General features: G+C 63.4%; 216 protein-coding genes, 7 tRNA genes and 1 pseudogene (1 of these 224 cut by a window edge). 91 read left to right on the top strand and 133 right to left on the bottom strand.

The features are described 5' to 3' along the window. The 4 genes from GM909_RS04205 to rpsL all read right to left on the bottom strand — a co-directional run. Nucleotides 1-88, bottom strand: an 88-nt coding sequence (locus GM909_RS04205) for a GTP-binding protein (protein ID WP_235911641.1), incomplete at its 3' end; no start/stop codon positions are given. 65 nt (nt 89-153) lie between these two features. Next, nucleotides 154-2,244 (bottom strand): elongation factor G, encoded by a 2,091-nt coding sequence (fusA, locus tag GM909_RS04200; protein ID WP_157014933.1) that lies wholly within the window; start codon nt 2,242-2,244, stop codon nt 154-156. Between the two features lie 36 nt (nt 2,245-2,280). Beyond that, on the bottom strand, nt 2,281-2,751 hold the full coding sequence (gene rpsG / locus GM909_RS04195) for a 30S ribosomal protein S7 (protein WP_157014932.1): 471 nt from the start codon (nt 2,749-2,751) through the stop codon (nt 2,281-2,283). 62 nt (nt 2,752-2,813) lie between these two features. Continuing rightward, nucleotides 2,814-3,185: a 30S ribosomal protein S12 gene (gene rpsL, locus GM909_RS04190; protein WP_024585419.1), complete on the bottom strand. Its 372-nt coding sequence runs from the start codon at nt 3,183-3,185 to the stop codon at nt 2,814-2,816. A 154-nt stretch (nt 3,186-3,339) separates the two neighbouring features. Between rpsL and GM909_RS04185 the strand changes: the two genes are divergently transcribed. Together GM909_RS04185 and GM909_RS04180 are read left to right on the top strand one after the other, a co-directional pair. Then, nucleotides 3,340-3,615: a hypothetical protein gene (locus GM909_RS04185; protein ID WP_157014931.1), complete on the top strand. Its 276-nt coding sequence runs from the start codon at nt 3,340-3,342 to the stop codon at nt 3,613-3,615. Between the two features lie 48 nt (nt 3,616-3,663). Next, on the top strand, nt 3,664-3,945 hold the full coding sequence (locus GM909_RS04180; RefSeq protein WP_157014930.1) for a transcriptional regulator: 282 nt from the start codon (nt 3,664-3,666) through the stop codon (nt 3,943-3,945). 495 nt (nt 3,946-4,440) lie between these two features. Here GM909_RS04180 and rpoC read toward each other — a convergent pair whose 3' ends face one another. From rpoC to tuf, 11 genes are all read right to left on the bottom strand, one after another. Continuing rightward, nucleotides 4,441-8,640: a DNA-directed RNA polymerase subunit beta' gene (gene rpoC, locus GM909_RS04175; RefSeq protein ID WP_157014929.1), complete on the bottom strand. Its 4,200-nt coding sequence runs from the start codon at nt 8,638-8,640 to the stop codon at nt 4,441-4,443. A 184-nt stretch (nt 8,641-8,824) separates the two neighbouring features. Beyond that, the gene (gene rpoB, locus GM909_RS04170) at nt 8,825-12,961 is read right to left on the bottom strand and encodes a DNA-directed RNA polymerase subunit beta (protein WP_157014928.1); all 4,137 of its coding nucleotides are present in this window, start codon (nt 12,959-12,961) and stop codon (nt 8,825-8,827) included. 190 nt (nt 12,962-13,151) lie between these two features. Next, the gene (gene rplL / locus GM909_RS04165; RefSeq protein ID WP_157014927.1) at nt 13,152-13,532 is read right to left on the bottom strand and encodes a 50S ribosomal protein L7/L12; all 381 of its coding nucleotides are present in this window, start codon (nt 13,530-13,532) and stop codon (nt 13,152-13,154) included. 54 nt (nt 13,533-13,586) lie between these two features. Further along, nucleotides 13,587-14,105, bottom strand: coding sequence for a 50S ribosomal protein L10 (gene rplJ / locus GM909_RS04160; protein ID WP_157014926.1), 519 nt, complete (start codon nt 14,103-14,105; stop codon nt 13,587-13,589). 366 nt (nt 14,106-14,471) lie between these two features. Next, complete coding sequence (gene rplA, locus GM909_RS04155) at nt 14,472-15,173, bottom strand: 50S ribosomal protein L1 (RefSeq protein WP_157014925.1); 702 nt, start codon at nt 15,171-15,173, stop codon at nt 14,472-14,474. A 4-nt stretch (nt 15,174-15,177) separates the two neighbouring features. Then, nucleotides 15,178-15,606, bottom strand: a complete 429-nt coding sequence (rplK, locus tag GM909_RS04150) for a 50S ribosomal protein L11 (RefSeq protein WP_157014924.1) — start codon at nt 15,604-15,606, stop codon at nt 15,178-15,180. Nucleotides 15,607-15,779: 173 nt separating this feature from the next. Continuing rightward, nucleotides 15,780-16,307: a transcription termination/antitermination protein NusG gene (nusG, locus tag GM909_RS04145; protein WP_157014923.1), complete on the bottom strand. Its 528-nt coding sequence runs from the start codon at nt 16,305-16,307 to the stop codon at nt 15,780-15,782. Nucleotides 16,308-16,335: 28 nt separating this feature from the next. Continuing rightward, on the bottom strand, nt 16,336-16,539 hold the full coding sequence (gene secE / locus GM909_RS04140) for a preprotein translocase subunit SecE (protein WP_157014922.1): 204 nt from the start codon (nt 16,537-16,539) through the stop codon (nt 16,336-16,338). A gap of 282 nt (nt 16,540-16,821) precedes the next feature. Further along, nucleotides 16,822-16,897, bottom strand: a tRNA-Trp gene (locus GM909_RS04135). A 101-nt stretch (nt 16,898-16,998) separates the two neighbouring features. Continuing rightward, nucleotides 16,999-17,553 (bottom strand): putative glycolipid-binding domain-containing protein, encoded by a 555-nt coding sequence (locus GM909_RS04130; protein ID WP_157014921.1) that lies wholly within the window; start codon nt 17,551-17,553, stop codon nt 16,999-17,001. A 215-nt stretch (nt 17,554-17,768) separates the two neighbouring features. Beyond that, complete coding sequence (tuf, locus tag GM909_RS04125) at nt 17,769-18,944, bottom strand: elongation factor Tu (RefSeq protein ID WP_157014920.1); 1,176 nt, start codon at nt 18,942-18,944, stop codon at nt 17,769-17,771. A 337-nt stretch (nt 18,945-19,281) separates the two neighbouring features. Between tuf and GM909_RS04120 the strand changes: the two genes are divergently transcribed. Then, nucleotides 19,282-20,388, top strand: a complete 1,107-nt coding sequence (locus tag GM909_RS04120; protein ID WP_157014919.1) for an acyltransferase family protein — start codon at nt 19,282-19,284, stop codon at nt 20,386-20,388. Between the two features lie 108 nt (nt 20,389-20,496). Here GM909_RS04120 and GM909_RS04115 read toward each other — a convergent pair. Both GM909_RS04115 and GM909_RS04110 read right to left on the bottom strand, forming a co-directional pair. Continuing rightward, nucleotides 20,497-20,570, bottom strand: a tRNA-Gly gene (locus GM909_RS04115). A gap of 25 nt (nt 20,571-20,595) precedes the next feature. Beyond that, nucleotides 20,596-20,680, bottom strand: a tRNA-Tyr gene (locus GM909_RS04110). 207 nt (nt 20,681-20,887) lie between these two features. On the opposite strand from GM909_RS04110, the gene rlmB reads away from it, so the two are divergent. From rlmB to GM909_RS04095, 3 genes are all read left to right on the top strand, one after another. Then, complete coding sequence (rlmB, locus tag GM909_RS04105) at nt 20,888-21,781, top strand: 23S rRNA (guanosine(2251)-2'-O)-methyltransferase RlmB (RefSeq protein ID WP_157014918.1); 894 nt, start codon at nt 20,888-20,890, stop codon at nt 21,779-21,781. A gap of 76 nt (nt 21,782-21,857) precedes the next feature. After that, nucleotides 21,858-22,052 carry a hypothetical protein gene (locus GM909_RS04100; protein ID WP_157014917.1) on the top strand — a complete coding sequence of 65 codons (195 nt, stop codon included), beginning with the start codon at nt 21,858-21,860 and terminating at the stop codon, nt 22,050-22,052. 257 nt (nt 22,053-22,309) lie between these two features. Further along, nucleotides 22,310-22,528, top strand: coding sequence for a hypothetical protein (locus tag GM909_RS04095; RefSeq protein ID WP_157014916.1), 219 nt, complete (start codon nt 22,310-22,312; stop codon nt 22,526-22,528). A 9-nt stretch (nt 22,529-22,537) separates the two neighbouring features. Here the strand turns inward: GM909_RS04095 and GM909_RS04090 are convergent, their stop codons facing one another. Further along, the gene (locus GM909_RS04090; protein ID WP_157014915.1) at nt 22,538-23,191 is read right to left on the bottom strand and encodes a hypothetical protein; all 654 of its coding nucleotides are present in this window, start codon (nt 23,189-23,191) and stop codon (nt 22,538-22,540) included. A gap of 11 nt (nt 23,192-23,202) precedes the next feature. Between GM909_RS04090 and GM909_RS04085 the strand changes: the two genes are divergently transcribed. Both GM909_RS04085 and GM909_RS04080 read left to right on the top strand, forming a co-directional pair. Then, complete coding sequence (locus GM909_RS04085; RefSeq protein WP_157014914.1) at nt 23,203-23,853, top strand: SOS response-associated peptidase; 651 nt, start codon at nt 23,203-23,205, stop codon at nt 23,851-23,853. 94 nt (nt 23,854-23,947) lie between these two features. Further along, a complete protein-coding gene (locus GM909_RS04080) occupies nt 23,948-24,226 on the top strand; it encodes a hypothetical protein (protein WP_157014913.1) in 279 nt (92 codons plus the stop codon). A gap of 77 nt (nt 24,227-24,303) precedes the next feature. Here GM909_RS04080 and GM909_RS04075 read toward each other — a convergent pair whose 3' ends face one another. From GM909_RS04075 to GM909_RS04050, 6 genes are all read right to left on the bottom strand, one after another. After that, complete coding sequence (locus tag GM909_RS04075; RefSeq protein ID WP_157014912.1) at nt 24,304-24,519, bottom strand: hypothetical protein; 216 nt, start codon at nt 24,517-24,519, stop codon at nt 24,304-24,306. Between the two features lie 183 nt (nt 24,520-24,702). Next, complete coding sequence (locus GM909_RS04070) at nt 24,703-25,056, bottom strand: hypothetical protein (RefSeq protein ID WP_157014911.1); 354 nt, start codon at nt 25,054-25,056, stop codon at nt 24,703-24,705. A 174-nt stretch (nt 25,057-25,230) separates the two neighbouring features. Continuing rightward, nucleotides 25,231-25,482: a hypothetical protein gene (locus tag GM909_RS04065; RefSeq protein WP_157014910.1), complete on the bottom strand. Its 252-nt coding sequence runs from the start codon at nt 25,480-25,482 to the stop codon at nt 25,231-25,233. Next, nucleotides 25,479-25,676: a hypothetical protein gene (locus tag GM909_RS04060; protein ID WP_157014909.1), complete on the bottom strand. Its 198-nt coding sequence runs from the start codon at nt 25,674-25,676 to the stop codon at nt 25,479-25,481. The genes GM909_RS04065 and GM909_RS04060 overlap by 4 nt, the downstream gene beginning before the upstream one ends. Next, nucleotides 25,676-25,921 carry a hypothetical protein gene (locus GM909_RS04055; RefSeq protein ID WP_157014908.1) on the bottom strand — a complete coding sequence of 82 codons (246 nt, stop codon included), beginning with the start codon at nt 25,919-25,921 and terminating at the stop codon, nt 25,676-25,678. Before GM909_RS04055 ends, GM909_RS04060 begins: the two co-directional genes overlap by 1 nt. 238 nt (nt 25,922-26,159) lie before the next feature. Further along, nucleotides 26,160-26,828, bottom strand: coding sequence for a lysozyme (locus GM909_RS04050; protein ID WP_157014907.1), 669 nt, complete (start codon nt 26,826-26,828; stop codon nt 26,160-26,162). A gap of 53 nt (nt 26,829-26,881) precedes the next feature. Here GM909_RS04050 and GM909_RS04045 point away from each other — a divergent pair, with 53 nt between their 5' ends. Further along, nucleotides 26,882-27,187, top strand: a complete 306-nt coding sequence (locus tag GM909_RS04045; RefSeq protein ID WP_157014906.1) for a hypothetical protein — start codon at nt 26,882-26,884, stop codon at nt 27,185-27,187. A 7-nt stretch (nt 27,188-27,194) separates the two neighbouring features. Beyond that, complete coding sequence (locus GM909_RS04040) at nt 27,195-27,998, top strand: class I SAM-dependent methyltransferase (protein WP_157014905.1); 804 nt, start codon at nt 27,195-27,197, stop codon at nt 27,996-27,998. On the opposite strand, the gene GM909_RS04035 is transcribed toward GM909_RS04040, so the two are convergent. The 36 genes from GM909_RS04035 to GM909_RS03860 form a co-directional block, all read right to left on the bottom strand. Further along, the gene (locus GM909_RS04035; protein ID WP_157014904.1) at nt 27,995-28,762 is read right to left on the bottom strand and encodes a class I SAM-dependent methyltransferase; all 768 of its coding nucleotides are present in this window, start codon (nt 28,760-28,762) and stop codon (nt 27,995-27,997) included. The genes GM909_RS04040 and GM909_RS04035 overlap by 4 nt on opposite strands. 122 nt (nt 28,763-28,884) lie before the next feature. Continuing rightward, nucleotides 28,885-31,674 carry a hypothetical protein gene (locus GM909_RS04030; protein WP_157014903.1) on the bottom strand — a complete coding sequence of 930 codons (2,790 nt, stop codon included), beginning with the start codon at nt 31,672-31,674 and terminating at the stop codon, nt 28,885-28,887. 116 nt (nt 31,675-31,790) lie between these two features. Further along, nucleotides 31,791-33,974, bottom strand: a complete 2,184-nt coding sequence (locus GM909_RS04025; RefSeq protein WP_157014902.1) for a hypothetical protein — start codon at nt 33,972-33,974, stop codon at nt 31,791-31,793. A gap of 1 nt (nt 33,975) precedes the next feature. Continuing rightward, entirely contained in the window at nt 33,976-34,395 is a 420-nt protein-coding gene (locus GM909_RS04020; protein WP_157014901.1) for a DUF6950 family protein, read from the bottom strand. Next, the gene (locus GM909_RS04015; protein WP_157014900.1) at nt 34,392-34,958 is read right to left on the bottom strand and encodes a transcriptional regulator; all 567 of its coding nucleotides are present in this window, start codon (nt 34,956-34,958) and stop codon (nt 34,392-34,394) included. Before GM909_RS04015 ends, GM909_RS04020 begins: the two co-directional genes overlap by 4 nt. A gap of 2 nt (nt 34,959-34,960) precedes the next feature. Continuing rightward, nucleotides 34,961-35,668, bottom strand: coding sequence for a hypothetical protein (locus GM909_RS04010; RefSeq protein ID WP_157014899.1), 708 nt, complete (start codon nt 35,666-35,668; stop codon nt 34,961-34,963). Continuing rightward, nucleotides 35,668-37,749 carry a phage tail tape measure protein gene (locus GM909_RS04005; protein ID WP_157014898.1) on the bottom strand — a complete coding sequence of 694 codons (2,082 nt, stop codon included), beginning with the start codon at nt 37,747-37,749 and terminating at the stop codon, nt 35,668-35,670. Before GM909_RS04005 ends, GM909_RS04010 begins: the two co-directional genes overlap by 1 nt. A gap of 1 nt (nt 37,750) precedes the next feature. Further along, entirely contained in the window at nt 37,751-37,975 is a 225-nt protein-coding gene (locus GM909_RS04000; RefSeq protein WP_157014897.1) for a hypothetical protein, read from the bottom strand. 89 nt (nt 37,976-38,064) lie between these two features. Then, complete coding sequence (locus tag GM909_RS03995) at nt 38,065-38,421, bottom strand: GTA-gp10 family protein (protein WP_157014896.1); 357 nt, start codon at nt 38,419-38,421, stop codon at nt 38,065-38,067. Nucleotides 38,422-38,429: 8 nt separating this feature from the next. Next, entirely contained in the window at nt 38,430-39,146 is a 717-nt protein-coding gene (locus tag GM909_RS03990; protein WP_157014895.1) for a phage tail tube protein, read from the bottom strand. Nucleotides 39,147-39,151: 5 nt separating this feature from the next. Then, nucleotides 39,152-39,535: a DUF3168 domain-containing protein gene (locus GM909_RS03985; protein WP_157014894.1), complete on the bottom strand. Its 384-nt coding sequence runs from the start codon at nt 39,533-39,535 to the stop codon at nt 39,152-39,154. A gap of 7 nt (nt 39,536-39,542) precedes the next feature. After that, nucleotides 39,543-40,010: an HK97-gp10 family putative phage morphogenesis protein gene (locus GM909_RS03980; RefSeq protein ID WP_268890732.1), complete on the bottom strand. Its 468-nt coding sequence runs from the start codon at nt 40,008-40,010 to the stop codon at nt 39,543-39,545. Continuing rightward, nucleotides 40,010-40,327 (bottom strand): phage head closure protein, encoded by a 318-nt coding sequence (locus GM909_RS03975; protein WP_157014893.1) that lies wholly within the window; start codon nt 40,325-40,327, stop codon nt 40,010-40,012. Before GM909_RS03975 ends, GM909_RS03980 begins: the two co-directional genes overlap by 1 nt. Nucleotides 40,328-40,346: 19 nt before the next feature. Beyond that, the gene (locus GM909_RS03970; RefSeq protein ID WP_157014892.1) at nt 40,347-40,958 is read right to left on the bottom strand and encodes a head-tail connector protein; all 612 of its coding nucleotides are present in this window, start codon (nt 40,956-40,958) and stop codon (nt 40,347-40,349) included. A gap of 3 nt (nt 40,959-40,961) precedes the next feature. Then, nucleotides 40,962-41,123: a hypothetical protein gene (locus tag GM909_RS03965; protein ID WP_157014891.1), complete on the bottom strand. Its 162-nt coding sequence runs from the start codon at nt 41,121-41,123 to the stop codon at nt 40,962-40,964. Nucleotides 41,124-41,196: 73 nt separating this feature from the next. After that, nucleotides 41,197-42,435 carry a phage major capsid protein gene (locus GM909_RS03960; protein ID WP_198174120.1) on the bottom strand — a complete coding sequence of 413 codons (1,239 nt, stop codon included), beginning with the start codon at nt 42,433-42,435 and terminating at the stop codon, nt 41,197-41,199. Between the two features lie 9 nt (nt 42,436-42,444). Then, nucleotides 42,445-43,296, bottom strand: coding sequence for a head maturation protease, ClpP-related (locus GM909_RS03955; RefSeq protein WP_157014890.1), 852 nt, complete (start codon nt 43,294-43,296; stop codon nt 42,445-42,447). Further along, nucleotides 43,274-44,515, bottom strand: a complete 1,242-nt coding sequence (locus GM909_RS03950; protein ID WP_157014889.1) for a phage portal protein — start codon at nt 44,513-44,515, stop codon at nt 43,274-43,276. The genes GM909_RS03955 and GM909_RS03950 overlap by 23 nt, the downstream gene beginning before the upstream one ends. 3 nt (nt 44,516-44,518) lie before the next feature. Then, a complete protein-coding gene (locus tag GM909_RS03945; protein WP_157014888.1) occupies nt 44,519-46,255 on the bottom strand; it encodes a terminase large subunit in 1,737 nt (578 codons plus the stop codon). Nucleotides 46,256-46,271: 16 nt separating this feature from the next. Continuing rightward, nucleotides 46,272-46,835: a phage terminase small subunit P27 family gene (locus GM909_RS03940; RefSeq protein ID WP_157014887.1), complete on the bottom strand. Its 564-nt coding sequence runs from the start codon at nt 46,833-46,835 to the stop codon at nt 46,272-46,274. 133 nt (nt 46,836-46,968) lie between these two features. Continuing rightward, on the bottom strand, nt 46,969-47,370 hold the full coding sequence (locus GM909_RS03935; protein WP_235911619.1) for an HNH endonuclease: 402 nt from the start codon (nt 47,368-47,370) through the stop codon (nt 46,969-46,971). Between the two features lie 128 nt (nt 47,371-47,498). Beyond that, nucleotides 47,499-48,152 (bottom strand): transcription termination/antitermination protein NusG, encoded by a 654-nt coding sequence (gene nusG / locus GM909_RS03930; RefSeq protein ID WP_157014886.1) that lies wholly within the window; start codon nt 48,150-48,152, stop codon nt 47,499-47,501. Beyond that, entirely contained in the window at nt 48,121-49,299 is a 1,179-nt protein-coding gene (locus tag GM909_RS03925) for a helix-turn-helix domain-containing protein (protein ID WP_157014885.1), read from the bottom strand. Before GM909_RS03925 ends, nusG (GM909_RS03930) begins: the two co-directional genes overlap by 32 nt. Beyond that, complete coding sequence (locus GM909_RS03920; RefSeq protein ID WP_198174119.1) at nt 49,296-51,461, bottom strand: DNA cytosine methyltransferase; 2,166 nt, start codon at nt 51,459-51,461, stop codon at nt 49,296-49,298. The genes GM909_RS03925 and GM909_RS03920 overlap by 4 nt, the downstream gene beginning before the upstream one ends. Further along, on the bottom strand, nt 51,458-52,042 hold the full coding sequence (locus tag GM909_RS03915; RefSeq protein ID WP_157014883.1) for a hypothetical protein: 585 nt from the start codon (nt 52,040-52,042) through the stop codon (nt 51,458-51,460). Before GM909_RS03915 ends, GM909_RS03920 begins: the two co-directional genes overlap by 4 nt. After that, the gene (locus GM909_RS03910) at nt 52,039-52,722 is read right to left on the bottom strand and encodes an NERD domain-containing protein (RefSeq protein WP_157014882.1); all 684 of its coding nucleotides are present in this window, start codon (nt 52,720-52,722) and stop codon (nt 52,039-52,041) included. Before GM909_RS03910 ends, GM909_RS03915 begins: the two co-directional genes overlap by 4 nt. Further along, nucleotides 52,719-53,198, bottom strand: coding sequence for a hypothetical protein (locus GM909_RS03905; protein WP_157014881.1), 480 nt, complete (start codon nt 53,196-53,198; stop codon nt 52,719-52,721). The genes GM909_RS03910 and GM909_RS03905 overlap by 4 nt, the downstream gene beginning before the upstream one ends. Next, nucleotides 53,195-53,476: a hypothetical protein gene (locus tag GM909_RS03900; RefSeq protein WP_157014880.1), complete on the bottom strand. Its 282-nt coding sequence runs from the start codon at nt 53,474-53,476 to the stop codon at nt 53,195-53,197. Before GM909_RS03900 ends, GM909_RS03905 begins: the two co-directional genes overlap by 4 nt. Continuing rightward, nucleotides 53,473-53,940: a hypothetical protein gene (locus GM909_RS03895; RefSeq protein ID WP_157014879.1), complete on the bottom strand. Its 468-nt coding sequence runs from the start codon at nt 53,938-53,940 to the stop codon at nt 53,473-53,475. The genes GM909_RS03900 and GM909_RS03895 overlap by 4 nt, the downstream gene beginning before the upstream one ends. Further along, nucleotides 53,937-54,848 carry a DNA adenine methylase gene (locus tag GM909_RS03890; protein ID WP_157014878.1) on the bottom strand — a complete coding sequence of 304 codons (912 nt, stop codon included), beginning with the start codon at nt 54,846-54,848 and terminating at the stop codon, nt 53,937-53,939. Before GM909_RS03890 ends, GM909_RS03895 begins: the two co-directional genes overlap by 4 nt. After that, entirely contained in the window at nt 54,845-55,999 is a 1,155-nt protein-coding gene (locus GM909_RS03885) for an MT-A70 family methyltransferase (protein WP_157014877.1), read from the bottom strand. Before GM909_RS03885 ends, GM909_RS03890 begins: the two co-directional genes overlap by 4 nt. Continuing rightward, entirely contained in the window at nt 55,999-56,265 is a 267-nt protein-coding gene (locus GM909_RS03880) for a DUF2312 domain-containing protein (RefSeq protein WP_235911639.1), read from the bottom strand. The genes GM909_RS03885 and GM909_RS03880 overlap by 1 nt, the downstream gene beginning before the upstream one ends. A 175-nt stretch (nt 56,266-56,440) precedes the next feature. Continuing rightward, entirely contained in the window at nt 56,441-56,674 is a 234-nt protein-coding gene (locus GM909_RS03875) for a GcrA family cell cycle regulator (protein WP_328600442.1), read from the bottom strand. Nucleotides 56,675-56,688: 14 nt separating this feature from the next. Beyond that, nucleotides 56,689-57,189 (bottom strand): phage regulatory CII family protein, encoded by a 501-nt coding sequence (locus GM909_RS03870; RefSeq protein WP_157014874.1) that lies wholly within the window; start codon nt 57,187-57,189, stop codon nt 56,689-56,691. Nucleotides 57,190-57,401: 212 nt separating this feature from the next. Beyond that, nucleotides 57,402-57,476, bottom strand: a tRNA-Met gene (locus GM909_RS03865). A 333-nt stretch (nt 57,477-57,809) separates the two neighbouring features. Then, nucleotides 57,810-58,064 (bottom strand): hypothetical protein, encoded by a 255-nt coding sequence (locus tag GM909_RS03860; RefSeq protein WP_157014873.1) that lies wholly within the window; start codon nt 58,062-58,064, stop codon nt 57,810-57,812. 75 nt (nt 58,065-58,139) lie between these two features. Between GM909_RS03860 and GM909_RS03855 the strand changes: the two genes are divergently transcribed. Beyond that, nucleotides 58,140-58,508: a hypothetical protein gene (locus GM909_RS03855; protein ID WP_157014872.1), complete on the top strand. Its 369-nt coding sequence runs from the start codon at nt 58,140-58,142 to the stop codon at nt 58,506-58,508. Here the strand turns inward: GM909_RS03855 and GM909_RS03850 are convergent. Then, nucleotides 58,478-58,744, bottom strand: a complete 267-nt coding sequence (locus GM909_RS03850; RefSeq protein WP_157014871.1) for a hypothetical protein — start codon at nt 58,742-58,744, stop codon at nt 58,478-58,480. The genes GM909_RS03855 and GM909_RS03850 overlap by 31 nt on opposite strands. Before the next feature lie 251 nt (nt 58,745-58,995). Here GM909_RS03850 and GM909_RS03845 point away from each other — a divergent pair, with 251 nt between their 5' ends. The 11 genes from GM909_RS03845 to GM909_RS03800 all read left to right on the top strand — a co-directional run bounded on the left by GM909_RS03845 (nt 58,996) and on the right by GM909_RS03800 (nt 64,190). Continuing rightward, nucleotides 58,996-59,295 carry an Arc family DNA-binding protein gene (locus GM909_RS03845; RefSeq protein ID WP_157014870.1) on the top strand — a complete coding sequence of 100 codons (300 nt, stop codon included), beginning with the start codon at nt 58,996-58,998 and terminating at the stop codon, nt 59,293-59,295. 235 nt (nt 59,296-59,530) lie between these two features. Next, on the top strand, nt 59,531-59,707 hold the full coding sequence (locus GM909_RS03840; protein ID WP_157014869.1) for a hypothetical protein: 177 nt from the start codon (nt 59,531-59,533) through the stop codon (nt 59,705-59,707). A 247-nt stretch (nt 59,708-59,954) separates the two neighbouring features. Beyond that, entirely contained in the window at nt 59,955-60,119 is a 165-nt protein-coding gene (locus GM909_RS03835; RefSeq protein ID WP_157014868.1) for a hypothetical protein, read from the top strand. After that, nucleotides 60,116-61,264, top strand: coding sequence for a phage Gp37/Gp68 family protein (locus tag GM909_RS03830; RefSeq protein ID WP_157014867.1), 1,149 nt, complete (start codon nt 60,116-60,118; stop codon nt 61,262-61,264). Before GM909_RS03835 ends, GM909_RS03830 begins: the two co-directional genes overlap by 4 nt. Continuing rightward, nucleotides 61,261-61,536: a hypothetical protein gene (locus tag GM909_RS03825; RefSeq protein ID WP_157014866.1), complete on the top strand. Its 276-nt coding sequence runs from the start codon at nt 61,261-61,263 to the stop codon at nt 61,534-61,536. Before GM909_RS03830 ends, GM909_RS03825 begins: the two co-directional genes overlap by 4 nt. Next, nucleotides 61,533-61,808: a hypothetical protein gene (locus tag GM909_RS03820; protein WP_157014865.1), complete on the top strand. Its 276-nt coding sequence runs from the start codon at nt 61,533-61,535 to the stop codon at nt 61,806-61,808. The genes GM909_RS03825 and GM909_RS03820 overlap by 4 nt, the downstream gene beginning before the upstream one ends. Next, entirely contained in the window at nt 61,808-62,032 is a 225-nt protein-coding gene (locus tag GM909_RS03815; RefSeq protein WP_157014864.1) for a hypothetical protein, read from the top strand. The genes GM909_RS03820 and GM909_RS03815 overlap by 1 nt, the downstream gene beginning before the upstream one ends. Nucleotides 62,033-62,036: 4 nt before the next feature. Further along, nucleotides 62,037-62,285, top strand: a complete 249-nt coding sequence (locus GM909_RS03810; protein ID WP_157014863.1) for a hypothetical protein — start codon at nt 62,037-62,039, stop codon at nt 62,283-62,285. Next, a complete protein-coding gene (locus tag GM909_RS03805; protein WP_157014862.1) occupies nt 62,282-62,737 on the top strand; it encodes an ASCH domain-containing protein in 456 nt (151 codons plus the stop codon). The genes GM909_RS03810 and GM909_RS03805 overlap by 4 nt, the downstream gene beginning before the upstream one ends. Beyond that, nucleotides 62,734-62,988, top strand: a complete 255-nt coding sequence (locus GM909_RS25690; protein WP_198174117.1) for a helix-turn-helix transcriptional regulator — start codon at nt 62,734-62,736, stop codon at nt 62,986-62,988. Before GM909_RS03805 ends, GM909_RS25690 begins: the two co-directional genes overlap by 4 nt. After that, entirely contained in the window at nt 62,985-64,190 is a 1,206-nt protein-coding gene (locus tag GM909_RS03800; RefSeq protein ID WP_198174116.1) for a tyrosine-type recombinase/integrase, read from the top strand. The genes GM909_RS25690 and GM909_RS03800 overlap by 4 nt, the downstream gene beginning before the upstream one ends. Nucleotides 64,191-64,210: 20 nt before the next feature. On the opposite strand, the gene GM909_RS03795 is transcribed toward GM909_RS03800, so the two are convergent. Next, nucleotides 64,211-64,286, bottom strand: a tRNA-Thr gene (locus tag GM909_RS03795). A 142-nt stretch (nt 64,287-64,428) separates the two neighbouring features. Between GM909_RS03795 and GM909_RS03790 the strand changes: the two genes are divergently transcribed. The 3 genes from GM909_RS03790 to GM909_RS03780 all read left to right on the top strand — a co-directional run bounded on the left by GM909_RS03790 (nt 64,429) and on the right by GM909_RS03780 (nt 67,659). Continuing rightward, on the top strand, nt 64,429-65,202 hold the full coding sequence (locus GM909_RS03790) for an NAD kinase (protein ID WP_157014860.1): 774 nt from the start codon (nt 64,429-64,431) through the stop codon (nt 65,200-65,202). A gap of 273 nt (nt 65,203-65,475) precedes the next feature. Next, complete coding sequence (locus tag GM909_RS03785) at nt 65,476-66,987, top strand: DEAD/DEAH box helicase (RefSeq protein WP_198174115.1); 1,512 nt, start codon at nt 65,476-65,478, stop codon at nt 66,985-66,987. A gap of 174 nt (nt 66,988-67,161) precedes the next feature. Next, nucleotides 67,162-67,659 carry a GFA family protein gene (locus tag GM909_RS03780; RefSeq protein WP_157014859.1) on the top strand — a complete coding sequence of 166 codons (498 nt, stop codon included), beginning with the start codon at nt 67,162-67,164 and terminating at the stop codon, nt 67,657-67,659. 171 nt (nt 67,660-67,830) lie between these two features. Here GM909_RS03780 and sufA read toward each other — a convergent pair whose 3' ends face one another. From sufA to GM909_RS03745, 7 genes are all read right to left on the bottom strand, one after another. Beyond that, nucleotides 67,831-68,214: a Fe-S cluster assembly scaffold SufA gene (gene sufA, locus GM909_RS03775; protein ID WP_157014858.1), complete on the bottom strand. Its 384-nt coding sequence runs from the start codon at nt 68,212-68,214 to the stop codon at nt 67,831-67,833. Between the two features lie 94 nt (nt 68,215-68,308). Further along, nucleotides 68,309-68,686, bottom strand: a complete 378-nt coding sequence (locus GM909_RS03770) for an SUF system Fe-S cluster assembly protein (RefSeq protein ID WP_157014960.1) — start codon at nt 68,684-68,686, stop codon at nt 68,309-68,311. A 35-nt stretch (nt 68,687-68,721) separates the two neighbouring features. Next, complete coding sequence (locus GM909_RS03765; RefSeq protein WP_157014857.1) at nt 68,722-69,963, bottom strand: cysteine desulfurase; 1,242 nt, start codon at nt 69,961-69,963, stop codon at nt 68,722-68,724. 80 nt (nt 69,964-70,043) lie between these two features. After that, nucleotides 70,044-71,309, bottom strand: a complete 1,266-nt coding sequence (gene sufD, locus GM909_RS03760; protein ID WP_157014856.1) for a Fe-S cluster assembly protein SufD — start codon at nt 71,307-71,309, stop codon at nt 70,044-70,046. 9 nt (nt 71,310-71,318) lie between these two features. Further along, on the bottom strand, nt 71,319-72,074 hold the full coding sequence (sufC, locus tag GM909_RS03755; RefSeq protein WP_157014855.1) for a Fe-S cluster assembly ATPase SufC: 756 nt from the start codon (nt 72,072-72,074) through the stop codon (nt 71,319-71,321). A gap of 77 nt (nt 72,075-72,151) precedes the next feature. Then, nucleotides 72,152-73,666 carry a Fe-S cluster assembly protein SufB gene (sufB, locus tag GM909_RS03750; RefSeq protein WP_157014854.1) on the bottom strand — a complete coding sequence of 505 codons (1,515 nt, stop codon included), beginning with the start codon at nt 73,664-73,666 and terminating at the stop codon, nt 72,152-72,154. A gap of 171 nt (nt 73,667-73,837) precedes the next feature. Beyond that, nucleotides 73,838-75,004: a cysteine desulfurase family protein gene (locus tag GM909_RS03745; RefSeq protein WP_157014853.1), complete on the bottom strand. Its 1,167-nt coding sequence runs from the start codon at nt 75,002-75,004 to the stop codon at nt 73,838-73,840. Between the two features lie 226 nt (nt 75,005-75,230). On the opposite strand from GM909_RS03745, the gene GM909_RS03740 reads away from it, so the two are divergent. Both GM909_RS03740 and GM909_RS03735 read left to right on the top strand, forming a co-directional pair. Next, the gene (locus tag GM909_RS03740) at nt 75,231-75,905 is read left to right on the top strand and encodes an alpha/beta hydrolase (protein WP_157014852.1); all 675 of its coding nucleotides are present in this window, start codon (nt 75,231-75,233) and stop codon (nt 75,903-75,905) included. A gap of 20 nt (nt 75,906-75,925) precedes the next feature. Further along, nucleotides 75,926-76,576, top strand: coding sequence for an FMN-binding negative transcriptional regulator (locus tag GM909_RS03735; protein ID WP_157014851.1), 651 nt, complete (start codon nt 75,926-75,928; stop codon nt 76,574-76,576). Here GM909_RS03735 and GM909_RS03730 read toward each other — a convergent pair. The 3 genes from GM909_RS03730 to GM909_RS03720 all read right to left on the bottom strand — a co-directional run bounded on the left by GM909_RS03730 (nt 76,570) and on the right by GM909_RS03720 (nt 79,523). Further along, nucleotides 76,570-76,794, bottom strand: coding sequence for a hypothetical protein (locus tag GM909_RS03730; protein ID WP_157014850.1), 225 nt, complete (start codon nt 76,792-76,794; stop codon nt 76,570-76,572). The two genes, GM909_RS03735 and GM909_RS03730, sit on opposite strands and share 7 nt — an antisense overlap. Before the next feature lie 98 nt (nt 76,795-76,892). Next, nucleotides 76,893-78,266: a S8 family peptidase gene (locus GM909_RS03725; protein WP_157014849.1), complete on the bottom strand. Its 1,374-nt coding sequence runs from the start codon at nt 78,264-78,266 to the stop codon at nt 76,893-76,895. Nucleotides 78,267-78,386: 120 nt separating this feature from the next. Continuing rightward, a complete protein-coding gene (locus GM909_RS03720) occupies nt 78,387-79,523 on the bottom strand; it encodes an anhydro-N-acetylmuramic acid kinase (RefSeq protein ID WP_157014848.1) in 1,137 nt (378 codons plus the stop codon). 108 nt (nt 79,524-79,631) lie between these two features. Between GM909_RS03720 and tyrS the strand changes: the two genes are divergently transcribed. The 4 genes from tyrS (at nt 79,632) to GM909_RS03700 (ending at nt 81,996) form a co-directional block, all read left to right on the top strand. Beyond that, complete coding sequence (gene tyrS / locus GM909_RS03715) at nt 79,632-80,882, top strand: tyrosine--tRNA ligase (protein ID WP_157014847.1); 1,251 nt, start codon at nt 79,632-79,634, stop codon at nt 80,880-80,882. Between the two features lie 95 nt (nt 80,883-80,977). Further along, a complete protein-coding gene (locus GM909_RS03710; protein ID WP_157014846.1) occupies nt 80,978-81,391 on the top strand; it encodes a bleomycin resistance protein in 414 nt (137 codons plus the stop codon). Nucleotides 81,392-81,504: 113 nt separating this feature from the next. Beyond that, nucleotides 81,505-81,819: a hypothetical protein gene (locus tag GM909_RS03705; protein WP_157014845.1), complete on the top strand. Its 315-nt coding sequence runs from the start codon at nt 81,505-81,507 to the stop codon at nt 81,817-81,819. A gap of 30 nt (nt 81,820-81,849) precedes the next feature. Next, on the top strand, nt 81,850-81,996 hold the full coding sequence (locus GM909_RS03700) for a hypothetical protein (RefSeq protein ID WP_157014844.1): 147 nt from the start codon (nt 81,850-81,852) through the stop codon (nt 81,994-81,996). A gap of 101 nt (nt 81,997-82,097) precedes the next feature. On the opposite strand, the gene GM909_RS03695 is transcribed toward GM909_RS03700, so the two are convergent. Beyond that, a complete protein-coding gene (locus GM909_RS03695; RefSeq protein WP_157014843.1) occupies nt 82,098-85,514 on the bottom strand; it encodes a YhdP family protein in 3,417 nt (1,138 codons plus the stop codon). Nucleotides 85,515-85,610: 96 nt separating this feature from the next. Between GM909_RS03695 and GM909_RS03690 the strand changes: the two genes are divergently transcribed. The 3 genes from GM909_RS03690 to GM909_RS03680 all read left to right on the top strand — a co-directional run bounded on the left by GM909_RS03690 (nt 85,611) and on the right by GM909_RS03680 (nt 88,329). After that, nucleotides 85,611-86,078, top strand: coding sequence for a peroxiredoxin (locus GM909_RS03690; RefSeq protein ID WP_157014842.1), 468 nt, complete (start codon nt 85,611-85,613; stop codon nt 86,076-86,078). 16 nt (nt 86,079-86,094) lie between these two features. Beyond that, a complete protein-coding gene (locus GM909_RS03685; protein ID WP_157014959.1) occupies nt 86,095-86,928 on the top strand; it encodes a ferritin-like domain-containing protein in 834 nt (277 codons plus the stop codon). Nucleotides 86,929-87,054: 126 nt separating this feature from the next. Beyond that, nucleotides 87,055-88,329 (top strand): peptidoglycan DD-metalloendopeptidase family protein, encoded by a 1,275-nt coding sequence (locus GM909_RS03680; protein WP_235911617.1) that lies wholly within the window; start codon nt 87,055-87,057, stop codon nt 88,327-88,329. A gap of 8 nt (nt 88,330-88,337) precedes the next feature. Here GM909_RS03680 and GM909_RS03675 read toward each other — a convergent pair whose 3' ends face one another. The 6 genes from GM909_RS03675 to GM909_RS03650 all read right to left on the bottom strand — a co-directional run bounded on the left by GM909_RS03675 (nt 88,338) and on the right by GM909_RS03650 (nt 96,866). Beyond that, nucleotides 88,338-89,171 (bottom strand): methyltransferase domain-containing protein, encoded by an 834-nt coding sequence (locus tag GM909_RS03675; RefSeq protein ID WP_157014841.1) that lies wholly within the window; start codon nt 89,169-89,171, stop codon nt 88,338-88,340. 178 nt (nt 89,172-89,349) lie between these two features. Beyond that, on the bottom strand, nt 89,350-90,663 hold the full coding sequence (locus tag GM909_RS03670) for a salicylate synthase (protein ID WP_198174114.1): 1,314 nt from the start codon (nt 90,661-90,663) through the stop codon (nt 89,350-89,352). 510 nt (nt 90,664-91,173) lie between these two features. Beyond that, a protein-coding gene (gene prfB, locus GM909_RS03665; protein ID WP_157014839.1) for a peptide chain release factor 2 occupies nt 91,174-92,305 on the bottom strand; the annotation gives its coding sequence in 2 pieces (ribosomal slippage) (nt 91,174-92,238 and nt 92,240-92,305; 1,131 coding nt in all). 98 nt (nt 92,306-92,403) lie between these two features. Beyond that, nucleotides 92,404-94,848: a penicillin-binding protein 1A gene (locus GM909_RS03660; RefSeq protein WP_157014838.1), complete on the bottom strand. Its 2,445-nt coding sequence runs from the start codon at nt 94,846-94,848 to the stop codon at nt 92,404-92,406. Between the two features lie 206 nt (nt 94,849-95,054). Continuing rightward, the gene (locus GM909_RS03655; protein ID WP_157014837.1) at nt 95,055-96,245 is read right to left on the bottom strand and encodes an N-acetylmuramoyl-L-alanine amidase; all 1,191 of its coding nucleotides are present in this window, start codon (nt 96,243-96,245) and stop codon (nt 95,055-95,057) included. A gap of 129 nt (nt 96,246-96,374) precedes the next feature. Further along, nucleotides 96,375-96,866 carry a hypothetical protein gene (locus GM909_RS03650; protein WP_157014836.1) on the bottom strand — a complete coding sequence of 164 codons (492 nt, stop codon included), beginning with the start codon at nt 96,864-96,866 and terminating at the stop codon, nt 96,375-96,377. 77 nt (nt 96,867-96,943) lie between these two features. Between GM909_RS03650 and GM909_RS03645 the strand changes: the two genes are divergently transcribed. Beyond that, nucleotides 96,944-99,631 carry an Rne/Rng family ribonuclease gene (locus tag GM909_RS03645; RefSeq protein ID WP_157014835.1) on the top strand — a complete coding sequence of 896 codons (2,688 nt, stop codon included), beginning with the start codon at nt 96,944-96,946 and terminating at the stop codon, nt 99,629-99,631. 64 nt (nt 99,632-99,695) lie between these two features. Here GM909_RS03645 and GM909_RS03640 read toward each other — a convergent pair whose 3' ends face one another. Continuing rightward, nucleotides 99,696-100,844 carry a pyridoxal phosphate-dependent aminotransferase gene (locus tag GM909_RS03640; RefSeq protein WP_157014834.1) on the bottom strand — a complete coding sequence of 383 codons (1,149 nt, stop codon included), beginning with the start codon at nt 100,842-100,844 and terminating at the stop codon, nt 99,696-99,698. A 124-nt stretch (nt 100,845-100,968) separates the two neighbouring features. On the opposite strand from GM909_RS03640, the gene GM909_RS03635 reads away from it, so the two are divergent. From GM909_RS03635 to aat, 6 genes are all read left to right on the top strand, one after another. Further along, nucleotides 100,969-102,372 carry a M48 family metalloprotease gene (locus GM909_RS03635; RefSeq protein ID WP_157014833.1) on the top strand — a complete coding sequence of 468 codons (1,404 nt, stop codon included), beginning with the start codon at nt 100,969-100,971 and terminating at the stop codon, nt 102,370-102,372. A 27-nt stretch (nt 102,373-102,399) separates the two neighbouring features. After that, nucleotides 102,400-103,218 (top strand): DsbA family protein, encoded by an 819-nt coding sequence (locus GM909_RS03630; protein WP_157014832.1) that lies wholly within the window; start codon nt 102,400-102,402, stop codon nt 103,216-103,218. Between the two features lie 136 nt (nt 103,219-103,354). Next, on the top strand, nt 103,355-103,807 hold the full coding sequence (gene aroQ / locus GM909_RS03625; RefSeq protein ID WP_157014831.1) for a type II 3-dehydroquinate dehydratase: 453 nt from the start codon (nt 103,355-103,357) through the stop codon (nt 103,805-103,807). Between the two features lie 14 nt (nt 103,808-103,821). Next, nucleotides 103,822-104,301, top strand: coding sequence for an acetyl-CoA carboxylase biotin carboxyl carrier protein (gene accB / locus GM909_RS03620; RefSeq protein WP_157014830.1), 480 nt, complete (start codon nt 103,822-103,824; stop codon nt 104,299-104,301). 7 nt (nt 104,302-104,308) lie between these two features. Beyond that, a complete protein-coding gene (accC, locus tag GM909_RS03615) occupies nt 104,309-105,652 on the top strand; it encodes an acetyl-CoA carboxylase biotin carboxylase subunit (RefSeq protein WP_157014829.1) in 1,344 nt (447 codons plus the stop codon). A gap of 129 nt (nt 105,653-105,781) precedes the next feature. Beyond that, nucleotides 105,782-106,393 (top strand): leucyl/phenylalanyl-tRNA--protein transferase, encoded by a 612-nt coding sequence (gene aat / locus GM909_RS03610; RefSeq protein ID WP_157014828.1) that lies wholly within the window; start codon nt 105,782-105,784, stop codon nt 106,391-106,393. A 109-nt stretch (nt 106,394-106,502) separates the two neighbouring features. Here aat and GM909_RS03605 read toward each other — a convergent pair whose 3' ends face one another. The 7 genes from GM909_RS03605 to GM909_RS03575 form a co-directional block, all read right to left on the bottom strand. Beyond that, a complete protein-coding gene (locus GM909_RS03605) occupies nt 106,503-106,895 on the bottom strand; it encodes a DUF2155 domain-containing protein (RefSeq protein WP_157014957.1) in 393 nt (130 codons plus the stop codon). 136 nt (nt 106,896-107,031) lie between these two features. Further along, nucleotides 107,032-107,430 (bottom strand): NADH:ubiquinone oxidoreductase subunit NDUFA12, encoded by a 399-nt coding sequence (locus GM909_RS03600; protein WP_157014827.1) that lies wholly within the window; start codon nt 107,428-107,430, stop codon nt 107,032-107,034. Between the two features lie 160 nt (nt 107,431-107,590). After that, the gene (locus GM909_RS03595; protein ID WP_157014826.1) at nt 107,591-108,082 is read right to left on the bottom strand and encodes a GNAT family N-acetyltransferase; all 492 of its coding nucleotides are present in this window, start codon (nt 108,080-108,082) and stop codon (nt 107,591-107,593) included. A gap of 2 nt (nt 108,083-108,084) precedes the next feature. After that, complete coding sequence (gatB, locus tag GM909_RS03590; RefSeq protein WP_157014825.1) at nt 108,085-109,584, bottom strand: Asp-tRNA(Asn)/Glu-tRNA(Gln) amidotransferase subunit GatB; 1,500 nt, start codon at nt 109,582-109,584, stop codon at nt 108,085-108,087. 189 nt (nt 109,585-109,773) lie between these two features. Further along, nucleotides 109,774-110,856 (bottom strand): 2,3-butanediol dehydrogenase, encoded by a 1,083-nt coding sequence (locus tag GM909_RS03585; protein ID WP_157014824.1) that lies wholly within the window; start codon nt 110,854-110,856, stop codon nt 109,774-109,776. A 359-nt stretch (nt 110,857-111,215) separates the two neighbouring features. Beyond that, on the bottom strand, nt 111,216-111,647 hold the full coding sequence (locus tag GM909_RS03580; protein WP_157014823.1) for a CBS domain-containing protein: 432 nt from the start codon (nt 111,645-111,647) through the stop codon (nt 111,216-111,218). A gap of 108 nt (nt 111,648-111,755) precedes the next feature. Continuing rightward, entirely contained in the window at nt 111,756-112,481 is a 726-nt protein-coding gene (locus GM909_RS03575) for a rhomboid family intramembrane serine protease (RefSeq protein ID WP_157014822.1), read from the bottom strand. Between the two features lie 354 nt (nt 112,482-112,835). Here GM909_RS03575 and GM909_RS03570 point away from each other — a divergent pair, with 354 nt between their 5' ends. From GM909_RS03570 to GM909_RS03560, 3 genes are all read left to right on the top strand, one after another. After that, nucleotides 112,836-113,471 (top strand): PAS domain-containing protein, encoded by a 636-nt coding sequence (locus GM909_RS03570; protein ID WP_157014821.1) that lies wholly within the window; start codon nt 112,836-112,838, stop codon nt 113,469-113,471. Nucleotides 113,472-113,605: 134 nt separating this feature from the next. Beyond that, nucleotides 113,606-114,226 (top strand): PilZ domain-containing protein, encoded by a 621-nt coding sequence (locus GM909_RS03565; protein ID WP_157014820.1) that lies wholly within the window; start codon nt 113,606-113,608, stop codon nt 114,224-114,226. A gap of 180 nt (nt 114,227-114,406) precedes the next feature. Beyond that, entirely contained in the window at nt 114,407-115,012 is a 606-nt protein-coding gene (locus GM909_RS03560; RefSeq protein WP_157014819.1) for a transglutaminase-like cysteine peptidase, read from the top strand. 125 nt (nt 115,013-115,137) lie between these two features. On the opposite strand, the gene GM909_RS03555 is transcribed toward GM909_RS03560, so the two are convergent. Beyond that, on the bottom strand, nt 115,138-115,665 hold the full coding sequence (locus GM909_RS03555) for a gamma carbonic anhydrase family protein (protein ID WP_157014818.1): 528 nt from the start codon (nt 115,663-115,665) through the stop codon (nt 115,138-115,140). 149 nt (nt 115,666-115,814) lie between these two features. On the opposite strand from GM909_RS03555, the gene GM909_RS03550 reads away from it, so the two are divergent. Then, nucleotides 115,815-116,543 (top strand): hypothetical protein, encoded by a 729-nt coding sequence (locus tag GM909_RS03550; protein ID WP_157014817.1) that lies wholly within the window; start codon nt 115,815-115,817, stop codon nt 116,541-116,543. Nucleotides 116,544-116,562: 19 nt separating this feature from the next. Here GM909_RS03550 and GM909_RS03545 read toward each other — a convergent pair whose 3' ends face one another. Beyond that, nucleotides 116,563-116,769 carry a DUF3126 family protein gene (locus tag GM909_RS03545; protein WP_157014816.1) on the bottom strand — a complete coding sequence of 69 codons (207 nt, stop codon included), beginning with the start codon at nt 116,767-116,769 and terminating at the stop codon, nt 116,563-116,565. Between the two features lie 133 nt (nt 116,770-116,902). Further along, nucleotides 116,903-117,724 carry a serine O-acetyltransferase gene (gene cysE / locus GM909_RS03540; RefSeq protein WP_157014815.1) on the bottom strand — a complete coding sequence of 274 codons (822 nt, stop codon included), beginning with the start codon at nt 117,722-117,724 and terminating at the stop codon, nt 116,903-116,905. 210 nt (nt 117,725-117,934) lie between these two features. On the opposite strand from cysE, the gene GM909_RS03535 reads away from it, so the two are divergent. Together GM909_RS03535 and GM909_RS03530 are read left to right on the top strand one after the other, a co-directional pair. Further along, a complete protein-coding gene (locus GM909_RS03535; protein ID WP_157014814.1) occupies nt 117,935-118,630 on the top strand; it encodes a fumarylacetoacetate hydrolase family protein in 696 nt (231 codons plus the stop codon). A gap of 153 nt (nt 118,631-118,783) precedes the next feature. Further along, nucleotides 118,784-120,037: an MFS transporter gene (locus GM909_RS03530; protein ID WP_157014813.1), complete on the top strand. Its 1,254-nt coding sequence runs from the start codon at nt 118,784-118,786 to the stop codon at nt 120,035-120,037. Between the two features lie 7 nt (nt 120,038-120,044). Here the strand turns inward: GM909_RS03530 and GM909_RS03525 are convergent, their stop codons facing one another. Continuing rightward, nucleotides 120,045-120,281 (bottom strand): Lrp/AsnC ligand binding domain-containing protein, encoded by a 237-nt coding sequence (locus tag GM909_RS03525; protein ID WP_157014812.1) that lies wholly within the window; start codon nt 120,279-120,281, stop codon nt 120,045-120,047. A gap of 90 nt (nt 120,282-120,371) precedes the next feature. After that, a complete protein-coding gene (locus tag GM909_RS03520; RefSeq protein ID WP_198174113.1) occupies nt 120,372-121,202 on the bottom strand; it encodes an alpha/beta hydrolase in 831 nt (276 codons plus the stop codon). A gap of 188 nt (nt 121,203-121,390) precedes the next feature. Between GM909_RS03520 and GM909_RS03515 the strand changes: the two genes are divergently transcribed. The 20 genes from GM909_RS03515 to GM909_RS03420 all read left to right on the top strand — a co-directional run bounded on the left by GM909_RS03515 (nt 121,391) and on the right by GM909_RS03420 (nt 144,009). Next, nucleotides 121,391-123,682, top strand: coding sequence for a bifunctional salicylyl-CoA 5-hydroxylase/oxidoreductase (locus tag GM909_RS03515; RefSeq protein ID WP_157014810.1), 2,292 nt, complete (start codon nt 121,391-121,393; stop codon nt 123,680-123,682). Further along, on the top strand, nt 123,682-124,446 hold the full coding sequence (locus tag GM909_RS03510) for an SDR family NAD(P)-dependent oxidoreductase (protein ID WP_157014809.1): 765 nt from the start codon (nt 123,682-123,684) through the stop codon (nt 124,444-124,446). Before GM909_RS03515 ends, GM909_RS03510 begins: the two co-directional genes overlap by 1 nt. Further along, complete coding sequence (locus GM909_RS03505) at nt 124,440-124,916, top strand: MarR family winged helix-turn-helix transcriptional regulator (RefSeq protein WP_157014808.1); 477 nt, start codon at nt 124,440-124,442, stop codon at nt 124,914-124,916. The genes GM909_RS03510 and GM909_RS03505 overlap by 7 nt, the downstream gene beginning before the upstream one ends. After that, nucleotides 124,913-125,725 carry an enoyl-CoA hydratase family protein gene (locus GM909_RS03500; RefSeq protein WP_157014807.1) on the top strand — a complete coding sequence of 271 codons (813 nt, stop codon included), beginning with the start codon at nt 124,913-124,915 and terminating at the stop codon, nt 125,723-125,725. The genes GM909_RS03505 and GM909_RS03500 overlap by 4 nt, the downstream gene beginning before the upstream one ends. Beyond that, nucleotides 125,726-126,868, top strand: coding sequence for an acyl-CoA dehydrogenase family protein (locus GM909_RS03495; protein ID WP_157014806.1), 1,143 nt, complete (start codon nt 125,726-125,728; stop codon nt 126,866-126,868). Between the two features lie 12 nt (nt 126,869-126,880). Further along, complete coding sequence (locus tag GM909_RS03490; RefSeq protein ID WP_157014805.1) at nt 126,881-128,506, top strand: AMP-binding protein; 1,626 nt, start codon at nt 126,881-126,883, stop codon at nt 128,504-128,506. Next, a complete protein-coding gene (gene kynU, locus GM909_RS03485; RefSeq protein ID WP_157014804.1) occupies nt 128,503-129,696 on the top strand; it encodes a kynureninase in 1,194 nt (397 codons plus the stop codon). Before GM909_RS03490 ends, kynU begins: the two co-directional genes overlap by 4 nt. After that, nucleotides 129,693-130,529 (top strand): tryptophan 2,3-dioxygenase, encoded by an 837-nt coding sequence (kynA, locus tag GM909_RS03480; RefSeq protein ID WP_157014803.1) that lies wholly within the window; start codon nt 129,693-129,695, stop codon nt 130,527-130,529. Before kynU ends, kynA begins: the two co-directional genes overlap by 4 nt. 113 nt (nt 130,530-130,642) lie before the next feature. Further along, nucleotides 130,643-131,779, top strand: coding sequence for an ABC transporter substrate-binding protein (locus GM909_RS03475; protein WP_157014802.1), 1,137 nt, complete (start codon nt 130,643-130,645; stop codon nt 131,777-131,779). A gap of 170 nt (nt 131,780-131,949) precedes the next feature. Further along, nucleotides 131,950-132,870: a branched-chain amino acid ABC transporter permease gene (locus tag GM909_RS03470; protein ID WP_157014801.1), complete on the top strand. Its 921-nt coding sequence runs from the start codon at nt 131,950-131,952 to the stop codon at nt 132,868-132,870. Between the two features lie 2 nt (nt 132,871-132,872). Then, nucleotides 132,873-133,856, top strand: a complete 984-nt coding sequence (locus GM909_RS03465) for a branched-chain amino acid ABC transporter permease (protein WP_198174112.1) — start codon at nt 132,873-132,875, stop codon at nt 133,854-133,856. Next, the gene (locus GM909_RS03460; protein ID WP_157014800.1) at nt 133,849-134,598 is read left to right on the top strand and encodes an ABC transporter ATP-binding protein; all 750 of its coding nucleotides are present in this window, start codon (nt 133,849-133,851) and stop codon (nt 134,596-134,598) included. Before GM909_RS03465 ends, GM909_RS03460 begins: the two co-directional genes overlap by 8 nt. Then, nucleotides 134,595-135,281 carry an ABC transporter ATP-binding protein gene (locus GM909_RS03455; protein WP_157014799.1) on the top strand — a complete coding sequence of 229 codons (687 nt, stop codon included), beginning with the start codon at nt 134,595-134,597 and terminating at the stop codon, nt 135,279-135,281. The genes GM909_RS03460 and GM909_RS03455 overlap by 4 nt, the downstream gene beginning before the upstream one ends. 16 nt (nt 135,282-135,297) lie before the next feature. Next, nucleotides 135,298-135,711: a RidA family protein gene (locus tag GM909_RS03450; RefSeq protein ID WP_157014798.1), complete on the top strand. Its 414-nt coding sequence runs from the start codon at nt 135,298-135,300 to the stop codon at nt 135,709-135,711. A gap of 71 nt (nt 135,712-135,782) precedes the next feature. After that, complete coding sequence (locus GM909_RS03445; protein WP_157014797.1) at nt 135,783-136,658, top strand: DMT family transporter; 876 nt, start codon at nt 135,783-135,785, stop codon at nt 136,656-136,658. 178 nt (nt 136,659-136,836) lie between these two features. Then, nucleotides 136,837-137,607, top strand: coding sequence for an ABC transporter ATP-binding protein (locus GM909_RS03440; RefSeq protein WP_235911633.1), 771 nt, complete (start codon nt 136,837-136,839; stop codon nt 137,605-137,607). 5 nt (nt 137,608-137,612) lie between these two features. Continuing rightward, the gene (locus GM909_RS03435) at nt 137,613-138,323 is read left to right on the top strand and encodes an ABC transporter ATP-binding protein (RefSeq protein ID WP_157014796.1); all 711 of its coding nucleotides are present in this window, start codon (nt 137,613-137,615) and stop codon (nt 138,321-138,323) included. Nucleotides 138,324-138,325: 2 nt separating this feature from the next. Continuing rightward, nucleotides 138,326-139,348, top strand: a complete 1,023-nt coding sequence (locus tag GM909_RS03430) for a branched-chain amino acid ABC transporter permease (RefSeq protein WP_198174111.1) — start codon at nt 138,326-138,328, stop codon at nt 139,346-139,348. Then, complete coding sequence (locus GM909_RS03425) at nt 139,348-140,622, top strand: branched-chain amino acid ABC transporter permease (protein ID WP_157014795.1); 1,275 nt, start codon at nt 139,348-139,350, stop codon at nt 140,620-140,622. Before GM909_RS03430 ends, GM909_RS03425 begins: the two co-directional genes overlap by 1 nt. A gap of 327 nt (nt 140,623-140,949) precedes the next feature. Further along, the gene (locus GM909_RS03420) at nt 140,950-144,009 is read left to right on the top strand and encodes an autotransporter family protein (protein ID WP_198174110.1); all 3,060 of its coding nucleotides are present in this window, start codon (nt 140,950-140,952) and stop codon (nt 144,007-144,009) included. Nucleotides 144,010-144,071: 62 nt separating this feature from the next. Here the strand turns inward: GM909_RS03420 and GM909_RS03415 are convergent, their stop codons facing one another. Then, complete coding sequence (locus GM909_RS03415) at nt 144,072-145,286, bottom strand: ABC transporter substrate-binding protein (RefSeq protein ID WP_157014793.1); 1,215 nt, start codon at nt 145,284-145,286, stop codon at nt 144,072-144,074. A gap of 356 nt (nt 145,287-145,642) precedes the next feature. Here GM909_RS03415 and aztC point away from each other — a divergent pair, with 356 nt between their 5' ends. After that, entirely contained in the window at nt 145,643-146,653 is a 1,011-nt protein-coding gene (aztC, locus tag GM909_RS03410) for a zinc ABC transporter substrate-binding protein AztC (protein WP_157014792.1), read from the top strand. Between the two features lie 47 nt (nt 146,654-146,700). On the opposite strand, the gene GM909_RS03405 is transcribed toward aztC, so the two are convergent. Next, complete coding sequence (locus GM909_RS03405; RefSeq protein WP_157014791.1) at nt 146,701-147,156, bottom strand: Lrp/AsnC family transcriptional regulator; 456 nt, start codon at nt 147,154-147,156, stop codon at nt 146,701-146,703. A 149-nt stretch (nt 147,157-147,305) separates the two neighbouring features. On the opposite strand from GM909_RS03405, the gene GM909_RS03400 reads away from it, so the two are divergent. The 6 genes from GM909_RS03400 to GM909_RS03375 all read left to right on the top strand — a co-directional run bounded on the left by GM909_RS03400 (nt 147,306) and on the right by GM909_RS03375 (nt 156,024). Continuing rightward, complete coding sequence (locus tag GM909_RS03400) at nt 147,306-150,725, top strand: indolepyruvate ferredoxin oxidoreductase family protein (protein ID WP_407941241.1); 3,420 nt, start codon at nt 147,306-147,308, stop codon at nt 150,723-150,725. 128 nt (nt 150,726-150,853) lie between these two features. Beyond that, nucleotides 150,854-152,128: an NAD(P)/FAD-dependent oxidoreductase gene (locus GM909_RS03395; protein WP_157014790.1), complete on the top strand. Its 1,275-nt coding sequence runs from the start codon at nt 150,854-150,856 to the stop codon at nt 152,126-152,128. A 59-nt stretch (nt 152,129-152,187) separates the two neighbouring features. Continuing rightward, nucleotides 152,188-153,162, top strand: a complete 975-nt coding sequence (locus GM909_RS03390) for a TRAP transporter substrate-binding protein (protein WP_157014789.1) — start codon at nt 152,188-152,190, stop codon at nt 153,160-153,162. 68 nt (nt 153,163-153,230) lie between these two features. Beyond that, the gene (locus tag GM909_RS03385) at nt 153,231-153,755 is read left to right on the top strand and encodes a TRAP transporter small permease (protein WP_157014788.1); all 525 of its coding nucleotides are present in this window, start codon (nt 153,231-153,233) and stop codon (nt 153,753-153,755) included. Nucleotides 153,756-153,760: 5 nt separating this feature from the next. Then, nucleotides 153,761-155,074: a TRAP transporter large permease gene (locus tag GM909_RS03380; protein WP_157014787.1), complete on the top strand. Its 1,314-nt coding sequence runs from the start codon at nt 153,761-153,763 to the stop codon at nt 155,072-155,074. After that, nucleotides 155,035-156,024: a hypothetical protein gene (locus GM909_RS03375; protein WP_235911614.1), complete on the top strand. Its 990-nt coding sequence runs from the start codon at nt 155,035-155,037 to the stop codon at nt 156,022-156,024. The genes GM909_RS03380 and GM909_RS03375 overlap by 40 nt, the downstream gene beginning before the upstream one ends. 8 nt (nt 156,025-156,032) lie before the next feature. Here GM909_RS03375 and GM909_RS03370 read toward each other — a convergent pair whose 3' ends face one another. Further along, the gene (locus GM909_RS03370) at nt 156,033-157,646 is read right to left on the bottom strand and encodes a CYTH and CHAD domain-containing protein (RefSeq protein WP_198174109.1); all 1,614 of its coding nucleotides are present in this window, start codon (nt 157,644-157,646) and stop codon (nt 156,033-156,035) included. A 379-nt stretch (nt 157,647-158,025) separates the two neighbouring features. Here GM909_RS03370 and GM909_RS25975 point away from each other — a divergent pair, with 379 nt between their 5' ends. After that, a complete protein-coding gene (locus tag GM909_RS25975) occupies nt 158,026-158,835 on the top strand; it encodes a hypothetical protein (protein WP_235911611.1) in 810 nt (269 codons plus the stop codon). 199 nt (nt 158,836-159,034) lie between these two features. Here the strand turns inward: GM909_RS25975 and GM909_RS03360 are convergent, their stop codons facing one another. After that, the gene (locus tag GM909_RS03360) at nt 159,035-159,841 is read right to left on the bottom strand and encodes a mechanosensitive ion channel family protein (RefSeq protein ID WP_157014785.1); all 807 of its coding nucleotides are present in this window, start codon (nt 159,839-159,841) and stop codon (nt 159,035-159,037) included. Between the two features lie 212 nt (nt 159,842-160,053). Further along, nucleotides 160,054-160,130 (bottom strand) — tRNA-Asp (locus GM909_RS03355). A gap of 318 nt (nt 160,131-160,448) precedes the next feature. Between GM909_RS03355 and GM909_RS03350 the strand changes: the two genes are divergently transcribed. Further along, a tRNA-Val gene (locus tag GM909_RS03350) sits at nt 160,449-160,524 on the top strand. Between the two features lie 109 nt (nt 160,525-160,633). Here the strand turns inward: GM909_RS03350 and GM909_RS03345 are convergent. From GM909_RS03345 to GM909_RS03320, 6 genes are all read right to left on the bottom strand, one after another. After that, entirely contained in the window at nt 160,634-161,386 is a 753-nt protein-coding gene (locus tag GM909_RS03345) for an ATP-binding cassette domain-containing protein (protein ID WP_157014784.1), read from the bottom strand. Between the two features lie 5 nt (nt 161,387-161,391). Further along, nucleotides 161,392-162,597: an alanine racemase gene (locus GM909_RS03340; RefSeq protein WP_157014783.1), complete on the bottom strand. Its 1,206-nt coding sequence runs from the start codon at nt 162,595-162,597 to the stop codon at nt 161,392-161,394. A gap of 117 nt (nt 162,598-162,714) precedes the next feature. Beyond that, the gene (locus GM909_RS03335; RefSeq protein WP_157014782.1) at nt 162,715-163,701 is read right to left on the bottom strand and encodes an ABC transporter permease; all 987 of its coding nucleotides are present in this window, start codon (nt 163,699-163,701) and stop codon (nt 162,715-162,717) included. Nucleotides 163,702-163,797: 96 nt separating this feature from the next. Beyond that, on the bottom strand, nt 163,798-164,853 hold the full coding sequence (locus GM909_RS03330) for a substrate-binding domain-containing protein (RefSeq protein ID WP_157014781.1): 1,056 nt from the start codon (nt 164,851-164,853) through the stop codon (nt 163,798-163,800). 41 nt (nt 164,854-164,894) lie between these two features. After that, nucleotides 164,895-166,154 (bottom strand): M20 family metallopeptidase, encoded by a 1,260-nt coding sequence (locus tag GM909_RS03325; protein WP_157014780.1) that lies wholly within the window; start codon nt 166,152-166,154, stop codon nt 164,895-164,897. Next, nucleotides 166,151-167,365: an ROK family transcriptional regulator gene (locus tag GM909_RS03320; RefSeq protein ID WP_157014779.1), complete on the bottom strand. Its 1,215-nt coding sequence runs from the start codon at nt 167,363-167,365 to the stop codon at nt 166,151-166,153. Before GM909_RS03320 ends, GM909_RS03325 begins: the two co-directional genes overlap by 4 nt. Before the next feature lie 309 nt (nt 167,366-167,674). On the opposite strand from GM909_RS03320, the gene GM909_RS03315 reads away from it, so the two are divergent. Next, nucleotides 167,675-168,187, top strand: a complete 513-nt coding sequence (locus GM909_RS03315; protein ID WP_157014778.1) for an HdeD family acid-resistance protein — start codon at nt 167,675-167,677, stop codon at nt 168,185-168,187. 250 nt (nt 168,188-168,437) lie between these two features. Here the strand turns inward: GM909_RS03315 and GM909_RS03310 are convergent, their stop codons facing one another. The 4 genes from GM909_RS03310 to GM909_RS03295 form a co-directional block, all read right to left on the bottom strand. Further along, the gene (locus GM909_RS03310) at nt 168,438-168,710 is read right to left on the bottom strand and encodes an HU family DNA-binding protein (protein WP_157014777.1); all 273 of its coding nucleotides are present in this window, start codon (nt 168,708-168,710) and stop codon (nt 168,438-168,440) included. Nucleotides 168,711-168,908: 198 nt separating this feature from the next. Continuing rightward, the gene (gene lon, locus GM909_RS03305) at nt 168,909-171,332 is read right to left on the bottom strand and encodes an endopeptidase La (protein WP_157014776.1); all 2,424 of its coding nucleotides are present in this window, start codon (nt 171,330-171,332) and stop codon (nt 168,909-168,911) included. A gap of 250 nt (nt 171,333-171,582) precedes the next feature. Further along, a complete protein-coding gene (gene clpX, locus GM909_RS03300; protein ID WP_157014775.1) occupies nt 171,583-172,857 on the bottom strand; it encodes an ATP-dependent Clp protease ATP-binding subunit ClpX in 1,275 nt (424 codons plus the stop codon). Nucleotides 172,858-173,171: 314 nt separating this feature from the next. Then, on the bottom strand, nt 173,172-173,813 hold the full coding sequence (locus GM909_RS03295) for an ATP-dependent Clp protease proteolytic subunit (protein ID WP_157014774.1): 642 nt from the start codon (nt 173,811-173,813) through the stop codon (nt 173,172-173,174). A gap of 337 nt (nt 173,814-174,150) precedes the next feature. Here GM909_RS03295 and GM909_RS03290 point away from each other — a divergent pair, with 337 nt between their 5' ends. Beyond that, nucleotides 174,151-175,401 (top strand): cytochrome P450, encoded by a 1,251-nt coding sequence (locus tag GM909_RS03290; RefSeq protein ID WP_157014773.1) that lies wholly within the window; start codon nt 174,151-174,153, stop codon nt 175,399-175,401. Between the two features lie 629 nt (nt 175,402-176,030). Here the strand turns inward: GM909_RS03290 and GM909_RS03285 are convergent. From GM909_RS03285 to GM909_RS03260, 6 genes are all read right to left on the bottom strand, one after another. Further along, complete coding sequence (locus GM909_RS03285) at nt 176,031-177,314, bottom strand: O-acetylhomoserine aminocarboxypropyltransferase (protein ID WP_157014772.1); 1,284 nt, start codon at nt 177,312-177,314, stop codon at nt 176,031-176,033. A 117-nt stretch (nt 177,315-177,431) separates the two neighbouring features. Next, nucleotides 177,432-177,818 (bottom strand): type II toxin-antitoxin system RelE/ParE family toxin, encoded by a 387-nt coding sequence (locus GM909_RS03280; RefSeq protein WP_157014771.1) that lies wholly within the window; start codon nt 177,816-177,818, stop codon nt 177,432-177,434. Beyond that, nucleotides 177,819-178,079: a type II toxin-antitoxin system ParD family antitoxin gene (locus GM909_RS03275; protein WP_235911609.1), complete on the bottom strand. Its 261-nt coding sequence runs from the start codon at nt 178,077-178,079 to the stop codon at nt 177,819-177,821. It lies immediately after the preceding gene. A gap of 53 nt (nt 178,080-178,132) precedes the next feature. Then, entirely contained in the window at nt 178,133-178,654 is a 522-nt protein-coding gene (locus GM909_RS03270) for a CoA-binding protein (RefSeq protein ID WP_157014769.1), read from the bottom strand. Further along, nucleotides 178,651-179,109: a VOC family protein gene (locus GM909_RS03265; protein ID WP_157014768.1), complete on the bottom strand. Its 459-nt coding sequence runs from the start codon at nt 179,107-179,109 to the stop codon at nt 178,651-178,653. Before GM909_RS03265 ends, GM909_RS03270 begins: the two co-directional genes overlap by 4 nt. Beyond that, complete coding sequence (locus tag GM909_RS03260; RefSeq protein ID WP_157014767.1) at nt 179,106-179,930, bottom strand: enoyl-CoA hydratase; 825 nt, start codon at nt 179,928-179,930, stop codon at nt 179,106-179,108. Before GM909_RS03260 ends, GM909_RS03265 begins: the two co-directional genes overlap by 4 nt. 162 nt (nt 179,931-180,092) lie before the next feature. Here GM909_RS03260 and GM909_RS03255 point away from each other — a divergent pair, with 162 nt between their 5' ends. Continuing rightward, complete coding sequence (locus tag GM909_RS03255; protein ID WP_198174108.1) at nt 180,093-180,965, top strand: crotonase/enoyl-CoA hydratase family protein; 873 nt, start codon at nt 180,093-180,095, stop codon at nt 180,963-180,965. Between the two features lie 43 nt (nt 180,966-181,008). Beyond that, the gene (locus GM909_RS03250; RefSeq protein WP_198174126.1) at nt 181,009-181,431 is read left to right on the top strand and encodes a PaaI family thioesterase; all 423 of its coding nucleotides are present in this window, start codon (nt 181,009-181,011) and stop codon (nt 181,429-181,431) included. A gap of 9 nt (nt 181,432-181,440) precedes the next feature. Here GM909_RS03250 and GM909_RS03245 read toward each other — a convergent pair whose 3' ends face one another. Both GM909_RS03245 and GM909_RS03240 read right to left on the bottom strand, forming a co-directional pair. Then, on the bottom strand, nt 181,441-181,812 hold the full coding sequence (locus GM909_RS03245) for a helix-turn-helix domain-containing protein (protein ID WP_157014765.1): 372 nt from the start codon (nt 181,810-181,812) through the stop codon (nt 181,441-181,443). Nucleotides 181,813-181,824: 12 nt separating this feature from the next. Next, nucleotides 181,825-182,118 (bottom strand): type II toxin-antitoxin system RelE family toxin, encoded by a 294-nt coding sequence (locus tag GM909_RS03240; protein WP_328600441.1) that lies wholly within the window; start codon nt 182,116-182,118, stop codon nt 181,825-181,827. A 256-nt stretch (nt 182,119-182,374) separates the two neighbouring features. Between GM909_RS03240 and rplM the strand changes: the two genes are divergently transcribed. The 3 genes and pseudogenes from rplM to GM909_RS03225 all read left to right on the top strand — a co-directional run. Beyond that, a complete protein-coding gene (gene rplM / locus GM909_RS03235) occupies nt 182,375-182,836 on the top strand; it encodes a 50S ribosomal protein L13 (protein ID WP_157014764.1) in 462 nt (153 codons plus the stop codon). A gap of 2 nt (nt 182,837-182,838) precedes the next feature. Continuing rightward, a complete protein-coding gene (gene rpsI / locus GM909_RS03230) occupies nt 182,839-183,321 on the top strand; it encodes a 30S ribosomal protein S9 (protein ID WP_157014763.1) in 483 nt (160 codons plus the stop codon). Between the two features lie 227 nt (nt 183,322-183,548). Continuing rightward, nucleotides 183,549-183,713 (top strand): annotated as a pseudogene (locus GM909_RS03225) (type II toxin-antitoxin system RelE/ParE family toxin); the annotation flags it as partial. A gap of 39 nt (nt 183,714-183,752) precedes the next feature. On the opposite strand, the gene GM909_RS03220 reads toward GM909_RS03225, so the two are convergent. Beyond that, nucleotides 183,753-184,769, bottom strand: a complete 1,017-nt coding sequence (locus GM909_RS03220) for a glycerophosphodiester phosphodiesterase family protein (protein ID WP_157014761.1) — start codon at nt 184,767-184,769, stop codon at nt 183,753-183,755. A 159-nt stretch (nt 184,770-184,928) separates the two neighbouring features. Here GM909_RS03220 and speB point away from each other — a divergent pair, with 159 nt between their 5' ends. Together speB and argC are read left to right on the top strand one after the other, a co-directional pair. Continuing rightward, the gene (gene speB, locus GM909_RS03210) at nt 184,929-185,879 is read left to right on the top strand and encodes an agmatinase (RefSeq protein WP_157014760.1); all 951 of its coding nucleotides are present in this window, start codon (nt 184,929-184,931) and stop codon (nt 185,877-185,879) included. 149 nt (nt 185,880-186,028) lie between these two features. Continuing rightward, complete coding sequence (gene argC, locus GM909_RS03205) at nt 186,029-186,967, top strand: N-acetyl-gamma-glutamyl-phosphate reductase (protein ID WP_157014759.1); 939 nt, start codon at nt 186,029-186,031, stop codon at nt 186,965-186,967. 17 nt (nt 186,968-186,984) lie between these two features. Here the strand turns inward: argC and GM909_RS03200 are convergent, their stop codons facing one another. The 3 genes from GM909_RS03200 to GM909_RS03190 all read right to left on the bottom strand — a co-directional run bounded on the left by GM909_RS03200 (nt 186,985) and on the right by GM909_RS03190 (nt 189,436). After that, a complete protein-coding gene (locus GM909_RS03200; RefSeq protein WP_157014758.1) occupies nt 186,985-188,154 on the bottom strand; it encodes an Mrp/NBP35 family ATP-binding protein in 1,170 nt (389 codons plus the stop codon). Between the two features lie 78 nt (nt 188,155-188,232). Continuing rightward, nucleotides 188,233-188,898: a DUF3306 domain-containing protein gene (locus GM909_RS03195; RefSeq protein ID WP_157014757.1), complete on the bottom strand. Its 666-nt coding sequence runs from the start codon at nt 188,896-188,898 to the stop codon at nt 188,233-188,235. Next, the gene (locus GM909_RS03190) at nt 188,891-189,436 is read right to left on the bottom strand and encodes a DUF3305 domain-containing protein (protein WP_235911607.1); all 546 of its coding nucleotides are present in this window, start codon (nt 189,434-189,436) and stop codon (nt 188,891-188,893) included. Before GM909_RS03190 ends, GM909_RS03195 begins: the two co-directional genes overlap by 8 nt. A gap of 84 nt (nt 189,437-189,520) precedes the next feature. On the opposite strand from GM909_RS03190, the gene GM909_RS03185 reads away from it, so the two are divergent. Then, nucleotides 189,521-191,560: a 4Fe-4S dicluster domain-containing protein gene (locus GM909_RS03185; protein ID WP_157014755.1), complete on the top strand. Its 2,040-nt coding sequence runs from the start codon at nt 189,521-189,523 to the stop codon at nt 191,558-191,560. A 122-nt stretch (nt 191,561-191,682) separates the two neighbouring features. Here GM909_RS03185 and GM909_RS03180 read toward each other — a convergent pair whose 3' ends face one another. The 11 genes from GM909_RS03180 to GM909_RS03135 all read right to left on the bottom strand — a co-directional run bounded on the left by GM909_RS03180 (nt 191,683) and on the right by GM909_RS03135 (nt 201,687). Beyond that, entirely contained in the window at nt 191,683-191,982 is a 300-nt protein-coding gene (locus GM909_RS03180; protein ID WP_157014754.1) for a hypothetical protein, read from the bottom strand. A 14-nt stretch (nt 191,983-191,996) separates the two neighbouring features. Then, nucleotides 191,997-193,055, bottom strand: coding sequence for a DUF6352 family protein (locus GM909_RS03175; RefSeq protein ID WP_157014753.1), 1,059 nt, complete (start codon nt 193,053-193,055; stop codon nt 191,997-191,999). A 2-nt stretch (nt 193,056-193,057) separates the two neighbouring features. Continuing rightward, entirely contained in the window at nt 193,058-193,801 is a 744-nt protein-coding gene (locus GM909_RS03170; RefSeq protein WP_235911631.1) for a biotin/lipoate--protein ligase family protein, read from the bottom strand. A 2-nt stretch (nt 193,802-193,803) separates the two neighbouring features. After that, nucleotides 193,804-193,995 carry a DUF6494 family protein gene (locus GM909_RS03165; protein ID WP_157014751.1) on the bottom strand — a complete coding sequence of 64 codons (192 nt, stop codon included), beginning with the start codon at nt 193,993-193,995 and terminating at the stop codon, nt 193,804-193,806. 55 nt (nt 193,996-194,050) lie between these two features. Further along, nucleotides 194,051-194,179 (bottom strand): hypothetical protein, encoded by a 129-nt coding sequence (locus tag GM909_RS26245; protein ID WP_268890731.1) that lies wholly within the window; start codon nt 194,177-194,179, stop codon nt 194,051-194,053. A 78-nt stretch (nt 194,180-194,257) separates the two neighbouring features. Beyond that, nucleotides 194,258-195,640 carry a cytochrome C gene (locus GM909_RS03160; protein ID WP_235911606.1) on the bottom strand — a complete coding sequence of 461 codons (1,383 nt, stop codon included), beginning with the start codon at nt 195,638-195,640 and terminating at the stop codon, nt 194,258-194,260. Between the two features lie 16 nt (nt 195,641-195,656). After that, nucleotides 195,657-196,832, bottom strand: coding sequence for a formate dehydrogenase subunit gamma (locus GM909_RS03155; RefSeq protein WP_235911604.1), 1,176 nt, complete (start codon nt 196,830-196,832; stop codon nt 195,657-195,659). A 145-nt stretch (nt 196,833-196,977) separates the two neighbouring features. Beyond that, nucleotides 196,978-197,574: a formate dehydrogenase FDH3 subunit beta gene (gene fdh3B / locus GM909_RS03150; RefSeq protein ID WP_157014750.1), complete on the bottom strand. Its 597-nt coding sequence runs from the start codon at nt 197,572-197,574 to the stop codon at nt 196,978-196,980. A gap of 16 nt (nt 197,575-197,590) precedes the next feature. Beyond that, on the bottom strand, nt 197,591-200,482 hold the full coding sequence (locus tag GM909_RS03145) for a formate dehydrogenase subunit alpha (RefSeq protein WP_157014749.1): 2,892 nt from the start codon (nt 200,480-200,482) through the stop codon (nt 197,591-197,593). Nucleotides 200,483-200,535: 53 nt separating this feature from the next. After that, nucleotides 200,536-200,733: a twin-arginine translocation signal domain-containing protein gene (locus tag GM909_RS03140; protein ID WP_157014748.1), complete on the bottom strand. Its 198-nt coding sequence runs from the start codon at nt 200,731-200,733 to the stop codon at nt 200,536-200,538. An 81-nt stretch (nt 200,734-200,814) separates the two neighbouring features. Next, complete coding sequence (locus GM909_RS03135) at nt 200,815-201,687, bottom strand: TorD/DmsD family molecular chaperone (protein ID WP_235911602.1); 873 nt, start codon at nt 201,685-201,687, stop codon at nt 200,815-200,817. A gap of 77 nt (nt 201,688-201,764) precedes the next feature. On the opposite strand from GM909_RS03135, the gene GM909_RS03130 reads away from it, so the two are divergent. The 3 genes from GM909_RS03130 to GM909_RS03120 all read left to right on the top strand — a co-directional run bounded on the left by GM909_RS03130 (nt 201,765) and on the right by GM909_RS03120 (nt 204,110). After that, nucleotides 201,765-202,472, top strand: coding sequence for an ABC transporter permease (locus tag GM909_RS03130; protein ID WP_157014747.1), 708 nt, complete (start codon nt 201,765-201,767; stop codon nt 202,470-202,472). Further along, nucleotides 202,465-203,256 (top strand): ATP-binding cassette domain-containing protein, encoded by a 792-nt coding sequence (locus GM909_RS03125; protein WP_157014746.1) that lies wholly within the window; start codon nt 202,465-202,467, stop codon nt 203,254-203,256. Before GM909_RS03130 ends, GM909_RS03125 begins: the two co-directional genes overlap by 8 nt. 98 nt (nt 203,257-203,354) lie before the next feature. Continuing rightward, nucleotides 203,355-204,110 (top strand): substrate-binding domain-containing protein, encoded by a 756-nt coding sequence (locus GM909_RS03120; RefSeq protein ID WP_157014944.1) that lies wholly within the window; start codon nt 203,355-203,357, stop codon nt 204,108-204,110. An 83-nt stretch (nt 204,111-204,193) separates the two neighbouring features. Here the strand turns inward: GM909_RS03120 and GM909_RS03115 are convergent, their stop codons facing one another. Genes GM909_RS03115 through GM909_RS03105 form a run of 3 tightly spaced genes read right to left on the bottom strand, consistent with a single transcriptional unit; the run spans nt 204,194 to nt 206,607 of the window. After that, nucleotides 204,194-205,096, bottom strand: coding sequence for a helix-turn-helix transcriptional regulator (locus GM909_RS03115; RefSeq protein ID WP_157014745.1), 903 nt, complete (start codon nt 205,094-205,096; stop codon nt 204,194-204,196). Beyond that, nucleotides 205,086-205,325, bottom strand: a complete 240-nt coding sequence (locus GM909_RS03110; protein WP_157014744.1) for a sulfurtransferase TusA family protein — start codon at nt 205,323-205,325, stop codon at nt 205,086-205,088. The genes GM909_RS03115 and GM909_RS03110 overlap by 11 nt, the downstream gene beginning before the upstream one ends. Before the next feature lie 25 nt (nt 205,326-205,350). Further along, entirely contained in the window at nt 205,351-206,607 is a 1,257-nt protein-coding gene (locus GM909_RS03105) for a molybdopterin molybdotransferase MoeA (RefSeq protein ID WP_157014743.1), read from the bottom strand. Between the two features lie 143 nt (nt 206,608-206,750). Here GM909_RS03105 and GM909_RS03100 point away from each other — a divergent pair, with 143 nt between their 5' ends. Both GM909_RS03100 and mobA read left to right on the top strand, forming a co-directional pair. Beyond that, nucleotides 206,751-207,638 carry a formate dehydrogenase accessory sulfurtransferase FdhD gene (locus GM909_RS03100; protein WP_157014742.1) on the top strand — a complete coding sequence of 296 codons (888 nt, stop codon included), beginning with the start codon at nt 206,751-206,753 and terminating at the stop codon, nt 207,636-207,638. Continuing rightward, on the top strand, nt 207,635-207,846 hold the beginning of the coding sequence (mobA, locus tag GM909_RS03095) for a molybdenum cofactor guanylyltransferase MobA (RefSeq protein ID WP_157014741.1). 418 nt of this gene lie beyond the right edge of the window; the window shows 212 of its 630 coding nt (coding positions 1-212); its start codon is at nt 207,635-207,637; the stop codon falls past the right edge of the window. Before GM909_RS03100 ends, mobA begins: the two co-directional genes overlap by 4 nt.

Genomic DNA, 207,846 nt, shown 5'->3' with positions numbered 1-207,846 from the left:
CCGTCAACGACGTCTTGCCATGGTCAACGTGACCAATCGTGCCAATGTTCACATGCGGCTTCGTACGCTCGAATTTACCTTTTGCCATGTGAAGTCTCCATTTCCTGCTGCCCGTTAAGGGCTATCGTTGAACCTTGCGCCAACCCGACGGGATTACGCATACTTCTTCTGAATTTCCTGGGCGACGGCAGTCGGCACAGGCTCGTAGTGGTCGAACTGCATCGTGTACTGGGCCCGGCCCTGCGACATCGAACGCAGATTGTCGACGTACTTGAACATGTTGGCCAGCGGCACCATCGCGTTGACGACCGTTGCGATGCCGCGAGCCTCCGTACCCTGGATCTGGCCACGGCGCGAATTCAGGTCGCCGATAACGTCGCCGACATAGTCTTCCGGCGTCACGACCTCGACCTTCATGATCGGTTCGAGCAGCTGTGCCCCGGCCTTCTGCGCACCTTCGCGGAAGGCGGCGCGCGACGCGATCTCAAAGGCGAGCACCGACGAATCGACGTCGTGATAGGCGCCGTCGATCAGCGTCGCCTTGACGCCGAGCATCGGGAAGCCGGCGACCGGACCGGACGACAGCACACTCTCGATGCCCTTCTGGACGCCGGGAATGTATTCCTTGGGAACCGAACCACCGACGATCTTGGATTCGAACACGAAATCCTCGCCTTCCGGGTTCGGCTCGAAGACGATCTTGACACGCGCGAACTGACCGGAACCGCCCGACTGCTTCTTGTGCGTGTAGTCGATCTCAGCCGCCCTGGTGATGGTTTCGCGATAGGCAACCTGAGGTGCGCCGACATTCGCCTCAACCTTGAACTCGCGACGCATGCGGTCGACGATGATGTCGAGGTGAAGCTCGCCCATGCCGGCGATGATCGTCTGGCCGCTCTCCTCGTCGGTCTTGACGCGGAAGGACGGATCCTCGGCCGCCAGACGATTGAGCGCCATGCCCATCTTTTCCTGGTCGCCCTTGGTCTTCGGCTCGATGGCGATCTGAATGACCGGATCGGGGAACTCCATGCGCTCCAGGACAACCGGCTTCAGCGGATCGCACAGCGTGTCGCCCGTCGTCGTCTCCTTCAGACCGGCCAGCGCCACGATATCACCCGCATAGGCCTCATCGAGGTCAGAACGCGAATTTGAATGCATCTGCAGCATGCGGCCGATGCGCTCGCGCTTGCCCTTGACCGTGTTCTCCAGCGAGACACCCTTCTTCACCACACCCGAATAGATACGACAGAAGGTGAGCGAACCGACGAAGGGATCGTTCATGATCTTGAAGGCGAGCATCGACAGCGGCTCGCTGTCCGACGACTTGCGCACAACCTCTTCCTCGGACTTTGGATCGACGCCCTTGATCGGCGGCACCTCCACCGGAGAAGGCAGGAAGTCGACAACCGCGTCGAGCAATGGCTGAACGCCCTTGTTCTTGAAGGCAGAGCCGCACAACATCGGGAAGAACTTCACCGCGATCGTGCCCTTGCGGATCAGCGCGCGCAGTTCGTCGTTCGACGGGATATTGCCCTCGAGGTAGGCCTCGAGCGCCGCCTCGTCCATCTCGACCGCCGTCTCGATGAGCTGCTCGCGATACTCCTCGGCCCGGGCCTGCAGGTCGGCGGGAATATCGACGACATCCCACTCCGCACCCAGGTTCTCCGACTTCCAGACGAGCGCCTTCATCTCGATCAGATCGACGACACCGGCAAAGTCGTTCTCGGCACCGATCGGCAACTGAATGACAACCGGCGTGGCGCCGAGGCGCGACTTGACCATCTCTACCGAGCGATAGAAATCGGCGCCGATCTTGTCCATCTTGTTGCAGAAGATCATCCGCGGAACGTGATACTTGTCGGCCTGGCGCCACACGGTCTCGGTCTGCGGCTCAACGCCGGCATTGGCATCGAGCAGCGCAATGGCGCCGTCGAGCACGCGCAGCGAGCGCTCAACCTCGATGGTGAAGTCGACGTGACCGGGCGTGTCGATGATGTTGAAGCGGCGCTTCTTGCCGTCGCGGCCTTCCCAGAAGGTCGTGGTGGCAGCGGACGTGATCGTGATGCCGCGCTCCTGCTCCTGCTCCATCCAGTCCATCGTCGCGGCGCCGTCATGGACTTCGCCGATCTTGTGCGACTTGCCGGTGTAGAAGAGGACGCGTTCGGTCGTCGTGGTCTTGCCGGCGTCGATATGCGCCATGATGCCGAAGTTGCGATAATCTTCGATAATGTAATCGCGGGCCATGGGAGTTGCCTTTCGCTTCTATTCTCGCGCCGCCGGTTACCAGCGATAATGGGCGAAGGCGCGATTGGCTTCCGCCATGCGATGCGTGTCTTCGCGCTTCTTGACTGCCGAACCCCGATTGTTGGCCGCGTCCATCAGCTCGCCCGACAGGCGGTCGACCATCGTCGTCTCGTTGCGGCCGCGCGCAGCACTGATCAGCCAGCGAATGGCCAAGGCCTGACGGCGCTCGGGACGCACATCGACCGGCACCTGGTAGGTGGCGCCACCGACGCGGCGCGACCGCACCTCGATATGCGGCGCGACATTGTCGAGCGCCTGATGGAAAACCGGGACCGGCTCCTGCCTGGTCTTCTCCTCGACCTGATCGAGCGCGCCATAGACGATGCCTTCGGCAACCGATTTCTTGCCGTGCAGCATGATGGCGTTCATGAACTTCGTAATCACCAGATCGCCGAACTTCGGATCCGGATTGATCTCACGCTTTTCTGCTCTGTGACGTCGGGACATGTGTCTTGTCTCTCACCTGCAAAGGCTCGGCGCATAAAAAAAGCGCCGAAGCCGGAAACCCCTTACTTCGGACGCTTGGCGCCATATTTGGAGCGGCGCTGCTTGCGGTTCTTCACACCCTGGGTGTCGAGCACGCCACGAATAATGTGGTAGCGCACACCAGGAAGATCCTTCACGCGACCGCCACGGATCATGACGACCGAGTGCTCCTGAAGGTTATGCCCCTCACCGGGAATGTAGCCGATCACCTCGAAGCCATTCACGAGGCGGATCTTCGCCACCTTGCGCAGCGCCGAGTTCGGCTTCTTCGGCGTCGTCGTATAGACGCGCGTGCAAACACCCCGCTTCTGCGGGTTGGCCTGCATGGCCGGAACCTTGTTGCGCTTCACCGGCGCAATGCGCGGCTTGCGGATCAGCTGGTTTACGGTAGGCATTAAACCTTCCTCTGTTACAAATTCCGTGTCTCAAGCCCGTTTCGGGGCCGCCAGAAGCGCTACTTCCATACGCAAAACCGGGCAAAAACCGCTAGCTGCGGGTCGCCCGATCAATAAAGCAGAGGAAGCGAGAACCGCTTCGTGCGCGCCGGAGATGTATTCGCTCGTAAAACGAACCCTGTTTGAGACGCTTGTTCAGGACGCGTCGTCCTCAACGGCCAAGTCTCACATCGGCTCAGACAGCGCGGTTAATACTCACAACATGCCGGATCGTCAAGCCTGCACGCCCGATAAATACGCGATTTGCGGCGCTTACGCGGCACCTCGCCGCTTTGCGCAATATTATTACTCAAATGACGCCCTCTTAACGGCATTGTTTCCCCGCATCCTCTGTCGCACGGTCGCGCTTCATGCGAAAAAAGACGAATGAGCACCGGAATAGGCGTGACACGCGAACGCCGGGAATAGGAATCACGACGTGAACGACAACGAAGAACCACCCATCACGATCATAACAGGCCGCGTCTGGCGCCAGAAGGGCGACGATTCGCTCGGCGTACACATTCTGCTTCGCGCGCCCGACGACGACAGCGCCGTGCGCACGGCACTGGAGGCGTTGGCCCGCGAAGGCTATGCGGAAGCCGAACTCGACCGGATCGGCGAACTGGAAGGCGAGCCCGACGAGGAGCCGCACCTGTCAGCCTATCAGGGCGCTGTGGAAGGCGAAGTGGCCATCGTCACCTTCGACGAGCCGTTCTGACACTCGTCCGCACATGCGGACGCAGCATATGCCACCTGGCCATCCACCCAGCATCGACAAAATCGACAAAAAAGGCCGCCCGGCGGGGCATTGCCCGGGCGGCCCAAAAGATGCGGCCGAGAGGTCGAAACCCATTCGCATGCCGCATCGTCAAGTATCGAGCATACGCTGCCGACGTATGTGAGATATTTCACCTTGGCGGTGGATGAGCGCAAATTTCCGGCGGCTTAGCGCGCGTTCGCTTCAAACGGAACCGTTTGAAGCAAAGATATGCGCGCCAGATCAATATGCTGGAACATGTACCTTTCGCTCAAACGATGCCGTTTGAGCGGGACATGTTCTGCGCGCGTTCGCTTCAAAAGGAAACGTTTGAAGCGAATGCGCTATAGACGACGCCAGTCCACCCTTGAACCGCCGCCTTGCATGACGATACGGGCAACAAAAAAGGCCGCCGGAACAGCCCGGCGGCCTTTTCTTCGATCCTTGCCGGTGCGATTACTCGGCCGGCGTCGACGACATGTCGGCCAGCATCGCATCGGCCGTATCGGCGCCGGACGACTTGCGCCGTTCGTCGAGGATCAGTTCGTCGCGCTGCGTGGCGATGCGCCGGATCTGGCTCATCGCGCCGCCCGTGCCGGCCGGGATGAGGCGGCCGACGATGACGTTCTCCTTCAGACCCTGCAGCGTGTCGGTCTTGCCGGCCACCGCCGCTTCGGTCAGAACGCGCGTCGTCTCCTGGAAGGAGGCGGCCGAGATGAAGGACGGCGTCTGCAGCGAGGCCTTGGTGATGCCCAACAGCACCGGCTGGCCCTGCGCCGGTTTCTTGCCTTCCTCGACCAGGCGTTCGTTGATCTCGTCGAACTCGATCGCATCGACGTGATCGCCGGGGATATAGATTGAATCCCCCTGATCCGTGATCTCGATCTTCTGCAGCATCTGGCGAACGATCACCTCGATGTGCTTGTCGTTGATCAACACGCCCTGGAGCCGGTAGACCTCCTGGATCTCGTTGACGAGGTAGGACGCCAGCGCCTCCACGCCCTTGATCGCAAGAATGTCATGCGGCGCCGGGTTGCCGTCGAGAATGTAGTCGCCCTTCTCGATGGTGTCGCCGTCCTGCAGATGGAACGGCTTGCCCTTCGGGATCAGGTACTCGGCCGGCTCGAGGCTCTCGTCGTGCGGGACGATCGAGATGCGGCGCTTGTTCTTGTAATCGCGACCGAAGCGGACCGTGCCGTCGATCTCCGCGATGACGGCGTGATCCTTCGGACGGCGCGCCTCGAAGAGCTCGGCCACCCGCGGCAGACCACCGGTGATGTCCTTCGTCTTGGCGCTTTCCATCGGAATACGCGCAATGACATCGCCCGGCTTGACTGTCGCACCCGGCTCGACCGACAGAACGGCCTCGACCGAGAGCATGAAGCGCGCGTCGCCGCCCTTCGACAGCTTGGCGATCTTGCCCTTGGAATCCAGCACCGTGATCGCCGGCTTCAGATCGGCTCCGCGCGGTGTCGTGCGCCAGTCGATGACCTCACGCTTGGTGATGCCGGTCGACTCGTCGGCCGTCTCCTGCACGGAGATGCCGTCGACCAGGTCCTCGAACTCCACCCGGCCCTCGAGCTCGGTCAGGATCGGGCGCGTGTAGGGGTCCCACTCGGCGAGACGCTGGCCGCGCTTGACCTTGTCGCCATCGTCGACGAACAGCCGCGAACCGTAGGTCATGCGATGCGAAGCGCGCTCCTTGCCGCCTTCGTCGATGATGATCACAGCCATGTTGCGGCCCATGACCACCAGATGACCATCCGAGTTCCGCACGACATTGCGGTTGCGGATCTGGATCGTGCCCTCGTAGGACGCTTCCAGGAAGGACTGGTCGACGACCTGCGCCGTGCCGCCCATGTGGAAGGTGCGCATGGTCAGCTGGGTACCCGGTTCGCCGATCGACTGGGCGGCGATGACACCCACCGCCTCACCCTGGTTGACCGGCGTGCCGCGGGCCAGGTCACGGCCGTAGCAGACCGCGCAGACGCCGACCTTGACGTCGCAGGTAAGCGCGGAACGAATGCGCACGGACTGGATGCCGGCCTTTTCGATGGCATCCACGTCACGCTCCTCGATCAGCGTTCCGCCCTTCACGATCACCTCCGCGGAGACCGGATGAAGCACGTCCTCGAGCGCCGTGCGGCCGAGGATGCGCTGACCGAGCGAAGCAACAACCTGGCCGGCGTCGACGATCGCCTGCATGGTCAGGCCGTTTTCGGTGCCGCAGTCGGTCGCGTTGACGATGCAGTCCTGGGCCACGTCGACCAGACGCCGCGTCAGATAACCCGAGTTGGCCGTCTTCAAGGCGGTGTCGGCCAGACCCTTACGGGCGCCGTGGGTGGAGTTGAAGTACTCCAGAACGGTCAGGCCTTCCTTGAAGTTGGAGATGATCGGCGTCTCGATGATCTCGCCCGAAGGCTTGGCCATCAGGCCGCGCATGCCGGCAAGCTGGCGCATCTGGGTCGGCGAGCCGCGGGCACCGGAATGCGACATCATGTAGATCGAGTTCATCGGCTTCTGACGGCCGCCGTCGTCGAACTCGACGGCCTTGATGCGGCCCATCATCTCGTCGGCCACCTTCTCCGAGCACTTGGCCCAGGCGTCGACGACCTTGTTGTACTTCTCGCCCTGCGTGATCAGGCCGTCATTGTACTGCTGCTCGTATTCCTTGGCGAGCGCTTCGGTATCGGCAACCAGCTTTTCCTTGGCGTCCGGGATGAGCATGTCGTCCTTGCCGAACGAGATGCCGGCCCTGCACGCATGGCCAAAGCCGAGCTGCATGATGCGGTCACAGAAGATAACCGTCTCCTTCTGCCCGCAATGGCGATAGACCGTATCGATCATGCGCGAGATGTTCTTCTTGGTCAGCTCCTGATTGCAGATGTCGAACGGCACATTCGGGTTCTTCGGCAAGAGCTCGCCGACAATCATGCGGCCAGGAGTCGTCTCGTAGATGCCGGAGACCGGGTTGCCCTCGGCGTCCACGGTCTTGAAACGACCCTTGATCTTGGTGTGCAGGGTGACCGCCTTGGTCTCCAGCGCATGATGCAGCTCGCCCATATCGGCAAAGACCATGCCTTCGCCGGGCTCGTTCTGGTTCATGATCGACAGGTAGTATAGGCCGAGGACCATGTCCTGCGACGGCACGATGATCGGTGCACCATTGGCCGGGTGCAGGATGTTGTTGGTCGACATCATCAGCACACGCGCCTCAAGCTGCGCTTCAAGCGACAGCGGCACGTGCACGGCCATCTGGTCTCCGTCGAAGTCGGCGTTGAAGGCGGTGCAGACCAGCGGATGAAGCTGGATCGCCTTGCCCTCGATCAGCACCGGCTCGAATGCCTGGATGCCGAGGCGATGGAGCGTCGGCGCGCGATTCAACAGAACCGGATGCTCGCGAATGACCTCGTCGAGGATGTCCCAGACTTCCGGACGCTCCTTTTCGACCAGTTTCTTGGCCTGCTTGACGGTCGAAGAGTAGCCCTTCGCGTCGAGCCGCGCATAGATGAACGGCTTGAACAGCTCGAGCGCCATCTTCTTCGGCAGGCCGCACTGGTGCAGCTTGAGTTCGGGGCCGGTCACGATGACCGAACGGCCCGAATAGTCGACGCGCTTGCCGAGCAGGTTCTGGCGGAACCGGCCCTGCTTGCCCTTCAGCATGTCCGACAGAGACTTCAGCGGACGCCGGTTGGCGCCCGTGATGACGCGGCCGCGGCGGCCATTGTCGAACAGCGCATCGACGGCCTCCTGCAGCATGCGCTTCTCGTTGCGGATGATGATGCCAGGCGCACGCAGCTCGATCAGCCGCTTCAAACGGTTGTTGCGGTTGATGACGCGACGATAGAGGTCGTTGAGATCCGACGTCGCGAAGCGACCGCCGTCAAGCGGCACCAGCGGACGCAGGTCCGGCGGAATAACCGGGACGATCTTCATGATCATCCATTCGGGCCGGTTGCCCGATTCGACGAAGTTCTCCACCACCTTGAGGCGCTTCAAGAGCTTCTTCTGCTTCAGCTCCGAGGTCGTGGTCGCCAGTTCGTCACGCAGATCGACGGCAATCTTGTTGAGCTCCATCGAGGCAAGCAGTTCGTGGATCGCCTCCGCGCCGATCATGGCGGTGAAGGAATCCTCGCCATACTCGTCGACGGCGATCATGTATTCTTCTTCCGAAAGAAGCTGATGCAGCTTCAGGTCCGTCAGACCCGGCTCGGTGACGATATAGTTCTCGAAATACAGAACGCGCTCGATGTCCTTGAGCGTCATGTCGAGCAGCGTGCCGATGCGGCTCGGCAGGGACTTCAGGAACCAGATGTGAGCGACGGGCGCAGCGAGCTCGATATGGCCCATGCGCTCGCGGCGCACGCGCGACAGCGTGACCTCGACACCGCACTTCTCGCAGATGATGCCCTTGTACTTCATCCGCTTGTACTTGCCACACAGGCACTCATAGTCCTTGATCGGACCGAAGATGCGGGCGCAGAACAGACCGTCGCGTTCCGGTTTGAACGTGCGGTAGTTGATGGTCTCCGGCTTCTTGATCTCGCCATAAGACCACGACAGGATCTTTTCCGGGCTGGCGAGCGAAATCCGAATGGAATCGAATGTCTGCGCCGGCGCCTGGGTGTTGAAGAGATTCATGACCTCTTGGTTCATGCCGTTCTCCTGTTCGAAGCCATGGGGCTTCCTCTATTCGAGCAATGCCGGGACCTGGTCCCGGGCTTGGTGTGCGGTCCGCCGGCTCGACTGCCAGGCCGGTGACCGCAGCATCGACTAGCCGGCGGAAAGCCCGCTGGCGGGGACGCATCGCGAACGCCTGGTCCGCGATGCGCCGCTTTTCCTATTCGGCCGCGTCGGGCAACTGCGCCGGCGTCTCGTCAATGGCCGAATTCTCCAATTCGACATTGAGGCCGAGCGAGCGCATCTCCTTGACGAGCACGTTGAAGCTCTCGGGAATGCCCGCCTCGAAGGTGTCGTCGCCACGCACGATCGCCTCGTAGACCTTGGTGCGGCCGGCAACGTCGTCCGACTTCACCGTCAGCATCTCCTGCAGCGTGTAGGCAGCGCCATACGCCTCGAGCGCCCAGACCTCCATCTCGCCGAAACGCTGACCGCCGAACTGTGCCTTGCCGCCCAGCGGCTGCTGGGTGACGAGCGAGTACGGACCGATCGAACGGGCATGGATCTTGTCGTCGACGAGATGGTGCAGCTTCAGCATGTAGATGTAGCCCATCGTCACCTGGCGGTCGAACGTCTCGCCGGTGCGCCCGTCATAGACTGTCGACTGACCGCTATTGTGCAGCCCCGCCCGCTCGAGCATCTCGTTGATGTCGGCTTCATGGGCGCCGTCGAAGACGGGTGTCGCGATGGAAACGCCACGCTTCACCTGGTCGGCGATCTTGAGCACGCCATCGTCGTCGTAACGCCTGACCGGCTCGTTTCGGCCGTCGTCCGGATAAAGCGTTTCCAGCGTTTCACGCAGCGGCTTGATGTCGGCACTCGCCTTATAGGCGTCGATCAGCTCACCGATCTTGCGTCCCATGCCGGCACACGCCCAGCCCAGATGCGTCTCGAGGATCTGGCCGACATTCATTCGGCTCGGCACGCCAAGCGGGTTGAGCACGATGTCGGCATGCGTCCCGTCTTCCAGGAACGGCATGTCCTCGATCGGCACGATCCGCGAGACGACACCCTTGTTGCCGTGACGGCCGGCCATCTTGTCGCCGGGCTGGATCTTGCGCTTCACGGCGACGAAGACCTTGACCATCTTCATCACGCCGGGGGGCATCTCGTCGCCGCGCTGGACCTTTTCGACCTTGTCCATGAAGCGCTGCTCGAGCGCCTTCTTGGAATCGTCGTACTGCCCACGCAGCGCTTCCAGCTCGCTCTGCAGCTTCTCGTCCTCGACGGCGAACTGCCACCACTGCGAACGCGGATAGTCGGCGAGCACCTCCTGGTTGACCTTGGAGCCCTTCTTGAACCCCTTGGGACCGGCGATCGCGGCATGCCCCGCCAGCATGTCGGCCAGGCGGCCGTAGACGTTGCGATCGAGGATCGCCTGCTCGTCGTCGCGGTCCTTGGCCAGACGCTCGATCTCCTCGCGTTCGATCGCCATGGCGCGCTCGTCCTTTTCCACGCCGTGACGGTTGAACACGCGCACTTCGACGATCGTACCGAAGGTGCCCGGCGGCATGCGCATGGAGGTGTCGCGCACATCGGAGGCCTTTTCGCCGAAGATGGCCCGCAGGAGCTTCTCTTCCGGCGTCATCGGGCTTTCGCCCTTCGGGGTGATCTTGCCGACGAGAATGTCGCCCGGCTGCACCTCGGCACCGATATAGACGATGCCGGCCTCATCGAGATTCTTCAGCGCTTCTTCCGAAACGTTGGGAATGTCGCGCGTGATCTCCTCCGGTCCAAGCTTGGTGTCGCGCGCCATGACCTCGAACTCCTCGATGTGGATCGAGGTGAAGACGTCGTCGCGCACGATGCGCTCGGAAAGCAGGATCGAGTCCTCGTAGTTGTAGCCGTTCCAGGGCATGAATGCGACGAGCACGTTGCGGCCCAGCGCCAGATCGCCCAGATCGGTCGACGGACCGTCGGCGATGATGTCGCCCTTCTCGATCCGGTCGCCCACCGTCACCAGCGGACGCTGGTTGATGCAGGTGTTCTGGTTCGAGCGCTGGAACTTCATCAGCCGGTAGATGTCGACGCCGGACTTGCCGGGGTCGAGATCCTCGGTCGCACGGATAACGATACGCGTCGCGTCGACCTGGTCGACGACACCGCCGCGGCGTGCGGCGATCGCCGCCCCCGAATCGCGTGCCACGATCGGCTCCATGCCGGTGCCGACGAACGGCGCCTCGGCGCGTACCAGCGGCACGGCCTGACGCTGCATGTTGGATCCCATGAGCGCGCGGTTGGCGTCGTCGTTCTCAAGGAACGGAATGAGCGCCGCGGCGACCGAGACCATCTGCTTCGGCGACACGTCCATCAGGTCGACGTTCTCGCGCGGGGTCATCATCACCTCGCCGCCATGACGGCAGATGACGAATTCCTCGGTAAAGCCGCCCTTCTTGTCGAGCGCGGCATTGGCCTGCGCGACATAGTGCTTGGCCTCCTCCATCGCCGACAGATAGACCACCTCATCGGAAACCCTGCCATCCTTGATCTTGCGATAAGGGCTCTCGATGAAGCCGTACTTGTTGACGCGGGCAAAGGTGGCCAGCGAGTTGATCAGACCGATATTCGGGCCTTCCGGCGTCTCGATCGGGCAGATGCGGCCGTAATGCGTGACGTGAACGTCGCGCACCTCGAAGCCCGCCCGCTCGCGGGTAAGACCGCCCGGTCCGAGCGCCGACAGGCGCCGCTTGTGGGTGATCTCCGACAGCGGATTGGTCTGGTCCATGAACTGCGAGAGCTGCGAGGAGCCGAAGAACTCACGCACCGCCGCAGCCGCCGGCTTGGCGTTGATGAGATCCTGCGGCATGACCGTGTCGATCTCGATCGAGGACATGCGCTCCTTGATGGCGCGCTCCATCCGCAGGAGGCCGACCCGGTACTGGTTCTCCATCAACTCGCCGACGGAGCGAACGCGGCGGTTGCCCAGATTGTCGATGTCGTCGATCTCGCCCTTGCCGTCGCGCAGTTCGACCAGCGTCTTGACGACAGCCAGGATGTCCTCCTTGCGCAGGACGCGTACCGTATCCGGGCAGTCCAGTTCGAGGCGCATGTTCATCTTGACCCGGCCGACGGCCGACAGGTCGTAGCGCTCGGAATCGAAGAACAGCGAATTGAACATCGCCTCCGCCGTCTCCAGCGTCGGCGGCTCACCGGGACGCATGACGCGGTAGATGTCGAACAGCGCGTCCTGACGCCCCTCGTTCTTGTCGACCGCAAGCGTATTGCGGATATAGGCGCCGACATTGACGTGATCGATGTCGAGGATGTTGAATTCCTGAAGGTTGGCGTCCATCAGCACCTTCAGAGTCTTCTCATCGATCTCGTCGCCAGCCTCGAGATAGATCTCGCCGGTCTCGTCATTGACAACGTCCTCGGCCAGGTAGTTGCCGAACAGATCGTCTTCCGTCGCCTTGATGGCTTTCAGCCCCTTCTCGGCGAGTTGCTTGGCCTGGCGCGCGGTGATCTTCTTGCCCGCTTCCACGACCACTTCGCCGCTATCGGCGTCGATGAGATCCGACACGGTCTTGCGGCCACGGAGACGGTCCGCTGAATAGGGAATGCGCCATTCCTCGCCGTCACGCTCGACCGTGAGCATGTTGTAAAAGGTCGAAAGGATTTCCTCGCCGTCCATGCCCAGCGCCTTCAGGAGCGAGGTGGCGGGGATCTTGCGGCGCCTGTCGATGCGCGCATGCACGACATCCTTGGCGTCGAACTCGATGTCGAGCCAGGAGCCGCGATACGGAATGACGCGCGCGGCGAACAAGAGCTTGCCGGAAGAGTGCGACTTGCCCTTGTCATGGTCGAAGAAGACACCCGGCGAACGGTGCATCTGAGAGACGATGACGCGTTCTGTGCCGTTGACGATAAAGGTGCCGTTCGACGTCATGAGCGGCATGTCGCCCATATAGACGTCCTGTTCCTTGATGTCCTTGATAGACTTGGCGCCCGTGTCCTCGTCGACGTCGAACACGATGAGACGCAGCGTCACCTTGAGCGGGGCGGCGTAGGTCAGATCGCGTTGACGGCACTCCTCGACGTCGAACTTCGGCGCCTCGAACTCGTAGGTGACGAATTCGAGCATCGACGTCCCGGCAAAGTCCGAGATCGGGAAGACAGACTTGAAGACCGCCTGAAGCCCCTCGTCCGCGCGCCCGCCTTCGGGCTCCTCCACCATCAGAAACTGATCATATGATGCCTTTTGAACCTCGATGAGGTTCGGCATTTCCGCAACTTCCGGAATCTTTCCGAAGAATTTGCGTACGCGCCTGCGACCATTGAACGTCTGGGTCTGGGCCATCGTCGCTCCTTGCTGCCTTACTGGCTCGTCTCTCAACCGCGCGCTGCAGAAAACTCCGCGGCCATCCATTCAAAACGGGTTGAAACCCGTTTCCTGTGAGCCGTCGCCGACCCACAGGAAATGGGTTTCCTCTCCATGCCCCGGCGGGCAGAACCGGCGAACGGCTCGCGCCGTCCGCCGGGTACGCCAGCTACTTCAGCTCGACCTTGGCGCCGGCCTCTTCGAGCTTCTGCTTGATCTCCTCGGCCTCGTCCTTGGAAACACCTTCCTTGACGGGCTTCGGCGCGCCTTCGACCAGGTCCTTGGCTTCCTTCAGGCCAAGACCGGTAATGGCGCGGACTTCCTTGATGACGTTGATCTTCTGGGCGCCCGCCTCGGCGAGAACGACGTCGAACTCGGTCTTCTCTTCGGCAGCCTCGGCACCAGCAGCAGCACCGCCGCCAGCAGCCGCGACAGCGACGGGAGCAGCGGCCGAAACGCCCCACTTCTCTTCAAGCATCTTGGAAAGCTCGGCCGCCTCGAGGACGGTCAGGCTGGAAAGGTCATCAACGATCTTTGCAAGATCAGTCATTTGTTCAGTTCCTTATCAGGTTCGAATGTGTGTAGGTGACAGCGAGGAACGGCCTCATGCCGCCTCGTCCTTCCGGGCATAGGCATCGAACACGCGGGCAAGCTGGCCTGCCGGTGCGTTGACGACCTGGGCGATCCGGGTTGCCGGCGTCTGGATCATGCCGACGATCTTGGCGCGAAGCTCGTCGAGCGACGGCAAGGTCGCAAGCGCCTTCACACCATTGGCGTCGAGAGAAGTTGCGCCCATAGCGCCGCCGAGAATGATGAGATTCTCATTCCCCTTGGCAAAATCGGACGCGACTTTCGGCGCCGTAACCGGATCCTCCGAATAGGCTATCAAGGTCTGTCCATTGAACAGATCCGACATGCCCTCGGATTCCGTACCCTGAAGAGCGATCTTGGCGAGACGGTTCTTCGCGACTTTGACGGTACCGCCGGCTTCACGCATCTTCGAACGAAAATCGTTCATCTGCGCGACGGTGATACCGGCATAGTGGGCCACGACGATCGAGCCGCTGCTCGCGAAAACAGCGTTGAGGTCCGTGACGAGTTCGCGTTTTTCCGCTCTGTCCACTGCCTATCTCCAGTTGGCAACCTGCCCTTGCGGACATGGCTGCCGGGTTGCCTTTTGCCGGCCGGGCGATCCGGACTTGCGGATTCCCGAACGACGCTCGAGGATCCTGTCCCCTTCTCGCCTCGCCGGCCCGCATGCGGACCGACGCGCTGACAAAAGGCACACACGGTTCGAACCAATCCGGAGCAAATGCTCCTAAAACCGGGTCGACCCCGTCTCATGCAGGCCCTTCAACAGAATTAAGGCGAGCCGCCTGCAATCTCGGACAGGATAGCTGGAAACCTTGCGGCTTCCGCCATTCGGGCCCGAGGGCCCGAATTCTTGTTGTGGAAGCGGGATGTTAGCGCCCGCTCCTCAAATATCGAATCAGGCCGCGCCGAGCGTGGCCACGTCGATCTTCAGGCCGGGGCCCATGGTCGACGACACGGCAACCTTCTTGACGTAGTTGCCCTTGGCGCCGGTCGGCTTGGCCTTGATGACAGCGTTGGCGAAGGCGCGCACATTCTCGGCGATCTTGTCGGCATCGAACGACGCCTTGCCGACGCCGGCATGCACGATGCCCGCCTTCTCGACGCGGAACTCCACAGCGCCGCCCTTCGACGCCTTGACCGCCGCGGCGACATCGGCCGTCACCGTGCCGACCTTCGGGTTCGGCATCATGCCGCGCGGGCCCAGCACCTTGCCGAGACGGCCGACGAGCGGCATCATGTCTGGCGCGGCGATGCAGCGATCGAAATTGATCTCACCCTTCTGCACCGTCTCCACGAGGTCCTCGGCACCCACAATGTCGGCACCTGCAGCCTTGGCTTCATCGGCCTTGTCGCCACGCGCGAAGACGGCGACGCGCACGTCACGACCCGTGCCGTTCGGCAGGTTCACGACGCCGCGAACCATCTGGTCGGCATGACGCGGATCAACGCCGAGGTTCATGGCCACCTCGATCGTCTCGTCGAACTTGGCGGTAGCGCGTTCCTTGAGCAGATTGATCGCCTCGGCCAGATCATAGGCCTTGTCGGCATCGATACCCTCGCGCGACTTCGCAATGCGCTTTGCAATTTTCTTCGCCATAATATCAGCCCACCACTTCCAGGCCCATCGAACGGGCGGAGCCTTCGACCATACGCATGGCCGCGTCCACATCGTTCGCATTGAGATCCTTCATCTTCGCCTCGGCGATCTCGCGTACCTTGTCGCGGGAGATCTTGCCGGCGGTCGACTTGCCGGGCTCCTTGGAACCCGACTTCAGGTTGGCCGCCTTCTTCAGGAAGAAGGTGACCGGGGGCGTCTTCATGGTGAAGGTGAACGACTTGTCCTGGTAGTAGGTGATCACCACCGGAATAGGCGCGTTCTTCTCCATCTCCTGCGTCTGCGCGTTGAACGCCTTGCAGAATTCCATGATGTTGATGCCACGCTGACCAAGCGCCGGACCGATCGGGGGCGACGGCGTTGCCGACCCCGCGGGAACCTGAAGCTTGAGCTGGCCCGCAATCTTCTTAGCCATTACTCGTCTGCCTTTTCTTCATGCCGGCCACCCTGTCGAACAGGCGGGCCAGCGGTTGCAGTTCGGTGGTACGGAGATCATACGGCCGGCCAAGCCGCCTTCTCCTTCCACCCGTTTGCCGCAGCCCCATGGGCCGGCGACCGTCATCCGCACAGCGGCGCGGCGACGACTGGTCAGCCCTTCTCGACCTGACCGAATTCAAGATCGACCGGCACGGCGCGCCCGAAGATCGACACCTCCACCTTCAGCCGCGAACGCTCCTCATCGACTTCCTGAACGAAGCCGTTGAAGGACGCGAACGGCCCATCCGAAACACGCACCTGCTCGCCAATCTCGAAGGTGATCGACGGCTTCGGCCGGTCAACGCCCTCCTGCACCTGATGCAGGATGCGGTCGGCCTCGGCTTCCGTGATCGGCACGGGCCTGGAATCACCAAGAAACCCAGTCACCTTCGGCGTGTTCTTAATGAGCGAGAACACCGCATCGGTGAGGTTCGCCTTAACCAGCACATACCCTGGAAAGAACTTGCGCTCCGCATCGACCTTGCGACCGCGACGCACCTCGACAACCTTCTCCGTCGGCACGACGATGTGCTCGATCTGGCCATCGAGGCCCTTCTGCTTCGCCTTGTGCTCTATGTCCTCGGCGACCTTCTTCTCGAAGTTCGAATAGGCGTGAACGATGTACCACCGCGCAGTCATCTCAGGTGCTCTCCGTATTTGCCGGTAATTATTGCCCGATGCCGAGAATGAGCTCGACACCCAGGGCCATCACCTGGTCGGCTGCAAAAAAGAATATCGCCGCTAGAAACGCGAACATCAGCACCATCGCCGTCGAAATCATCGTTTCGCGCCGGGACGGCCAGGTAACCTTCGCCGTCTCCTGACGCACCTGCTGCAGGAAGACAAAAGGATTCGTGGACTTTGACGCCATGTGCCGCTCTGCTTTCGAGAGCCCGTTTGCCGGGCCTTCTGGACGATCCCGACAAGCGGGACATTGCCGCATCTGGACGCAAGTCACTCGAATCAGAGCATCTTTCGCCCATGCAATAAGGGCGCGCCAAGCCGATACCCGGCTCCACGCACCGCGTGTTTGAATGCCCCTACATAATTGCGAACCGTCACCGTTGCAAGTGCTCAATTCGAAATTCAATGCAGCGGCCCCGGAACCATCCAATCGTTCCGGCAGCATCCTGGCCTTGCGCCGCGCGCGGCCTGGCAGGGGCAGAGGGGCTCGAACCCCCGACCTGCGGTTTTGGAGACCGCCGCTCTACCAACTGAGCTATACCCCTAGATCCAACGCATTTCGCGTACGGCAGCGCTTCCTATGAATTTCCGGCGCGTCTGTAAAGAGGCGAATGCCCCGGCGCGCGAAAAGACCGACGGGCGCGCTTCACTCCATGCGGCGAAACAGACCCGGATAATCGATCACGAAGCCGTCCGCATCGACCTCGATATCGCGGCAAAAATCGCTGTCGCGCGATTCGTAGCGGTAGAGCCTGTTTTCCTCCAGGCAGGTATAGCGTTGCGGATCGGCGAAGACCGCGAAATCGGGGAAGCTGACATAGGCGGTACGGATATCCGCGCTCTCCCCCTGGCTCAGGCCGAGGCGGCGGATGGGAAACGTGTTGGTGAGAGGCGAGACCGAGAGATCGGGCTCGAAGACCCCGTCAAGCGAAGGTGCGGCGCGGCCATTGCGCTTCCAGTGCCCCCGACCGTCATGCTCGAGCAATAGACTGCCCTGCCCGCCGATGATGGCCGCCTCGACCCGCTCGACGCGCCAGTTGGCCGTGCAGGCAATGTGGTATTCGACCGCGTAGTCCTGCCCGCCGGGAATGACCACGCCGTCGAAGAGGATCGCATCGCCTCGTGCGGCCATCACGAGATGCTCGAGACCGCCGCCTTCGACCTCGCGCCACCGCACGACCCTTGTGTCCGTTGCATCCATGAAGTGGCCCCGTCACGACAAACTTCACCGGGCATCATAGGAACTCGCGGGGCGGCAATAAAGAAAGGGCGACGTTTCCGCCGCCCTTTCCTGACATTGGTCTGTAATCCTCGTTCACTCCGTGATCGAAGCAACAATCCCGGCGCCGCCACACAGCGCGTCTCGCGCTGTGTCAGATCTTAGAATCCGTCGGCAGCTTTCGGGATTTTGCCCGATCACTCCGTGATCGAAGCAACAATCCCGGCGCCGACGGTGCGACCGCCCTCACGGATGGCGAAGCGCAGCTTCTCTTCCATCGCGATCGGCACGATCAGTTCCACGTCAACCGTCACATTGTCGCCCGGCATCACCATCTCCGTGCCCGCCGGAAGCGTCACCACACCCGTCACGTCCGTCGTGCGGAAGTAGAACTGCGGACGGTAGTTGGTGAAGAACGGCGTGTGACGGCCGCCCTCTTCCTTGGTCAGAATGTAGGCCTCGGCCTTGAACTTCGTGTGCGGCATCACCGAACCCGGCTTGCACAGGATCTGACCACGCTCCACACCCTCACGGTCGACACCGCGCAAAAGCGCGCCGATGTTGTCGCCCGCCTGGCCCTGGTCGAGAAGCTTGCGGAACATCTCAACACCCGTCACCGTCGTCTTCGACGTCGGACGGATGCCAACGATCTCAACTTCCTCGCCGACCTTGACGATGCCGCGCTCGACGCGACCCGTCACAACCGTGCCGCGGCCCGAGATCGAGAACACGTCCTCGATCGGCATCAGGAACGGCTGGTCGACCGGACGCTCCGGCGTCGGGATGTAGGCGTCAACCTCCTTCATCAGCGCACGGATCGCATCCTCGCCGATCTCCTTGTTGGAATCCTCAAGCGCCGCAAGCGCCGAGCCGGCAACGATCGGAATGTCGTCGCCCGGGAACTCGTAGGCCGACAGAAGCTCGCGAACCTCAAGCTCGACAAGCTCCAGAAGCTCCTTGTCGTCAACCTGGTCGACCTTGTTCAAGAACACGACGATCGCCGGAACGCCAACCTGGCGGGCCAGGAGAATGTGCTCGCGCGTCTGCGGCATCGGGCCGTCGGCCGCCGAAACAACCAGGATCGCGCCGTCCATCTGCGCCGCGCCCGTGATCATGTTCTTCACATAGTCCGCGTGGCCCGGGCAGTCGACATGCGCGTAGTGGCGATTCTCCGTCTCGTACTCGACATGCGCCGTCGAAATCGTGATGCCGCGCGCCTTCTCCTCAGGCGCTGCGTCGATCTGGTCATACGCCTTGAACTCGCCAAAATACTTCGTGATCGCCGCCGTCAACGACGTCTTGCCATGGTCAACGTGACCAATCGTGCCAATGTTCACATGCGGCTTCGTACGCTCGAATTTACCTTTTGCCATTTTGTCATTCCCTGGCGGCCAGAACTGTAATTCGGTTCGGATGCGGGGCGATTAGCGGCAAAGTCCACAAAATACAAGGCCCTTTTGGCCGAGAGGCGGTGCCTGGCCAACTACAATCGCTGCCGGAAATAAAATCGGGACTGGCGACGATGCCCCTCGACCATGGAATGAAGCCAACGTTGATGACGACTACGGAGGCAATACACAGTTGCGGTGGGCGCGCGGCGAAGGCGAGAGCAGCCGTGACGCGCTTGATTGACAGCTAATTGAGCCTATCCTTTTTGAGTACATCAAACCCCAATGGACGATTGGGCCGATAGCCCCCTGGCGGCTAAGATTGTCGCGCAATCAGGGGGTTGGCTTGTTATCGAATCTTCAGACGCTCAGGGGAATTGCTGCCCTGATGGTGGTCCTCCATCACGTGATTCACGCGGCCGGGTATAAAGACACGGAAATTTTCGCATCCGGCGTCGATCTGTTCTTCGTGATCAGCGGGTTCATAATGGTCTACACTACGCGTGCATCGGCCCCCACGATGATGGATTTCCTCCGGAATCGTGCCACACGAGTCATTCCGATGTACTGGCTGGTGACGATTGCCACGGTATTTGCCGTTCTGGCCGGTTTGCCGTTTTTCGGGCACCACGAGATTCAGGCATCCTACCTTCTCAAGTCACTGCTGTTCCTGCCTGAGTTCGACGGCAACGGCGTGGACCTGATGCCGATCGTGCTGGTTGGCTGGACGCTGAATTTCGAGATGTTCTTCTATGTCTGCTTTTCGCTGACGCTGGTCTGCGGACGCAACCTGGCGCATCGGGGATTGCTCGTCGTTCCGATCTTCGCGGCTTTGACCGCTGCCGCGGTCGTCTCCGGCGACAAGGTTCTCGGCTACTACGCCAACAATGTCATATGGGAGTTCGTGTTTGGCATCCTCATCGCATACTCTCTTCCCGCAATGACGATTTCAAAGACGCGCGATGCCAAAATCGGCGCATGGCTGTTGATCGCATCGAGTGTCGTCTGGCTCCTGGTAGCAGCGCAACATTCTCCCATGGAGGCGCGCTCCATGGCATTCGGCCTACCGGCTGCGGGGATCGTTGTCGCGGCCCTCGTTCTGGAGCGGAACGATTCGAAGGTTACTTCTCCTCTGCTGCTGCTCCTCGGAGCCGCCAGCTATTCGATCTATCTGCTCCATGTGTTCGTCTTGCAGATTATCAGCAAGATCATGGACGTGACGCAGATGAACCAGAGCTCGATTGGCCTGGGCGTGGGCTATATGGCGATGATTGTCGCGTCCGCGGTGGCGGGCATCATCAGCTACCGACTATTGGAAAAGCCCATCACTGCTGCCCTGCAACGGCGGCGCCTCGCGCCAACAGAAAAGGCAGCCCGCCACCCTCGAAACCAAAATGCATTCGCGCCTGCGGCTCGCTCGAAAGTGTGAGCAACTGACTGGTGCCTAACGAAGCCGGCAAGCAACCGCTACTCTGCCGCGCAGTGAAACGGCTCAAATGCTCGATCGTAAAAACAGAAGTGATTTCAAAAAGTTGCCTGGAGCGGGTAGCGGGAATCGAACCCGCATATTCAGCTTGGAAGGCTGCTGCTCTACCATTGAGCTATACCCGCAAGGCAATCAGCTCCGGATGTGCAGTGGTGGAGGGGGCTGGATTCGAACCAGCGTAGGCATAGCCAACGGATTTACAGTCCGTCTCCTTTAACCACTCGGACACCCCTCCGTACTGCGCCGGAGCCATGCGACGAGGTCTTCCAGCATGTAAATTCGGCCGCGTGGCCGCAACCGGAAATCATGCGAAGCGCCTTATGGCGACATGACTGCGCCCTGTCAACCGATAGTCGGAGCATGCGCGCCCCTTTTTGCCGCGCCTGCCCGCGGCACCGATCGCCGCATATCCAATGCGTGCGACAGGCGCTATAGAGAGTGCATGAGCGACCAGACATCACGCACCCGCAAGGACAGCCACTATGCACGGCTTCGCCGCGCCCATCGCGATGAGCAATCGCCGGGACGCAGCGAACACAAACCGGCACGTTCCCAGTCGCCGGCCCCACCGGGCGACGGGCTGGTCAGGCTCTACGGGCTGCACACTGTGCGCGCCGCGCTCGACAATCCCAACCGCACCATTCATCGCATGATGGTGACGCGCAATGCCGCCGAGCGGCTGAAGCTGGCCGACCCGGCCGGCCTGTCCTTTCCGGTCGAGATCGTAGAGCCACGCGCGATCGACCGCCTCACCGGCCCCGACGCCGTGCATCAGGGTGTTGTCATCGAAGCCGAGCCGTTGCGGCCAAAGGCGATTTCGGCGCTTGGCGACACGCCGCTCATCGTGGTGCTCGACCAGGTGACGGACCCGCACAATGTCGGCGCCATTTTGCGCACGGCCGTTGCCTTCGGCACCGGCGCGCTGATCACGACCAAGCGCCACAGCCCGGCCGAATCAGGCGTCCTGGCCAAGGCGGCCTCGGGCGCGCTCGAGCATATCGATCTGATCGAGGTGAGAAACCTGGCCCAGGCGCTGGACGAGCTCAAGGCGGCCGGCATCCTGACCATCGGTCTTGATTCGGAGGGGCCGAAGCGGCTCGAGGCGACGCTCGGCGGCGACCGCGTGGCACTCGTCATGGGAGCGGAAGGCAAGGGATTGCGGCAAAAAACGCGCGAAACCGTGGACAGGCTGGCGCGCCTCGACATGCCCGGCGCCATCCGCTCGCTCAACGTCTCCAATGCCGCCGCGATCGCGCTCTATGCAGCGCGCCGCCACCTCGACGAACCCGGCGAAACCCCCGCCGGCATCGGCCGAAAAGCCGGCGATGCGTCATGAAAATGTGGCACGCCTGCCTCAAAAAAGAACCGATTGCCGCCCAAAAAGGCTAAGCTGAACGAGAGGAGGCGCATCTGTGAATGTACGGCCAAGCAAGTATGGTGAAGGCGCGGCAGGCGCCATCGTCTGGACACCATGGGGCAGCATGCCGGCCGTCAGGACCGCACCTTCGGCAACGCCGATGCGTCGGGAGGAGGCCGAGGAGCGCTCGACCGTCATTCTCCAGCGTGCCGAATGGCTGCGCCTCGCCCGGCAGGCCAGGCCGAACTGAGGCTGCCCCGGACGCGCAAGAATGATGGGCACTGCGAGCACGTGAGCAGCAGTCTCGTCCCGATAACCGATGGTGCCCCCGGACGGAGTTCGCCAATTCTGCGAATTCAATGGCTTGCGCCTTGGTGTGGCGCCAACAGCGCGCACCAGTTTTCAATGGCTTAGGTGATACCCTGCCACACCTGCTTGACGAATATAGGAACATGATCCTATTTGATCGGCATGAGCAGAGGCATCGTCATAGACAGCATCCGGTCGATGATCGACTACGACCACAACCTCACCGCACACTGCAATGCATGCCGGCATCATTGTCGACTCGACCTTGAAGCACTCGGCCGCCGTCTCGGCTTCGAGCATTCCACGCTGGCACGGGCGCTCGCGCCGAAGCTCGTCTGCTCCAAATGCGGATCGAAGAACATTGCCCTGATCAATAGCGACGGCGCGGCCGATCGCAAGAAGTTCCACGCCGGCTAGGAAACGCACTCACTCGCCTGTTGGCTCATCACGTTCTTTCGGGACCAAATCCCAACCAGCAGGCAGTCGGAGGTTGATGTAGCCTTCGTAAGCCTTGTCCAACTGAATGCCAAGCTGCCCCGCTTCTGCAGTGAGACCCTGAATAGATGTCAAAATCGAATTGAAGTCGCTCACTGACCATTTCTCATGCGGTTCTCCCGAAAACGCCGATCTAGGCCTACGTATGATCATTCCTTCATACTTTTCAGAAACCATCCATGTGGAGTGAGCTACATTATTCCGACGTCTCTTTATTGATTTTAGCTTCTTACCTGACAAAAATTGTATCGCTTTCCACTTCTCTTCAGTGTCCGGCAGAGACTCAAGCGATGCCAAAATGATTTTTTGACGGATATCTATATTAACTACCGACAAAACTAATCGATAAGCCTGAAAGGCATCTTGCCTAAATGTTGATAGAACAATACGATCCAATGCGTCTTCGAATTCGGCCCAAGAACTAATTACCAGACCAATCATCGCCATATGATTGGGCCTGAGCGCCAGTGCTTGCGCGCCACAAAGGCCCTGGATCGGTCCCCTTATAGGTTGCGGCATCTCAAAAATATCCTCATAATTTCGGTAAAGCCAGTTGTCACCCGTCAAGGCCTTTTCGGCAATCATCTCAGATCGCCATGTGCAACCTGTACCATCACCGCGCCGGCCCGCAGATGATCCTCGATTTCACCCGGGCCATGACCAACCGCGCCGGCAACCTGGCGCCGGGCGACGTCTACCCCAACACCTTCGGCCCGATCGTGCGCAAGGGCGAGGACGGCAAGCGCGAGCTCGTCGCGGCGCGCTGGGGCATGCCCTCCCCGCATTTCGCTCTCAAGGGCAAGAATTACGATTACGGCGTGACGAACATCCGCAACACCACCTCGCCACACTGGCGGCGCTGGCTCGGCGTCGAAAACCGCTGCCTGGTTCCGGTGACACGCTTTGCCGAGCCGGACCCGGCATCGAAGGTCGAGGGCGGGCGAACCCCGATCGCCTGGTTCGCCCTGAATGAAGACGAACCGCTGTTCCTCTTCGCCGGTCTCTGGACGCCCTGGACGGGCAAGCGCAAGGCGAAGGAGGATCCGGCCGACCACGAGCTCTACGGCTTCCTGACCACGGAGCCCAACGGCATCGTGGGCCCGGTGCACAAGAAGGCCATGCCTGTCATGCTTACCGAGCCCGACGAGATCGAGCTATGGATGACGGCGCCGTGGGAAGAGGCGAAGCAGCTGCAGCGGCCGCTGCCGGATGAGCGTATGGTAAGGCTTGAACAGATAACGGCGTAGATGTGGCGGACAGCTCCCCAAAATGTGACTGAGCATAACGGGACGAATCGTCAAGTGTTCACTATAGCTCTCCAAGAAGACAAAGGAGAGTTCAATGGCATACAACCTGTTTATCGCTTACGATCTCATTCATCCGGGCCAAAATTACGATGGTGTCCGTGATGCAATTAAAGGGCTCGGAAAGTGGCATCAGTTTCAATTGTCACTTTTCTACGTCAATACGACCTACACGCCACAGCAAGCCTATGCGATCGTCAACGAAGCCATGGATGCCGGCGACAAGCTTGCAGTAATCGACGCACACGCAGGTATCGTGAGTACTTGGGACAAACCACCCATCTTGGAGATCAATTCCATCTGGTATGCTCCATGAGGTAGCTCCGGCCGAAACAAAAATAGCCCCGCAGCCTTTCGACCGCGGGGCTCTTTGCCTGAGAGGCGCGGCAGATATCAGTCTGCGCGCGTGAAGTCCATGAAATACTCGCCGCCTGTGATGTACATCTCGATCTGGCCGCCTGGCGTCCATTTCGACCATTCGGCGTTCACGCCCTTGCCGTCCTCATAGACGGGCATGAGATGCACACGGGCCATCTGATCATCCGGATCGGTCGATTTGTTGCGCTCAATCCGCCAGCACTTGAACTTCGCTCTTACCTGGACCGTCATCGGTCTTCTCCTTCTGATGATACCCGGAACCGCCGGGCGCGGATTTCGTCAAGGCGGCGGACGTCCCGTCATCGCGTACCATGCGCTGGCGGCACCGGCGGCCGCTGCAATCGGCCAGCGGGCGCTATAGTCGGGTACAATCCCGGGTGAGAGGCGGTTATACTTTTTGCCTCAAAACTACAATCAAGGCGGCGGCCGCGAGGTCCGGTTTTCGAGCCGCTGCAGTATCTCCCTCACAACACGCATGTCGGAGCTCAAGCCGTGGATGGCGCTCTCGACCGATCGCATGGCGTCGGCGGCATCGTTGGCCTGCTCTTCCACCGCGGTTATTCGCAGTTCGTGGTTGTCCAGAATGCGGGCCGTGGTTTCCAGCGACGTGACACGCTTGTCAATGCGCTCGATCTTTTCAGCGTTGATCCGTTGATTGGAGCTTACACGCTCCCACGTTGCCCCCCATGCGGCGATGCCGGCCACAAGGCCGACCAGAAGGACCACGGTGTTTAAGTTCCACGTCCATTGCCATGTCGGCGTTCTCATGTGCTGATCCTTCGTGTCTCCTGCCAATGCCCCGCTCCTGTGTTTCAATCCCAGCACCCCCGGCTCGCGCCGAAGGTGTTATGCCCCGCCACCTGCTCTGCGAACGGTCTGTCGTTCTCGATGATGAAGCTGCGCGTCTGCGACGCGGGGTTCAGTTTCCGCCACCCGTCGCAGTCACTCGCAGGTGCCGTCGTCTGACAACCGGCCACCGAGAGCAACGCAAAGCTGCCGATCATCCATGTCGCGAATTTGCTCATCGGTCGCGTTCCTTTCGCGAAGCAGTTCAACCGACTTCTGCAGGGCAGCCGTCCTTTCCGCCGCTGCGCCTCGCTGATAGGCGGCATAGTGCGTGTAGGCCATGACACCGGCCAGCACGAGAACGCCGGCCAGCGCTGCCCCGACGCGGGAGAATAGGAAAGCCATCATCGGTTCAGCCACCATTCGTTGGCGGCCCATGCGCCGGCAGACACGACGATGCCGGCCAGTACGGCCACGGCGTAGGGCAGGCCGAACACGGCCCATGTGGCGAGCACGGCAGCCGCCTTGATAGCAAGCGGGATCGCGAAGTACATCGAGATCATATCGATCAGGATGTCTCTGGTGTCGTTGCCGCCGCCCATCAGACCTGCTCCCCGTGGAACTCGTCCGGCTTGCGGGCTAGCGTGTCGTCACGGCGGCGGCGCAGGTACTCGGTCAGGATGCCGTTCGCCAGCAGGAACCACGGGAAGTATTCACCGAAGATCGGGGCGAATAGATACGGGTCTGCCGTGGTGACGATTTCAAGGATGATGCCGACGGCCATCTGGAGCCGGGCGAAGAAGATGGTCTCGCTGTCCTTGAAGAACGATTTGATGCGCTGCCACATGGTCACGCTCCTTCTGGCTTGGGGCCACGCGCGTAGCATCGCTTACAGATCGGCCGCGCGGGCTTGCCCGCATCGCCGTCGAATTGCGGCTTCCAGTCGTGCCCTATCTTTTGGACGTGATCGCCGGGACGCTGCGCGAATGCCGTCCCGCACTCGTCGCAGCCTTCGCAAGGTTGAGGCGGCATTCCGCTCTCGTATTTCTCGCACTTGCCGCACTCGCATCGCCAAAACTGCATGATCAGCCTCCGCACCAAATTCCGAACAAATTGCACGGCAGAGAAACCAGCCAAGCGCCCGCAGCCGCCAGCGCAGCTATAAGCGCGGCAATGAGCCCGCCCTTGCCGGAGGGGCGGGGCGTGGGAGAGGGGGCGCCGCCTTTCATCTCCGCGACCACATCAACCGGCTTGCCGCGGCTCCACAACACTTCGCCAGCCGAGTTCGCCGGGTAGAGCATTGCCGTTCCGCCGCTCGAATAGACGCCATCGAAAAACAGCGCCCGCTCCTTCTTGCGGCGGCCTATGATCTCCTTCGGCTTGCTCCAGTTCATGAACGCCTTGCGCGCCCCGGCCACATCGCCGGCATTGAACTTCTGCACCCATGTCGCGCGATCGATGCCTCCCGTGTTGAAATCGAACGAAACCGCCGCATCGAACTGGCGCTGCGTCAGCGGAACGGAGAAGGCATTACGTACCCGCGCCTCGAATGTGGCGATGTCCCGCGCGAAGATGTCCATGATCTCGTCCATGGAGTATTCGCCCCGCTTGGTTGCCGGGTCGGGCGGTCCAGCGCTGGCCGTATGGCCGATGCCAACCGTCCAAATGCCTCGACTGTCTCGATAAGGCGCATTGACAATGCCCTCGTGGCTCGCGATCTCCACGAGCCCGCGCTGGCTGACTTTCGTAGCCATGCCGTTTCCTTTCGGGTTTTCAGGGGTGGATTGCGCAGCTATCGTGCCGCGTCATGGATCCGTTCGAAGAACTTCGCCAGATGATCGAGAGCCCGTCCGGCCCGACCGAGGGTGCGGCCGGAAGAGCCAGACGGCTCATGCTCAAGGCCACGCTCGGCGCGCCCGAGACAGACGAGCTCGTGGGTGAGATCGACCTGTTCGCGGGCGACTACGAGATGATGATCGGCACGTTGGAAATGACCGGGCCGGGTGGCCCCATGCCGATGCCCGGCGTAAACCTCACGCCGATCCAGGACATGTTGCGCGCCAGGCTGGAGCGGATCATGACGATGTGTCTGCGGTCAGGCACGGTGCACTGAGGCGGCGATGCATCTCTTCGGCGTTGAGTTTTCAGATGGCGTGTGTGGTTTAGGGATCAGAACAACCAAGGGGATGCCAGTGATCCAGCACAGAAATCCGTTTGAGGGATTGAACCACCGGGAAATCTATGACGGACTGATGACCGGGCAATTTGGCCCTCTCTGGCCGGACGAAAAGCTCCAAGCCGGATACACCGCCATGAGCGGCCCCGGACTCGTGAAGCGCGCTTTCGACTTTATAGAAATGCTAGACAAGGATGGTGCATTCAAGCCGGGATGGCGCGGCCTGGATTACGGATGCGGATGGGGGCGGTTCGCCTCGACACTGCTATCCAAAGGACTGCCGGAGCAACTCGACCTATGTGATGCATGGCCGCACACATTGAGCATCCTCGCGAACGGCCGCTTCACCAACAAGGTGACGAAGGTTCCGGAGATCCTGTCCATCGGTGATATTCCGACGGGCGCCTACGATTTCATCCTCTCCTTCTCGGTGTTCACCCACCTGAACCCTACGTCCTTCGAGCGCAACATCCCCGTGCTGGTAACGGCCCTCAAGCCCGGAGGAACGTTCTACTTCACTGTTCGCCGAGATGAATTCATCGACCACAATTTCAAAGGCCGCGAGGCCGATCTACACCAGGTCTTGAACGACCGCGGCATCCTCTTCACCTCGTCGGACGGCGTGCTCGACGCCGACAAGGTGTTCGGCCACGCCGTGGTCACTGATGCCTATCTGAAGCGCTATGGGGCTCGCTACGTCGGGCAGCCCCATAGCCTCCAGCATGTCTACGCGATCACGCGAAGCTAGGAGGCCTTCCGCGCGATGATGACATCCTGCCCCTTGTAAGGAACGTCTTCGCGCCCTCCGGACCAGTTCGAAAGCTGCGTCTCGACGATCTCGAGCCCATGTTTTCGATGCAGTTCGTTAATGCCGTCCAGGCGCAGGCCAACGACCCATTCCGGCTTATCCTTCCATCCGACACGCCCGCCCTTGACCTCGTGTTCCATGCGCCGGCCATCCGACCGGGGGCGACCGTGCACCAGCGGTTCGGAGATCTCGTCGAGCAGGAGGTAGCTGTTCCAGATGCGCCCGCCCGGCTTGAGCACCCGCGACATTTCCCCCAGATAATTGTCGACCGCGTCGAACAGCATGTGAGTGAAGAGCGACGAGGACCAGACCACGTCGAAGCTGCCGTCTTCGAACGGAAAACGGTAGTTTTCAGCACTTACGGTCGCCTTCGGATTATAGAACTCGCTGTAGAGGTCGGCGTGGATGAAACGGAAGTTCGGCAGGCCGGAATACCGCTCCGCGCACCAGTCGATCGACGACTTGACGACGTCGACGCCGGTGTAGCTGCCGCTGGTCAGATATGTCGTGAATGGAGCCGCCACGCGCCCCAGTCCGCAGCCCATGTCGAGGATGTCGCTGTCCGGGCGAACGCCGGCCCGGTTTTTGAGCACCGTGAAGAGATAGGTGCCGATCTTCCGATACTCGGCAAGAATGTTTTCCTTGTCATGGATACCAACGTTGTTTTGCGCAATCAGTTCGACGGGTGGAGTAAGATGGTCCATGAGACCCCCTCTAAGTTGAAGAGGTTGCACGTCTATCAGTCGCCGCACTGCAACTCAACGGTGTGGGCTTCGATCGGCTAGGTTTTCCAGCGTTGCCACAATCACCCATCGTAGGGTCTGGATTATGACGGAACGACGACAGCGGAGCCATCGCAAACGTCCCATTGCGAACCGACAATGCCGCCACGCGCTACCATCAGGCGATGGTTTGTCGTGTCCAGGATGATTTTCCCGACATACTTGTTGACCGTGTTAATCGGGTCCGTGGCCGAGGCGATTTGCGTCGATGTAGCGCTCTGCACTGACAGCCCACCTGCGAAAGCGACACGGCCTTCGAACGATTGTTGTGCGAAACTTCCTTCTTCGCCAATTTCCCACTTGCCATGAAACGCAGCGAAGGAACCAGCGGCCTGATAGAATGCATCGTCGGGCACACTAAGACGACCGATCAACACCTCGAATTGCGATGCCAACTGGAATGTGCCGCCATCCGGAACCTGAGCAGCATGGCTGATCTCCAGTTCGAAACCCTGCAACTGGATCACGCCACCGCCGCTGACGGCGGCGGCGCGTAGAACGGAGGTCAACGAAGCGCTGTTGTCATCGGTGATTTTCAGATGGCGAATTTTCGATATGGCACCACCCACCCCACCGAACACGGTAACAAGTTCGCGCGTTGGCGGTTCGTAGCGCCCGGCAAGCTCGATGTGCCAATTCCAATCATCATCGCCGCGCGCGTCGAGACGATATTTGGCGGTGCTGTATGCCACCAGATAACCGCCTGCCTCCTTATAGAGCGCATTTTGACCAAGAACCGTCGCCGGGCCGGTATTGTTGCGCAGAATACCGCTTGTGAACGTTCCTGTCGTGCCAGTCGTATCGATGCCGGAAAGTTCGAACGTGCCCGCACCGACATTCAGGTTGGCGACAGTGAAGGTTTTCCATGAAAGCTGCTCAAGCCATGCGGGATTGGTGCCCTGAATGACATCAAGGAAGATGGCCGCACCATTCACGAGACCAAAATTAGCGTTGCCGTCGGCGGCGTCGGCAGGCGCAATGGTGACGACCGCCGGATTGCTCTTTGAGATGTTCGTAATCGTGTAGGCGTAGGCGCTGCCGCGCTGTGCGTTGTGGTTGTCGATGATGACCGACGCGAGAGACTGAGAGCCGAGACCGATCGTCTGGTAGATCGAAGTCGGCATGCCGCAGAAATTGGCGATCACATCCGAGTGCCCGACGAACGCATCAACGGCAGCATTTGCGGAGGGGTAGTTGTTAGCGCCCTGAGCCGTATCGATGTGCATGACCTCGGACGCCAGATTGAGAAGGCCGAACTTCTTGAACGTGCCGAAATACTCGATCACGCCGATGTCAAAGCCCTGAGCGGTCGGATACGGGATACCACCCCCATCATCGCGACGACCGAAGAAGAACCCGACATCAGGGGTATTGGTTGCATCGCCCTGCACTGTCGCATCATCGATCCGCCCGAACTGACTGTCGGTAAAATCGACCGCGATCTGGTCAGTGCATCGGGCCAAAAACTTGATGTTGAACAGGCCCCAGGAACGGCCTCGGATGCTCGTGAAATTCAATGACCGATCGTGCGCATACTTTGCGCTCTGACCGTCGACAACATAGGTGAATGTACTGCTGTCTCGGAAAGCGCGCATGAAATCGATGCATAGATTGATCGCCTCGCTGTCGTCGGTCGATGCACCGCCCGTTGCGCCAAACCACCGCGGATTTAGCCTGTTATCGGCCTGTCGTCGCACCCATGCACCTGAAGCACCCGAGATATCAGTTGCGGGCGTCACATAGACGCCCTGTGCGGCATCGTGATGCCATTTGACAGTTGTTGTGGTCGTTCCCGTCAAATTGACAGGCGTGCCGTCGTGCGCATCATCGAAGCTTGCGGCAAGCTGGAAGTTGTCGTCATCCACCTTGATAACGTAATAGATCGTGTTGGTGGCGAGCCCATTGACCGCAGCCGTGACGATAACCGCCTGACCGAGCATCAGGCCATGCCCGGCAGACGTAATCGTGTCTGTGCCATCATCGACAGACGACGACACGATGTCCGGCCCGAGCAGCGTGCCCGAAAAGTCCGATGCATCCCACACGAACTGCCCGGCGCGCGACGAATCGGTCAGATAGGCCACAGTGTTGACGCCGGTATCAACGGCTTGCAGGGCTGCTATGTCAGCCGGAAAGACGTTTGGAACCGCCGCTTGTGCTGCCGCAGCGCTCGCTGCTGCATCCGCAGCCGCCGCTTCCGCTGCCGCCTGGATGGCGCTCGCATCCCCGTAGCTGAAGAAGCGATAGTCGCCATTGCCATCAACGATGACAAGGGCAGCCATGCCAGGCTGAACATAACCGGCAGGGATCGGATCACCCGTATTCGTCACCAGGTCGCGCGGCGGCTCTTCGTTGAGCGAGAGCGTCATGGCATCATCGTTGGCAGCCACGAAATTGACGGAGATCAGCGCCTGGTAGGGATTGGTGTTGAAGCCGACCGGGATCGTGTCGGCCTGGACGGCGTTGGCCGTGCCAGCACCGGTGTTCGTACCGTTGATGATCTCATTCGGCAACCCGCCCACACGCCGCCAGCCGGCCGGCGAGGACGACCAGATAAAGGAGCCCTCATTGTCTACCGTGGCGCTGGTGACCGGATCGGTATGTGTGCCGGCATCCGGCCCGACCACCTGCGCCGGCTGGCCCTCAGTCTCGCCGGTGATCGCCGCGAGATCGGCCCAGGTCACTTGGTCGATGCGGCCGATGGCGGCGCCGTCGATCGCGCGCTCGGCCTCGGTCATCCAGACCTGCATTTCGCCATTGGCGACCTTGCGGGCTTCGCCTGCGGCGTCATAGGAGGCAGCAATGTCAACGCCGCGTTTGGTCCAAACGGTCATTCATCAATCTCCGAAATGTCAGGGTGAGGTCGATCGTGCGGCTGCCAAGACAGCGACCGCCGGAAAAAGGGATTGGTCGTTTCAGGTCAGGTGCGGCACGCCGGCCGCGTCAGTTTTCAAGCGCCACCAGTGCCGGGAATGATGACTGCCCCGCTGTCATAGGCACCTTGCGTGTTGTTTGAGGTGAAGCACGAAACCCGCCAGCTCAGCACCTGGTCGTCTTGCGCCTGCGGAAAGGGTATGGTTGTCCGGGTGACGCCTTGGTCGGGGCGGACGTTATCGACGGTCGCAAAAATGTTCCATCCGCCGCCGTCGTGATTGTATTCGAACAGCATCTTGACGACGCGGAGTTGCGTCGTGCGAGCCGTCACCTGCAGTTGGTAGCCCGTAAGCTGATCGCCGATCAGGCTGCCGCTCACCACCGGCGCGGCCGGAGATGAGTTGTTGATCGCAAGCGGCTCAACTTCGAGCTCTGGCGAGAAATAGCTTCCCTCGTCGTCATTGTTGAAGAACCTAGCCCGGAAATCCGCCTGCGGCCGGGCGTCTCCCGCGTCCCAGCCGTACCAAGCGCCCGAAGCACCCTGATATTCGGTCATGCCAGTCCATGGCTCGGGCAGTCCGCCGACATACTCCCGATAGTTCGCCTCGGCCGTGGTGCCGCCGGCAACGCCGGAAAACTTCATCCTGGTCTCGTAGGCCCCGCCAGGATACTGCACTACGGTCGCCGCGCTCGGCATTGCCGGTTGGTCGAGTTCGCTTTCATACTGGAACGCGGGCAATTGTGGCGGCGGTGCAACCTCCATCGTCGCCGGGTTCCATGCCGTCTTGAGTTCGTCCGGGATGATCTTGAACGGGATTTCGCAGGTGCCCTCGTCGTCATTGACGCGCACAGTGCCGAGCCTCGCCCTGACGAAGATGCTGGCCCCGTCCTCGCCCACGTCCGGGATTTCTATGTCGGCGGTGCGTTTGCCCCATGCCGCCACACCGGCGAAGGTGGTTTTCAGGATGCCGTAGTCGGCCCGCTCCATGTAGAACCGGCGCCGCGCGATCCTCTGTGCCTGGCTGGCATTGGTGCAGAAGATGAGCTGGGCGCGGTATTCCTGCTCGCCGTATCGATTGGCCTCGCTCTGCACCTTCGCCCAGGGCGCATTGGTCAGGTCGATCTCCGCGATCTCGTAGGCGCGCTCCGGCGAGAAATATTCCAGCTTGCAGACATTCGGCCGCTTCGCCCCTTCCGGCCCGGCCTGCGGGAAGATGTCGATGATGTGTCGGGCAAGGAAGGTGATTTCAGAATCCGGATAGTCCTCCAGGAAACGGAACGTCCATTTGCCATTGTCCTGGCGCACCATCTCGAGACCTGCGCTGTCGCGCATGTCGAGCACGATGTCGTGCGTCAGCGGCCCTTCCCATCCGCCCGAAAGCTGGCATCGCGGCGCGGTGCCCGAAAGCGTCGGCACCATGTCTTCCGCCTGATCGGCAACTGCCTCAATGGCGTCGAAATCGATGTTGCCGTCCGTCACGCCCGGCAACATGCGCAGCCAGTGCAGGCAATGCAGGACACCGTTCATCGTCCAGTCGGTCGAGGAATCGCGCGGGTCGAAGAACTCGCCCACGCGGGCCAGGATCTCCAGTTCCTTGATGCCGCCCTGGAAAAGCGTCGCGAAATCATCATCGGCCGTGCCGGGATTGATCGCCCGAAGCAGCACCTGCCCGATACCGCGAACCCTATGCGCCGAAGTCCAGAGCGTCGGGAAATCGTTGATAAGCTCCGGCCACGCGCCTTCGCTGCCCGTCCCGGCCTTCCATTTGAGCCACAGACGTGACCCGCCGCTGATCGCCCAGGGCGGGGAGGTGACGGACCCGCCGGGATCGACGGTCACGGAGCGGTTGTCGTAGAACCATTCCTCGATCGCCGAGATCGGCCCGAAGCAATTGAGCAGGAGCCGATAGATATCGTACTCGGCCGTATTGCCGAAGCCGATCTTGCCAGCCAGCCGTACGCGGCCGAAGGCATAGCGGCCGGGTCCCTCAGTGCCCTGCGTCGTGTTCTTGATCTCGCCAGGATCGACGGAGGGCTGGCGACCGAAGAGCGCGGCCGAAAGGCCAATCTGCGCCACCGTAGCGGCAATGCCGACCGTGGCGAGCCCGATCGCCGTGGCGCTGGCCGCCGGCAATATCCCCGCCGCGCCCACCGACAGCAGCGCCGATATCACGGCCGAGCCGATGGCGGAGAAGGCATGGGCGTGCGCTGTCATCGCCAGCAGCGACGTGCCAGCCAGAAGAGCCGTCTTCAGCTTCATGTCAGACTTGCCAGATCCTAACGATGCGGTGCGAGCGCACCCCGAGCACGCGCACGCCCTGATCGGCGCGCCACAGGAAGGTTTGCCCGTGCAGCCAGATACCGCCGACATGGCCATGGCTCGTATCGATGATGCCGATGTCGCCGATCTCCGGCACGTCGAAGCGCTCGATGAGCCCGAGCGACCGCACAACGGGCAGCCAGACATTCACCAGCCCGCCGGCCGCATCGATGATCGCCGCGGCTCCGTCGCGGCTGCCATAAACCGGCCAGTCAAATTCACGGCCGGTCACATCGGCCACCCATTGTGCCGGCAGCATCGAGCAATCGTCGACGCCGTATTCAACCGGCTTGCCCTTCAGGTGCTCCACGAGCGCCCGCAGCCGCTCTCCGCGCTCACGTTGCTCCGCCGTGATGGTCATTTCCGGTAGAACTCCGTCGCGGGCACGTTGATGTAGTCCAGGCCGGCATCGCCGGGATAGCGCGCCCGCTGGCCGGCCGGCGACCACATCGCGCCAGTGGCCGGGAAGTTCAGCCCCTCCCATTCCGAGACGATCGAAAGCTGGATCGCCCGGATCGTCGCCCCGGTGAAGGCGAATTTCGGCGCGGTGATCTTGCCGGGGAACATATGCTCCAGACCGGACAGCGCCTCACCTGTCTCGGCATCGAAGATCGCGAAATAGAGATCGCACGCCGCGCCTTCGACAGCGTGCCGATCGTCCCACATGGATTTGAGGAAGGCCTTGTTCGCCCCGGACATGACGACATCGACCTTCGGCGCCTGGCCGAAGTCAGGCTCCTCGATCGATCCGACCGAGACGAGCTGCCCGCCGAAGGGATCGGAAATGCCTTCCCAGGTAAAGCCGCCGATCTCCTTGGGCCCGAGCCCGGTATGGAGCCGGCGAAGGCCCGAAGGAAAGTCGACCGCGGCAAACCAGGCGCGCTGGATATGCAGGCCGGAGAGAGCGTCAAGATCGAGTGCCATGGTCAGCCTGTAAAATCGCTGCGCACGTAAGGGTCGATCACCTCGACCAGCGTGATGCTGCCGCCCGTGGCAACCAGGTCGCGCGGCGGTGCGACTGTTGTCCCCACGGCCTTCATCACGAGCGTAGGGTAGAGCGTGGCGTAATCCTCCGCCGTCAGCGCCTTTCGCAGACGCGGCCAGACCCTGTATTGCCCGGGCTCGATCACCTCAGTGACCATGTAGATACCGAAGTGGAACGGGAAGAACCCGAGATAGTCGCCATAGCCGAGCGTGTGCCCCCAGAATTCGTTGGCGAGGCGGACGATCCCGGTGTCGAACCCGGCCGCCGCCGCGACCGGCACGACCGGATAGGTGGGCGCCCAGCCCTCCCCGTTCGACCAGGGCTCGCCATTGCTCCAGTTCTGTTCCTCGGGGCACGACACGCCCGCCTCGGCCGGCGTCATGATGTCGGGATCGTTGAACTGGAGCCGCATGGCGTTGGCGCCGCTGTGCAGCGCCGTCACCAGGCCGCGCTGGCGCCGCGCGCCCGTCACGCCGTTCTTGGCCGAGAATACGAGCTCCAGCGCCACCAGGTCGCCGATGCCTTCGAAGGTCTGTTCGGTTCCGTCCTGCGCCGTGTTGCCGCCGGAACTGCGTGCCTTTGGCCCGCTGACCGGATTGATGTCGACAAAGCCCCACAGACCGTCGGGCCAGGTGATCAGTCGCAGCATCAGAACGGACTCCTTGGCCGGATACGCCGGACATCCCGGTTCTCGTTGCGCTGATCGACCTGGCTGTCGACGCTGCGGGCGACCCGCCCCGCCGCCTTCGTGCTTTCCTCGCGTGCTATCGAGGTGACGAAGGGCGTGATGTTGCCCGAATTGTCGACGTCGGATGCGACCGAGATGCGGAGTCCACCGCCGAGCCCCTGCATATCCCTGTTGGAAATCACGGTCCCGTTCGTGTTCGGGACAATCAGCTCTGGTCCGCGCTCCCCGACAACATACGGGTTGCCTGCGCTGATACCCCCTCCATTGGCACGAAAGCCAAGGAGCGATCCCAGCAGCCCCTGGAACAAGCCACCGCCGAACAATCCGGAGCTGCCGCGGGCAACATTGATTTCGTTCAGATAGCGAAGGAGCGACTGGCCCGCCTGAACGATCGCATCCTTCCAATCGAGCGTCCCTTTGACCAGCCCTTGAATGACCGATCCGAAACCCTCTCCAAGGGTTTCCTTGGCGTTCTGCATGGCCTCGGCCATCTTCTTCAGTTCGTCGCTTGCCTTCTTCGCCTTGCCGGACCCTCCCTTCTTGCCGCCGCCGCCGGAGCCGCCGAGGTCTTCCAGCTCATCGTTGACGCCGCCCACCGCCGCCCCGAAATTCTGGGCCCCCGCCGTCGCACCTTCGAAGGCAGAACCGATCTCGCCGATGTAGTCGAAGTTCAGCGCTGCGCTGACCGCCGCGTTCCGATTGCCGACCGCGCTGCTCAAACGGGCAGCCGCATCGTTCTGGATCCTGCCGATGCTAACAGCGCCGATCTGACCGATCTCCAGCCCGCCGGGCAGCGCCGACAATGCCGAATTCACCTTGGCAATGAAGGAGTCGAGCAGGCCGGTTGCGGCATTGATCATATTCTCCGTGCCGGCGATGACCGCGTTGGCGGCTCCGATCACGGCGGCACCGATGATGTCGGGGAAATTCGTCCAGACGAACTTGATGTCCTCATAGGCGGCCACGAATGAGCCGATCACGAGGTTTGCAGCGTTCCTGGCGAGCTGCACCACGTCAACGCCGATGGCCTTCTGGATCTCGTCACGGAAATGGTAGGCCGCCGTGACAGCAGCGGCGATACCGACAGCGAGCGCGCCGAGCGGATTGGCCGCAATGACCGCGGTCAGGGCGCGCACAGCACCCACAAGCCCGACCGCAATAGCCGTCGTCAGGTTGCCGAAGGCAGCGAGAATGGCCGGTGAGACCATGGCAGCGAGCGCCCCACCGGCAACGGCGGCATATTCCGCCAGTGTCGGCAGGTACTGGAGCGCGTCGACGAACATCTGCGCCAGGTTGACCATGGCCTCCGACACGACAACGAGGGCTGGTGCGAGTGCGGCGGTAAGACTGAGCGTGACACCCTGCAGGGCGTAGCTCATGCGCGCGAGGTTGTCGTTGAATATCTCGGCGGCCTTGCCCGTCTTCTGGCTGATCTCAAGCCCGAACGCCTTGGCCTCAAGCAGCAGGGAATTGAGCGCGGCCGAACCGCCGTTCAGCAATGGAATGAGATCGGCGCCGGAACGGCCCATGAGGTCCATCGCAAGGGCCGTCTTCTCGGCCCCATCCGGCATCTTTTCGAAGCGGTCTGCGATCTCGGCCAGGATCTGGCTGGAGGATTTCAGTTTGCCATCGGCACCGAGCACATTGATGCCCAGCTGCTCAAAGGCTTCCGCCCCCTCACCCACGCCATGCGCGGCATCGTTCATATTCTGGGAAAGGCGCCGGACACCTGTCGATAGGCCGCTGAGCGAGACGCCAGATAGATCAGCGGCATATTTCAGCTTCGACAGTTCCTCGATCGGAATGCCGATCTTCTGCGCCATCTTGGTCAGATCGTCGGCCTCGGTCAGGGAGCGTCGAACGCCGACCGCAAAGGCGCTGGCCATCGCGACAGCCGCCGCCCCGACGGCCGCGAAGGCGGTCTTTGCCACCTTCGCGAACCGTTCGGCACCGGTCTGAGCGTCCTTCAGACCGGTGTTGAATTGGGCGCTGTCGATGCCGAGGTTGACCCTCAACGCGCCGATGACCGATGAGCCTGCCATTTCACCTGCCCCTGGTAGCCGATGCGACCCACGCCTTCGCGGCGGCAAAGTCGTCTTCCCAGCTCGACCGCTTCGCGCGGTCGATTTTCTCGGTCATCATGAGCCTGTCCAGCTTGATGAATTTGCTCGGTTTTGCTGGGGGAAAGGCCGAGAGGAACGCCGTATGCCAAGCCTGCCAAGCCCGCTCATTGTGCGTGCGGCGCAGTCGCTTGGATTCGCCCTTCATGATGACGTTGATTTCGCGAAGCGTAAGACGCCAGAAGCGTTCATCGTCACGACCGGTGCTCGCCCATTCCTCGAGAAGCGAAAGCCAGTCTATCCGGCTTTCGCCTTCCGAGGGCGCGGCTTTCCCTTTCCCTCCGCGGCATCCGGGAACGCGAGCTGGAACGCCCGACCCAAGGCTTCCATGATCGCTGTCGTGCCGGCAACCGTGGCTATCTCGCCCGCCTCCTGGATCGTTGTGCCCGGATGGCAGTCCTGAAGCGCCGCCCAGATCACCGATCGAACCGTCGACATCCGGATGTTCTCGGGGTCGTTCAGCTCTTCGGCAATTCGAGCAACGGGGCGATCAAGCGCATCCTCGAGTTCGCAGATCGCATTGACGGAGAAGGACAGCGTATAGGCCTTGTCTCCCGCCTCGAGCGAGACCTGGCCGCGATGTGGATTGGCCATGGTTCACCTCACGCTGCAATAACGGCGGCGGTCGGATCGGACGTCGCTTCGGTGCTGAAGCTTGCGTTCGACCCCGTCACCTTGACGCGGATGAGCTCGCCGACATCGCCCGTAACCGGCACATAGGCCATGCCAGTGGCATCGGTGATGTCGACCCAGGACGCGCCGGCGCCGGCATCGTCGGAGACCTGCCACTGGATCGCGAAGTCCGTCGCACCGGCCCATATGCCGGGATCAAGCGTAAGAGGCACACCGACCTGCGCCGTGCCGGCGATCGACGGCGAGGCGATCGCGCGTGGCGCGGCGGCCGGCGTCTGGATCGGTTCCCCCGAGACCTTCCACGTTACCGTCGCTGTCTTCTTGTCGTCGGTCGGGGCGGATTTCTCATAGCCCTGACGTGTGCCGGTGAAGAGTACCTGCACGCCGTTCGGGAAGGTGATCCGATTCCACTTGCGCTTGCCCTTCGCCGCGATCAGCGCCAGATCGGACGCCGAGCCCGGAACATAGTTCATCTCGAACGAGGCCTCGCCCGGATCGGTCAGACCGTCGATGAATTCGCGCGTCTTGTTGGGCGATTGCATATGGGTGACGTCGACATTGTCGGTCGTGTCCGACGGCGGCGTGAGATTGTAGATCTCGGCGAGATAGGTGAAATCCGTTGGCGTGGCGACGTCCGCCATTTCGAACGTGATGCCATAGCCGATCGAGGCTTCCGTGTCGGGCATTGTCCTTACTCCGTGTGGTGGATGGTGAGGTCGAGGGAGATGCGAAAGAGTTGCGTCACGTCGCCAGCGTCGGACGCCGGCAGGTCGCGTTCGTCGTTGATGAAGGCGCCCCTAATCGCGCCGTTGCGGTAACCCGAGAGGATGGCCTTGACCTGCCGTACCGTGACCTCGGCACCCCAACGCGTGACGTCGTAGACATCGACCTGGAGCCGGCTTTCGACAAGGCCAGACGGCCCCTGCGTGTGATAATCGATAATGCCGTCAATCCGGTTCAATACCAGGTAGGGTTTGGCCGGCGGGTTCCCGTCGGACAGTTTCTGCGGCGCGGCAACCCAGTAGCGGCGGCCGCCGGCGATCGGCGCCAGCAACGCGGTGATCAGTTCTTTCATGGATTGATCAGCCCTTGGCCTTTGCGGCTTTCTTCGCCAGTCGCTTCGCGGCTTTCACGATCTCTTCGCCGAGATCGTCCTTGATCGTGTCGAGGACCTGGCGCTTGTTGGCATCCCAGGCCGGACGGGCAAAGCTCTGCGGACCATGCTGCGGTGCGCCGAATTCCTGAAGGTGCGCCTGTGGCAACGGCCCGGCACCGACGAAGATCTCGACCGACGCCTTGTCGCTCTTGAACATTTTGCGATGCTGTGACTTCTGCCGCTTCGAGAGCTTGGTCGACACCGCGATGGATGAGCGTAGATCATTGCCGCCTGTGTTCGGATCGTCCGGGGCCTTGTCCCGCATCGCGTCCGCCACCGGTTGTGCCGCTTTCCTCAGCGTGCGCCGCAGCACGTTCTTGCCCGTCGCCTTCGGCAGTTCGGCCAAGGCGCGCTCGAGTTCCTTCAGACCGTCGATCTTGACGCGTGTCGCCATCAGTCCTGCCTCGCGACCGCGTCGATCTCGGTCACCACACCGCGCCCGATCTCGCGAACGTCCGTTATGTTCCATTCCTTTCCCGCGTAGCGCAGCCGGTCGGTCACGCTCACGTCGCGATATCGGATATGGAAGGTCATGACCGCGCTGCCGGCGATCTGCTGGGCCGCGAACCGCTCGTTCCCCCGGTTCGGTCGCTGCTGCGCCCAGACCGTGGCGATATCGGCCCAATCATATATGTCTTCGTTGAGTGGATTGGTCCCGACGACGGTAAAGCGCCGGATCGTCAACCGCCGATCGATCTTGCCCGCTCTCATGATGAGCTCCGCCGAACCATCAGAACATCACCCTACGATAGGGTGTGATCAGCGCATTGACCGCTACGCTGTCAGGCAAGGGGCTTGCGATCGTGCCGATCACCGTTTCCTCGCGGTTCTCGTACCAGGCACCGACCAGGAGCAGGATGGCCTGCTTGATCGGCTGCGGCACGTCCGCGGCCGCACCATAGCCTGCCGTCATCGTCACCTGCACCGCGTCGGCGCGGTCATCGTTGAGAGCCGGGCGTGAGAACGTCTTCTTGAAGCGCACCACCGTGCCGGTTGCCGACGCGGCAAGTTCGTATTCCGATGACGACAAGGTCTGTTCCACGTCATCCTGATCGAAATAATTCACCGTTACCGACGACACGTCAGAGAACGGCAGCGCGATGCATGTTGCCGGCCAGGCTGGCAGATCGATGCGCCAGTCCTGATTGACCAGGCACCGGCCGAGAATGCCCGCCCAGCCGTCCAGATGCTCCGTCGCAGCAGCGATCAGGCCGGTGATAAGGCTGTCATCCTCGTTCGGCAGCAGGCTCCCCTCGCCTTCGGCATTGACGCGCAAATGTGCCTTGGCCTCGGCAAGCGTGACCACCGGTTCGGCGGGGGGAGCGACGCGGACGGGCTTCATGGCTTACTTCTTCGCCTCGTCCTGTGCCTTCGGGGGCCTCGGCTTGCCATAGGGCTTCGGATCGAGGCCAAGAGCCTTGGCCTTCTCGGCCGTCATGCTCTGTTTGCCGGTCGCGACGCTTGGCCGCTTCTTTGCGGAAGCCGCCGCCTTGTTCTGGTCAACCATGGATTTCCACTCCGTTGCAGTTGAAAAAGGGGAAACGAGCGGCCCGTGGGCCGCCCGCCTGGCGTTATCCTGATCAGGCAGCCGCCATCTGCAGGATCTTGATCGTCTCCGGGTTCTGGACGCCACCGCCGACGCGCTTCGTGACGTAGAAGTGCACGTAGGGCTTGTTGGTGTACGGATCGCGCAGGACGCGAACGCCGGTGCGATCGACAATCAGGTAGCCGCGCCGGAAGTCACCGAAGGCGATGGGCATGGAGCTCAGCGCAATATCCGGCATGCCGGGCATTTCGGTGACCGGATAGCCGGCGACCATGGCAGGCTGCCCGGCCTGGTAGGACGGCTGCCAGAGATAGTTCCCGTCGCCATCCTTCAGCTTCCGCACCTCGCCCTGAACCGAACGGTTCATCACCCAACGCGCGTTCTGGGTGAATGCCGACGGCAGCATGTAGATGAGGTCGATCAGTTCGTCCGAATCCAGGCCGCCACCGGCCACGGCCGATGTGAGAACCTCGATCGAGCCGAGCGGATTGGTCGCCGCGTTGGCGCCGCCCGTGGCGAAGGTGAGGAAACCGGCCGGCTTGTTCGTCCCGTCCCCGGAAATGGTGGCGAGGCCTTCCTGATAGGAAAACTCGGTTTCCACCTCGCCGGCGAGCCACTGCTCCAGGTTGATCTGCGCGTCATCCAGCATCTGCTGTGTCGCTGCCGGGTTGGCGTAGATCTCGCCAGGGATGAAGTCCTGAGAGCCAAAGGTCGGCGTATTGGTCTCGGTGCGAGCGGCCGTCTCGCCGACCCATCCGGATGCGGTACCGCGCAGATTGTAGACCTTCTTGAAGCCGGCCGTCGAAATCGTCTGCACCGACGCAATCTGCCGCATCGGAGAGACCTCGATCAACGCGTCGGTGATCGTCCGATCCCACTCGACGGGAGCGAGGTAGCCGCCCTCGGGATCGGTGCCCTTTTCAAGTGCCGCATTGACACTGCCCTTGCGGAAGTGGGCGCGAAAGGCCTCGGAGTATTCCGGGTCCTTGATCTCGCGCTCACTACCGGCGCCCACGGAAATGGCGGCGATCTTGGCGTTGGTATCGTCGACCAGCTTCTGGAGATCGGAGACGCTGGAATTGACGCGATCGAGCTTCTCCGTCGTGACGACGTCATCGAACTTTTGGGCGAGTTCCTTGTCCTTCTCGGCCATGGTGGCCTTGAATTCCTCGAACGCCTTGTTGAGGTCGGTGATGGTCGCCTTGATGTCGCCGGTCGCGTCCGCGCGCACAGCGACAATGCCGCGGCGCGGCATTGCAAAATGCTTGCTCATCGTTTTCTCCTATGAGCGGATTGTGGATCGAAGCTGCTCGAGGGCAGCATTCAGTGCATCGTCGTCCGCTACGGCAGGACGTTCGCCCGGCGCTACGGCAGACGGGCTTTTCACCTCACCGATGAGGCTACGGCGCTCATCGCGAGGAATTCCGGATTTGGCGAGAAGAGCGTCGACACGGCGCGTGGCATTCACCGCCTTGCCCGCCTCCGCCCTTGTCTTGTCTTCCGACACCTGATCGGCAGGAAGAAAGGCGTCGGCGAGACCTTCGGCTACGGCCTGCTCGCCATTGAACCATGTCTCGTTGTCCATCCACTCGGCGGCCTTGGCCTTTTTCACCCCGGCGCGGTCGGAATAGACCGTCGCCATGGCATCATCGAATGGCTCCATAACCTTTGCGGCCTCGACGAGATCGTGCCGATTGCCAATGGCGATCACCCATGCGTTATGCACCATGAGGAAACCAGCCTTGCCGATCTGGATGTCGTCACCGGCCATGGCGATGACGGATGCGGCCGATGCGGCCAGACCGAGGATTCGAACTGTCACCTTGTGAGGATGCGCGCGCAAGGCATTGTAAATCGCAACGCCCTCGAAGAAATCGCCCCCCGGCGAGTTCAGATCGACGAACACCTCCTGGTCGCCGATGGCCCGCAGCGCGGCCGCGACCCGCTTCGAGGTCACGCCACCGCCGGTCCAGAAATCCTCCCCGATCACGTCGAGGATGGAGATCGTGTTCTCCGGTGACTGCGCGGCCATGATGCCGGCGTTCCAGCGCTCGACCGCATCCGCATCCGGCTCGAAGGCGCAGATCGTCGGAAGTCGTTCGGCCTTGATCTCAGGCAGATTCTTGAGGCTCATTGCCATTCCCCGTGTTTTGCGCCAGCGCGTTCGGCGCGATCTCTTTCTCGGGAAGGTCCATCGTGTCGCGGACCTCCGCGTAATCCATCCATGGCTGATGGCCGCCGGATCCGAGCGCCTTGGCGAAGAACTCGCCCTGGTCCTTCATATTGCCGCGGATCAGAGCGCCGGCGTTGAACTTCACGTCGAGTTGTTCCTTCTCCGCATCCGTGAAGCACGACCGCTCGATCGCCTGCTCCCATGCCGCGAACCATGGGTTCAGCGTGTAGCGAACGAATATCTGGCCCAGCACGTCGATGCCGCTGCCCCAGCTCGTGTCGTCGAGGCCGAGGAACGGGCGCGGCACGCCGAAGACGCGGCCGATTTCCTCGATCTGCATCTTTCGGCTTTCGAGTTGCTGGCTGTCCTTCGCCGAGCTTGTGAACTGGTGAGGCTTCAGCCCCTCTTCGCCAATCAACCATTTGCCAGCGTTTTCAGAGCCGCTGTATTCGTCGCGCAAGGATGTTTTGAGGTTGTTGTAAGCTTCTGGGCTGAGCTGGTTGTCCGTTGTGAACATGCCACCGAGAAGCATCCCGTTCTTGAAGAACCGGGCCTGCGCCGTCTCCAGGTCGCGGGCGAGCTCGATTGCCTGCGCCGCAACCTTTACCAGCGACGTGCCGCATATCCCGTCCTCGGAATCGGCATAGACGTGCAAGACTTCGTGCGGTTGAAGAGTGCGTGTGCCGCCATTCTTCGGAGTGTATCGGTATTCGACCGACCAATCGCTGCGCTGGTGAGGTTCGACCATGGTCGGGTCGAGCGGTACGAGGCGAATGACCTTGTTGCCGCTGCGGACGATCAATGCATAGGCATTGCCGTTTACCAGGGCGCGGCGCTGCATCAGCACCCTGAAGTTGAATGCCGTCTGCCAGTTGTTCGGCTCGCGGCTCAGGAGCGGATAGAGCGGATGCTCCTTCGCCTTCTCCTTCGTGTCGCTGTTCAGCAATTGAAGCGGCAAATACCCGATTGCATAGGAGATCAGGCTGACGCTGCGGAACACTGCCGTGTTGCGCATGGCCTCCTTGACCGAAACCGATGAGGCGCCACTGCCGCCATTGCGGATGAACTCCTTCATCTGCGGATCGTCGAACCCGAAGAACTCGGCGGCCTCGGCCATTGAATAGACTCGCGGGGCTGCCGATTTCGGCTGCTCGCGGCGAAAAATGTTCAATAGCTTCATGGGCTAAATCACCAATATGCCGCGAGTTTCATAGACCGACGGGCCGTCGCCGCCCTTGTCCTTGGAGGCGATGCCTATTCCCATCACCTGGGCGACTATGCCGTCGATGCGTTCGGTCGATTTGTTTTTCGCCGGCTTGATGTCGCCGGCAGGGTTTTCCTCCACCGCGACCACCTGAGCATGGCGCCGCAGCACCGGATGGCCGCCATGGTGAAACCCGTTGCACAGCACCAGGCGCTCCAGCTCTTTCGCCGGTGCCGACATCGAGGCGAAGCCCTGGCCGAACAGCACGACGGGCAGGCCCTCCTGCTCGAGCTTCACCGCCGTCTCGGTTGCGTTCCAGCGATCGATGGCGATGCCACCCTCACCAGCCTCGCGTCGAGAATTGCCGACATGAGCGATCTGAAACCGTTCGGCATCCTCGTAGATCTGCTGCTGGATGAAGGCGTAGTCGACGACGTTGCCGGGCGTGGCTGTGATCGCCCCTTCATCGACCCAACGGTCATAGGGCAGCTTATCCCGGCGCGAGTGCTGCTTGATCAGATCGGCCGGCTTGAAGAAGCGTGGCAACACGACAGGCTTGTCCAGGCCGTCCTGCACCGGAAACCACCAGACCAGCGCCGACAGGTCGACCACGGCCGAGAGGTCTAGGCCGCCGAAGCAGCGTTTGTGCCGAAGCGTTTCCTCCAGATCCTTCCAGCCGATCGGGCCGGCGCAGTGATCCCAGCCGAACTTGTTTCCCTCATCGTCGACCGCGTCCATCGGCAGCCAGCGCACTGCCTGCTCGGTCCACATGTTGAGGTGATAGTTCTTGAAATGGTTCTCCAGGCGCGGCAGCTGACGGGCGCGGCGAGCATTGGTGCGCATCGTGTCGAGCTTCTTCGACACGCCGAGATTGGGATTCGCCTTGCGCCAGACCTCTTCCGAATGCCAGTCGTCTTCCGGATCGGCGGCGTATATCACCACCAGGGTTTCGGGATCCTCGAACGTGCCGTCGCGGATCTTGATGCACTCGTCCCAGACCTCTTCGCCGTAAGTGCCTTTCTTGCCCGCTGTGGAGATCAGGAACTCCAGCGGCTGCTGGCGCGAGTCTTGGGAATCGTGAACGAACTGGTATAGGTCGCCCGACGTCCATTCATGGATTTCGTCGCCGATCAGCCCCGAGGCATTCAAGCCATGCTTGCCTTCCGCCTTACCAGAGAGCGGCTTGAACGCGGCATTGAGCGCCGGGCAGTAGATCGACGATTTGAGGCAGACCAAGTCGTTGCCCAGGGTCTCCGACTTGCCGGCCATCGTGGCGGCCTGGTCGAACACCAGTCTGGCCTGCCCTTCGTGCGAGGCGATCGAATAGACCTCGCCGCCAAGCTCTCCGTCGCCGAGCAACACCAGGAGCGCGATACCTGCCGCCAGCTCGGTCTTGCCGTTCTTGCGCGGCACCCAGACATAGCAGCGACGATATCGCCGCGTGCCGTCTGGCCGCTTCCATCCGAAGAGTGGACGGACGATGTCGTTCGCCTGCCAGACCTCGAGGTGGAACGGGCGACCGGCCCATTCGCCTTTCGTAAAGCACAAATGGTTCGGGAAGAACGCAACCGCCTTGTCGGCCGCCTTCTCGTAGAACCAGAAATCACCCTCGACCCAACATTGCCGATCGTGGGACCAGACCGCATCGATCCCAACGCCGCCGGGTCTCGCGCGCGGTCCGTTCCGGTGCGCTGCGCGCCCGACCTTGGCAGCCATACGGCACCCCGGAGTGTCAGTTCAAAAACCCGACCGCGCTGCCATCCGGCATCTGCGTCGGTTTCTTGCCGGGCGCTTTCGGCTGTTCCGATGCGCGCGACGGCTCGAACAAGTCGCCGAGCGGATTGGCGGCGCGCGCCGCGAATATGCGCTGGCGCTCCGCGGGGTTGAGGCCGAAGCTCGCTTCTGCCGTTACAAGCTGACGCTCCAGGCGATCAGCGATCATGTAGGCGGGATCGGCGCGGCGTACGGTGCCGCTCGCCGTCTTGATCTCGTAGATCTCTCCCATCTCGTCGAGCCGCTGCTGCATCTTCAGCCAGCGAGCGAAATTCTTGCAGTAGCGGGCGAAGGTCTCGGCGTCGATCCGCGACAGGAGCTTCTGGCCGATCAGCCGCGGCGCCAGGCGCTTCCACACGACAAGCCCATCCTTCTTCAGCCAGGCCGGCGGCGACACGCTCGGGGCAGCCGCGACGTTCGTTTCCGCTTCCTGCGCCGTCGCGTCCTCACCGATCGGTCGGCGCGACGAAGCCTTCTGCTTCTTGATGCTGGCCGGTTCCGGCTTCGGTCCTCTGCGGCCCATGGTTCACCTCATGCCGGCGCCCCGCGTCCGAGGCCCCATAAAAAAATCTTCCGGAAACTCGCGCGCAAACTTTTTGTGGGAGACCGCCGGTCCCGGAGCGGGAGGCTGGAGACTTTTGCCCTCCCCCTCCCCGTCAGCGCGGATCGAGGTCCAGCGTCAGTTTCATCGCCGCGTCACTGTCGAGGCGAAGATCGGATTGCTTGAGCTTTCCCTGATCGAAGAGCAGTTCGAGACGCTGCTTGACCGCATCGTGGTGCCAGTGGCAGCTCGCCTGCCAGTTGGTCCTGTCCCAGAACAGCGCATTGTCACCGCGATGCGGAACAACGTGGTCAACGACCTCGGTCGGCTTCACCCTGCCAACAGCATGGCATCCGAGACACAGCGGATGCGAGCGTTTGAACCCGCGTGCCGCCTTGTCCCACGCCGTGGTGTACCCACGCTCGCGCGCACTGCCGCGCCGCTGATCGTGCTCGCGCCGTTGCTCCTGGCGCGAAGGCATGTGCTTCGGGCGAAAGGTGCCCGGCATCTGCGGCATGTCAATGATGTCCCATAGGTCCCCATCGCGGCAAAGCTGAGATCACTGATCGATCCGCTTTGCCTGGGCCCGATGGTGCTGCTCACCTGGAGTGCGACTCTGTCGGGTCTCCTGAGGCAGACTCGCTATTACGATTTCGCCAATTGCGCAAGATCGAGCTCGACGGGCGACATCCGCCCGAAGATCATCACCTCGACGCGCGCCCGTCCATCCTTGCCGATCTCGTCGATCGTGGCCGGGAACGAGGCGAACGGCCCTTCCTCCACACGCACCTTGTCGCCCTTGGCGAACATTGTGCCGGCGTTGCGCGGCAGGTCTTTCAGCGTCGATAGTTCCGCCTTGATTTTCAACATCGTAGCGTCGTCAATGAAGAAAGGCCTTTCATCCGCGCCGAGCACCGAGAGCGTGTGCTTTACGGTCGCGATCCCCGCCCAGGCCTCTGGCAGATCGGGCACCTTCACGAAGATGTAGCCGGGCCAGGCGAGCACCCAGATTGCGTCTCCATTGCTCCCAGTCCTACGCCCGCCGACGTTCTTGTCGGCCTTCCTCAGCGGCAGCCAATGCTCGATCAGTGCCGCCGACAGCGACTTATCCACATCATTTTCGCGGTTCGGCGCAACCTTGACGATTGCCCAGCGCCGCACAGGCCCGTCCATACCCGCTGCTGCAAGCAATGCCTGCTGACGACGGCCCACCTCCATCTGCCGATCCGATTCGGCATAGCACCGGTCGAGATTGATTGGTTTGGCCTCATTCAGCTGCTTGCCGCGTGCCGTCATCATCACTGTTCCCTCGCATCGCCGCTTCGAATTCGCTCAAGCCATCCGGGCCACCGGCCGGGAAGTAGACCACCCGCTGCCCGCCCGGGTCCGGCACCCATGGCCAGCCGCGCTTCTCGTGCTCACGCTCCCATGCCGCATAGATCTCCGAGCCCACCGGGACGGCTTCCATAAGCGCCAGAAGTTCCTTCCTGTGAAAACGCTCCGCGAACCGATGCCCTTGTCCGATGCGCGCTTTCCGGTTCAGATGCTCCACCAACTTCCAGCGGCCGTCTTCATCCGGACTGCCTGTCACCAGCATGTGCATCATCCGCCAGAGCCCCCACACCGGCCCGAAGGGCGGCGCGTAGTCGTCCGGCTTGCCCGCCATTGGGTTCAGCACCTCATCCGGCAGGTCGGTCCACTTGCGATCCCGGAAGAACACACCGAGGGAGACGGGACTGATCTTCTTCGACCGGCAATGGTTGAGATATCGATCGGCGGATTTCTCACCCTCTGCCCGTTCCGCGTCGGTCAGCCCGGCAAACTGGCGTACGGTCCATCCCGTCGAGGAGCCAGCCCAGCCAGGCCATGCCGTATCGGCCGCAACCTTCTTCACCCTCTTCTCGAATTTCGCAGGGTCATCGACCGATCCATTCCCCTCTTCTTCATTCCCTTCATCATTGAGATCGCCTCTCTCTCGCGTGCTCTCGCGCGCCATGGAGGGTTCATTGGAGGAGTCTGGAGGGGTTGGGTGACTCCTGATGTCACCCTTAAGGGTCGCCTGTGTCACCCTATCGGTACCGTCTACGTCACCCTTGGCACCTGCATCCAAGGGTGACTCCCTGTCACCCTTGGATGCGACATGGGCGTCCCAGCCCTCCCGGCAGATTTCGGCCAGAACGCCCAGGTCCATCGCATACTCGTTGGTCGAGCGCCGGCCCTTGCCGCCCTCGCGAACGAGGCGGAGCAGGCCGATCTCGACGAAGCTCTTGAGCTCGCGCTGCACCTGGCGGGTCGAGCACTGCGCCACCCGCGCCACCGTCGCAACGGCAGGGAAGATGCGCGTGCCGTCATTTTCGCAAGCATCGATCAGCTTCAGGAGCACCAACTTGCGTACACAGGTGCCCATGTCGGCGCTAAATCCGGTTCCCAGCAGCAAGGCGCTCATTCCGCTGCCTCCATGAATGGTGCCGCCTGCTCGCCCCATTCGAGCGGCGGCCGGTAGTTCGATACGATCACGGCCGCTGCGGGCTTCTCACAGACCGAGTTCCCGATCTTGTGCCGCTGCTCGGTCTCCGACAGCGGCTTGCCGTTGAAGATCGGATCGAGGACGTAGCTGTCCGGAAAGCCCTGCGCCCGGGCGAGCTCGCGCGGCTTCAACATGCGCATGCCAATGTCAACGATGATGAAGACCGTGCCGCGGATCGTCAGCGTCACGATCTCGCCGCCGTCCCAGCAGCCATGCGCGCGCAGGAACGCCGCGACCTGGCGCGCTCGTGCCCACTGCGCCGACGAGAGCGGCGGCATCGCCGCATCGACTTCCGTCAGGCCGAAACGCGCCTTGGTCGGGACGGTCAGTGATGGACTGTCGACGCGTGCGTGCTGCCCGCCGGTCGAATAGTAGGCCGTCATCAGCGGGAGCGTCACGACGGCCGAGTGCTGGCCCGAGGCGCAGACGGCCGGGTGAGGATCCTCGCAGGAACCGTCGCGCCTATCGCTGCCTTTGAGCGACAGCATCGACGCGGCCACCACCTGCTGCTGCGACGCCTCATGCGTGATGGTGGACAGCGGCTTGCCCGCCGGACGGCCGGGATTGACGCCCGTCACCCTTCGGCTGTCGTTGTTGTGCTGCGCGAGATAGACCGCTGCCAGGCTGCCCTGATTGCCGTCCGGTACCGGCGTCGGCGCAGGCCGATCGACACCCACACTGCGCGGCGCTTGCCCGTCGCGCTCGCCATAACGCGGGACGAGGTAGGGCACGACAATTTGGTTCTGGTCGCCGTCCGAGGCCGCGATCGTGTGCACCGGCTCGGTTGCCGGCCGATTGCCTCCGCCGTGCTGGCCGCGGCTGACGAAGGGCGAAATCGCCGCCTCCACCAAGCCAAGGGGAGATGCGCCACCAGGTCTGTTGATAAAGCTGTTGGCCGTGACGGTTGGCATAGTGTCCGTGACTGGCTTGCCCGAACTATCACCCCGGAACACCGCGACATGCGGCACCACAAGCCCGTGCGCATCGCGAGCCCGGGCAACCGTCGCGAACGGCTTCCCAAGCCCCTGCCCCCGGAAGCCGTCGCCGGCATGGTTGCAGGTCACCACAAAGGCGTCGTCGCCCGCGTCGAGCACATGGCGCTTGACGCCGTAAGCCAGCCGGGCATGCGTCTTCACCACCAGGGGCCGGATGATCCGCTTGCCGGTGCGCTTCGTGTATTCCCTCGCCTCCTCCTTGGTCATGAAGATCGAAGGGCAATCTTCCGACCAGTCGAGAATGTCGGCCGCAACCGGCCACGGCTTCAGCGCGCCCGATTTCACGGCCTCGGATTTCGGATCACCATGCGTTGCCTCGGGCCACTCGACCGGCAGACCGTCGCGCCGCGCCACCAGCTTCAACCGCTTGCGGATTGTCGGGGCGCCGTGATCGCAGGCGACGACCTCCTTCCAGCCGATCGAGTAGCCGTAGCGCGAAAGCGCGTGCACGAACTGGTGGAAGGTCCAGCCGAGACGGTCCGGGTCACGCATGTATCCCTGCCCGTCCGGCCGCTCGATCAGCGGCGACCATTTGGCGAACGCGCTCACGTTCTCCAGGCAGATGATCCACGGCCGCTGCCAAGCTGGTAGCTCTTTCAGATACTTGATCGCGACCCAGGCGAGATCGCGCACCGCCCGCGACGTGATGGGGCCGCCCTTGGCCGGTGAATGGTCGCGACAGTCCGGCGACAGCCAGAGAAGCCCGAACAAGTCGTCACCCAACATCTCGCGCATCGAGACCTGCCAGACGTTCGCCGGCAGGTGGATCGTGCGCGGATGGTTCACCTTGTGCATGGCGATCGCCGCGTCGTCGTGATTCATCGCATAGGTAACGTGCAGCGGGTGCCCGGCGGGCAGCAGTTCCATGGCATGAAGCTGCTCGAGCCCAGCCTCAATCCCGTTTGTGGCACCTCCTCCGCCTGCGAACCCGTCCGCGACGACGATCTTGCGTGCCCCATTCTTCGCCGGCGGTATTGACGGAACCGGCACTTTCGCGGCCGGGTATCGCCCAGGGCACGGCAGGCAGCGCCAGCGTGAGCGCGGGGGCCCCGACGGCTCAGAATCGTCCTCGAACAGGACCTTCATCCCCGCCCCTCCTTTATCCATTCGAAGAATTCGCCGCGCAGGCGCTTCCAGCGTGTCAGTGCTTCGCCGCCGTTGTTGATGTCGGCGCGGCTGGTGACGCCGAGCAGCGAGCGCAACTTTTGCGCCGTGCGTTCGGTGGTCATCGGCTTGTCCAGCCCGTGCCGCTCATGCAGGAACCGCTTGAACGCCGGCTCCTGGCACTTCATCGCCGCTTCGGCGGAATAGTTCTTGCCGGCATGCTCAGCGCGATCTTCGCCCGAGGCCGCCCCCGCGGAGGCCAGCGCCGAAGGCGCGGCACGGCCGTGAGCGCGAGAAGCAGCAATCGCCCGATCCACCAGCCCCAGCAGGAATCGCACCATTGCCGGTGCGTCCGTGATGAAGGCAACCTCGTCGGCCGTGGCGCCGGGATGAAACCGCGCGATCGGCAGGAGCTCGCCCTGCTCGCCGAAGGCCTCGACGAGCTCGCCCTCGGCATCGGCGGCGCGCTGCCAGCGGCCGGGCTCGATCGCCTCGAGGGCGGCGCGAATCTCACGCAGGCGCTCGCCTTCGGACATGGCCGGATTGTGCGCAGCCACAGTCATTCCGCCGCCACCTGCGTCTTCATCTCGACGATTTGCTTATCGCCCTCGGCGAACGGCCGGGCACGCAGCTGCCTGCACACCGCCTCGCAGATCTCGCGGCCCGTCATGAGCCAGACCATCTGCTGAATCATGAAGTGGCGCGTCGAACGTGAATTGGCCGGGATGCGATGACGCCCGCATTCTTCGCGAAGCTCCTCCGCCCAGAGCATGCGCAACATGTCTGTCGCTCGAGGCTGGACCTGCGTGTCCCGAAGCGCGTCGAAGGTCCACGGCTTGTGATAAGACTGGTTGGGCTTATCCGGTCTGGGAAACCGCCAGACGTGGAAGTCGTGCCACGGTTTGTCGAAGAACAGCGGATGGTCGAGATAGCGATAGGGAGGAAGGTCGTCGCGATAGTGTTTCGGTCGATAGTCGCGGAAATGCTTGTCATGGGCTGCGACGACGACGCGATGGCAGCACTTGCTGAAGGCATCCCATTGATCGGCGAGCCGGTCGAGCTTGTCCTTTTCGGACTTGATCTCCACGCCGACGATGGCCCGCGATGCCACGGCCGCCACGTCGATCCGGTTCGTTCCGGTGCCGGCGACGTTCAGCTCGTGGACGATCCGGGCGTTCGGCATCAGCTGCCGGAGCCGCGCCACGACGGCGTCGCGAATTTCCTTTTCCGCCGCCGATCTCATCCCTGCCCTCCCGGATCGAAGAAGCCGATGCCGGTCAGGTCGCTCGCCACCTGCCGTCCTTCCTCTGTCATCCGCCAGGCAGCGGGCACACGCGTTTCACGCGGGGCATGGCGCTGGATCAGCCCCGCCGCCTCCAGCTTGAGCAGCGCCTCTGCGATGGCGTCGGCCCGGCTTCCCTCGATCAGCGGCTCGAAATCCTTCGGCTTGAGCCTCGCGATGCCGTCGATGTCACAATGGATCGCGATGATGTAGACGAGCGCGCTGCGCATCGGGGTCATGACGACGGACGGCTTGCGCCGGCGCCGGCGCACCTTCAGCTGTTCCGCCAGCACCGGCAGGTTGCCGCTGGAAAGCCACCACTCCGCCATGGCATCGGCCAGCCGCTCCGGTGCGATGCCGGCGGCCTTGGCCTCGGCGCGCAGACGCAGCGCCCGCGTGCCGGAGAGGGAAACCGTGATGGGCTCGACCGCCTTCATTCCCCGCTCCCGGCGAATTCGGCCATGGAGGCGCGGACTTCCTCGAAAAGCGGATTCTTGTGCGTGCCATCAGCGCTTCGGATCGCGTGCCAGGCCGCGCGGCGCACGTCGATGAAGCGCAGCCCGAGGTCGAACCCGACCCGCCGGCAGGCGTCCTCATAGACATGGCGGTATTTCATCAGAACCTGGTCGGAGACGATCAGCAGCGCGCGTGCCCGAGCGCGGTCGTCCTCGGCCTCATGCATCTGGCGGATGATGGGAATCATGGTGTCGGTCACGAGCCACCCCGCTGTTTCAGTGCTATTCCCGTGAAACACGCGGCGGCCTCAGGCGGCGTATCGGCGCGTGAGGCAGGAGATTTGAACGAGGGCCGTGCCCGTTTGCGCGGCAGGGGCGCACCGCGCGGCGCCCTGTAGTAGGCGCGGGGGTCGAGCCCGGCCCAGTCGCAGATTGCGAAGATTTTCGCCACCGAGACGTCCTGGCCAGCCATCACGCGCGAAAGGTCCGGCGAGGTGACGCCGATCTCGGCCGCCAAGGCCCGCCAGCCGCGCCCGTCGAATTCCAGCATCGGCCTGAGCCGCCGGCCGAGCGCGGCGGTGTCATAGGCGGCCAGCTCGCCACAGCGGATCGGCCGAGGCGCGCGGTCGGCCAGTTCCTCGGCCCGCTCGTCGCGCTGCATGCGCCGCATCAGCGCTTTGCGCAGCCGCGCCATGGCGCGGTCAATGTCGGGCTCGCCGGTCATTGCGCCGCCTCCGCAAACAGTGGCGTGCCATGGCCGCCGGCATGGGCGGCGCGCTCAAGATCGAGCCGGCAGGACAGCGCAGGATTGAGCCACAGCACCTCAACCCGTTCGCGCGCGCCATCGGCAAAGGCCTTGACCTCTACCCGGCGCCAGTCGGCAAGCGTGTCGTCGTATAGCGGGTCCGGATAACCGGACAGCGCAACCATGCCCTCAAGGCCGCACAGGAAGGAGAGGAGGTCGGCATGATCGTCTCGGCTGAGTTCGTGGCGATACATGCGCCAGGCGAGGTCATAGCGATTGCCACGCGCCCGCGTCTCGGGGAGATAGGGCGGATCGACATAATGCAGAGTGTCCGACGAATCGTGCTGAGCCATCACCTGGCAGGCGTCGCGATTCTCGACAACGACAGCAGCAAGGCGTTCGATGAGGGCGGCCAATGCCGTCGGATAATTGGCCCAATCCTGCGCCGGCGTTGTACCGGAACGCGACGAGTTGGCGCGGAAACCTGTCGATCGATGGCCCTTGTGTTGCGAGCTATGGGCATTCGAGCCGAACCCCATATACGCGCGGACGATTAATCGGCGCGACCGCTCGACCGGATCGTCGGTCGGCTCATAGGCGTCGCGAAACTCCGTGCGGGCAAAAGGCGTGAACTCGAGCAATTCGACCAGCCGGGCTGCATGTTCGCGGTCCCGCAAAACGCGGAACAGCGTCACGACCTCGTCGTCGAGATCGTTATAGACCTCGGCATAGCTGCGCGGCTTGCGCATCAGCACGCTCGCCGCACCGCCGAACGGCTCGACATAGATCCTGTGCAGCGGAAAATGTGAGAGAATCCACGGGGCAAGTTTCCACTTGCCACCATGCCAGCGCAGAACCGGACGGGTCGGCTTGAGCGCATCTGTCATTGCGCTGCCTCCGCCGTTGCGTCACCACCGGCTTCAAACCCCCAAACATCCCAGCCCGGGCGCGCGTGGCGGGCGAAGAGCTCCAGCCGCGCAATGCCCGGATAGAGCCGCTCGATCGTTTCGGCGAAATAGTCGGGCTTGGCCGAGTGTGGGCCCTTCTTCTCGCGGTAGACCGTCTCGGGCTGCGTGCCGGGCAAGGGCGCGGCCACGTCGCCGCGCCGGCCAATCAGCAAGAGTTCGTGCCGGTCGCGGCCCCAATAGCCGTTGCCGATGTCTTCCTTGTCCCAGATCCAGTGATGCACATAGGCAAAGCCGCAGGCCTCCATGACACGCAGCGCGTCGGGCAGCATCGGGTTGGTCGCCCAAAGGAAAAGCACCGCGGGATTGTCGCCGGCAATCAGCCCGGCCATCAGTTCGACGATCTCGTCGGTCGTCATGGTGGGATAGTGGTTTTCGGCGCTCTTCTCGCGCCCAGTCACCTCCGAGCGCACGCCGAACTTCCACGGCGGGTCGGCGTAATAGACGGGATAGGCGCGGTCGAGCTTGCCCGGCGCATTAGCCCGGCCGCGCTCGGCGACCATGTCCATATGGGCAAGGCGAACCTGGTGGCGCGCATGCTGCTGCTCGGAGCGCAGATCCTTCGCCACCTTCATCAGCTCGCGCCGGTTGTCCGGATCCGGCAGATAGGCCGTGCGGATCGGCTTGCTGGCCGGCTGCCTGACTCCGTCGCGGCCCTCCACTTCGTCGTGGTGCGGAATTTCCGCAGCATCGACGAGCTGCCGGCGCACCTTGGAAACCGTCTTGTCGTCGACGCCCAGCATGGCAGCGATTGCGCGCGACGAGATCGAAGGCGTGTCGCGAAGCTGCCCCTCGATCAGCTCGCGCTTTTGCGCGCTGGTCAGGTGCCGGCGCGAAACATTGAGCTCGCGCGCCAGGGTCCGCTTTTCCGCCTCGTCCAGCCCTTTGCGCACGAAGCGCGGCCAGTCGACCAGGCCGAGGCTTTCGCACACCTGCACGCGGTGATGGCCGTCGAGAATATTGCCGTCCTCGTCATACTCGACGGGCACGAGCACGCCGTGCTCGACGATCGACGCCTCGAGCGCGGCGTAGTCTTCGGCCGAAAGCGGCGGGAGGAGCTGATACGTCCCCATCAATCCATCCCGAGCGCATGCTTGTAGAGATCGATGATCGCCTCGGCTTCCTGCCGTTCGCCCTGGTCCATCTTGCGCAGCTTGACGATGGTGCGAATGGCCTTGGTGTCGAAGCCCGTGGACTTCGCCTCGGCGTATATCTCCTTCCGATCGTCTGTCAGCTCGTCGATGTCTTCCTGCACGCGCTCGACCCGCTCGATGAAGGCGCGCAGCTGCCCGGCCGCGATTGTCTGCGGCCCGCTCGCCTCGCCTTCATCGTCCTTCAGTTTGGCGCCGGGTCGCTCGCGCGCCGGCCCGCGCGGCGCATAGGGGTCGTATGCCTGATCGTCAGCCATCACCAGGGCCTCCCGGGAAGCGCATGCCATGGGAAAACGATCGCCAGCACCGCGCCAACGGCGGCGACCATGGCGGGATAAACGACGAGGGCGAGGATGTAGCGGTTCACGCCGCCCTCTCCCGGCCGAGAACCTCCAGCGTTTTCGCTGCCTGCTGCTCGCCGCGCGTGCCCTCGCCCACCGAACGCTCGGCATGGTGCGCGCAATAGGAGGATCCCGGCGCGGCGGGATTGCCGCAAAAGAGGTGCCGGCCAACCGCCGCATCCGACGCCCCGACCGGGAAGCGGCAGTCGTGCCCATTCGAGCTCGGCAAGCGACACGTGCCGGCACGCCGCGTCATAGGTCGCATGCGGATCAACCATTGGCCCGCCCTCCATCGACCACCGAGAAGCCGCCCGCAGCCTTCGTGCCGGCGAGTGCGTTGCGCAGGTCGACGATCGATTGCTGCAGCCGGCTTGCCGCGCGATCGATCTCGGAGGCCTCCGCCGGCGTGATCTTGCCGTCGGCAAGCGCCAGGGCGCCGGCAGCTGTGAGATCGGCAGACTGGCGGGCCGCGTCGGAAAAGCGCGCCAGCACGTCGCCGACGCGTGCCTCATCCTCCGCCGGATCGGAAAGCCGCCTGCCCTGCAATCCGGCCATGGCCGAGGTGACGATCGGCACACCGACCTCCATCTCCAGCGCGAAGACGGCGGCAAGCGGCATGAGCTGCCCCTCGCCGGCCAAGTTCCAGCGCCCGACCTCGGATTTGGAGAAGCTGGTGAGCTCGGCCGTGCGCTCGATGCCGCCGGCCATCTTGATCAGATCGCGCTGGGCGGCCTTGAGCCGGTGAAACCAGGCATCGCCGAAATGAGACATTGCGACCTCCGTCAGGGTGCAAAAAGGTTCCCGCACCGGGAAACCCCGGCGTCGTTTCCCGTGGCGGGAAAGGCTGGTTGTGTTCAGAGTGCGGGCATGACGAAGAACGAACAGACGGCCCGCAATTCACATGACCTACGGCGGCTTGGGCGGCGACCGGAGGGCGCCACGCGGCACGCCCTCCGGCCCCTTCTCGCTCTCAGGGTTGTGGGTGGTTGCAGGGGCCGGATTTGCACCGGCGATCTTCTGGTTATGAGCCAGACGAGATGCTGCTTCTCCACCCTGCAATGCGAGATTGGTGATACCGATCGCCTCGGCGCGAACGACAACGGCGCGCGCAACGAACTCGGCCTGGCTGATACGGTCATGCGCAGCGACGACCGCGAGCAGCACCGACACGTCGTCGGAGAGCTCGAGCGGCAGACGCAGCCGACGACGCCGGGCACCCGTGGCCCCGACTGGGCCCCGGTCGTCGTCGACTGCTTCACGGCGCCGGGCGAAGGCCCGATCGCCATGGGGACAAACAGAAAATGCCGGCCCGGGCTTCGGGGTGGCGGGTACACCCGGGCCGGCAGTTGGCGCGGGCATGACACCGCGCTTGGGAGGTTTCGGAGAAAACGTCATTCGGCGGCCTCCGCGATGGGCCGCGGCACATCGCGCGGCCATTCCGCACCCTCCGGCCAATTGGTCGAGAGCCACAGGAGTGCCGCGTTAAACTTGCCCAGGGTGATGTCCGCGCCTTCGCGAAGCATCTTCAGCTTCTTGCTGTCGCCGAATACGCGAAAGCTCAGCGTCACCTCCTTGATCTGGGTGACGCGGATATATTCGCCGGTGACGGCCAGAAGGTCAGGAATACCGATCATGGCCGCGAACATTCGGTTATTTTCCCGAACATGTCAACGGTCATCTTCCCGATACCCAAATGCGCGGCTCTCGGAGAAAATCCCGAAATGTTGAAAGATATCCTTGCGCGCATAGACGCACGGCTCGAAGCCGTCGGACTGACCGAGTCCGCAGCTGCCAAACAGGCTGGCCTCAGCAACTCCGCGATCCGTGACATTCGACGCACCGTGAAGGCAGGCTCGAATGACCGCGGTGTCTCGACCCGTACGCTCGTAGCGCTTGCGCCAATCCTGCAGACAACAGCGTCCTGGCTGCTTGAAGAATGCGGCCCGGAGGTTGTTCCCAAAGAGTCGCAGAAGATCCAGCAGCTACTCCTTCGGGCGGCTAACGCTTCGCCCGAAGTTCGCGCCCAGATCGAGGACTATGCAGAGTTTCTGCTGTCCAACTACGAGAAGTCGCGGGCGACAGCCACGTAGCCGTGCTCATGGCTGACACGCACGATACATTCGCCGCCGTGCAATGCCTTCATCGACATCGCCAGAACTTCTGCTGCGAGTTCGACTCTCTCCTCCAGCGACAGCATCTCCTCCACACTGGCCGGTACTGCAGCCGCTGCCATGCCGCCAAGAAGCCCTCGGCGGCTGATCACCCTCCCTTCGATAAGCTCCTCGATTCCATCCGATATTTCGCCTGCCCTGCCCATCGCCTGCATATTGCGTAACCCTTTACCAATCCGCCCCTCATTCGCCCTCCCACAGCACGAAATCGGATCACTTACACACAAATGCGGCCCACCACGGCCGCCTTTGCAGTGTGGGACAAGCGATCCTGACTGTCCAATTTTAGGAAAATTGTCATTTGCTGATATGCTGTGAATAGCGGTGACAATGGTACCATTTTCAAAGCATTAGCCATGACTCTGGAACGATTTCGCATGGCAATCGTTTCGGCCATAAGTCGGGCATGTCTCAGCCCGAGAACCCGAGTTTCCATCTGCGATTGCCACCAGAGATCAAGGCGAGGCTCCTTGAGGTGAAGGGCGAGAGCAGCCTTAATTCGGAAATCGTCGAGAGGCTCGATCGTTCGCTCGAGCCCGACCCGGCCATGCAGCTGGCGGAAGTGTTTCGGCCGATCCTCAGCGATCTCGACGCGGCCGACCGCGTAAAGATGATCAAGCTCATCACCGACGCAGTCGAGATCCTGCAGAAGCGCCAGCCAAAGCGCCCTCGCCGCGCTACATCCGGCAAGTCCAGGCAGCGCTAGAGAGATATCCAACAATCGGTCTGAACATCGCTGCGCGTCGGACCGGGTGATAGATCTGCCTTTATTCCTTCGGTTTTTTTCCCGGCTCCCATATTGATAATCGGTATTTTTCCCGATATCCTTCGCCAATCGATACGCGGAATGGATGTCTGGATATGTTTAAAGACCTCGCATCGTTCATCGCCATGGCCATCTTCGTGGCTGGCATCGCCCAGCTGCTCGGAGGGCTGGCCGGATGAACGACAACAAGCGCTTCGAAGAGGCCGCCCGCTTCGGCGGCAATGACTGGCCCGAGCAGGAACAGGTTCCGGCGGCCGCGCGACCGACCAGGCTGCGCATTATCGACGCCCTGCTCATCTGCCTGCTGATCGCCGCCCTCGCCGTCGGCCTCGTCATGGGATGGCCGGCATGAGGGCCTTTCCCCATTGCGCCACCTGCGGTCGATCGAATGGCAGCCCTTATCGCAACTGCGAGGATTGCCGGGCCAGTTGGCGGAATGCCAAGCGCAAGCCCGGTGGCCCTGCCGAGCAACGCGAAATCCTTGCCGGCCTCGTCCAGGCGACGGAATCGCTGCTTCCCCATGCGATGGACGCCGGCGACGACACCGCAGTGTTCTGTGCGCGCCGCGCGATCGCGAAAGCCAAGGGAGCATTGAGGCGATGACGGCAACGTCGAAGATCACTCTTGCAGGCGTCGAAACGGCCATGCTTCGCGCATGGGCCGATGCCGGCATCATCCCCGTCCAACGCTATGTCGAGGAAATGCGCCGGCGTCAGGCTGAGCGCAGCGAGGGCGAGGAACAGCCACGTGAGGCTGACCAATGACCGCGATCGAATGGACACACCGCCCGGGCACCAAGGGCGAGACCTGGAACCCGGTCGCTGGCTGCTCGATCGTCTCGCCCGGCTGCACAAACTGCTACGCCATGAAGATGGCGGCGCGCATCGAGAAGATGGGTACCGCGCCGCACTATGCCGGCACGACGACGGCCTCGAAGGCTGGCGCGGTCTGGACCGGGAAGATCGCCGCCGCGCCCGACCGCATCCTGACGGCGCCGCTGCGCTGGAAGAGCCCGCGCACGATCTTCGTCAATTCCATGTCGGACCTCTTCCACGAGGATGTGCCGGACGAGCTGATCGACCGCGTCTTCGCCGTCATGGCGCTCACTCCGCAGCACGCCTACCAGATCCTCACCAAACGGGCGGAGCGGATGCGGGACTATTTTGCCCACGATGATGGATTCGGCCGCTGGGGTTACATCGAACATTGCGCTCGGCAGATGGCCCGTATCCCGGAAGGCAAGACCCTCGCATACTGGGGCGGCAAGAACCTTCCCAATGTCTGGCTCGGCATCTCGGCCGAGCGCCAGCAGGAGGCCGACGAGCGCATTCCGCACCTGCTGGCCACGCCGGCCGCCGTCCGCTTCGTCTCGGCCGAGCCGCTGCTGGGGCCGATCCAGTTTGATGACTTCTGCAACGGACACAAGTTCATCGACGCGCTTCGTGGAAACTGGTGGCACGACGTTCCCGACGATCATCCCGGAACCATCTCTCGCGGCCACGAAAAGCTCGACTGGATCATCGTTGGCGGCGAGAGCGGCCCGGGCGCGCGGCCGATGCATCCGGCCTGGGCGCGCTCGATCCGCGACCAATGCGCCGCAGCCGGCACGGCCTTCTTCTTCAAGCAGTGGGGTGCTTGGCTTCCCGGACAGAACGACGTGTTCGATGGCTTCGGCGACGGTCGCCGAGTTGCGCACTGGCAAGATGGCGGCTGGGGACCTCGTCACGTGCCGCCTCAGCTCGCCTCGCGAAATTACGTGATGTGGGATCCGGATGGCGCGATGCACACAGGTCTCAGACGTAGCCGGTATTTCGAGGTCTCCGCATGGGCACAGCGCGTTGGCAAGAAGGCCGCGGGCCGCACGCTAGACGGCCGCGAGCACAACGATTGGCCGGAGGCAGCCCGATGAAGGATACCCTGCTCGCACGCGCCCATGCTCAGTTCGTCGATTCGCTTGCCAGCGATATCGAATGCGGCTGGGTGATGGACAAGGACGGCCCGCGGCCGGGCACGTCCGATCGCGCGACGGCGGACCGCGTCGCCGAAACGCTCACCCTCATCCTCGATATCGAGATGGCGATCGGCCGGCAGGACATGTCCGGCCAGCCCGCATGGATGCCCGACGTCATGCATGCCGGCCGCCTCGACGCCGAACTGTTCGGAAAGGAGGGGCGCCCGTGATTGTGCGTGAGGAAGGCAAGAACCAGATTTGCTGCGATACCTGTCCGTCGAGCTATCCCAACACCTATGCCGACGAGGATTTCGCGGTGATGATCGCCGACGCGAAGACGGCGGGCTGGTCGATCCGCAAGGTCACGGACAATCTCGAGCGCGACGACGACACGTCGGACCTCTTCGGCACCGCCCGCAGGATAGCCGGCAAGGCCGAGCGCCAGCCATACAGCCACACCTGCCCCGACTGCCGCGCGGGCGATCGCGAGGGGATGTTCTGATGCGCTGCAAATACCTCTCACGATCGGACGAGGCCTATGCCATCTCGTCGAGCGGCATCGAGACTCCCGCGACGGTCCATCTATGCGACTGGCCCGACCAGCACCCGGAGCGATTCCGCAACGCACCGCGTTGGCTCCTGCGCCAGATCGGCCCCGGCCTGGCGATCGAGCCGGCCCGCGACTGCGCCGGCTGCCCGGCCTTCGCGGCGGCCAAGGGAGGCTAATCTGATGCAGATTGGACGCATACAGGGCTGCACGCGCGTGCTCGGCAAGAGCCAAGGATATCTCGGCCTGCCGGTCCGTGACGTGATCATAACCGAGGCCGTCAACGGCACGGGCACGCCGGCCATGGAAACGGCCTGGCTGCCCACGCCGGCCGAGATCGAGGCGATAAACAACGGCGCCCCGATCATCCTGCGCATTATCGGCACGGGCCACCCACCCGTGATGGTGGAAGTCGGCGAGGTGCCGGAATGAGCGAACTTCCCAAACTCGCCCTGTCGATCATGCAGCCATGGGCATGGCTGATCTGCAACGGCTTCAAATCGGTCGAAAACCGCAGCTGGCCGACACGCTATCGCGGCCCCGTCGCCATCCACGCCGGGCGGAAGATCGACACCGGCGCTCATAATTGGGTGACGGCCGGGGTTCATCCGGTCACCGGCGAGCGCACGCTGCTTGGGATCGACTATCCCGCATGCTACGGCGTTCCGATCGCCACCGGCGGCATCGTCGGTGTGGCCGAGCTCGTCGATTGCATTGACGGATCCGATGACGACTGGTTCGTCGGCCCTCATGGCTTCGTCCTGGCGAATGCCCGGCCCATCCCTTTCATTCCGGTGAAGGGCGCCCTCGGCTTCTTCGAGTGGCGCAAGAGAATCATGGAAGTGCCGGAGCCAGGCCATACTGATGACGGGAGTCTGCTGTGAGCGACCCTGCTCGACACCTCTCCAGGCCCGTCCCACGTGTCGGCCTGAACCGGATGGAAGTTGCCCTTTCCCTGGGCGTCAGCCCTAACACCGTCGACGCCATGGTTGCCGACGGCAGCCTTCCGCACCCTCGGCTCTGGAACCGCCGGAAAATCTGGCTATTGTCCGAGATCGAGGCGGCCATGATGGAATGGCCGACCGAAGCGGAAAGGAAGGGCGCCGATCTGTCCGGATGGAGGGCGTCGGCGTGATCGAGTTGGCCACGATCGATCTCAAATATGTCGAGCGGAACGTTTCGCGCCACGGCACCGTGCGGTGGTATTTCCGCGTTGACGGCCGGCGCGTCTGCCGCCTGCCTGACGACAAGGATTCGGAGGCCTTCATGAAGGCCTACTGGGCCGAACGTGCGAAGCTCGAGGAAGGCGGCGCGGGCGAGGATCAGCACCACGACGACATGAAAGGCCCGCCCAGGCCGAACACCTTCCGCTGGCTGTGCCATGCCTACCAGCAATGCGCGATCTTCACCGAGCTCGACCCGACAACGCAGTACAAGCGCAAGAGGATCATCGAATCGATGCTGCGCGAGCCGGTAGACCCGAAGAAGCCCGACGGCAGGATCTTCGCCGGCATGCCTCTGCCAGCGCTCGACGTGGCCAACATCACCGTGCTGCGCGATCGCAAGGCCGCAACGCCCTTTGCCGCCGACGAGCGGATGAAGACGCTGCGCCAGATCTTCGAGACCACACAGCCGGGCCGTGACGGCAAGGCGGAAAAGATCGTTCCGCAGAACACGGCCAAGCTCGTGAAGTCCTTCCGCAAGCCGACGGATGGCTTCCACACGATCATCGACAGCGAGCTCGAGCAGTATGTTCGCCATCACGGCGTCGGATCGAAAGCCGTCTTCGCTGTGGTGCTGTTGATGTACACCGGCATCCGCCTGTCCGATCTGCGGCAGATCGGGCCGCAGCATCGCCGGGGCGACAAGTTCGTGCTGCGTCTGTTCAAGAACCGCAACCGAACGCCGGTGACACTGGAGATACCAATTCACCCGGTCCTCGACGCCGTGCTCGCCATGCACCCGGTCAAGGGCATGAACTACATGCTGACCGAGTTCGGCAAGCCCTACACCACCAAGGGGCTCGGCAATCGGATTTCGGAATGGTTCGACCAGGCCGGCCTCAAGCACTGCTCGGCACACAGCGTCCGCAAGGGTCTGGCGACCAACCTCGCCGAGAGCGAGGCGACGGATTCGATGCTCGACGGCTTCTTCGGCTGGCGCGACGGCAAGACATCGAAGATCTACACGCGCAAAAAGCGCCAGGCGAAGCTGGCCAGACAGGCCGTCGCTCGTATCGATTGGGGTGAAATCGGGAACATTCTGCCACACCCTGCGGCGGCGGTGGCGTCCCGCGACGATGATGACGAGAAAAAGGTACGCAAAATCAACGGGTAAACTCTGCCGGTGTGGCAGCATGGTGCCCCCGGACGGGATCGAACCGCCGACCTTCGGTTTACAAAACCGCTGCTCTACCAGCTGAGCTACAAGGGCACGCGCGTTCCGTTATCACAATTGGCGCCGCAGTAAAGGGGTTTCGCCTCCCCGATCGGTGCGACCAACACTCTTTGCATGCCTCGCCCAGCGTGCTAACCCACGGCCCGTCAACGCGAAATCGGACCGGCCGGACGCCAGGATGAACAGCCAAGCGCCAACGCTCACCTTCGTTTCGGCCGACACGCCCGATGCACAAGAGGCGGCGCAGCGGTTGGCGACCCTCTATGGCCAGGAGCGCTTCGAGGACGCGGATGTCGTCGTCGCGCTCGGCGGCGACGGGTTCATGTTGCAGACGCTGCACCAGGTGATGAATTCGGGCCGGCGCATCTACGGCATGAATCGCGGCACTGTCGGCTTCCTGATGAACGAGTATCGCGAGGACGGCCTGCGCCAGCGGATCGGCGCGGCGATCGGCGAAACCATCCGGCCGCTGCGCATGCATGCCCAGACGGCCGACGGGCGCGAGACCGACGCGCTGGCCATCAACGAGGTGTCGCTGCTGCGCCAATCCTACCAGGCGGCGCGGCTGAGGATATCCATAGACGGCCATGTGCGGCTGAGGGAGTTGATCTGCGATGGCGTGATGGTCGCCACGCCCGCCGGGTCGACCGCCTACAACCTGTCGGCCCAGGGACCGATCCTGCCTCTCGACGCGCCGCTTCTGGCGCTCACGCCGGTGAGCCCGTTTCGTCCGCGGCGCTGGCATGGAGCCCTGCTGCCCAACCGCTCGGTCGTCGACATCGAGGTGCTTGAACCAGACAAGCGGCCGGTCAACGCCGTGGCCGATCACACGGAGGTCAAGTCGGTCGTTTCGGTGCGCATCCGCGAATCGCGCGACAAGACCGCGACCATCCTCTTCGACGCCAGCCATCCCTGGGAGGAGAGGATCCTCACCGAGCAGTTTCCCAATTAGCGCGCGTTTGCTTCAACGGAACCGTTTGAAGCGAAGACATGCGCGCCAGATCAATATGCTGGAACATGTACCTTTCGCTCACACGATTCCATTTGAGCGGGACATGTTCCAGGAACCGCAATCCAACCGGGCGGCAAGACACTCCTGCCCCATTTTGCGCCTATCGGTTGACAAATCGGCCGCATCGTCATATCGCCATGCGGCATCGTTGCCGCTAACGGCACCGCGACCGCATGAACGCGGCAAGATCAACAGCAAAGTCAGCCAAAGCACTTGTCCTCCGACGCCCAGAACGCTCAGGAAACGATCAAATTTTCCGACCTTGGCCTTTCGCCCAAGGTTCTATCCGCTGTCACCGACGCAGGCTATGTCGAGCCGACGCCCATCCAGGCCGGCGCCATACCGCATGCGCTCGCCGGCAAGGACGTGCTGGGCATCGCCCAGACGGGAACCGGCAAGACGGCGGCCTTCGTGCTGCCGATGATCACGCGGCTGGAAAAGGGCCGCGCGCGGGCGCGCATGCCGCGCACCCTGATCCTGGAGCCGACGCGCGAGCTCGCCGCCCAGGTTGAAGAGAATTTCGTCAAATACGGCAAGAACCATCGCCTCAACATCGCGCTCCTCATCGGCGGCGTGTCGTTCGACGAACAGGAGCGCAAGCTGGAACGCGGTGCGGACGTGCTGATCGCCACGCCGGGGCGCATGCTCGACCATTTCGAGCGCGGCAAGCTGCTTTTGACCGGGGTTGAGATCCTCGTCATCGACGAGGCCGACCGGATGCTCGACATGGGCTTCATTCCCGACATCGAGCGCATCTGCAAACTCATTCCGTTCACCCGCCAGACGCTGTTCTTCTCGGCCACCATGCCGCCGGAGATCACCAAGCTCACGCAACAGTTCCTCCAGGCGCCCGTGCGGGTGGAAGTGGCGCGCGCCGCCACCACCGGCGCCAACATTACGCAGCGCCTCGTCAAGTCCGGATCGAAGGCCTGGGACAAGCGCGCCGTTTTGCGCGACCTGATCACGGCTGAAGACGAGACGCTTAAGAACGCCATCATCTTCTGCAATCGCAAAGTGGACGTCTCCGAACTGTTCCGCTCGTTGACGCGGCACGAATTCGACGCCGGTGCCCTGCACGGCGACATGGACCAGCGCGCGCGCATGGCGATGCTGGAGAATTTCCGCAACGGCAAGCTGAAGCTCCTGGTGGCGTCGGATGTCGCTGCGCGCGGCCTCGACATCCCCGACGTCAGCCATATCTTCAATTTCGACGTGCCGATCCATGCCGAGGATTATGTGCACCGCATCGGCCGCACCGGCCGCGCCGGGCGCAGCGGCAAGGCCTTTACCATCGTCACCCGCGCCGACAAGAAATATGTCGACGCGATCGAGAAGCTGACCAGTCAGACGATCGAGTGGCTCGACGGCGACCTCTCCGCATTGCCCCCGCCCTCCGAGGATGACGAGGCGCCGCGTCGCGGACGCGGGCGCAGCGGCAAGGAAACGGCCAAGACCAAGCGCGCACCGCGCGGGAAGACGTCCGAGCCGGCCTCAACTGAAGCCACCGATGCACCTGAGACGGCTGAAAAGACGGCGCCGAAGAAGACGAAGTCCGATCACCGCGAGGCCATCAAGGCGGACAATTCGAACCGCCGGGGCAAGCAGCAGGACGGTCCACAGGAGCCCAAGCGGGAACGCCGCAAACGCGACGACAACCTCGATGACGGCACGATCGGCTTCGGCGAGGATGTCCCGGCCTTCATGAAGGTTTCGGCCAAGGTCTGAGGCCTGTTTCCAGTGTCGACGGTGGCATCTGGCCACCTGCCGCAGCGCGGCATCTCGAGACGAGCATCTGATTGAAATTGTCAGCAGCGGCATGCCGCGCCACGAGACGGACCTTGCCCGTCCCGCCAGGCAATGGTCTCGTTGGAGCCCCATACAGGTGCAAGGAGATGTCCCATGCCGATGCTGCTGAAAGGCTCCTGCCATTGCCACGCCGTGCGCTTCGAGGCCGACAGCCACACGCCGGTGCCTTATCAGCTCTGCTACTGCTCGATCTGCCGCAAGCAGCAGGGCGGCGGCGGATATGCGATCAACCTGGCCGCCGATGCCGCCACGCTCAAGATCGAGGGCGAAGAGCATCTTGGGCTCTATCGCGCCAGGATCGAGGACGAGGAACGGCCGCAATGCGAATTGTCGACGGGCGAGCGGCGCTTCTGCCGGCAATGCGGCTCGGCGCTATGGCTCTTTGATCCGACCTGGCCCGATCTCGTCCACCCCTTCGCCTCGGCGATCGACAGCGACCTGCCGAAGGCGCCGGAGCGTGTCCACCTGATGCTCAAATACAAGGCGTCGTGGGTCGAGCCCGATATCGCGGAGAACGACCAGAGTTTCGATCTCTACCCGGCCGAATCGATCGCCGATTGGCACAAGAAGCGCGGGTTATGGGTGGACTAAAGCAATTCCAGGAGAAGTGGAATCCGGTTCTCCGTCCGGAATTGCGTCGAATCAAAATGTTAGATCGGCGAACCGATTCCGTGAAAAGGTGAGCCGATAGCATCGGCACGTCGCGGGACACCGCGCCCTCGCCCTTCGACAAGCTCAGGGTGAGAGGCTGGATTCGGCCGTTCAGGGCGCGCCGGTGCGCGCTTCGGCCAGTGCCTTCAGATCGGCCGGCTTCAATTCCACCGATTCGCCACAGCCGCAGGCCGAGGACTGGTTGGGATTGTTGAAGGTGAAGCCCGTCCTGAGCTTCGTCACCTCGAAATCCATCTGCGTTCCGAGCAGGAACAATGCGGCTTCCGGCGCCACCCAGACATTGGCACCCTGATGCTCGACATGGTCGTCCTTGGGATCAGGCACGGTGACCAGATCGATCGTGTATTCCATGCCCGCGCAGCCGCCCTTTTTCACGCCGACGCGAATACCGGCGCCGCCTTCCCGCGCGGCAACGATCTCGCGCACGCGCTGTGCAGCGGTGTCCGTCATGGAAATTACGGCAAAACGACCCATTGAAACATCTCCATTGCGTGCGGGTTAAAGGCCCGCCGAATGATCATTCTGCGTTCAAGATGGTAAAGATTCGCCGACAGTGCAACCCGTCGGCTCAATACCATCCCAAGGCGACCTGTGCCTCTTCCGACATCCGGTCGGGCGTCCAGGGCGGATCAAAGACCATGCCAACCTCGACACCGGAAACGCCTTCGACGGCGCCGACGGCGTTTTCCACCCAGCCGGGCATCTCGCCGGCGACGGGACAGCCCGGCGCCGTCAGTGTCATGTCGATCTTGACCGCACGGTCATCCTCGATATCGATCCGGTAGATGAGGCCCAGTTCGTAGATATCGACCGGTATCTCGGGATCGTAGACCGTCTTCAGCGCCGAGACGATGTCGTCGGTCAGGCGCGCCAGGTCTTCCCGCGGAATGGCCGAAACCGGAGCGTCGCCCTCGGCCGCCGGGCCGGCGGCATCAAATTCGTCCATGTCCTTGCCTGTCGTCTGGTTCTCGATCATTGCGTTCATCCAAAAAAGGTGCGCGCCTTTTCCAGCGCTTCGGCCAGGCGGTCGACCTCTTCCCTCGTGTTGTACATACCAAAGGATGCCCGACAGGTGGAGGTCACGCCGAAGCGCTTCAAGAGCGGCTGGGCACAATGGGTGCCGGCACGCACCGCCACACCCGACCTGTCGATCACCATCGAGACATCGTGCGCATGGATGCCTTCGAGTTCGAAGGAAATGATCGCGCCCTTGTCCGGCGCATGGCCGAAGATGCGCAGCGAATTGATACCATGCAGGCGCTCATGCGCATAATCCTTCAGTTCCGCCTCATGGGCGGCGATGCGCTCGCGGCCGATCGTGTCCATGTAGTCGAGCGCCGCACCCAGGCCGATCGCCTGGACGATGGGCGGCGTGCCGGCCTCAAAACGGTGCGGCGGATGGTTGTAGGTGACGTTGTCCGTCGTCACCTCCTCGATCATCTCGCCGCCGCCCTGGAAGGGACGCGTTTCCTCGAGCATCTCCTTGCGCCCGTAGAGGATGCCGATGCCGGACGGGCCGTAGACCTTGTGACCGGTGAAGACGTAGAAATCGCAGTCGATGTCGCGCACGTCGACCGGCAGATGGACCGCCCCCTGGCTGCCGTCAATCAAGACCTTGATGCCGCGCTCATGCGCGATGCGGCAGATCTCCTTGACCGGCGTAACCGTGCCGAGGGCGTTCGACATATGGGTGATCGCCACCAGCTTGGTGCGCTCGGTCAGGCACTTCTCGAAATCCTCGATATGAAACCGGCCTTCGTCGTCGACCGGAGCCCAGACGAGCCTTGCGCCCTGGCGCTCGCGGATGAAGTGCCACGGCACAATGTTGGAATGGTGCTCCATGATCGACAGGACGATCTCGTCACCCTCGCCGATATGGGGCATGCCCCAGCCATAAGCGACGGTGTTGATCGCCTCGGTCGCGTTCTTGGTGAAGACGATCTCGTCGGTGCTTTCGGCGTTCAGAAAGCGGCGCACCGTCTCGCGCGCCTTTTCATAGGCATCGGTCGCTGCATTCGACAGGAAATGCAGGCCGCGGTGCACATTGGCATATTCGCTCGAATAGGCCTTCTGGATCGCATCGAGAACCACCTGAGGCTTCTGGGCCGAAGCCCCGTTGTCCAGATAGACCAGCGGCTTGCCGTAGACCTCGCGCGACAGGATGGGAAAGTCGCGGCGGATCGCCTCGACGTCATAGGGGATATGTTCGATCTTCTGGTCCACTGCTCAATCCTTGCGACCGTCATCCTCGGGCTTGTCTCGAGGATGACGGCGAATAAGCACGCGGCAGGGCCGCCACCGCCTCACCCGTGCGCGTCGAACCAGGCGTTCAACCGGGCCTCGAGAGCCTCGATCACCACCTCGTCGTCCAGTTCCTCGATGACCTCGGCCAAAAACGCCTTGACCAGAAGACCACGCGCGTCCTTTTCCGGCACACCGCGCGCCATCAGATAGAAAAGGTGGTTGTGGTCGATCTCGGTCACCGTGGCACCGTGGCCGCAGGCCACGTCGTCGGCGAAGATCTCGAGCTCCGGCTTGGTCGAGAACTCACCGTCATCCGACAGAAGCAGCGTGTTGCAGGCCATGCGGGCATCGGTCTTCTGGGCCCGCTGGGCAACACGGATCTGGCCCTGGAAGACGCCCTGGGCGCGGTCGGTCACCACATTGCGCAGCACCTCCGTCGAGGTCGTGTGCTCCCTGGAGTGGTCGAGCTGCATGGTGATGTCGCTGTGCGTCTCGCCGGCCAGCAGATTGACGCCGCGCAGCTGGAAGTCCGCGCCCTCGCCGGCCGCATCGACATTGACCTCCTGGCGCACCAGCTTGCCGCCGGCATTCATGATGAACAATGTCAGCCTAGCATCCTTGCCGAGCCGGCCCTGAAAACGCGCCAGATGGGTCGCGTCGTCGGGCTGCTCCTGCAGGATGATCCAGACGACCTCCGCGCCATCGGCGACATCCAGGCTGGAAATCGACGTGGCCAGCGCGTCGGCCGTTCCGGTCTGGCGTTCCACGATGGTTGCCTTCGAGCCGGCACCGGCGCGCACGTCGAAACGCACATGCGTCTGACCGCCAGCCTGCACGTTCTGCAGTTCAACCGGCGCATCGAGCGCAGCGCCGGACGCAATGGCGAGGGCGAACCCGTCGGCCACATAGGCGGTGTTGATGGCGCCGACGGCATCGGCCGCATCGAGCGTGCCGAGTGTGTCGGCGAGGCTGCCGTCGGTCAGCTTGTCCGCGAGACGTTCAACCGTCAGGCCGTCGATCGTCCCGACCTTGCCCGCCTGGCCGTTCAGCACCGCCAGCACGGACGAGCCCGCAACGAGCGGTTCACACGCCTCGGCGGCGAGCGTTCCGTCCCAGGCCGGCACGGTGGCCAGGAGGCGGCGCAGGTCGGTGTAGTGCCACGCCTCGACCTTGCGGTTCGGCAATCCCGTCTTCAGTGCCTCGATCGCCTCGTCACGCTTGACCGTGACGACAGAATCGCCCGGCAGATAGGAGACGCGCTCGCCGAATGCGTCGATCAGCGCCGTCTCGGCGGGCGTCCTTTGCGGTTGCGTTTGTATGTTCATGGCAACCACCTACGCAGCCTCGCCGACAATGCCGGCATAACCGTTTTCCTCCAGCTCGAGCGCCAGCGACTTGTCGCCCGACTTCACGACCTGGCCCTTGTAGAGGACGTGCACGCTGTCGGGCACGATATATTCGAGCAGACGCTGATAGTGCGTGATGACGACGATCGCCCGGTCCGGCGACCGCAGTGCGTTGACACCCTCGGCGACGATCTTCAACGCATCGATGTCGAGGCCGGAATCGGTTTCGTCGAGCACACACAGCTTCGGCTCGAGCAGCTTCATCTGCAGGATCTCGGCGCGCTTCTTCTCGCCGCCGGAAAAGCCGACATTCAGCGGGCGCTTGAGCATGTCCATGTTCATGTCGAGCGAACCGGCCGCCTCGCGCACCTTCTTCAGCAGATCGGGGATCTTCAGCTCCGGCTCGCCGCGCGCCTTGCGCTGGGCGTTCATCGCCACCTTGAGGAACTCCATCGTCGCCACGCCCGGAATTTCCAGCGGATACTGGAAGGCCAGGAAAATGCCGGCAGCAGCGCGCTCGGCCGGGTCCATCTCAAGGATCGACTCGCCATTGTAGAGAATGTCGCCCTCGGTCACCTCGTAATCCTCGCGGCCGGCGAGAATATAGGACAACGTCGATTTTCCCGAACCGTTCGGCCCCATGATGGCGGCGACCTCGCCGGCCTTCACGGTCAGGTTCAGGCCGCGAATGATCTCGGTGCCGTCCTCGGCGATGCGTGCATGCAGGTTCTTGATTTCAAGCATTCTTGTTCTTCCAAATCCGTTCAGACGACCGCGCCGCAGCGCGCGTCGATTTGATGTCGGCGAATGAGCGTCACCGCCTAGCCGACGCTTCCTTCGAGCGAGATGCCGATCAGCTTCTGCGCCTCGACGGCGAACTCCATCGGCAGTTCCTGAATGACTTCCTTGACGAAGCCGTTGACGATGAGCGCGATGGCTTCCTCTTCGGGAATGCCGCGCTGCATGACGTAGAAGAGCTGGTCTTCGGAAATCTTCGACGTCGTCGCCTCGTGCTCGAACTTGGCCGTTGCGTTCTTGGCCTCGATATAGGGCACGGTGTGGGCGCCGCATTCATTGCCGATCAAGAGCGAATCGCACTGGGTGAAATTGCGCGCATTCGCCGCCTTGCGGTGGGCGGAAACCTTGCCGCGATAGGTGTTCTGCGACTTGCCGGCCGAAATGCCTTTGGAGATGATGCGGCTCGAGGTGTTCTTGCCCAGATGCAGCATCTTGGTGCCCGAATCGATCTGCTGATGACCGTTCGAGACGGCGATCGAGTAGAACTCGCCGCGCGAATTGTCGCCGCGCAGGATGCAGGAGGGATATTTCCAGGTGATCGCCGAGCCGGTCTCGACCTGCGTCCAGGAAATCTTCGAATTGTTGCCGCGGCAGTCGCCCCGCTTGGTGACGAAGTTGTAGATGCCGCCCTTGCCTTCCGTGTCGCCCGGATACCAGTTCTGGACCGTCGAATACTTGATCTCGGCATCGTCGAGCGCGATCAGCTCGACCACGGCCGCGTGAAGCTGGTTCTCGTCGCGCTGCGGCGCCGTGCAGCCCTCGAGATAGGACACGTAGGCGCCTTCCTCGGCGATGATGAGCGTACGCTCGAACTGGCCGGTGTTCTTCTCGTTGATGCGGAAATAGGTCGACAATTCCATCGGGCAGCGCACGCCCTTGGGCACGTAGACGAAGGAACCGTCGGTGAAGACCGCCGAGTTCAAGGTGGCGTAGAAATTGTCGGAGACCGGCACCACCGAGCCCAGATATTTCTTCACCAGGTCGGGATATTCGCGGATCGCTTCCGAGATCGAGCAGAAGATGACGCCGGCCTTGGCAAGCTCCTTCTTGAAGGTGGTGACGACAGACACGCTGTCGAACACCGCGTCGACGGCCACGCGACCCGAGGCATAGACATTGTCGCCCGGTTCCTCGCCGTCCTCGGCGGACTTTTGCACGCCGGCCAGGATCTCCTGCTCCTTGAGCGGGATGCCCAGCTTTTCGTAGACACGCAGCAGTTCGGGGTCGACCTCGTCGAGCGATTTCGGACCGCTCTGATTCTTCGGTGCCGCGTAATAATAAAGGTCCTGGAAATCGATCTTCGGATAGGACACGCGCGCCCAGCTCGGCTCGACCATGGTCTGCCAGCGACGATAGGCGCCGAGACGCCATTCGAGCATCCAGTCCGGCTCGCCCTTTTTCTGCGAGATGAACCGGATGATGTCTTCGTTGAGACCCTTGGGAGCCTTGTCGGACTCGATTATGGTTTCGAAGCCGTATTTGTACTGGTCCACATCGATCTTGCGGACCTGCTCGATCGTTTCCTGCACGGCAGGCATCAGCGTTCTCCATCCATGCCGGGTTCAAGGCCCGGCCGTTTTCAAACTATGGCACCGCGCACACGGCGTATGCCTCATGTAGTGCGATCGCAGGCCAAAATCACCCTTTTTGGCGATTCTTTACCGCTTGCGACAACATTTCCCGCGCATCACTGCGCAATTCCGGCCGCATCACGCGGCGCGGGACCTTTTTCGCGCCTGGCGATCGGCGATTTCCGCCAGCGCCCGGCGGAATCGCACCACATCGTCTTGCGTCGTGACGGTACCGATCGAAACCCGCAGTGCCGTCGCCTCCTCGCCCTGCCCCATCGCCTTCAGCACATGGCTCGGCCCGACCTTGCCCGAGGAACAGGCCGACCCGGCCGACAACGCCACGCCCTGCAGGTCGAAGGCGATCTGCAACGTCTCCGCCTTGCTTTCCGGCAGCGAAAAGAAGCTGGTGTTGGGCAGGCGCGGCGCCGTTGTGCCGTGAATGATCGCGTCTGGCGCGCTATGCCGTATCGCGGCCTCGATGTCATCCCGCATCTGGCGCACGGTCGTCATGTTTTCAAGTTCCGACAGCGACTCGGCCGCGGCAGCGCCAAATCCGGCAATAGCGGCCACGTTTTCGGTGCCGGCGCGATGGCCCTTTTCCTGGCCGCCGCCGGACATCAGGGGGGCCGGCATCATCAAATCGGAGCGTCCGACGATGGCGCCGGCGCCCTTGGGGCCGCCCAGCTTGTGCGAGGAAAGAATCAGGAAATCGCCCCAACCCTCTGCAATATCGACAGGAATGCGTCCGACCGCCTGCACCGCGTCGACCACCAGCACGCCGCCGGCATCCTTGACCAGGCGGGCGATCTCGCCGACCGGCTGGATCACCCCGGTCTCGTTGTTGGCGGCATGGACCGCCACGAGCGCAAGGCCTGTCGATCCGTCATGCGCCGCCAACACCGCCGCCAGGGCGTCCAGGTCGACAAGCCCGTCGGAGCGCACGGCAAAGGTCTCGACCGCCTCGCCGGCAAAGCGGCCACCCGACAGCATGCATGGGTGATCGGCAGCCGATACATAAAGACGTCCCATCGTCAGCGGCGCCCGGCCCATGCGCCAATCGGGCGTAAGCAGCATGTTGGCCGCCTCGGTCGCGCCGGACGTGAAGACGACATGCTCGGCGGCGGCGTCGACGAGTGTGGCGACCTCGCGGCGCGCCCTTTCGACCAGCCGCCGCACGGCGCGGCCTTCGGCGTGAACGGAAGAGGCATTGGCGGCGTTGTCGAGTGCCGAAAGCATGGCCGTACGCGCACAGGCGCGCAGCGGCGCGCTGGCATTATGATCGAGATAGCTGCGTTCGTCGGCCATTTTGGTTCAATTTATCCCGCAATCCGAATTTGCAGAACGTCCACGCGCAATTTCCTTGAAATCGTAAGCCCTGACGTCCTATCTACCCGCTTTGTCGGATCGGCGGTGACGCCGGATTTTTGAACAGTTCTAAACTAGCTTCTATGAAGGCTCCGCCCCGACGTCAAGGCCGGAGCGACATTGAAGTTGCATATAGGCGTCCCTTTGGACGAAGAGTGGAGTTCTCATGCCCGAGGTCATCTTTGCCGGACCGGATGGTCGTCTCGAGGGCCGTTACCAGCCCTCGCCCGAAAAGAATGCGCCGATCGCGATCGTGCTGCATCCTCACCCGCAGTTCGGCGGAACGATGAACAACAAGATCGTCTACGATCTGTTCTACATGTTCCAGAAGCGCGGTTTCACGACGCTGCGTTTCAACTTTCGCGGCATCGGACGCAGCCAGGGCACCTTCGACCACGGCACGGGCGAGCTTTCCGACGCGGCCGCCGCACTCGACTGGGTGCAGTCGATGCATCCCGATTCCAAGAGCTGCTGGGTCGCCGGCTATTCCTTCGGCGCCTGGATCGGCATGCAGCTTCTGATGCGGCGTCCGGAAATCGAGGGTTTCATCTCGATTGCCCCGCAGCCCAACATCTACGATTTCTCCTTCCTGGCGCCCTGCCCGTCTTCCGGTCTGATCATCCACGGCGATGCCGACAAGGTCGCCCCGCCCAAGGACGTCCAGGTCCTCGTCGACAAGTTGCACACGCAAAAAGGCATCACCATCACGCAAAAGACGCTGCCGGGCGCCAATCATTTTTTCAGCAACGACTCCGAATTGCTGCTCGAGGAATGCTCCGACTATCTCGACCGGCGCCTCAACGGCGAACTGGCCGAGCCGAAGCCGAAGCGATTGAGATAGGGCGGAAAGGCCCGAGCGTCATGTACCAGCCGCCGCATTTCAAGGAAACGCGCCTGGAGGTGATGCATGAGCTGATCCGCGCGCATCCGCTGGGGCTCGTCGTTTCAAACGGCAAGGACGGGCCGATCGCCAATTCCTTGCCGTTTCTGCTCGATGAGGCGGGAACTGGACAGGGCGTCCTTCTTGCCCATTTCTCCAGGGACAATCTGCAGTGGCGTGCCATTGCCGACGATCCGCAAACACCGGTTCTGGTCGTGTTCCAGGGCCCGCAGTCCTATGTCACGCCCTCCTGGTACGAGACCAAGCGCCAGACTGGCAAGGTCGTGCCGACATGGAACTACGCAATCGTCCAGGCGCGGGGAAAGGCGGAGATCGTCGACGATCCGGAATGGCTGCGCCGACAGATAACTTCGCTCACCGCGACCCATGAGGACGGGCGCGAAACACCCTGGCAGCTCGCCGACGCCCCCGACGATTTCGTCCGCGCGCAGATCAAGGGCATCGTCGGCCTGCGCATCGAAATCGCCGATCTCGAAGGCAAGTGGAAGGTGAGCCAGAACCGCCCCGTTGCCGACCGCGAGGGCGTCGCCGAAGGGTTGGACAGCTCCGCCGATACCGACATGGCCCGCCTCGTGCGCGCCTATGGCGGTCTCGCGGACGGTCGTCAATAAAGCTTCATCTCCGAGTTCGGAAACACGCCCAGAACATGTTCGCTGGCGCGCAGCGCCTCCACGGCATTGGGCCCGGCCTCGATCTGGATGACGATCTCGTCGCCGCCGAGCGGCACGGCCTCGGATTGTGCAAGCTCTTCCGCGCCCGCCTGACGGACGATCGTGAGGCACGCATCCAATGACATGGTTGCCGGAAAAGTCACGAGCCACTGGTCCATTCGGTCCTCCGACGGCCGCAAGCACTGCCGTCATTATAGATCATTTCCCGTCTATCCCACAGCCGCCCGCTACCAAAAGCCGGTTGGGGCCGTCGGTTTCACGCCACGGGGACACCTTGCCCGCGCAGCCATCCGTAGGCGGCCGCCGCATTGAGGACGCCGTGGCCCGTACCGGCGTCCCAGCCGACGGTGCGGCCGAGATTAGTCGCCGAGCCGGTCAGGGCGCGCTTCATCATGTCGGGCGTGAGGCCCGCAATCGCGCTCATCAGGAGTGCCCCGACGCCTGCCGCGACCGGGGTGGCGGCGGAGGTGCCATTGTCGAAATTCGTGCCATCGGCCGGTCGGCCCGGCCCGAAATTGCCGAAGAAATGGCTGTAGCTGGCGATGTCGGGCTTTTGCGGCTCGAACATGCCCGGCCCCTGCGAGGAATAACCGATGCGTTCGTGACGGCTGTTGACGGCAGCCACCGTGATGACCTCGGCGAGGCTGTTGGAGGCGTGGACCGAGCGTCCGGGGCCGATGCCCGAATGGTGGCAGGCGCCGCTCGGGCAGTTCTCGCCGCAATTGCCGGCGGCGAAGAAGCAGGTGACGCCGGCAGTGACCACCTCGCGCACCTTGCGGTGAACGGGATGGTCGATGTTGTGCACCTCGTGATCTGGAAACTGCGCCGGATCCGGCACACCGACGAAACCGTAGGAATTGTTGGTGATGTGCGGCGTACCGTCGATGCCGCGCTGGTTGAGCACGGCCTGGAACATCTGCAGCGCGCCGCCTGAGCGCGGCACGCCAAGGAAGGGATAGTCGTAGAGCCGGCAATGCGGGGCGGCGACCAGCACGTCGGCCGCGCACATGGAGCCATGGCTGGTGACGGGCGCGCCACCCGGCTGCAGGCCGGCATCGGGCCGCGAAAAGCCGCCGATCACCGGATAAACGGACCCGTCCACGCCTTCGTCGATGATGCCGACAACGATGTTCTGCCCGCGATAGCCCTCGTTCCACAGCGCATCGACGGCAAGCAGCGCGCGCAACACCTCGATTTCGACCGCCGGCTTGAAGGGCCGGCAGTCGAGCCCCGAATCCGAGCGGGCCTCGTCAATGACATTGTCGAAGAGCGCCATCGGCGAATTGGGCCAGACCTTGAGCTCGGGCCGGCCCTGAAGCTGCTCCATGGCGGCAAGCGGCACCTCGGCAGGAACGACGACCGTATGCGAAGCGACTTCATCGCGGGCAGCGGCGCGGCCTTCGGTGGCGAAGGTTTCCAGAGCCGGCGGAGCCGAACCGCCACCCGGGCCGATCATCATGGGAACCGGCGCACAGAACTCGTCGAGCTCGATGCCCATGCCGGCCACCTGGTCGACGAAGGATTGCGCCTGCCGCACCGCCTCGAGCGGCGATTCGACGGCGGCCTCGTTCATCGAGAACGGAGCGGCCCCTTCCGATTCGAATTCCAGCAGTACCTTTTGCTTGGCCATGGCGCATGGTCTCCCGACAAACGGTCATGCCCCCAACTCCGTAAAGATGATAGGGCCTATGCGCTCTCAGCGATATGAAGTGGTACACATTTTCGCCGCACGGAAACATGCATCGCGCGATCAGGCAGCGGTCGCACCGCCCGGCAAGGCAAGCTGTCCGCCGGTGGCGGGGCGGCGGCATCCGGTCGTCGTCGGCCAGGTGAGCGCCAGCCCCTCTTGCGAGCGTACGGCGAGATAGGCCCAGGCTTCCGCCTCCATCGCATCGCCGTCGAAGCCGGCATCCTCGGCCAGTATGACCGTGGCGCCCATGCGCGCCGCGCCCTCGCGCAGATCCGCCACAATATGCGGGTTCTTGCGTCCGCCGCCGCACAGGACCCAGAGTTTCGGCGGCACCGGCATGTAGGCCGCGGCCTTCAGGATCGCCTCTGCCGATACGGCGGCCAAAGTGCGCGCGCCGTCGGCAAGCTCAAGTCCGGCGGCCTCCTCAAGCGTGAAATCGCCCCGGTCGAGCGATTTCGGCGCGCCGCGATCGAAGAAGGGATTGGCCAGGTAGCGCCCGACGACAGCCTGCGCGACACCACCCTCGCTGGCGATCATGCCGTCGGCGTCGTAGGGAACCCCGCCTTCGGCCATGACCCACTGGTCGATCAACTGATTGCCGGGCCCGCTGTCGAAGGCGACCGGATCGCCGGCGGCTGGAACGAAGGTGACGTTGGAAATGCCGCCTATATTGACGAAGACGGCGGGAAAGGACCCGACGTAGCGGTCGGGAAGCGCGCGGGCCAGCGCAGCATGATAGGCCGGTGCCAGCGGCGCCCCCTGCCCGCCCATTACCATATCCTTGGCCCGCATGTCGTAGATGACCGGAAGCCCTGTTTCACCGGCCAACAGAGGTCCGTCGCCCAGTTGCACCGTCAGTGCCTCTTGCGGACGATGCAGCACGGTCTGGCCATGAAAACCGATCACGTCGGGGCGGCAATCGGGGTGTTCGGCCAAGAACGCGCGCACGGCCTCGGCGTGGCGCAGTGTGATCTCGCCTTCGAGCGCGGTGAGATCGCCCGGCCGTTCGTCGCGTTTTTCAATCGACCGCGCCGTCTTCAGCGCGGCTTCGATGCGGCGGCGAAACCCCGCCTCATAGGCGAAGAAGGCCGAGGATCCGCGCCTCACCGCATATTCGCCGTCGGTCTCCAGAACGGCCAGGTCGATGCCGTCCATGGAGGTGCCGCTCATCAGGCCGATCGCGCATTTGAGCGCCATGGATGTGCGTTCCGCTTGTGATTCCAGTTGACACGATGCTAAAGGCGCGCATCCACGATTGCCATGGGCCTTGCGCCCGGCGTCTCACGTCCACCGAAAGAAGAAACGATGTCCGCCTTCAAGTCCGATTTCCTGCGCACCCTTTCCGAGCGCGGCTTCATTCATCAGACCTCCGATGATGCCGGTCTCGACGAACTGTTCGCCAGGGAAATCGTGACGGCCTATATCGGCTTCGACCCGACAGCCCCCAGCCTGCACGCGGGCGGGCTGATCCAGATCATGATGCTCCACTGGCTGCAGCAGACAGGTCATCGCGCCATCACGCTGATGGGCGGCGGCACCGGCATGATCGGCGACCCGTCGTTCAAGGACGAGGCGCGCAAGCTGATGACGCCGGAAACGATCGCCGACAACATCGCCGGCATCAAGCGCGTCTTTTCCAACTATCTCACCTTCGGCGACGGGCCGGCCGACGCGCTGATGGTCGACAATGCCGACTGGCTGATGGGCATCAACTATGTCGAATTCCTGCGCGATGTCGGCCGGCATTTTTCCGTCAACCGGATGCTCTCCTTCGATTCGGTGAAGACGCGGCTCGACCGCGAGCAGTCGCTCTCCTTCCTCGAATTCAACTACATGATCCTGCAGGCCTACGACTATGTGGAACTGAACAGGCGTTACGGCTGCCGGCTGCAGATGGGCGGCTCGGACCAGTGGGGCAACATCATCAACGGCATCGATCTCGGTCACCGCATGGGCACGCCACAGCTCTTCGCACTGACCTCGCCGCTGCTCACCACCGCATCGGGCGCCAAGATGGGCAAGAGCGCGGACGGTGCGGTCTGGCTCAACCCGGAAATGCTCGGCGCATACGATTTCTGGCAGTACTGGCGCAACACCGAGGACGCCGATGTCGAGCGCTTCCTGAAACTCTACACCACGCTGCCGATGAACGAGATCGCACGGCTCGGCGCGCTGGAAGGCGCGGAGCTCAACGACGCCAAGAAAGTGCTCGCGACCGAAGTCGCGGCCATGCTGCACGGCCGCGCCGCGGCAGAAGAAGCCGCCGAAACGGCGCGCAAGACTTTTGAGGAAGGCGCACTGGCCGAAACGCTGCCGACGATCGAAGTGCCGAAGGCCGAATTGCGCGAAGGCGTCGGCCTCTTGTCGCTGTTCGTCAAGGCCGGCCTTGCCGCTTCCAACGGCGAGGCGCGGCGCCACGTCCAGGGCGGTGCGGTGCGCCTCAACGACGTCGCGGTGAGCGATGCGAAGGCCGTCGTGAGCGACAAGGACCTTGCCGACGGCGTGGTCAAGCTTTCGCTCGGCAGGAAGAAGCACATCCTCGTCAAGCCGGTCTGACGGACGCAAATCCGCACTATGATTGAGGCCCCGGCCCGTTGGACCGGGGTTTCACCGTCTATGCGGTCCCCAACTTGCAGGTCATCCGAGCGGTCATGGCAAACATTCTTGTTCCGGAATTCGCGGTGTCGAACTGGCTGGCATCCAAGGACTTCTATTGTCGGATTCTCGGCTTCGAATGCCTCTATGAACGCCCCGAGGAAGGATTCTGTTACCTCAGCCTTGATGGGGCCGAGCTTATGATCGACCAGATCGGTCTGGGACGATCTTTCGATGACGGGCACCTGCCGAGGTCTTTTCCGTTTGGCAAAGGACTGAATGTGCAGATCAAAGTTCCGCGCATCGGGCCGCTTCTCAACGCCCTCGCGGCAGCCGAAATCCCTCTTCATCTTGATCCGGAAGACAAATGGTATCGAAAGCATGGTGGCGAGGTTGGCAACCGTCAATTCGTGGTTGCCGACCCGGATGGCTATCTGCTTCGCTTCTTTGAGGATCTTGGTCGGCGTTAGCTAGCCAACGGCCACTTGGCCGAACCCATCTCCAACCATGGCGACACAACCGCTGATTGGCACGCATCCTGCTTCCTATGCTTCATGCGAGGTTAACAAAGGAGAGGGAACTCGTGACAGACATCGTTCAGCAATATCGAATGCAGATGCGGGACCATGCCGAAAAGCGGTCAGAGCCGCGTCAGCGGGCCCTGAAAGGTGGTCTCGTGACCTTTTTCGGCGGCTACTGCACCCGTGAGGCCACCGTCAGGAGCCTGTCCCGAAATGGGGCAAGACTGGACTTCGAAGACACGCGAGGCGTTCCGCCCATCTTCGACGTTGCAATCGGAGAAGAAAACGTCACGCGCGCTGCACGTGTGCGCTGGCAGTCTTCGAAATCGGTCGGCGTTCAATTCGTGACCACGGACGGCTCGGCATGGCGTCGATGAGCACCGGCTGCGGCTTCGGCTGAAAGCAAGATGAACTTCTCGTCACGTCTCATCCAACTCAGCGTCATCCTCTGTATCCAGGTCGCTTTGGCAAACTATGTCGGCAGGAAGGCCGCTGCCGAGATCGAAGCGATCTACGCTGACGTCATCAGGCAACTCGAAGCGTCGATGAAATGATCGAAGCCCCGCTCAGGGGCTTCCTTCCCACCGGTCCGGCGAAGCAATCCGGCCGCGCAGGTCCCAGCATCTCCTCCACGGGACCGGCGAATTTGCGTCCCTCAATCGAACTCGAAGATCGAGCGGAAGATTCCCGGCGCGATGACAGAGATCGGGTTGACCTGCAGTCGCGGGTCCTTGGCGTCGCCTGACAGCTTGAAGGTGATGCCGATCAGCCCGCGGTCACGGCCGTTGCCGAGGATCTGGCCGAGAATCGGGATTTCGGCAAACAGCCGGTTGAACCCGTAGGCGGGCATGAAGGTGCCGGTCATCGCCATGTTGCCGGCACGGTCGTAGAGATCGCCCTGGAAGGTTGCTCCGATGACCTGCCCGCGCAGGACGCCGTTGTGGATCCTGAGATAGCCGCTTCCCTTCTCGATCTGTGCGAACCCTCGATCGAAAACCGCGCGGGTGACGTCAAGATCACGTCTGACCACCTGGTTTAGGCTGCGTCCGTCATTCTCCGGCAGCGGGGCCGACACGAGCGATTTCAGCTTCGGCTCGTTGACGATCTGGAAGTTGCGTGCGTCGGCCTGCCCGGCAAGCGGTCCCGTCGGCTCTCCGGCCAGCGACAGGTTGATCGTGCCGCCATGCATGTACTCATAGATGTCGAGAAAGCGCAGCACAGCGCCGGCGTCGGCCGACTGCATCGTCACGCGGCGCGCATTGCCGGAAACCTCGTTCGACAGGGTGACGCGCGAACCGCCGTCGGTCGTGGCATCGGCCTTGAGCGAACCGATGCGCGTGCCGCTGCCGGAATAGGTGAAATCGAGATTGCTCAGCCTTTCGCCGCCGAACCCGGTCGCGCTCCCCAGCGTGGCCTTGACGGTGACAGGGGTCGCCTCGGCCGCCTGCTCGGCCTTTTCCGTCTCCGACAGATAGAGCTTGATCATCGGCCGTATGTCGAGCGACGCGCCACTGGCCCTGACCGAGTAGCCGTTGCCGGAACGGGCGATGGACAGGCTGATATCGTCACCGCGATTGAGCGCGACATGGCCGAATTGCGCCTCGACGAGACTGCTCTCCTCGACCACGATACGGCCTGTGGCGCCGAAACTCGTACCCTCCAGGCGCAAGTCCGACAAGCGCGCCGTCGCGCCGTCCGTTTCGAGGCGGAAGCGCGCCTTTGCAGCCACGCCCGCCCCCTTGCTCCAGCCGGCCCAGGGGATGGAAAGGCGCGCCTGGGTGAGGTCGGCTTCCATGGCCTGGTAGTCCGGCCGCGAAGCGTCGACGCTCACGGTGACCGGACCGGCCAGAAGCGTGTTCAGTCCCGGCACGAGACGGGCGCGGTCGTCGTCGTCCAGGGTCATGACGACCTTGCGCCGCCGCTCGACCGGCGCTTCGCCCAGCGGCTCGGTCATCTCGACATGCGAGGCCGCGCCGTCCATGCGCGCATCGGCGACGATGACGGCCTTTTGCGGATCGACGACGATCGTGCCCTGGGCATCGGTGAACGAACGTCCCTCCACCGGCTTGCCGATCGCCAGGTCCTCGTAGGCGAGGTCGACCTTCCAATCGAGTCCGTCGACCGGAATGCCCCGCTGCAGCGGAATATCGGCCACCACCTTGCCTTCGACCTTGCCCTCGAAATCCTCGGGAACGAAGTCCAGGTGCCGCATGGCGTCGATCGGCTTGTAGGAGGACAGCTCGACCACGGAGGGCGCATTGCCGGCAATGTCGATATCCAGGGCGCCGATGAGCGGCCGCTCCTTTGCGTCGTGGATCGTCAGCGTACCGTTGCTCGCCGCCACGGTCCGCCCCGTCGGCATGTAGACCGTGCCCGACGAGAGTGCGATATCGATGCCGGTGCCGCGGAAATCGACGATGCCGTAGGCATCGCGCACCGGGGGAATGTCGCCGGCAACATCGAAGCGGGTATCCTCGAGCTCGAAATGACCCGAAATCTCCTCGCCATTGAGCGGCACGCCGTTGCCGAGCCGCCCCGCCGGCACACCGAGGCGCAGTTGGCTGTTCTTGACCGTGCCGCCGAAGACATTGCTCATCACCCATCGGCGCGCGCCACGCGCGGCATCGGTCGGCCATAATTGCTTGGCGTGGGAGACCGGCATGGCGGGAATGTCGAGCGCCAGCGCCATGGACGGTGCAAGGCCCTTGGGAAGGCCGATCGACGCCTTGCCGATCAGGTTGCCCGGACCGGTGCGGATGCCGATCTCGTCGGCATAGAGCATACGCGCGAGCGGATCATAGGTGCCGGCCACCCTGGCGATGAAGCGCACGGCCGGCTCGGGCGCGTCCTCGGCCGCAGCGGTCGAGCCGTCGCTGACGAATTCATAGCGATAGCGCGGCCCCTCATCCGTCTCGGCCGCCGGCGCCGGGCCAACCGCGCCGTGGAAATCAAGCTCGGAACGGCCGACGGCGAAACGCAGCCGCTCAACTTCTATCTTGTCGCTGCCGGCGACATGGACGGCGTGAATTGCCAGGTCGGCCTCGAACGCCTTGCCGTCGGGCATGGCGTAAAGCCCGTCCTCGGCCGTAAGCTGCACGGTGACGCGGTCGCCGCCCTCGGCCATCTGCTGTCCGCCCGACAGGGTGAGCCGCAACCCGTTCGACAGCCACATCCTCTGGCCGTCGGCCAGACGCCCCGTCATGGACGCCGGACGCTGCGGCGGTTCGACCTCGGCCTCGAGATCGACGGAGGCGATGCCCGCCGCACCGTCGCCCCTGACGGCTTCGCCGGAAATCGCCGCCTGCCATCCATCGATGACGACTTTGGCATCGATGGCCAGCGAACCGTCGGACTTCTGCGCAATGGTCGCTTCATCGACCAGCAGCTGGCGGGCCGAATCGTCGGCGCCCATCACGAACGCGACATTGCTGAGTTCGATGCTCTGCGTGGATCGCGTTTCGAGCATCGAGAAAAACCGGTCCAGCGCGGCGAACAGCCGGGCCATGACGAGATCGGGATCGATCAGGCCGCGCGAATTGCGAAATGCCACGCTCCAATCGTTGCCGGCACCCGGCGGGGCGTCGGCCGAGACGATGCGGGCATCCGAAAGCTGGACGCTGCGCAGTTCGACCTCGCCGGCAAGCAGCGGCAGGAGATGGAAACCGAAGCGCAGCGACCCGGCTTCGGTGAACATCTTGCCGTCATCGCCGGAAAGCAACCGGATATCGGGCACTTCGAGCGCAACGAACCGCGCCCGGTCGAGCGACAACCGTGCCGGTCCTGTCTCGACGTCGACTTCGCGCCCGGTCAGCGACTGGATCGCCGCCTCCGCCTCCGCGCGCAGCCTTTCGCTGCCGATGCCCGCCAGACCGGCGAGATAGAGCGTTCCCACAAGGACGGCCACGAGCACCGCGACCACCGCCGCCGTGCCCAAAACGGCGCGCAGAATCATCGATCCGAGGGGTCTGCGGCGGTGGGTCTCCTGGACGCAGGCCGAAGGCATCCCCTCCAACGCCTCGAAATCGTCGTGGCGAAAGCGGACCTTTTCGTGCGGTGCTGCCTGCTTGTCCACGGCCCTACCGTTGCAAATTTATCGTCCATGGACGAATCCTGCCGCAATACTATATGCCCGTGTCGCAAAGCGCGACGTGCAAAGAAGGACAACCACATGGCTTTACCGGGCATTGGACAGGAAGCGCCGGATTTCGAACTGCCCCGAGACGGCGGCGGCACAATCAGATTGTCGGACCTGCGCGGCAAGCCCGTGGTCCTCTATTTCTATCCGAAGGACGACACGAGCGGCTGCACCAAGGAAGCGCTCGACTTCAGCGCGCTCAAACCGGAATTCGACGAGGCCGGCGCAGTCGTGATCGGGATATCGCCCGATAGCGCAAAGAGTCATGACAAATTCAAGGCGAAGCACGGCCTGTCCATCGAACTGGCCTCGGACGAAGGAAAATCGATGCTCGAAGCCTACGGTGTGTGGGTCGAAAAGAGCATGTATGGCCGCAAATATATGGGCGTCGAACGCACCACGATGCTGATCGATGCCGAGGGCAAGGTGGCGCAGGTCTGGCCGAAGGTGAAAGTGGCCGGTCATGCCGAAGATGTGCTCGCCGCCGTCAAGGCCCTATGAGGAACGGCGGCCGGCCATGACCTCCGACGCGCCACCCTACAAGCCGACAAGCCTGCGCGGCGGCGCGATCGACGCGCTTGCCGCGGCCGATCTGGACCGCAAGGTCGCCATCACGCGCGACGTCTGCCGGCGCTGGCAGGCGCGTTCGATCTCGCTTGCAAGCCCGCTCGACGCGGCCGTGCCCGACAGGCCGGGCCGGCCCGACAAGCCGGTGCTGGTCGATCCGCGTCACGTGGCCAAGCGCTCGCTGCATACCCAGGAAGGGCGCATCGCGCTGATGCACGCGCTCGCCCATATCGAGCTCAACGCCATCGACCTGGCGCTCGACATCGTCGCGCGCTTCTGCGACGAACGCCCGCCGCAGACCTTTTTCGACGGCTGGCTGCAGGTGGCCTTCGAGGAGGCCAAGCATTTCTCACTTTTGCGCGAGCGCCTGGCGAGCCTTGGCGCTGCCTATGGCGACCTGTCGGCCCATGGCGGCTTGTGGGAGGCGGCCCATCAGACGCGCAACGATCTGCATGCCCGCCTCGCCGTCGTCCCGCTCATACTGGAGGCACGCGGCCTCGACGTCACGCCGTCGCTGATCGAGAAGATGCTGCAGACCGGCGACAAGGAGACGGCGGCGATCCTCGAGGTCATCTACAATGACGAGAAGAAGCACGTCGCCATCGGCGCCAAATGGTTCCGCTTCTACTGCGCCCGCGCCCGCATCGACCCCGCCCGACGCTTCCAGGAACTGGTGCGTGCCAATTTCCGCGGCATGCTCAAGCCGCCCTTCAACGACCGGGCACGCGCCGCCGCCGGCCTGACTCCGCTCTTCTACCGCTCGCTCACGGCAACGTCGCGGTAGCGGGGAGCATGGGGAAACGCGCGGCGTGCTTCGCCCTGCCCCTTCGCCGCGACAAATCTTTGTTAACCCTAATATTGTCTATTGGGTCAGCGAGGTTTGATTGCGACATCGGGGGGTCGCTGGATCGTGGGCACTGCGCGCTCGTCAGCCATTTTCGGACCGAAGAAGCCGCCACACACGGTGATCATCGCGCGTGGCGACACGATCCGGCATTTCACCTTGCGGCCATGGATGCTGGCTGTCGCCGGGTCGCTTTTTTGCGCGCTGGCGATCGCCTATCTCTCGGCCACCGCTTATCTGGTCCTGCGCGACGACCTCATCGGCGCCAGCGTCGCACGACAGGCGCGCCTGCAGCAGGCCTATGAGGACCGCATCTCGGCGCTCAGGGCGCAGGTCGACCGTGTCACCAGCCGCCAGTTGCTCGATCAGCAATTGATGGAAGGCAAGGTCAGCGAGTTGCTCGACCGGCAGGAACGCCTGTCGCGACGCAACCTGAAACTCGAACCGCTTCTCCACAGGGTCGACTTTGCCGGCGCCAGGCTGCCTGAGGAGGCCCCCCTGCCTCGCGCAAGGCCGGATCTGCAGGCCGGCAACGTCCCATCGCTCGACCGGTTCGATCTGCGCATCACGGGTGCTTCGCAGCTCCGGCTGACGGCGCTCGGCGACGCGGCGCCGAAAGCAGACCGGACGCTCATGCAAGCCGAGCGGGCGGACGCGCTGTTCATGGAGCTCGGCCGGTCGCTGCGCCGCATCGAGGACCGCCAGATGGCGCGCATCCGCAGCCTGACCCAGAACGCCTATGCAACGGCCGAGACGATCGGCGAGGCCCTTCGCTCGGCCGGCCTACCGGTCGCCGACGACTATGGCGCGGCCGGCACAGGCGGGCCGCTGATTGCGCCCGAAGCGCCGATGAAATTCGACGATCAGGTCGACGAACTCGACGAGGCACTTTCGACACTCGACCGGCTCAAGGCCACCCTCGAGAAGGCGCCGGTGGCCAATCCGGCGGACGGCATGAGCGTTTCCAGCGGCTTCGGCATGCGCAAGGATCCGATCCTCGGCCGTCCCGCTCTTCACAGCGGCATCGATTTTCGCGGCCGTTCCGGGCACCCGGTCAAGGCTGCCGCCGGCGGCACGGTGATGCGCGCGGGCTGGGCCGGGGGTTACGGCCGGTTGATCGAGATCGATCACGGAAACGGGCTCAGCACGCGCTATGCGCATCTCAGCGCCCTGAACGTCGAGAAAGGCGCGAAAGTCGAAGCGGGTACCGTGATCGGCCGGGTCGGCAGCAGCGGGCGCTCGACCGGCCCGCATCTGCATTACGAGGTGCGCAAGGACGGCGCGGCGGTCAATCCCCTGCCCTTCCTCAAGGCCGGAAAGCGCATCGGCCAGGTGATGTAGGTGCACGGTCAGTTTCCCGGCTGGTCGCCAGGCTTCTGCCCCCAGACCTGAAAAAAGAGATGTGAAACGACCAGCGTCTCCGGCCTGGAGACATGATCGAGAAGTTCCTTCCTCAAGGCGGCAAACTCCTCTCTCGTAACCATTGACGCTGCGATGAGCCTTTCGCAGATATTGTCGGCAAACTCGCATGCGATAAATCGGCGTTCGTGACCCAGCGGATAGACATGGATGATGGGCTGCACGCCGACATCGTGTATTCCCGCGGTTTCGCGAAGCAATCGCGGCACCCGCCTTCCGATGTTCGGGTCGATCCCATTTCTGTTGCAGTAATCCGAGAACAATTCCAGGTACCTGGCCCATGCATCTGAAGGGGGATCGCACATGAAGGTCAGGTAGTCTGCCTCATGCAATGCGATCCATCCCCCCGGCCGCACCAAAGCGACGGCTTCCGACAGTATTTCCTCGGGCTTGGGGACGTTCACCAAGACGAGCCGCAATGTCACCAGGTCAAAGGCATTCTTCTCCAATTCTGTCGAGCGGCCATCACGATGAACAATCTCCACATTCGCCAGCCCGCGGTCACGAACCATGTTCCTCGCCAGCGATACCGCATCCTCGTTGCGCTCGACCCCGATCACCTGACCGGAACCGCCGACACGCTCGGACAGAATATCGAGGCATCCATGCGGGCCGCATCCGATCTCAACGACGCGGCTACCGGCGTTCAACGGTATCCGGTCAAACAGGAGGCGCGATTCCTCGGCCAATTGCCGTGCCTGCGCCTGCAGGCGAACCTGCTCTTCGGCCCGATAGCCCAAAGCGTAGAGATCCTGCTTCTGCATGCGTCACCTCCCGAATGCAGATTCACCGCCACGCAACGGGCGCTGGCTGCGATTGCGTGTCGGCGCTAGCGCGCATTCGCTTCAAACGGAAACGTTTGAAGCAAAGATATGCGTGCCAGATCAATATGCTGGAACATGTACCTTCCGCTCAAACGATTCCGTTTGAGCGGGACATGCTCTAGCGATGGCTGGCAACGAGAAAAGGAGTGAAACTGCCCAACTTCTCCTTGGTTTCCGTCAATTCCCGATCAGGCATCGACTGGGCAATCACCCCGGCGCCGGCCTGGATCCACCGCCGTACCGGATCCTGGAACACGGATCGTAATACGAGTGCGGCCTCCAAGCGTGACTCTTCTTCCAGGAACAAGACCGCACCCGCGTAGAGTTCGCGCGGGGAGGCTTCCAATCGCCCGATGGCGGAAAGTGCGGCCTGCTTGGGAATCCCGGACGCAGTGATCGCCGGGAACAATATGTCGAAAGCGTCCCAGGCATCCTTTCCCTCAGCCAGCGTTCCCTGCACCCGCGACCCCAGATGCTGAACGCGGCCGCGTTCACGTATGGACATGAAATCACCGATCACCACGCTTTCAGCGGTGCACAACTCGCTCACATCCTCTACCGCCGCCTTGACCGAGAGAACATGCTCCACAATCTCCTTCGCATCAGATTGCAGATCGTGGCGCAGGCGCGCGTTGTCGTCACCTTGTTCGGCGAGGCGGCGTGTCCCGGCCAGAGGTTCCGTGAACACCTGGCTTCCTTTGACGGCCATCACCAACTCGGGACTGAACCCCACCGCTTCGAAGCAACCGTGCTTGAAAAGAAACGATCGCGCCGGCGAGTTGAACCTGCGGCCATGACACAGTGTCGAAGCCAGGTTGATTGCGCCATCCAGTTCGATTGCGCGCGAGATGATGATCTTGGCGTACGCACCTTCGGCTATTTCAGCCAGTGCCTGGGCCACGCGCGCTTCATAGTCGGCTTCGTCCGCCGACAAGTTGACCGGAAGGGTCGTGGGGTCGGCCTTCGCGTCAAGGTCTGTGCCGAGCGCCATTGCGCGCAGTTCCTTTGCGGCATCTTCATCACTCGCCCGAACGACCATGACGCCATTGCACATCACGATCTCGTTTTTTGGTACCATGAGGACAAGAAGCGGCCATCGTCCGGGCTGAAACGTCTGCCCCCTCGAATGTGCCGCGTAGTTGAACCCTACCTGTCCGAACATCCGGTGACATTTCGGCAAGTGACGATCAACGAAGTCTCGAGCAACAGCCGCCATCCGCCCGTTCAATTCCTGGAAGCGCCTCTCGCCGTTCGAGTGCACAGCGGCCTTGGTGCCGGTTGGATCGATCGACAACTGCGCCCGGGCCCCTATCCCGATATACCACCAACCTTCCCGTTCGTACGCGTAGCAATCTTCGCCAGAATACCGCCCCAGAATACGCTCGACGAGGCCCAAGACGTCTCCAACCGGAACAGTAAGGGTTTCTTGCATCAAAGGCTCCATGGTTCGCAGACACAGCCATTCCGACTACCGCAATCCTGGAGAGCCGAGCGTATAGGATCGGTACTCGGAAGCGACCATCGGAAAACTTGATGCCCAGATTCAAAGTGCCAGGGCGCTCCTGGAGCATGTCCCGCTCAAACGATTCCGTTTGAGCGAAAGGCACATGCTCCAACATATTGAACGAATATTCGCCACTGCGATTGCAAGCCAACTCTAACAACCTGCAATATCAGTACCTAAATAATATCGCGCTATGGTAGCAGCGTCAACAAATGCTTGCCACCGGACACCTGCTGCCCGCCAATCAGATACGCGGCTCTCTCATTGAAGAAGTAGACTACGACACAGAACTTGGCCGCCAGGGCGCCGTGCATCCATTCGGATGCGCAAAGAATGCTCTGTCACTTGGAAAATAAACGCATCGCGCTTTCCGAAAATCGATTCCGATTCTCGGGCCTATGCGATGAAGCGCCGAGCGCTCCGAATGGTGGCAACAGCCTACTCGATATCCGCCACTTCCTCGCCCGACGCGCCTTCGACGCGGGCCGACAGGGAGGCTTCCATGAATTCGTCGAGATCGCCGTCGAGCACGTTTGAAGGGCTGGTGTTTTCGACGCCCGTGCGCAGGTCCTTCACCAACTGATAGGGCTGCAGCACATAGGAGCGAATCTGGTGGCCCCAGCCGATATCGGTCTTGGATGCCTCCGTCGCGCTTGCCGCCTCCTCGCGCTTCTTGAGCTCGTCCTCGTAAAGCCGCGCGCGCAACATGTCCCAGGCCTTGGCGCGGTTCTTGTGCTGCGAGCGCTCCTGCTGGCAGGAGACCACGATGCCGGTGGGAAGATGGGTGATGCGCACCGCGGAATCGGTGGTGTTGACGTGCTGACCGCCGGCGCCCGACGCGCGATAGGTGTCGATGCGCACATCGGATTCCGACACGTCGATCTGGATCGAATCGTCGATCACCGGATAGACCCACACGCTGGCGAAGGAGGTGTGCCGCCTGGCGTTGCTGTCATAGGGCGAAATGCGCACCAGGCGGTGCACGCCCGATTCCGTCTTCAGCCAGCCATAGGCGTTGTGGCCCTTGATCAGCAGCGTCGCGGACTTGATACCGGCTTCCTCGCCGTCGTGCATCTCCAGCACTTCGACCTTGAACTTCCGCCGCTCTGCCCAGCGCGTATACATGCGCAGGAGCATGGAGGCCCAGTCCTGGCTCTCCGTGCCGCCGGCGCCCGCATGCACCTCAAGATAGGTATCGTTGGCGTCCGCCTCGCCCGAAAGCAGGGTTTCGATCTGGCGGGCGGCGACCTCGCCCTTGAGCGAGCGAATGGCGGCTTCGGCATCGGCAACGACTGCGTCGTCGCCTTCTTCCTCGCCAAGCTCGATGAGACCGACATTGTCTTCGAGCGCCGCGCCCAGTCGCTTGATGGCTGCCACGGAATCCTCGAGCGACTGACGCTCGCGCATCAGTTCCTGGGCCTTCTGCGGATCGTTCCAAAGCTCGCCGTCCTCGGCGAGCAAGTTCAAATAGTCGAGACGTTTGAGGGCCTGATCCCAGTCAAAGATGCCTCCTCAGCAGGCTTATGGCCTGCTTGATTTCGTCGACCAGATATTGGGTTTCCGTACGCATGGCAGTGAGCCTGCTCTTTCTTTTCGAGGTGTTCAGAAGAATCGCGGCCGGACCATAGGGAGACGGTCCGACGCTGTAAAGGGACATCGCCGGCGACTTCAATAAAGACCGCCGCCGCTGCCCGTGTTGATCGCGCGACTGGCCGAGGGAGACAGCTCTTCCGCCGAGAGCCCGAATTCACTGCCGATGACCGCATATGTATCGGCCGGACCGGTGCCCGGCTTGAAGGCTTCCATGATGACCCCGCCTTCGCCTTCCGACGCGCGCATCCCCGTCTTGCGGTTGATGGCGATCATCTTCATGCCGTCAGGCGCATGGAAGTCGACCGGCCGCATGTCCTTCAGCGCGTTGGCCATGAATTGCTTGAACACCGGAGCGGCGAGGCCACCGCCCGTCGAACCCCTGCCCATCGGTTTGGGCTGATCGTAGCCCAGATACAGGCCGACGGCGAGATCAGGCGTGAAGCCGACGAACCAGGCGTCCTTCTCGTCATTCGTCGTGCCGGTCTTGCCGGCGATCGGACGGCCGAGCTCGGAAACGGTAACCGCCGTGCCACGCTGGACGACGCCCTGCAGCATCGACGTGATCTGGTAGGCGGTCATGGGATCGAGCACCTGCTCGGAATTGTCGATCAGTTCAGGCTCCGGCTGATCCATCCAGCTCTCTGCATTGCAGCCCTCGCATCCGCGCTCGTCATGCTTGTAGACCGTCCTGCCGTAGCGGTCCTGGATGCGGTCGATGAGCGAGGGCTTGATCGAGCGGCCGCCATTGGCGAACACCGAATAGCCGGCAACCATGCGCATCACCGTGGTCTCACCGGAACCAAGCGACATGGCGATCAGCGGCGGCATCTTGTCGTAGATGCCGAAGCGCTCGGCATATTCGGCCACGAGATCCATGCCCATATCGTTGGCCAGCCGCACCGTCATGAGGTTGCGCGATCGCTCGATGCCCGCGCGCAGCGTCGACGGCCCGGCGAATTTGCCGCCATAATTCTTCGGCTGCCACAGTTCGCCGCCCGCCTCGATCGCGATGGGCGCGTCAAGGACGACCGAAGCCGGCGTATAGCCGTTGTCGAGTGCGGCGGCATAGACGAATGGCTTGAACGAGGATCCCGGCTGCCGGTAGGCCTGGCTGGCACGGTTGAATTCCGATGCCGCAAAGGAGAACCCTCCGACCATGGCCAGCACGCGCCCCGTGTGGGGGTCCATTGCCACCATGCCGCCATTGATCGCCGGCACCTGGCGCAACTGCCAGCCGCCGTCGTCTTCTTCTTCGACATAGATCACGTCGCCGGGTTGCAACACCTCCGCCGGCGAACCCGCCTTGACGAGCCGCCCATCCACGACATGGCGCATTGCCCATTTCATGTCATCGAGCGCGACGGTGGCTTGTTCGCGCTCATCGGAGATGTCGCCGGACACCTCGCGCTCCGGCTTGAGGCCGACGGTCAGGCCCTCGCCGGACGCGTCCAGAACGACGGCGACCTGCCATTCCGGCACGTCGCTCAATCCGGGAACCTCGGCCAGCGGAATGCCCCAATCGCCCGAAATGTCGATCTGCGTGATCGGCTCGCGGAATCCGCGCAGCGTGTCGTAACGGATAAGGCCGTTCTGCAACGCCTTGCGCGCCATGACCTGCAGTTCCGGGTCGAGTGTGGTGCGCACCGACAGCCCGCCTTCGTAAAGCGCGTCCTCGCCATAGCGCGAGATGATCTCGCGGCGCACGTCCTCGGTGAAATAATCGCCCGCAAACAGGTAGCTGCCGCCGCGCCGCGGCGTGACGTCGAGGCCGGTCGCCTTCGCCTTCTCGCCTTCGGCGGCATCGACATATCCATTGGCGACCATCTGGTCGATCACCCAGTTGCGACGGCTGATCGCGCGCTCCGTATGACGGAAGGGATGATAGTTGGACGGCGCCTTGGGCAGAGCGGCGAGATAGGCGGCTTCGGCCACCGTCAACTCGTTGACCGACTTGTCATAATAGGCCAGCGCAGCACCGGCGATACCGTAGGAGCCGAGCCCCAGATAGATCTCGTTGAGATAGAGCTCGAAGATACGATCCTTGGAATAGGCCTGCTCGATGCGGAAGGAGAGGATCATCTCGCGGATCTTGCGCGAATAGGTCTGCTGCGAACTCAGGAGGAAGTTCTTCGCCACCTGCTGGGTGATCGTCGACGCGCCGACCGGACGGCGACCGGTGCCCATATTCTGCAAATTGGTCACAACGGCGCGCACCAAACCGGTCACGTCAACGCCGGGATGGCGGTAGAAGTTCTTGTCCTCGGCCGAAAGGAATGCCGCCTTGACGCGATCGGGGACCGCCTGGATCGGCAGGTAGAGGCGCTTTTCGCGCGCGAATTCCGCCATCAGCGCGCCATCGGCGGCATGCACGCGCGTTGTCACTGGCGGTTCGTAATTGGCAAGCACCTCGTAGTCCGGCAGTTCCTCCGCCAGATTGCCGACATAGATGCCGACGGCTGCTGCCGCCAACAGGGCAAGCATGATGCCGATGCCGAAGAAATAACCAATCAAACGAATCATGCCGTCTCCCGCCGGAACCGTTGCGTCCCGTCAATATACATGCACATGCCGGCATGACGCCGGCCCTACGCCACATGTTCCGGCCGCTGTGTGCGCGCCGGATGTGGGCAAAATGGGGCATACAACCCGCACGGCGCCGGGTCGAGACGAATCACAGCCCGTCTGTGCCCGAAATGCAACGAGGCGCCGCGGTGCGGCCCGCGTCCTCATCCACCTGCTCCATTCCGTAGACCGGCAAAACGCCTGATCGCCGCCGCCATGCTGTCGATCGCCCTGGCGCGCCAGTCCGCGTCAAGGAGCTGCGCCTCGTCCTTCTTGTTGGAGAGGTAGCCGAGCTCGACCAGAACGGAGGGCACATCCGGCGCCCTCAGCACCCTGAATCCGGCCGAGCGGTGGGGATTCTTGATCAACTGGACCGTATCCGACATCTCGCGGATGAGCGAGCGGGCGAAGCCGACGGAAAAGCCATGGGTCTCGCGGCGCATCAGGTCGACCAGAATGTCGGCCACCTGCCGATTGTCCTCGGCGACGTCGACACCAGCGACTGAATCGGCGAGGTTCTCGCGATCGGCCGCCGCCTTGGCCACCGCGTCGGACGCCCGCTCCGAGATGGTGTAGACAGTGGCCCCGCGGATGCCCTTGTACCGGATCGTGTCGGCATGGATCGAAACAAACAGGTCCGCCCCAGCCTGGCGGGCGATCCTGACCCTCTCGTCAAGGCGCAGGAACCGGTCGCCGTCGCGGGTCATGACCACCGATATGCCAGGCTTGTCCTTGAACGCGTCGCGCAGCTGGCGGGCGAAGGCCAACGTGACGTCCTTTTCCTGCGTCCCGCTGACCCCTTCGGCGCCGCCGTCGATCCCGCCATGCCCGGGATCGATGACCAGCGTGAACGTGTCGTCGCCGGTCTTGGCCGGCACTTCCGGGTTGCCCGCCTTGGGCGCCTTCACCGCCGAGCCCGCCGGCGCCGCCTGCTCGGCCAGCGCCGCCTCGAAGGCCTCTTCCGACGCCGCAACGATGTCGGCGACCATCCGATAGCCAGGCGACGTCTCGTTGCGCAGCATATCGACGCGCTCGACCGCAAACGGGCCTTTGACCTCCAGGATCATGCGCGAATGGCCGTCATAAAGCTTGCCATAACGGATATTGGAGACCAGGCCGCGCGGCTCCAGCGCCTCTGAATCGAAGGCGAAGCTGGATTCGGGCAGATCGACCACCAGCCTGTGCGGTCCGCGCAGCAGAAACCACTGAAAATCAGGCTCGCGATCGAACTCGACCACGACCCGCATCCGCGTGGCGTCGCCGGCCATGCGAAAGGCATGCACGGAAAGCGGGTCGGCCGCCGCCGGGCGAACGTGCATGCCGATGACGACGAGGACCAGCAGCAAGCAGGCCATCGCAGCGCGCCAAAACGATTCACCGCGGCGCGAATGCTGAGGATTGCGACCCGAGACATGCCCTCGGTAGAGATCCCGCTTCAATTCATCCCCTCGTCCACAGGCTCCGACACGCAGCGGCGCAAATCGTTAATGGATCGTAAGTTGCGATGGTTTACCAACCCTTACCCCTGTCACTGCCCATTTGGACGGCATCGGAATCGGGGTTGCCAATAGCGCACGCAAATCATAAAAGCGACCCAAGGTTACTTCAACGCATGGAATCACGCCAAGCTGCCCGCCCCACACCCCCGGGACAGAAATGCGGACAGACAATGGCACGACAGTCAGGCGGTATTCCTCTGCACTTGTAGCCGGAAAGAATTTCTTCAAGGCGGTTTCGCCTACGAAGCGAAATGCCTTTGCGTGAGGAAACGGCCGACCCGTTGGGGCGTGCCGGCTCAAAATGAGCAAATGAAGCTGGTCCGGCTCGACCGGGCTTTGGTGTAATGGCTTCGCCGGGAACGCGATGAATCCGAGAACAGCGTGCGAAATATCCGACAACACCCGCGCCGTGATGGCAGCGGGCGGATATTCCTCCGCATCCGGACAGCGCTTGGCGAACAAAAAATCATCCGGCACGTATATTCCGTTGCGTCCGCGGACGTGCGCCTCCCAGCGCCCGACGCAGACGGCGGCTGCCGGGGAGACAATCGGTAATGCCAAACAAAATGCTAATAGACGCCTCCCACCCGGAGGAGACACGCGTTGTCGTTACACGCGGTAACCGTATCGAAGAGTTTGATTTTGAATCTCAAGACAAGAAGCAGCTAAAGGGAAACATCTACCTGGCCCGGGTCACCCGGGTGGAACCGTCGCTACAGGCGGCCTTCGTGGAATATGGAGGCAACAGGCACGGTTTTCTGGCCTTCAGCGAGATTCATCCCGACTACTACCAAATTCCGGTCGCCGACCGCCAGGCGCTGCTGCGCGCCGAGGCCGAAGATGCGAAGGGCGAGGACGACGAGGACGACGCCGAGGCGGCCAGTCCCCGGCGCAAGCGGGCCAGCAGCCGCAGGCGTTCGAAGAAGGATGCAGCCCCCCAGGCGCAGCCGGACGACGACGCGAGCAACAGTGACGACGACAGCCCCGCCGTCACCATGGCCGCGGCTGTCGCGGCCGACACCGTCTCTGACAACACTGTCTCGGACAAGGACGAGGCCGCGAACGGGCACGAAGAATCCAATGACCGCGACGACGAGAACGACGATGACGTCGAATCGGTCGGCGCGGAGGATGCGCTGGAGGAAGTGCCCAACCGGCGCAGGTCCGACCGCAAGCAGTACAAGATCCAGGAGGTCGTCAAGCGGCGGCAGATCCTGCTCGTCCAGGTGGTCAAGGAGGAACGTGGCAACAAGGGCGCCGCGCTGACGACCTATCTGTCGCTTGCCGGACGCTATTCCGTCCTGATGCCGAACACGGCGCGCGGCGGCGGCATTTCGCGCAAGATCACCAACGCCCAGGACCGCAAGCGGCTGAAGTCGGTGGTCAAGGACCTGGAAGTGCCGCAGGGCATGGGCGTCATCCTGCGCACCGCCGGGGCCAACCGCACCAAGGCCGAGGTCAAGCGCGACTACGAATACCTCATGCGGTTGTGGGAAAATGTCCGCACCCTGACCCTCGAATCGACCGCCCCGACGCTCGTCTACGAGGAAGGCAGCCTTATCAAGCGTTCGGTGCGCGATCTCTACAACAAGGAGATCGACGAGATCCTGGTGGCGGGCGAGGAAGGCTACCGCGAAGCCAAGGACTTCATGCGCATGCTGATGCCGAGCCACGCCAAGGTGGTTCAGCCCTACCGCGACATCGTGCCGATCTTCGCGCGTCAGGGCATCGAGGCACAACTCGACCGCATGCTGCAGCCGCAGGTGACGTTGAAGTCCGGCGGCTACATCATCATCAACCAGACCGAGGCGCTGGTTTCCATCGACGTCAATTCGGGGCGCTCGACGAAGGAGCACTCGATCGAGGACACGGCGCTGCAGACCAATCTGGAGGCGGCGGAGGAAGTCGCCCGCCAGCTCAGGCTGCGCGACCTGGCCGGGCTGATCGTCATCGACTTCATCGATATGGAGGAAAAGCGCAACAACCGCGCTGTCGAGAAACGCCTCAAGGACCATCTGAAGCACGACAGGGCGCGCATCCAGGTCGGCCGCATCTCGCATTTCGGCCTCCTGGAAATGTCGCGCCAGCGCATCCGCGCCAGCGTGCTCGAATCGACGATGAAGCCGTGCCCGCATTGCGGCGGCAGCGGGCATATCCGCTCCGATTCCTCGATCGCGCTGCATGTCATGCGGGCCATCGAGGAATATCTGCTCAAGGATGCGCGCTTTCATATCTCGGTGCGCACGCCGGTGGCGACGGCGCTCTACGTGCTCAACAACAAGCGGGCCAATATTGCCGACCTGGAATCGCGCTTCGGCCTGACGATCACGATCGAGGCCGACGAGAATGTCGGCAACCAGCACTATGTGATCCAGAAGGGCGCGCCCGTGGAGCGCCCGGTCGAGATCACCACTCCGCCGCTCGATGGTCCGAGCGAAGCGCTGGAGGAGGAGACGGAGCCGGTCGATGCCTCCGCCGCGCCCGGGCAGGAGAACGCCGAGGGCGAGGACGGACGCGGACGCAAGCGCAAGAGACGGCGCCGGCGGCGCGGCGGGCGCGATCGCGACCAGGTCGAAGCCGACCAGCAGACGCAATCCGACGAGACGGTCGCCGCCGAAGCCGGCGACAAGGCCGACGAGGATGCTACGGCGGACGAAGAAACGGTGGACTCCTCCGAGCAGAAGAAACGCCGCCGCGGCAAGCGCGGCGGACGCAAGAACCGCAAGGGCGACGAAGGCGTGACCGCGGAAGCCGCGGACAATGCCGACGCCGAGGCTCCGGCTTCTGCGGAAGCTGCAGTGCCGGCGCCGACGGACGAAGCCGCGGCTGCCGAGGCGGAGCAGCCTGCCGCCGAGACACCGGTGAGCGTGGTCGAGGTCGAGGCCAAGGCGGAAAAGCCCAAGCGCGCGCCGCGCCGCCGCAGCAAGAAGACAGCGGCCGACGAAGCCGCCGTCAGCGAAGCTCCTCAGGAGGACGTCGCCAACGCGGCCCCGACGGAAGAGCCCACAGAGCCGGACACGGTACCTCAGGCGTCCGATGCCGCCGCCACGCCGGAAGGCGAGGCAGTCCAGGAGCCCCCCAAGAAGCCGCGGCGCGGGCGCAAGCGGGCCGACGCCGAGCCCGTTCCGGCCGATCCTGTCGTCACCTCCACGGCACCTGTGGAAGAAGATGCACAGGTCGCAGAGGACGAGTCCAGCCAACCGAAGCGCAGCGGCTGGTGGCAGCGCAAGGGCTTCTTCTGATCCGCGCGAAATACGAATTACGCTGAGAAAACCGGGGCTTGCCCCGGTTTTCTTTTGTCCTGATTCACGTATTCAGCCAGATCTTCAGCCGTTCGACCGCCTGCTCCATCTCGGCCGGCTCGCCGGCATAGGAAAAACGCATGGTGCGGTGCCCCTCGAGCGGATCGAAATCGTGGCCGGGCGTCGCCGCCACATGCGCCTCGGCGATCATTCTTCGGGCAAAATCCATGCTGTCATTGGTGAACGCCGAGACGTCACAATAGGCGTAGAAGGCCCCATCCATGGGCGAGGCAAGCTTTAGACCGATCTGCGGAAGGCGCTCCGCGAGCATGCTCCGGCTCAACCGGTAGCGCTCCTTGATCCGGTCCAGTTCGTCGGTCGCCTCGAAGGCCCTGGCAGCGGCAATCTGGGAGAGCTCCGGTGCCGAGATGTAGAGGCTCTGCTGAATGCGTTCGACGGGCCGCAAGAGCGCCTCGGGCAGAACCATCCAGCCGATGCGCCATCCGGTCATGCAGTAATATTTGGAAAAGGAGTTGATGACCGCGACGTTCTGGTCGAAAGCCAGCGCCGTCGTGTCGGGCCCGCTGAAGGTCAGCCGGTGATAGATCTCGTCCGAGATCAGGCTGACGCCGAGATCGCGTGCGGCGGCAACCAGCGCTGCCAACTCGTCATGCGGGATGACGGAGCCGGTCGGATTGGCCGGACTGGCGAAAAGCAGCCCCTTGAACGGTCTCTCGCGCCATGCCGCCTCCAGCCTGGCGGGTGTCAGGTTTGCCTGCCCGTGCATGGGGATTTCCACGACCTCGATCCCGAGCGCCTTCATGATGTTGCGATAGGCGGGATAGCCGGGAGCGGTGATGGCGACGCGGTCTCCCGCATCGAACATGGCGAGGAATGCAAGGTTGAAGCCGGCCGAGGAACCTGTCGTCACGACAATGCGCGAAGGCGGCACATCGACGCCGTAGTGGCTCGAATAGTGCCTGGAGATCGTCTCGCGCAATCCTTTCAGGCCGAGCGCGTCGGTATAGCCGATCCGCCCGTGCTTCAACGCGGCGGCTGCGGCGGCACGCACAACGGCCGGCGCCGGATCGGACGGCTGGCCGACGGCCATGGAGATAATTGGCTTGCCCATGGCCTTGAGCCGGTTCGCCTCGGCCAGGACATCCATTGCGTGAAAGGGCTCGACCGCGCTGCGCTGCGACACCGATATCATGGCAACTCCCGAACAAACGAATCACACGCCGCACAATTGCCCGATTGCTTGAGGATCACAAATCCATGAACCGGCATGCTCTGTCTTTCCTTTGTGGTTACGCTCGTTTACCTGTTGATCCGTCATGCTGAACAAGATCAAGACCCGTTTCACCACCAGATTCGCCACCCATGTCCTGGCGGGCGGCTTGGCCGCGGCACAGTTCCTGGCACCCTCGAGCGCCGCACTGGCTCAGCAGCGCAGCCTGCCCATCGTCCGCGACGCGGAGATCGAGACGCTGGTGCGCGACTATTCGCAGCCGATCCTGCGGGCCGCCGGCCTGTCGAAATCCGGCATCGACATCGTCCTGGTCAACGACCGCAGCTTCAACGCATTCGTCGTCGGACGACGCATGTTCATCAATACCGGCGCGCTGATGACGGCCGAAACCCCCAACGAGATCATCGGCGTGATCGCGCATGAGGCCGGACATATCGCCGGCGGGCACCAGGAGCGCCTGCGCCAGCAATTGGCGCGCGCCCAGACCATGGCGATCGTCGCCGGCCTGCTCGGCATGGGCGCCGCGATCGGCGGCGCGCTGAGCGACAGCGGCGGCCTTGCCGGCGGCGGCGCCGGGCTGGCCATGGGCGGCGCGGAAATGGCGCGGCGCAGCCTTTTGAGCTATCAGCGCACCGAGGAGACGACGGCCGACCGCTCGGCCCTGCACTATCTCGATGCAACCGGCCAGTCCGCTCAGGGCATGCTCGATACGTTCAAGCGCTTCGCCAGCTCGCTGGCGTTGTCGGGAGCCCAGGTCGACCCCTACCAGATCAGCCACCCCATGCCGCGCGAGCGCATCGCCAACCTCACGGCGGCAGCGCAGGCAAGCCCCTATTTCTCCAGGAAAGACCCGTCCGATCTGCAGCTTCGTCACGACATGATACGGGCCAAGATCGCCGCCTACACAGGCGGCACCGGGGCGGCGGCACGCATTTTCAGGTCCAATCCGCGCAGCCTGCCGGGGCGCTATGGCGACGCCATATCGACCCATCTCTATGGCAGCCCACGCAATGCCCTGTCCAAGATCGACGGGCTGATCAGGGAACGGCCGAACAACCCCTATTTCCATGAAATGCGCGGCGAAATACTGATGAAGGCCAACCAACCGGCCGAGGCCGCTCGGGCCTATTCGGCAGCGCGCAAGCTCGACCGCGCCAATTCGCCGATCATCCAGATCGCCTACGGGCAGGCCTTGCTGGCGACCGGCAATCGCGATTCCGTGCGCGAGGCGGTGCGCCAGATTTCCGCCGCGCTCGACCGCGACCGCGAAATCCCTTCCGCCTACCGCTACCTCGCCCAGGCGCACGGCCAACTCGGTGAAATCGGCGAAGCCGAACTTGCCACGGCCGAAGGTCACTATTATTCGGGCCAGATCCAGGACGCGCGGCTATTCGCCACCCGCTCGCAGCAGAAATTCAAGCCCGGCTCGCCAAACTGGATCAGGGCCCAGGACATCATCAACGCCAAGCCGCCGCGCCGGCAAAATTGAACCGCTGCGGCGAATGGAGAAATTGAAATGAAGAATGCTGTTGCAATCGGCGCCGCCGCGATCGCGGTTTCGGCCGCCATGCTGGCTGCCGGGTTCGTTTCCGCACGCCAGGCGGCCGATGCCGGCCCGCCGGCCACCCGAACCGCCGGCAAGGCGCCGGTCATGGCGGATGCCGGGCGCGAAAACATCGAGACGGTCGTGCGCGACTATCTCTTGTCCAACCCGGAACTGCTGCTCGATGTGCAGGAGGCATTGCAGATCAAGCAGGAAGAAGCGAAGAAGCTGGCACAAAGCACGACCATCCGCGATGCGGCCAAGACGCTGTTCGAAGCCGAATATGACGGTGTGGTCGGCAACCCCGACGGTGCGTTCACCGTCGTAGAATTCTTCGATTACAATTGCGGCTACTGCAAGCGCGCCCTGCCGGACATGGAGGAAATGACGGCAACGGACCCGGAGGTCCGCTTCGTGCTCAAGGAATTCCCGATCCTGGGGCCGGATTCGCAGGCCGCCCATGTCGTGTCCATGGCCTTCCGCAATCTGATGCCGGAGAAATACGACACGTTCCACCGCCAGCTTTTGGGCGGCGCCGGCCGGGCCAATGAGGAAAGCGCCATGAAACTCGCGCTGGAACTCGGCGCCGACGAGAAGGCGTTGCGCGCGGAAATGGAGAACCCGGCCATCATGCAGGCCTTCAACGAGACCTACGAGCTTGCCAATCGCCTCGCCATCACCGGAACGCCTTCCTATGTGGTCGGCGAAGAAGTGGTGTTCGGCGCGCTCGGCCGGGACGTTCTAGAAGAGAAAGTGGCCAATCTGCGCGAATGCGGCGCAGCGGTCTGCTGACGGACTCACTTCATTTTAACCATAAAGTGCTTCTGTGGACGGGCGAACTTGGCGCTTGCGCTCTTTCCTGCGCCGACTATGCCCACTATAGAGGGTCCGGCGCGCCGCCAGGGTCGGCGCACATCCCGAGGTCCAGATGTCGAAAACTGTCTTCATACTCAACGGTCCCAATCTCAATCTGCTGGGCAAGCGCGAGCCGGGCATTTATGGTGGCAAGACGCTTGACGAAATCCGCGACGATTGCGTGGCGGCGGCGCGGGATCTGCAGATTTCGACCGAATTCCGGCAAACCAACCACGAGGGCGTGCTGGTCGACTGGATCCAGGAGGCGGGAGAAAAGGCCGGGGGGATCATCATCAATCCGGGCGCCTACTCCCACACCTCCATTGCCATTCACGATGCGATCCGAGGCGTCAAATTGCCGGTCGCAGAAGTTCATCTGTCCAACATTCACGCCAGGGAAGCGTTCCGCCACACCTCGATGGTCACGCCGGTCGCCGTCGGCATGATCTGCGGCTTCGGGCCGCTCGGCTACACGCTTGCCCTTCAGGCACTCGCGCCACAGCTCCAGGCGCGTGAAGAACAATAAGGATTGCACGACCGATGCCGACCAAGAAACCGGGAATCGACAACCAGCTCATTCGCGAACTCGCCGACATATTGAACGACACCAACCTGTCGGAGATCGAGGTGGAGCAGGACGACCTGCGCATTCGCGTGTCCCGTCAGGGCACCGTCGTCAACACCGTCGCCCCCGCGCCGGCACCGGCCATCGCCGCACCCGCGGCGCCTGCGCCGGCGCTCGAAGCCGCCGCGCCGGCTCCGGCGGCGAAGTCCAAGGCCAATTCCAGCAATGCCGTGCCCTCGCCCATGGTCGGCACGGCTTACGCCTCCGCAGCACCCGGCTCCCCGCCCTTCATCCAGGTCGGCCAGCAGGTGGGCGAAGGCGAGACCCTGCTGATCATCGAAGCCATGAAGACGATGAACCAGATCCCCTCCCCGCGCGCCGGCACGGTGACCGAAATCCTGTTCGAGGACGCTCAGCCGGTCGAATATGGCGAGCCCCTGGTGGTGATCGAGTAGAGCCGCCATGTTTCAGAAAATTCTCATCGCCAATCGCGGCGAAATCGCGCTGAGGGTGCTGCGCGCGGCCAAGGAGCTCGGCATCCCGACCGTGGTCGTGCATTCAACAGCCGACGCCGACGCCATGCATGTGCGCCTGGCCGACGAAAGCGTGTGCATCGGCCCGCCGCCGTCACGTGACAGCTATCTCAACATCCACCAGATCGTCGCCGCTTGCGAGATCACCGGAGCCGACGCCGTGCATCCGGGCTACGGCTTCCTGTCGGAAAACGCGAAGTTCGCCGACATCCTGGCGGCCCACAACATCACCTTCATCGGACCGACAGGCGACCATATCCGCGTCATGGGCGACAAGATCGAGGCCAAGCGCACGGCAAAGCGCCTCGGCATACCGGTCGTGCCGGGCTCGGACGGCGCGGTGAGCGACGAAATTGAGGCCAAGCGCATCGCCGCGGAAATCGGCTATCCCGTCATCATCAAGGCATCGGCCGGCGGTGGCGGACGCGGCATGAAGGTCGCCCGCAACGAGGCCGACCTGCAGATGGCGCTGGCAACCGCGCGATCGGAAGCCGGCGCAGCCTTTGGCGACGATGCGGTCTATATCGAGAAATATCTGGAAAAGCCGCGCCACATCGAAATCCAGGTCATGGGCGACGGTCACGGCCAGGGCATCCACCTGGGCGAGCGGGACTGCTCCTTGCAGCGGCGCCATCAGAAGGTGTGGGAAGAGGCTCTTTCACCGGCACTCAATGCCGAGGAACGCAAGCGCATCGGCGACGTCTGCGCCAACGCCGTCGCCGAGCTCGGCTATTCGGGCGCCGGCACGATCGAATTCCTCTACGAGGACGGCGGTTTCTACTTCATCGAGATGAATACGCGGCTTCAGGTCGAGCATCCGGTGACGGAGGCGATCACCGGTATCGATCTGGTGCACGAGCAGATCCGCGTGGCCTCCGGTGCCGGCCTGTCGGTCACGCAGGATGAGGTGCGCTTCGACGGCCACGCCATCGAATGCCGCATCAACGCCGAAGACCCGAGGACGTTTGCCCCCTCGCCCGGCACGATCAGCCATTTTCACACGCCGGGCGGCCTCGGCATTCGCGTCGATTCGGGCGTCTATTCCGGCTACCGGATTCCGCCCTATTACGACAGCCTGATCGGCAAGCTGATCGTCCACGGACGCAACCGCGTGGAATGCATGATGCGCCTGCGCCGAGCGCTCGACGAGTTCGTCGTCGACGGCATCCAGACGACGCTGCCGCTGTTTCGCGACCTCGTCGGCAATGCCGATATTGCAAACGGAAACTACGACATCCACTGGCTTGAAAAATATCTGGCCAAGGAGCAATAGGCGGGTGAGATGGGGCTTGGGATCGCCCGCCGGGCGGTCCTATATTGTTGACTGCATACGGCAATGCCCGTCACCGGCAACGGTATGGGCAAAGCCAAGAGCGGAGACCGACATAAAAGTCGTTTGGCCATGACACGCCCCTTCGCGCCCGGCTATCGCATACCCACCGACCTGTTGCTGAGAGCCTATGCGTCGGGCGTCTTCCCCATGGCCGAAAGCGCCGACGACCAGGAAGTTTTCTGGGTCCGGCCGGAGACCCGGGGCATCATACCGCTCGACGCCTTCCACATCCCGCGAAGCCTGCGCAAGGCGATACGCCGCCACGCCTTCGAAATCGCCTTCGATCACGACTTCGACGGCGTGATCGACGGCTGCGCGGAGGTGCGCCAGGAACGTTTGAGCACCTGGATCAACGGGCCGATACGCGACGCCTATGGACGGCTGTTCGACCTCGGCCACTGCCATACCGTCGAAGCCTGGCAGGACGGCCGGTTGGCCGGCGGGCTCTACGGAGTGACACTGGGACGGACCTTCTTCGGCGAAAGCATGTTTTCGCGCGTCGCCGACGCCTCCAAGGTGTGCCTGGTCCATCTCGTCGAGCGGCTGGCCGCGCACGGCTTCATCCTGCTCGACACGCAGTTCACGACCGAGCATCTCAAGCGGTTCGGAGCGATCGACGTGCCCAGGCGGCAATATGAGAAGCTGCTCGCAGAGGCGATCAAGGGCGAGGCGCGGTTTTAGCGCGCGTTCGCTTCGAACGGAAATGTTTGAAGCAAGGATATGCGCGCCAGATCAATATGCTGGAGCATGTACCTTTCGCTCAAACGATTCCGTTTGAGCGGGACATGTTCTACTGGGCCTTCGCCTCGGGCGCAGGCACGTCGGAGGCCTGCTTGCAGGTCTTCAGCCAGACGTCATAGACGGGGTGTTCCACGGCATTGAGGCCGGGGCTCTCGGCGAACATCCAACCGCTGAAGATGCGCCTGATCTTGCGGTCGAGCGTGATCTCGTCGACCTCGACGAAGGAGTCCGTTTTCGGCTCCTCGGTCTCGGGGCTCGAATAACACACGCGCGGCGTAACCTGCAGGGCGCCGAACTGCACCGTTTCGTCGACATAGACGTCGAACGTGATGATGCGCCCGGTGATCTTGTCGACGCCGGTGAATTCGGCGACCGGATTCTTGATCCGCTCCGCCTGCGCCGGTCCGGCCAATACGGCTGTGAAGACCGCGCCGGCGATCAGGAATGCTTTTGCGTTGAGACGCTTGTTCACCGGATCATCCACCCGTCGCATTGTGCCGAACCATCAGTCCGTCATTCTGGCTAGCTGCCAAATGTGGCGACAAAAGATCGTCCGCCGGCTGGCCGGCGGGCCCGCATCAGCCGCCCGGCGTCCAGGCATCGTAATCGCCCGTCACGCGCGGGCGTTCGCCGGGACGCGCCAGCGAACCGGGCGGACGGTAAGCCCCGGGCGTGCCGGTCAGGTTGGGCAGATGCGGCTTTTGCCATTCACGCGGCTTGTAGTTTTCATCCGCCGGCGACGTGTCGACGCGATGGTGCATCCAGCCATTCCAGCCGGGCGGGATGATCGAAGCCTCCGAATAGCCGCTATAGATGACCCAGCGGCGCGTGCGGCCCTCGGAATCCTTGCCGCCTTGGTAGTATGTGTTGCCGAATTCATCCTCGCCGACAAAGGTGCCCTTGCGCCAGGTATGAAAGCGCGTGGCGAGCGTCTGGCCATTCCACCAGGTGAAGAATTGCTTCAGGAACTGCGACATCGTCATCCTCTGTGTTTTGCGCGTCCAAATGAGACGCACGGCGCTCGAGGGCGTTATGGCGTCAGCGGCCGGCGAACGCAAGTGGAGGTTGGCCAACCCCCGTTACTCGGGGCAATCGCGTATGGATTTTGTCTTGCGGTATTACCCCCGCTCCTACCTGTTAGCGGACCGTCTTCGCATAGACGAGTGCGGGAATGCCGGATCCCTGGCAACCGCAATTGGCGGTGTTGCCGACGCGCTGGAAACCGAGCGCCTCGTAAAACGCAACGGCGCGCCGGTTCGCCTCCTCGACTTCGAGCTCGATGCGCCTGGCCTCGGGGAAGCTGTCGACGATCTCCTCGAACAACAGTCCGCCGGTTCCCTTCCCCTGAAACCCCGGCCGGACATAGAGCTGGCGCAGGCGCACCGTCTTTCCGTCCTCGGCCGCAACCGCGAAGGCCAGCCCGGCGAGGCGCGTTCCGTCATCGGCCACTACGAATTCCGAATTGGGTGCCGTAAGCTGCGCCCGCAGCGCCGGCAGCGAATGCCATTCGTCGGTGATCGCCGTCACCTTTTCCCGGCCGTAGATGGCGTCATAGGTGTCGTGCCAGGTTTCGACGAGCAACGCCCGCACAGCTGCCAGATCGGCCTCGCCGGCCGTGCGCAAAAACATCGTCACTCGACCCCGAGCTTGGCCTTCACCAGCGCGTTGACGGCCTGCGGATTGGCCTTGCCGCCGGTCGCCTTCATCACCTGGCCGACGAACCAGCCGGCGAGCGTCGGCTTGGCCCTGGCCTGCTCGACCTTGTCGGGATTGGCGGCGATGACCTCGTCGACGGCCTTTTCGATGGCGCCGGTGTCGGTGACCTGCTTGAGACCGCGGCTCTCCACCAACTCCTTGGGATCGCCGCCCTCGTTCCAGACGATCTCGAACAGGTCCTTGGCGATCTTGCCGGAGATGGTGCCGTCCTTGATGAGGTCGATGACGGCGCCAAGCTGGGCGGCCGAAACCGGAGTCTCTTCAATGGTTTTGCCAGTTCTGTTCAAGGCGCCCAGGAGGTCGTTGATGACCCAGTTGGCGGCGGCCTTGCCGTCACGCCCGGCCGCAACCTGCCAGAAAAAGTCGGCAATTGCCTTGTCGGACACGATGATCGAGGCGTCATAGGCCGAAAGGCCGAGTTCGGCGACGAGACGCTTCTTGATCTCGTCGGGCAGTTCGGGAAGGTCGACCGCGAGCGCGTCGACATAGGCCTGGTCGAATTCCAGCGGCAGGAGATCGGGGTCGGGGAAATAGCGGTAGTCGTGCGCTTCCTCCTTGGAACGCATGGACCGCGTTTCGCCCTTGGCGGGATCGAACAGCCGGGTTTCCTGCGCGATCGTGCCGCCGTCCTCCAGGATCGCGATCTGACGACGCGCCTCGTAGTCGATGGCCTGGCCGATGAAGCGGATCGAGTTGATGTTCTTCATCTCGCAGCGCGTGCCGAAATCCCCGCCGGGCTTGCGCACGGACACGTTGACATCGGCCCTGAGCGAGCCTTCGTCCATATTGCCGTCGCATGTGCCCAGATAGCGCATGATGGAGCGCAGCTTGGTCACATAGGCCTTGGCCTCGTCGGCCGAACGCATGTCCGGCTTCGACACGATTTCCATCAGCGCGACGCCCGACCGGTTCAGGTCGACATAGGACATGGTGGGATGCTGGTCGTGCATCGACTTGCCCGCATCCTGCTCCAGGTGCAGCCGCTCGATGCCGATCTCGATGTCCTCGAAATTGCCTTGCCGGTCGGGACCGACGGACACGACCACCTTGCCCTCGCCGACGATCGGCTGCTTGAACTGCGAGATCTGATAGCCCTGCGGCAGATCGGGATAGAAGTAGTTCTTGCGGTCGAAGACGGATTTCAGATTGATCTCGGCCTTCAGGCCAAGCCCGGTGCGGATTGCCTGCTTGACGCATTCCTCGTTGATGACCGGCAGCATGCCGGGCATGGCCGCGTCGACCAGGCTGACATTGGCATTCGGCTCGGCGCCGAAATTGGTCGGCGCGCCGGAAAACAGCTTGGATTTCGAGATGACCTGGGCGTGGACCTCGAGGCCGATGATGATCTCCCAGTCGCCGGTGGCTCCGGGAATCAGGCGTTTGGGGTCGGGCGTGCGTGTATCGACGATGCTCATAGCGTTCCGGATCATGTCTGGCGGGTACTGCCGGTTCGCTAGACCAATCGTGCCGTCGAGGCAAGACTTTCGGAGCGCCGGACGGGGCGGACCTGACTGCATGACGGCGCGGCATCATTCATGCGACGCTATTGCCGATCGGACGGAAGCGCTGCGCGCCGAAGCCTTGAGTTCGCCGGCGCGAGACAGTCACGCGGCGAGGTCGATCAGGATTTTCAACTGCGCCTTTTTGCCCGACCGGTCGAGCAGAGCATCGAATCCTTCGACGACGGCTCGATCGAGGCCGATACGCTTGGTGATGACCTTCTTGGCCGGCAGCAGCCCGGACGCAATCAGGCGGATAACACGCGGCCAGTAGTGAGTAGGGCAAGCCCAGGAACCTCGCACGTCGATGTCCTTGAAGGTAACCTGAAACCAGTCGAGTGGATTTTCGTGCGGATGGAGCCCCGTCTCGACAACGATGCCCTGCTTGCGCACGGCGTCGACGCAGTCTTTCAACGCATGCTCGTCGCCGACGCACTCGATCGCCACGTCGCAACCCACCCCACCTTCGGTCCGGGCGCGCACGACCTCGCCCGGCCGCTCCTGGTGTGGATTGATGGGGATCACCTCGGGCAGGATCGAGCAGGCCAGTTCGAGCCGTGCCGGGTTGGTCGACGACACGAAGAGCGGTTCGGCACCCGCCGCACGAGCGGCAAGCAGGGTAAGCACGCCGATCGGTCCGGCGCCGGTGACAAGAACGCTGTTGCCGGCCATCACGCCGCCTCGGTCGCAGGCATAGACCGCCACCGCCGTCGGCTCCACCAGCGCAGCCTCTTCGTCGGTCATCTCGTCAGGAATCTTCTGCACATTGTAGTCGTTGAGCATGGCATATTCCGCCATTCCGCCCCATGGCCAGCTCAGGCCGGCCAGCGCCAGATTCTCGCTAAGATGGAAGAGTCCGCGATCGGTGTAAGAGTCACCGGCGCGCGGCATGATGAGTGGCTGCACGGACACCCGGTCGCCGGCTGCCAAGTCGCTAACCCCATCGCCCACCGCCTCGACGACACCGCCGAATTCATGGCCAAGAATTTGCGGCCCGTGCGCACCTGTGAAGGGATGCGGCTCGACCGGGATGAAGATCGGGCCATAGGCATATTCGTGCAAATCCGTGCCGCAGATGCCGACGAACCGGTTGCGAATCAGAACCTGGCCGGCAGGAGGCTGTGCATCAGGATTGTCGACATGCTCGACGCGCAGGTCCTTCGCTGCATGGAAACGGAGTGCTTTCATGGTGTCACGCCTTCTGACTTGCGGCGCTTCGCATCGAGGTCTTGGCGCCGTCATCGCAATCGGGCCGTTCCGAGCAGCCAGGTCACTGCAATCGCGGCCCTGTCTGATACACATACCTTAGGTTGTTGATTGCTACTTTGCCCTCTATAGTAGCGGGCGTCGAACAGATTGTCTACGATTTGCTCAAGAGCATGCGATGAAAGGCAAGACGACGCGGTCGGCACTGCCGCGGCGCCGAACCGCAACTGCGGTCATGAGATCAATTGTCCGCAACGAGATACGGATTCGGCATCATGAACACCGGATCCTCGGGCGATCAGAAAGGCGGGCTACTCCTAGCGCGCATTCGCTTCAAGGTGCTACGCGGTCGCGATATAGGTACGGATCTCTTCCGCTTCCTTCTCGACTTCCTGAATGCGCCGCTTGACGACGTCGCCAATCGAGATGAGGCCCACCAGCCTGCCGTCGCGTTCCACCGGCAGGTGACGGAACCGACCCTCGGTCATGATCTCCATGACGTCGTGGACAGTGTTGCCTTCATGACAGACCTTCACCTTGGACGTCATGGCGAAGGAGACCGGTTTCGATAAAAGGTCGGGGCCGCCGGCAGCCAGCGCGCGCACGATATCGCGTTCGGAGATGATGCCGGCGATCTTGGCCTCGCCCCTGGTCACGACGATGGCGCCAATCTTGTGCACGGCGAGTGTGTGCACCGCCTCCGACAAGGGGCGATTGGGTGCGATCGTAAAAACATCTGTGCCTTTCTCGGCTAGGATGGATTTGACGGTCATGGCGTCCTCCTGGGCATGATGCCAAGTCTGCCCCCTTCCACATCTCCGGCATGGCATGGTGCGCCGGGTTTCAAGCCTTTGCAAGTCCATGGCGCCGATGCCGACAATTCATGCCGGCAGCTTCCGGTCGAACAGGCGCACGCCGAGAAAGCCGGCCAGGAATCCGCCGATATGGGCTTCCCAGGCAATCGTCGCCACGCCGCCGGGCGCCGCGCCGGCCAGCCCGGTCACGATATTGATGACCATCCACACGCCGAGAAAGGTGGCGACGGTGCGCGAGCGCAGGATGTCCGGCAATCCCAGGATCGGCCCCGCAAATATCGAGCGCCCATCCGTGCGGTCGATCCAGAAGCCATAGCGCGCCGCCGCCCCCATCATGCCCGAGATCGCACCCGATGCGCCGACCAGCGGCGCATCGCTGAGTGGGTGGAGAACATAGTGCAACAAAGCCGCGGCAAGCGCCGTGACGGCCCAGAAGGCAACGAAGCGCAGATTGCCCTGCCGGTTTGCCAGCGGCGAGCCGAATGCGGCAAGCCAGATCATGTTGACGACGAGATGCGCCACGCCGCCATGCATCAGCGAATAGGTAAACGGGCTGGTGAAGGCGTAAAGGTCATAGCCGTAATCGCCCGAATAGCGCAGCGGGATGAAGGCGCCGGCGATCAGCAGTTCGAAATTCTGCCGCGGCGTCAGAACATAGGCCTGCAGCAGGAAGATGCCGACACACAGGGCCGCGAAGACGAGGACGACGCCGGGAATGTTGAATGCCGGCTCACGACCGCCCCGCCTGCCGCCATCGTGCCTGTTCTGCATGGGCTGTGGACTGTTCGGCATGGATGGTCTCTCTCGGCCTAGTCGTCGTTGATGTGGCTTGCGGTAACAACCGTTAAAAAATGGCCGTTTGGAGATCGCAGCAAGCAGCCCCGCAAACGCCGCTTTACCGTCACCATAAATGGCATTTCTCTGGCAGACCTGAAGAAATGCCGGCGAACCGGCTGTTCATGGCGTAGAGCACGCCGCGCGCGGCCTGCGCAATATCAACCATTTGTTAACCACGATTGAAGCGCTCCGTGAACAATTCGTTAATTCGACTGGCACGCTTCCTGCTCAGTCCGTCATGTATCACGCAGGCAAGCACCCCCTGTGCACTGGTGAGACACCCAGGACGAATTTGAAGGGCGGGAACAGATGAAACACCAAGGAACAGTCGCACTTTTCCAGTATTGGGACAGATTGCGTCAAGGACGGCCGGCGCCGCAGCGCACGCAGATCGAGCCGGCGGCGATCAAGGCGCAGTTGGCCGACACGTTCATCCTCGAGCAGGATCTGCGCGGCGAGGCGGTGTTCCGGCTCGCCGGGACGCGGCTTTGCGCCACGCTCGGTCGTGAGCTCAAGGGCTTCTCCTTCGCTTCGCTTTGGGCCGCGCCCGACCAGGGAATGATAACCAGCCTTACCGACGCCGCCCTGACGTCGAATAGCGTCTCCGTGCTGACCTATGACGGCCTCACACGTCATGGTCGCAAGCTTGGGTTCGAACTGATCCTTCTCCCCCTCGACGGCAAGGGGCAGGACGGACGGATCCTCGGCGTGGCAACGCCGGCCGAAAAGACGGTCTGGCTGGGCGCCGAGCCGATCGTGGAAAACCGGATCAACGCCATGCGCTTCATCGATCCGGAGCGTGAACGCCACTTTCTGGGCAGCCGCCCCGCGCTTGCCGTGCCGCCTCTTGTCCCGAGCGACTCCAGTCTCGGAGCGGCCGCAACCGACGGCACCCGGCGTATCCGGCACCTCGTCGTGCTGGAGGGCGGACGCGAGCCGGAGTGATCTGCCGCCATACATGGTGAACGCAGGCGGCCCTGTCGTGCCGCGGACTTACCGCTTGTTAACCGACACACCAGTATTTTGACCAAAGCGAAGCGCGCTGCGCTGCGCAGGGGCAAAGAGGTGGGCGGAACAAGATGATGTCAGCGGCGATCGAATCCGTGCCGTCGCGTCCGGAGCGGCGCTATTTCCAACGGGTGAGTGTCACGATCTACGGTCGTTTCATGCTCGAGGACAGAAGCGAGCACGATTGCCAGGTGATCGACATGTCACCGGGCGATGTGCTGTTTCGTTCGCAAAGGGTTGGGCATCTCGGCGAGAAGGTGATCGCCTATCTCGACCATATCGGTCGGGTGGAAGGCGTGATCACGCGCAAGCAGGACGACGGGTTCGCCGCCCGCATCATCGCCTCCGAGCGCAAGCGCGACCGTCTCGCGGCACAGCTCACCTGGCTCGCCAACAAGCACGAGCTGGATCTGCCCGAAGACCGCCGCCACGAACGCGTCACGCCGCGCAACCCGATCAGCGCGATCAGGCTGGAGGACGGACGCGAATTTCGCTGCCGCATCGTCGACCTATCGATGTCAGGTGCGGCCATCGAGGTCGAGACGCGCCCCGGCGTCGGCACACCGGTGACGCTCGGCACGATGCGCGGGCGCGTCGTGCGGCATTTCGAGGAAGGCGTGGCCATCGAGTTCGCCATGATCCAGCGGCCCGAAATGCTCGAAGCGCAATTCAGCACGGTCAACCAGCGCTGAACCGTCGTTTGAGAGCGCTTGCCGTTCGCATGGCGCGTTCCCCGGACGTTCCGATATCTTACCAAAACCTAACGGATTTCTGTCCAAATCCTTTATTTCTTTAGTCAAATCCGCGCACGGCGCTTTGCGTGAAATAAATCCGGCGATGCCATTGTCTCCCTCAACTGAGGAGACATGTTCATGCGTAAAATCGTCGGTATATTGCTTGGCGCATTGCTTCTCGCACCCTTCATGGCACATGGTGCCGGCGCAACGCCTGCCGGCGCGTTTATGCCCACCGGCAGCAGGACCTCGCAGCCGATCGGTCATTTCGAGCTGTGCCAGCGCGATCCGGCGGAATGCCGCCGCAGCGCCGGCCGTGTCGCGCCGGTCAAGCTTTCGCCCAAGCTGTGGGACGCGATCATCGAGATCAACGACGAGGTGAACCGGTCCGTCACCCCGATGACCGACCGCGAGATCTGGGGCATCGAGGAATACTGGTCCTATCCCGACAGCGTCGGCGATTGCGAGGATTTCGTGCTGGAGAAGCGCCGGCGGCTGATCGCGCTCGGCGTTCCGGCGGCCAACCTGCTCATCACCGTGGTCAAACAGCCCAATGACGAAGGACATGCGGTGCTGTCGGTCCGCACGGATCTCGGCGATTTCATCCTCGACAACATCGAGTCGCGCGTCCTCGCCTGGACGGATACCGAGTACCGCTATCTCAAGCGCCAGTCGGAGCGCAACGCCGGCGCGTGGGTATCGATCGAGGACGGCCGCGACGTGGCCGTCGGCAGCGTTCGCTGAATCGAACGCAGGGTTCCCGGTCGAGTCCCCACCCTCCCCGTCCCCACCGACCGGGTAAAAGGAGCCGGCCCGTTCCCCGGGCCGGCTCCGCTTTATGGCCGGCAGGAACCACCATCGTGATGGGCCTATAGAGGCTCCAATCCCGTCATGAAGCGTCGGCCGTTTTCGACATAATGATCGGCCGTCCATTTGAGGCCGGCTTTGGCCTCGTCGTCGAGTTCGCGCACCGGTTTGGCCGGGCTGCCGACGATCAGCGATCCGTCCGGAAAGGATTTGCCCTCGGTGACGAGCGCACCGGCGCCGACAATGCAATTGTCGCCGATGTAGGCACCGTTGAGGATGATGGCGCCCATGCCGATCAGGCTGTTTTCGCCGATCGTGCAGCCATGAAGCATCGCCCGGTGCCCGATGGTGCAGCCTTTGCCGATGGTGAGCGGGAAACCCATGTCGGTGTGCATGATGGTATGCTCCTGCACATTGGTGTCGGCGCCGATGGCGATCTCCTCATTGTCGCCGCGCAGCACGCAACCGAACCAGATGCTGACGTTGCGTGCGATCGCCAGCTTGCCGATCAGCGACGCGTCGGGCGCAACCCAGTTCGTCGAACGGTCCTCGAACCGCGGCTCGTGTCCATCCAGTGCATAAACAGGCATGCGCACTCCCTCGTCTCATCACTCAGTGTTTTCGGGCCACGCACATTGCAGCCGCCGCATTTACCGGTGCTTTACCATAAAAGTGGAGGCTCGCGGCAGGGCTGAACGTCGCTTGTCCGAATGACGGCGCGGCGCATTGGGGGGTAAAATTGCAGCAGGCTGCAGACCAGGACGATTTCGCGGTCGCCATCGGCCGCACGCTTGCCTTACGGACTTTCACCGCATTCGCCGCGCTGGCCGTTCTGTCGCTTGTCGTCGGCGCCGCCGGCCACTGGTTCGGCCAGACGCTGTCGGAAGGCGGGCACACGAGCGACATCGCACCCAAGCGCATCATCATCGGCGCCAACATGCTGAGCGTGCCCGCCAATGCGATCCGATTCGCGAGCGAACGCCGCAACGGCGCCGCGCAAAGCGTGCATCTCTATGTGCATTGGCCCGACATGGAAGGCTATCGGCCCGATACGCGCGATGCCTTCAACCATACCGCGGACCGAACCGATATTCTCTTCCTGAGCCTTCGGCCGCAAACGATGTCGCGCGACATGTCCGGCCGTCTCGCGCCCGTCTATCGCGCGCTGATGGACCCTCGATCCAGATCCGGCCCGGCCGGCCTCGCCTTCCATGACCTGAAGGCGGAGGCAGGCTATGACAATGAAATGCTCGTTATCGGGCCGGAAGAAGAAGGCGGGCGTTTCGTCGCCCGCTGCCTTACGGGTCCGCTTGCCGGCCAATCCCTTGCCGGCTGCGAGCGCGACATCCTGATCGGAACCGAGCTCAGTCTCGCCTACCGGTTTCACGAGCACCTGTTGAAGGACTGGCGCGCACTCGATGCGGCCGTGCGCGCCTATGCGGCCCGGCTGCTTGACGCCGGCCGATAGCCGGCAGGGCCGCCAATCGTCAAAGATCGATGTCGAGGATCGCCATCGAGAAATTGTAGGAGAGCTCGCCCTCCTCCTCATCCTTGAAGATGATGCCCAGGAACTCGTCGCCCAGATAGAGCTCGCACGAATCGTCCTTGCGCGGCCGCGCCCTCACTTCCAGCGTGGGGTTTTGAAACGTGCGCTTGAAATAAGCATCCAGCTTTCTGATTTCGTCCGGTTTCAATCGACTTCTCCGTTGGGCAATCGAGGCGCACAGCGCGCTGTTGGAGCCGGCTTCTGCCATGCGGGCCGTCGCAGTGTAAACCCCGCCGGTCTCCTTACAATCGCTTTCGGACAGGAGGCCCGCGCGGGCCGTCCTACTCCTGCACGGAAAGAAGCTGGTCCATCTGCCGGGAAGGCTCTTGGCAACCGGCCTCACCGACGATGCGTGCCGGCACGCCCGCGACCGTCTTGTTGGCCGGCACCGAGGCCAGCACCACCGAGCCGGCCGCCACCTTCGTGCAATGGCCGATCTCGATATTGCCGAGGATCTTGGCGCCGGCGCCGATGAGAACGCCATGGCGGATCTTGGGATGGCGGTCGCCGCCCGCCTTGCCCGTGCCACCGAGGGTGACGCCGTGCAGGATCGACACGTTGTCCTCGATCGCCGCCGTCTCGCCGACGACGAGGCCGGTGGCATGGTCGATGAAGATACCCTTGCCCATCCTGGCGGCCGGATTGATGTCGGTCTGGAAGATGGCCGAGGAGCGGCTTTGCAGATAAAGGGCGAAATCCTTGCGGCCCTCGCGCCACAGCCAGTGGGCGAGCCTGTGCGTCTGGATGGCGTGAAAGCCCTTGAAATAGAGCACCGGCATGATGAACCGGTCGCAGGCGGGGTCGCGGTCGTAATAGGCCTGGATGTCGACGCGCACGACGGCACCCCAATCCGGATCGGCGCGCTGCATCTCGCGGAACGTCTGGGCGATCAGATTGGCCCTGATGTCGGAATGATCGAGGCGCTCGGCGATGCGGTGGATGACGGCGCCTTCCAGCGTGTCGTGGTTGAGCACCGATGAATAGAGAAACGCCGCAAGGAGCGGGTCGCGCTCGGCCGCTTCCAGGGCCTCCTCGCGCACGGCATCCCAGATCGGATCGACGGGATGGATTTCGCTCGACCTTGCGGTGCTGCGCGTGCTCATCGTCTCTGCTCCCTGACCAAGGCTGCTTGCGAGGTGGCCGAACATACGTCAGAACGACCGCGGATTGAACCGCGATTTCCTCAACCCTTGTTCAATGGGATTGAAATGGCCGAATTTCAAGCCGACGCAGATGGCGTTTTCGCGGGAGCCACTTGTTTTCCTGTTTTCGACCACTGCCCTGCCGAGCGAGCATAAGACCGGGACGTTCCAATGACCTATGTATTCCCGCCCCAGCTGATCCCCAGCCTTGCCGTATTCGGCGAGGAAGCGCGTTTTCCGGTCCGCCGCATCTTCTGCGTCGGACGCAACTACGCCGCCCATGCCCGGGAGATGGGCAAGGATCCCGACCGCGAGCCGCCCTTCTTCTTCACCAAGCCCGCAGACGCCGTGGTCGGCGATCAAGAGATCGTGCCCTACCCGCCTTTGACCGAAGATCTCCACTATGAGGGCGAACTCGTGGTGGCGATCGAACATGGCGGTTCCGACATTTCCGAGAGCGAAGCCCTCAATCACGTGTTCGGCTATGCCATCGGCAACGACCTGACGCGGCGCGACCTCCAGGCCGAAGCGAAGAGGCTGGGCCGGCCGTGGGACTGGGCCAAGGGATTCGACCATTCGGCGGTCTGCGGCCCCATCCATCGCGCCAAGCAGGGGGATCATCTGTCCGGCGGCAGGATTTCAAGCACGGTCAATGGCGAGACGCGCCAGGATGCCGACCTGGCCGACATGATCTGGTCGGTTCCCGAGATCATCGCGATTCTCTCGCGGTCGATGCGCGTCTTTTCCGGCGACCTGATCTATACGGGCACGCCGGCGGGCGTCGGCGCGCTCACCGCAGGCGATGTGTGCACGGTCACCGTCGAAGGGCTCGGCTCGATATCGACCAAGATCGGATCGCGCGACTGACGGCGGATCGTTTTCCGCCGCCCGAGGCATTGGACCACGCACGCCATTGACGCTGGCGTTAGAAATGCCCGATGAATCGCGGCATTCTGCCCGCCGACAACGCATCAGCCGGCCACGATATGGAGCCGGTCACCCATATGAGGAAACTGTCCCATGGTGGCAACAGCGCCACGTCCGGCCTTTGCCGTCGACGGACCGCATGCCTGGTTCCGCCTCGCCATTGCCATGCTGCTCGGCACGATCGGCAGCGTCGGTATGTGGGGCATCATCGTGATCCTGCCGGCCGCTCAGGCCGAGTTCGGCGTCGACCGTGCGGACGCCTCTATCCCCTACACGGCCACCATGATCGGCTTCGCGCTCGGCAATGTCGTGATCGGGCGCATGGTCGACCGCATGGGCATCGCCGTGCCGGTGGCGCTGGCCGCGGTCGTGTCGTGCGCCGGATTCCTCGCAGCCTCACTCGCTCCCAATGTCTGGATCATGTCGGCCGCCCAATGCCTGATCGGGCTGGGCACGGCAGCAACCTTCGGCCCGCTGATCGCGGATATTTCGCGATGGTTCGAGAAGCGCCGGGGCATCGCGGTGGCCGGCGCGGCCACCGGCAATTATATTGCCGGAGCCATCTGGCCGCTCGTCATCCAGTTCTTCATGCAAAGCGACGGCTGGCGGCTCACCTATGCCGGCATCGGTCTGTTCTGCCTGGCATCCATGGTGCCGCTGACGCTGCTCCTGCGCCATCGGCCGGTCGAATCCGCTGAACTGGACGGTGTTGCGGCACCGCGGTCGCGACCGTCGCTCGCCGATGCCGGCATATCGCCGCGCATGCTTCAAATGCTGCTGATCGCGGCCGGCCTGGGCTGTTGCGTCGCCATGTCCATGCCGCAGGTGCACATCGTCGCCTATTGCGCCGATCTCGGCTATGGCGTCGCCAGGGGCGCGGAAATGTTGTCGCTGATGCTCGCCGGCGGCATTGTCAGCCGCTTGGTGTCGGGCCTCATCGCGGATCGCATAGGTGGTGTAAGGACATTGCTCATCGGCTCCGTTCTGCAGGGAATCTCGCTCCTCCTCTACATACCCTTCGACGGCCTGGCGCCGCTTTATGCCGTTTCGCTCGTCTTCGGCCTGTCGCAGGGCGGCATCGTACCGAGCTATGCGATGATCGTGCGCGAATATCTGCCGCCGCGCGAGGCCGGCCAGCGCATCGGCATCGTCATCATGGCAACGATCGTCGGCATGGCCTTCGGTGGCTGGCTGTCGGGCTGGATCTACGACCTGACCGGGTCCTATCGCGCCGCCTTCATCAACGGCATCGCATGGAACGTCATGAACGTCTCGGTCATGGTCTTCCTGCTCCTGCGCACGCGCGCGAAGCGGCCGGCCATGGCCGATCTCGGCGTTCGGCCGTAGGTCTCAGCTAGAACGCCTTGAAGGTCAACGTCGTCAGCGAGCGCACGATACCCGGCACATTGGCGACGTTGTCGCTGATATATTTGCCGATATCGACGCCGTCCTCGATATAGATCTTCATCAGCAGGTCGTAATCCCCGCTGGTCGAATAGAGTTCGGACACGATCTCGCGCTTGAAGATCTCGTCGGCCACCTCGTAGGTCTTGCCGGGCGTGCATTGAAGCTGGACGAAAACGGCTCTCATGGCGTCTTGCTCTATCCCAGTCGGGCGTCCAATGGACGCCGCCAATCATCGAATCCACCCTCTGTCACGGGCGCGTGGCCAATGCAAGCTTCAGCCCGTCAACAAGGTCCGCGTCAAGGCATGATCGGGATCGGCCAGTCCGTCTATGACGTTGAAATGATGCCGGTCCGGCTCCTCGACGGCCATGGTTGTCGCTGCGCATCCCGTCCACACATTGGCAAGCAGCGCGTTCTGGCGGATGAACTCGGAGCGCTCGCCGGCACCAACCCAGCAGCACAGCCGCGCCCCGGTCATCGGCTCGAGCAGGGCCGGGCTTTCGGCCCGCGCCTCCTCCTCATCGATCTTCAGCGTCGCGTTCATCGCCGTCTTCATGATCGGGCGGAGGTCGTGCACGCCCGAAATCGAAACGGTGTTGCAGATGCGTTCGCCGACCGCCGGTGACAGCGGCGACGTCGCGGAGATCATGCGCGTGACCAGGTGTCCGCCGGCGGAATGGCCCGTCAGATATACCGGTCCATCGACCTGCGCGGTCGCGGCCTCGATGGCCGCAGCGATCTCGCTGACGATGCCGGAAATGCGGATGTCGGGACACAGCGTGTAGGCCGGCATGGCGACCGCATAGCCATGCGCCAGCGGTCCTTCCGCCAGATGCGACCAGAAACTCTTGTCAAGACGCAGCCAGAAGCCGCCATGGACGAAGACGACCAGACCATGCGGTGCCTCGCGCGGCAGGAAGAGATCGTAACGGTTGCGCGGCCCTGCACCATAGGCAATGTCGAGCCGCGCCCGTCCCTCTCCCGTCAACCTGTCGCGAAACGCCTTTGCCGGCGCGACCCATGCCTCGGGCCAGCGCTCGCCGCCGGCAATGTTGGCGCCATTGGCATATGCGTCGTCCCAATCGGTGATTTGATGGTAGATCAAGCCTCGCCTCCGCTGTTCCCGCCCCGCAATATGCAGCACACTCTTGTGCCCGGCGCCAAGCCCGGATTTCATATCGAATGCCAGCATGACACCGGGCAGGAAGATATTTCAACCTTGAAATTTCATACTTGAAACAATCGCCGATCGGTGCGATGCTGCCTCCAGCATAGATGCAGGAGCTGAGCGGCATGAAGATCGCAGTGCTGGGTGGAGGTCCTGCCGGCCTCTATTTCGCCATTAGCATGAAACTGCGCGACGCCGCGCACGACGTGACGGTGTTCGAGCGCAACAAGGCCGACGACACCTTCGGCTGGGGCGTGGTGCTGTCCGACGAGACGCTCGACAATCTGGCGGCGAACGACGCGACAAGCGCCGAGCGCATCCGCGAGCATTTCGCCTATTGGGACGATATCGCCGTCATCCACAAGGGCGTGCGCACGCTCTCGACGGGCCACGGTTTCTGCGGCATCGGCCGCAAGCGGCTGCTCACCCTGTTGCAGGAGCGGGCGCGCGAGCTGGGCGTCGAAATGCGCTTCGAGACCGAGATCGACGATCCCCGCCCCTTCATGGCCGAATACGACATGGTGCTGGCCAGCGACGGGCTGAACTCCAAGGCGCGCCAGACCTTCGCGGACGTGTTCAAGCCCGATATCGACATCCGCAAATGCAAGTTCGTCTGGCTCGGCACGCACCAGAAGTTCGACGACGCCTTCACCTTCATTTTCGAAAAGACCGAGCATGGTTGGGTGTGGGCGCATGCCTACCAGTTCGACGAAGACACGGCGACCTTCATCGTCGAGTGCTCGCAAGACACCTATGACAGGTTCGGCTTTGCCGACATGACGCAAGAAGTGTCCATCGCCACCTGCGAGCGGATCTTTGAAAAGCACCTCGGCGGCCACAAGCTGATGTCGAATGCCAGCCACATTCGCGGCTCGGCCTGGATCAATTTCCCGCGCGTCCTGTGCGAGCGCTGGTCGCACGAAAACCTTGCCCTGATGGGCGACGCGGCGGCGAGCGCGCATTTCTCCATCGGCTCCGGCACCAAGCTGGCGCTCGAAAGTGCCATCGCGCTGGCCGACTATCTGCACACGGAACCGACGTTGAAGGACGCCTTCGAAAAATACGAGGATGCGCGGCGGCTGGAGGTGCTACGCCTGCAATCGGCGGCGCGCAACTCGCTGGAATGGTTCGAGGAGGTCGAGCGCTACCTGCATCTCGATCCGGTGCAGTTCAATTATTCGCTGCTGACGCGTTCGCAGCGCATCAGCCACGAAAACCTGCGCCTGCGCGATTCCGAATGGCTTTCCGGTGCCGAGTCCTGGTTCCAGCAGCGCGCCGGCGTGGCCGCCAACACCAACCGGCCGCCGATGTTCGCCCCGTTCAAGCTGCGCGGACTGGAGCTGAAAAACCGTGTCGTGGTTTCGCCCATGGCGCAATACAAGGCCATCGACGGCTGCCCGACCGACTGGCATCTGGTGCATTATTGCGAGCGCGCCAAGGGCGGTGCGGGCCTCATCTATATCGAGATGACATGCGTCAGCCCGGAAGGCCGCATCACGCCCGGCTGCCCCGGCTTCTACAAGCCCGAGCACGAGACGGCCTGGAAGCGCATCGTCGACTTCGTGCACGCCGAGACGGAGGCCAGGATCTGCGCCCAGATCGGCCATTCCGGCCCGAAGGGATCCACCCAGCTCGGCTGGGAGGAAATGGACGCGCCGCTGAAGGACGGCAACTGGCCGCTGCTTGCGCCTTCTGAAGTCGCCTGGTCCGACAAGAACCAGATGCCGAAGGCGATGGACCGTGCCGACATGGACACGGTGCGCGACCAGTTCGTCGCTTCGGCCGAAATGGCCGAGCGCTGCGGCTTCGACATGCTGGAGTTGCACTTCGCCCACGGCTATCTCTTGTCGGCCTTCATCTCGCCGCTCACCAACAAGCGCACGGACGAATATGGCGGCAGCCTTCAAAACCGCATGCGCTATCCGCTGGAGGTCTTTCACGCCGTGCGCGCGGCATGGCCCGAGGACAAGCCGATCTCAGTGCGCATTTCGGCCAATGACTGGGTGGGCGACGACGGCATCACGCCGGCCGACGCCGTCGAGATTGCCCGCATGCTCCAGGATGCCGGCGTCGACATCTGCGACGTGTCGGCCGGCCAGACCTCGACGCAGGCGAAGCCGGTCTATGGACGCATGTTCCAGACGCCGTTTTCCGACCGCATCCGCAACGAGACCGGCATGGCGACCATGGCCGTCGGCAACATCTACGAGCCCGACCATGTCAATTCGATCCTGATGGCGGGCCGCGCCGACCTTGTCTGCCTGGCCCGGCCGCATCTTGCCGATCCCTACTGGACACTGCACGCAGCCGCCCAGCTCGGCGACCGCGGCGTGACATGGCCCGATCCCTACCGCGCCGGGCGCGACCAGCTCTACCGGCTGGCCGAGCGCCAGGAAGCCATGACGGGGAAGGTGTGATGGCGACGATCTCCGGCGCGCACGCGCTCGTCACGGGCGGCGGAACAGGCGTTGGCAGGGCGATCGCCGAAGCGCTCGCCGAAGCCGGTGTGGCCGTCACCATTTGCGGCCGCCGCGCCGACGCGCTGGAAGCCGTGGCGGCGGCGAGCCGGAATATCCACGCGATTGCCGCCGACGTGACCGACCAGGCCTCGGTGCAACGGCTCTACGAGCAGGCCGAGGCCGTGCGCGGTCCCTTCGATATCGTCGTTGCCAATGCAGGCATTGCCGGCAGCGCGCCGGCCCACAAGGTGACGCTCGAGGACTGGCAGCATACGCTGAACGTCAACCTCACCGGCGCCTTTCTCACCGTCCAGCCAGCGCTGGCGGGCATGGCCAAGCGCGGCGCCGGCCGCATCGTCTTCGTCGCCTCGGTCGCCGGCCTGAAAGGCTATGGCTACGTTGCGCCCTATGTTGCCTCCAAGCACGGCGTGATCGGGCTGATGCGCGCGCTGGCGGTCGAACTGGTCAAGACCGACGTGACGGTGAATGCCGTGTGCCCGAGCTTCGTCGAGACGGACATGCTGGAGGACTCGGTCCGCCGCATCATGCAAAAGACCGGGCGAAGCGAAGCGGAAGCCCGCGCCAGCCTGTCGGCCGGCAATCCCCAGGGTCGCTTCATCCAGCCCGAGGAGGTGGCGGCATCCGTACTGTACCTGTGCGGCGATACCGCCGGGTCCGTCACCGGCCAGACGATCTCTATCTCGGGAGGCGAGACATGGTGAGCGCGCCGCTGACCTCGCTCGATAGGCCGCCCAGGAACAAGGAACGGCTCCGGCTGTGGATCCGCATGCTGCGCGCCTCGCGCATCATCGAAGGCGAACTGCGCGAGCGGCTGAAGACGCGGTTCAACTCGACCCTGCCGCGCTTCGACGTCATGGCCGCGCTTTATCGGCAGTCCGACGGCATGCTGATGAGCGACCTGTCGCGCTTTCTTCTGGTGTCGAACGGCAATGTCACGGGCATCGTCGACCGCCTCGTCACCGACGGTTTCGTCGTGCGCACGAAGCGCGAGGGCGACCGCAGAACCTCCATCGTGCGCCTGACCGCGCAAGGCACGAGCGCATTCGAGGAAATGGCGACCACGCACGAGGCCTGGGTCAGCGAGCTCTTGAGCGGCGTGGAGGAAGAGGACGCGCGGCATCTCTCGTCGATGCTGAAGACGTTCAGAAGCAATTGGGAGGACGAACATTGACCCAGATGGCCGGGCTGAAGCCCAAGCATTTCCTCTGGCGGGCCGAAGGAAACGTGGCCTATGTCCAGCTCGATCGGCCCGAGCGCAAGAACCCGCTCACCTTCGATTCCTATGCCGAGCTGCGCGACACCTTCCGCGCCCTGCCCTATGCCGACGACATCGATGTCGTGGTCTTTCTGCCCAATGGCGGCAATTTCTCCTCCGGCGGCGACGTGCATGATATTATCGGGCCGCTGACGAAGATGGACATGAAGGGCCTTCTGGCCTTCACCCGCATGACAGGCGATCTCGTCAAGGCCATGCTCAACTGCTCCAAGCCGATCATCTCGGCCGTGGACGGTGTGGCGGTCGGTGCCGGCGCCATCGTCACCATGGCCTCCGACATCCGGCTTGCCACGCCGGAGGCCAAGACGGCCTTTCTGTTCACCCGGGTGGGTCTCGCCGGCTGCGACATGGGCGCCTGCGCGATGCTGCCACGCATCATCGGCCAGGGCCGCGCGGCCGAACTGCTCTATACGGGGCGCTCCATGAGTGCCGAGGAAGGCGAACGCTGGGGCTTCTATAATCGCATCGTGGCCGCCGACGCGCTCGAGGCGGAAGCCGCGAAGCTTGCGCAATCAATCGCTTCCGGCCCGACCTTCGCACATGGAATCACCAAGACACAGCTCAACCAGGAATGGTCGATGGGGCTCGACCAGGCGATCGAGGCGGAGGCCCAGGCCCAGGCCATCTGCATGCAGACCAGGGATTTCGAGCGGGCGTACCAGGCTTTCGTCGCGAAGCAAAAGCCGGTGTTCGAGGGGGATTGAATGCCTGACCGCTCCTTCCTCTCCTGGCCATTCTTCGAGGACCGCCACCGCGAGCACGCCGAAAAGCTGGAGGCATGGTGCGAGAAGAACCTGCCGGTGGCGCATGACGACGTCGACGCCGCCTGCCGTGACCTCGTCGCCCGGCTTGGCCGCGACGGCTGGCTCAAACCAAGCGCAATCGACCCGGACGATCCCGCGCCGCTCGACGTGCGCACGCTCTGCCTGGCGCGCGAAACGCTAGCGCGCCACGACGGCCTGGCCGATTTCGCCTTCGCCATGCAGGGGCTCGGCACCGGCGCCATCAGCCTCTTCGGCTCTCCCGAGCAGCGGCAATGGCTGAAAAAGACCCGCGCCGGTCAAGCGATTTCAGCCTTCGTTCTATCCGAGCCGCGCTCGGGCTCGGATGTCGCCAATATGGACATGACGGCAGCGCGCGACGGCGAGGATTACGTGCTGTCGGGCGAAAAGACCTGGATTTCCAATGGCGGCATTGCCGATGTCTATACAGTCTTCGCGCGCACCGGCGAAGCGCCGGGCGCCAAGGGCATATCGGCCTTCATCGTCCCCGCCGACACGCCGGGACTGGAGGTCGCCGAACGCCTGGACGTGGTTGCGCCGCATCCGCTGGCCCGCCTCGCCTTCAACGCGGTTCGCGTGCCCGCCTCGGCCATGATCGGCAAGCCGGGCGAAGGTTTCAGGATCGCCATGTCGGTGCTCGACGTTTTCCGCTCCACCGTCGGCGCGGCGGCGCTCGGCTTTGCCCGGCGGGCGCTCGACGAATCGATCGCGCGCACCGGAAGCCGCGAGCTCTTCGGCGCGCCGCTCTTCGACCTGCAAATGGTGCAGGGCCATATCGCCGACATGGCGCTCGACGTCGATGCGGCCGCATTGCTCGTCTACCGTGCCGCGTGGACCAAGGATTCGGGCGCGCCGCGCGTCACTCGCGAAGCGGCGATGGCCAAACTCTTCGCCACCGACCGCGCGCAGGAGGTCATCGACAAGGCCGTTCAACTGCATGGCGGCGACGGCGTGCGCAAAGGCCACATCATGGAAAGCCTCTATCGCGAGATCCGCGCGCTCAGGATCTATGAAGGCGCCTCCGATGTGCAGAAGATCGTAATCGCCAGGCAAACAATGAAATAAGGGGAGCGCCTGATGCTGGGACCAACGGGGCATATCGACACATTTTCACGCGACAACCTGCCGCCTCAGGCGGAATGGCCGGAACTGCCGCTCGAAGGCTTCGGCTATCCCGACTATCTCAACGCCGGCGTGGAACTGACCGACCGGCTGGTCGAGCGCGGTTTCGGCGATCGTACGGCGCTCATCGGCAATGGCAGGCGGCGCACCTACAAGGAACTTGCCGACTGGACCAATCGGCTGGCTCATGCGCTGGTTGAAGATTACGACGTAAAGCCCGGCGACAGAATCCTTATCCGCTCTCCCAATAATCCCGCCATGGTCGCCTGCTGGCTGGCGGCCACCAAGGCCGGCGCCGTCGTCGTCAACACCATGCCGATGCTGCGCGCCGGCGAACTGGCCAAGATCGTCGACAAGGCCGAGATCGCGCTGGCGCTCTGCGACACGCGCATCAAGGACGAGCTGGTCGCCTGCGCCAAGGACAGCCGTTTTCTCAAGCAAGTGATCGGTTTCGACGGGACGGCGAACCATGACGCCGAGCTCGATCGGGCCGCACTCGACAAGTCGGTGCTGTTCGACGCCGTTCGAACCGGCCGCGACGATGTCGCCCTGCTCGGTTTCACCTCCGGAACCACCGGTGTGCCGAAGGCGACGATGCATTTCCATCGCGACCTTCTGATCATCGCCGATGGCTATGCCAGAGAAGTGCTCGGCGTGACGCCCGACGACATCTTCGTCGGCTCGCCGCCGCTCGCCTTCACCTTCGGCCTCGGCGGCCTGGCTATTTTCCCGCTGCGTTTCGGCGCCGCCGCGACGCTTCTCGAAAACGCCTCGCCGCCCAACATGGTCGAGATCATCGAGACCTACAGGGCGACCATCTCGTTCACCGCGCCCACCGCCTACCGCGCCATGCTGGCGGCGATGGACGACGGAGCCGATCTTTCCTCGCTGCGGATCGCGGTCTCGGCCGGCGAGACACTGCCTGCGCCTGTCTTCGAGGAGTGGACGACGAAAACCGGCAAGCCGATCCTCGACGGCATCGGCGCCACCGAAATGCTGCACATCTTCATCTCCAACCGTCTCGACGACATGATGCCGGCCTGCACCGGCAAACCGGTGACCGGCTATGAGGCCAGGATCGTCGACGACGCGATGAAGGAGGTGCCGCGCGGCACGATCGGCAAGCTGGCCGTGCGCGGGCCGACCGGCTGCCGCTACCTGGCCGACGAGCGCCAGAGCGACTATGTCAAGGACGGATGGAACATCACCGGCGACGCCTTCGTGCAGGACGAAGCGGGCTATTTCCACTTCGCCGCGCGCGCCGACGACATCATCGTGTCGGCCGGCTACAACATTGCCGGCCCGGAAGTGGAGGCCGCGCTTCTCGCGCATGAGGATGTCGCCGAATGCGCCGTCATCGGCGCGCCCGACGAGGCGCGCGGCCAGATCGTTCAGGCGCATGTCGTTCTCGCCGAAGGCTGCGAAGGCGACGACCTGATGAGGAAGAAGCTGCAGGATCACGTGAAGGCGGCGATCGCGCCCTACAAATATCCGCGCTCCATCGTCTTCGTTGACGCCCTGCCGAAGACGCAGACGGGCAAGATCCAGCGTTTCAGATTGCGCGAGGGACACCAAGCGTGACCGATTTCGCCCAGACCCGCGCCCGGTTCGACCTGCCCCAAGGCGTCATCTATCTCGACGGCAATTCGCTCGGACCGCTGCCCAAGGCGGCCGGGGCACGTGTGGCCCGCGTCCTGTCGGAGGAATGGGGCAAGGACTTGATCCGCGGCTGGAACGCAGCCGGCTGGATGGGCCAGCCGCGCGCAATCGGCGACCGTATCGGCCGCCTCATCGGCGCGCCGCAGGGCACCGTGGTCGTCGGCGACACGCTGTCGATCAAGGTCTACCAGGCACTCGCCTCGGCACTGGAACTGCGTCCCGAACGCAAGGTCATCCTGTCGGACAATGGCAATTTCCCGACCGACCTCTATATGGCGACGGGTCTCATCGATTCTCTCGACAAGGGCCATGCGCTGAAAGTGGTGGCGCCGGAGGAAATAGAGGACGCGATCGACGAGACCGTCGCCGTCCTCATGCTGACCGAGGTCGACTACCGCACAGGCCGGCTGCACGACATGATGCGGCTGACCGAGAAGGCGCATGCAGCCGGCGCGCTGACGATCTGGGATCTGGCGCATTCGGCCGGCGCCCTGCCCGTCGACGTGAGCGGCGCGAAGGCCGACTTCGCCGTCGGCTGCACCTACAAATATCTCAACGGCGGGCCCGGCGCTCCGGCCTTCATCTATGTCGCGCCGGAACTGGCTGAAAATGCCCGCCCTGCCCTGTCGGGCTGGCTTGGCCACGAGGCTCCCTTCGCCTTCGATCTCGACTACCGCGCCGGACAAGGCATCGAGCGCATGCGCGTCGGCACGCCTCCGGTGATCGCCATGGCCGCGCTCGATGCGGCCCTCGATATCTGGGACGGTGTGGACATGACCGACATACGCCGCACCTCGATCGCCCTTTGCGAGACGTTCATCACCGAGGTCGAGAAGCGCTGTCGCGACCTGAGGCTCGGCTCGCCGCGCGATCCCGAGCGGCGCGGCAGCCAGGTCTCCTTCCGGCATGAGGAAGGCTACGCCATCATGCAGGCGCTGATCGCGCGCGGCGTGATCGGCGATTTCCGCGCACCCGACACCATGCGTTTCGGCTTCGCGCCGCTCTATGTCAGCGAGGCCGATGTGCGCCGCGCCGTCGACATTGTCGAAGAGATCATGGCGAAACGGCTTTGGGACGATCCCGAATTCAAGACCAGGGCGGCCGTGACATGAGCACCCGGCACGATCCAGGCCAGAGCGGCGCGGTCACCGACTTCTCCGAGCGCATGTCCTATTCGGACTATCTGCATCTCGAACGCGTGCTGGACGCCCAGGAACCGCTGTCGGGTTCGCCCGACGAGCTGCTCTTCATCATCCAGCACCAGACGTCGGAGCTGTGGATGAAGCTCGCCGTCCACGAGATTTCGTCGGCCATGGAGGCCATCAGGGAAGATCGCCTGGAACCGGCCTTCAAGATGCTGACCAGGGTGGCGCGCATCTTCGAGCAGTTGAACAGCGCCTGGGACGTGCTGCGCACCATGACGCCGAGCGAATATACGAGCTTTCGCGCCGCTCTCGGCCAGTCCTCCGGTTTCCAATCGTGGCAGTACCGGGCGATCGAGTTCCTGGCCGGCAACCGCAACCTGGCGCTGCTCGCCCCGCATGCCCATGACGGCGAAATCACGGCGCGGCTGGAGGCAATCCTCGCCAGGCCGAGCCTCTACGACGAGGCGATCAGGCTGCTTCAGCGCAAAGGCTTCGATACGGGCGAGGAGACCGAGCGCAGCGACTGGCGGCAACAGCGCATCGAGAGCGACGCCGTGCTCGCGGCATGGAAGGCGGTCTATCTGGAGCCGGAGCGCCACTGGATGCTCTACGAGCTGGCCGAGAAGCTGGTCGATTTCGAGGACTATTTCCGCCGCTGGCGCTTCAATCACGTCACCACGGTCGAGCGCATCATCGGCTTCAAGCGCGGAACCGGGGGAACGGCGGGGGTAACCTATCTCAGGCGAATGCTGGAGGTGGAACTCTTTCCGGAATTGTGGAAAGTGCGAACGGAGCTGTGAAGCCAGGCCGGAATGGGCGGTCCGGATACAGTGAGGGCCGGCGCGGCGTTGTGGAAACGACGATGCCGGACGACAAGACGCCAAGAGGGCGAACAAAAAGGGAGAATGACATCATGAAAAAGATCATAGCGGCCGGACTTGTCGGCCTGGCCATGGGCGTATCCGGCACGGCGATGGCCGAGCCGATCAAGATCGGCATGATCACCACGCTTTCGGGCGGCGGGGCAGGCCTGGGCGTCGACGTGCGCGATGCCTTCGAGCTTGCGATCGAGAAATCCGGCAACTCGGAGATCGAGGTGATCACCGAGGACGACGCGCGCAAGCCGGAATTGGCGGTGCAGATCGCCGACAAGATGATCCAGAGTGACGAGGTCGATCTGATGACCGGCATCATCTGGTCGAACCTCGCCATGGCGGTCGTGCCGAGCGCGACAGCGCAGGACGTCATCTACCTGTCGCCGAATGCCGGCCCGTCGGCGCTCGCCGGCGCCAATTGCAACGAGAACTACTTCAACGTCGCCTACCAGAACGACAATTTCCACGAGGCGATGGGCAATTTTGCCAACAAAGACTACAAGAAGGTCTTCATCCTGGCGCCCAACTATCCGGCCGGCAAGGACTCGCTCACCGGCTTCAAGCGTTTCTACAAGGGCGAGCTCGCGGGCGAGGTCTACACCAAGCTCGGCCAGACCGACTACGCCGCCGAAATCGCGCAGATCCGCGCCTCCGGCGCCGATGCGGTGTTCTTCTTCCTGCCGGGCGGCATGGGCATCGCGTTCACCAAGCAATATGCCCAGTCGGGCGTCGACCTTCCGCTGATGGGTCCGGCCTTTTCCTTCAGCCAGGACGTGCTGCCGGCGATGGGCGATGCCGCGCTTGGCATCAAGAATTCCGCCTCCTGGTCGCACGACCTCGACAACGAGGCCAACAAGGCCTTCGTCGAAGCCTTCAAGGCCGAGTATGGGCGCCTGCCGTCGGTCTATGCCGCACAGGCCTGGGATACGGCAAACCTGATCCTGGCGGCGGCCGAAAAGGCCAGCGTGAAGGACAAGGAGGCTTTCCGCGCGGCGCTCAAGCAGGCCGATTTCGCATCGGTGCGCGGCAAGTTCTCCTTCAACACCAACAATCATCCGATCCAGGACCTCTATGTCCGCGAAGTGGTGAAGGAAGGCGACGTGCTGACCAACAAGATCGTCGAAAAGACCTTCACCGACCACGAGGACGCCTACGCGGCCGAGTGCAAGATGTAGGCATCACCTTGGCGTCCCGCCCTCGTGGTTCGACGAGTTCGCCATGAGGGCGGCTTCCGCGCCGGAAGCTTCGAAGCTGCAACCGACAGCGAATGTTGAACCTTTACCCTCATGGTGAGCTCGTCGAACCACGAGGGTAAAGGCACGCACCCCAACCAGCGAACCACATCGTGTCCACCGCCCTTATCATCGAGCAAACCCTCAACGGCCTGCAGTTCGGCGTCATGCTTTTCCTGATGGCCGCCGGCCTGACGCTGATCTTCGGCGTCATGGGCCTCATCAATCTCGCCCATGGCTCGCTCTACATGGTCGGGGCCTTTGCCTGCGCGGTCGCGGCCGCCGCCACCGGTTCCTTCTGGATCGGCCTTGCGGCAAGCCTCGCGGCGGCGGCCGCCGCCGGGGCGCTGATCGAGGTGACGGTGATCCGCAAGCTCTACGAGCGCGACCATCTCGACCAGGTGCTGGCGACATTCGCCCTCATCCTCGTCTTTTCGGAAGGAACGCGCTGGATCTTCGGCTCCTTTCCGCTCTATCTCAACATTCCGCAGCTTCTGGGCGGCGTCGTCACCCTGCCCGGCGGGCTCCCCTACCCCGCCTACAGGCTGGCGATCATCCTCGTCGGCCTGGCGGTCGCCGTCGGCCTCTACCTGCTGATCTCGAAGACCCGGCTCGGCATGCGCATTCGCGCCGGCGAGTCCGACCGCGAGATGATCGGGGCGCTCGGCGTCGACATCCGCACGCTCTACACCGTCGTCTTCGCGCTCGGCGCGGCGCTTGCCGGGCTCGCCGGCGCGCTTGTCGGCCCACTGCAGTCGGTCCAGGTGGGGATGGGCGAGCCGGTTCTCATCCTGGCCTTCGTCGTCATCGTCATCGGCGGCATCGGCTCCATCAAGGGCGCCTTCATCGGCGCCATCCTGGTCGGCGTCATCGACACGCTCGGCCGCTTCCTGTTGCCGCTGGCCCTTGGCGTCTTCCTCGACCCCTCGCAGGCCGCCGGCGTCGGCGCTGCCCTCGCCTCGATGCTGATCTACGTCTTCATGGCGCTCGTTCTGGCCTTCCGCCCGACCGGGCTGTTTGCGGCGGGGGACTGAACATGCGCCAACACTTGCGCCGCGAAACGCTCGTCAATGCCGGCCTGGCGGTGCTGCTTCTGGCAGCGCCGGCGATTGCCGCCATGGCCGGCGAGCCCTTCTACGTCACGCTTGCCACGCGCATGGCGATCCTGGCGCTGGCCGCCGTCGGGCTGAACTTCGTCCTCGGCCTGGGCGGGCTGGTCTCCTTCGGCCACGCCGCCTTTTTCGGCATCGGCGGCTATGCGGCCGGCATTCTGGCCACGCATGCCTTCAACCAGGAACCGTTCCCGTTCGGCCTTTCGGGCACCAACCAGATGCTCGTCATCTGGCTCGCCGCGCTCATCGCTTCGGGTATCGTGGCATTGCTGATCGGACTGGTGAGCCTGCGCACGTCGGGCGTCTATTTCATCATGATCACGCTCGCCTTCGCGCAGATGATCTACTACTTCGCAATCTCCTGGCCCGCCTATGGCGGCGAGGACGGGCTGTCGATCTATGTGCGCAATGCCTTTCCCGGCGTGAATACGCTCGACCCGCTGAGCTTCTTCCTGATCTGCTACGTCCTGCTGATGATCGTGCTCGCGTTCTTCGCGACCTTGCGCAATTCGCGCTTCGGCGCCGCGCTTCAGGCTGCGCGGCAAAACCCGGTCAGGCTCGCCTCCGTCGGCGTCGAACCGTTCCGCATCCGCCTCGTTGCCTTCGTCATCTCGGGCATGATCACAGGGCTTGCCGGCGCGCTGTTCGCCGATCTCAACCGCTTCGTCAGCCCTTCCATGCTGTCCTGGCACATGTCGGGCGAGCTGATCGTGCTCATCATCCTGGGCGGTACGGGCCGGCTGTTCGGTCCGGTCGCCGGGGCGATCCTCTATATCCTGTTCGAATATTTCCTCGGCGGGATCACCGAACGCTGGCAGCTCTTCCTCGGCCTCATCCTGCTGGCCGTGGTGCTTTTCGCGCGCGGCGGGCTGATCGGCCTCCTGGCAGGCAAGGTGCGCCATGACTGAACCGCTGCTCGACATCCGCAATCTGTGCAAGAATTTCGGGGCGCTGAAGGCGACCGACAATGTCAGCCTCGATCTCAGGCCCGGCGAAATTCACGCCCTGATCGGCCCCAACGGCGCCGGCAAGACGACGCTCATCCATCAGATCGCCGGCACATTGCAGCCATCGAGCGGCACGATCCGCTTTCTCGGCCGCGATATAGGCGGCATGAGCATGCCCGGGCGCACGCGGCTCGGCCTCGGCAGGACCTTCCAGATCTCGTCGCTGACGCTGGAATTTTCCGCCCTGCGCAACGTCATGCTGGCGCTGCAGGCGCGCCAGGGTTCCAGCTTCCGCTTCTTCAGGCCGGTCATGCGGGATCGCTCGCTGACCGATCCGGCCTATGAAACGCTGGAGCGCGTCGGACTGCACGAGCGCGCCATGGTGGCGGCGGGCGAGCTGTCGCATGGCGAGCGCCGCCAGCTCGAGATCGCGATTGCGCTGGCGCTCGGCTCAAAGGCCTTTCTGCTCGACGAACCGATGGCGGGCATGGATTCGGAAGGCTCGCAGGCGCTGACGCGCTTTCTCGACGGGTTGCGCCGCGAGGCGCCGATCCTCCTGGTCGAGCACGACATGGACGCCGTCTTCGCGCTCGCCGACCGGATTTCGGTCCTGGTCTACGGGCGCGTCATCGCGACCGGCACGGTGGAAGAAATCCGCCGCGACCCGGAAGTGCGCCACGCCTATCTCGGGGAGGACGACTGATGCTGCTGGAAGTGTCGGCCATCGAGACCTTCTACGGGCCGTCGCAGGCTCTGTTCGGCGTCGATCTGACGGTCGACGAAGGCGAGGTCGTGGCGCTGATGGGGCGCAACGGCATGGGCAAGTCGACGACGATCCGCTCGATCTGCCGGCTGACGCCGCCGCGCGCCGGACGCATCAGCTTCGGCGGCGTCGATCTTTCCTCGATGCGTCCGCACAAAGCCGCCCGGCTCGGCATCGGCCTGGTGCCGGAGGGCCGGCGCTGCTTTCCCAACCTGACGGTGGAAGAAAACCTGGTTGCCGCCGCCCGCAAGGGAAAATGGACGCTGGAGGCGGTCACGCAACTGTTTCCGCGGCTGGCCGAGCGCCGTACGCAGTTCGCCAACTCGCTTTCGGGTGGCGAACAGCAGATGCTGGCCATCGGCCGGGCGCTGATGACCAATCCGCGCCTCATCATCCTCGACGAGGCGACCGAGGGTCTGGCGCCGGTGATCCGTCACGACATCTGGGCCTCGATCCGCACGCTGAAGCAGGAGGGGCAGTCGATCCTCGTGGTCGACAAGACGATGAGCGAGCTCATGCCCGTGGCCGACCGCTGCACGATCCTGGAAAAGGGGCGCACGGTGTGGACCGGGCTGCCGCAAGATCTGAGCGAAGACGTCCGCAACACATATCTCGGCGTCTGACAGGGAGCCTTTCGCCATGAACCAATCCGACCGCGTGCACCAATTGCTGCATCCCGCCAACTGGAAGGCGGCCAAGGGCTATGCCAACGGCATATTGGCCGAAGGCCGCACAGTCTATGTGGGCGGCCAGATCGGCTGGACAGCCGACCAGGTGTTCGAAACCGACGATTTCATCGGCCAGGTCCGCCAGACATTGCAGAACGTCGCCGCCGTGGTTGCCGAAGCGGGCGGCGAGCCGCATCATATCGTGCGCATGACCTGGTACATCACCGACAAGGCGGAATATCTCGCCCGTCTCGGCGAGATCGGCGAGGCCTATCGCAGCGTCATGGGCAAGCATTTTCCGGCCATGACCATGGTCCAGGTCGCCGCGCTCATCGAGGACGCGGCCAAGGTCGAGATCGAGGCAACCGCCGTCCTGTCGCAATGATGCCGATCTGGCCCAACGAATAATGCGCTCGCGTTCTTGCCGCCCTGGCGCAGCTTTGCCACACAGACTTCATGAGTGCCCAACCATCCAATCTGAAGGCCGCCCTGTGGATGGGCGGCTGGCTGACGCTGATGCTGACCATGACCGTGGCCGGCCGCGAAGCGGCGCGCGAGCTGGATGTCTTCCAGGTCATGCTGCTGCGCTCGTTAATCGGCATCGTCATGCTTGCCCCGATGATCTGGATGGCCGGCGGAATGTCTTCAGTGCGTACGCAGAAGCTGCCGCAGCATGTCGGGCGCAACATCGTCCACTACGCGGGGCAATATGCCTGGCTCTATGCGCTGACATTGATCCCGATCGCGCAATTGATCTCGATCGAGTTCACCATGCCAATCTGGACGGCCATCCTGGCGGTGCATTTTCTCGGCGAGAAGATGGGATCACGCAAGATCGCCTCCGTCGTCCTCGGGCTCGTCGGCGTCTTCGTCATCGTGCGGCCGGGCGCGAGCCAGATCGATCCTGGGCAATTGATCGCGCTCGGCGCCGCGCTCGCCTTTGCCGTCTCCGTCATCATGGTGAAGTCGCTGACGCGTCACGACAGCGTGCTCACCATCATCTTCTGGATGCTGGTGATACAGTCGGTCCTCGGGCTCATACCCGCCGCGCTCGTCTGGCAGGCGCCGTCGACGCAGGACTGGCCGTGGGTCATCCTCGTCGCCTTTTGCGGCACCTTCTCCCACTACTGTATGGCGCGGGCGATGGTGCATGCCGACGCAACAGTGGTGGTGCCGATGGATTTCCTGCGCGTGCCGCTGGCGGCCGTCGTCGGGTGGCTCGTCTATCAGGAGGCCATCGACGTCTACACCGCCGTCGGCGCGGCGACGATCCTGTGCGGCAACCTGTTCAACCTCGGCCAGGCCGGAACGGCACGCATCCGCAAAGCGTAGACGGCAGTCGGGCCGGAAAGCCTCGACTTGCCGGCCGGCGGCACGCGCCTTTTGCTTGTCAACAGGCGCCCACGCCGTATATGACCCATCAGTTGCCGGTCCTCGAAAAATGGCGGTGGATAAACCGCAGGCCGGCATGGGGAAGGCAAGAGTTTCAGGCACGGCAGTCATGGCGGCTATGATCGACGTCCAGGACGTCACCAAACGTTTCGGCAATGTGCTTGCCGTCGACCATTGTTCGCTCAAGGTCGAAAAGGGCACCATCACCGGCCTCATCGGACCGAACGGCGCCGGCAAGACGACGCTGTTCAACATGGTCGCGGGCACCTTCCCGCCGAGCTCGGGACGCATCCTCCTGGAAGGCGAGGATGTCACCGGGCTGAAGGCGCACGAACTGTTCAACCGCGGCCTGCTGCGCACCTTCCAGATTGCCCAGGAATTCTCCCACATGACGGCGCTTGAGAACCTGATGATGGTGCCGCCGCATCAGCTCGGCGAAAACATCTTCAATGCCTGCTTCCGTCGCCACATGGTCATGGATCAGGAGAACGAAACGCGCCGCAAGGCCGAAGACGTCATGGCACTCGTCCGGCTCACCCATGTGAAGAACGAGAAGGCGGGCAATTTGTCCGGCGGCCAGAAGAAACTGCTGGAGCTCGGCCGCGTGATGATGGCCAATCCGCGCGTCGTGCTGCTCGACGAGATCGCGGCCGGCGTCAACCGCACCCTGCTCAACGACCTGGCAGCCGTGGTGCAGCGGCTCAACCAGGAGGAAGGCCTGACCTTCTTCGTCATCGAGCATGACATGGACCTGATCGCCAGGCTTTGCGATCCGGTCATCGTGATGGCGGCCGGCAGCGTCATGATCGAAGGGCCGATGTCGGAAATCCGCGAGAACCCGGAGGTCATCGAGGCCTATTTCGGCGGCACGACCGCAGCGGCCGAGTAGCGCCGATGCCGCTTCTGGAAATGTCCGACATCCATGCCGGCTACGGCGGGGCGAATATTCTCAACGGCGTCAGCATCGCCATCGAGGCCGACGAGATCGGCGTCATCGTCGGCCCCAACGGCGCCGGAAAATCGACCAGCCTGAAGGCACTGTTCGGCCTCCTGAAGGTCAGCGAAGGCGCGATCGTCTTCGACGGCGAGACGATCACCAACGCGGTGCCGGAAACGCTGGTGCGCAAGGGGCTTTCCTTCGTGCCGCAGGAATACAACGTCTTCCCGACCCTGTCGGTGGAGGAAAACCTGGAAATGGGCGCCTATGTGCGGCGCGACAGTTTCCGCCACCTGATCGACATGGTCTACGGCTTCTTCCCGCCGCTGAAGGAAAAGCGCCGCCAGCCGGCCGGCGAACTGTCGGGCGGCCAGCGCCAGATGGTGGCGATCGGACGCGCACTGATGAGCGAGCCGAAGCTGCTCCTGCTCGACGAGCCGACGGCCGGACTGTCGCCGCGCTATATGGGCGAGATCTTCGAGCGCATCCTGGCGGTCAACGCATCGGGTGTCGGCATCCTGATGGTCGAGCAGAATGCGCGCCAGGCGCTCGGCTTCGCGCATCGCGGCTTCGTCCTGGCGAACGGCCAGAACCGTTTCACCGGCACCGGGGCGGAGCTTCTGGCCGACCCGGAGGTCGCAAAGAGCTTTCTTGGCGGAGGAGACTGACGATGCCCGAGGCCGGTCTTCTTTCGGTGCTGCCGATCAACGAATTCGTCTTCTTCATCAACAAGGTCGTGATCGGCGGCCTCATCATCGGCTCCGTCTACGCGCTGGGCGCCATCGGGGTCACGCTGATCCTCGGGATCCTGCGTTTCGCGCATTTCCCGCATGGCGACATGATGACGGCAGGCGCCTTCTTCGCGCTGGTCTGCGCCAGCCTGGCGCCGCATGTCGGCGATCCGTTCGGCCTGCCCTCGGCTTTCGTGCTGATGCCGGTCGCCATGGCCGCCACCGCCGCCATGGCTGTCTGGCTCGACAAGGCGTTCTACGCGCCGCTGCGCCGGGCCAATGTCAAGCCGGTGGTGATGGTCATGTCGTCGGTCGGCGTCATGCTCATGCTGCAAGGGCTGATTCGGCTGTTCGCCGGCACCGGTACGCGCCAGCTCGATCCCGGGCCGAAGGACATCTACCGCATTCCGGCGGGCGGCCGCGACTTGATCGTCACCCAGCCGCAACTGCTGTTGTTCATCTTCACGGCGGTCGCCGTCGTCGCGCTGCATTTCTTCCTCACCCGTTCGCGCATGGGCAAGGCGATGCGCGCCGTCGCCGACAATGCCGAACTGGCCCGCGTCTCCGGCATCAGCATCGACCATGTGGTGCGCACGACCTGGATCATCGCAGGCGCCCTGGCGGCCGCCGGCGGCACGCTGCTGGCGCTCGACGTCACCTTCAAGGCCGACCTCAGCTTCAACATCATCCTGCCGGTCTTTGCCGCCGCGATCGTCGGCGGCGTCGGCCATCCCTACGGCGCGGTCGTCGGCGGCATGCTGGTCGGCTTCACCGAGACGCTGGCCGTGTTCAACTGGTCGGTGCTTCTGCGCCCCTTGCAGCCATATCTGCCCGAATTTGTCGAAATACCGTCGAAAATCGCCTTCGTGCCGACCGAGTACAAGATCGTGATTCCCTTCTTCATTCTCATCGCCGTCCTGATCTGGCGGCCGACAGGCATCTTCAAGGGGAGGACCAACTGATGGCAGTGCCGCCCCTCGCCCACCGGGAAATCCCGCTCTTCGCCGGACTGGCGGTTGTCATCGCGCTGGTCTTCGCCTGGCTCGGTGCTGCCTATGGCGTGCGCATGCTGGTCGAGGCGAGCTGCTACGCCATCATCGCGCTCGGCCTGACGATCCAGTGGGGCTATGCGGGGCTGTTCAATGTCGGCGTGATGGGCTTCATCGCACTCGCCGCCTTCGTCACCGTGCTCGTCTCGTTCCCCGTCAACGCCGCGTTCTGGAACGGCGACGGCCCGGCGCTGCTCGGCTGGACGGCGCTCTACCTCGTCATCGGCGTCGCCATCACCTACGGCCTGAGCCGCAGCCACCGGCTCGGCCTGCCGAAATCGCTGCGCACCGCGCTGACGCTGATTGCCGGCGCGGTGACCTATCTCGCCGTGCAGGGTACGCTCGACCCGGCGGCGAGCGTGATCGAAAGCGAGGCCGGCTTCATCGGCGGCTTCGGCCTGCCGGTCTGGTTCGGATGGCTTGTCGGCGGCGTCGCCGCCGGCGGTCTGGGCTGGGTGATGGGACGCATTACCCTTGGTCTGCGCGCCGATTACATGGCCATCGCCACGCTCGGCATCTCCGAGATCGTCAAGGCCTTCCTGAAAAACGCCGACTGGCTGACACGCGGCACGCTCACCGTCTCGCCCCTGCCCTGGCCCGTGCCCACGCCGCAAGAACTCGGCTTCGTGTTCTCGCGCTCGGCCTATCTGTGCGTCACCGCGGCGATGATCGTGGTGATCTACGTGCTTTTGCAGCGCGCCTGGGCCTCGCCCTGGGGCCGCATGATGCGGGCGATCCGCGACAACGAACTGTCGGCCGCCGCCATGGGCAAGGACATCAACCGCCGACGGCTGGAAATGTTCGTCATCGGCAATGTGATCATCGGCATCGGCGGCGCGGCGCTCATCACCTTCACCAGCATCTTCGATCCCTCCGCCTTCGCCCCACTCAACCACACATTCCTCATCTGGGTGATGGTCATCCTGGGCGGCGCCGGCAACAATCTGGGCGCCATCTTCGGCGCCTTCCTGGTCTATGTCATCTGGATCATGTCGGAGCCAGTGGCGCTTTTTCTGTTCCAGCAGGCCGAGATCTGGGGCGACGAACTGTTCGGCTGGCAGGCGCCGGGCGACCTGCACACCCGCGCGCTGCAGATGCGTGTATTCATCATCGGACTGACGATCACGCTGGTGCTACGCTACGCGCCGCAAGGGCTGATCCCGGAAAAGGTGATGAAGCACGATTGAGCATCAATGCTTCAATTCCGGAGCACTACCACCGGATGTACCTGTTACCGAACCGCAACATCCAGGAGAAATACTCGAGACGGCATTTCAAGTATACTTTTATCAGCTAATATGCGTTCTTTGGGGGGCTCCTTTGGAGGGAGCTCAATGCGCAAATCCGCATCTTCGTCACCGGTTGTCTGCCTCCGGTCGGCACTGAGGATTTCGACCGCACTGACCCTCGGAGGTTCGATAGCGATCACGCTATCATCCCAGACGGCCGAAGCGCAAACGGTGGGCCCTGGTGCGGTTACACCTCCGGTTAACGTCGCGTCGGGCACAACCACGATGCTCGACGGAACCACCGTCACAGCCACTGGTACCACCAACGCCACGAATGTCATCGGTGGGATGCTCATTGTGCAGCCGACGGTCAATATCAGTACCGTCAGCGGCCACGCATTTCTGACCAACGGAACGTCCGCCAGAATCCTCATCGACGGCGCATCGGTAACCACCAGCGGCGTAGGCACGGGACTCGCGGCAATCGGTGGAACAATCGATGTCACGGACGTCGCCCTAACCGCGACAGGCAATAATTCCACAGGATATGGTGCGATCGCTCAGGACAGCGGCACTATCACTCTCGGCAACGGAACGACAATCACGCGGGGCACGGCCGGCCGCTTCGGAAATACCATCGGAATCGGCGCCTCTGGTACGGACAGCAGCGTGATGGCCGGCGCAGTGGTGCCTGTGACGATGAACGGTCGCGGCGCAATGGGCCTCTATCTGCATGACGGCGGGCAGGTCTCGCTCGTTCGCGAAACCACCATACAGTTGAACGGCACGACGAGTGTCGGCATCTCGATTGACAACACCGAGGTTCCATCCGGCTCTCTCGATGGCCTGACCGTCAATCTTGCCGGAACAGGGACCGGCGCTTCGAGCACCGGTCTCGTCGCGATGAACGGCGGCGATATCACCATCAGCGACTTGACCGTAGAAGGGTCGAATGCTGGCGCGGGCGTGTGGGCACACGCCGACAGCAGCATAACGCTCCAAGGCAACAGCGTAATCAAAATCAATGCAACCACAAATCCTCAATTTTTCACGCTTAATACCGACTACCTGATTACGGCCAATGGCAGCATCCGTGGAATCTTCGGGGCGACGGCCGCCACCCCCGGTGCCGGTCTCATGGCCCGTTCCGGCTCGATCACCAGCATCGGCACCAGCGTGACGGTAGACTCTTCTGGCCAGTTTGCCGGCGCCTTCACAAATGACGGTGCGATCAAGATGACGAACAATACGATCGTCACCAAGGGCGCGCTGACGCATGGCATCTTCGTCAACACCGGCAGTGTCACGGCGCACAACTCGAGCATCACCACACAAGACGGGCCGTCCGCGCTGCGGATCAATTTCGGAACAGGCCTGATTGACATGACCAATACTACGGTCGAGGCGACCGGGCCTGGCACACTCGGCTTGATTACTCTCAACGGCACCGACTCCGGGGAAAATACAGTGCGTCTGTCGGGCGGTAGCCTAACAAGTGCCCAGAGTGCCGCCGTCATTGCACGCGGGCCTCTGAACATGACCGTGACCGACGGTGCGGTCGTAACGGGCGGTGGCGGCTTGCTTCTGGGGGCACTGGATCAAGGCAGCTTCTACCCACAGCAGACAATCGTGAACCTGGATGCTTCTGGCGGCAGCGTGCTGACCGGCAGTGCCGGCGCGGAACCTGACAGCATCGCCAACATCAGCCTTTTGAGCGGCGCGCAATGGACCGGAGCAGCCTTCGACGTCACCAATGTCGACATCGGCGGGGGCAGTCTATGGACGGTGACGGACAGCTCGGTCGTCACCGGGAAAGTCAACAACGCCGGCACCATCAATTTCACCGCACCGGCAGACGACCCCGCCGAACTCGCCAGCTACAAGACCTTGGCGACGCCCGACTACACCGGTGCCGGCGGCACGCTGGGGCTCAACACATTCCTTGCCGACGACGCCTCGCCGTCGGACCGGCTGGTGATCGACGGCGGCGCCGCAACGGGCTCGACCGGACTGGCAATCACCGATGCCGGCGGCGGCGGCGCGCTGACCAGCGGCGACGGAATCCTGGTGGTCGACACCGTCAACGGCGGCACAACCGACGCAGACGCCTTCACCCTTGCCGGCCCGGTCGTCGCGGGGCCGTATGAATACAACCTCTTTCGCGGCGGCCTCGACGCCACAACGCCGCAAAACTGGTATCTGCGTTCCGAAGAGGGAATTGTCGATCCCTGCCCCGATCCGGATGGTGACGGTGACGGCAATGGCGGAGAGAACGGCGGCGGAGGGAACGGTGGCAACGGCGGCGACGGTGGCAACGGCGGCGGCGGCGGCGGAGGGAACGGTGGCAATGGCAGCGGAGGAAACGGCGGTCAGGCCGACCCATTCCGCCCCGAAGTCGCGCTCTACGCCAGCAATCCGCAGCTTGCCTTGCGCTATGGCTCGACGCTGCTGGATACGCTCCACCAGCGCAGGGGCGACGACAGGGCGGCAGGTCTCGGGAGCCAGGCCGCGGGCAGCCAGGCATGGGCACGCACCGTCGCCCGGCATGGTTGGCAGAGTTGCGCGGCCAATCTCGACAAGCGCCTGGATTACGATTTGCTGGCGTTTCAGGGCGGTCTCGACCTCTATCATTCCGATGACGCCGACGGCGCCAGCGACGTGGCCGGCATCTATGGCGTGATCGGCTGGGGATGGGGCGACAGCGAATTGTTCGACGAGAAGGTTGGCTCCAACACGCTCGACGCCTACACGATCGGCGGCTACTGGACGCATTACGGCAAGGAAGGCTGGTATCTCGACGCGCTTGTGCAAGGCACCTGGTACGACCTTGAGGCCGATTCCGTCCGTCCGTTCTCGCTGGCGACGGACGGCGTCGGATTTGGCGCCTCGCTCGAGGCCGGCTATCCATTCCCGCTCGACGACGGCTGGATCATCGAGCCGCAGGCCCAACTGACCTATCAGACGATCTCGATCGACGATGCCAGCGACGGAACGGCCACGGTCAGCTACTCGGATATCGACAGCCTGCGCGGTCGCCTGGGGGTGCGGTTGGCCAGGGCTTGGGAACTCGATCCGGAAGACCCCGAGCCCCGCCTGATTACGGCGTGGTTCCGCCCGAGCCTTGCCTATCAGTTCCTGGAAAAGCCGGTCACGACGTTCTCGTCGGCTGCCGGCCCCGTGCCGTTCGACGCCGATTTCTCCGGTGCGTCAGTCATCCTGAACGCCGGCTTCGACGCCGATATTCGTGACAATGTCGCGCTTTACGCCAATGCGGATTACGAGATCGCCTTCGATCAGATGGGCGAATCGATCGGCGCGGAGATCGGGCTGAAGATCCGCTGGTGACACATGAGGCAGGGCGCGATCGGCGATCGCGCCCTGCCAGATTGGAATGCCGGCCCGCAGCGTCAGTTGACCTGCTGGACTTCCTTGAATCCGGAACCTTCGACCATCATCTCGATGATGACGCCCGGCACGTCGCCGTTGTCGTCGAACTCGTGGGTGCCGGAAGCGCCTTCGTAGTTGATGTCGGTGCCTTCCTCCAGGAGCTTCTTGGCCTTCTCCCACTCGCCGGGATAGACCACCTCGCCGGGCTCGGACGCGACCGCGCGCAGCGCCTCGTTCAGCCCGTCGCGGGTGGCGCTGCCCTTTTGCTGGATGGCCAGCGCAAGCAGAAACGCCGCATCATAGCCCTGCGAGGCAAAGGTTGCCGACGGGTTGAAGCCCGCCGCCTCGGCCGCCTCGGTGTATGCGGCTGTGCCCGGCGTCTCGGCGCTGCCAATCTTGGTGGCGATCATGCCGTCGAGCCGCCCTTCTCCGACGGCCGTGACCAGCGTACTGCCGACCATACCGTCGCCGCCGGCGAAGTCGGCAAAGTCGCCGGACTCCAGGGCCTGCCGGATGATCGTCTGGCCCGATCCGTCGACATAGGCGAGAACGACCAGCGATTCGGCGCCGGCCGAGGCCAGCGAACCGATCTCGGCCCGGTAGTCGGCCTTGCCGTCCTCATGCGCCTCCTTGGCCACGACCGTGCCGCCCTCGGCCTGGAAGGCCGCTTCGAGCGCGTCGGCAAAGCCCTTGCCATAGTCGTTGTTGACATAGGTGATGGCGATATTGTCCTTGCCCTTGCCTTTGAGGATCCTGGCCAGGACCTCGCCCTGATAGGCATCCGACGGAGTGGTGCGGAAGACGAGATCGTTGTCGTCCAGATCCGTCACCGCCGGCGAGGTCGAGGCCGGAGAGACCAGGACGACGCCGCCCGGAATTGCGGCGCTGTTGGCTGCTGCGATCGTCGCGCCGGAACACAGCGCGCCGACGATGCCGACCACCTTTTCCGCATTGACCATGCGATCGGCGGCGTTGGACGCAGCCGTGGCGTCGATGCAGGTCGTATCGGCCTGGACGAGGACGAGATTGTCGCCGTCCAGAAGTCCGCCCTGTTCGTTGATCTGGTCGACAGCCATCTTCGTCGCCTCGAAGATCGGCGGCGTCAGGCTCTCGATCGGTCCCGTGAACCCGCCCAGAAAGCTGAGCTTGACATCGGCGGCGCTGGCCGCGCCGGCCGCGACCATCGCCAGCCCTGCAACCGAGGCGGCGATGGACCTGCGATAGGTTGTACGCATGAATTCAATCTCCCTGATGTCCGATGATTGGTTTCTCCTCCCGTGCGCCGGACATGCGCCGGGAACCCTGTCGCCGATATTGGTTTTACCGCAAGGCTTTGTAAAGACAGGCCACGGCCCTGAAGGATGAGGGGAGAATGCGGTGCCGGCTATCGCGGCCGAGCCTTCCTCTCCCCGCCGGTGTGTTCGGACCGGAGAGATTGTGGGCGGGTGTTCGAAGACAGGGTGGATGGTTTCGACGGCACAGCAAAAAGGTGTCCGAGCGGACGAGAGACTTGACGAACGTAATAACATTACATAGTGGTCAGCCGCGCTGCCGCGGCAGCATTTCGGTCAACCGCCACAAGGAGTCCCCCATGCGCCGGATTTTCACCCTCACAGCCCTTGCCGCAGCGCTGTCCTGCTCGACCTCGATATCGGCCATGGCGGCGGACAAGCTGCAGGTCGTCGCCAGCTTTTCCATCATTGCCGATCTGGCAAGGAATGTCGGGGGCGAGCGCATCGACCTGACCACGCTCGTCGGCCCCGACGGCGACGCCCATGTCTACGAGCCCAGGCCCCAGGATGCCGCGGTTACTGCGCAAGCCGATATCGTGCTGGTCAACGGTCTCCAGTTCGAAGGGTTCCTCCAGCGCCTGGTCGAGGCAAGCGGCACCAAGGCAAAGATCGTCGAACTGTCCAAGGGCGTTGAAACGCTGAAGCTTGAAGAACACGGGGAGCATGAAGGCGAGACGCACGACCATGCCCACGAAGAGTCCGACCATCACGACGAACACCGTGCAGACGAAGCCGGCCACGATCACGACGAGGCGCATGAGGACCATCACCATCACGGCGAATACGACCCGCATGCCTGGCAGTCGGTCGAAAATGCCGAGATCTATGTGAGAAACATCACCGAAGCGCTCTGCGCGGCGGACGATGCCGGCTGCAACGCCTACAAGGCCAATGCCGATGCCTACCTGGCCAGGCTGGAGACATTGGACGCCGATATCCGCGCGGCGGTCGAGGCGATCCCCGAGGCGCGGCGGACGATCATCACCTCGCACGACGCGTTCGGCTATTTCGAACATGCATACGGCATCCGGTTCCTGGCGCCCGAAGGCGTGTCGACCGAATCCGAGGCGTCGGCAGCCGACGTCGCGGCGCTCATCCGGCAAGTGCGCGAGGATCAGGCCTCGGCGATCTTCGTCGAGAACGTCACCAATCCACGCCTGATCGAGCAGATCGCCGGCGAGACAGGGCTCGAACTCGGAGGCAGTCTCTATTCCGACGCGCTTTCGGATACGAACGGCCCGGCTGCGACCTATATCGAAATGATGAAGCACAACATCACGACCATCGCCGGCGCGATCTCGGGAAGCTGACCGCCACGCCGATCGAAGGGCGTAACCCATGCGCCTTTCGATCGGCTTCACAACGGTATGGCGGTTTCCTGCTTGATGTTCTTCAGCACAAGATTGGTGCGCACATTGGCGATGCCCGGAAGGCGGAACAGGAAGCCTTCGAGGAAGGCGTTGTAGTCGGCCAGATCCGCGCAAACCACCCTGAGATGATAGTCGGCCTCGCCCGTGGTGGCGAAGCAGTCGAGCACCTCCGGACGCCGGCCGACCTCGGCGATGAAGGTCTCGACATGGCTGTGATCGTGCCGCGTCAGCGTCACATGCACCATCGCGTGAAACGCCATGCCGGCCTCTGCAGCGTCCACCAGCGCCACATAGCGCCGGACAACGCCCGCCTCCTCCAGCGCCCTGACGCGGCGCCAGCAGGCCGAGGCGGACATGCCGGCCTTGCCCGCCAGGTCCTGGTTGGAGATACGGCAGTCGTCCTGCAACGCGCGGAGGATCGTTCTGTCCTGGTCTTGCAAAATTTCCGTCCTTCCCTGTTCGGCTGGTCAAATGTCCCGAGAATGCATTCTACGCTGAACAACATTTTCAAAGAATAGCCCATCGGCTCCCATTCTGGGCAAAATTGCCGGCCGGGATCGGTTACAATGACCCAAGCCATTGGGAGGTTACCGTGACGGCTCATCGTCCCATTCGCGATCTCGCCCGCTACACGCTCGAGGACCGCTACACGCAGACGCGCGGCCGCGTCTTCCTGACCGGCACGCAGGCGCTGGTCAGGGTGGCGCTCGACCAGGCGCGGCGCGACCGTACCGCTGGCCTGAACACGGCCGGCTTCGTCTCCGGCTATCGCGGCTCGCCGCTCGGCGGTGTCGATCTGGAACTGTGGCGGGTTCAAAAGCTGATTGCCGAAAATCGCATCGCGTTCCTGCCGGCGGTCAACGAGGATCTGGCGGCAACGGCCGTGCTCGGCACGCAGCAGGTGGAAACCAATCCCGACAAGACCGCCGATGGCATGTTTGCCATGTGGTACGGCAAGGGGCCCGGCGTCGACCGATCCGGCGACGCGCTCAAGCACGGCAATGCCTATGGCTCCTCGCCGCATGGCGGCGTGCTGGTCGTGGCCGGCGACGACCATGGCTGCGTGTCCTCCTCCATGCCGCACCAGTCCGACGCCGCCTTCATCGCTTGGTTCATGCCGACCCTGAACCCGGCCAATGTCGGCGAATATCTCGAATTCGGCGAATGGGGCTACGCGCTTTCGCGCTTTTCCGGCATGTGGGTCGGTTTCAAGGCGATCTCGGAGACCGTGGAGTCGGCCGCCTCGGTCGAACTTGCCCCCGACCGCAGCTTCGCCGCCCCCGACTACACGCCGCCGCCCGGCGGACTGCACTATCGCTGGCCCGACCTGCCCGGCCCGCAGATCGAGGAGCGCATGGAGGCCAAGAAGCAGGCCGTCTACGCCTTCGCCGAGGCCAACCCGATCGACCGCCACGTCTACGACGTGAAACATGCCCGCTTCGGCATCGTGACGACGGGCAAGGGCCATCTCGACCTGATGGAGGCACTGCGGCTTCTCAGTATCGGCGAGGCGGAATGCCGCGAACTCGGCATCGACATCTACAAGATCGGCATGGTGTGGCCGCTGGCCCGCCGCGACGCGCTGGAATTCGTGCGCGACAAAGAAGAAGTCCTCGTCATCGAGGAAAAGCGCGGCATCATCGAAAGCCAGTTCAAGGAGTATTTTTACGACTGGCTGGGCCACAAGCCGCGCGTGATGGTCGGCAAGCGCGACGAAAAGGGCGAGCGGCTGGTGCCGTGGACGGGCGAATTGTCGCCGCGCCAACTCGTGTCCATCGTCGCCGGGCGTCTCGAAGGGCTCTTTCCGGGCCACGGCTTTGCCGCAAAGGCGGCGGCGATCGCAAGCCAGCCGGCCATCTCGATCTCGGTCGAGGGCGCAACCCGCACACCCTATTTCTGCTCCGGCTGTCCGCACAACACGTCCACCAAGGTGCCGGATGGCTCCAGGGCGCTGGCCGGTATCGGCTGCCATTTCATGGCAAGCTGGATGGACCGCGAAACCACATCGCTCATCCAGATGGGCGGCGAAGGGGTCAATTGGGCCGCCTCATCGCTGTTTACGGGCAAGAACCACATCTTCCAGAATCTCGGCGAAGGCACCTGGTATCACTCCGGTTCCATGGCGATCCGCCAGGCCGTCGCGGCCAGGGCCAACATCACCTACAAGATCCTCTACAACGACGCCGTCGCCATGACCGGCGGTCAGCCGGTCGACGGGCCGGTGAGCGTCCAGGCGATCGCCCATTCGGCGCGCGCCGAGGGCGTGGAGCGGATCGCTTTCGTCTCCGACCGGCCGGAGAAATTCCGCGTCGGCGACTTTCCCGCCGGAACCACGATCCACGGGCGGCGCGAGATGGACGCCGTGCAGCGCCAACTGCGCGAGATTCCGGGCGTCACCGTCCTGATCTACGAACAGACCTGCGCCAGCGAGAAACGGAAGCGGCGCAAGCGCGGCACGATGGAGGACCCGAAGAAATTCGCCGTCATCAACGAGCTCGTCTGCGAAGGCTGCGGCGATTGCTCGGTGGAATCCAACTGCCTTTCCGTCGAGCCGGTCGAGACCGAATTCGGCACCAAAAGACGCATCAACCAATCCTCCTGCAACAAGGATTTTTCATGCGTCAACGGATTCTGCCCGAGTTTCGTGACGGTTGAGGGCGCAACCCGGAAAAAGAAGACCGGCGCCGCGGTCGATTTCACGGCGCTTTCCGCCGATCTGCCCGACCCGCAACTGCCCGGGACCGCCGAACCCTACGACCTGTTGATCACCGGCGTCGGTGGCACCGGCGTCATCACCGTCGGCGCATTGGTGACGATGGCGGCACATCTGGAGGCCAAGGGCGCCTCGGTGCTCGACTTCACCGGCTTTGCCCAAAAGTTCGGGCCGGTGCTGTCCTATGTCCGCATCGCGAACACGCCCGAGGCCATCAACCAGGTACGCATCGATCAGGGTGCCGCGGACGCGCTCATCGGCTGCGACATCGTCGTTTCCACCTCGCCCAAGGCCTCGGCGGCCTACCGGCCGGGCATGCGGGCGGCGGTCAATCTGGCCGAGATGCCGACCGGCGATATCGTGCGCAAGCGCGATGCGAGCCTTGCCGTCGATAAACGGCTGGCGGCGCTCGACGGTTCGGTCGGCGAACTGGCGAGTGTCGACGCCAACCGGCTGGCCAACACGCTGATGGGCGATGCCGTCTATGCCAATGTCACCATGCTGGGCTTTGCCTGGCAGCAGGGGCTGGTGCCGGTCTCATTGGAAGCGCTCGCCCAGGCGATCGAGCTCAACGGGGTGGCGGTGGAGGCCAATCACCGCGCCTTCCTCATCGGCCGCATCGCCGCCGCCTTTCCCGACCGGCTGAAGGACATGTTGGAGCCCTCGACCCCTGTGGCTGCAACACTGGACGAAGAGATCGCGCGGCGCGAAGCCTTCCTCACCGACTACCAGGACGCCGCCTATGCCGCGCGCTACAGCAAAGCCGTCGACAAGGTGCGAGCGGCGGAAGCGGGCCTCGGCACGGCACGGCTGACGCAAGCGGTCGCCCGCTCGCTCTTCAAACTGATGGCCTACAAGGACGAATACGAGGTCGCCCGCCTGCACATGCAGACCGGGTTCGAAGATCGGCTGAAGGCGGGGTTCGAAGGCGATTTCCGCATCGTCCACCACCTTGCCCCGCCCTTCCTGCCCTCAAGCAAGGATGCGCGCGGCCGTCCGGTCAAACGGGCATTCGGCCCCTGGGTCCGCCTGCCCTTGCGCCTGCTTGCACGCATGAGGCGGTTGCGCGGTACGCCTCTCGACCCGTTCGGCTATTGCGCCGACCGCCGGCTGGAACGCGAACTGATCGGCTGGTACGAGCACAAGATCGATCGCGCGCTTGCCGAGCTTTCCGCGGAGACCATCGACCGCCTGGCCGACGCCATGGCGTTGCCGATGCAGGTCCGCGGTTACGGATCGGTCAAGGAGGAGGCCGCAAGGGCCGCGAAAGCGGAAATGGAGACGCTGCTGCCGGGGTGATCGGCGCTCCATTCCGGTCGGCGCCTGGACCGTTTCAGGGGAAAACATCTGCAGTTTACCTACAAAATATTGACATTTTGTCATCGTGTGCGACGATCCGCGGAATCCGCCGAGTTTAGGGGAACCGCATGGCATGCAGCACGGCGAGCGCGAAAGGGCCGAATGCACCGCCCGTCGCCGTGATCGGCGCCGGCATTGTCGGCGTTTCGACGGCGATCTGGCTGCAGCGCGAGGGACACGACGTCATCCTGATCGACCGCGCCGCGCCCGGCGAGGCAACGAGCTATGGCAATGGCGGCGTGCTCGCCTCGTCTTCCGTCGTGCCCGTCACCGTACCCGGCCTGATGCGCAAGGCGCCGGGCATGCTCTTCGACCCCGGCCAGCCGCTGTTTGTGAAGTGGTCCTACATGCCGAAGCTGATGCCGTGGCTGCGCCGCTATCTCAGCCACTGCAATGCCGAAGACGCGCGGCGCATCGCCGTCGCCCTCCTTCCCATTATCGGGGACAGCCTTGCCGATCACCAGTTGCTGGCATCGGGCACGGCCGCCGAAAAATGGCTGAAGCGCTCGGATTATGTCTTCGTCTATCCCAAGCGCGCGCATTTCGATCGCGATGCGTTCGGCTGGGGCGTGCGCAAATTTCTCGGGTTCAAATGGGACGAACTGGAAGGCGACGCCCTTCGCGCCTATGATCCTTGCCTTGCATCCAGTGCAGACTTCGCAGTCCGGCTGGCCAATCATGGATTCATCACCGATCCGGGGCGCTATGTGAAGGACCTCGCGGCGCATTTCGAGACCCAGGGCGGCCGGCTGCTCAAGGCCGAAATTACCGATTTCGCGCAGGAAGACGGGCGTATTACAGGGCTGCGCGCCGATGGCGAGACGATTGCCTGTTCGGCGGCTGTCGTGGCGACCGGCGTCTGGTCCAGGGCGCTGTGCCGCAAGCTTGGCCTCGACGTGCCGCTCGAAAGCGAACGCGGCTATCACATCGAGCTGTGGGAGCCGAGTGTCACGCCGCGCGCACCGACCATGGTCGCCGCCGGCAAGTTCGTCATGACGCCGATGGAGGGCCGGCTCCGGCTGGCCGGCATCGTCGAATTCGGCGGGCTCGACGCACCGGCTTCGCGCGCGCCCTTCGCGCTGCTGACGAAACAGGCCAAGGCCGCCCTGCCCGGCCTGTCATGGAAGAAAAAGACGGAATGGATGGGACACCGCCCGGCGCCGTCCGATTCCATCCCCGTCATCGGCGAAGTGCCGGGCATCAGGGGTGCCTATCTCGGCTTCGGCCATCATCACGTCGGCCTGACGGGCGGTCCGCGCACCGGGCGCATCCTGGCTCAGATTGTTTCGGGGAGAAAACCGAACCTGGACCTTGCACCCTATTCGCCTTCGCGGTTCCAATAGGCGAGGAAAACGACCGGAACACTGAAAACAATTCATCGCAAAAATGGGAGACTGAGACGATGAGACGACTGACGACACTTCTGGCCACCGCCGCTATGGCAACAGTTGCGGCGGGTGCGGCCCATGCCCAGAAATGGGACATGCCCATGGCCTATCCGGCGACCAACTTCCACTCCGAGAACGGCGCCACCTTCGCCAAATGCGTGACCGACGGGTCCGGCGGCGCGCTCGAAATCGTCACCCATCCCGGCGGCGCGCTGTTTGCCGGCAACGACATCAAGCGCGCCGTCCAGACCGGCCAGGCGCCGATCGGCGAGCGGCTCCTGTCGGCCCACGCCAACGAGAATCCGCTGTTCGGCGTCGATTCCATCCCCTTCCTCGCCACCTCCTACGAGGATTCGGCAAAGCTGTGGGACGCGGCTCAGGACAAGGTCAAGGACGTGCTCGACAGCCAGAACCTCGTCTACGTCTATTCCGTTCCCTGGCCGCCGCAGGGGCTCTACGTGAAGAAGGACGTCAATTCGGTGGCCGATTTGGAAGGCGTAAAGTTCCGCGCCTACAATGCGGCAACCGCCCGCATCGCCGAACTTGCCGGCATGGTGCCGGTTCAGATCGAGGCAGCCGAACTCAGCCAGGCGCTCGCCACCGGGGTCGCCGACAGCTTCATCTCGTCGGGATCGACCGGTGTGGATTCCAAGGTCTGGGAAAGCCTGACCCATTTCTACAACGTGCAGGCCTGGCTGCCGCGCAATGCCGTCTTCGCCAACAAGGACGCCTTCGATGCGCTCGACGAAGACACGCAGAAGCTGGTGATGGAGTGCGGCGCCAAGGCGGCGGCCGATGGAACGGCGAAATCGGAGGAATTGACGGCGGGCTATTTGAAGACGCTGGCCGAGAACGGCATGACCGTGGCGCCTCCCGGTGATGAGTTGAAGGAAGAACTGGCCGGCTTCGGTGAGACGATGACCGGGGAATGGATCGAGGCCGCCGGCGAGAACGGCAAGGCGATCATCGACGCCTACAAGGCTCAATAAACGCCGACTGCCGCGGGCCCGGCCTGTCCGGGCCCGACGGTTCACCGCCTTACAGAACGGGGAACCTCATGACCTCACCCATCCGGCGGGCGCTCGACGCGCTCTACGCCGCTGCAGGCGTTGCGGCGGCGGCCTGCCTCGTCCTCATCCTTGTCGTCATCGTGCTGCAGATGGCGGCGCGCTGGGCCGGCGTCACCTTTCCCGGCTCGGCCGAATATGCCGGCTATCTGATGGCATCGGCGTCGTTCCTGGCATTTTCCAGCGCGCTCAACGCCGGATCGCATATCAGGGTCGGGCTTTTCCTTACCGCCCTGGGGGAAAAGCGCTTCTGGGGCGAATTGTGGTGTTTGCTGATCGCTTCGGCCGCCTCGACCTATCTGGCCTGGTACGCGATCAGGGCGGTCTACTGGTCCTACAAGCTGGGTGACGTCAGCCAGGGCCAGGACGCCACGGCGATCTGGATCCCGCAAGTGCCGATGGCCGCGGGCGCGGTGCTCCTGGCGGTCTGCTTCCTCGACAACCTCGTGACGCTGCTTGTGACGCGCAACGACAATATCAGGCCCGGCACCTTCGACCAGCCGGGCGCGGAGTAGAAGCGGTGGAACAGTTCTACGCCGTCGGTATCTTCCTTTTCGTCCTCTTTCTGCTGCTTGGCACCGGCGTTTGGGTGGGGCTCGCCCTGCTCGGCGTCGCCTGGGTGGGCATGGAGCTCTTCACGATCCGCCCGGCCGGCGACGCCATGATGACCATCATCTGGCGCACGGCCTCTTCATGGACGCTGACCGCGCTGCCGCTGTTCATCTGGATGGGCGAAATCCTCTTTCGCACGCGGCTATCGGAAGACATGTTCCGCGGCCTGTCGCCCTGGATGGCCAGGCTTCCCGGCGGGCTCTTGCACACCAATATCGTCGGTTGCACGGTGTTCGCCGCCGTGTCGGGATCATCGGCGGCAACGCTGACGACGGTCGGCAAGATGTCGGTACCGGAACTGCGCAAGCGCAACTATCCCGAAAAGATGGTGATCGGCACCCTGGCCGGTGCGGCAACGCTGGGGCTGATGATCCCGCCCTCGCTGACGCTGATCGTCTATGGCGTCACCATCAACGAATCGATCACCAAGCTGTTCATCGCCGGCATTGTTCCCGGGCTGGTGCTCGCCACCATGTTCATGCTCTATGTGGCGGCAGTGTCGAAATTTTCCGCCGACTACCGGCCCGATGCCGAAACCGGCACATCCTTCGTCGAACGGCTGAAGAATTCGCGTTTTCTCCTGCCGGTCCTGGCCTTGATCGCCGTCGTCATCGGCTCGATGTATCTGGGCTATGCGACGGCCACGGAGGCCGCGGCCATCGGCGTCATCGGAGCGCTGCTGCTGGCCTTCGCGCAAGGCTCGCTGAGCTGGCAAAGCTTCAGTGAAAGTCTCATCGGCGCCACGCGCACCTCGGCCATGATCGCCCTGATCCTGGCGGGTGCCGCCTTCCTGTCGCTGTCGATGGGCTTCACCGGCCTGCCGCGCGGCCTCGCCGAATGGATCGGCTCGCTGGAACTGTCGCGCTTCGAGCTGCTGATGATGCTGCTCGTCTTCTACATCATCATCGGCTGCTTCCTCGACGGCATCTCCGCCGTCGTGCTGACCATCGCGGTGGTGGAGCCAATGGTGCGTCAGGCCGGGATCGACATCATCTGGTTCGGCATCTTCGTCGTCGTGGTCGTCGAGATGGCACAGATCACGCCCCCGATAGGCTTCAACCTGTTCGTCCTGCAGGGCATGACCGGCCACGAGATGAACTACGTCGCGCGCGCCGCCCTGCCGATGTTCCTGATCATGGTGGCAATGGTCTTCGTGCTCATCGCCTTCCCGGAACTGGCGACATGGCTGCCGCAGAACATGCGTCCCGCGGCGGGCGGGTGATGGAGGCGGTCTTCACCCTGCTGGCGCTGGCGGCGAAACATGGCCGGCTGGTGCTCGTGGCAGGGCTTGCCGCCGGCATCGCCTTTCCCGGCGCGGCGCTGGCGATGAAGGAGTGGATCGCCGAACTCGTGGCCGGCCTGCTGTTCGTCGCCGCGCTGCGTGTCGGGCCGCGCCAGGCGCTTGGCGCACTGGCGGACCTGCGAACGTCAGCCGGGTTCCTGATCGTCTACCAGATCGCCTTTCCGATTGCGGCGATCCTCACATTCGCACTCGCCGGATGGACCGGTGCGCTCGCCACGGGTCTGGTGCTTATGCTGGCCGCGCCGCCGATCTCCGGCAGCCCCAATCTGACGCTTCTGACCGGCAACGATCCGGCGCCGGCGCTACGGCAGATGGTGCTGGCGACCGCGCTCCTGCCGCTCACGGTCATTCCGGTCCTGTGGCTGGCGCCGTCGCTCGGCGACGCGGCAGCGGTGCTCGGCGCCTCCGCCAGGCTGCTCACCATCATCCTGGCGGCCACGGGTGCCGCCTTTTTAATCCGCGGCTTCGTGCTGCGCTCCCCGTCGCGCCGTACCTATGCGGCCATCGACGGACTGTCGGCCATCATGATGGCAATCGTCGTCGTCGGCCTGATGTCGGCCGTCGGTCCGGCGCTGGTCGGCGACCCAACACGCTTTGCCACAGCGCTGTTCACCGCCTTCGCCGCCAATTTCGGCCTGCAGATCGCCCTGGTCGTGATCCTGCGGCAAAGCCGCTGGCGCCGGCTCGCGGCACCGATGGGGATCGTCGCGGCCAACCGCAACATTGCGCTGTTTCTGACCGCCCTGCCCGCTGCCGTCACCGACCCGCTTCTTCTGTTCATCGGCTGCTATCAGATCCCGATGTATCTGACGCCGGTGCTGCTTGACCGGCTCTACCGGCCCGGTCCACCACGGGATGCGCTGCCGTAAGGTTCGAGCTACTTGCTCTTCCACATGCGCCCGGCTTTCTTGAATTCGCGCCAGGCCGCGATGAGTTCGGCTTCCGTGTCGAGAAGATCGCGGGCCTGCCAGCCGATGACGGCTCCGCACGGCCCGGCAAGCTTCGGCGATGCGTCCCCTGCCTGCAGTTCGGTCAAAAGGCCTTCGGTGGTCGCCATGTCGTTGTATTTTCCGAGCAGATCCTGGAAGCGCCGGAGAAATTTGGCGTAGGCGGCCACCTTCCTGCTTTTGCCGAAAAGCGGCAGGAAGAAGTCGGCCGCGTAGCGCAATTTCTTCATCGCCAGGCGCACCCTGTGGCGCTCGTCAACGCTCAACCGGCCGAATTGACGGCCCCGCTTGATCACCTTCCGATGCAAGCCGGCAAGTACCTTTTCGGCATAGAGCCGGGCCGGTGCGGAAAGCTGCGCCAGGCCATCGGCGTCGACGCTCGAGCGCCAGCCGCGTTGCTCGATCCACAGCGCCATCTCGAGCTGAAAACGGCCCGAGCGCGGATCGTCGAAGGCCGCGCGGTCGGTTTCATAGCCTTTTCTGCGCTTCGCCTCCGCTGCGGCGCGCAATTCGGCAAAGCCCTTCACCGCCGCGCATTTGTCCTCGATCGGCGGCAGGGTCTCGCTCAAGAAGACGTCCCAATTGCGCGCATCGTTCATGGCCGAGGCAAGGCACTTTGCCTGGTCGCGAAAACGTTCGCTCGCCTGTGCGCCGGTGGTGTCGGCAAGGATCTTGAGCATCGAGCGCAGGCGCCTGAGCGCAATGCGCGCCTGATGCACACCCTCGGGATGGCTGCCGTCGACTGCGGCGGCCTTGTTGTCGAGCAGATGCTGAAGCGCAGAGCGCAAGATGGCCGCGATCACCTCGTCCAGACTTGTCGCGGCATCGAAACGCAGCTTCGGTGCCTTGGAGAAACCAGGCGGCACGCCGCGCGCCAGATCGATGCCGCGCGCCGCCTTGCTGCGCGGGCTCGGATCGAGGCGGGCGGAATCGCTGAGCGCCAGGGCCAGTTCGTACAGGGCCGAGGCGTCGCCCTTCATCAGTTCCAGCTCGATCTCGTTGATCGGCTCGCTGCGCTCGCCCGCGACGACGGAGCCCTCGTCGGCTGCGAGCTCGATGGTCGCATAGGGCAGGTCGAGCAGGCGCGTGCGCCGGCGCACGCTGGTCGTATACTGCGCCACGAGTTCGGCATCGCCCAACGCGGCTGGAAAGTCGTCGGGCAACTGGCCCATGAGACGCGAAATGTCGGGCTGCAGGCCGTCGACCGGCACCTCCCATTCGCCACGCGCCAGCGTGCCGGGCGCCAGCGTCCCGCTCGTCTTCACCGTCATCACATACCGCCCGCCATTGCGCCGCACCCGCAGCGTGTAGCCGGCCTTTTGAAGTGCCTGATCGGACGTGTCGTAATAGGCCGCCTCCAGGCGCCGCACGACGCCCTTGTTGCGCGCGCAGGCCTCCACCGCAGGTGCGCAAGCCAGGGAACGCACGCTTCCGGCATCGGTCACGAGTTTCAGTTCCAGTTCGCGCGCCGCCGGCCCGGCGGTTTCTGCCGACGGCGTCAAGGACGCCTCGCCGTTCAGGGAGCCGGTCATGTCAGATGCCACGTATCCTGCTCTCCCGCGCAATCGTTCCCGACAGGCCCGCAGATCACCTGAAGGCCGCATGTCGGCCGTGCTCTGCTGCCGTGGCTTTCACGATGAATGGACAGCCACGATAGTTGTCGCAGAAGCTTCACACAAGCGGCGTGCGAGGCAACGCGGATTGCCGAACGGGACGAGGCTGGAGCACGCGGCAGCGTGACATTGCTGCAACACTACTGGGCAAATGCCTGCCGGGGCGTCATGTTTGGCCAATCATATCGATTAGACGACTTGTGGTGGGTGGCGTATCCGCATTCACGCCATTAAGGGGTTCGCGTCCTTTCTGGCGCGCGTTCGCTTCAAACGGAAACGTTTGAAACAAAGATATGCGCGCCAGATCACTATGGTGGAGCATGTGCCTTTCGCTCAAACGATCCCGTTTGAGCGGGACATGTTCTGGGACAGCGGCGCTTCGACAGGCATGCCCAACGACCCCCGCCTGACGCATGCCTGGCGGGAGCCGCTGGGGCAGTCTGGCCGGCCAAATGCAGAGGCGACGGCAGACTGCCCCGCATTACCAATCAATTTCGTTCCTTCAAACCTAAAAAATTATACCGGCAACACTTCCGTCACGCCTTGCGGTCCACTCCCCCTCGACAGAGGGCTTTCATGGCACGGCACATCGTCCTATCCGGGTAGGGCAAACCGATTCCCGGCGGAGCGAACGATGAACCGTACTGCATCTGCATTCCTGATCGTCGCAGGACTCACCGCCCTTCTGGTCGCGCTCAGCTTCGGGCTGCAAATGAAGGGCTATGCCTTCGCCAGCCTTGGCATTACGCGCCTCGACGGGCTTGCCAATTCGAGAACCTTCATCCCGCTGGCCGCGATCTACGCCTTTGCCGGCGCTCTGATTACGATCGCACCGATCCGCCTTGCGGGTCTTCTCCACGTCAGCGCAGCCAAACCGATATTTTCGACGTCACTGGTCCTGCTTGCGACCATAGCGGGCGTTCAAATCGCCCGCTTTGCCTTCGGCTATGACGCCGCGCTTCAGGTTCTGATCGACTGGCAGTTCCTGTTCGCCGCAGGCATCATTGCCGCCCATTTGTCGTTGGAAACGCTGCGCCGCGGCGCCCTCCTGCGCACGCTGGCATTTATCGGCTTCATCGTGGCGATGCTGGCCTGCCTGTACTGGACCTTCCGGTTCTAGAAAATAGCCGCCGGGGTTCAGCTCGTTGACGAGCCTCGCCACATTCGCGTCGTCATCCTCGCCCCCCCTGTGCCGAGGATCTATAAACATCAGTAGGTTAGCAGATTCTCGGGACAAGCCCGAGAATGACGAAAGATCATTTCTGCACCGCTGTCGGCAGCCTGAGCCCCGGCCCATATTGCCGGGGCTTAAAAGAGCGTCAGGCGCTCTTTTGGATCTCGACCGCATGGGGATAGGGAATGGAAATGCCCTTCTTGTCGAAGGCTTCCTTGATCTGCTTGGTCATGTCGAATTTGAGATCCCAGTAATCTCCGGCGTCACACCACAGGCGCACGCCGAGATCGACCGACGATTCACCGAGATTGACGACCCTCACCCAGGGGGCGGGATCATCATGGACACGCGCATCGGCGCCGGAGATGTCGGTGATGATCTTGATGGCCTTGTCGGCGTCGTCGCCATAGTCGATGCCGAATTCGAGATCTAGCCGCCGCGTCGCATGCGCCGAATAGTTCCTGATGATCGAGCCCCACGCCTTGCCGTTGGGAACGATGATCTGAACATTGTCGGGCGTCACGAGCTCCGTGACGAAGAGGTTGATATCCTTGACGGTGCCGGCCGTTCCATCGATATCGACATACTGGTCGAGCTTGTAGGGCCGAAAGACGATCAGCATCACGCCGGCGGCGAGATCGGCCAGGGTTCCCTGCAGGGCGAAGCCGATGGCCAATGTTGCAGCGCCGAGGACGGCGATCAGGCTCGTTGCCTCGAAGCCGAAAATCTGGAGAACCGCAATAAAGACAACGATCAGAATCAGCCACTTCACGAGAGACGCGAAGAAGGTGCCGAGCGTGTTGTCGATATGCTCGCTGCGCGTCACCTGGCGGCGCACGAAGCCGCTGATGGCATTGGCAACGATCCAGCCCACGACAAGAAAGACCAACGCCTTGAGCGCGCCGACGACCAGCGGACCATAAGCGCCCAGTTGCCCTGCAAGTCCTTCCATTTTCATCCTCCCGGGCGATGCCCATTTGAACGTCGCAATAAGAGCGGGTCGGACCGAAGAGAGTCAAGGTGATGCTAAAGATCGACCTGATATTCCGCCTGTTTCGCGGACACAGGCAGCGGCAAGCCTGCGCGTCGCGCCAACATTGAAACCGGATCGGCGGAAAGTTGAAACTCTCCGGCCCATCAATGTGTCAGAATGCTTGAAGAAAATGGCGCGAGTGACGGGGCTCGAACCCGCGACCTCCGGCGTGACAGGCCGGCACTCTAACCAGCTGAGCTACACCCGCGCTTTGGACGTGGCCACTTGCCGCGGCCGCTGTCGTGGCGGTGAATTAAGCGCTTCGACGAACCCTGTCAAGCGGCCATTGGCGCTTTGTCACCATCTTGCTGGCAAAGTTCACCGCGGGCAATTTCACGGTGTTGCGCGGCGTACGGAACTCGGGAGAAATCGGCATAGGCAATGCCCGCCCCTGCCCATGGTCGATCGACCGCACCAGGCACCGCCCGGCGTTGCATGGCCGCGCACTTCCAGAGAAGTTCCTTTGCATTTTTGCCGATTCGGCTTGCGCATGGACGACGAAGCGCTTAAATCGCGGCGGTTCAGGGGGCGATTAGCTCAGTTGGTAGAGCGCTTCGTTTACACCGAAGATGTCGGGAGTTCGAGTCTCTCATCGCCCACCATTATTTCAATGACTTAGGTCGAAAATGGGAAGCGTGCGGCGGGTTCAATGAATCTCCCGCGCCATCTGCGTGCGACGCCGCGCGATCGCCGCAATGTCCGCTGCCGGCATCAATGAACACCCGTGATCATGGAGACGATCTCGTTCTTGTCGGTCTTAGCCGTCTCGCGCACGCCGATCTGTTGCCCGCGCCGCAGCACGCAGATGCGGTCGGAGAGCCTGAACACCTGGTCGAGACTGTGGCTGATGATCAAAATGGCGAGATTGCGCTCCTTGAGCGCATGCACGTTCTTTTCCACCTTCGCCGTCTCGGCCACGCCGAGGGCTGCGGTCGGCTCGTCGAGCAGGATCAGCTTTTTCGCCCAATGCGTCGCGCGGGCAATCGCCACACCCTGCCGCTGGCCGCCCGAGAGGTCGCGGATGATGGCGCCGGCCGACGGAATGCGCACATCGAGCTCGTCGACAAGCTGCTGCGTCTCCTCGATCATCGAGCGCCGGTCAAGCATGCCGAAGGCCTTCAATTTCTCGCGGCCGAGAAACATGTTCATATAGACCGATTGCTGGTCGGCCAGCGCCAGGTCCTGATAGACGACCTCGATGCCGCTCGAGCGCGCCTTGCTGGCATCGGAGAAACTGACCGCCTGCCCATCGAGCGTGATCGAGCCGGCGGTCGGGGCATGGACACCGGAGATGATCTTGATCAGTGTGGACTTACCGGCGCCGTTGTCGCCCACCAGCGCGACGATCTCGCCGGCATGCAGATCGAGAGAGAAATCATCGATCGCCACAATGCCGCCGAAGGCCTTGTGGATGTTCTTCAATTCGAGAACCGGGTTGGAGCCGGCATGCGTTTTTTTGGTCATGGCGCTCACCTGAGATTCGGCCAGTCTTCGGGCTGACCGAAGATGTTCTCGATCGTTTCCACTTTCGGATCGCCCCGCGAAATCCCGGACACGCCGACGGTGAAGGCGCGGGTGACGAAGGCCTGGCCGCGAAAGCCGAACACAACCGTGTCGCCGGCCTTCGGCTTCGCCGGACCGGTCGCATCGATCATGCCGTAATAGTCGATTGCCGAGGGTGGCGGAATCTCGACGCTGGCGAGGGCCCGCTCCGAGGTTGTTGGCGCATCGGCGACGATCGCCTTGACATCGTAGTCGGGAAAGACCGGGTCGATATAGAGCCCGCCGCCGAAGCAATAGGCGCGGTCGGCATGGAGATGGGAGACCTCGGTGAGATAGAGGACCGCCGGTCGCTCCGGCAGATCCTCGATCGCGTGGAGCGGTGTCGTGCCGTGCAGCCCGTTGCCGGGCTCGCATTGCGTGGCCCCGGCGTCGGCCAGGGTGTCGAGCACGGCGGATGACGTCGTGCCCGGTGCGTTGACCTCGATGTCGCTGCGGCCGGCCTTCACCAGCGCTTCGGCGGCTTTGGCGAGCGTTGAAAGATTGTGCGTCGGCAGCACCGTCTTCTTTTCATTGTCGTAGAGCAGTGCGGGAAAACTCGTAAGCCCGGCAAAGCGCGCACCGTCGAGACGATCGATCATGTCGGCGACCGCCGCGATGTCTTCGGCCCGGAACCCGCCTTCATGGCCACGGTAGAAGGTATCGCCCTCGGTGTGAATGCGGGCAAGCAGCGCCTGCTTGCGCCCTGCCTTGCTGGCGGCCGCGCCAGCTTCCCTCGCCTTTTCCTCGCTGAAGACGGTCCAGTAGTCGGGCCGCAGGCGGCTCGCCGCCATCTCCGCCTCGTCGCGCGGCACCTGGACGAGGTGGCCGAGATGACCCACCTTGAGCCCTGCCCGGTCGCAGGCCACGGCACAAGCCATGTCGACGGCGACGGCGCGGTCGATGCCGCCGCGCATCACGGCTCGGCAGAAGGCCGAATTGCGGCCGACCTGCTTGGTCATGGCAAAGACCTTCATCCCGTGCCTGCCGGCCTCGGCTTTGAACAGGCGGGCATTTTCCTCCACCGCGTCAAGGTCGAGCACGTAGGCGTTGGCCGGAATGCGGCCCTCGCGATGCAGCTTGATCGCGGCTTCGACAAAGGCGGGGTTGCGGCGTCTGAGAACATCGAGAAACATGGCGTCTCCTTGTACATGTCCCGCTCAAACGGAATCGAGCGAAAGGTACATGTTCCAACATATTGATCTGGCGCGCATATCTTTGCTTCAAACGTTTCGGTTTGAAGCGAACGCGCGCTAGCGGTTGGTGTCGCGCAGCGAGATAGCGACGGCGACGAGGATGATCAGGCCGCGCACGATCATTTGCTCGGACACGGCAAGACCCATCAGGATCAGCCCATTGTTCAGCATGCCCATGAGCAGCGACCCGACCAGTGCGCCGATCACCGATCCCTTGCCGCCCTTGAGCGCCGTTCCGCCGACGATGACGGCGGCAATGACGGTCATCAGATCGCTCTCGCCGAGCGTGTATTTGGCCGCCTGCAGACGGCCGGCATAGAGAAGGCCGGCGAGCCCCGCGCAACCGCCGCTGATCATCAGGACTGCAAGACGGATACGCGGCACCTTGATGCCGGAGACCTGGGCGGCGCGCGGATTGTCGCCGGTGGCGATCACATGGGCGCCGAAGCGGCTCTCGCGATAGATGAGATGGCCGATGATCACGGCGACCAACGTCCACAGGATCAGCGACGGAATGCCCATCAGCGAGCCGGAGCCGAAGAAGCCGGTGAACGCGTCGTTGATGACGGGAATCGAGCGCAAATCTGTCATCGAACGTGCGACGCCGGCAAAAAGTCCCATCGTGGCGAGCGTCACCAGGAAGGACGGCAATCCCAGATAGGCGACCATCGCGCCGTTGAAGAAGCCGATGGAAAGCCCCGCGCCGAGACCGGCCAGGATGCCCAACAGCATCGAATGTTCCTGCATCACGACGGCGGCAGAAAGCGCAGCCACGGCGAAGATGGAACCGAAGGACAGGTCGATCTCGCCTGCCGAAAGGACAAACACCAGGCCGATCGCCATGATGGTCGCCGGCGCCGTCTGCAGCACGATATTGGACAGGTTCCGGGTCGTCAGGAAGCCGTCGTCGGCCAATGTGACGGCGAAGAAGAGGAAGATCGCCAGGAAGCCGATGTAGAGCACATATTGCTGAAGATCTATGCGTTGCAGCAATGCCGGCCGCCACCTGGCGGGGCTTGCGTGCTGGGTGGTCTGGGTTGCCATGGATGCCATCCGTCGGGCCGCCGCAGCTTGCGGCGGCGGTCCTCATCAGGAATTGCCGCCCGGATGGAACTCCCACAAACCGGGCAGCAGGTTGAGCTATCGCGCCGAGAGCACGCTCTCGGGTGCCGCGCGATGCAGCGATTGCTGCCACGCCTCGCCAACATTGTCGGCGGTTACGGTGATGGCGGGCGCAACGACAAAGGGCGGTGTCTCCTCGCCAGCGAGGGCTCGCGCGCCGGCTGCCGCCATGGCGCGGCCCAGCTCGTAGGCCTCGTCAGCGACGATCGCCACGAAGTTTCCGTCCTTGACCATGTCGAGCGCAATCGGCTCGGACAGATCCAAGGTGACAACCTTTGTGGTCTTGTTGCCATTGGCGCGCAACGCGGCGAGCACGCCTTCCGCCGGCCCGGCCCAGGTAACGTAGATACCGCCGAGATCCGGGTTCTTCAGCAGCATCGCATTGGCGATGTCCTCGGCGCGTGCCGGGTCGCTGATGCCCTGTTCGGCGACGATCGAGATGTCGGGATAGTCCTTCTCGATCGTCGCCTTGAAGGCATTGTCGCGCTGGTTGGTCACGTAATAGTCGGCATCGTGATAGATCCAGCCGACCGTGCCCTTGCCGCCCATCGCCTTGGCCAATGCGTCGGCAGCCTGCTTGCCCATCTGGAAGAGATCGTCGGTGACGATTGCCGCATAATCGCCCCCATGCTGATAGTCCTTCGGCACGTTGGACAGGAACACCAGCTTCACGCCATTGTCCCTGGCCTCCTTGAAGGCCGCGGCGGACGTCACCGGATCGAGCGGCAGCGACAGGATGATGTCGGGCGATTTCGCCATCGCAGTCTCGATGTCGCTGCGCTGCTTGGCAGCGTCGAAACCGGCGCTGGTGGTTGCCACCACCTCGATGCCGAGGCGGGCGAATTCGTCGTTTGCGCCGGCCGACACCGCATTGACGAAATCGGACTGCTCGTGCCACAGGAGCGCTGCCTTGTGACCGCCCTTATTCAAGGCGGCCGCCTTGTCGTCGGACACGGTGACCGAGGCGGACGGCGTGGCCGTTTCCCCCTTCGGACCAACGGTCTGGGCGAACGCCGGCGCTCCGACCAACAGGCTCGCAACCGACACGGCGGCAATCAATGATCTTATCGTCATAGGATGATCCTCCTTTTGTTCCCCTGATAGCAGGCGTCATCTCATGGCGAGGCGACGCCGCAATAGCCGGCGATGAAGGCTGCGAAGGCGACGATGCCGGCCAGGTATTCGTCGATGTTCACCCGCTCCTCGAGCGTGTGGCAGTTGGTGATGTCGCCCGGCGCGCAATAGACGGTCGGACAATCGATCTCATTGATGAGAAAAGGCGATTCCGACCAATAGGGTGCGCCCTCGATCGACCCGCGGCCGGGCATCGCCTGGTCGAGCACAGATGCCAGCAATGCGATCTCGGCCCTGTCGGCCTCGATCTCGGCCGGCGATCCGCCGTAGCCATGGTCGCGCCCGGCGGGATATTCGATTGCAACCGAGATCCCCTCGCCTTCCGCAGCGACGCGAATGACGCCCTCGAGCGCCTCGACCGCCGCATCCAAGCTCTCGCCGGGCAGCAGCTTGCGGATCAGCGAAAAGCGGCATTCGCCCGGCACGGCGATGTAGCCGCCGCCATCGATGCCGGTCACCAGCGCGAAGGCTCGGCCGACGAGGTCGTGGCTGGCCTGTGCTGCGATCTCGTCGGAATGCCGCCAGATCGCCGAAAGCGCATTGTGCGCGACCTTCAGCGCATCGACCCCTTGCTCCGGCACACCGAAATAGGCCGACTTGCCGGTGATCGTCACATCAGCGATGAAGAACCCCATCTGCGCGGGAAAGACCGAAAGCCGGGTCGGCTCGACATAGATGGCGAAGTCGGGACGCGCGATTTCGCCGGCCTTGACCCGGCGCGAGAAGTCCTTGATGCCGGCGCTGACGCCTGTGCCGGGCTCACCGCTTTCCTCGTCGCCGACAAAGGCGAAGGCGACGTCGCCCTTGAGCCTCACACCGGCCCGGTCGAGCAGATCGAGTGCCGCAAGTCCGGCACAGATCCCCGCCTTCAGGTCGCCCGTGCCGCGCCCCCAGATTTCGCCGTCGACGATGGCGCCGCCGAACGGATCCTCTCGCTCTGTGCCGGCCCAGCGTTCCGCCCAGCCGCGCACATGGACAGTGTCTGTATGTCCGATGAAGAGCAGCCGCGGTCCGCCGCCTTCGCCCGTTCGTTCGCCCCAGACATTGGGGCGGCCCGGCAGGAAATCGGCGCGCTCGGGCGCAAGGCGCAAATCGCGCATGCGCTGCTCGAGATAGTCGACGACGTTCGCCTCATTGCCGGTGATGCTCTGACGCGCCACAGCACCCTTCAGGAGGTCGAGCGCGTCCGCCTTGTCCAGGACGCCGTTCAAACGTTGGACCAGGACATCATCAGCCTTCATTGCGCTGCCTCCACCAGCTTGACCACGTTGGCCGGCGGCAGCGTGATCGCCGCGCCGGGAACGCCGCCGGAGAACAACGTGGCATGAAGATGGGTGAGGCCCACCGCCGCGCCGCCCACGATGGCGACCTTGGTGCCAAGCTCCGAGGTGCCGATCTCGACAGGGTTGGGAAAGCAAAGCGGCAGCAATGCGCGCACGCGCGATACGAGTTCGCTGCGACCGCCGATCGAACCGCCGAGCACCACCTTGCCGGGATTGGTGATGGCGCAGATTGCCGCCACCGTGCGCGCGACATAGCGCGCCGTCTCGTCAAGAACTTTGATGGCATGCGCATCGCCCGTTTCGGCGGCGTCGAAGATGGCTGGAACCTCAAGCGGCTTGCCGCTCAACTCCTTGTAGCGATTGCGCATTCCGAACGTTGCCGCCACCCGCTCGAGCGCGCCGTATTTGAGCGAGTCGGGCTCGAACGGATCGGCGCCGAAGGGCAGAAAGCCGAGTTCTCCCGCAGCATTGGAAAAGCCGCGCACGAGTTCGCCGCCGACCATGATCCCAGCGCCGATGCCGGTGCCCAGCGCGATATAGACCAGATCGTCGACGCCGGTTGCGCTGCCGATCCAGTGCTCGCCGATCGCGGCCAGGTTGACGTCGTTTTCGAGCATTATGGCGACGCCAAGCTCCTTGCCGAGCGCCGCCTCGACGTCGATCTCGTCGAGGCCGGGAATGTTCGGCGCCATGAGAATGCGGCCGGTGGCGCGGTCGGGTGCACCGGGCACGCCGACGACGGCAAGCCGCACCTTCTCCATGGCGATATTGTTGGTCTTCGCGGCCTCCCGGCACAGACGCGCAATCTGGCGCACCACGTGCAGACCGCCACGGCTGTCGGTCGGTTCGGTCAATTCGCCCAGCACCTGGCAGGCGAGATCGGCAATCGCCGCACGCACCTTGGTGCCACCCAGATCCACCGTCGCAATGCAGGCCGATTCCGGCACGATCTCATAGGTGATGGCAGTGCGCCCGACATGGCCGCTGGTGCGCCCCGTCTCGCGGATCCAGCCGTCGTCCTCGAGCTGGCGCGCGATCTCGGAAATGGTCTGCTTCGACAGCCCCGTCTGTTTGGCAATGCTTGCGCGTGAGATTGGTCCGCAATGGACGATGGTTTCCATCACCATGCAGAGCGAAAACTGGCGCGATATGCGAGGCGTGTCGTTCACGGTGCTTCTTTTAATTCGTTCCCTTACCGAATTAATTACATAAACCCACTGGCGCGTCAATTGCGGATCGGGCCACCCCGTGGCGGTACCGGACTGAGCTGCCACGGGCGGGATGGCACAGTTTTAGAACATGTCCCGCTCAAACGGAATCGTTTGAGAGAAAGGTACTGCTCCAACATATTGATCTGGCGCGCATATCTTCGCTTCAAACGTTTCCGTTTGATGCGAACGCGCGCGAGCGGCTTTCGCGCTTAAGGATTGGCGCATATACTCGTTGGACAACCCTGCTTGCGAAAATGGTGACGGGCGATGAAGAACTGGCTTCTTTGGTTTCTGATCGGCGTGGTCTCCATTCTTGGCGGCCTGATGGCACTCGCAAACCCTCTCGCCGCCACGCTGGCGGCCGAAAAGGTCGCCGGATGGGTTTTTCTCCTCGTCGGCCTGTTGCAGATCGTATCGGCCTTTCGCGAGCAGGCCCTGGGCGCAACTCTGTGGGCCGGCCTGATCGGCGTGCTCGGCCTGTTCGTCGGCATATCGCTTCTGGCCAATCCGCTCGCCGGAGCCGTGTCGCTGACGGCGCTGATCGCCATCCTGTTCGCCGTCGTCGGCGTGGCCAAGTTGGTCATGGCGTTTCAGATCCGCAGCACGCGGTTCTTCTGGCTGGTCCTGGTCTCGGGCGGCGTGTCGCTTCTGCTGGCGCTATTGATCGTCAGCTTTCCCCAATCCGCGGCACGCATACTGGGTCTGTTCCTCGCCATTGAGCTCTTGTCGAACGGCGCCAGCCTCATCGCGCTCAGCCTGACCCGGCGTCCCACCGCATGAAACGGCGCGCCCGCTTCCAGTAGATCGAGCGGCGCCCGGCGCCCTCCGCGCCCCGGACCGGCCACCGGCCGACAGCCATAAAAAAGCCGGGCAGCGACGGCCCGGCCTTCTTGTCGATTTCCAGAGCATGTCCCGCTCAAACGATGACGTTTGAGCGAATGACACCTGCTCCAACATATTGAACTGGCGCGCATATCTTTGCTTCAAACGTCTCCGTTTGAAGCGAATGCGCGCTAGCGCAGCGGCGCTATCAGTTGACGGCGTCCTTCAGGCCCTTGCCGGCCGAGAATTTGGGCACGTTGCGGGCCGGGATCTGCACCTCGGCGCCCGTCTGCGGGTTGCGGCCTACGGAAGCCTCGCGCTTGGAGACCGAGAAGTTGCCGAATCCGACCAGGCGCACGTCCCCGCCCGACTTCAGCTCCTTGGTGATCACGTCGAACACCGCTTCGACCGCGCCCTGGGCATCCCCTTTCGAAAGACTTGTCGCCTCGGCAACGGCGGACACCAGTTCGTTCTTATTCATGAAACCCTCTTTCATTCAAAAAACCGCATTACGGAGCGGCTTCCCGCCGCGCCGGAACTTTAGTGATAACTGCTACCACAACCAAGCAGGAATATCGTCTGAATCGCGGAAATGCTGGGTTTTCCGCTGATTTTTGCAAAAAAGCCGGGCGTGAAGCCCGGCTTATTCAACTTTTGAGAGAAAAATACGCCGATGCGCTCAATGCGCCAGCGAGGCCGCACCCGAATCGTCGGCCCCGGCCTTCTGGGCCGCAGCCTCAACGGGCTCCACCCATTCGATCGGCTCGGGCATGCGCGTCAGCGCATGACTGAGAACCTCGCCGACACGGCTGACCGGGACGATCTCCAGACCGCTCTTCACATTATCCGGAATGTCGACCAGATCCTTGGCGTTTTCCTCCGGGATCAGCACCTTCTTGATGCCGCCGCGCAACGCCGCAAGGAGCTTCTCCTTCAGCCCGCCGATGGGCAGCACCCGGCCACGCAGCGTGATCTCGCCGGTCATCGCCACATCGGCCCTGACCGGAATGCCCGTCAGCACCGAGACGATCGCGGTTGCCATGGCCACGCCGGCGGACGGTCCGTCCTTCGGCGTCGCACCTTCCGGCACGTGGACATGGATGTCCGTCTTGTCGAAGGCCGGCGGCTCGATGCCGAAATCGATGGCCCGCGAGCGCACATAGGATGCGGCCGCCGAAATCGATTCCTTCATCACGTCCTTCAGGTTGCCGGTCACGGTCATCTTGCCCTTGCCGGGCATCATCACGCCCTCGATGGTGAGGAGTTCGCCACCGACCTCGGTCCAGGCAAGTCCGGTCACGACGCCGATCTGGTCCTCTTCGCCTTCGACCTGGCCGAAGCGGAAGCGCGGCACACCAAGATAGTCGTCAAGGTTCTTCTCCGTGATCCTGACCGTCTTCTTGTCGGTCTTGAGGATCTCGGTCACCGCCTTGCGGGCAAGCTTCATCAGTTCGCGCTCAAGGTTACGCACGCCGGCTTCCCGCGTATAGATGCGGATCACCGACCGCAGAGCCTCGTCGGTGACGGAGAACTCCTTGGGCTGCAAGGCATGATCGCGCACCGCCTTTGGCAGCAGATGCCGCTTGGCGATCTCCACCTTCTCGTCCTCGGTGTAGCCGGCAATGCGGATGATCTCCATGCGGTCCATCAGCGCCGGCGGGATGTTGAGCGTATTGGCGGTCGTCACGAACATCACGCTCGACAGGTCATATTCGACCTCGAGATAATGGTCCATGAAGGTCGCGTTCTGCTCCGGATCGAGAACCTCGAGCAGGGCCGATGACGGGTCGCCGCGGAAATCCATGCCCATCTTGTCGATCTCGTCGAGCAGGAAGAGCGGATTGGACTTCTTCGCCTTCTTCATCGACTGGATGACCTTGCCGGGCATCGAGCCGATATAGGTGCGCCGGTGTCCGCGGATCTCGGCTTCGTCGCGCACGCCGCCGAGCGCCATGCGGATGAACTCGCGACCGGTCGCCCTGGCGATCGACTTGCCGAGCGAGGTCTTGCCGACGCCGGGCGGGCCGACGAGGCACAGGATCGGACCCTTGAGCTTCTTCTGCCGGCTCTGGACGGCCAGATATTCGACGATGCGCTCCTTGACCTTGTCGAGCCCGAAGTGATCGTCGTCAAGTACCTCCTGCGAAAAATGCAGATCGTGCTTGACCTTGGAATTCTTGCCCCACGGGATCGACAGGATCCAGTCGAGGTAGTTGCGCACGACGGTCGCTTCCGCCGACATAGGCGACATGGTGCGGAACTTCTTCAGCTCCGCATTGGCCTTTTCGCGCGCTTCCTTGGTGAGCTTGGTCTTCTTGATGCGCTCCTCGAACTCGGCCGCCTCGTCGCGACCGTCCTCGCCCTCGCCGAGCTCCTTCTGGATCGCCTTCATCTGCTCGTTGAGGTAATACTCGCGCTGCGTCTTCTCCATCTGGCGCTTGACGCGCGAGCGGATGCGCTTTTCCACCTGAAGTACGGAGATCTCGGCTTCCATGAAGCCCATCGCCTTTTCCAGGCGCTCGCGCACGGACAGCGTGGCAAGCATTTCCTGCTTTTCGGGAATCTTGATCGCCAGATGCGAGGCAACCGTATCGGCCAGCTTGGAGTAATCCTCGATCTGGCCGGCCGCGCCCACGACCTCGGGCGAAATCTTCTTGTTGAGCTTAACGTAGTTCTCGAAATCGCTCACGACAGAGCGTGCCAGCGCCTCGATCTCGACCTCTTCCTCCTCGGGCTCGGGCAGGAGGTCGGCGACAGCTTCGTGAAACTCGTCGCGCTCGGTGAACGACGCAATCTGCGCCCGCGTCGTGCCCTCCACCAGCACCTTCACGGTGCCGTCGGGGAGTTTCAAGAGCTGCAGGACATTGGCCAACGTGCCGATATCGTAGATGGCGCCCGCCTCGGGGTCGTCGTCCGCCGCATTCATCTGCGTGGCCAGCAGGATCTGCTTGTCGGCGCCCATGACTTCTTCCAGCGCCTTGATCGACTTCTCGCGGCCGACAAAGAGCGGCACGATCATATGCGGGAAGACAACGATATCTCGCAGCGGAAGAACCGGATATATGCCGTTTGCCGACGCAGTTGGCTTTGTGGTTTCTGACATTGTCTCGCCTTTCATTCCGCGGCCGCCATCAGCCAACCGCGAATCTCATATTAACGGCTGCACACCGTTCCGCCTATGATCGCATTGGGAGTATGCGGGAAGTTAGCACGAAATTCGACGTTGCAGCCCGATAGCCCATAGGTGGATGTGGGTGGTGCAAAGGTCAAGGGCAGGAGGCGGAGCCACACACCTGCCCGCAAGCGCAGGCCGCGAACGAGCCGCCTGTCGCTGCGACGGGCGACCCATGCGATCAGGCGCTGGCGTTCGCCTTTTCCTTCTTCGGTTCGGCGTAGATATAGAGCGGCCGCGCCTGCCCCGTCACCACCTCGTCCGAAATCACCACTTCCTGTACGCCTTCCAGCGCCGGAAGCTCGAACATGGTGTCGAGCAGGATCGACTCCATGATGGAGCGCAACCCCCGCGCGCCGGTCTTGCGCTCGATCGCCTTCTGGGAAATCGCCGTGAGCGCCGATTCCTGGAAGGTCAGTTCCACATTCTCCATCTCGAACAGCCGCTGATACTGCTTGACAAGGGCATTCTTGGGCGCCGTCAGAATCTGCACCAGCGCATCCTCGTCGAGATCCTCGAGCGTTGCCAGCACCGGCAAGCGGCCGACGAATTCCGGGATCAGCCCGAACTTCAGCAAATCCTCCGGCTCCACCTGACGGAAGAGGTCACCGCTGCGGCGATCTTCGGGCGCCGCCACATTGGCGCCGAAGCCGATCGAGGTCTTGCGGCCGCGATCGGAGATGATCTTGTCCAGACCGGCAAAGGCACCGCCGCAGATGAACAGGATGTTCGCCGTGTCGACCTGCAGGAACTCCTGCTGGGGGTGCTTGCGTCCGCCCTGCGGCGGCACCGAAGCGACCGTTCCCTCCATGATCTTCAGGAGCGCCTGCTGCACGCCCTCGCCCGACACGTCGCGGGTAATCGACGGATTGTCCGACTTGCGCGAGATCTTGTCGATCTCGTCTATATAGACGATGCCGCGCTGGGCGCGCTCGACATTGTAGTCGGCCGACTGCAGGAGCTTGAGGATGATGTTTTCGACATCCTCGCCGACGTAGCCCGCCTCGGTCAGCGTGGTCGCGTCGGCCATGGTGAAGGGCACGTCGATGATGCGCGCGAGCGTCTGCGCCAACAGCGTCTTGCCGCAGCCGGTCGGGCCGATCAGCAAAATATTCGATTTGGCCAGTTCGACGTCGTTGCCCTTGGTCGCGTGCGCCAGCCGCTTATAGTGATTGTGGACGGCCACGGACAACACGCGCTTGGCGTATGCCTGGCCGATGACGTAGTCGTCGAGGACCTCGATGATCTCCTGCGGTGTCGGCACGCCTTCGCGCGACTTCACCATGGAGGTCTTGTTCTCCTCGCGAATGATGTCCATGCACAGTTCGACGCATTCATCGCAGATGAACACAGTCGGGCCCGCGATCAGCTTGCGGACTTCGTGCTGGCTCTTGCCGCAGAAGGAGCAATAGAGCGTGTTCTTGGAATCACCGCCGCTGTTGCTGATCTTGCTCATGCCAATATTTCCTTCTCAGTCCCGATCGGCCGCTTGGTCGACCGCTGCCCGATTCATTCGGCAGCGAAGCCCTGAAGGCACGTTGATGAACGAAACACACTTTGCGCCGCGCGGCAACGCTTCGTGAAACTCCGGCTAACGATACCACCCGCCAAACTCACGTCAGCCTTAACGTAGGACGCGCCGCGCGTCGAGAAAACACCCATTTGTGTCTGAAATGCCGCAGGCCGCAGCAAATCAACCTGCGCCGCACGAGATTTCTCCCCCGCGGCGCCTGCAAGGCAACGCCGAAGCGTTCAGACGGTTCAGGCCTTTCAAGCAACCGTATCCGTGTCAGCACCCTCGGCTGCCTGACGCGAACTCATCACCTTGTCGATCAGGCCGAATTCCTGCGCCTCGTCCGATGTCATGAAATGGTCGCGGTCGAGCGTCTTTTCAATGGTCTCGTAATCCTGGCCGGTGTGCTTGACATAGACCTCGTTCAGGCGGCGCTTGAGCTTGATGATGTCCTGGGCATGACGTTCGATGTCGGAGGCCTGGCCCTGGAAGCCGCCCGAAGGCTGGTGCACCATGATGCGGGCATTCGGCGTGGCAAAACGCATGTCTTTTTCCCCGGCGCACAGAAGCAGCGAGCCCATCGAGGCCGCCTGGCCGATGCACAGCGTCGAAACCGCCGGCTTGATGAACTGCATCGTGTCGTAGATCGCCATGCCCGAAGTCACCACGCCGCCGGGTGAGTTGATGTAGAGCGCGATCTCCTTCTTCGGGTTCTCGGCCTCCAGAAAGAGAAGCTGGGCGCAGACCAGCGTCGCCGTTCCGTCCTCGATCGGGCCGGTAATGAAGATGATGCGCTCCTTGAGGAGTCGTGAAAAAATGTCATAGGCGCGCTCGCCGCGATTGGTCTGCTCGACGACCATCGGCACGAGGTTCATCGCGGTCTGCACTGGATCTTTCATTGGGCATTCCCTTTTTCGAGGTCTCCGGCCGTTGCAGGCTGGAATCGACCGAACTCTTGTCGCAGCTAGATAAGGCGGTGAGTCCTTGTAGTGCAAGGGCCGGGCATGGCTTCCTGCCTCAAAAGGCAGGAATGGTTTACACCGCTTCGGTGCGCAACCAGCTCGACAGGTCGGCAAAATCGCCCGCTTCGGCTTCGGGCAAAGGAAAGCCCTACCACCCGGTGCCCTCCTTCAGGCCGCCGCCCGAGGGCGGAACGACGCAACGTCCGTGTCGTAACCGACCGCGCGGCAATGTAGACCATGGCGCAGAGCTGACAACCGAGTTATCGAGCCCATCATGCAGCACGTTGCCCGCCCACCCTATCTCGACTTCGATCCCGCCAGCCGCCACGTGCGCATCGACCCGCACGACGATGGCTTCGTGCAGGACCCGTATTCGGCCTACGCCTTCCTGCACGCCCACGCACCGGCCTTCTTCTGGGAGGAGTTCGGGATGTGGTGCTTTAGCGCCCACGAGCCGGTCAACCGCCTGCTGCGCGACCGCCGTTTCGGGCGCGAGAACCGCTGGGGGCCGCCGCGATTTCCCGGCGAGCATCGCGCGCATCTCGCCGATTTCGATGCGGTGGAAACGCGTTCCATGCTCGAGCTCGAGCCGCCCGTCCACACCAGGCTGCGGACGCTGGTCAACCGGGCCTTCGTGTCGCGGCAGGTCGAACGGTTGCGGCCGCGCATCGAGGCGTTGGCGCATGAACTGATCGACCGCATCGAGGACAAGGGCGAAGCCGACCTCTTGCCTGCCTTCGCCACACCGATCCCGATCACCGTCATCGCCGAAATGCTGGGCGTGCCGGTCGCAATGGGGTCCGAGCTCGTCTCGTGGTCGAACCGCATGGTCGCCATGTATATGCACGGCAGGACACGCGCCACGGAGGAAGACGCCAATGCCGCGGCGCGCGACTTTACCGAATTCCTGCGCGGCTATGTCGAAAGGCGCCGCAGCGAACCGGGCGACGACCTGTTGAGCCTGCTGATCGCGGCGAACGAGGACGGCGACAGGCTCAGCGAAGACGAGCTCGTCTCCTCGGTCATCCTGCTGCTCAATGCGGGGCACGAGGCGACCGTGCACCAGACGGGCAATGCGGTGCGCACGATCCTCGCCCAGGGAGGCGACCCGCGGCGCTTCTTCGGCACGCAGGAGGAAACGGCGGCGACGGTCGAGGAATGCCTGCGTTTCGATGCGCCGCTGCACATGTTCACGCGCTATGCCTATGAGGAGATCGAGATCGAACCCGGAATTCTCGTGCGGCCGGGCGAGCAGATCGGCCTCATGCTGGGCGCGGCCAACAACGACCCGGCCGCCTATGCCGCGCCGCGTTCCTTCGATCCGCAGCGCGGCGACCAGAAGAACGTCTCCTTCGGCGCCGGCATTCACTTCTGCATCGGCGCGCCGCTCGCCCGGCTGGAACTGCAGGTCGGGCTGAAAGTGCTGTTCGACCGGTTGCCCGATCTCCGGCTCGCCGAGCAGCCGCGCTACCGCGACGTCTATCATTTCCACGGACTGGAGGGGCTTTTGTGTGCGTGGCGCTGAATGTGCCGGGCCCTGCTGTCAGGGCAGCTTCATGCAACATGATCCAAGCCCAAAAACAAGGAAAGCACTGGGATCGCTCCCAGTGCCTCCCTGTTCAGATCAGGATCCGCCGCACACGTCCAAAAGGTCACGCACGATCCAATCCTAATTCTGAGCCGGCCGCCTCTGCACATTCCCGAAAGATATGCGCTTCCTCGACCCCGCCTGGGCAACCACCGTGGATGGTTTCCAGACGCACCATCGAAGGCTTTGTCCGGCCTTCATGGCAGCATCGGTCCGCCTTTGGCGTTCCAGACCGCTTTTGGGCGGGTCCGCTGGACATCCGGCAACCGTTTGCGGCTTTGGCAGGCCAGGCCCACCGCCGCCCAATCGGACCGGAGCGGCCTCAGAATGATCCCTGCAACGTGGTTCCCGTTGTCCCTGCGGGCGCTGCCGGGCATCTGAGTTGACTTAAGAGTAACCAGAACAAGGACTTCCCGCAATGCGCAACTGCTTGTGAAAAGCGTGAATATCGGGGAAGAATTGCAAATATATCCACAATCGATCGACCGCGAATACCTGGCGCCCTGCGCAAGCGCGGGTCGTATATTCGTTTCCGGTCGGTTGCGCAACGCGCCGCTCCCCAAGCCTCACAGTTTTGCGAGCGCCTGGTCGAGGTCGGCAATGATGTCGTCGACATCCTCGATACCGATCGACAGCCGCACCACGTCGGGCCCGGCACCGGCGGCAATCTTCTGTTCGTCGGACAATTGCCGATGCGTGGTCGAAGCCGGGTGAATGACCAACGAGCGCGTGTCGCCGATATTGGCAAGGTGGGAGAACATCTCCACCCCCTCGACGAATTTCACGCCCGCCTCGAAGCCGCCCTTCAGGCCGAAGGTGAAGACGGCACCGGCGCCTTTCGGCGAATACTTCTTCATCAAGGCGTGGTTGGGGTCCGACTCCAGCCCCGGATAGGACACCCAATCGACGGCCGAGTGATTGGAGATCCATTCGGCAACCTTCAGCGCATTGTCGCAATGGCGCTGCATCCTGAGCGGCAGCGTCTCCACGCCCTGCAGGATCATGAACGCGTTGAAGGGCGATATGGCCGGGCCGAAATCACGCAGTCCCAGCACGCGGCAAGCGATGGCGAAGGCGAAGTTGCCGAACGTCTCGTGCAGCACGATGCCGCCATATTCCGGCCGCGGCTCCGACAGCATCGGGTAATTGCCCGATTTCGACCAGTCGAAGGTGCCGCCGTCGACGATCATACCGCCCATGGAGTTGCCGTGCCCGCCGATGAACTTGGTCATGGAATGGACGACGATATCGGCGCCGTGCTCGATCGGCCGCAGCAGGTAGGGGCTCGCCATCGTGTTGTCGACAATGAGCGGCAAGCCGTGCCGGCGCGCGATCTCGGCGATCTTCTCGATATCGACGAAGACGCCACCCGGATTGGCCAGGCTTTCCACGAAAATGGCGCGGGTCTTGTCGTCGATCTGGTTCTCGAAGGTCGACAGGTCGTCGACGTCACCCCAGCGCACCTCCCAGCCGAAATTCTTGAAGGCGTGTCCGAACTGGTTGATCGAGCCACCATAGAGCTTCCTGGCGGAGATGAAGTTCTCACCCGGCCGCATCAGCGAATGGAATATGAGAAGCTGCGCCCCATGCCCGGAGGCGGTCGCCAGGCCCGCCGTGCCACCCTCAAGCGCGGCGATGCGCTCCTCGAGCACCGCCTGGGTCGGGTTCATGATGCGGGTGTAGATGTTGCCGAACGCCTTCAGCCCGAACAGCGACGCCGCGTGATCGACATCGTCGAAGACATAGGAGGTCGTCTGGTAGATCGGCGTGGCGCGCGCGCCCGTTGCCGGATCCGGCTGTGCGCCGGCATGAATGGCGAGGGTGCTGAAGCCGGGCGTGGATTGCGTCATGTAGTTTCCTCCTGCACGTCGTTGTCGGTTCCATTGGATTGATTGCAAAGGCCGTCGACAAAGGCAAAGGAGAATTTTCCGGTCTGCCGAAGCTGAGGGGATATCGTTACTCGCCGATCAGCGTCCTTCCCGGCCTTTCTTCATCGTGTCGTTGGGGCCAATACTCTTGAGCACGCGTCGCTTCGGCTCCATACGCTCATGAAGTATGCGCAGCACGACAATGTCTTGCCCGGCCTCTCCATCCGTCATGGTCTTGTAATAGAGGTGATGCGCTGCGGCGGCGCTTCGACCGGCAGCCAGTCCGAGATGAAATGACCGTATTCCTGCCGCGATGTCCGGACGTTCGCGCGACGATGGGCGCATTGGATCTTCCGCGATCATATCCAGCCCGCGCCCGATGAGAGAGGCATAGGCGCGCACCTGACCGGCCCCGAAAGACAGCAGGGTTTCACGCAGTATGTTCTCGATATCCGCGTCGGCCTGTCTGGTCAGACGCAACCGCATTCATTCAGCGTCGGAAAGGACGTCTTCGGCAATCTGCTCGACGGTGCGCTGCGAGAACTCCCGCCTGTTTGCTTGCGTCAGCCCGATATCGACCGCCGCCCGCAGCATAGCCGCCCTTTCATCCTCAAGGTCACGGTCACGCTTTAGAAGGCGCAGCGCGTCACGCACGACTTCGCTCGCCGACACGTAATCGCCGGTCGCCACTTCTCCGTTGACGAATTCGGCGATGTCCTTCGTCAGGCTTACATTCATCGTAACCATCATATCGCTCCCGAACATTCGGAATCTGACATTATGGCAAAGTTTGTCAAACTCTATTTCATCCGGATGCCGAAGCTCTGGAAACCCTTGCGCAGGAGCGGTTTTTTCGAGGAGATGATGCGGCTGTTGACGCCGTTCCAGCCGATTTCGCCGGACAGGCGGCCGTATTCGATCTTCGGGCAGCGGTTCATCACAACCTTGACGCCGGCAGCTTCGGCCTTGGCGGCGGCGATATCGCTGCGCACCGAAAGCTGCATCCAGATCACCTTCGGCAGAGGCTCCAGCGCCAGCGCCTCCTCGACCACAGGCAAGACCGCATCCGAGGCGCGGAAAATGTCGACCATGTCGACCGGTTCGGCAATGTCGGCCAGCCGCGCATGGACCGGCCGGCCGAGGATTTCGCCGCCGGCGCGCCCCGGATTGACCGGATAGACCGTGTACCCCTTGTCGATCAGATATTTGGTGACGAAGAAGCTGGGGCGCACGTCGTTGGCCGAGGCGCCGACGATCGCGACCGTGCGAACCGAATTCAAAATGCCGGAAATATAGGCGTCGTCGTAAAAGTCGTGATTCATTGCGGCAGCGCGATCCGCCCTTCAGTGTCGATCGGAAACTCGGGATTGTGGGCTACTTCCCAAAGATTGCCTTCGGTGTCGGTAAAATAGCCTTGCACGCCGCCCCAGAAGGCGCGGGCGGCCGGCCTGAGAATGCGTCCGCCGGCCGTCTCGGCCTGATCGAGGATGGCCGCGACTTCGGCTTCGCTGCGCGTGTTATAGGCCAGTGCGACTCCGGAGAACCCGGGCACGGCCTCCCCGCCGGAAGCCGTCGGAGGTGTGTCCGCAAGCCCGGCGTCCTTCGCCAGTTCCGCGCGCGGCCATAGCGCCAGGATCATGCCGCCCATCTGGAAGAAGGCCACGCCTTCGGTGAACTTACGATTGCGCTCGAGCCCCATGGCGTCGTAAAAGCCGGCCGCCCGGTCGAGATCGTCGACGCCAAGCGTGATGACGGAGATGCGTGGTTCGAGCTTCATTCGCCTTTCCACTCCGGCTTGCGCTTTTCGATGAAGGCGCCGATACCTTCCTCGGCGTCGCGCGCCATCATGTTTTCCACCATGACGCGGGCGGTATAGTCATAGGCTTCCGAAAGGCCCATCTCTGCCTGCGCATAAAAGGCTTCCTTGCCGATCTTCAGCGTCAAAGGTGATTTGGAAGCAACGGTTTGCGCGTATTTCATCACGATCTGATTCAGATATTCCGGCGGCACGACGCGATTGATCAGGCCGAATTCGCGCGCCGTCGTCGCCTCGATCAATTCGCCCGTCATAAGCATTTCCATGGCGTGCTTGCGGCCGATATTGCGCGACAGTGCAACCATCGGTGTGGAGCAGAACAGGCCGATATTGACGCCCGGCGTGGCGAAGGTCGCTTCCGTCGAGGCAATCGCCAGATCGCAGCTTGCAACGAGCTGGCATCCGGCCGCCGTCGCCGTGCCGGCAACCTCGGCGATGACGGGCTTGGGCAGGCGCACGATCGTCTGCATCAGCCGCGCGCAGGTCTGCATCGTCACTTCAAAGAAGGCCCGGCCGTGGTCGGCGTCGGCGCGGTGCGCCGTCAGTTCCTTCAAATCGTGCCCGGCGCAAAAGACCTTGCCGGCGGCATCGATGACGACGACACGCACGGTCTCGTCTTCACCTGCGCGGTCAAGTTCGTCCTGAAGGGCGGTCATCGCCGCCATCGACAACGCATTGGCGGGCGGATTGGACAGGGTGAGCCGCAATATGCCCCCGCCGAAAGCGACGGTGACCGGATTGGCGGATTGCTCACCCTGCTTCATCGCCACGATATCGGCCATCGGTCAACTCCTTGAGACTTGCACCGATCAAGCCGCACTGTCCGCGGCCGATCCGGTTCGCGCCAAGAACTAGCACGCACGGACTTGATGAACAGCCACGAATTGTCGATTGTGATTGACGTTTACGCAAAAGGAAGATGCCACTCAGGCAAGGCCGGGAGGATGAATTTGGCCAAGGTTCTCTACGAAAAGGACGGGCGCATTGCGCGCATCACACTCAACCGGCCCGAGGTTCTGAACGCCATCGACGACGATTTGCCGCGCGAGCTCGAGGAATGCGTGGCGCGCGCCAATACCGAAGACGGCGTGCACGTCATCGTGCTGTCGGGCGCCGGGCGCGCCTTCTGCGCCGGATACGACCTCGCCTACTATGCCCAGGCCGAGGAAGGCCGTGGTCACGAGATGACGCAGGCGATGCCGTGGGATCCGATGAAGGACTACGCCTTCATGATGCGCAACACCGAGTGCTTCATGGCGCTTTGGCGCAGCTACCGCCCGGTCGTGGCCAAGGTGCACGGCTTCGCGGTCGCCGGCGGGTCCGACATCGCGCTGTGTACCGACATGATCGTCATGGAGGACGAGGCGGAAATCGGCTATATGCCGGTGCGGGTATGGGGCTGCCCGACCACGGCCATGTGGGTCTATCGGTTGGGCGCCGAGCAGGCCAAGCGGATGCTCTTCACCGGAGACAAGATCAAGGGCAAGGAAGCCGAGCGCATCGGGCTCGTGGCGAAGTCGGTCCCCGCAAATGATCTCGACGCCGAGGTCGAGCGGCTTGCCGAGCGCATGGCCGCCGTCCCGGTCAACCAGCTCATGATGCAGAAGCTGGTGATCAACCAGGCGATCGAGGCGATGGGACTGAAACAGACGCAGATGTTCGCCACCGTCTTCGACGGCATTACGCGCCACTCTCCAGAGGGTCTCAACTTCAAGCTCCGCGCCGAGGAGACGGGCTGGAAACAGGCCGTGCGCGAGCGCGACCTCGGGACCTTCGACTGGACTCAAAACCGCCCGATCAACTCATCCAAGGCCTGAAGAGAGGGACGCCGCAGTGACGAAACACGACATGAAACCGGTGATGACCGCCGACGAGGTCAATACGTTCCTCAAACAGGTTTATCCGCAGCTCAACGACGATTTTGCCGCCTATTTCGCCGTCGACGTATTCTCCGGCGGCTGCACCGTGCGGCTCAACGCCGATCACCGCCATCTGCGGCCGGGCAATACGGTCTCCGGACCGTCGCTGTTCACCCTGGCCGACATTGGCGGCTATGTCTGCGTGTTGTCGCATGCCGGGCCGGAGGCCTTGTCGGTGACGACCAACCTGAACATCAATTTCGTGCGCAAGGCCGAGGCCGGCCCGATCGACGGTCATTGCCGCATCGTCAAGCTCGGCAGGAGCCTGATGGTGTTCGAGATCGACATGAAGGCAGGGCCGGACGGCCTGACGGTGGCGCACGCCACAGGCACCTATTCGATCCCGCCGAAACGCGACACATAGGCGCGGCGATCAGACCAGTTCGTCGATGGTGACCTTCAACGCCTCGGCGATCTTCTTCATCGTGCCGATCGTGCCATCGCGCTTGCCGCTCTCGATCTGCGACAGATAGGCCTGCGATATGCCGGCCGCCTCGGCGAGCGCCCTTGCCGAAAGGCCGCGATATTCACGCCAGACGAGAACCGGGCTTTCGCCTTCCAGCATGCGGTGGACGAACTCGGCCGGGACAAGCTCCTCCTCGCCCGCGGCGAGTTTTTCCTCGAACCGGTGGATCGCCGCCAAATCTTCGGCCTCCTCCGCCGCCTCGAGCAGACTTTGATATTCACCCTCGGGCAGGACAACCATGCGCTCGCCGTTCGGCGTCGTGATGATCTGCTTGGTCATGATCGGTCCAGTTCAATCATAGGCATCGCCTCGCGGCGCCACTCTGATCACCGCGACAACTGCGCCATCATCGCGAAATATGACACGCCAATCGCCCACGCGAAGACGAAGATAACCGGGTTTGCCCTTCAGCGCCTTCACATTGTTGGCAAGAACGACCGGGTCAGCGGCAAATTGCTCGATCTTTGCAATAATCCGCCGCCTTATATTCGCAGGAACCCTGCGCAGCGCCTTCCGCGATTCCTGCGAATAGGTTACCTCCCGCATCCCGAAGCGATAGCATATTGCAAAGTTTCGTTCCAGCAACGATTTGCATTGAGATCCGTCTGGGCGCTCGGCAGTATGGTATTATATTACCGCTACCATAACGCATTGATATCTTTGTCTTATTTCAAAACGCGTCGGCCACAACGGTATTGACGCCTGCCCCGCCCTCCCCTATAAGCCGCGCCATAGCAGCGGCCCGTGCGGTCGCCGTTTCATTTTGGGCCGGTGCTCCGGCTCAAAGCAAGCAACAAGAAACGCCTTCCTGCGGGAAGGTCCGAACCGAAAGCACGAAACCATGAAAACCTTTTCGCAGAAGCCTGCGGATGTGGAGAAGAAGTGGGTGCTGATCGACGCCGAGGGTCTCGTCGTCGGCCGCCTCGCCTCACTCGTCGCCAACCGCCTGCGCGGCAAGCACAAACCGACCTTCACCCCTCATGTCGACGACGGCGACAATGTCATCGTCATCAATGCTGAGAAGGCGGCGCTGACCGGCAGGAAATACACCAACAAGACGTATTACTGGCACACCGGCCATCCCGGCGGCATCAAGGAGCGCACGGCGCGCGACCTGCTCGAAGGCCGCTTTCCCGAGCGTGTGGTCGAAAAGGCCATTGAGCGGATGATCCCGCGCGGCCCGCTCGGCCGTCGCCAGATGAAGAATCTTCGCGTTTATGCCGGTGCCGAGCACCCGCATGACGCCCAGCAGCCGGAGACGCTCGACGTCGCCGCGCTCAACCGCAAGAACAAGAGGGCCTGATCATGGCTGAACTCAACTCGCTCGAAGAGCTCGGCGCCGCCACCGGCGTGGTCGACACCCAGCCGGAAGCCCCGGTCCATGTCCAGAAGCTCGACGCCCAAGGCCGCGCCTATGCCACCGGCAAGCGCAAGGACGCGATCGCCCGCGTATGGGTCAAGCCCGGCAGTGGTAAGATCATCGTCAACGACAAGGAATTCGACCAGTACTTTGCCCGGCCGGTCCTGCAGATGATCCTCAAGCAGCCGATCATCGCCGCCGACCGCGACGGCCAGTTCGACATCATCGCCACCGTTGCCGGCGGCGGACTGTCGGGCCAGGCGGGCGCAGTGCGCCATGGCATTTCCAAGGCTCTGACCTATTACGAGCCGGCGCTGCGCGGCACACTCAAGCGCGGCGGGTTCCTGACCCGCGACAGCCGTACGGTGGAACGCAAGAAGTACGGCAAGGCAAAGGCCCGCCGGTCCTTCCAGTTCTCCAAGCGCTAAGCGCGGCAACACACGCACAAGAGAAAGCGGGCCTTCGGGTCCGCTTTTTTGTTGGCGCGTCCTCCCCTTCCCATGGTCGGCTTAATCGCATGCAATCACCATGACTAGGTGTGATTAAGTGAGGTACACCATGGATGCGAAGGTTCTCACCGCGCATGTGCCTTTGCCGCTCGCGGAGAAGGTAGACGAGATGGCCACGCGCTGACCCGCCTGGGTCGAACAGGAAGGCACCGCTGCGCCTGCTTGAACATCCACGCATGGGCGAGCGCCTTCATGAATTCGAACAGCGCGAGGTCCGCCGCATTCTCGTCGGGCATTATGAAATGCGCTACGAAATCCGAGACTCGACGATATACGTACTCCGTGTATGGCATACGCGCGAGGATCGGTAGACCGCCAACAATAATCAGCCGACAAGCGGCGCCGGCAGCTCAATTCGTCAGCCCATAAGGCACGCGGTAGCCGTTTTTTTCGAGCCACTCGATCGCCTGGCTGGGCGCATCCGTCTGGATCATCGTCGCGCCCTGCTCGGCCCAAAAGCCATAGGTCTCAGCCGGCATGCCGGCATGAACGGCGAGCTCGTCGCCGCGACCGCCGGCCAGAAAACCGGTCGGCTTGCCCCCGATCACGATCGTGTTGACCCACAAATGCCAGTCGCCGCGTGCCGCGACCGCCCTGGCCCGCGCGCCGAAGAGAATGCCGCCCTCCTCGGCGATCCCCATGCCTTCGCGGCGCCAGTTGATCATCTCGACCGCATCGGGCGCGAACTCGCGCGTGACCTGCTCGAGAAAGGCGATGTCCCTCACCGCATCGTCGGCCATGATGGGCATGAAACGCACGCCCTCGCCCATCCGCTCCGCAACCCGCCGCATCTCGGCCACCTTGCCGGCGCTCCACAGGTTCTGCTTGACGAACACCTCGCCGTCGGCGCCGGCCGCACGGACCACCGCCGCAATGGCCGGCAGATCATCGAGGCCCAGCTTGTTGTCGACATTGGCCAGGATGCGCCCACGGGTGTGTTCGAGCATGGCCTTCAGGCTCGGCACCGTCTCCAGCGTAACGCGCCCGCCCCCTTCCACGACGAGACGACAGGCCGCGAGCGCGGCAAAAGTCTTTTCGGCAACCGGTCCGCGGCACGTCGTCGTGCGGTCGAGCCGCTGGTCGTGCAGGACGACAAGGACGCCGTCACGCGTGCGTTGCAAGTCGATCTCGACCATTTCCGCGCCCACCGAGACGGCGTGCTCGACGGCGGCGGAGGAGTTTTCGGGAAAGCGGCCCCGCCCGTCCGCGACACCGCCGCCGCGATGGGCGACGACCATCACATGGTCGCGCCAGTGATTGGCGTTTTCCAAACGGTCAAGAATCTGCGCGGTGCGGCGCACCTCGCCCGCATTCGCGGCACCGCAGCTCAGGACGATGAACGCAGCCAACACGGCGATGAAATGCATGGGACTCACTCCCAACCTGAAATCCGACCGCTGGATAAGCAGTGTGCGTGACAGGCGGATGAAGTAAGCCGGGATGGAATTGGGCACTGCGGGGTCGCAATTCGCTGAGGAATGTCGAATATGAAGGTCTTTCAAGAGGGAGACCGAGGGGAACGCCGCATGCCGTCCAAGTCGATCGATCACGCATTCACCGGCCGCTCAAATCTCGGCACCGCCGGCGACCCGACCTATGCCGGCGCCTTGTCCTTCATGCGCCGGCGCTATACGAAGAACGTCAAGGGCGCCGACGCGGTGGTGTGGGGCATTCCATTCGACGCGGCGGTCAGCAACAGGCCGGGCGCGCGCTTCGGCCCGCAGGCAATTCGCCGAGCCTCCGCGATCTTCGACAACGACCCGCAATATCCGTTCCACCGCGACCTCTTCGCCGATCTCGCGGTCATCGATTGCGGCGACTGCCTGCTCGACTACGGCAACCATCAAAAGACCCCCGGCACGATTGAGCGCGAGGCCGCGAAGCTTATCAGATCAGCCGCGTTCCTGGTGTCGCTCGGCGGCGACCATTTCGTCACCTGGCCGCTCCTGAAAGCCCATGCGGCCAAGTACGGGCCGCTGGCGCTCGTCCAGTTCGACGCCCACCAGGACACGTGGTTCGACGATGGAAAGCGCATCGACCACGGCTCCTTCGTCGCCCGGGCCGTGCGCGACGGCGTGATCGACGCCGAGCGCTCCATCCAGATCGGCATCCGCACCCACGCGCCGGAGGATTGCGGCATCAGGATCCTGTATGGCCACGAAATCGAGGAGATGAAGGCGGCTGACATCGCCACCGCGATTGCAGAGCGCGTCGGCGATGCAAAGACCTACGTCACCTTCGACATCGACTGCCTCGACCCCGCCTTCGCGCCGGGCACCGGCACGCCTGTCGCCGGTGGGCCGTCGACGGCGAAGATGCTGTCGGTGCTCAGGCAACTGGGCGGTCTCGATATTGTCGGCGCCGACATCGTGGAGGTCTCGCCGCCCTACGACCACGCCGACATCACGGCCATTGCGGGCGCCACGGTGGCGCAGCATTATCTGGGCCTGCTGGCGGAGAAAAAGGCCAGGCGATGAAGCGCCGCTCCAGGGCCGATTGCAGACGCGTGCGAAGCGAGGCCTTGAAATTCGAACCTCACATGCCGATTCAAGCCGTTACCGAATTGATTCAACCAATGACGGCAAACCATTGAAAGCGGATTCGTTTTGGGCATAGAAAAGAAGTCATGAAACCGAAAATCTTCATCGACGGCGAACACGGCACCACCGGCCTGCAGATCAGGACGCGGCTTGCCGGGCGCGACGACCTCGACATGCTGTCCATTCCTCAAGCCGAGCGGCGCAATCGCGCCCTGCGCGAGGACATGCTCAAGGAAGCCGATATCGCCATACTCTGCCTGCCCGACGAGGCTTCGCGCGAGGCCGTGGCGATGCTCGACGGTGTCAATTCGACCCGCATCATCGACACGTCCACGGCGCACCGCGTCCATCCCGACTGGGCCTACGGCTTTGCCGAAATGACGGCTGGCATGCGCGACAAGATCGCCGGCGCGCGGCTGGTTGCCAATCCGGGCTGCTATCCGACCGGCGCCATCGCATTGATCCGTCCCCTGGTCGAGGCCGGCATACTGCCCGCCGGCTACCCCGTCAGCGTCAATGCGGTGTCGGGCTATACGGGCGGCGGCAAGCAGATGATCGCCCAGATGGAGGATGAAGACCGTGAGGATCACATTGGCGCGCCGCATTTCCTCTACGCGCTCACGCTTGGCCACAAGCACGTGCCGGAAATGCAGACACATGGATTGCTTGCGCGGCGGCCGATCTTCGCCCCGAGCGTCGGCCGTTTCCCGCAAGGCATGATCGTGCAGTTGCCGCTGCATCTGGCCGACCTCAACGGCACGCCCACGCTTGCCGACCTGCACGCCGCGCTCGAACGCCATTATGCGGGCCAGGAGATTGTCGAGGTGGTGTCGCCGGAAGACAGCGCACGGCTTGCCCGGCTCGACCCGACAGCGCTTGCCGGCACTGACGGCATGAAGCTGTTCGTCTTCGGCACCGAGGGCACCGGCCAGGCCAATCTCGTCGCGCTGCTCGACAATCTCGGCAAGGGCGCCTCCGGCGCGGCGGTGCAGAACATGGCGCTGATGCTTGGCAAGGCGGCCTGACAAGCCGCGCCCATGCACTACTCGTAAACGATCGCCGGTGAGCCGGCCATCTGCCGCTCCTCGCCGATGCGCGCCCAGACGCGCTCGGCGATCTCCTTGAAGACACCGGCGTGCGGCCCGTCCGGGCTTGCCACAACGATCGGCGTCCCGCCATCGGAGGTCGTGCGGATTTCCATGTCGAGCGGCACTTCGCCCAAAAACGGCACGCCGACGCGCTCGGCCTCATCGCGTGCGCCGCCATGGCCGAATATGTCGTGCCGGCCGCCGCAATCGGGACAGACGAAATAGCTCATGTTTTCCACCACGCCGAGGATCGGCACGTCGACCTTGCGAAACATGGCGAGCCCCTTGCGCGCATCGATCAACGCGAGATCCTGCGGCGTGGAGACGATGATCGCGCCGGCCAGCGGCACATTCTGCGCCATGGTCAGCTGGGCATCCCCGGTGCCGGGCGGCATGTCGACCACCAGCACATCGAGCTCGCCCCACTCGACCTCGCGCAGCATCTGGGTGAGCGCGGAAATCACCATCGGCCCACGCCAGATCATGGGCGTTTCCTCGTCGACCAGGAACCCCATCGACATGACTTTCAGCCCGTATCCCTCCATCGGCTTGAGAATACGCCCCGTGACGGTCTGCGGACGCCCCGATATGTGCAACAGGCGCGGCATGGACGGGCCGTAAATATCGGCGTCGAGCACGCCGACCTTGAGACCGTTGGCCTGCAGCGCCAGGGCAAGGTTGACGGCGGTGGTGGACTTGCCCACCCCGCCCTTGCCGGAGGCGACTGCGATGATCGCACCGATGCCCGGAACGCCCTGCCTGGCGGGCGGCGCCTGCGGGGCGGGGCGTGCCGCGCGCGCGGCCATGGGCGGGGGAACATCGCCCGCCTGCGCCGCGCTCGGTCCCGGGCGAACGGCGCGTGACGGCGCTCCGGCCTTCTTCGACGCCGTCAGCACCACGCTCGCCTTTTCGACGCCCGGAGCGCTCATCGCAGCCTTTTCGGCCGCCGCGCGCAAGGGTTCGAGTTCCTCGGCGCGCTCGGCAGGCACGGTGAGGGAAAAGAAGACCGACGCGCCCGAAACGACGATCTCGGACACCAGGCCGAGATCGACGATGTTGCCCGTCAGTTCGGGTCCCTTGACCTTGCGCAATGCTTCGAGAACGTCTTGTCTGGCTATGTCCACCGCGATGCCTCCCGTCGACTCTCATCCCAAGACATAGCGCAACCGCCCCGCACGGCCAATGCGTGCCTCGGTCGCGTGTCAGCCTTGAAGTCGACGCCGAATGGAGACCCGGCCTTTCGGGCGGGTGACGCCGTCATCGTCTTGCCAATGTGTTTCCTCGGCGGCCAGGGAGGGCGCCTCGGCCCGGCCTTCCGGCTCGAACGCCTCTTGCGGATTTTCCGCAGCCAATTCCTCGCTCTCATCGTCGGTCTGCGTAGCGGACGCCGTAGCCTGCTCCGCGGCGGCGGGCGGCGTCGCTTCGGTCTCATCGCCTGCCAGCAGGGTCGAGACCTCTTGCTGCTCGCGGTCCAGATAGCCGCGGCCGACCTGCCACAGCGAACTATAGACCTTGGCCGACGGTGCGTTGAAATCGGTGTCGTAGTCGTTGAGCCCGTCGAGATTGGCCAGCACCGGGTTGGTCCGCCACAGCTTGCGCAGCGCCCTGTTCTTGAGCGCCGGCGGCACGCCGCGCCTGAAGAAGACGGAAAAGTCGTCGCCCTTTTCCAGGGCATCGATGTCGACCGCTTCGGCGGCCCGCCGATTGGCCTCCATTTCCGCCCGCGCCGCCTCATTCTCCGGCGGTTCGGCATCGCCGGCCGGTGCCGTCACAGGCTCTTCGTTGGAGGCGGCGTGTTCCGCCGCGCCGGCCTTGCGCTTGCGCCGCGACCAGCGCTCCAGAAAGGCTTCCTTCCTTTCCTCAACCATCGAGCCGGCCTCCCCCGGGTCGTCCCCGGTTCAGGAAGATCGGCTCCTTGCCGAATTTCTGCACCTCGGTGTCGACCCTGTCGCGGCGGCGCTTCTTGAACGTCTCGTCCTTGTGAAAGACGGCGACAAACTGATCGATCGCCATGGCGATTTCCGGCGGCATCGCCACCCGCTCGATTATGTCTTCGCCGACATCTTCGAACTCCTGCACCTGAAAGGGCGAGGCCGTCACGCAATGGACATACCAGGGCAGCGGATGGCTGCGATCCGCGTCGCGCCTGAGAACGACGAAGAGCGCCGGGTTCCGGCTGTTGAAATTGTGAACGTAGGCCTCCGTTTCGGCCGCGTAGCAGGTAAGCTCAGCGAGGCCCATGAAATAGCGTGTCATGCGATCGTCGCTGACGACCACATCGCCGGCAGAAAATCCGCTTACGCTCGGCGTCACGCCGACCGGCACCCAGATCTCCTTGACCCAGCGCGAAACGGCCTTACGCCGTTCAGCCAGCACGCCGACCGTCATTTTCAGTTCGCGGCTCAAGCCTCCACCCATTCCTTGTGCATGCAGTTGCATGACGCGCCTGAGAGAATAAGGTGATAGAGTCGAGGCAACAAGGGCAATGCAATGAGCTTTCCGAACCGGCGCCTGCTGGTGTGCAATTGCGAAAAGTCCATGACTGTGCGCGGGCCGACGATCGCCCATGCTTTTGGCGCGGAGGACCTTCGCGTCCACACGCAGCTTTGCCGCAGCGAGATCGCCGAATACGAAAAGGCGCTGGAAGGCGGCGAACCGCTGTGCGTCGCCTGCACGCAGGAAAGCCCGCTCTTTTCCGAGATCGCCGAGGAAGCGGGCCGCGAGGCGCCTTCCTATGTCAACATCCGCGAGATGGCCGGCTGGAGCGCCGACAATGCCGACCCATCGCCCAAGATGGCGGCCCTGATGGCGACGGCCACGCTGCCGGTCAAGCCGGCCCGGCTGCGCACCATCGAGAGCGACGGCTTGTGCCTGGTGATGGGCGGTGGCCAGGCGGCACTGGAGGCGGCACAACTGTTGAACCGCACATTGTCGGTGACGCTGCTTCTGACCGACCGGGACGACGTCATTCTGCCCCCTGTCCTCGATTTCCCGGTCTTTTGCGGACGTCTGCGCTCGGCGCGCGGATCGCTGGGTGCCTTCGAAGTCATCGTCGACGGCTATGCGCCAATGCTGCCCTCCTCGCGCGGCGCGCCGCAATTCGCCATGCCCCGCGACGGGGCGGCGTCGAACTGCAGCGTCCTGTTCGACATGACCGGAGGCGCCGCGCCGTTTGCGCGCACGGAAGGGCGAGACGGCTATTTCCGTGCCGATCCCGGTGATCCGGCCGCCGTCATGCGGGCAATCTTCGAGGCGAGCGGCTTTGAAGGCGAATTCGAAAAGCCGATCTATATCAGCTACGACGCCTCAATCTGCGCCCACGAACGCTCCAGGAAGACGGGCTGCACGAAATGCATCGACAATTGCCCGCCCGGCGCCATCACGCCGGACGGAGACGGGGTGAAGGTCGATGCCGGCATTTGCGGCGGCTGCGGCAATTGCGCAGCGCACTGCCCCACCGGCGCCGTCTCTTACGAATATCCGCAACGCGGCGCGCTCATCGAGCGTATCCAGACGCTGGCGCGCATTTATCTCGACGCCGGCGGCGAGGCGCCAGTGCTGCTCATTCACGACGGCGAATACGGCACGCCGCTCATCAACGCCATGGCGCGCTTCGGGCGCGGCCTGCCGGCAAATGTCATCCCGCTGGAACTGCATTCGGCGAGCGGTGTCGGGCATGACGCGCTTGCCGCCGGCCTGGCCGCCGGCTTTCGCGCCATCCGGGTGCTTGTCGATCCCCGCAAAGGCGGCGAACTCGGTGCGCTGGAAGAGGAAATCCGCCTGATGGACGCGCTTCTTGCCGGGCTCGGGCTTGAAAGCGGGCGTATCCGGGTTCTTCCCGACAACGATCCTGATGCGCTCGAGGCGGCCCTTTATGCCGCCGACACGCCGGGCGAGATCGCACGTTCCGCCTTTACGCCGGTGGGCGGCAAGCGCGAGGTGGCACGTGCCGCGATCGCCCTTCTTGCAAGCGCCGGTGCCCCGGCGGACGAGATCATCCACCTGCCCGAGTCGGCGCCCTACGGCGCCGTCGAAGTCGACAACGACAAATGCACGCTGTGCCTGGCCTGCGTGTCGTCCTGCCCGACCGATGCCCTGCGCGACAATCCCGACAAGCCGCAACTGCGTCTGGTCGAGGCCGCCTGCGTGCAGTGCGGCATCTGTGCGGCGACCTGCCCGGAAGACGCGATCGCGCTGGCGCCGCGCTACAATCTTTCGGCCGGCGTCATGCAGCCGGTCACGCTATACGAGGACGAGCCGGCCGAATGCATCCGTTGCGGCAAGCCGTTCGCCGCGCGCGGCGTCCTGGACCGGGTCAAGAGCGAACTCGGCGGCAAGCACTGGATGTTCCAGTCCGCCGAGCGCGTCGCCCTGATCGAGATGTGCGACAATTGCCGGCTCGAGACGCTGTCGGAAGGCGGCCGCGATCCCTTCGCCATGGCCACGCGGCAGCGCATGCGCACCACCGACGATTACGTTCAGGCCGAGAAGAAGGGCCTGTCGATCGAGGATTTTCTGAGCGAAGAATAGCTTCGCTATCCAGCGCGCCTTCGCTTCAAACCGAAACGTTCGAAGCAAAGGTATGCGCGCCAGATCAATATGTTGGAGCATGTACCTTTCGCTCAAACGATTCCGTTTGAGCGGGACATGCTCTAATTGCGCTGCACGCAGAGAGAACGCGCATTCTGCAGCGAGAGCCGTGCCGCGTCGGCATCCATGAACCCTTGATCGACAAGGTTGTTGATGTCCGCCGTGCGGCGGTCGATGCAGTCCGAAACAGCCTGTGGAACGCCCAGGGCCGGCAGCGTATCGGCCGCGGGCGGCACGGCCTTGAGGCGCGCATCGGCGTTCTGCCAGACAAACCATGCCGCAAGGGCAAGCAGGATGGCGAGCACCAGGGCGACGAGGCGCATCCACGGTGCATTGGAGATGTTGGCTGCGGAAGCGGTCATACCGGATTTCTCCTTCACTGCACCGGGTTCTTCAAGGGAAGATTCGTCAACAGGTTCTGCGGCTTGAGCCTGACCCGCTCGTCGTCCGTCATGGCCAAGCCGAGATAGGCCGGCTTGCCGCGCATCGTCTCGATCAGCCCGTCCTGCTCCAGGAATTCGAGGCGGAAGAGCGCCAGCAGACGCTGCAGCTCCGCCTCGTCAACTGTTTCGCCCGTGTAAAGGGCATTGAGGATAGTGGTCGCCTGCGAATCGAGCCCGATATGCCAGCTCCAGCGTTCATCGGTGATCGAGCGCATCGCCTGCACGCGCACCGGCAGGGCCGCGAAATGGCCGAGCCAGCGTTCCACGACACGCGCCAGCGCGTCCTGGCCGGGCTGGGTGAAGCGGAAATCGAGGGCGAAATTGAACTGGTCGGCGCGCTCCTCGTAGGTGGCCGCATTGTCCTCGCCAAGCACATCGAGTGAAATCTCGCGCATCGGCGTTCCTGCTTCCGTCAAAAGCGCGCCGAGGCCGCCCAGCCCGCCGGTCTCGGTATACATCTCGACAACCTCCGCATCGGCCAGCATCAGCTGACCCTCGGCAAGCGTCACCTTCTGTTCGCGAAAGAACAGCTCGCCCGCCCGCAGGACGAAGGCGTCGTCCTCGCCGTCGAGCATGTTGGCGACGATCAGGTGCGCGAGCTGTTCGATGAAGACGGGAGGCACCTGCGGCGCGCCGGGACGAAACAGCGCCAGATAGGCGGCCTCGACAGAGCCGTGTCCGACAAGGTGGTCGCGATAGGCGAGCAGATGGCGATAATTATCCGCCGCATCCGGATCGGCGATCGCCGCGATCTCATGGTCTGCAACCGGTGCGTCGGGCGTTTCCATGAGCTTTTCGAACAGACGGTGCTCGTTCGCGCAGCTCTCCTCGATCGGATGAATCTCGGGCCGGGTGTAATAGGCGCGCAGCAGGTCGGGCGAGACGGCGAGCCAGCCATTGTCGAGCCGGTGCGTGAGATGAAGACCGGCCGATTTCCATACCGGCCGCCCACCCAGGGCTGGTCTCTTGCTGCGCACGATCGCCGGTTCCATGTTCAATAGCGCTCCATTGCAGCCGCGAGCGGCACCGAAATCATCTCGCCGTCATGATTGAGAATAAGACCGCCCTCCTCGTCCAGGCCGACCATCGTGCCGGCCCAGCGGCCGGCCGGCAAGGCGCACTCGATCCATCGGCCCGTTTCCTCTGCCCGCGTCACCCACGCCCTATGCACCGGACGAAAACCGTCCTGAAGCCAGGTGTCGACCCAGGTGAGAAAATGCCGCGCCACCGCGCCGATCAATGCCCGGCTGTCGATATCGCCGCAGCCCTCCTCATGAAGGACCGTGACATCCGGATCGAGACCCGGGTCGCGCACGCCGTCGGGAAAGCGAAGCGCGAGATCGAAGCCGACGACAAGCCGGTCGGGCACCTGCGACAGGGCCGTGTCACGCGGGGCGGCCAGGGCGACGCCGCCCGCCCGGCCGGCATTGACAAGGAGGGTCACCGGCCAGCGATAGGTGACGGGGAGGCTCGGCGGTCCGAGCGCGCCGAGCGCGTCGCCGGTCGCCACCATCAGCGCCGGCGCCATCTGCAAAGCCGACGACAGGGCAACCTCGGGCTCCAGCACGATTGCCGCCGCGGCCCGGTCCGTGGCGCGCGACCAGAAGATGTCGCCGGCATCGGCCATATCCGTCGACGCGGCGGCGACGGCAGCGTCAATCGGCTCGCGCCCCGTCTCCACGGCATGGCCGGTAAACACGGGTGGGAAGACAGGCTCCGGCGGGCTGGTCGCGACCATGGTCACGGCAGCTCGATTTCTCCGGAAACGACGTGGTTCAGCGATGTGCCCTCGGCGGTCAGCAGCATCTTGACCTTCACCTTGCCGCCCGACATATCGCCGGAGCGCACGAGCTTTTCGATCTCGCGCTGCGAGGTCACGCCGACCTGCTTGAGAAACTTGCGCAGGGACATGTTGAATGCTTCTTCGCTCATTTTCCTGGCTCCTCGATCATATCTGCAAATGGTTGTGATGCCGGCGTCCGCGCGCTCACTGAATCCGGACATTGCCGCTGGAAAAAGCCGTTTCGGCGGAAGTCTCGAACTGTGAATGAAACAGAAAGCCGGCGCCCAGGGACACCACCAGCAGGACGACGATGCTCAACAGAAATGCCTTCATGGTTGCCTGTACTCCCGCCCACCAGGGCCTTGCACATGGTGCGCCCGCATCCAAACGGCCGCGTTCGATTCCCCGATCCTACTCGCCATCCTCTCGACGTACACCCGGAGGCGAGGCGATGCCATCCGGCGCGGTCGCCTCAAGCAGGAATTCGATCAGCGCGTCGCGCCGCTCGACGCTCTTCAGCCTCTGGATCGGCATCTTGGTGCCCGGCGTCACGACGTCGGGGCCATGGTCGAACAGAAGCGAAACCGTCTCCGGCGTCCAGATGATATCCGATTTTGCAAGCGCTTTCGAATATTCATAGCCCTCGACCGTCCCGGCGACCCGTCCGAACAGTCCATAGAGCGTCGGCCCCGCCCTGTTGGCGTCGTCCGGCGTCAAGGTGTGGCAGACGGAACATTTGCGCAGGAACTCGATCTCGCCCGGATCCTCAGCGTCATGGGCCTGGAAGCGGCGCGGATAGACCGAGCGGACGGGCTCGACCGGCTCTGACGGCCTGATGCGCCAGCGGATCGCGAAATCGTCCAGCCCAGCGCGATAAAGGTGGCGACCGTCCGGCGTGAACGACAGCCCCCAGACCGGGCCATAGATGTCGTTGTAATCCTCCACGCGGTTTCCGGTCTCGATATCGAATATGCGGATATGGCCGTCGGCGCTGCCGGCGGCGAGCCAGCCGGCGCGCGGCGAAACGGCGAGCGACAGGATCGGATGCTCGTTCGACGAAAGCGTCACATTGTCCAGTGTTCGAAGGTCGACGACCCCGACGACGCCGTTGAGCGTGCCATAGGCAATGAGCGACGCTCCGGGCAGCGGCGCCAGCACGTTGACGCCCCAGCCATGATCGAGAACCAGCCGCGGCGCGCCGGCAATCACGCCGTCGGCGAGCCGCCATGCGCGGATCGTGCCGTCCTGGGAAGCGGTGAACAAACGGCCCCCGTCGAGCGAAAAGGCGACCGCGTTGACATTGCCGCGGTGCCCCTCGGCGCGCGCGATCTCCCTCTCGCCGGCGATATCGAAGATCCGGGCCGTCCCGTCCCAGCGGGCGGCGGCGGCGAAGCGTCCATCCGGACTGACGGCGACGTCGAGCACCTTGACCGGGCTGTCCTCGATCAATGCCAGAAGACGGGCCCGCTCCAGGTCCCAAATGGCAAGGGCTCCATCGTCGCCGACCGAGACCGCCTTGCGCGCTCCCGGCACGAAAGCGACATCGTTGACCGGCGCCTTGTGGCCGATCAGCCGGGCCAGCACCTGGCCTTCACCGCCTTCGAGGCGCCAGTGAAGAACCGAATAATCGAAAGACGCGGTCAGCGCCGTCTCGCCGTCATCCGACAAAGTCACCGCCTTGACCGGTCCGCCATGGCCGACCAGGCGCTCCGGCCAGCCGGCCTCAGCGGCCACGGCAAGCGGCCACATCATCAGGGCTGCGGCCGTCATCGCCAGGCAGGCCGACCGGGCCATGGAGCGACACCCCGGCCTATTCCGCCGGCTGCGTCTTGGCGGGTGCTGACGGGCGAGCCTCCGCCTGTTCCATCTGCTCGACCCAGAGCGAGTGATGCTCCCTGGCCCAGTTCAGGTCGACATCGCCGCTGCCCATGGCATCGAATGCGCCCTCCATGCCGATCGTGCCGATATAGATGTGGGCGAAGATCAGGCAGACCATCAGCACCGCCACGATGGCGTGCCAGATGCTGTTGAACTGCTGCTCCTGGATGACCGAATAGGGCGGCTCCGGCAGCCCCAGCCACGCCGGAACGTCGATGCCGATCGACGACAGGGCAATAAAGGTATCGCTGAAGAAGTGATGCTGGAAGGGAAACAGGAGCGCCCAGCCCGACAGGCAGAGCGACAACCCGCCGATCATCACCAGCCAGAATATGACCTTCTGGCCCGCATTGAACTTCCAGGCCGGCGGATGAACGCCCTTGCCGATCATGCCGCCGCCCTTGGCGAACCAGACGAGGTCCTTGCCGTTGGGGATGTTGTGGACGACCCACAGGACGAAGGCCACGGCCAAGCCCAGCATGAAGGCGAATGCGACGTAATTGTGCGTGTGTTTCAGGAACCACGCCATCGGGCCGAAGGCCTCCTTGCCCATCAGCGGCATGATCAGTTCACGGCCGAAGGAAATGTTGAGGCCGCTGATGGCGAGAATGATGAAGGACAGCGCCATCAGCCAGTGCGCACTGCGCTCGATCGTGCCGAAGCGCTTGATCCTGGTTCCCGACATGCCGTGCTCGACGCGCACCCGGCCGCGGATCGCGAAGAACAATGCCAGCAGGATCAGCGTGGCGATCATGGCGAGGCCGAGAAAGTCGAACAGCGGCCCGTTGCGCATCAGCCGCCAGGACTCGCCGTCGGACTGAACCAGGACCGCCGCCTTCTTGTCGGGTATCGAGACAGTGCCGGCCACGCCCTGGCGCACCGCGCGCCAGATCTCTGAATCGGAGGTCGTGCCAAGTGCGTCGCCGGGCACCGCCCCGCCAACGGCGCCGTCGGAGTTCGTGTTTACCGCCCCTTCCGGCGGGCGCACGGAGCTTTGCGCCAGCGACGTTTCGGACAATGCCATGGACACGACAAAGGCACAGGCCAGGACCGGCAGGATCGGGAAAAGGCGCGCAAGCGAGACGCACATCGTCCTCAGGCTGGACATCTTGCTTTCCTCCAATGCACGAAAGAATTGTGCCGCGCGGCAGGATCGAGCGCAAGCGTTCGTGGCTTCATGCGCCTTTTCCATCGCCCCCGCCGCGACGACAGCGGGCGGCCGCCTGGGCGACCGCCCGATCCGGACGGATCAATCAGCCGCCGACCTTTCGCTCGTAGGCCGTGCCCCAGCCCCAGGCGCCGGCACCGAAGCCGCGCGCCACGATGCGTTCGCGATAAATCGACGAGACGACATCGCCGTCGCCCGCCAACAGTGCCTTGGTCGAGCACATTTCCGCGCACAGCGGCAGCTTGCCTTCAGCGAGCCGGTTGCGGCCGTATTTCTGGAACTCGGCCGCCGAGTTGTCCTCTTCGGGACCGCCGGCGCAGAAGGTGCATTTGTCCATCTTGCCGCGCGAGCCGAAGTTGGAGGCCTGCGGATATTGCGGGGCGCCGAACGGGCAGGCGTAGAAGCAGTAGCCGCAGCCGATGCACAGATCCTTGGAATGCAGCACCACGCCATCGGACGTCTGATAGAAGCAGTCGACCGGGCACACGGCCATGCACGGTGCGTCGGAGCAGTGCATGCAGGCGACCGAAATGGAACGCTCGCCCGGCTTGCCGTCATTGATCGTGACGACCCGCCGCCGGTTCACGCCCCAGGGCACTTCATTCTCGTTCTTGCACGCGGTGACGCAGGCGTTGCATTCGATGCAGCGTTCGGCGTCGCAGAGGAATTTCATTCTTGCCATTGTTCTTCTCCTCCCCTTACGCCCGTTCGATCCGGCAAAGCGTGGTCTTGCTTTCCTGCATCTGGGTCACCGAATCGTAGCCGTAGGTTTGTGCGGTGTTGGTGGATTCACCAAGGACATACGGGTCCGCGCCGGCGGGATATTTGTCCCTGAGGTCCTGGCCCTGGAAATGGCCTCCGAAATGGAACGGCATCCATGCCATGCCCCGGCCCACCCGTTCGGTGACCATCGCGCTGACCATAACCTTGCCGCCTTCGGGGCCGTGGACCCAGACGGCGTCGCCATTTTGTACGCCGGCATTGTTGGCGTCGAACGGATTGACCTCGACGAACATCTCCTGCTGCAACTCGGCGAGCCACGGATTGGACCGGGTCTCGTCGCCGCCGCCTTCATATTCGACCAGCCGGCCCGATGACAGGATCAGCGGGAACTCCTCGGAGAAGTCGTTCTTCTGGATCGACGCATAGGCCGTCGGCACCCGCCAGAAGGTCTTGTCCTCATAGGTCGGATAGTCGGCCACGAGGTCGCGGCGCGGCGTGTAGAGCGGCTCGCGGTGGATCGGTACCGGATCCGGGAAGGTCCACACGACGGCGCGCGCCTTGGCGTTGCCGAACGGCGCGCAGCCATGCTCGATCGCAACGCGCTGGATGCCGCCCGAAAGGTCGGTCTTCCAGTTTATGGCGTCGATCGCCTCCTGATCGTCGGAGCCGGCCACGGTCCTGATCGCCTCCATCTCCTCGGCCGTCAGGTCGCCGTCCCATCCCAGTTCGCGCAGCATCGCCATGGTGAACTCGGGATAGCCGTCCTCGATTTCGGAGCCGACCGGATAGACGCCCTCTGCCAGGAGGTTGTCGCCATTGCGCTCGACGCCGAAACGCGCCCGGAAGCCCATTCCGCCGTCCATGACGGACCTGCTCATGTCATAGAGCACCGGCGTTCCGGGATGTTTCATTTCGGGCGTGCCCCAGCACGGCCACGGCATGCCGTAATAGTCGCCGTCGGCCGGTCCGCCCATGGCCCGCAGCGTCGTCTTGTCGAACGTGTGCTGGTTGGCCATGTGCATTTTCAGCCGTTCGGGCGACTGGCCTGTATAGCCGATCGTCCATGTGCCGCGATTGAACTCGCGGGTCACGTCCTCGACCACCGGGACCGTTCCCTCGACCGCGATGTTCTTGAACATCTCGTCGGCGAAACCGAATTTCGTGGCCAGGAGGTAGAGAATCTCGTGGTCCGGCTTGGATTCGAACAGCGGCTCGAACACCTTTTCACGCCACTGCACCGAGCGATTGGACGCCGTCACCGAGCCGGCACTCTCAAACTGCGTCGAGGCCGGCAGCAGATAGACATTGTCGGTGCGATCGGAAAGGACTGCCGATACCGTCGGATAAGGATCGATAACTACGAGAAGGTCGAGCTCTTCCATCGCCTTCTTCAGATCGCCCTGGCGGGTCTGCGAGTTGGGGGCGTGCCCCATATAGACCATGGCGTGCAGGTTCGTCGGCTGTTCGAGATTTTCCACCGGCTCCAGCACCGCGTCGAACCAGCGCGACTCGGGCACGCCATTCGCCTCCATCAGCTCCTGGGAGGCAAACTTGCCTGCCAGATAGTCGTACTCGACATCCCAGACCCGCGCCCAATGCGACCAGGCGCCCTTGGACAGACCGTAATAGCCCGGCAGGCTGTCGGGCAAAGGCCCGAGATCGGTTGCGCCCTGCACGTTGTCGTGTCCGCGGAAGATGTTTGTCCCGGCGCCGGCGACGCCGACATTGCCGAGGGCAAGCTGCAGGTTGCAGTAGGCGCGGATGTTGTTATTGCCGGAATGGTGCTGGGTTCCGCCCATGCACCACACCAGGGTGCCGGGGCGGTTTTCGGCCATCAGGCGGGCAACGCGCTGGAGCTGCGAGCCGGGAACGCCGGTCACGCGCTCGACCTCGTCGGGCGTCCAGCGACTGACCTCCTCCCTGATCTGGTCGAAGCCCCAGACGCGGGTGCGCAGGTACTCCCTGTCCTCGAGCTGCTGGTCGAGCACATGCCACAGGATGCCCCAGACCAGCGCCACGTCCGTGCCCGAACGGAAGCGCACATATTCGTCCGCATGCGCGGCCGTGCGCGTGAAGCGCGGGTCGCAAACGATCAGCGGCGCGTTGTTCTCCTCCTTCGCCTTGAGGATGTGATACATCGCCACTGGATGCGCCTCGGCTGCATTGCTGCCGATGAACAGCATCGCGCGCGAATTGTGCATGTCGTTGAAGCTGTTCGTCATCGCGCCGTAGCCCCAGGTGTTGGCGACGCCGGCGACGGTGGTGGAGTGGCAGATTCGGGCCTGGTTGTCGGTGTTGTTGGTGCCCCAGAAGGCGGCGAACTTGCGATAGAGATAGGCGCCCTCGTTGCTGTGCTTCGAGCCGCCCATCCAGTAGACGGCATCGGGTCCGTTCGCCTCCCGGATCTCCGACAGCTTGTCGCCGACCTCGTTGATCGCCTCGTCCCAGCTGATGCGCTGCCATTCCCCGCCCACGAGCTTCATGGGATATTTCAGCCGCCGCTCGCCATGGGCGTGCTCGCGCACCGATGCGCCCTTGGCGCAATGGGCGCCGAGATTGAACGGCGAATCGAAACCCGGCTCCTGCCCGATCCACACGCCGTCGGATACTTCCGCGATCACGGTACAGCCGACCGAACAATGCGTGCAGACAGACTTCTTGATCTCGACATTTCCGGCTTCAGCCGTTTGCGCCTCGGCCTTGCGCACCATTCCACCCGAAAGGGCAGAGATGCCGGCCGCCCCGCCTATGGCGAGACCGGAGCGTTTCAGGAAGGTGCGGCGATCGACCGCCGCCCTTCCAAACTCCGACAGCGCGGATGACAGGCGGGGGCTCCTTGCCGCTCCATTTGCCTTCTTCCTGAGCATCGTCGTCTCCGTTTCTTCTTACGTCACCCGCAAGCGCCTATCGTCGTGCAGCGTCACAAGCGCGCCGACTTGTAATAGGCCTGGATGTGATCGGTTTCCTTGTAACCGGCGCCGTCGGTCCCGGTCTTCGCCTCCGCCGCTTCGCCCTTCTCGCCGGTCACGAGCGCGGCGCCGCCGGCGACGCTCCCGAGCCCTGCCAGTTTCAGGAATGAGCGACGATCCGTCTTGGCTTCATCTGCCTTGGACGTCATGCTGTTCTCCCTTCCGTTGCCCCTTCGATCGGGAGCTCCCGGCCGGGGCGTGTCGCCGGGACCAAACCATGAGACGCGCCGCTACATCTCGAACGCCGTCTCCTCGATATGCATGAAAAGCAGGCCGATCCGCCCGACCGGACGAAACAGGCGCGCCGCGCGCGCCCGTTCCAGGTCGGCGAAGAAATGCGGCATCCACGAACCGATATGCTTGTCGAAAAAGCTCTTCTGGACGGCGAGCGGCTGCGGCGTGCCGAAAGCGCCGTCGATCAGACCGGCCATCATGTCCATCAGCGCGCCGGCATGGTCCTCAGGATCCTTTATCTCGGGCGAGCGCGCAATGCCGAGCGGCGCCATGTCGCGGCGCAAGCGCGCCAGCGGCTTCTCGTGCAAAAAACCCGTCAGATAATAGGAACCGTACGGAACCAGTTCGCCGCGGCCGATGCCGATGAAGAGGTCCTGAAATTCTCGCCGCGCCTCGTCGATCGACATCGCGCCGGCGGTCTCGCTCAACTCGCCGATAACGGATCCCAGATCCGTCTCGTCACCGGACATGCCGCTCAGCATGTGCAAGACCTGCGCATCGGCGGGCGCAGAAAGCAACCGTGCGAGCAGTCGATACAGATCCGCTCGCAATCGTTCAGATTCGGCCAACATTTCTGCCTGAGCAAAATTCCGGTCCGGCAACTCGTACCTCCCGGCATGATTAAACCAACAAAAAACGCGTTTTACAACGATATTCGAGATCAAATTCTCAAATGTTTGGGATAACAACTTATCTTGACTGACATAGTCATGTTTAAATATTTGCTGAAACACTATTCCAACACCAAAATGCCCCTGTCCACCGCATCCTTGCGGCGGGTCATATCGCCAGTGGAAGCGCGAAATGCGCATTGCCGGCGGGGCGGCAGCACGGTTGCCCGGTGCTTCGGCTGCACGACTCAGGTCCATTTTTCGTGGTGGACTCTTCGTGTCTTTCTAGACATAATTTGCCAATCTGATCGCCGTGGCGAATGAAATAGAGAATAATGCAGGATTTTGCAGATTCGCTCCTTCTGTCCCTGAACCTGATCGTCTCGGGCAACCCGGAACTCTGGTCGATCGTGCTCTTGTCGTTGCGGGTGTCGTTAACCGCGGTCGCCTTGGCCGCGGTGATCGGCATGCCGCTCGGTGCGGCGCTGGCTGTCGGGCGGTTTCCCGGCCGGCCTGCCGCGATCGTCCTGGTGAACGCGCTGATGGGCCTGCCCCCGGTCGTCGTCGGGCTGGTCGTCTATCTCTTTCTTTCCAACAGCGGCCCGCTCGGCGTGCTGCAGCTTCTCTACACGCCCACGGCGATGATCATCGCCCAGGTGGTCCTGGTGACGCCGATCATCGCCGCGCTGACCCGCCAGGTCGTGGAAGACCTCGACGCCGAATATGCCGAGCAGTTGCGCTCCATCGGCGTGTCGCGTCTGGCCTCCGTTCCCACCCTCCTGTGGGACGGGCGCATAAGCCTGCTGACAGCATTGCTCGCCGGCTTCGGCCGGGCGATCGCCGAGGTCGGAGCCGTCATCATCGTCGGCGGCAACATCAACCATGTCACGCGGGTCATGACCACGACCATCGCGCTCGAAACGTCGAAGGGCAATCTGGCACTCGCCCTCGCGCTCGGGACAATTCTGGTCGTCATAGCCATCGCGGTGAATGCGGCAGTAGGGCTGATAGGCCCGGCCTCGCAAAGGATCGCACATGCCTGACGCCGCTGCCCTCACCGTCGAAGGAACCAGCGCCGACCTTACGTCGCGCGCGGCGGCGAAGCGGGCCGGTTCCATCCTGCCGCTCGGCGTGCACGGCCTCGTCTATGCCGTCGGTGGAAAGAGGCTTGTCAATATCGACCGGCTGACGCTGCAGCCAGGGGCGCCGACGGTCATCCTGGGACCGAACGGCGCAGGCAAGAGCCTGCTCCTGCGCCTCATGCACGGTCTGATCGAGCCGGCCCAGGGCACGGTCCTGTTCAACGGCCAGCCGATGAGCCCGGCCATCCGGCGGCGCCAGGCCATGGTCTTTCAGCGCCCCGTCGTTCTGCGCCGTTCGGTGCGCGCCAATATCGACTACGCGCTCGCCGCGCACCGCCTGCGCGGCACCAAGCGGCACCGGCGGCTCGACGAGTTGCTGGAGATGGGCGGACTTTCGGCCATGGCGCACCAGCCGGCACGCTCGCTCTCGGGCGGCGAGCAGCAGCGGCTGGCGCTGGTGCGGGCCGTCGCCGCCGCACCGGAACTCCTGTTTCTCGACGAGCCGACCTCGAGCCTCGATCCCGGCGCGACGCAGCGCATCGAGGCACTGGTGCGACGGTTCGCACAGGACGGCATGAAGATCGTCATGGTGACGCATGATCTCGGCCAGGCCCGCCGTCTGGCCGACGAGGTCGTCTTCATGCATCGCGGCCGCATCGCCGAGCAGACGCCGGCGGCGGCATTTTTCGACGAACCGGCATCGCAGGCGGCGCGCGACTTCGTCGCCGGCGGCCTGCTGGTGTGAGCAAATTCCGCAAAGGGGGATAAACTGTGAACAGGCGTCTTCTCGTTAACCTGGCTGCTGTGATTGCAGCCGTCACCGTCCTTGTGCCGTTCGGCAGCATGGCGCAGGACAAATTCATCGTCGTGCAGTCGACGACATCGACGCAGAACTCCGGCCTGCTCGATGCCATCCTGCCGCAATTCACCGAGAAATCGGGCATCGATGTGCGAGTCGTCGCGGTCGGAACCGGCCAGGCGATCAAGAACGCCGAAAATGGCGACGGCGATGTGCTGCTCGTCCATGCAAAGCCGGCGGAGGAAAAATTCGTCGCCGACGGCTGGGGCGTGAAGCGCCACGACGTCATGTACAACGATTTCGTCATCGTCGGCCCGGCGGACGATCCGGCCGGCGTGGCGGGCTCGAGCGACGCTGTCGCCGCACTTGAAAAGATTGCCGAAAGCCAGTCGGCCTTCGCCTCGCGCGGCGACGATTCGGGCACCCACAAGGCGGAGCTGCGCTTGTGGCGCGAAGCCGGCGTCGATACCGCCTCCGCCTCCGGCGATTGGTACCGTGAAACGGGATCGGGCATGGGCGCCACGCTCAACACCGGCGTCGGCATGGGCGCCTATATCATGGCCGATCGTGCCACGTGGATCTCGTTCGGCAACAAGGGCGATCACGAGGTGCTGGTCGAGGGCGATCCGAAGCTTTTCAACCAGTACGGCGTCATCCTCGTCAATCCGGACAAGCATCCGGTCGTGAAGGCGGAGGAAGGCCAGGCCTTCATCGACTGGCTGCTCGGTGCGGAGGGGCAGGCGGCGATCGCCGATTTCAAGGTCGACGGGCAGCAGCTGTTCTTCCCGAACGCGGATTGAAGGGAACCGCCCTTAGCGCAGCAGATCAATATGCTGGAACATGCATCTTTCGCTCAAACGTCACCGTTTGAGCGGGACATGTTCTAAGCCGCCGCGCCATTGAAATGGACCGTGCCGAGGCCGCTCATGTCGTAGCCGGCGAGATCGGCGGCGCGGTCGGCGAATGCCGGCGTGGCGACAAAGCGCAAGAAGGCCTGGAAGGGGGGATCGAAATAGTCGCGCCGCCACACCAGTATATCGAAACGCTCCTCAAGCAGCGGCACGAAACCGAGCCGATAGCGCGCCGCCATGGCTTCCAGCCCGAAGGCGGCGTCGGCCTTGCCGTCCAGGACGAGCATGGCGACGTCGTCCTCCGTGCGCGCCGGCGCGGTCGGTCCGGCGAGCGCCGCCGGATCGATGCCGGCCTCGGCGGCAAGAGCCTCGAAAAGACGTTGGCTGCCGGCGCTCGACTGCCGCTTCGCCACGCTCAAGGGGGCCAGATCGCGCAAGGCGGCGACGTTTTGCGGATTGCCGGCAGCGACGATCAGTCCTCTTTGCCGGCGTGCGAACTCGATCAGCACCGCCGGCCGGTTGCCAAGCGCTTGACGAACCGTCGCGCTGTTCCAGCCTCCCTCGTCTTCATGCACATGCAGGCCACAGGCGATCGCCTCGCGCCGCGCGAATCGCTCGACACCGTCTAGGCTGCCGTCGAAGAATGCGGCAATGCCGCTGCCGGATTCGCGCAGCGCCCATTCCAGAAGCGGATCGTGACTGCCGGCAAGAACCAGCGGCACGGCCGGCTCCGGGACGACCGGCCCGGAACGCGACGCGGCAATCCATGCGTCGATCTCGTGGCGCGGGAACAAAAGCTTGCCGACGACTCGTATGCAGGGCACCTCGCCACCGGCCGCCAGATCGTAGACCTTGCGCTCCTTGATGCGCAGAAGGTCGGCGAGCTCGCGCGTCGTCAGATATTCGGCCCCGGCGGTCGTCGTGTCACCGTTCATTCGCCGCCGCCTTTTCAATGAGGAAGACGATGTGCTCGCCCTCGCGATGCTGATCCGCCATCCGATCACCGGTCTCGTTGAGCAGGTTGGGAATGTCGATCGAGGCCAGCGGATCGGTGCAGCGCACCTCCAGCATGGTGCCGGGCGGCAGGCGCCCCAGCACCTTGCGTGTCTTGAGCGCCGGCAGGGGGCATTTCAGTCCGGTCAGGTCGAGGTGTTCGGTCGGCATCGGCAAGCTCTTTTCGCGGCAGCGGTCAAAACAGGCTGGAATAGGGAATGAAGCGGACGCGGTCGCCGGGGCGGACCTCGAGCGTATCCTCGGCGAGTTCGACGAGACCGTCCGTGTCGACCAGGGAGGAGATCAGCCCCGCGCCTTCCTTCGGATATTTGACGGCCGCGACATGGCCATCCTGCCCGCGGCGCAGGCCGGCGCGCACATATTCCCGGCGTCCGGGCTTCTTGCGATAGCTGAAGGCGGCCGGCAGAGGCGTGAAGAGCGCGGGCTCTTCGCGCGCCCCGGACAAAGCCGTCACCGCCGCACGGGCGACATGGGCGAAGGTGACGAAGCTCGCAACCGGGTTGCCCGGCAGGCCGATGAACGGCGTGCCCTTGACGACCCCCATGGCCACCGGGCGCCCCGGCTTGATCGCCACGCGCCAGAAGACCAGCGAACCCGCGCTTTCGACGCCGGCCCGCACATGGTCGGCCTCGCCCGTCGAAACGCCGCCCGAAGCGAGAATGAGGTCGCAATTGCCTGCCGCGTCCTCGAGCGCGCCGGCGATGCGTGCCTTGTCGTCGCGCAGAATGCCGAAATCCTCGACGGCGCAACCGAGCCGGCGCAGCATGGCGGCGAGCATGTAGCGGTTGGAATCGAAAAGCTGCGCCCTGCCCCGCGCCGCGCCCGGCTCGACCACCTCGTTGCCGGTCGAAAACAGGCCCACCTTGACCGGACGGCGCACGTCTAGCGCGCTCAGACCGAGTGCTGCGGCCATGGCCACATCCTGCGGGCGCAGCCTTCGCCCGGCCGGCAGCACGGTGTGGCCCGCCTCCACATCCTCGCCGGCCGGACGCACATTGGCACCACGCTTGAGACCGGCCGGCAGGAGAACGCGGCCATCGTCGAGATTCTCGACGTCTTCCTGCATGAAGACCGTGTCGGCGCCTTCGGGCATCGGCGCGCCGGTGAAGATGCGCACCGTCTCGCCGGCCTTGATCCTCACCTCCTCCGATGCACCTGCCTGCAGCCGTCCGGACACGGCGAATGGCTGCGCCGAGCCGTACGGCACGTCGTCGCCGGCGAGCGCATAGCCGTCGACGGCGGAATTGGTGTAGGGCGGCAGCGCGATCGGGGCGACGATATCGGCGGCGAGCACCCGGCCGTCGGCCACGGCAAGGGAAACGCTCTCGGTTTCCTCGACCGCGTCGAGGCGGTCGCGGATGAGCCCCACGGCGTCGTCGACCGGCATCAGGGGGCCGCCGAAGGCGAAGCAATCGTCGGAAAGCTGCGCCATGACGTCAGGTCCCCAACCGGTGTGCGCCGCCGACACGGCCGTCCATGGAGATATATGTGCGTCCTGTCATCCGCCCTTCCCGATAATGGCTGACCCAGACTAGCAAACCCTGTAGTCTCGGCGATAGGCCATGCGGAGGAGACATGCACAACTCGCTCGAACAGGATGAAATCCCGGTTATCATGCCCCAGCCCGCCGACCCGCGTCTGACGGAAGCGGTGTCGGGGATCGACCATACGGGCGCGGCGGTCGGGATCAACGTGCCCGTCGAGCGCGCGTTGACGCTCTATCTCAATTCCCAGGAGATCGTCACTATGATGACGATCAACGACTATCCCGAATATCTGGCGCTCGGCTATCTGTTGAACCAGAACATGCTGAAGCCGGACGATGTCGTGACGGGCGTCGACTATGACGACGACATCGAGGTCGTGGTGGTGCGCACCGAGCGCGACACCAATTACGAGCAGAAGCTGAAAAAGAAGACCCTGACCTCCGGCTGCGCCCAAGGCACGGCCTTCGGCGACCTGATGGAGGCGATCGAGCATGCCGAACTGCCGCAGGCCGAGCTGCGTTCCTCCTGGCTCTACCGGCTGACCCGTGCCATCAACACCATGCCGTCGCTCTACCTGGAGGCCGGAGCCATTCATGGCTGCGTGCTGTGCCATCAGGACCGGCCGGTCTGCTATATGGAGGATGTCGGACGCCACAACGCGGTCGACAAGATCGCCGGCTGGATGTTCCGCCACGGCGTCGATGCGGGCGAGAAGATCCTCTACACGACCGGGCGGCTCACCTCGGAAATGACCATCAAGACGGTCAGGATGGGCATTCCCATCCTGGTGTCGCGGTCGGGCTTCACCGCCTGGGGCGTGGCGCTCGCGCGCGAGGTCGGGCTGACGCTCGTCGGGCGCGCCCGCGGCAAGCGGTTCATCGTGCTTTCGGGCGAGGAGAGGATGGTCTTCGACCTCGACCCCGACGTGATCGAGGAGGAAGCCCCGCGCCACCATCGCAAAGGGGGCACGCAATGAGGCCTGATCCGATCCCGGCGGTCGGCGTCATTCTCGCCGGCGGGCTGGCGCGGCGCATGGGCGGCGGCGACAAGCCCATGCAGACGATCGCCGGACGGCCCATTCTCCAACATGTCGTCGAGCGGCTCGGCCCGCAGGTGAGCGCCCTCATCATCAACGCCAATGGCGATCCGGCGCGCTTTTCCGGCTTCGGACTGCCTGTGGTGGC

Origin of the sequence: Mesorhizobium xinjiangense (assembly GCF_009749525.1) — a bacterium.
Classification (GTDB): Bacteria; Pseudomonadota; Alphaproteobacteria; order Rhizobiales; family Rhizobiaceae; genus Mangrovimarina; species Mangrovimarina xinjiangensis.
This window is presented reverse-complemented; position numbering and strand designations above follow the sequence as displayed.

What these genes read in the sequence shown, in the direction of transcription:
- GM909_RS03115 (WP_157014745.1), bottom strand. Translation starts at nt 205,096, where the DNA reads ATGAACGGTGACACGACGACCGCCGGGGCCGAATATCTGACGACGCGC.
- GM909_RS03530 (WP_157014813.1), top strand. Translation starts at nt 118,784, where the DNA reads ATGGTGGCAACAGCGCCACGTCCGGCCTTTGCCGTCGACGGACCGCAT.
- GM909_RS03195 (WP_157014757.1), bottom strand. Translation starts at nt 188,898, where the DNA reads ATGGTTGAGGAAAGGAAGGAAGCCTTTCTGGAGCGCTGGTCGCGGCGC.
- GM909_RS03895 (WP_157014879.1), bottom strand. Translation starts at nt 53,940, where the DNA reads ATGACCGGCGAGCCCGACATTGACCGCGCCATGGCGCGGCTGCGCAAA.
- GM909_RS03435 (WP_157014796.1), top strand. Translation starts at nt 137,613, where the DNA reads ATGCCGCTTCTGGAAATGTCCGACATCCATGCCGGCTACGGCGGGGCG.
- GM909_RS03780 (WP_157014859.1), top strand. Translation starts at nt 67,162, where the DNA reads ATGCCGATGCTGCTGAAAGGCTCCTGCCATTGCCACGCCGTGCGCTTC.
- GM909_RS03645 (WP_157014835.1), top strand. Translation starts at nt 96,944, where the DNA reads ATGCCAAACAAAATGCTAATAGACGCCTCCCACCCGGAGGAGACACGC.
- GM909_RS03595 (WP_157014826.1), bottom strand. Translation starts at nt 108,082, where the DNA reads ATGTTTTTGCGCACGGCCGGCGAGGCCGATCTGGCAGCTGTGCGGGCG.
- GM909_RS04005 (WP_157014898.1), bottom strand. Translation starts at nt 37,749, where the DNA reads ATGGCAGGCTCATCGGTCATCGGCGCGTTGAGGGTCAACCTCGGCATC.
- sufC (WP_157014855.1), bottom strand. Translation starts at nt 72,074, where the DNA reads ATGCTTGAAATCAAGAACCTGCATGCACGCATCGCCGAGGACGGCACC.
- GM909_RS03725 (WP_157014849.1), bottom strand. Translation starts at nt 78,266, where the DNA reads ATGGCCAAGCAAAAGGTACTGCTGGAATTCGAATCGGAAGGGGCCGCT.
- GM909_RS03745 (WP_157014853.1), bottom strand. Translation starts at nt 75,004, where the DNA reads ATGGCCGACGAACGCAGCTATCTCGATCATAATGCCAGCGCGCCGCTG.
- GM909_RS03285 (WP_157014772.1), bottom strand. Translation starts at nt 177,314, where the DNA reads ATGACGCAATCCACGCCCGGCTTCAGCACCCTCGCCATTCATGCCGGC.
- GM909_RS03635 (WP_157014833.1), top strand. Translation starts at nt 100,969, where the DNA reads ATGCTGAACAAGATCAAGACCCGTTTCACCACCAGATTCGCCACCCAT.
- GM909_RS04080 (WP_157014913.1), top strand. Translation starts at nt 23,948, where the DNA reads ATGGCATACAACCTGTTTATCGCTTACGATCTCATTCATCCGGGCCAA.
- GM909_RS03220 (WP_157014761.1), bottom strand. Translation starts at nt 184,769, where the DNA reads ATGCATTTCATCGCCGTGTTGGCTGCGTTCATCGTCCTGAGCTGCGGT.
- GM909_RS03260 (WP_157014767.1), bottom strand. Translation starts at nt 179,930, where the DNA reads ATGGCCGATATCGTGGCGATGAAGCAGGGTGAGCAATCCGCCAATCCG.
- GM909_RS03340 (WP_157014783.1), bottom strand. Translation starts at nt 162,597, where the DNA reads ATGTTTCTCGATGTTCTCAGACGCCGCAACCCCGCCTTTGTCGAAGCC.
- GM909_RS03395 (WP_157014790.1), top strand. Translation starts at nt 150,854, where the DNA reads ATGGCATGCAGCACGGCGAGCGCGAAAGGGCCGAATGCACCGCCCGTC.
- GM909_RS03980 (WP_268890732.1), bottom strand. Translation starts at nt 40,010, where the DNA reads ATGGCGACACGCGTCAAGATCGACGGTCTGAAGGAACTCGAGCGCGCC.
- kynA (WP_157014803.1), top strand. Translation starts at nt 129,693, where the DNA reads ATGAGCACCCGGCACGATCCAGGCCAGAGCGGCGCGGTCACCGACTTC.
- GM909_RS03950 (WP_157014889.1), bottom strand. Translation starts at nt 44,515, where the DNA reads ATGAAGCTATTGAACATTTTTCGCCGCGAGCAGCCGAAATCGGCAGCC.
- GM909_RS03160 (WP_235911606.1), bottom strand. Translation starts at nt 195,640, where the DNA reads ATGGCCCGGTCGGCCTGCCTGGCGATGACGGCCGCAGCCCTGATGATG.
- rpsG (WP_157014932.1), bottom strand. Translation starts at nt 2,751, where the DNA reads ATGTCCCGACGTCACAGAGCAGAAAAGCGTGAGATCAATCCGGATCCG.
- GM909_RS03855 (WP_157014872.1), top strand. Translation starts at nt 58,140, where the DNA reads ATGTTGAAAGATATCCTTGCGCGCATAGACGCACGGCTCGAAGCCGTC.
- GM909_RS04060 (WP_157014909.1), bottom strand. Translation starts at nt 25,676, where the DNA reads ATGGGCGGCGGCAACGACACCAGAGACATCCTGATCGATATGATCTCG.
- GM909_RS03915 (WP_157014883.1), bottom strand. Translation starts at nt 52,042, where the DNA reads ATGACTGTGGCTGCGCACAATCCGGCCATGTCCGAAGGCGAGCGCCTG.
- GM909_RS03415 (WP_157014793.1), bottom strand. Translation starts at nt 145,286, where the DNA reads ATGCGTACAACCTATCGCAGGTCCATCGCCGCCTCGGTTGCAGGGCTG.
- GM909_RS03810 (WP_157014863.1), top strand. Translation starts at nt 62,037, where the DNA reads ATGCAGATTGGACGCATACAGGGCTGCACGCGCGTGCTCGGCAAGAGC.
- GM909_RS04020 (WP_157014901.1), bottom strand. Translation starts at nt 34,395, where the DNA reads ATGACCATCACGGCGGAGCAACGTGAGCGCGGAGAGCGGCTGCGGGCG.
- GM909_RS03325 (WP_157014780.1), bottom strand. Translation starts at nt 166,154, where the DNA reads ATGAAGGCTGATGATGTCCTGGTCCAACGTTTGAACGGCGTCCTGGAC.
- GM909_RS04185 (WP_157014931.1), top strand. Translation starts at nt 3,340, where the DNA reads ATGTATTCGCTCGTAAAACGAACCCTGTTTGAGACGCTTGTTCAGGAC.
- GM909_RS04095 (WP_157014916.1), top strand. Translation starts at nt 22,310, where the DNA reads ATGATCGACTACGACCACAACCTCACCGCACACTGCAATGCATGCCGG.
- GM909_RS03490 (WP_157014805.1), top strand. Translation starts at nt 126,881, where the DNA reads ATGCTGGGACCAACGGGGCATATCGACACATTTTCACGCGACAACCTG.
- GM909_RS03270 (WP_157014769.1), bottom strand. Translation starts at nt 178,654, where the DNA reads ATGAATCACGACTTTTACGACGACGCCTATATTTCCGGCATTTTGAAT.
- rplK (WP_157014924.1), bottom strand. Translation starts at nt 15,606, where the DNA reads ATGGCTAAGAAGATTGCGGGCCAGCTCAAGCTTCAGGTTCCCGCGGGG.
- GM909_RS03475 (WP_157014802.1), top strand. Translation starts at nt 130,643, where the DNA reads ATGAAAAAGATCATAGCGGCCGGACTTGTCGGCCTGGCCATGGGCGTA.
- GM909_RS03525 (WP_157014812.1), bottom strand. Translation starts at nt 120,281, where the DNA reads ATGAGAGCCGTTTTCGTCCAGCTTCAATGCACGCCCGGCAAGACCTAC.
- GM909_RS03430 (WP_198174111.1), top strand. Translation starts at nt 138,326, where the DNA reads ATGCCCGAGGCCGGTCTTCTTTCGGTGCTGCCGATCAACGAATTCGTC.
- nusG (WP_157014923.1), bottom strand. Translation starts at nt 16,307, where the DNA reads ATGACTGCGCGGTGGTACATCGTTCACGCCTATTCGAACTTCGAGAAG.
- GM909_RS03155 (WP_235911604.1), bottom strand. Translation starts at nt 196,832, where the DNA reads ATGTCCAGCCTGAGGACGATGTGCGTCTCGCTTGCGCGCCTTTTCCCG.
- GM909_RS03495 (WP_157014806.1), top strand. Translation starts at nt 125,726, where the DNA reads ATGCCTGACCGCTCCTTCCTCTCCTGGCCATTCTTCGAGGACCGCCAC.
- secE (WP_157014922.1), bottom strand. Translation starts at nt 16,539, where the DNA reads ATGGCGTCAAAGTCCACGAATCCTTTTGTCTTCCTGCAGCAGGTGCGT.
- GM909_RS03735 (WP_157014851.1), top strand. Translation starts at nt 75,926, where the DNA reads ATGTACCAGCCGCCGCATTTCAAGGAAACGCGCCTGGAGGTGATGCAT.
- accC (WP_157014829.1), top strand. Translation starts at nt 104,309, where the DNA reads ATGTTTCAGAAAATTCTCATCGCCAATCGCGGCGAAATCGCGCTGAGG.
- rplA (WP_157014925.1), bottom strand. Translation starts at nt 15,173, where the DNA reads ATGGCGAAGAAAATTGCAAAGCGCATTGCGAAGTCGCGCGAGGGTATC.
- GM909_RS03700 (WP_157014844.1), top strand. Translation starts at nt 81,850, where the DNA reads ATGAACTTCTCGTCACGTCTCATCCAACTCAGCGTCATCCTCTGTATC.
- GM909_RS03460 (WP_157014800.1), top strand. Translation starts at nt 133,849, where the DNA reads ATGACTGAACCGCTGCTCGACATCCGCAATCTGTGCAAGAATTTCGGG.
- GM909_RS03960 (WP_198174120.1), bottom strand. Translation starts at nt 42,435, where the DNA reads ATGAGCAAGCATTTTGCAATGCCGCGCCGCGGCATTGTCGCTGTGCGC.
- accB (WP_157014830.1), top strand. Translation starts at nt 103,822, where the DNA reads ATGCCGACCAAGAAACCGGGAATCGACAACCAGCTCATTCGCGAACTC.
- GM909_RS03535 (WP_157014814.1), top strand. Translation starts at nt 117,935, where the DNA reads ATGACCTATGTATTCCCGCCCCAGCTGATCCCCAGCCTTGCCGTATTC.
- GM909_RS03505 (WP_157014808.1), top strand. Translation starts at nt 124,440, where the DNA reads ATGGTGAGCGCGCCGCTGACCTCGCTCGATAGGCCGCCCAGGAACAAG.
- GM909_RS03450 (WP_157014798.1), top strand. Translation starts at nt 135,298, where the DNA reads ATGAACCAATCCGACCGCGTGCACCAATTGCTGCATCCCGCCAACTGG.
- fusA (WP_157014933.1), bottom strand. Translation starts at nt 2,244, where the DNA reads ATGGCCCGCGATTACATTATCGAAGATTATCGCAACTTCGGCATCATG.
- GM909_RS03515 (WP_157014810.1), top strand. Translation starts at nt 121,391, where the DNA reads ATGAAGATCGCAGTGCTGGGTGGAGGTCCTGCCGGCCTCTATTTCGCC.
- GM909_RS03995 (WP_157014896.1), bottom strand. Translation starts at nt 38,421, where the DNA reads ATGGCCAATCCACATCGCGGCCAGGTCTCGCTCGAGGCGGGAGACAAG.
- GM909_RS03770 (WP_157014960.1), bottom strand. Translation starts at nt 68,686, where the DNA reads ATGGACGAATTTGATGCCGCCGGCCCGGCGGCCGAGGGCGACGCTCCG.
- GM909_RS04055 (WP_157014908.1), bottom strand. Translation starts at nt 25,921, where the DNA reads ATGTGGCAGCGCATCAAATCGTTCTTCAAGGACAGCGAGACCATCTTC.
- GM909_RS03245 (WP_157014765.1), bottom strand. Translation starts at nt 181,812, where the DNA reads ATGACCAAGCAGATCATCACGACGCCGAACGGCGAGCGCATGGTTGTC.
- GM909_RS03945 (WP_157014888.1), bottom strand. Translation starts at nt 46,255, where the DNA reads ATGGCTGCCAAGGTCGGGCGCGCAGCGCACCGGAACGGACCGCGCGCG.
- GM909_RS03815 (WP_157014864.1), top strand. Translation starts at nt 61,808, where the DNA reads ATGCGCTGCAAATACCTCTCACGATCGGACGAGGCCTATGCCATCTCG.
- GM909_RS04050 (WP_157014907.1), bottom strand. Translation starts at nt 26,828, where the DNA reads ATGGCTACGAAAGTCAGCCAGCGCGGGCTCGTGGAGATCGCGAGCCAC.
- GM909_RS03105 (WP_157014743.1), bottom strand. Translation starts at nt 206,607, where the DNA reads ATGGCGCAGCTTTCCGACGATTGCTTCGCCTTCGGCGGCCCCCTGATG.
- GM909_RS03185 (WP_157014755.1), top strand. Translation starts at nt 189,521, where the DNA reads ATGAGCTTTCCGAACCGGCGCCTGCTGGTGTGCAATTGCGAAAAGTCC.
- GM909_RS03580 (WP_157014823.1), bottom strand. Translation starts at nt 111,647, where the DNA reads ATGACCGTCAAATCCATCCTAGCCGAGAAAGGCACAGATGTTTTTACG.
- GM909_RS03685 (WP_157014959.1), top strand. Translation starts at nt 86,095, where the DNA reads ATGACCTCCGACGCGCCACCCTACAAGCCGACAAGCCTGCGCGGCGGC.
- gatB (WP_157014825.1), bottom strand. Translation starts at nt 109,584, where the DNA reads ATGAGCATCGTCGATACACGCACGCCCGACCCCAAACGCCTGATTCCC.
- GM909_RS04015 (WP_157014900.1), bottom strand. Translation starts at nt 34,958, where the DNA reads ATGGCACTCGATCTTGACGCTCTCTCCGGCCTGCATATCCAGCGCGCC.
- GM909_RS04000 (WP_157014897.1), bottom strand. Translation starts at nt 37,975, where the DNA reads ATGAAGGGCGAATCCAAGCGACTGCGCCGCACGCACAATGAGCGGGCT.
- GM909_RS03905 (WP_157014881.1), bottom strand. Translation starts at nt 53,198, where the DNA reads ATGAAGGCGGTCGAGCCCATCACGGTTTCCCTCTCCGGCACGCGGGCG.
- GM909_RS03180 (WP_157014754.1), bottom strand. Translation starts at nt 191,982, where the DNA reads ATGACCGCTTCCGCAGCCAACATCTCCAATGCACCGTGGATGCGCCTC.
- rpsL (WP_024585419.1), bottom strand. Translation starts at nt 3,185, where the DNA reads ATGCCTACCGTAAACCAGCTGATCCGCAAGCCGCGCATTGCGCCGGTG.
- GM909_RS03565 (WP_157014820.1), top strand. Translation starts at nt 113,606, where the DNA reads ATGATGTCAGCGGCGATCGAATCCGTGCCGTCGCGTCCGGAGCGGCGC.
- cysE (WP_157014815.1), bottom strand. Translation starts at nt 117,724, where the DNA reads ATGAGCACGCGCAGCACCGCAAGGTCGAGCGAAATCCATCCCGTCGAT.
- GM909_RS03990 (WP_157014895.1), bottom strand. Translation starts at nt 39,146, where the DNA reads ATGCCCGACACGGAAGCCTCGATCGGCTATGGCATCACGTTCGAAATG.
- GM909_RS03420 (WP_198174110.1), top strand. Translation starts at nt 140,950, where the DNA reads ATGCTCGACGGAACCACCGTCACAGCCACTGGTACCACCAACGCCACG.
- GM909_RS03575 (WP_157014822.1), bottom strand. Translation starts at nt 112,481, where the DNA reads ATGCCGAACAGTCCACAGCCCATGCAGAACAGGCACGATGGCGGCAGG.
- argC (WP_157014759.1), top strand. Translation starts at nt 186,029, where the DNA reads ATGAAACCGAAAATCTTCATCGACGGCGAACACGGCACCACCGGCCTG.
- GM909_RS04085 (WP_157014914.1), top strand. Translation starts at nt 23,203, where the DNA reads ATGTGCAACCTGTACCATCACCGCGCCGGCCCGCAGATGATCCTCGAT.
- GM909_RS04040 (WP_157014905.1), top strand. Translation starts at nt 27,195, where the DNA reads ATGCATCTCTTCGGCGTTGAGTTTTCAGATGGCGTGTGTGGTTTAGGG.
- GM909_RS03740 (WP_157014852.1), top strand. Translation starts at nt 75,231, where the DNA reads ATGCCCGAGGTCATCTTTGCCGGACCGGATGGTCGTCTCGAGGGCCGT.
- GM909_RS04090 (WP_157014915.1), bottom strand. Translation starts at nt 23,191, where the DNA reads ATGATTGCCGAAAAGGCCTTGACGGGTGACAACTGGCTTTACCGAAAT.
- GM909_RS03925 (WP_157014885.1), bottom strand. Translation starts at nt 49,299, where the DNA reads ATGAGCGCCTTGCTGCTGGGAACCGGATTTAGCGCCGACATGGGCACC.
- GM909_RS03835 (WP_157014868.1), top strand. Translation starts at nt 59,955, where the DNA reads ATGACGGCAACGTCGAAGATCACTCTTGCAGGCGTCGAAACGGCCATG.
- sufA (WP_157014858.1), bottom strand. Translation starts at nt 68,214, where the DNA reads ATGGGTCGTTTTGCCGTAATTTCCATGACGGACACCGCTGCACAGCGC.
- GM909_RS03970 (WP_157014892.1), bottom strand. Translation starts at nt 40,958, where the DNA reads ATGAAGCCCGTCCGCGTCGCTCCCCCCGCCGAACCGGTGGTCACGCTT.
- GM909_RS03965 (WP_157014891.1), bottom strand. Translation starts at nt 41,123, where the DNA reads ATGGTTGACCAGAACAAGGCGGCGGCTTCCGCAAAGAAGCGGCCAAGC.
- GM909_RS03130 (WP_157014747.1), top strand. Translation starts at nt 201,765, where the DNA reads ATGCAGGATTTTGCAGATTCGCTCCTTCTGTCCCTGAACCTGATCGTC.
- GM909_RS26245 (WP_268890731.1), bottom strand. Translation starts at nt 194,179, where the DNA reads ATGAAGGCATTTCTGTTGAGCATCGTCGTCCTGCTGGTGGTGTCCCTG.
- GM909_RS03875 (WP_328600442.1), bottom strand. Translation starts at nt 56,674, where the DNA reads ATGACGCGGCGTGCCGGCACGTGTCGCTTGCCGAGCTCGAATGGGCAC.
- GM909_RS03125 (WP_157014746.1), top strand. Translation starts at nt 202,465, where the DNA reads ATGCCTGACGCCGCTGCCCTCACCGTCGAAGGAACCAGCGCCGACCTT.
- GM909_RS03390 (WP_157014789.1), top strand. Translation starts at nt 152,188, where the DNA reads ATGAGACGACTGACGACACTTCTGGCCACCGCCGCTATGGCAACAGTT.
- GM909_RS03330 (WP_157014781.1), bottom strand. Translation starts at nt 164,853, where the DNA reads ATGACGATAAGATCATTGATTGCCGCCGTGTCGGTTGCGAGCCTGTTG.
- GM909_RS03850 (WP_157014871.1), bottom strand. Translation starts at nt 58,744, where the DNA reads ATGCAGGCGATGGGCAGGGCAGGCGAAATATCGGATGGAATCGAGGAG.
- rpoC (WP_157014929.1), bottom strand. Translation starts at nt 8,640, where the DNA reads ATGAACCAAGAGGTCATGAATCTCTTCAACACCCAGGCGCCGGCGCAG.
- GM909_RS04035 (WP_157014904.1), bottom strand. Translation starts at nt 28,762, where the DNA reads ATGGACCATCTTACTCCACCCGTCGAACTGATTGCGCAAAACAACGTT.
- GM909_RS03560 (WP_157014819.1), top strand. Translation starts at nt 114,407, where the DNA reads ATGCGTAAAATCGTCGGTATATTGCTTGGCGCATTGCTTCTCGCACCC.
- GM909_RS03165 (WP_157014751.1), bottom strand. Translation starts at nt 193,995, where the DNA reads ATGAGCGAAGAAGCATTCAACATGTCCCTGCGCAAGTTTCTCAAGCAG.
- GM909_RS03870 (WP_157014874.1), bottom strand. Translation starts at nt 57,189, where the DNA reads ATGTCTCATTTCGGCGATGCCTGGTTTCACCGGCTCAAGGCCGCCCAG.
- GM909_RS03570 (WP_157014821.1), top strand. Translation starts at nt 112,836, where the DNA reads ATGAAACACCAAGGAACAGTCGCACTTTTCCAGTATTGGGACAGATTG.
- GM909_RS03255 (WP_198174108.1), top strand. Translation starts at nt 180,093, where the DNA reads ATGAATTTGGCCAAGGTTCTCTACGAAAAGGACGGGCGCATTGCGCGC.
- GM909_RS03295 (WP_157014774.1), bottom strand. Translation starts at nt 173,813, where the DNA reads ATGAAAGATCCAGTGCAGACCGCGATGAACCTCGTGCCGATGGTCGTC.
- GM909_RS03175 (WP_157014753.1), bottom strand. Translation starts at nt 193,055, where the DNA reads ATGGAACCGGCGATCGTGCGCAGCAAGAGACCAGCCCTGGGTGGGCGG.
- GM909_RS03845 (WP_157014870.1), top strand. Translation starts at nt 58,996, where the DNA reads ATGTCTCAGCCCGAGAACCCGAGTTTCCATCTGCGATTGCCACCAGAG.
- GM909_RS03660 (WP_157014838.1), bottom strand. Translation starts at nt 94,848, where the DNA reads ATGATTCGTTTGATTGGTTATTTCTTCGGCATCGGCATCATGCTTGCC.
- GM909_RS03670 (WP_198174114.1), bottom strand. Translation starts at nt 90,663, where the DNA reads ATGCAAGAAACCCTTACTGTTCCGGTTGGAGACGTCTTGGGCCTCGTC.
- GM909_RS03345 (WP_157014784.1), bottom strand. Translation starts at nt 161,386, where the DNA reads ATGACCAAAAAAACGCATGCCGGCTCCAACCCGGTTCTCGAATTGAAG.
- GM909_RS04045 (WP_157014906.1), top strand. Translation starts at nt 26,882, where the DNA reads ATGGATCCGTTCGAAGAACTTCGCCAGATGATCGAGAGCCCGTCCGGC.
- GM909_RS04010 (WP_157014899.1), bottom strand. Translation starts at nt 35,668, where the DNA reads ATGCTGCGACTGATCACCTGGCCCGACGGTCTGTGGGGCTTTGTCGAC.
- tuf (WP_157014920.1), bottom strand. Translation starts at nt 18,944, where the DNA reads ATGGCAAAAGGTAAATTCGAGCGTACGAAGCCGCATGTGAACATTGGC.
- rlmB (WP_157014918.1), top strand. Translation starts at nt 20,888, where the DNA reads ATGAGCGACCAGACATCACGCACCCGCAAGGACAGCCACTATGCACGG.
- GM909_RS03640 (WP_157014834.1), bottom strand. Translation starts at nt 100,844, where the DNA reads ATGATATCGGTGTCGCAGCGCAGCGCGGTCGAGCCCTTTCACGCAATG.
- aat (WP_157014828.1), top strand. Translation starts at nt 105,782, where the DNA reads ATGACACGCCCCTTCGCGCCCGGCTATCGCATACCCACCGACCTGTTG.
- fdh3B (WP_157014750.1), bottom strand. Translation starts at nt 197,574, where the DNA reads ATGGCAAGAATGAAATTCCTCTGCGACGCCGAACGCTGCATCGAATGC.
- GM909_RS03955 (WP_157014890.1), bottom strand. Translation starts at nt 43,296, where the DNA reads ATGAGCCTCAAGAATCTGCCTGAGATCAAGGCCGAACGACTTCCGACG.
- GM909_RS03890 (WP_157014878.1), bottom strand. Translation starts at nt 54,848, where the DNA reads ATGACAGATGCGCTCAAGCCGACCCGTCCGGTTCTGCGCTGGCATGGT.
- GM909_RS03730 (WP_157014850.1), bottom strand. Translation starts at nt 76,794, where the DNA reads ATGGACCAGTGGCTCGTGACTTTTCCGGCAACCATGTCATTGGATGCG.
- clpX (WP_157014775.1), bottom strand. Translation starts at nt 172,857, where the DNA reads ATGAGCAAGATCAGCAACAGCGGCGGTGATTCCAAGAACACGCTCTAT.
- GM909_RS03975 (WP_157014893.1), bottom strand. Translation starts at nt 40,327, where the DNA reads ATGAGAGCGGGCAAGATCGATCGGCGGTTGACGATCCGGCGCTTTACC.
- GM909_RS03655 (WP_157014837.1), bottom strand. Translation starts at nt 96,245, where the DNA reads ATGGCCTGCTTGCTGCTGGTCCTCGTCGTCATCGGCATGCACGTTCGC.
- lon (WP_157014776.1), bottom strand. Translation starts at nt 171,332, where the DNA reads ATGTCAGAAACCACAAAGCCAACTGCGTCGGCAAACGGCATATATCCG.
- GM909_RS03840 (WP_157014869.1), top strand. Translation starts at nt 59,531, where the DNA reads ATGAACGACAACAAGCGCTTCGAAGAGGCCGCCCGCTTCGGCGGCAAT.
- GM909_RS03100 (WP_157014742.1), top strand. Translation starts at nt 206,751, where the DNA reads ATGCACAACTCGCTCGAACAGGATGAAATCCCGGTTATCATGCCCCAG.
- GM909_RS03690 (WP_157014842.1), top strand. Translation starts at nt 85,611, where the DNA reads ATGGCTTTACCGGGCATTGGACAGGAAGCGCCGGATTTCGAACTGCCC.
- GM909_RS03335 (WP_157014782.1), bottom strand. Translation starts at nt 163,701, where the DNA reads ATGGCAACCCAGACCACCCAGCACGCAAGCCCCGCCAGGTGGCGGCCG.
- GM909_RS03920 (WP_198174119.1), bottom strand. Translation starts at nt 51,461, where the DNA reads ATGAAGGTCCTGTTCGAGGACGATTCTGAGCCGTCGGGGCCCCCGCGC.
- sufB (WP_157014854.1), bottom strand. Translation starts at nt 73,666, where the DNA reads ATGCCTGCCGTGCAGGAAACGATCGAGCAGGTCCGCAAGATCGATGTG.
- GM909_RS03375 (WP_235911614.1), top strand. Translation starts at nt 155,035, where the DNA reads ATGGCTGCCGCAGAACATGCGTCCCGCGGCGGGCGGGTGATGGAGGCG.
- GM909_RS04030 (WP_157014903.1), bottom strand. Translation starts at nt 31,674, where the DNA reads ATGACCGTTTGGACCAAACGCGGCGTTGACATTGCTGCCTCCTATGAC.
- GM909_RS03860 (WP_157014873.1), bottom strand. Translation starts at nt 58,064, where the DNA reads ATGTTCGCGGCCATGATCGGTATTCCTGACCTTCTGGCCGTCACCGGC.
- GM909_RS03940 (WP_157014887.1), bottom strand. Translation starts at nt 46,835, where the DNA reads ATGGGCCGCAGAGGACCGAAGCCGGAACCGGCCAGCATCAAGAAGCAG.
- GM909_RS04075 (WP_157014912.1), bottom strand. Translation starts at nt 24,519, where the DNA reads ATGACGGTCCAGGTAAGAGCGAAGTTCAAGTGCTGGCGGATTGAGCGC.
- GM909_RS04025 (WP_157014902.1), bottom strand. Translation starts at nt 33,974, where the DNA reads ATGAAGCTGAAGACGGCTCTTCTGGCTGGCACGTCGCTGCTGGCGATG.
- GM909_RS03720 (WP_157014848.1), bottom strand. Translation starts at nt 79,523, where the DNA reads ATGGCGCTCAAATGCGCGATCGGCCTGATGAGCGGCACCTCCATGGAC.
- GM909_RS04070 (WP_157014911.1), bottom strand. Translation starts at nt 25,056, where the DNA reads ATGAGAACGCCGACATGGCAATGGACGTGGAACTTAAACACCGTGGTC.
- GM909_RS03250 (WP_198174126.1), top strand. Translation starts at nt 181,009, where the DNA reads ATGACCGCCGACGAGGTCAATACGTTCCTCAAACAGGTTTATCCGCAG.
- GM909_RS03830 (WP_157014867.1), top strand. Translation starts at nt 60,116, where the DNA reads ATGACCGCGATCGAATGGACACACCGCCCGGGCACCAAGGGCGAGACC.
- nusG (WP_157014886.1), bottom strand. Translation starts at nt 48,152, where the DNA reads ATGATGACGGCACGCGGCAAGCAGCTGAATGAGGCCAAACCAATCAAT.
- GM909_RS03445 (WP_157014797.1), top strand. Translation starts at nt 135,783, where the DNA reads ATGAGTGCCCAACCATCCAATCTGAAGGCCGCCCTGTGGATGGGCGGC.
- GM909_RS03425 (WP_157014795.1), top strand. Translation starts at nt 139,348, where the DNA reads ATGGCAGTGCCGCCCCTCGCCCACCGGGAAATCCCGCTCTTCGCCGGA.
- GM909_RS03290 (WP_157014773.1), top strand. Translation starts at nt 174,151, where the DNA reads ATGCAGCACGTTGCCCGCCCACCCTATCTCGACTTCGATCCCGCCAGC.
- GM909_RS03440 (WP_235911633.1), top strand. Translation starts at nt 136,837, where the DNA reads ATGATCGACGTCCAGGACGTCACCAAACGTTTCGGCAATGTGCTTGCC.
- GM909_RS03600 (WP_157014827.1), bottom strand. Translation starts at nt 107,430, where the DNA reads ATGTCGCAGTTCCTGAAGCAATTCTTCACCTGGTGGAATGGCCAGACG.
- sufD (WP_157014856.1), bottom strand. Translation starts at nt 71,309, where the DNA reads ATGAACATACAAACGCAACCGCAAAGGACGCCCGCCGAGACGGCGCTG.
- GM909_RS03110 (WP_157014744.1), bottom strand. Translation starts at nt 205,325, where the DNA reads ATGCCGACCGAACACCTCGACCTGACCGGACTGAAATGCCCCCTGCCG.
- GM909_RS03985 (WP_157014894.1), bottom strand. Translation starts at nt 39,535, where the DNA reads ATGAAAGAACTGATCACCGCGTTGCTGGCGCCGATCGCCGGCGGCCGC.
- GM909_RS04065 (WP_157014910.1), bottom strand. Translation starts at nt 25,482, where the DNA reads ATGATGGCTTTCCTATTCTCCCGCGTCGGGGCAGCGCTGGCCGGCGTT.
- GM909_RS03465 (WP_198174112.1), top strand. Translation starts at nt 132,873, where the DNA reads ATGCGCCAACACTTGCGCCGCGAAACGCTCGTCAATGCCGGCCTGGCG.
- GM909_RS03910 (WP_157014882.1), bottom strand. Translation starts at nt 52,722, where the DNA reads ATGAGATCGGCGGCGGAAAAGGAAATTCGCGACGCCGTCGTGGCGCGG.
- GM909_RS03140 (WP_157014748.1), bottom strand. Translation starts at nt 200,733, where the DNA reads ATGACGTCCAAGGCAGATGAAGCCAAGACGGATCGTCGCTCATTCCTG.
- rplM (WP_157014764.1), top strand. Translation starts at nt 182,375, where the DNA reads ATGAAAACCTTTTCGCAGAAGCCTGCGGATGTGGAGAAGAAGTGGGTG.
- GM909_RS03825 (WP_157014866.1), top strand. Translation starts at nt 61,261, where the DNA reads ATGAAGGATACCCTGCTCGCACGCGCCCATGCTCAGTTCGTCGATTCG.
- GM909_RS03510 (WP_157014809.1), top strand. Translation starts at nt 123,682, where the DNA reads ATGGCGACGATCTCCGGCGCGCACGCGCTCGTCACGGGCGGCGGAACA.
- GM909_RS03135 (WP_235911602.1), bottom strand. Translation starts at nt 201,687, where the DNA reads ATGGACCTGAGTCGTGCAGCCGAAGCACCGGGCAACCGTGCTGCCGCC.
- GM909_RS03710 (WP_157014846.1), top strand. Translation starts at nt 80,978, where the DNA reads ATGGCAAACATTCTTGTTCCGGAATTCGCGGTGTCGAACTGGCTGGCA.
- GM909_RS03170 (WP_235911631.1), bottom strand. Translation starts at nt 193,801, where the DNA reads ATGGTCGCGACCAGCCCGCCGGAGCCTGTCTTCCCACCCGTGTTTACC.
- GM909_RS25975 (WP_235911611.1), top strand. Translation starts at nt 158,026, where the DNA reads ATGGTGGAGCATGTGCCTTTCGCTCAAACGATCCCGTTTGAGCGGGAC.
- GM909_RS03805 (WP_157014862.1), top strand. Translation starts at nt 62,282, where the DNA reads ATGAGCGAACTTCCCAAACTCGCCCTGTCGATCATGCAGCCATGGGCA.
- GM909_RS03885 (WP_157014877.1), bottom strand. Translation starts at nt 55,999, where the DNA reads ATGGGGACGTATCAGCTCCTCCCGCCGCTTTCGGCCGAAGACTACGCC.
- rpsI (WP_157014763.1), top strand. Translation starts at nt 182,839, where the DNA reads ATGGCTGAACTCAACTCGCTCGAAGAGCTCGGCGCCGCCACCGGCGTG.
- GM909_RS03145 (WP_157014749.1), bottom strand. Translation starts at nt 200,482, where the DNA reads ATGCTCAGGAAGAAGGCAAATGGAGCGGCAAGGAGCCCCCGCCTGTCA.
- GM909_RS03585 (WP_157014824.1), bottom strand. Translation starts at nt 110,856, where the DNA reads ATGAAAGCACTCCGTTTCCATGCAGCGAAGGACCTGCGCGTCGAGCAT.
- aztC (WP_157014792.1), top strand. Translation starts at nt 145,643, where the DNA reads ATGCGCCGGATTTTCACCCTCACAGCCCTTGCCGCAGCGCTGTCCTGC.
- speB (WP_157014760.1), top strand. Translation starts at nt 184,929, where the DNA reads ATGCCGTCCAAGTCGATCGATCACGCATTCACCGGCCGCTCAAATCTC.
- GM909_RS03275 (WP_235911609.1), bottom strand. Translation starts at nt 178,079, where the DNA reads ATGGTTACGATGAATGTAAGCCTGACGAAGGACATCGCCGAATTCGTC.
- GM909_RS03280 (WP_157014771.1), bottom strand. Translation starts at nt 177,818, where the DNA reads ATGCGGTTGCGTCTGACCAGACAGGCCGACGCGGATATCGAGAACATA.
- GM909_RS03555 (WP_157014818.1), bottom strand. Translation starts at nt 115,665, where the DNA reads ATGCCTGTTTATGCACTGGATGGACACGAGCCGCGGTTCGAGGACCGT.
- GM909_RS03935 (WP_235911619.1), bottom strand. Translation starts at nt 47,370, where the DNA reads ATGCCGCAGATGCCGGGCACCTTTCGCCCGAAGCACATGCCTTCGCGC.
- GM909_RS03315 (WP_157014778.1), top strand. Translation starts at nt 167,675, where the DNA reads ATGAAGAACTGGCTTCTTTGGTTTCTGATCGGCGTGGTCTCCATTCTT.
- GM909_RS03310 (WP_157014777.1), bottom strand. Translation starts at nt 168,710, where the DNA reads ATGAATAAGAACGAACTGGTGTCCGCCGTTGCCGAGGCGACAAGTCTT.
- rpoB (WP_157014928.1), bottom strand. Translation starts at nt 12,961, where the DNA reads ATGGCCCAGACCCAGACGTTCAATGGTCGCAGGCGCGTACGCAAATTC.
- GM909_RS03790 (WP_157014860.1), top strand. Translation starts at nt 64,429, where the DNA reads ATGAACAGCCAAGCGCCAACGCTCACCTTCGTTTCGGCCGACACGCCC.
- aroQ (WP_157014831.1), top strand. Translation starts at nt 103,355, where the DNA reads ATGTCGAAAACTGTCTTCATACTCAACGGTCCCAATCTCAATCTGCTG.
- GM909_RS03120 (WP_157014944.1), top strand. Translation starts at nt 203,355, where the DNA reads ATGGCGCAGGACAAATTCATCGTCGTGCAGTCGACGACATCGACGCAG.
- GM909_RS03360 (WP_157014785.1), bottom strand. Translation starts at nt 159,841, where the DNA reads ATGGAAGGACTTGCAGGGCAACTGGGCGCTTATGGTCCGCTGGTCGTC.
- GM909_RS04130 (WP_157014921.1), bottom strand. Translation starts at nt 17,553, where the DNA reads ATGGATGCAACGGACACAAGGGTCGTGCGGTGGCGCGAGGTCGAAGGC.
- tyrS (WP_157014847.1), top strand. Translation starts at nt 79,632, where the DNA reads ATGTCCGCCTTCAAGTCCGATTTCCTGCGCACCCTTTCCGAGCGCGGC.
- GM909_RS03630 (WP_157014832.1), top strand. Translation starts at nt 102,400, where the DNA reads ATGAAGAATGCTGTTGCAATCGGCGCCGCCGCGATCGCGGTTTCGGCC.
- GM909_RS03385 (WP_157014788.1), top strand. Translation starts at nt 153,231, where the DNA reads ATGACCTCACCCATCCGGCGGGCGCTCGACGCGCTCTACGCCGCTGCA.
- rplL (WP_157014927.1), bottom strand. Translation starts at nt 13,532, where the DNA reads ATGACTGATCTTGCAAAGATCGTTGATGACCTTTCCAGCCTGACCGTC.
- GM909_RS03265 (WP_157014768.1), bottom strand. Translation starts at nt 179,109, where the DNA reads ATGAAGCTCGAACCACGCATCTCCGTCATCACGCTTGGCGTCGACGAT.
- GM909_RS03675 (WP_157014841.1), bottom strand. Translation starts at nt 89,171, where the DNA reads ATGCAGAAGCAGGATCTCTACGCTTTGGGCTATCGGGCCGAAGAGCAG.